This window comes from Bifidobacterium cebidarum (assembly GCF_009193305.1).
In the GTDB taxonomy this organism is placed as follows: Bacteria; Actinomycetota; Actinomycetes; order Actinomycetales; family Bifidobacteriaceae; genus Bifidobacterium; species Bifidobacterium cebidarum.
In genome coordinates this window covers 57,672-288,357 of record NZ_WBVS01000002.1, presented here as the reverse complement: position 1 = coordinate 288,357, position 230,686 = coordinate 57,672, and the positions used below count along the sequence as shown (strand labels likewise).

The following is a 230,686-nucleotide window of genomic DNA, read 5'->3' as shown; positions in this document are numbered from 1 at the left end:
ATCAGTGGGCAACATTCTCAAGGTTCTCAAGCGCGACTTCATGCGCCTGTTCAGAGTGCCAGCCGCGTGGGTCATCCTGTTCGGCATGGTATTCATCCCGCCGCTGTATTCCTGGTACAACATCATCGGCTTCTGGAACCCGTACGGCAACACCAAGGGCATTACCGTGGCCGTGGCCAACAACGATGCCGGCACCGACAACGCCCTGATCGGCAAGCAGAACCTCGGCGGCCAGATCGTCAAGCAGATGAAGAACAACGACCAGCTCGGCTGGACGTTCGTGTCCGAAGCCGAGGCGATGGATATGGTGCAGTCCGGCAAGGCCTATGCCGCCATCGTGATTCCCAAGGACTTCTCCGACTCCTTGGCCGGCGTCGTGACCGGCGGCGATTCCAAACCGACGCTGGAGTATTACGTCAACGAGAAGGCCAGCGCCATCGCCCCCAAGGTCACCGACGTGGGCGCTTCCACCGTGGACCGCACGGTGAACTCCACGTTCGTCTCGACCGTGTCCAAGGTACTGACCGAAACCATCAACACAGTGGGCGACAAGGCTTTGGCAACCGGAGACAAGACCAAAGCCGAAACCGTCACGTCGCTGAACGAAGCATCCGGCGACGTGCAGCACACGCGCGATACCATCGCCAAACTGCAGACCAAGCTGGACGATGCGCCCAACAAGACCCGCACCGCGCGGCAGGCACTGGACGATGCCCGCAAACTCGGCATCGACGCCGCCGAAGGACTGGCCGGCACCTCCAAGCTCATTGGCACCGCACAGAACAGCATCAACGGCTTCGTCACCTCCACATCCGGCGCACTCGACCAAGGATCCAGCCTCTTAAGCCAAGCGGCTTCGCAGGCCAATCAGAACATCGGCACCGTGACCGGTGCCATCAACGCAGCGAACCAGCAGGTCGGCGGCATGATCAACACCGCCGAGGACATCAACCAGGCGAACGCGGATATTCTCGCCACGCTCAAAGACCTGCCGGGAGCCGACCAGGAGCCGTTGAAATCCGCCATTGATCAGCTGGAGAAGCGCAATGGCCAACTCGGCAACACCCTAGGCAACCTGGGCAGCCTGAATACCACCATCGGCAGCGCCTCCAAGAACACCGCAGGCTTGGCGAACAATCTCAACACCGCCACGCAAACCACGTTGCAGGCCACCAATGACGCCCGCAGCACACTGGTCTCCGGCTCGCTGCCGCAACTCAACAGCGGACTCAACACGCTGAGCACCACGGCGACCACGCTGTCCAACGACATCACTTCCCAGGATGCGCTGATCAGCCAGTCCAAGGACGCGCTCGACCAGCTGGACAAGGCCGCCGTCTCCACCAAAACCGCGCTCGCCGACACGGACAAGGCGCTGGCCACCGTGCAGGACAAGCTCGGCACCTTGGCCACTGATATCAAGGCGATGAGCATCTCCACGTCACTTGGCTCGCTGATCGACAGCGACGGTTCACTCGACGCCAGCAAAATCGCCGATTTCATGTTGTCCCCCACCGTGATCAACGAGAAGACCATCTACGCGGTGTCGTCCTACGGCTCCGGCATGGCCCCGTTGTTCACCACGCTGGCCCTGTGGGTGGGCGCATTCGTGCTCGTGGTGATTCCCAAGCTCGAAACCGATAACGAAGGCATCGAAAATCTGACCCCCACGCAAGGTTATCTGGGCCGTTTCTTCCTGCTGGCCACGCTGGCTTCCACGCAAGGTCTGGTCACCGGCATCGGCGATCTGGTGTTGGGTATGCAATGCGCGAGCGTTCCGGTGTTCCTGCTCACCTGTTGGATCACCTCGCTGGTGTACATGTCGGTCATCTTCGCGCTTTCCACCACGTTCATGCATGTGGGCAAGGGCATTTGCGTGGCATTGGTGATTCTGCAGGTGCCGGGCGCCTCCGGACTCTACCCGATTGAGATGATGCCTCGATTCTTCCGCATCATCTATCCGCTGCTGCCGTTCACCTATTCGATCGACGCGATGCGTGAGACCATCGGCGGCTTCTACGACGGCCAATGGTTCGGATACATCGGCAAGTTGCTGATCTTCGCCGCACTCGCCTTCCTGCTGGGCTTGGCGGCCCGCCCGAGGTTGGCCAACCTGAACCGGCTGTTCGCCCGTGAAATCGAGGAAAGCGACATGATTCTCGGCGAACCGGTGCATATCGAAGCCAGCGAATACAAGGTCACGCAGGCGATTTCCGCACTGGCCAACCGCACCGAATACAAGCATGCGATCGAACGCCGCGCCGCCAAGTTCACTCAGCAGTATCCGAAGCTGCTGTTCGGCGCGCTTATCGCCGGATTCGTGGTACCGGCCATCCTGATCATCGTCTTCTCCCTGACCACCAGCGAGAAGATCGTGGTGATGGCCACCTGGCTGGCCTGGGTGCTCATCATCATCGGCTTCCTGATGGTGGTGGAATACATGCGCGATTCCATCCGCCGCCAAACCGAGCTCGGCAATCTCTCCGATGAATCGATTCGCTCGATGCTGTACGGCCGCCATGCCGAATCCTCCACCAATGGCAGCGACGCACCAACCACCAGGCTCTCCAACCTGGCAGGCAAGAACCTCGCCGACCTGCCGAACCTTCACGACATCGCCCAGAACAAGGAAGGCAAGCACGCACGATGAGCAAGATCTGGAAACTGTTTATTGGAGATGTCAAGCGTCTGACCAGCAATGTGGTCTCCATTATCATCGTGATCGGTCTGGTGATGATTCCGGGCCTGTTCACCTGGTTCAATGTGGCCGCCTGCTGGGACCCGTTCTCGAATATGTCGAACCTGAAGTTCGCCGTGGCCAATGTGGATGAGGGATACCGTTCCGACCTGATTCCGGTGAAGGTCACCGTGGGCGATCAGGTGGTGAACGCCTTGCGCGCCAACAGTCAGCTCGACTGGACGATCACCTCTAAGGACGACGCCATCGACGGTGCGAAATCCGGCAAATACTATGCCGCCATCGTGATTCCGAAGTCCTTCAGCAAAGACATGATGACGTTCTTCTCCGACGATGTGCAGCACGCCAAGCTGACCTACTACCGCAACGAGAAGAAGAACGCACTGGCTCCGAACCTGCTCAACGAGGGCACGGATGAGGTGGCTGCGGAGATCAACACCACGTTCGCCAAGACGATTACGTCCGCCGGCCTGGAGATCGCTTCGTCGTTGGCCGATCAGTTGGCTCAGCCGGAAGCCAAGCAGCAGCTCACCACGTTCAACGCGAATATCGCTGATTTCGCCAACCAGCTGAGCAGTACGGCCGACATGCTCGGCACCTACAGCGCGCTCACCGATTCGGCGCAAACCCTGTTGGAAACCTCGAACGGCCTGATCAAGCAGGCTTCCGATTCGGCGGCCACGGCCAGCAAGAACCTGAAAACCGCCAAGCAGGGCGTGACTGATGTTGCCGGCGCGCTGAACACCACCACCGATGCGATGGGCAAGGCGCTGGACGCAAGCGCCAACAGTTTTGGCGCGGTCTCCGATTCGATCGACAGCCTGTATCAGGATGCCGATAACGGATCCACGACCGTGGCCAAGGAGCTCGACGCTCAGGCTTCCGCAGTGGCCGACCAGATTGCGCAGTACACGTCGATTCGCGATACGCTTGCCGGCATTCTGGGTGATAACGCAGCCGTGGTCAAGGCGCTGAACCGTTCGATCGCCCGCCAGACCAAACTGAAGGATGCGCTGCATGATGCCGCAACCAGCGTGCGCAATCGCAACACGGAAGTGCAGAACAAGCACCAGCAGGTCAAGGATCTGGCCGCCCAGGCGAAGAGCAGCATCGCCGATGTCAAGTCGGACTTCGCCACGAATGTGAAGCCGCAGATTGAGGCGCTCGCCTCGTCCGCATCCGATGCTTCCGGCATTCTGCAATCCAGTTCGGCACAGCTGAAAACCACCTTGGGTGACGTGGAGGATGCCTCCGGCGATGCCAATACGATGCTGGCGGATGCCCGAACCACGCTGAATAAGGTCGCCGACAAGCTGCGCAATGCCGGTGATGAGCTGACCTCGTTCAACGGCAAGCTTACCGACGCATTGAACAGCGGCGACATGAGCATGGTCAAGGAAGTGCTCGGCAATGATCCGGAGGCTTTGGCCAGCACGCTGGCTGCCCCGGTGCAGCTCAAGCGCAAGGCAGTGTTCCCCGTGGCGAATTTCGGCTCGTCGATGGCGCCTTTCTACACACTGATTCCTCTGTGGGTGGGCGCCCTATTGATGGTGGTCACCTTGAAGACCACGGTCTCGCGCAGGACTCGACGCGAGCTTGGCAATCCGCGACCACACCAGTTGTTCTTCGGGCATTACGGTGTGTTCGCGCTGATTGCTCTGATGCAGTCCACCGTGTCTCTGGCCGGCGACCTGCTGTTCCTGCATGTGCAGGCCGTGCATCCGCTGCTGTTCATGCTGTCCGGCTGGCTGGGCTCGCTGGTGTTCTCGTTCTTCACCTACACGATGGTGGTGAGCTTCGGCAACGTGGGCAAGGCCATTGGCGTGCTCATGCTGATTGTGCAGATCTCCGGCGCGAACGCCGCCTACCCGGTGCAGATTCTGCCGGACTTCATCTCCAAGGTGAGCCCGTTCCTGCCGCTGACCCATGTGGTCACGATGATGCGCGCCGCCATCGCCGGCATCTACGACCTGGATTACTGGAAGTCCGCCGGATTGCTGCTGCTATTCATTCCACCGCTGTTGCTGCTCGGATTGCTGCTGCGCAAGCCGCTGGTGAAATTCAACCAGTGGTATGTGGCCAAGGTGGAAAGCACCAAGGTGCTGAGCTGATGACTGTGTTGAGGAAAGAAGCAATCATGGAAACCGTATCTGGTACCATCCCGTCGACTCAGTCGGCTGCCAACGTCATACCGACGAACATGCCACGTTCCGAACGCAGGCGCGAGGCCACGGATCGCAAACTGATGCACGCCACGTTGCAGATCGCCGTGGAGCGCGGTATCAGCGGCGTGACCATCGAAGAGGTGGCCCGGCGTTCCGGTGTGGCCAAAACCACCATTTACCGCCGATACCATAATTCCAACGAGCTACTGCGCGGCATCAGCGCCATGTATCTGGTCAATGCGGAAGATGAGCTGTCGCCGGCATTGAGCCCAACACGCGAACATTTCACCGTGATGCTGAGCAAATTGGTGGATTGGGTGCGTGCAAACAACATCGACGTGCGCAGCGTGGGCATCGTGCTGTCCAGCGAGGCCGAATTCTTCCATCACATCGTCGATCAGGTGGTGACCCCGTGGCTCGGTAAATTGAGGAGCTTCCTGAATGAGGGGACCGCGGAAGGCGTGTTCCGCCCCGGTCTCGATGAGCGTCTGCTGCTTTCCACGATCATCGGCTCGTTGGTGGCGTATGAGGCCATCGATCAGCATCCTGCCGACAGCGATATCGCGGCATGGCCGCAGCGCATGACCGACCTGCTCTGGCCCGCGCTGCTGGCGTAAACCGGTCAGTGGGACAATCAATCAACTTTATCGAGGTTGCGCCTCGCTGAGAGCTTCGTAGTGCGGCGTTTTTGCGGTTGCCTCGAGGTTTTGTCCCACTGGGAGCCGCTCAGTGGAACGAACCGCATATCAGACCGAGGAAACACCACGCTGAGAACTAATCAGTGGAGCATTTTTATGAGTTATTCGACAATTGGCCCCACTACTGCTGAATGGAGGCTTCCTGGCGGGCGATTTCGAGCGCCTTGTTGAAGGCATCCGAGGTCCAGCTGGCGCCGGCCACCTTGTCGACCTTGAGATCCTTCAACGGCTTGCCGTCCACCACGCCGTTGATGGCCTTGGCGAAGGCGTCCTGATGATTCTTGGAGATGGTGGTGAACGGATGGCCCACAATCTCCACGTTTTCGATGTTGCCATCCTTGATGGTCAGATGCACATCGATGGAATCCTCGCCCACCGGACCGTACTGCCCGTTGATGGAGTAATCGCCGTCCTTGTAGTTGCCCGTATCCTTCTTATCGGAGGTGGTGCTGGAGGACTGATCCTGCGAGGAATCCGACGAGCTGGAATCGGAGGAATCGGAGCCGTTCGACTGCGACTGCTCCTCCTGTGACTTCTCGGTCTCACCGGAATTGCCGGCGTAGGAGTCATCCATAGGCGTGGCCTTAGATTCACCGCAGCCTGCGAGCAAAGCGCCAGCTACCACCAAGCCGGCGGCCGCCAAAGTGGCGGACTTCTTCAATGCGTTATTGGGCATGGCCTATTCCTCTCCGCCTGTCTTCGCGGCCTTGGTAGGGTCGGCGAAACCGATGGCGGTCTCACCGCTCTGAGCGCCCTCAACTTGAGCGCCAGTGGAGGCCGGCTTGCCACCGGCGGCCTCATAGGCTTCACGAGCCTTCTCATCATTCCACTTCTCCCCCACGAGCACGCCGTGGTTGAGCATGATCTCGCGCTCGGCACAGCTGGCCACCAGCGCATCATGCGTCACCACGATGATCGTGGTGCCCTGCTCATGCAGCTGACGGAACAGATCGAGCACGATCTTCTCGTTCTTCTCATCCAGATTACCGGTGGGCTCGTCGGCCAGAATCAGCTTCGGCTCGTTGATCAGTGCACGGGCCACGCACACGCGCTGCTGCTCACCGCCGGAAAGCTGACCGGGCAGGTGGTGGGCGCGGTCCTTCAGACCCACCTTTTCCAAGGCTTCCAGCGCCTGCTTCTCATCAACCACCGAGTGGTAGTACTGCGCCACCATCACGTTTTCCACAGCGGTCAGATGCGGCACGAGGTAGAACTTCTGGAACACCAGACCGATGAGGTTCTTGCGCACATCCGCCAGCTGGCCGGCGTTCAGATCCTCCAGTTTGCGGCCTTCGAGCTTCACCGAACCCTTGGACGGCGTATCCATGCAGCCGATCATGTTCATCAGCGTGGTCTTGCCGGAACCAGACGAGCCCACGATGGCCAGCCATTCGCCTTGCGGCACGGTGAGGCTGAGATCATCCACGGCATGCAGGTCGCCGTAGATCTTCGAGATATGGTCGAGTTCAAGCAGCATATCCATGATGTTTCTCCTGTGATCCAAAGACGAATATTATTCCTCGCGCAGCACTACGGCGGGGTCGATGCGGGTGGCGCGGTGGACTGGCGGAATGGATGCGATGACGGCGACCAGTGCGGCCAGAACCACCGAGCCGGCGGCCAGCCACCAGTTGAAGCTGATGGAGCGGCTGAACACGGCCACGCACAGCCATTGCGCGAGGCCATAACCAATCGCCGTACCCAATAGACCGCCAATCAGGCCATACATGGCCGATTCCACATAGAATTCAATGCCAATGGCCGCGGAGCTGGCGCCAAGTGCCTTGCGCAAGCCGATTTCGTTGCGGCGCTGGGAGACAATAGAGCTGATCGTGGTGCCCACGCCCACAAGGGTGAGTACCAGCACCACCAGCGACACAATCCAGAACAGGGTCTGCAGCATCGTGATGATGCGCGTATCGGACGAGGTGATCTTGGTGACCGGTTGGGCCTTGACGTGCATCGAGGTCATGGCATTAATGCTCTTGACCAACGCGTTCAGATCTTCAGTGCCGGCCGAGTATTCGATGACATCCACACCGCGCGTGGCGCCGGTGAGCTTGGTGACATCATCGTTGGTGGCGTAGATGATGGAGTCCTCACTGCCGCCCGTGTCAACGATGCCGGAGACGCGGAATTCGGTGCCGGAGGTATCCATGATGTCGCTGGAGACGCGGCCATCCTGGGTTTGCTGGCCGGAGGTCGCTCCCTCAGTCCCCGCATTCGCAGAGCCAGTGCCTTCATCAGAGGAAGACGAGGATGAGGACCCACTATTTGTCGAAGCAGACGTGGACGTGTTGTCGGAGGCACGGTAGCCGATGGTGATACGGCCGCCGACTTCGAGGCCCATCGCATCGGCCACATCGCGGCCAATCAGCACTTTGCCCGCGGACGGCCATTTACCGTCCACCACCCAGTGATGGTTGAGGTTACGTACCTCAGTGGTATCGATGCCGGCCATCACATAAGGCGCGGCGTTCACGCGCACGTTCTCATAACGGTAGGTGGCGTGCTTCTCGGAGCCTTTGGTAGCCACCATTTCAGTGGTGTGCTCGACCATGGCCGAGTCGATGCCGGCTTTGCCATCCGCGCCGGATGCGGTAGGCGTCACAATCAGATTCGCACCATAAGCGCGCATTTCCTCGTTCATCTGTTGTGGCACGGCGATACAAATCATGGCCAGGCAGAACAACGTGGCAGCGCCTACCAGAGAGGCCACCACAGCCATCACTGCACGCGAGCGGCGACGGAACACCGCGCTGAACAGCATTCTGAAGAACATGCCGGTGTTCGTCATCGGCACTCTCCTTTCACAACACAGCGGAACTCAGCGACCATGGAGCACCTCCGCAGGCTTCAGGCTCAGAATCGAGCGAATCGACGAAGCGGAAGCCAGCAGCACGGTCACCGCAAGCAATACGAATACGAGCACAAACACCATCGGACGCATTGTGATGCCCGAGCCAAACACCACATGGCCGATCAGCTGCGCCACACCTGAACCGAGGCCGGCACCGACCACAGCGCCCAGCAATGAGATTGCCGCAGTCTCAGCCATCATCAGGCGCGATACCGCACCATCCGTAGCACCAATGGCCTTGAGCAACGCCAGCTCAGCCGACCGCTCGCCAATCGAAGCGACCATCAAATTGGCCACAGCCACAGCCGCCGCAATCAGACTCAATACTGTCATCAGAATCATCACAGCCTGCGTCTTCTGCAGCACATTGCCCTGCAGTGCCGCCACCTGGCGCACCTGCTTGGCCACGGCACCTGGAATCACTTCTTCGATCTGGTAGGCAATCGAGCTGGGGTAAGCGGTGCAGTACCAGGTTTCCCATTCGTCCTGGCTCAGCGCGGCCGGATTCTTGGCGGCCTTGCGAGCCAGATCATTTTCCGGCGTGGTCAGCGCCTTGACTTCGATCTTGTTCACCGAGTCCGGCAGGTTCACCAGCGACTGCAGCTGATCGGAGGAGACGTACATCGCACTGTTGTCGTCATCGCCGGAATCGTAGACGCCGACGATCTTGAAGTCGATGGACTTATCGCCGCGCATCAGCGATACCGTTCCGCCGACCTGCACCGCGGCCTCATCCTCGTGGGACTGTCCGGCGTTCACACCGAGCGACTTGGCGAGGTCCTTGCCGATGATGGCTTCCTTGGTGCCGTCCTTCGGCCAGTGGCCTTGCAGCTGCCACCATGAGCGCATGCCTTCAACACCCACCACGGTGGTCTCGCCGGAGGGCAACTTGAGTTTCTTGTTGAACCAGGTGCCCACCACAGGAACGTTCTTCTTCGTGGGGTAGTCGGCAAGGCTTACGGACCAGCCGTCGCCCTCAGTCACCGGTTTGGTGTTGATGGCGGTGACGTGCTGGTTCAGCTCAGGCGCGAAGTTCGTGATGTTGAACGCCCAGAAGATCGTCTTGATTTTGGCGGCATCCGATTCCTTCAGGAACGAGGTCGGATCGCTGGCCGAGGCGGAGCCGCCGGAAGTGCCGGCGTCGCCGCCCTCGGTGTTGTAGAGGTCGGAGACCACGGCGTCGGACTTCGGCTGCACGGTGATGTTCGAACCGTAGGTGGAGAGTTCGGCGTTGAGCTTGTCACCCACGTCGAACACCACGCCCAGCATCGAGACGCTGACCGTGGCGGACAGGCACACGGTGAGCGCGATGAGCAGGCGTCTGCGCAGCTGGCGTGTGAACGACCGCGCAATCATTCGCAGAAAGAACATGAGTATTGCCTCCTGCCCTGATTACTGGAAGTGGACGCTCAGGGCATCCAGATCCGTGGTTTGGATAGTGATTTTGCCGTTGCCGGTCTTGTAGGGGAATGGGATCGGGTTGCATCCGCCCTTGAAGCCGATGGTCGCCAGGTTGATGGCCACCTCGCACTTCTTGCAGATGATCTTGCCATTCTTCTCGTAGTAGCCGGCATCGCCGCAGTTCTCGCAGGCGTCCAGGCCGATGCCGTATGCGCCGCCGTTCTTGCGGATGATGATGAAGCGCATCACGGTGCCGTCTTTGGCCTTGTACTCGAAGCGATGCAGATGGCCGTCCTCCACTTGGGTGAACGGGATCGTGGCCACGCCGTCCTTCAAGGAGTAGGACTCGGGCGGCGAGAGCGTAATGGTCTGATGGGTGGCGGCCACACCCACGGTCAGTGTTGCAGTCACGCCGATGGCGGCGATAAGACTCCACACGGCTGCTGCGATGGCGTGGCGGCGGAATGCCTTATGACGGCGCAAGGTGGCTTCGTTCGCACCGGGCACATCGTGGGTCTTCATACGGAAGCCGGCCACCACGGAAGCCACGGCGGGAATCAGGAACACCAGTGCCTGGGCCATGATCATCGCGGAATTATGGTTGATTGACCAGGCCAGGGCCACGAACATCGTGTGGTTCATCGGGAAGCCGCGCGCCTGCAGGATCTGCGCAAGGCCGGTGAAGTGTTGAATCAGCAGGATGGCCATCATGGCCACGACGGCCACGGTGAATGCCGCGCGCACGGCGGTGGTGCGCATCGTGCGGAAGATGGCGGCCACGATAATCGACATGGCCACGCCAAGCAGGAAGCCGAGCGCGCGCAGCAGCATGGCCGAGGTGAACGCGGTCTCACCCGGTTCGACCCAGATGGTGAGCTGCAGAATCACGTCCGGCAGCGCGTAGAACACCGTGAGCGCGATCTGCACGGCGGCCACGGCGTTGGCAATATGCATCCAGAGTGCATGCTTGGCCCAATTATGGGTGATGAGATGCGCGCACAGCACCACGGCGAGAGCGAGCACATCGATGATGACGGCGACCATCAGCACCGGGTAGTTGATGAAGGTGCGCTGGTTGATGACTGCGGTGGCTCTCAGGGCTGCGAACACGATGGCGGCAACAATGCCGATACCGAGCCCCCAGAGACGCCAGTAGGCGCTCAGTGGCTTATCGCGGCCCTCGCCCACCGTGAGCATCACGCTCAGGCACATGACCAGCAACGCTGGGGCCAGCGTCCCCGGCATCACCGCAACGAATTGTTCCAGCATTCGCGCCCTTTCTTAGATATCTATAAGTTAAGTCCCACAAAACAGCGAAAGCTCCCCTCGGGCTGAGGGGAGCGATTTCGCTACATGATGTGGCTCACCATTGACGCGGAGTGTAATCCCAGTTGTCGAAGGTGACTTCGATCGGCTCGGTCCAGAAGTGGCCCTTGACGCCGGTCTCAGGATCGACGTGGAGCATCCAGCCCTTGGCGGCCGGGGACTCGATGGAGAGCTTGAGCTGGTAGGTGCCAGCCTTGTCGAGCTTCACGTTAGCACCGTAGTGCGGGCCATCGGAAGCGTTCATCTGCATGAAAGTACCGGAGGTGGCGGTGCCGCCCTCGACTTCCTTGCCGGTGGACTTGTCGATGATGGTGTAGTTCACGGTCAGGTCCGGGATGAAGTCGCCCTTGCCGTAGCCGAGCTCGGTGCCTTTCTCGTTGGCGTGGATGTCGGCCTCGAGGTGGAAGGAGGCGTCCGCGGCCTTGAGGCCCATGGAAGCCGGCTCCATATCGATCGGCTGGAAGTACACAGCACCCACGGTCAGCGGGCCAGCTTCCTGATCCTGCTCTTCAGCAGTGCCGGACGGGCCAACCGGAACCTCTTCGAAGCCGGCGCCGGCATCAGAGGAGGTGTCGGACTTGGCGGAGTCGGAGGGCTGGGAGGAGGAGTCGCTCTTGGTGTCGGAGGCGGTGTTGGTGGAACCGCAGGCGGCCATAGACACAGTCATAGTGCCGGCGAGCAACAGGCCAAGCAGAGCGGCCAGTTTCTTGTTCTTCATCATTTCTCTATTCCTTTTCTCTGGTGAATTTTGCATTCACATGTTGTTATTAAGTTATTGATGGGCGCGGCTCGGATTGGAATCGAATCCAAGGCCGTGCCGCAAGTCTGTAGTTATGTTGGTAGTCGCTTACTTCTACTTCGCAGCCGGAGTTTCGGCAACCGCGGCCGAAGCCTTGAGCTTGCGCTGCTTGATGAAGCCAACCACGAACAGTGCAATCACTGCGATGGCGGCGACCACCTGGGCCACAATGCATTCGACGTATGGGTAGAAGCCGAGCCAGTCGTTGGTGGGCACGCCCTGCAGGTAGTTGGCAGGCAGCGCGTCGCCTTCAATCAGCGCGTGCACGCCGCCGCCGGCGAAGACGACTACCAGCACGGACATCAGAATCGAGGTGACCAGGAAGAACGGACCGATTGGAATCTTCACCGAGGTGAAGCGGATGATCAGGAAGATGATCACCAACACCACGGCCGCAGCAATACCACCGATCCACATGCCTTGCGAATCCTGGCTCATCGAGTAGATGGACTGGTAGAAGATCACGGTTTCAGCGCCCTCACGGAACACGGCGAGGAAGCTCAGCATAGCGAGGGACACAATCGTGCCGAATGCCACCTTTTCACCGGCCTCAACCTGTGAGGAGACAGACTTGACGGCAGCTTCGGTCTTGTTCTTGATGTAGCGGTTCCATGCTTCCACGGAAGACTTGTTGAGCATCCAGTTGCTGGTCCACAGCAGCATGCCCATGGCGATCAGTGCACAGATACCTTCCATGATTTCCTGCTGCGGGCCGGAGCCGCCAAACAGCAAGGTGAAGATTACGGCGATAATGCCGGAGCCGGCGAGACCGGCGAGCACACCCACGTAAATCCACTTGGTGAAGCGCTTGTTGCCGGACTTGACGAGGTAGGCCACCACAGCAGCCACCACGAGCAAGGCCTCAAGACCCTCACGAATCAGAATCAGGAACGCCTGACCGACCGCGCTGGTGATGAACTTGGTGAAGCCACCCTCCTTATCAGCCGCTCCACCGTCAAGGATGCCGGCATCCTTAACCAGCATGGCCTTCAGATCGTCAATCAGTTTCTTGGTGTCTTTCAGGGATGCACCGGTGTTCATGGACTTGCGGCACATCTTGAACTGGTATTCCACCTGCGAGACGCGGTTGCCGCTGATTGCGTTCATCACGTTCTTCTCGAAGCCGAGCTTTTCGTAGTACTGGTAGTAGGCGTTGTTCACCAGCGTGGCGCCCTTGGCGCCGTCGCCGGCCGCGTACGCCTTGTATGCATTGTCGAGAATCGGGGTCATCTCGTTGGCCACGTCGGTCCATGAGCGATTGCCCTTGCCCGGGTTCTTCTTTTTCTTGGCGTCGAGTTCCTTGCGCTCCTTGGCCAGCTGCTTCTGCAGGGCTTCGGCGTAGGCCTTCGGCTTGGCAAGCGACGTATTGGCATCAAGCTGCTGGGCCGTGGCGTCAAGGTCGGCGGTCAGCGCATCGAGCTGCTGGGACAGCTGATCATCATTGCCGGACGTGTACGAGAGGTTCTGAATGCTTTGGAATGCCTGCTGCTGAGCGAGCTGCTTGTCCGCGCCGATGGTGTCGTGCACCACGGCGGTGAAGTTCGAGGCCACATAAATCTGGTTGTAGGCAGACATAAAGGCGGACGTGGAACCGGCGGTATTGCCGTCCTTGTAGGTCTTCTGACCTTCCTTCAGCTGCTTATCCATCGCCTTGGAAACGTCAGCCCAAGTGGCGTAATCCACGCTGCTGGACGAGCTGGAAGTGGTGCTGCTGTCGGCGAATGCCTGCGGCACAGCCACCACAGCGGGAGCGACAGTAGCGATGACCAATGCGAACAGGAAAGCAACTGCAGCCAGAACGCGCAGCTCAATCACACTGTGATGTGCAGTGGATTGCGCAGCAGATTGCATGCGGGCGCGACGAACCATGCCTTATTCCTCTCTCTGAGCACGGTTTAAGAACCAAAACCAACTTCACAAACTACAGAAAAAACTTTTTGAAGAACAGTCTTGATTTTTTGAAACAAGAGAGGTAGTAGGAGTGATTTTTGAGGTGATTATTAGCGTAATTCATCTCAGTATTTGACCATCGACCGCTCAGCACAGTTTTGCTTCCCGCATTGTGGGCGGCTTATTGCGGGGTCTTTGCGCCCGGCACAGCAATCGTCAACGATGGCTCAAGGGCAGTGCGACAAACAACGGCAGCGTGAAATACACCGGAATCGGATACCAGAACAGCGCCTCGGGCGAGGCGTAGAGCGACAGTACCGTGAACGCCAGCAGACCATAGACGGCGAGCGCCTGAGCCGGTGCGAACCCAGCAGCCAGCTGACCAGGATCGCCGAACCGCCTGCCACCATGACCACCTCCGGCCACGCCTGCCAGCAACGCGCTGCTCTCGCCATCCTCTCTCACACGCTTCTTCCGCCGAATCGTCTGCATTACCAGTGCAACACCCAGGCCGAGCGGCATCCAAGTCACATACAAAGCCATCGCAGTCAGTGGATTGTCCGCGCGCACCCAGCGATGGATGAATCGCAGCGCATCATGCTTCCACTGCGGTTTGTTCGACGTTCCCATGAGCGGAGCGAGATCGTGCTTGATGGCGTGCAGCCGCCGCGAGGCACTCGCCTCCGCCGGCAAAAACGATGCCCATTGCCTCAGATATCCGGGCGCGAACAGGTAGTCGGAATCAGTTGGATAGGCGAAGTTCCGCGACGGATCCCACCAACCGCGCATTACACCGGCATAGGCCTTTACGTATTCGCCGGGGTTGGCGGCACCGAGCTGAACCCATGTTGCAAGCGCTGCAACTTTCTGCTGTGCGTTTGGCGCTGGATGTCCAGGCTCCGATTTGGTGTACAGGGTTTCAAACGTTTCGTTGGTGCGGTTGGGGTTGATGTTAGAAACCGCCTTATCCAAATCCATGATCGCGTTGAGACTGCTGCACTGGGCCGGGCTGATGGCTATTGGATTATCGTGTGCGACTTGGGCGACCGGCTGAGTGATTAACCCCCATACTTCGCGTCCAGGCGAATGGTTGGCTTGCGTTACGGCAGCGGCGAGCGGCGACCAGATAGCTTGGACCAGCAGGACGGCGATGGCAAGGCAGGCGAACGCGCGGAGTCGAAAACCTTTGCGACACGCAATAATCATGCCGACACCAGCGCACAGCACGATCAGCAATGCCGTTCGCTTGGACGCGATGGCGGCGAACATCAGCACAGTGAAGACTACGGCCACCGGGATGCTGCGTAGCAGTGTGCCTTTCGTACGGCACACTTCCGCGAATATCACAGCCAGCGGCAGGAAGAACACCGTATGCAGCGAATCCTTGCCCATGGTGGCAATGGAACCGACTACTACGTAACTCGTTGCGAGATAGATGAAACTTAGCACCCGCAGCCAGCGCGGGGCACCAATTTTGCGAAGATAGCACAGCAGGAATGCGCTACCGGCGGCGAGCGCCGCGGCTTGAACAATGGTGTAGATGGCCTGTCCGGCGAGCGGTGTGCCGAACAGCGCACGACCGGTGTCCCAGAAAAGTTTGAAGATCAGCGTATCGAACAGCGGATGCTGCGTGTAGTAGTGGTGGAGACCTGAGGCTTGGAGGTATTGCGCGAGGGTATCGTCGCGCATCGCGCCGGGCCAAGTAAGAATGAGCCATGGAAGCCAAGCAAGTGCAATCAGAATGAAGTATGGCGCGAATCGAGCATGAAGCGCGGTTTTGAAAGAGGAAAGGTTACGGGCGGCCAACCACTGGCGCAACCTCACGAGTTCGAATCTCGTATCCTCCGCCAACAATTTCACGCCGCTACCGCGAACATACTCATCACTTTGCGTGTCTCCTCGCATGGTTGTCTAGCCTAGGTTGACTGCACACGAATGCAGCGTTACTTATCAAGAATTCATACGTCGGTCTGAATGTGTTTACAGACGCGACACGCCGAACATGCATTTTCTCGCGAGCTATGGTAGCTTATTCGAGTTGCCTACGGAGCTTGCTTCTAGCAAACATCGCAGTGCATGGAGGATTCGCCTAGTGGTCTATGGCGCACGCTTGGAAAGCGTGTTGGTGTAACAGCCTCACGAGTTCGAATCTCGTATCCTCCGCCATCAGGGTTTTCAGAGAAATCTGAAAACCCTTTTTCTGTTCGTGCCGAATCACATCCGTTGCTGCGTTCCAGCCCAGACAGCTTGCCTCAGAGGGGACGCAAAGTGCAGCGCGAGGCGTATAGGCCGTAGTACCTTGAAGCACATGTGCCACAATCACATGTTTTCGCCGTTTTTGCGGCTGCGTGGCAAGACACCACTCCCGAGCATTCTCAGCGGCAACGCAGTTCCGCGAATATCCTTGCCACAACAATGCGTAGGACCCAACAACACGCTTTCGTGACATACGCGAATGGTACAAACGCGCAAAACAACCGACATCGCGCTCACGTGCACACAAATCACATTCCGTGCAAACAAATCACGCGCACGTGCACATATACAGCACTCATAGACCGGTTCAGGGTAACATGTCGATGTTGTCGCGCAGGTGTTCAATGAATCGTCTGGCCGCCAGGGGAAGCCTGCCTCGGTCGGCGTAGGCAATGGCGATAGTGCGGTCCACAGGCGGGTCAGTGGGACGCAAAGTGAGCCGGTAGTTGGTGCGGTGGAGGATGAGTTCGGCGAGGACGCTCACACCTAGACCGGCCTCGACCATGGTCATGATTGAGTAGTCGTCGTGGATGCGCAACCGCACATTCGGTTTGAGACCGACCGACGCGAATGCCTCCAGCGGCTCAGAGTAGTGCCCCTCCTCCAGCAGAATCATGGGTTCCTTGGCGAGCGCGGCCAATGGCACCCGATCGAGCGCAGCGAGCGGATGACCGTGCGGCAGGACGGCGAGCATGACACCTCGTTTGATGGTGACGGTCTGTACGTCGCGCGCGGCGGCGGGGTTGATGAATCCGAAGTCGATGGTGCCGTTGTGGATCCATTCCTGAATAGTGGTGTAGTCACCTTGATGCAGGACGAATCGCACGTTCGGGTGGCGTTGTTGGAATCCGCTGATGAGTCCGGGCAGCCAGTGGGCGGAGATGCTGGCGATGGTGCCCATACGTATCACGCCGGTGTCAAGGCCCAGGATCTCGTCGGTCCGTTCGCGGATGCGCAAACCGTCCTCTACGTAGCGTTCGATGAGCGGGTAAAGCTGGCGTCCCTCCTCGGTGAGTGTACATCCGCCGCGCTGCCGGTTGAGCAGGGTGACGTCGAGTTCCTTCTCCAGTGAGGCAATCATCTGGCTGACAGCCGATTGGCTGCATCGTAGTTCGTCTGCAGCCGCGGAGAAGCTGCCGTATTCGACGATGTGCCGCAGGGCGAGATACCGGTTGTCCATGATGCTCATCATAGACGATGCATAAGTATTACTTATGTAGTCATTAGCGAATTTGATTGTACTTATCGCATATGTCCGTCATACGATGGCCGCCATCGGACGCATCCCGCGCAGCCGGATTGTTCGGCATATGCACAGGAACGTCAGAAGGAAAGGAGCTCCCGATATGGCGTTGTTGCGTACGGCGTTCCGCGCCGCATTACCGCCCACGCTGCCGATCGCCGCCGGATTCCTGTTTTTCGGCGGATCCTATGGTCTGCTCATGCATGCCAAGGGATTCCCGATCGTGTACCCGCTGGCCATGGGCTACGTCATCTTCGCCGGTTCCATGGAATTCGTCACCGTGAACCTGCTGCTGTCCGCATTCGACCCGTGGGCCGCGTTCCTGCTGGCGATCATGGTCAACGCGCGCCATCTGTTCTACGGCCTGTCGATGCTGGACAGATTCCGCGGCCTGGGCTGGAAGAAGCCGTATCTGATCTTCACACTAATCGACGAAACGTTCGCCATCGATGCAAGCGTTCACGTTCCGACATCGGTCGACAAAGGATGGTTCATGGTGTTCGTTGCGACCCTCTGCCGCTCCTACTGGTTCGGCGGGATAACGCTGGGCTGGCTGGCCGGCGGCATATTGCCGTTCGACACGAAAGGCATCGAGTTCGTGCTCGCCGCCCTGTTCCTGTCGATTCTCCTCGGACAGTGGGATGACGATCGGGATCGGAAAAGGGACGATGGGATGCGCTCGCGTTCGGCGACGACGAATGTCATGGATTCGGCGCGACCTCATGTGCCCGCGCTGGTCGGTTTGCTGGTGCCCGCAGCCTGTCTGGCGCTGTTCGGCCCAGACCGGTTCATGATTCCGGCCATGACGCTGATGATGGTGGCGTTCCTGATGCTGCGCCCAAAATTGGAGGACGCAGGCGGCACGGACGCCGTCCTGAACGGGGAGACTCGATGATGACCATGACCACATGGCAGGCCGTTGCGACCATCGCGGCGGTCTCGTTGGGCACCATGCTCACCCGTTTTCTGCCGTTCATGTTGTTCCCCGATTCGCGTCGCCCACCCAAGACCGTGACCTATCTCGGCAGGGTGCTGCCGCATGCGATGACCGGCCTGTTGGTGGTGTACGCGCTCAAGGACGTGTCACTGTTCTCCGGATCCCATGGGGCGCCCGAGGCGATCGCGATCCTTACGATCACGCTGCTGCATCGGTGGCGTCACAGCATGTTGGTGTCCGTCGCTGGCGGAACCATCGTGTACATGATGCTCGTCCAGCTGGTGTTCGCGTGACGGGCTTGCGGCCCCACCCCGGGAGGGTTCATGACGACGGACATCCGACGGTAGACGGCGGAAGGAATGAGAGGTGGCTATGACTATGCGGCAGTACGTGGTGGATGCCTTCACGGATGAGGTGTTTAAGGGCAATCCGGCGGCAGTGTGTTTACCGGAGATGTGGCCGTCAGATGATTTGATGGCCAATATCGCGATGGAGAACCACTTCTCCGAGACCGCGTTCATCGTGCGCGAGCCGGAGGGCTGGCATCTACGTTGGTTCACTCCCGGCGGTGAAATCGACCTGTGCGGGCATGCGACGCTCGCCTCCGCGTATGTGCTGCTGCGGTTCGTGGAGCCAAATGCCGACATGGTGCGGTTCCGTACAATGAGTGGCATACTGACCGTGACCAGGCAGCGCAACAAAGACGGTCATGGTGCCGACGTGTTCACAATGGACTTCCCGACCTTCGAACTGCAGCCCATCCCGGTTACTGACGCGATGGAACGGGCGCTGGGTATCCGGCCAATCGAGGCGTGGCTCGGCCGCGACCTGCTGTGCGTGATGTCTGACGAAAGCACAGTGCGCGGGCTCGATCCCGATCAGGAACTGGTCAAGGAGTTGCCCGGCCTGCTAACCAACGTCACAGCTGCAGGCGGCGTGAACAGTGGCTTCGATTGCGTGTCCCGCTCGTTCGCACCGAAGCTTGCCGTCCCTGAGGACCCAGTCTGCGGTTCGGGCCACTGCCATATTCTGCCGTATTGGAGCAAACGCCTCGACAAGGTCTCACTTACCGCATATCAGGCATCGGCACGTGGCGGCATCATCCATGCCATGGTCTCCAGCGACCGCGTTAGCCTCGGCGGCAGCGCGGCGCTGTTCTCCATCGGAACCATCCTGCCCGATTGATGACGGCAGCATCTCCAAAGCCGTATTCGAGTGACGCTTACAACCAATTTCAGCAACGCGAAAAACTGCAAAAGCCCAGCTTCATTGTCTATCTCAGCCGGCAACACAAGAGCGATTTGCGTAATATGCGATTGCGTGTATTGTTGTGCAAGTTGCCTAGCGCATCAGTGCCCCGATAGCTCAGTGGTAGAGCACTTCCTTGGTAAGGAAGAGGTCGTGAGTCCAATTCTCACTCGGGGCTCTCTTCTTTCATTTTCCCCTTATCCACCCCAAGGCAGTATCTCGTTTACAAGGGGTTGATTTTCGAGTTTCGGAACATCTATCTGCGTTACAAGGGGTTCCTTAGTCGCATAACGTCTCATACAAACCGCATTACCGCTACGCTATTACGCCATTTTGAAGCAAGGTCTACTTTGCGAGGAACCCCTTGTAACGCAGATAGGCCTCCGGCTAAGACCAAATCAACCCCTTGTAACGCAGAAATCCGCGTCAGAAACGAACTACCAGCGCACGGAGATACGCTCGCCGACGTGCGCATTGGCAGGTGCGGCGACCGCTTCATCCACGATGGCGATGGCATAGTCGGCGTAGCTGATCGCGCTTTCGCCAGTCGACTCATTCACGCTGAATTCTTCGCCGGTCAGCGCATAGGCGCCCGTACGCGGACCGTCGGCGCGGAAGTCGGCTGCCGGCGATACGAAAGTCCACTTCACATCATCGCGTTCGCGCAGTTCAGCGAGTGCCTTGCCCTGTGCTTTGGCCAGCGGCTTGTACTCCTCCGGGAATCCTTCGGTATCGTACAGCTGCGTGGTGTGCTCCGGGTCGACATACAGGCTGCCTGCACCGCCGACCACAATCAGTCGCGTATCCGTGCCGGAGAGGATATCCGCGAGATGCTTGAGCGAAGCGGAGTGCAACGGCAATGATTCCGGCGCCCAGGTGCCGAACGCGTCAACGACCACATCGAAACCGGCAAGATCGGCGGCGGTCAGGTCGAAGAGATCCTTGGCGATGACATGCGGGGCGGCGGTTTTGTTGTCGCCGCGCACCGCGGCGGTCACGTCGAGGCCGCGATCGACGGCCTCCTGAACGATGAGTCGGCCGGACTTGCCGTTGGCGGCAACGACTGCGATGCGGTTGGTCATGGTATTGCTCCTTCATAATGTCTATCTGTGCCGGCGGTCTTGTGATTCCGCCGTTGAGACAGTACGATATTGGAGTACTTCCTCAAATGGAAGAAGGCACCCTAAAGTGCCATAGTTACCTAAAAGGAACTATTGGACAATTCCAACACTTTCCGGAGGATGATTCATGGTCGATATCAACACGCTCCCGGCGTGTCCCGTGGAGACGACGCTCACACTCATCTCTGATAAATGGAAAATCCTCATCGTCCGGGACCTACTGCCCGGCACCAAGCGCTTCAGCGAATTGCGCCGCTCAATCGGGCATATCTCCCAGAAAGTACTCACGGCAAACTTGCGGCAGATGGAAGCCGACGGACTGGTGCACCGCGAGGTCTACCCCGAAGTGCCGCCGCGCGTCGAATACTCGCTGACCGACACCGGCCGCAGTCTCAAAACCGTCATCGACGCCCTATGGAGCTGGGGCGAAGATTACAAAGCCAAGTTGGCAGCATAGCCAAGGCTGCCAACTCAGCAACCTACTTATTGTGATTACTTGCGCTTGCCCGCAGCAAACCTCACCGCGGTCACACTGGCGAGCGCCACAATGAACAACACCGTCAGCACCGGAATCAACGCCGCGTATCGATGCGCCTGATCTGGAGCGTACGTCACCACGAACGACGCCAGCTGGTTGCCGGACAGTCCGGCGAACGCCCATGCGCTCAGCGTCAACCCATGCGTGGTGGATACGGTTTTCGTGCCGAAATGCTGGTCCAACAGCACCGGCAACGTGGAGAAACCGCCACCGTAGCCGGCGTTGACCAGGAACAGCATGGCAAGCACAGCCCACAGCAGCGCGTTGTCGATGCTGCTGGTCACCACCTGCAGCACGCAGACGGCAATCGACATCACGAAAATCACCTGATATACGCTCTCGCGGCGCTTCAAGTGATCAGACAACGCGGAGAATCCCACGCGGCCAGCCGTGTTGAATACGGAATCCACCGCGAGCACCAGGCCGATCACGCCGGCAATCGCAGCGGCAAACGACGAAGCCTCCAGTGACGCATACTGCGGCAAGGCCTGCAGCACATCGTGGAGAATGTCCTTCTCCTGGCTAATCAGCGCCAAACCGCAGGTGATATTGATATAGAACGCAATCCAAATGCCCCAGAACACCGGCTTCTTCAAAATCGATGCGCGGCTGACGTGCGACGCCACCGGGTCATACGTCCAGCCGGCCGGGCGACGAATCAGCAGGAAGCCAACGAACATCATCACCGCGTACACCGCGGCGAGCACATAGAACATGCCGACGAGTCCCACGGCACCAATCAGCCATTCCATCGCCGGGCTGGCGAGCGCCTTGGAAAGGCCGAATCCGGCAACGGCCACGCCGGTGGCCAGCCCCTTGTTGTCCGCGAACCAGAGCATCAGGTTTTTGACCGGCGTCAGGTACCCCACACCGAGCCCCACGCCCATAATTGCGCCGTAGCACAGGAACACACCCGGCAGGAAGCCTAGAGCGATGCTTACACCGGTACCTGCAAAACCGACCACGAAGCAAATCATCGAAACCAACGCGGATTTCTTAATATCCTTCTCCACCATCGGCCCGGCGAACGCCGCCGACATGCCGAGGAAGAAGATCGCCAAAGAGAAGCCCCACTCCACCGAGGAAGCGCTGACATGCAGCTGATCGGCGATGAGCTGTTTGAACACGCTCCAGCAATAAACGGTACCGATTGGGATGTGAATCAGCAGTGCGGGAATGATTGCGCTAGTCCAACGATTTCCAGAGGGCTGCTCAACGGTGGCCATGCAGGCGGATCCTTTCGACTCTCGTACGATTCTCGTCAGTCGTACGGAATCAGCGACCCCGCAACGCAAACACCACATGATTCGTGTGCGTTTCCTCGGCGTCGTTGATTCCGTCGACGCCGACAAAACAGCACTGTACCGCCACTTCACTGGCAGCACGCACACGTCAATAGAGAACACACCATGATATTGTTCACATTCGGATCGCAGAGAAGGATTGCGCCACCGTATTGTGCAGAAAGATTGCACAGCATAGTCGTTCACCCGCAGCACCCCGAAACCACCGACCGAAGAAAGCCCCGAACATCATGACCTCACACCTTGCCGAAGCAGGACGCACGCTGATTCCCCGCAAGGATGACCGCTACGGCCTGCTTTCCCCGGCACTGGTCATCCTCACATTCGTCGCCGGCCTGGTGGATGCCTTGAGCTACCTGGCACTTGGGCACGTGTTCGTGGCCAATGTGACCGGCAATATCGTGTTCCTTGGTTTCGCTTTCGCCCACGCGCAAGGCTTCGTTTGGTGGACGTCAGCGCTTACGCTAGCCACGTTCATGGTCGGCGCATTCATCGGCGGGCGCATCATTCATTACTTTGGCAATAATCGCGCACGTCATCTGCTGGTATCTACTGCGATTCAGCTGGCGTTTGTAGTCGCCGCATTGATCGGCATCTATCTGCTCAATCAGTTCGCGCCCGAGCCCTCGATGGGTGGCACTGATGCTTCAGCCATCGCCCGCGCGGCGCAGCCCAGTCTGAACTTCCCCACCGCCAGGCATATTGACTTGCATATTATTCTGCTCATTGTGCTGCTTGCGCCAGCTATGGGCATTCAGAATTCCACTGCACGCAAACTCTCGGTGCCGGATCTGCCGACCACTGTGCTCACGATGACGCTGACCGGAATCATCGCCGATACGTCCGCGCATGGCCATGAACAGTCCAAACTTGGCCGACGGGCCATTGTGATGCTGGCTTTGGCGCTCGGTGCCTTGACCGGGGCTACACTGCAGACGCGCGGTCATGAAGACATGATTTTAATGGTGATGATCGCTTGCCTCATCGCAGTCATCGCCATGATGCTGCCTTATATCCATTCCGATGCCCGTTGGATAACCGACAGCAAATAATTATCGCAATATCCCACCAAACGTACGCCAAGCACTCCTTTGGCATACGTTTACTGTGGGTGTTCAGCACTCGATGCCGTATTCGGCGTACATGTAGGCGTCGTATTGACGTTCGCCGCCATAGTAGGTGTCGTTATGATGCGATTCCTGATGGTTGTTGTTCGACTGCATAATCATTCCTTTTCCTAACTTCATCGGTATTACGATCAGATATAGCGAAGGCGCGTTACCGAACTATGCGCGTCCAGCAAATCGCAGGTGAACTCATGGAGAACTTCGCAATCCCCATCCGGCACCGGCTCCACAGCGAAGGAGATCAGCCATGCGTATTATCGAGCGATTCTGCCAAGGCAAACGGCAAGATCCGTCGCTCAACGAGGACGGCCTCATCGTCACGGATGGATTCGCTGCGGTGGTGGATGGTGTGACCAGCAAAAGCGTCCGGCATCTTTGGCAGCCCAGCGGCGGAGTGGTTGCCAAGGATTATGTCCTCGCGACCATCGCCGAATTGGCCTCTACCGCTACGATGCGCGAGGTGCAGCAGGCAATCGATGCACACTTTCAGCAGGCTTACCATGAGCAGGGCTATCACAACATCGTTGTGCATGAGCCTATCGAACGGTTGCAGGCAAATGCCGTAATCTATAGTGTGCATCGGCGCGAGATATGGCTATTCGGCGACTGCCAAGTCATGGTCAACGGCCAGCAGACTCCCACAGTCAAGCGAGTAGACGAACTCCTGGGTGAGCTGCGCGCATTCACTATGCTCGCTTTGCGTAGGCAGCAATCCTCTGCCACCCCCACTGAGTCCAGCTCCGCACTGAGCGGCACCGACCCCGCCCGTGACATGATTCTGCCATTTCTGCGCCTGCAATCCCAGTTCGCCAATGCACGAGGGCCTTATGGGTACTTTGTATTCGATGGGTTCACGGACCTGACATATCCGATTCGCACAGTGACCGTAAGCCCTGGCGACGAAGTGGTACTCGCTTCGGATGGATACCCTGTGCTGCGGCCTACGCTCGCCGCCAGCGAAAGCGCATTGCAACGGCTCAAGCGGGAGGATCCGGAACTCATCAGCGAGTATCAGTCCACTAAAGGTTTTAGAGAAGGCTACGATTCGTTCGACGACCGCACCTATCTGCGATTCATTGTGTGAAGGCCGCACTCCCAAACCTAGGAATGCGGCCTTCACACCTTACTCTGAGTTCAACGCTTACTTCTTGGAAGCGTTCACAGCATCCACAGCCTTCTGCAGTGAAGCGGTGTGGGCCTTGTACCAGTCGGCCTGCTCGTTGAGCTTGTCAGTGGCGGACTTGAAGCCCGCGGTGTCGTCGGCCACGCAGCCTTCGTAGACCGGCAGCTCCACACTCAGTTCCTTGGTGAGCGCGTCCAGCGTGGAAGCGTCCTTCACGTCCTTCTTGGTGAGAGCGGAAGCCTCGGAGGCATCGCCGTTGACCAGGTTGTTGTAGTCGTTGGTGGCGTTGCGCACATCTTCGGAAGCAGCGGCGCAAGCGGCGACCGCATTGTTGTACTGGGCGTCAGAGTAGGCGCGGAAGCCGAATACACCGGCCACGACGATGATAGCCACGACCACCACGGCGATGATGGCGATAGCCACCTTGGACAGGCCCTTCTTCGGAGCGGCGTCGTTGGTTGCGTTGGTGTTATCTGCTTCGTTTGCCGGCATGTTCTGCTGCTCAGCGGACATACTTCGATCTCCTTTGCTCTCAGATCTCAACATTCGGGGTACTTCTCACGCAGTCCCCGGAAAACAAAAAACCCTCGCATTCCGCGAGGGTCATTGGCTGGGATGCCTGGACTCGAACCAAGAATGGCTGAACCAGAATCAGCTGTGTTGCCAATTACACCACATCCCAATTTGGCTTGGCGTAGCAACTCCGAAGAGTTGTTCGTCGTACCCCCAACCGGATTTGAACCGGTGTTGGCGCCGTGAGAGGGCGTAGTCCTAGACCGCTAGACGATGGGGGCATATTCAGTTTTTCAACCGGCTGCTCGGTGAACCGCGCAACGAGTGATAAATATACGCAACTATTCACCTGCGCGCAACTTACGGCGTGTCGCCCGGAATTCCAACGTTTTGCTCGCCGTACCACATCACCCAACAACCAAACAGGGGCACTCCAATAACAAGAATCCGTCATAGCGCTGCACCAATCCCCAACCGACAATGGTGCGCATGCATCAAAACCCAATAATCCCAAGGGCTACATCGACCCTACTGATGAATTATCATCAATCCTACTGATGAATTTGCATAGGTTCTACTGATGAATCTGCATAACCGACACCCCCCTCACGCATAACTTCATAAATTATTTATGAAGTTATGCCATTATCTTCATAATTTGGTTATGAAAGTTGACCATGGGGAGTCATCAAGGCTATTTGCGCTACGTAACACCGCTTGCGAACTAACCGTAACCCAAACTCACCACTCAGCTGGGAAACATGGGATACAAGCTGTATTGGAATAAGGCACGACGCATCCTCGACTTGCTAGAGCAGGCATTTCTCTGCTACGAACTCAACGAATACACCACTTCGCTGAAACCCAACACAACTGCCGTACCAAAAATCTACGCGGAAGATCCAGGACTGACGTATGCGGTCTCACGTGCCAATCAACAGGATGTAGGCAAACGGCTGGAAACCGCAGTTTATCTTGAATTACGTCGACGCCAATCCGGTAAACGCACCGATTCCATCACCTCGTTGACCTTGCCTACCGCAAGACAAGAAAAAAGTTGATTTTCTCATAGGCGACGCACTCGGTATAGAGCCATACAGCGCCGTTCAAGTCACAGCTGATATGACCAACTCACGTACCCGGAAACGCGAAGTCACGGCCCTAGAACAGACCATGCAGCAAATGCAAGATATGACCGGGACAATTATTACCTTGAGGGAGGAAGGCACCATTCCCACGGATGCTGGACCCATCAACGTAATCCCAGCGTGGAAGTGGGCATTGCAAGCCGAAGATACACTGCACTGAAATAGATGAGGAGGCGGGCATCTGTTCGTGCAGACGCCCACCTCCTCATCTATTTATATCCGGCAAAGCAATCACAGGTGCTCGCGCAGGCCCTTCAGACGAGCGATGGAAACCGGCTTGCCGACGATTTCCATGGACTCGAACAGCGGCGGGCTCACGCGGCGGCCGGACATGGCCACACGCACCGGGCCGAAGGCCAGACGCGGCTTGTAACCGCCGTCTTCCACCAGCGCCTTGTTCAGGGTCTCGTGCAGGTTGTCGGTCTTCCAATCAGCCTCGTCCACACCTTCCAGAGCGGCGATGGCGGCGTCGAGCACTTCGCCGGCGGAATCCTTGAGCTGCTTGCGGGCGTCGGCGGCCGGCTCCAGGTACTCCTCGGTGGAGAGCAGGGAGCCCACCATGCCGGCGACCTCGCCGAGCAGGCGCACGCGCGGCTGGACCAGCGGGGCGGCAGCGGTCAGAATCTCCTGCTCACGAGCAGTCAGCGCGTCCCAGTTGTCTGCGGAGACCACGCCGTCGCGGTGAAGGTACGGCACGGAGCGCTTGAGGAAGTCGGCCGGATCGAGCATACGGATGTGTTCGGCGTTGATGGAGATGGCCTTGTCCAGGTCGAAGCGGGCCGGGTTGGCCTTCACGTCGCGCACGTCAAACTTGGCGATCATCTCGTCCATGGAGAACACGTCACGGTCGGGGGCGATGGACCAGCCGAGCAGAGCCAGGTAGTTGAGCAGGCCCTCGCGGATGAAGCCGGCGTCGCGGTGGTTGAACAGGTTGGACTCCGGATCGCGCTTGGAGAGCTTCTTGTTGCCTTGGCCCATCACGTACGGCATGTGGCCGAACAGCGGGGTGGTCTTGGCGATGCCCAGCTCTTCGAGGTAGCGGTAGAGCACGATCTGGCGCGGGGTGGAGCTCAGCAGATCCTCGCCGCGCAGCACCACGTTGATATCCATCATGGCGTCGTCCACCGGGTTAGTGAGCGTGTACAGCGGGTCGCCGTTCGGGCGCACGATCACGTAGTCCGGCACGGAACCGGCCTTGAATTCGATGGTGCCGCGAATCAGATCATCGAAGGCGATGTCTTCGTCAGGCATGCGGATACGCAAAGCAGGCTTGCGGCCCTCAGCGCGGAAGGCGGCCTTCTGCTCTTCGGTGAGGTTGCGGTCGTAGCCGTCGTAGCCGAATTCGGCCGGGCGGCCGGCGGCAAGGTTGCGCTCCTTGATTTCCTCAGGAGTGGAGAAGGATTCGTACGCGTAGCCGGCTTCGAGCAGCTTGGCGGCGACGTCCTTGTAGATGGCGGTACGCTCGGACTGGCGGTACGGGCCGTGGGGGCCACCCACGTCGATGCCCTCATCCCAGTCGATGCCCAGCCAGCGCAGGGCTTCGAGAATCTGGTTGTAGCTTTCCTCGGAGTCACGAGCGGCATCGGTGTCTTCGATGCGGAAGATCAGCTTGCCGCCGGTGGCGCGAGCCTCGGCCCAGTTGAACAGGGCGGTGCGCACCATGCCAACGTGCGGGGTGCCGGTCGGAGACGGGCAGAAGCGAACACGAACGTTCGCGGGGAGTTCAGGTTTGGTGTTTTCAGCATCAGTCATAATCCCCTATTGTGCCGCGCGCGCCGGACGCGCTCACCCCAGCCGCAGCACACCCAGCTTTGAGCGCACTGTTCGTGCGAATAGTGCGCAAACCCAGCTCCCCAGAACCGATTTGCGCATTATTCACGCGAACAATGACAGGTGAGCATGCTAGCAGGCAAGGCCGCTGAAGAGGTCGGCCCAATCCTGCGTATCGTCTTCGCGAACCTCGTGGAAGTCGACGGATGCGTTGTTCACGCTGATGTTCATGTAGTCGTTGTTCATCATGTTCCCCTTATGTGTGCACCGGAAGCTCCAATTGCTTCCCGGTTTCGCCACCGAAACCGTGTGCAAATCTTGTTTAACGATAACGAATCGCACAAAAGCGCTCATCTTTGTTTGATATCGATTTCATAACAATCCCGGGAAGCGGCGCAACAGCAACGTTTCACAACATGTTTCACGACATAATCCCAGCAAGGCAACAAGCAGAATTCAGACAATGTTCCACTGATTTGCTTGGTTTTCGCAGAAAAGCTGGAAGAATGGACAATGACGATATCGTCCTTGATGAAAGGGGAATCAATGACCGATCCCAACAATAACGCGCCGCTGCCACAGGTGCCAGCGCCCAATAATGGTGCGGTTCCGCAACCACAGTATGGTCAAGCTCAGTACGAACAGCCGCAGCAGCCGCAGTACGGTACGCAGCCGGAATACGGCCAGCAGTATGGCCAGCCACAATACACGCAACCGGCAGCATATGAGCAGCCCGCACAGCAAAGCGCCCCCGAGAACCCCTTCACACAGCCGCAGCAAGCCTCCGCATACGGCCAGCCATCGCAGCCAGCCGAACCGCAGTACGGCCAGCCGCAGTACGAGCAGCCTCAGTATGCCCAGCCCGTCTACTCGAACCAATACCCGAACCAGTACGGCGAGAACCCATACGGCAACCAGTACAACAATCCGTACGGCGCGCCGCAATCCGCACCTGTCTACTCCACCTCGACTCCGAATCCCGGAACACCCGGCACCGCAGTCCCGCTGGATCAGCCCTACTACGGATGCCCGTTCCCTGAAGCCTTCCTGCGCTTCTGGAAGAAGTACGCCGTATTCTCCGGCCGCGCTTCCCGCAGTGAGTTCTGGTGGTGGGCGCTGGCACAGTGCGGCGTCACGTTTGTGCTCGGCGTTCTCGCCGACATCACGGATGACAAGCTCGCATTCCTCGGCGACTTGTGGGCTCTCGCCATCGTTGTGCCCGGCATCGCCCTTGCGGTCCGCCGACTGCACGATACCAACCGTCCAGGCTGGTGGGTTGTCGTCTACTACGGCGCGCTGGTGGTCGGCATCATCCTGATGATCGCCGGCGGCGCAGGCGCGATCTTCGGCGGCATCGGCGGCATGTCATACGGTGGCACCTATAGCAAGGGGTATGGTGCCGTTGCAGCAGGCGGCATTGGATTGATTGTCGTCGGTTTGCTCATCGTTCTGGCTTCCGCCATTGTGTACATCGTGTTCATGGCCCAGGCCAGCAAGCCCGAAGGCGCGCGCTTCGACAAGAACCCTGCACCCGCCGGTTATGCCCCTACCTCGGCTACCGATGTTCCCGCCTCCCCGTACGGCAGCCCTTATGACGCACCGTACGGCGCTGCAGCCCCGAACGCTCCGGTTCCGCCCGCACCTGGATTCAATGGCGCTGTGCCCGCCCCCGGAGTGCCGACTTCTGAAGCGGCAACGCCGGCATGGCAACAGCCGGTTCCGCCCGCACCGGCGTACGGGCAGACGACGCCATCCGCTCCTGAAGCTCCCGCTTACGGCGCTCCTGAGGCCCCGACCTCTGCTGCTGGTTCATCCGCTGACAGCAGTGGTGACGCCAACACTCAGAAGCCCTGGCAAGGCCAGTGATGCGGTAGCTTCGCAGTAGCCCCATAGCATAGAAAATCCCCGCTCGGCATACCTCGGGCGGGGATTTTCTATAGCAGAGCATCAAATCGTCATGCCACGCTCAAGCTCTGGGAGAGTGCATGGGATTCACCGGGAGTCAACACCACCGCATGCTCGCGGCAATTGGCAGCCTCGGCGCAGATGAATTCGCGCCATTCGCCGGCCGTTTCGTCGTTGACGAACGTACCGTAGGGCTTGCCGGGGTTCCACACCACGGTTTGCGCGGAGCCAGACTTCGCGATGCGAATCGTGCGCTGCAGACCGGCATCGTGTAGTTCGAGGGTGCCATCGGACTCGTAAACGCGATCCACAGTGCCATTGAAGGTCACGTCGGGGTCGGACTGCACGCAGGGCTTGAATCCATCGGTGGCGTCGGCATAGTTGGCACCGCCCAATCCGGAGAGGCGAACCTGCGCGACATCGCTCACATGGAAGTAGGTGTGCAGGGCGGCCTCATAGGAGAACGGCACGGTTCCGGTGTTGGCCACGGTGAAGGTCACGGTCAGCGTATCGGTGGCGTGTACTTCGAAATCGGCATGGAATTGCGGAACCGGAGCGCCCTCGCCCACCTGAGCCGGCTCGAGCCACGGCAGATCGCCAGATTCCAAATCAGCGGAATCCAGCGTGTAATGCGCGTATTCATGGCTGAATGACTCGGCATCCAGTTTCCACGTGCGGATACGCCCAAAGCCATGATTCGGCTTCTTGCCGAGGCCATGACCGTCGGCGAAGCCCGGGCCGAACCACGGGAATACGATCGGCACACCGCCGACGATCGCCTTGTTATCGGTCAGAATCACCGAAGACGGGCTCCACACCACGTCTTCAGACTGCCCAGCCGGACGCCATCGCAGCACGTGTGCGCCATAATCGCTCACGGCAGCGCTGCCGTGGCTGTTGTTCAGGTTGCGAAGAGCAAAACCGTTGCTCATATTGCCTCCTAAGAAAACTGCCTAATAAGAAAGTCTCAATATCATAAGCCCGACTCCCCCGAGGAAGGAACAGGAAGCCAGGCTTATGAAGTCCACTGATGCCGTTCGGTCAGATCAGGATTCGATGAATCCAAGATCCTTGAGGAACGTGCGCGTCTGTTCCTTGGTCTTGAATACGGCGGTGTTGCCGAGAATCCGCTCGCACACGCTGCCGAGCTCATCCTGCACGGCGGCATGAATCGCATCGCGGTCACGGTTGCCGTTCAGTGCGGCGCTCAGCTCATCCCATTCCAGCGAGAACCCGCTCACCGATGCCGGCAACGGCTCGCCGGCTGCGAGCGCGTCCTCAATCACGCCCAACTGCCCGATCAGGCGGCCCGGCAGAATGAACAGGCCCTGTGCCTCGATCAGACCAACCGGCTCCTGCTTGATCGGCCAAAATTCGGGGTGCGCATGGAAGATGCCCTCCGGGAATTCCTCGCTGACCGCATTGTTGCGGAAGATAAGGCTCATCTCGTAGCCGCGGTCGGTGATGATCGCACTCGGCGATACCGCGGACTGGCGGCTGCCGTCAGCGTCATGGCTAGCGATGTTCGCGGCCGCATCGTCATACTGCTGCCAGGCCAAACGAATCTTGTCGCTGACTTCGATGATCGAATCGCGGTTCTTGGAGACCACGCGCACTGCGGTGCCGGGCCAGTCCAGGATTTCAACCGTGGCGTCCGGGTAACCGGGCACTGCGAATGCGGCCCACGTTGCGGCCTTGTGCATCGGCAGCAGTTCGCCGCCACCCTGATAGTGGTCGTGGGCGAGCACCGAGCCGCCGATGCGCGGCAGCGCGGCGTTGCAGCCGAGGAAGTAGCCCGGGAAGCGGTCCACGAAGTCGAGCAGATGGCCGAACGTGTCGCGATCCACGTGCATCGGCGTGTGCTCCATGTTCACGCAGATGCCATGCTGGTGGAAGTAGCCGTACGGGGAGAACTGCCAGAACCACGGCTCGCCGCCGAGCGTAACCGGAATCGTGCGCAGCGTGCGCTTGTTACGGACCGCGAAGCCTTCGTTTTCATGGCAGATCGTGCACTTCGGGTAGCCGCCGGCCACCGCGTTGCCGGCTGCGGCCTTCTTCATGTTCTTGAATTCCGGCTTGGCCAGGTTGATGGTGACCACCAAGCCGTGGGAGTCGAAGCGCGGGTTCTTGTCGAGCACGGCCTTCTTCACGTAGTTGTTGGCCACGCAGTAGCGGTAGAACCAGTGCATGGCTTCCATGCCGCCGTCCGTGCCTTCCTCTTCCTCGAAGCTGTCTTCGATGGAGGATGGCGTGCCAGAGAGCAGGCCCATGATGATGTCGGCGTAGACCGGGCCTTCGTCGGGGTCAAAGAGACCGGCCTCAGTGGCGACGGCGCGGAAATCGGCGATCAGGGCGTCCGGGTAGGCGTAGGCGGATTCGGCGTCGGCTGTTTCGTCGGCGGGAGACGAGGCGATCGAGGCAACGGGCGCATCGTAGGAGTCGAGACCGAACAGGGCGAAGATGTTGTTGCGCGTCCAGTCGGCATCGCGTTCATCCAAGCCAAGGTTGCGCTCGGCGAATGCCACCAGCGCGTCAATGGAGGCGTACACCTTGGCCAGCGCCACAGAATCAGCGGTAGCAGTTGCGGTCATCAGCGGGCACCGCCTTCCAGCACATCGGCCACGATGGCCTGGATTTCGCCGGCCTTGGCTTCCATCTCCTGCACCAGCTTGATCTGCGTGCGGGCGCGGACCAGGTTGTGCTCCGGGTACTTGGTGGCGAAGTAGGTGTCGCCGGCCAGATAATCGGCGAGGAAGCGCATTCCGCATTCCATCGTGAGCAGGTTGCCTGCGAATGCGAACAGCTCGCCCTCACGCGGCGTGACGCTTTCGCGCACGGCACCCACAAAGCCTTCGGTGTAGGCGCGGAAGTATTCGGTGCTGAAGTGCACCTTGTCGAGGTCCTGCTCATCTTCGAGAGCGGTGGAGGCGCCAAAACGGATCGAGTCGCCGAAGTCGAAGAGCATGGAGCCCGGCATGATGGTGTCGAGGTCGATGATGGCGCGGGCCTTGCCGGTTTCGGCGTCCATCAGAATGTTGTTGAGCTTGGTGTCGTTGTGGGTTACGCGCAGCGGAATCGAACCATCGGCAAGGCCGTCCATCACCACCGAGTACTGGCTTTCGTGCTTCAGGAAGAAGTCGATCTCCGGCTGGCAGGTGGCGGCACGGCCGAGCTTGTCCTCGGCGAGCGCGGCCTTGAAGTCGGCGAAGCGATGCGGGGTGTCGTGGAAGTGCGCGATCGGCTCAGTGAGCTGGGAGGCGTCGAACTCGGCGAGCGTCTGCTGGAATTCGCCGAATGCGCGGCCGGACTCGCGGAACACGTCCGCATTCGGCACGAGGCTGTAGGACTTGGTGTTCTCGATGAAGGCGTACACCCGCCATGCACCGGATTCGCGCGTTACGTAAGTGTGGCCATCCTTGGTGGGGATGATGTCGAGCGTCTCCTGGCCGCGTTCCCTGAGGAAGCTGGTGACGAGCTCGATGTTGCGCATCAGGCCCTTGGTGTCCGGGAAGACGCTGGCGTTCATCTTCTGCAGGATGTAACGGTGCTCGCTGGTGACGACGAGGTAGGTCACGTTGATGTGGCCGTCGCCGTATGGCTCGATGCTATGCACGTCACCTTCCAGCTGGAAGAGATCGGCCACTGCCTTCAGCTCGGTATCCTCAATTGCCATGATGCATTCCCTTCGTACGTGTTCTCTTGCCACTGACTTCTTCGCCAATAGACAATCCACAGATATCGCTCACTACCATTGAAACATAGTTAACAATTGCCGCATTATCAGTTGCCTGCATAGAAAACGTTGCGACACCAAGGTTTTCTTGCCTATAGATGATTATGGCCTCTGATTGCAGCAGTACAATTTTCATGAGTATCAGAACAATTTTTTGACATGGCCATGGTGACTGCAGCACGACGGCGGAAAGGGGCGGGGCATGACACCGGTTGAGCATCATGTGGATGCGGCGGTTTCGCATTACTTCATCTATGTGCCCAGCCGCAATGCCCGGCGTATGTTCCTCTACCCCACACGCATCGGCCTGTACCGCTATCTCAAGGGCTATTGGCTCAACCGCAGCTCGTTCGACAGTTTCATTCTGATGGCGGTCTACAGCGGCACGTTCGTTTTCACCGTGAACGGGCGACGTTCGGTGGCACGGACCGGCGACCTGGTGCTGCTCGACTGCCATGATCCGAACGTCTACCAGGCGCAGGCCGAGACGGATTGCACACTGTTGTGGATGCATTTCGACGGACGCCTGGCTCATGAGTATTTTGCAGCCATCCACGCTGAGCTGGGCAACGTCATTACCTTGAGTCGTGCCACCTACGCCATCAGCCGCTTCCGCATGATCTACGACACATTCGCCGAAGAACGCAAAATGAGCGAAGCGCGCATGAATCTGGCCATCACGGAGATACTGACCGAATGTCTGACCGCCGGCGAAGACGCCGAACGAGCCGGCACGCCCTACAATCAGCATGCCATCGAGGAGACGCTCTCCTATATTTCCACGCATTTGAGCGAGCCGCTGCCGCTACGCAAGCTCGCGGATATGGCATTGATGAGCGAATACTATTACATTCGCGTGTTCAAACAGGTCACGGGGTACACGCCGCACACCTATATCATCAACGCGCGCATGCATGCGGCGAAATATCTGCTCTTGACCGGCGAAGCCACGTTGAAGGAGGTCTGCGCCTCATGCGGCTTCTCCTCCACCAGCGCCTTCTGCGCCGCCTTCAAAAAGCGTTTCGGCGTCACCCCTCTGGAGTTTCGACAGGGCGAACGCCAATAGCATGATGCATGGGCTTGCACGACCGGGGGAACGGCCTTCCATATCGTTACTTGTCTCGAGATAGACCTAACTCTCGCGAAAAAGGCACACTGGCGGACTCACAGTGTGCCTTTGGCACGAAGTTCCCGATGATTTCGAGGAAAGCAACACTACAGTTCGACGGTTTCCTTGTTGTCGTTCTTGACGTGCGCAAACTTGGCGGCGAGGGCTTCCTTGTTGCGCTTCTCGTCCTCTTCCTTGGCCTTCTTCTTGGCCTCGGCCGGATCCCAGAGCACGTCGTCATGATGCTTGTTCCATTCGGCTGCGGCAAGCGGCGCCACGAATCGCGCGGTCGCGGCCAACGTATCGCCGCCCGACGCCTCAGCCTTGGCACGCACACCAATCAGCTCCACGATCTGCTCATCGGTCAGGAAAATACGCGGAATCGCGTACTGCTCACGCAGCTCGTTGACGTACAACAGCACCGGCAGCGACTGCTTCGCCACCTCGCGCTCACCAGCAGCGCCTGCACCGGCCGCTACGCTGCCCAGTAGCGCATCACACACGGCGAGCGCCAGGGTGAACCGGGAGGCCACATCGGCGGCGGAACCGCCCAGCCCATCAGCCGCGGCATCACTCTTTACCTTGGCGACCTCGGCCTCCACCGAGGCAACCGTCTGCCTCACAGCCGCGTCGGTAGCCTCCGGCCATTGCACGCCAAGCGCCTCGGCGGCGGCATGAATCAGCGACGCATCGCCGGACTGCGCGTACTCCCCCATCGTCTCGTAGGCATCATTGGCGTCGAGCAGCGCATCGACGATCTCCTGCGGACGGCCCGGAATCACATCGGCACCCTCATAGACGAACTCGGCGTCCGGCACCGTCACATCCTCGCCGGTTAGAATGCGGGCGAACGCACGCGTGACACGAACCTGCAGGTTTTCGCCATATTTGACGTCGTTGTCCATGTGCATGGCTTCGGTCAGCGGCCAGAGTGCAATCAGCTTCGCCCCGGTTTCCGCGGCTTCGCGCACCGTCGGCAGCTGTGCCACGCGGTCGATTGCGTCTGGGTTCAATTCAACGGTCATATCATGCTCCTTTGCGTCTACCAACCGATTGTAATGGTGCCGCTATTGCACAGAGGCCGCCGGATCCACATACGTGATGGACATCACACGGCCGGTTTCGTTGTCATAAGTCACCGAGGTCACTGATGCGAGCGCAGTGTGGCGCAGGAACATCCAGTGCTCCGGGTGCCCGGTCTCCAGATAATGGCGGTACGACCAGATTGGCGACTCGTGGCTGACCACCACGATCTGCTGGCCAGGGTGCTGGGCCACCTTTTCGCGCGCGAACGCATCCATGCGAGCGGCGATGTGCTGGTAGGATTCACCCCAGCTGGGCTTGTAGAGGTTCAGCACCAGCTTCCAGTTGCCGTTCCTCCACAATGCGCCCTCGCCGTGGCCGATGCGTTTGCCGCGGAATTCGTTACCGGCTTCGATCACGCGCTCGTCGGTGGTGAGCTCAAGCGGCTTTTCGCCACGGGTCTCGCGCACATTATTGAGCGCCTCGAGAATCGCGCCCGCGGTTTCGCGCGTGCGGTCGAGCGGCGAGGAGTAGACGGCGGCGATTGTATTGGTTTGCGGATTATTCGCCAGATATTGTGCCGTGGCCTGAGCCATGCGGCGGCCGACCTCGGACAGATGGAAGTCAGGCAGACGCTCGTAAAGCAGATGATCGGGGTTGTAGACCTTGCCATGGCGAACGAAGTGGATGGTGGTGGCGGTCATCGGCGGCTCTCCTTTGCGAACAATTGCCCATAATCACAAATCAGCATCAATCTTAGTGAAGCGGCACCCGACACAGCACGCTGGCGCAGCGCCTCAGCTGTAGAACAGGTGAAGTTGATGAACAACTATCGTAAATTACCGCGTGTCAATCGAGGTCACCGCATAGAGTAGCCGTGACGCAAATATGCGGGCTGGGGTTCGGTCCACGAATGGCGCGGCAAGGGGCCGCAGTCATATCGTGCAAGCCACGTACAATCCACGCAAACTTTGCGCGACCATGGACAAACACATCATTCGATGAGGGCTTCGCCACCCAACGCCACGGGCGGTGAGGGACATCCAATCGGGAGCGGAAAGGAGCGTAGTGCTGTTATGTCCAATACGAACACCGTCACGGCCGCCATCAAGGACGTCACCCATAAGGTTTTTGGCGGGTATGCCGAGCTACTGCGCATTCCGCATACCGCCCGCTACTCCATCGGCGGCGTAATCGCCTGCATGCCGTTCCCGATGGTGGGCATGACCATCACCATTTCCGTGCAGCATTATTACGGCAACTATTCGCTGGCCGGCATGCTCACCGCCATTCAGGCGATTGCGCTGGCCGTGGCCACGCCGCTGCTCGGCAAGCTCACGGATAAGTTCGGGCAGCGCCAGGTCTCGATTCCGACCATCGTCGTGTGGATTGTGGCCGCCATCGCGCTGACCACGTCCATCACCAACCGCGCGCCGGAATGGGTGCTGTATTGCCTAACGCCGTTCCTCGCCGCGATCCCGCCGTGGGGCGCGATGAGCCGCGCACGCTGGACCAAGATTTTGAAGGGCGATCACGAGCGTACGAATCGCGCGCTCTCCCTATGCGGCGTGCTCGATGAGTGCATGTGGGTGGTCGGCAACCCGCTGGCCTCCACGCTGGCCGTGATTTCCGGTCTCCTGGCGTTCTCGTTCACCGGCGTTTGCGTGGTGGTGGGTGCGCTGATGTTCCTGACCGAACTGACCACTGAGCCGCCGTCGCAGTCCGCCTTGGCCCGCGCCGAGGGCATCACCCGCAAGGAATACCGCGAGCGCGAGGCCGCTCGAGCCGAGGCGCTGAAGGCAGAGACCGCCGCCGAGGAGACCCGTCACCGCTTGGAGCGCGAAGGCGTCACCGACGAGGCTCAGATTCAGAAGGCCATCGCTGAGGCTGTGGCGGATGCCCGCAGCGGCAAGAAGGCTTCCATCTGGGGGCCGGGTCTGATCGCCGTATGTGTGACTTGGTTCGGCCTGGGCGCATTCCAATCGGCCGCCGGCATTTCGATCATCGCATTTGCCACCGAGTCGAATATGAAGCAGTACACCGGCTTTGTGTTCGCCTGCTTCTCCATCAGCTCGCTGATGGGCGCGCTGGTGTATGGCGCGAAGAACTGGGCTATTCCGCTGTGGAAGCGCTTCTACTTCTGCCTGGCCGTGGTGAACCTCGGCATTGGCACGTTCATGTTCGCGAAGCACCTGTGGGTGATCATGATCATCTACCTGCTGATTGGCGTATGTCAGGCACCGACCTGGATCAATGGCAACCAGCTGATGCTGCACCTGGTGCCGCCGTCCCGCTTGACCGAGGGCATGGCGTGGATGGGTGCGATGAACTCCATCGGCTCCTCCGCCGGTTCGGCCATCGCCGGCCAGTTCATCGATCGTCTGGGCTCGCATGGCGGCTTTATGGTGGTCACCACCTTGGCCATCGCCTCGCTGGTGATTGCGCTGGTGGGCTTCAAGCAGATCAAGGGTTCCACCGAGCAGCCCACACTCACTGAAGTCACGGTGTGAGAAAGGCTAGGCTAAAGGCATGCTCATCGTGTGGGATGCAACCGCGCAAAAGCCATTATTGCAGTTGCATCCCACTCGATGCTTAGCCTCAACAAATAAGAAATGGCGGAATTCCAAGGTTTTACCGCAATAGAAAACGGGACGCAACTACAATAATGTGGGACCCAACTGTATAATGCTCGCTATTGCAATTGCGTCCCACAATCTATGGCCATTATTTCGGCCAACCCTTAGGCGTGTGTTCGATGGACCAGACGCCCAGCTTATGGGAGAAGCTGCTGAGCCACTTGGCTTCGAGTTCCTCGGCGGTGAGGCGATTGTCCTTGGACTTTAAACGGTTCATCGCGTTGGTGTGCGTATCGTCCAGCAGCCACTTACGGATGAGGAAGTTCCACACCATCACCACGGCGGTGGCCACCAGCTTGCCGATGTTCGTGCGCAACAGATACTCGGCGTGCTGCGAGACGAAGGCGTCGCGGTTCATGCCGTAGGTGGAGATCCAAATAATCGCGTCATTCATGAACAGGCCAACGACTGCACCGGCCACGAAGATCACGATTTCCATCCAACGGGCCATATCGTCGCGATGCTTGAACACGAACTTCATGCTCGCCAGGTAGTTGAAGATCAGCGAGATGATGAAGGATATGGTGGCGGCAATCACATTGTGCATATGGAATACGCCGACCAGGAGGTTCAGGATACCCCAATCAATGACGAAGGCGATGACACCCACAATGCCGAACTTCATAAGCTGTGCAATCAGTTTTCTCACAGTGGGTATTCAACACTATCGGGCTGACCGTTAGGGGGCATTTCGGCTGTTCCGGCGAATAATCTCCGCATTTGCTCCGGTCCGCTGCACAGCCAGTTGCGGAGACTAGACTGAAAGTGAACCGAATCAAGGAGCCAAGGAGGAATTATGCCCGTTATTCACACTCATGTGTCCGTGTCCACCACCCCTGAGCAGCGCGAGGCGCTGAAGGCCGCTTACGGCAAGGCCATCACCGCCGTGCCCGGCAAGTCCGAAGGCTGGCTGATGTGCCCGTTCGAAGACAACATGCCAATCTACTTCGGCGGCTCCGATGCCAAGCCGGCCGCTTACGTCGAGGTCAACGTGTTCGGACGCTCCGTGCCGAGCTCCTCCTGGGAGAAGCTGACCGAGTCCATTATGGCCGCACTGAACTCCACGCTGGGCATTCCGGAAGACCGCACATACATCCGATACACCGCCACCACCGACTGGGGCTGGAATGGCGGCAACTTCTAGTTGCCACCATTCCCCTCGCAGCACAGCTGCTCGCATCGCCTACGGAAAGTCCACTGAGCTTTCCGCTTTGTAAGGGGTTGATCACGCACCAGCGAGACATCTATCTGCTTTACAAGGGGTGCCAAATACAAGAAACCCGGAGTACAACCGTTGCAATCGCAATGGTCGTACTCCGGGTTTTCTCATTGAAGTACCCCTCGTAAGCGAGATAGATGTTTCGGAATGCCGAAATCTACCCCTCGTAACCGAGTTATCTCATTTCTGAGGCAAAATCAGACGATCTTCGGCATCGGGGTGGTCAGGCTCGTGGTCAGGTTGACGTGGGCCAGGCCGGCGCCGGCGTGCACTTCGACCTTCTTCAGAGTCACGGTGCGCTCCTCTTCGGGGGCACGATCGTTGTCGGTCATGGTGGCCGGGGACTTCACGGCCACGAAGGCGAGGTCGTCCAGCGAAATGCCGGCGGATTGGCACAGCTTGTTGGCTTCGGCCAGCGAATCCAGGAAACCGTCCTTGAGCAGCACGCGTTCGGCCGGAACACCGTAGGCGTTCTCGGCGACCCACTTGGCGTTGTCGATGATCGGCATGCCCTTGTGGCTGTGCTGGGCCGGCGGCATGGAGCCGTTGGTCAGCACGTCCACGAACGCGTCGATCTGGTCGGCGAGGCCATCGCCGCCATCGCGGTACAGGTTGCCGATGATCGGGTCGCGGAACTCCAGCTTGGCCGCGGTTTCACGCAGTTCAGGAATCTGATCGTCCTCGCCTTCCCACAGGTTGATGAGCGGGAATGCCGGAATGTCGAGCTTCTCGAGACGGTCCACGTGGAACGGGTAGCGCCATGCGAGTTCTTCGTCATCACGCCAGGTGGAGGCGCGGGTCACTACGATGGCGGCGGACGGCCACTGGGCACCGTATTCGCGGCATGCGATGTCCAGCCACTTCTGAGCACCAGCGTCGGTGCCGTAGCCAGCTTCGACGATCACCACATCGTGCAGGGCGCAAGCCATTTCCACGGCGATCAGGGTCGGGATGCCGATGGACACGTTGGCGAACGGGCCGCCGTGCACGTACACCGGGGAGCCGTTCACGGTCTCGGTCAGGGCCGGCTTGACGGCGTCGGCCAGAATACCGGTGATGCGCCACAGGTCCACGAATTCGCCGAAGGTCACGACCTTGCCGTCCTTGGTGCCGGCAATCATCTTGGAGACGCGATCGGCGATCTCGTCCATGGAGCGGGAGAGCACCACGATCTGCATGAGCTCGCAGGTCGGGGTCAGCACCATCTTCTCCTTGACGTTGCCCTTGCCGTAGTCCACGGCGATGGAGCGCAGGGAGCGGCTCGGCACTTCGGAGACGCGAGGCACGAGAATATCATCCAGTTTGCCTTCGTCCACGGCCTTCTCAGCGAAGGAGACGAGCAGGTTCTGGGCGGCTTCGATAGCGCCCATCTCACCGCACAGGCCCCAGTCGATGAGCTCCGGGTGGGTCAGGGAGGCCTTGCCGCCACCGGAGGCGCCGCCCTTGGAACCGGCCGCGGTGATGCCCATGCTTGGCTGGCGCAGCACTGCGGTTGCGTCGATGCCGCGCTTGTTCAGGGCGTCGATCAGAGCGATGGTGGTGGTGGTCTTGCCCTCGCCACGGGAGGCCTTGAGCGGCGTATCGGCGGTGACGAGCACCACCTTGCCGTGCTTGCGCGGGGCGTCCGGGTTTTCGGCCAGGTACTTCATGTAGCCGAAGGCGTCGATCTTCTTGACCAGGCCGTACTGGCTGGTGAAGTCTTCAATAGTGGTCATTGCAGGCCTTTCTATTCGGATCTATTCGGATCTGTTCGGATTAAAAATCGGACATGTGGAAGCCGTTCTTCATCTCCATGCTACGGGTGTAGAGCACGGAGTCGAGCAGCTTCTCGGTTTCTTCCTTGAGCTGGTCAGCCATGGTCTGGTTGGCGGCGGCCAAGATGCCGCGCACCTCAGCGTTACGGGTGGCTTCGATGATCTCGTCCGGAGTCATCGGCTGCACGTCGCCGTCCACGTTATCGGCCTCGAACTCCTCTTCGGCGGCCGACTGTGCGGCTTCCTCGGCGGCGGTCAGGCCCAGGCGAGCTACCTGCTCATCGGTGGCAGCCACCAGACGGTGACCCATCGCGCCGGTCTTCTCCTGGTAACGCTCAACAGCGTTGGCGGTGGAGCGGAACGCACCGTCGCACAGGGCGGCGATGATGCGATTGGCCCAGTAGAAGTTCTCGGAGGTCACGCGGGTGGTGGTGTCTTCGAGGTAGGCGGGCGTGGTGTCCACGTTCGGGAAGAACGGCACCAGCGTGTTGAACGGGTTGGAACCGTAGGCCATCCACTGCACCGCGCGGGAAGCCTGCGGGCGGTACGGGCGAATCTGCATCACGGCGAGCTGGCTCTGGCGGTTGATGCCGATTGGACGGTACATGTGGCGAGTGCGCTCGTCGCCCAGCTGTCCGTACGGGTCGAACGGAGTGCCCTGGTAGTGGGAGCTCAGCACGTACTTCACGTCTTCGATGGTCACCTTGCGCTCAGGCTGGCGAGCCCACGGAATGTCGTTGGATTCCGGCTTGTGATCGGCGTCCGGACCATCCCAGACCTCGTCGTATGGGTTGAGGAAACGCTGCATGGACCATGCGCGCGGGGTGTTGTAGACGTGGTCGGAGTCGGAGTGGGAGCCGAAGGCGTCACGCGGGTTGAACGGCGTGGTGTTCTCCACGGCCAGATCCAGGTGGTTGGCTTCGATGAACTCAGCCAGATCGGCGGAGCACATGTGATCTTCCTGATCGCCGAGCGCGTCGGCAAGGTCGAATTCGTCAATGCCCAGCTGGTTCGGCATGGTCACGTAGGCCTCGTCCGGCACGCGCTTGGCAATCCAGTGATGGCCGCCCACGGTTTCCAGCCACCAAATCTCGTTGACGTCGGAGAAAGCGACGCCGTTCATCTCGTAGGTACCGTATTCCTCGAGCAGTGCGCCGAGACGCTGCACGCCTTCGCGCGCGGTCTTGATGTACGGCAGCACGATGGTCAGGAAGTCCTCTTCGCCGATGCCGCCGGCCACTTCGGGCTCATCGCCCTTGGCCGGGGTGTATTCCACGAACGGATCGGCACCGAGCACGCGCTCGTTGGTGGTCAGGGTTTCGGTGGCGCTCATGGCCACGTTCGCCTCGTTCACGCCAGCTTCGCCCCAAATGCCTTCCTTGAGGTCGGCGTTCGGTACTGCGGTGTACTGCAGCGGATTGTCCGGCAGATTGATGGTCAGATGGGAGATGACCGACTTGTATTCGCGCGGCTGCTCCTCGGGCTTCACAACGATGAAGCGCTTCGGGTTGAATTCGCCGTTTGCGGAATCCTCGTTACGCGCGATGATGGTGGAGCCGTCGTAGCTCGCATCCTTGCCTACCAGAATGGTGGTGCAGGCCATATTGCCTATGTGTCCTTTCTTGTGTTGCTGAATCACGCCTTGCCGGTGACGAACATGCCGCCCTGATCGGGGTTCTCGCCGCATTCGCGCAGCTTGTGCAGCAGCTCATTCATCCAGAATCCCTGATTCAGGCCGGGCAGCGGTTCCTTGGTGGCCCAGACATGCAGGTAGTAGTCGTGGTCCTTGTCCGGCGGCTGCGGGCCGTTGTACCGCATGATCACGGCCGGGTCGTTATCCCGCCCCACGAACTTGGAGGCGGAGGAGTTGCGGCCCTGCACGGCTTCAGGAATCATGGCCGGCATCTGGCGAGAGAAGTCCGGCGGAATGGCCAGCGCATGCGAATCATTGAAATCGAACATCAATGCGTCGATGGGCAGGTTGGCCACGGTCCAGTGAATCCATTCGAAGCCGCAGACCGGAATGGAATCGGGATCAGTGAACGTCCAATGCAGATAGCGGGCTTCCGGGTTCACCTCGTCCACGTAGAACGGGAAAGAGATGACGGGGACGCCGCCAGCCCGATATTCGGGCGCGGCTGCCTTGGCGAAATCGTCAGGCACCACCGTGAAATCAGCGGAAATCTTCATACGCTCCAGTGTATCGCGGGGCATGTTACCGCCAAATCTGCTGCGATAACAGCTTCGCATCCTTTCGTTATGGCTAGTACTTCGGCGCATATCAAACGAGGGTCTCTTCCAAACGGAAGAAACCCTCGTGATTATTGGCGATAGGCCTCGCCGAGCATCAGGCCTGGCGGCGGCGGTAAATCACCACGCTGGCACCGGCGACCAGCAGAGCGACTGCGGCGAATGCAATCACCAGCACGCTGCTGCCGGTGTTGCTCAGCTTCTGCTGGCTCTTGTTGGCAGCGTCGTTCTTGTTGGTGGTGCCAGCCGGCTTCTTGGTGTCAGTCGGCTTGGTGGTGTTCTGGTTGTTAGATCCACCGTTGTTCTGGTTGTTGTTCTGGTTGTTGTTGCCCTGATTGTTATTGTTCTGGCCTGCGGCAACGGTCACCGGGGTCCAGCCGAGGAGGTTGCCGTCGTTGTCGTACAGGGCGATCTTGTGGTCGCCGTTCACGGTATCGGACGGAATCTGGTACTCGACGTAGGCCTTGCCATCCTTGTCCACACGGACTGCGGAAGCCTTGCCGTCTGCGGAGTTCAGCTGCTTCGGCGTGGAGTAGATGTAACCGGTCCAGTAGCAGTACTGGCCGGAGGCGATGGAAGCCTTGCAAGCGGCGGTTTCCTTGAGGCTGTCCACGTACATGCGGTAGGTGGAGCCGGCAGTGGCCTTGCCGTTGTTAGAACCCTCGACACCATTCTTGTTGGCATCGGTCAGCTGATCAGAAGCAACCGGACCGTTGGCAGCGGCCTTGGTGGTGAAGTCCTGCGGCAAATCCTGCATAGCCTTATCTGATTCGTACGAGTTTGGAACAAACTGGGATCCATCCTTGAAGGTCAGCACGATGCCGGAGTAGATCATGGAAACTGGATCCTTGACAGTGGTTTCAGTCTTCGCGGTGTTGTACACCAACTCCATATCAGCCGGAGTGCCGGTGAAGCCCCAGTTGCCATACTTGGTGTTTGCCAGCAGACCAGGAATCACAGTCTCAATGTCACCAGAAGCAGGCAGGGTCTTGTTAGGCTGGTCCTCGGCCTCGTCCGTGTGACCACGGCTGAACCACTGGCCCATCACGGTTTGGGTAGAGGTGTACGGAGCCACGATGTTGCTCACCTTGTAAGTATCACCGGTTGTATCATCCTCATCCGAAATGGCGTTGGTCACGCAGTCCCAAGTAGAACGGGGACCCCAGCCAACTTGCCAGTTTTCAGTGAACTTGCCGCTCACGGTGTAGATGCGAACCAGCGTGGTGGAGTAGCAAATCTTGGTCACTTCGTTAATCAGCGACGGATCGACGGTGTAATGGGCCTTGAGACCAGCCGTGTGTACACCGACATCCTCCACAGACTGGCTGTCAAGAGTCACTGGGGTCTTCCCGCTCAGGTCGACAACCGTCGCCTGCACACCGCCAGAGATGCTCACCACAGTGCCGCTCAGAGAGGTGTAGTCGCCGCTGCCGCTAATCGTATCGCCCGAGAGAAGAGCGAACGTTACCGTCGACGAAGGCTTCTGAAGACCGCGATAAAACACGTCCACCGTCTGGGTTGCTGCGGAAGCAGTGAATACCGGAGCGTTGTAGTTATACGCATTAGCTGAAGCACCGAGTGCCGGCAAATCACCGTAATTCATGCTGGTCAGCACGCCGTACGGCTGGCCCGGAGTCAGACCGGTCATCGTCACCTTGAATGCGGCGGACTCGTCAACGTTAGAGTAATCCGCACCGTACATCAACGGGGTAGTCGGAGCCGCGACAACGCTGATGGCCGGGCCGGCGGCTGCAGCCTTGGCCTGAGCTTTCGGGGCGGCCTGCTTGGTGGCCTTCTTGGCCTGCTGCTTATCAGCAGTGGCCGGAGCCGGGGTCTTGTCGGCATCCTTAGTGGCCTGATCGTTCTGCTCGGCCTGCGCCTGAGCAGCATCGGCCTGAGCCTGCGCATCGGCAGTGGCCTGCTGCGACTGCGTCGTCTGCGGCGTGGCATCAGTGTCGGCGGCATCATCGGCATATGCCGTGCCAGCGCCGGCGAGCATCATGCTCAGACCGGCGAGGACGGCAACAACTTTGCCCATCTTCTTCATGGATATCTCCCTCATAGTGTGTAGCCACGTCGGCTACACTCCTAAGCCGCAACAATACCCCCCCCCCGAGGTCAAAACCGTTTCAGCAAGCGGACAATCAGGGGCGGAAATGGACGAGCAGGCACACGTGCATTGGCGTTTTCCCTCCCTCCGTCATCGCTTTGCGATGCCACCTCCCTCGTCAGAAGGAGGCAAGATCACCAACCGCCTACGGGATCAGGGCACAGAAGAGGGCCTCAAAGGTGAGCAGGGGGTTGCCATTGCCAGCCAGACGCTTGCGGGCATGGGCCACTTCGTCGAGGCGCTCCACGGCACCGGCGCGATTTAATCGCACCGAAAGCTCGGTGATGGCCGTGCGGTTCTCGAGGTTGATGAGGCCCACCGAATCCTCGGCATTGTTCTGCAGCACGGCCACATCGCGGTAGATGGAGGCTACGGAATTCAGCGCGCGATCGAGCACGTCGCGGGTGCGGCGGGTGGTGAATCGCTTGATGTCATCCTTCTTGGCCACCTGATTGAACGCGCCACGCAATTTCGGGGGGATGCGCCCCCCCTCCGCCAAGCCGTTGATGCGGCGGAATTCTTTTTCCTGCTTGTCGGACCACTCGTTGGCGTCCGCCTCGGCCTGGCCTTTGGCATTATCAATCAGATTGCCGGCCAGCAGCACCGCATCCGAAGCGCGGGCAAGATTCAGTACACCGACAATCAGCTCGTCGCGGTCGGACATAACGCGCTCGTTCGTGGCGTAGAGACGTGCGATGCCGATGTGTCCTTCGGAAAGGCGGGCGGCTCGTTGCGCGATTTTCGGCTCAGCGCCAGTATTGGCGACTAAGAAATCAGCCACGGCCGCTGCGGATGGCACGGCGAGATTCACCACGCGACAACGCGAGCGGATAGTCGGCAGCACATCCTGCGCACTGGGCGCACACAGCAACCAGATGCAACGTTCGGCCGGTTCCTCGATTTCCTTGAGCAACACGTTGGTGGTGCGCTCGAGCATACGATCGACGTCTTCGATAATGATGACGCGCCACGGTGCGGTGGCCGGCATCTGTTCGGACGTGGCGATGATGTCGCGCACCTGATCAATGCCGATGGTCACCTTATTGGTGGTGAGTACGGTGACGTCTGGGTGCGTGCCGGCGAGCACCTGCTGTGTGACGCGTGTCGGCTCGGCGCTCATACCATGGTCCGGGCTTTCCAGCGCTGCCGCGAACGCGCGAGCCATGTTGGAGCGGCCTGAGCCTGGAGGGCCGCAAATCAGCCATGATTGCGTGACCTGTCTGGGCTCGCCTTGCGCGATACGGCTCAACATATCCACAACGGGCTTCTGCCCGACCAACGAATCCCATACGCTCATCGCATCTCCCCCGTCCCCGTTGCCAGCGCTGTTTCCACTACACCAATTACTGTAGCAATGTGGCGATATCCGTTTCGATGGCGGACCACACCTGCTCGATGGATCGGTTGGCGTCGATCACGCGGAAGCGCTTGGGCTCGGCGGCGGCCAAGTCAAGGAATGCCTGACGTGTGCGGGATTGGAAGTCATCGCCTGCCGACTCCATGCGGTCTTCCGCATGCTGGAGACGATTGTGAGAAAGCGCCGGATCCATATCCAGCAAATAGGTGCGCGCGGGCAGCAGATCGTTCGTGGCCCACATGCTTAAGTTTCTGATTTCCTGCGGTGTAAGTTCACGGCCACCGGCTTGATAAGCCAGCGAGGAGTCGAGGTAACGGTCTGTAATCACCACTTCGCCGCGTTCCAGTGCCGGGCGAATCGTTTCGGCTACGTGCTGCGCACGGTCGGCGGCGAACAGCAACGCTTCGGCACGAGGAGCAATATCGGCCGCACCACCGTCAACGCCGTGCAGCAGCATCTGGCGAATCGCCCGGCCAAGCGCAGTGCCGCCTGGCTCTCGAGTCACCACAACCGTGCGGTCATGAGCCTCCAGGTATGCACGCAAGCGCTCAGCCTGCGTGGTTTTGCCCACGCCGTCAACGCCTTCAAACGAAATAAACAGACCGGTCATGCCTCCGACCTTAGCGGCAACTACCGAATTGCCGCACAATGCGCTCCGTCTTTCAGCTATCTCGCGTGCAAGGGGTACATATCATGCATTCAAATTATCTATCTGCTTTGCAAGGGGTACTGACTTTGATATAACGCGAATACACATGCTGCAATTCCAACGTCGATAGCCGCAGAAACGAGTATCATGTACCCCTCGTAAAGCAGATAGATATCTACAACAGCCGGAATGTACCCCTTGTAAGCGAGATATCAGGCAAAACATCTCACAACAGGTATATCCGCCAAGGAACGCATCGGCTATTTCTTCTTCGGCTTGGCGGCCACGACCGGCGGGCGGGTGAAGCCCTCGTTGGCGGTGAGCCAATCGATGTCGGCCTTCACGGTGGCGGCGGTGGAACCGAGCTTCTCCGCGATACGCGTATTGGCCCAGCCTTTTGCGGCCAGTTTCTTCACCTCGGCACGGCGTTCGGCCCGTTTGGCTTCAACCGCGCTCACCTTGGGCGCGGTCTTGGCGGAGCCCTTCGTGCTCTTGCCCTTGCCCGCAGCGCCACGACCGCCACGTCCACGACCACGCGTGGATGGACCGGCGGCGCGCTTTTCCGCCAACAGACGGAACGCATCATCCGGGGTAATGGTCTCCGGCGTGTATTGACGAGGCACCGTGCGGTTCGTCTCGCCATCAGTGATGTACGCGCCGAAACGGCCATCCTTGATGGTCACGTTTTTGCCGGTTGCCGGATCAGCACCGAGCTCGCGCAACGGCGGTTTGGCAGCGCCACGCCCGCGTCCACGGCCGTATTTCGGCTGGGAGAACAGCTCCTTGGCCTTGGCCAAGTCCACAGTGAAGATCTCGTCTTCGGAAGCCAGGGAACGCGTCTCGGACTTGCCGTCCGCACCGGTTCGGGTCAGGTATGGGCCGTAACGACCGTTATTGGCGGCGACCGTGTATTCGGAGACTTCGCCGGTTTCGGCATTGGTCTCCTCATATTTGCCGACTTCACGCGGCAGGCTCAGCAAACGCAGCGCATCTTCCAAAGACAGCGATTCCGGGCTCATCGTCTTGAACAGCGATGCCATCTTCGGGCGCGGCGCCTCCTTGGCTCCTTCCGGAGCGGGCAGCACCAACGCCACGTACGGACCGAATCGGCCGTTGCGCACTTCCACCGTACCGCCGGTAGCCGGGTCAGTGCCGAGCTCACGCGGGCCGCCGGAGTGATTGTCGATCAGATCATGGGCCACAGCTACGGTCAGCTCATCCGGGGCGATGGTATCCGGCAAGGAGGCACGCTTCGGATTGCCTTCAGCATCCACGTGCTCCATATCTTCCAGGTACGGGCCGTAGCGGCCGACGCGCACATGCATGCCATCACCGATATCGATGGTGTTGATGGCTCGCGCATCGATTTCGCCGAGCTGCGCCACCTGCTGCTGCAGGCCCTCATGGGCTTCGTCGGCGTTACGCGCAGCGCCCTCGCCTGAACCGAAGTAGAAGCGGGTCAGCCAATCGCGACCGGTTTCCTCGCCATGGGCGATGCGATCCAATCCGTTTTCCATTTCGGCGGTGAACTGGTAATCCACCAGCTTCGGGAAGTTCTGCTCCAGAAGCTTGACCACGGAGAACGCCAACCAGCTTGGAATCAACGCACGACCACGCTCGTACACATAGCCACGGTCCATAATCGTGGAAATGATGCTGGCGTACGTGGACGGGCGGCCGATTTCCTTGGCTTCCAAGGTCTTGACCAGCGTGGCCTCGGTGTATCGGGCCGGCGGCTGGGTTTCGTGGCCATCCGGCTCGACGCTGGTGGCCTCGACTTGCTGGCCCACGGTCATCGGTGGCAGGGAAGTATTCGATTCGGAGGCGTCGCCCTTGGCTTTGGCTGCAGACTCAGCCGAGGCACCAGCGCCAGCAGCGGCCTTCTTGCGGCCCTCGCCCGTCGCCTTCATGAAGCCCGGGAATTCAATCACCGTGCCGGATGCCTGGAATACCGCCTCGCCTTCCTCGGCGCCAGCCGAAGCGGACAGGCGCACGGTTGCGGTGGAACCGGTGGCATCGGCCATCTGGCAGGCAAGCGTGCGCTGCCAGATCAACGTGTAGAGTCGCAGCTGATCGACCGGCAGCTTGGATGCCAGTTCGTCCGGGTCATGGAAGCGGGAGCCAGCCGGGCGAATGCATTCGTGAGCCTCCTGTGCACCTGCGGTCTTGGTGGCATACTGCTTAGGCTCAGGCGAGAGGAAAGCTTCGCCAAAGTGGTAGCTCACCGCATTGCGAGCGGCTGCGATGGCTTCCTGAGACAGGGTCACCGAATCGGTTCGCATATAGGTGATGTAGCCGTTTTCATATAGGCTCTGGGCCGCGCGCATCACCGCACGGGCGCCCATACCGAGGCGATTGCCGGCGGTCTGCTGCAGCGTGGAGGTGGTGAACGGCGGCTGCGGGCGGCGGCGATACGGCTTGGTCTCCATCGACATCACCGTGAAGTCGGCAGTGCGCAAAACCTGAGCCACAGCCCCCGCCGAGGCCTCATCCAGCTGTCGAACATTGGCCTTGAAACCATCAGGAGTCAGCTGGCCATCAGCACCGAAATCCTTGGAACCGGCAAGCCGCTTGCCGCCAAGCGAGATCATGCGAGCGCAGAATTCCGCGGCCTCGCCCTGCGCATCAGGCGCTGCAAGCGTGGCCACGATATCCCAGTACGGCGCACGCTTGAACGCCATGCGCTCACGCTCACGCTCCACAATCAGACGCGTGGCCACCGACTGCACGCGGCCTGCGGAAAGGCCCGGGCCCACCTTGCGCCACAGCACCGGGGAGAGCTCGTAACCGTAGAGGCGGTCGAGGATGCGACGCGTCTCCTGCGCATCCACCATGTGCCCGTCCACATCACGGGTTTTGGTCAGCGAATCGTTGATGGCGTTCTTCGTGATCTCGTGGAACACCATGCGCTTGACCGGCACCTTGGGCTTCAGGGTCTGCACCAAATGCCATGCGATGGCCTCGCCTTCGCGATCCTCATCAGTGGCGAGGTAGAGTTCGTCGGCGTTCTTCAAAGCCGACTTCAGCTCGCTCACCGTGCGCTTCTTATCGCCATCGACGATGTAGTAGGGCTTGAAGCCGTCGTTCACGTCCACGCCGAACTTGCCGAACTTGGCCTTGTCCGCCGCGGGAACCTGGCTCGGCTGTGCAAGGTCACGAATATGGCCCACCGATGCCATGACGGTGTACCCCTTGCCGAGGTAGTCACCGATCTTGTGGGCCTTTGTCGGGGACTCCACGATCACGAGCTTGGTAGCCATGCCCTACTCCTTATTATTTCCTCGAAACTCACGGTGTTTCTGGCGTCATAATACTCATGAATGGTGTGCAACTGCCAAATTGGCGGCCGGTTGGCGGCTGAACAGTGGATGAAAAGCCGGTCAAACTCCGCGTTCCGCAGCATGCGTGACGCACGTGACGCAGCTTACCGCGCGCCACGCGGCGCTGCACCTTGCGCCGGCGGCGCAGGCGGCGCACCGATCAATCCCAGGCGGCTCAGTGGCGCTGCAGTGATGTGCCGCAATGCCAGCAGCAGGCCGAACGCGAGCGCGGTGACACCGATAATGCCCACCACCGAGCTGACGATCGAGCCCTGCACAGCCCAGCTGGCGATGATGTTCAGCCCCGGCAGCACCTGCCAGATCACGTATGCGCTGTAGAGCATCAGCAGCAGGCCGCCGGTGATCAGCACACTGCCGACAATCTGCACGCTTACCGAAGAAACACGACGACCGGGATCATCCATGCCGGAGGTGCGTGTGAAGGCCAGCATAATCAGCGTCAGACCGACAACCAGCAGAATTGACATCAGCACATCAGATGTGCGATGCCACTGCCCCACCATCACGGATACGCCGACCAACACCGCCCAGGTGCCGCCCACTACGGCTGCGAGCGCACGTGCCGCGCGCGGCACGGCAATCAGCAGCACTACGGCGGCAGCGGTGGCCAGCACAGTATGACCGGAAGGTGCGGAGTTGACCACCGGCGAGTCGGTTTGGATGATGAACGGACGCGGCAGCACGCCTTTGAGCAAGGTCGAGGCCCAGCACAATGCGGCGAGCACCGCGATCTGGCCCACCAGCCACCAACGGCGGCGGATCACGGCCGTAGCCACCCCGATGGCGCCCAGCGCGCAGCTCACGGCAATGACCAGCCATGACTGGGCCACCATATTCATTATGCCGGCGATCCAGCCCGGTAGATTGTCCGGCAACTGCTTCCAGACGATTTCGTCGTACGACTGGCCGTTTTCGGTGTGTACGCACAGCCACCAGACGCCGAATGCGGCGGCAATCATCAGCAGGCCGAACACCGCGCACAGCACACGGCTGGAGATGCGAGGACGCACAGTCAGCGGGTCGAGGCGGGCCAGACCGCGGTCAAGATCATGGCTGAGACCGCGGTCGAAATCGACGGCAGGCTCGGTCGCACGCTTTTCGCCGGGCACTGAGCCTAAAGCCGCCAAAGGATCATGGACCGCGCGTTGAGTTGCAAAATCCATGGAACCTACCATGTTTGCAGGCGCGTGTGGATCGCGGATTACAGGATGCTGTGCGTCATTCATACCCATGACTCTACGGCCGCGCCCCGGACAGTATGACGCAAGACTTCGCGCTCGGGGCCAAATCCGCACAAACGCGAACAACAATCAAAACAGAAAACCCCCACGCACCCGCAAGAGGCCACTTACCCTTGCTGCATTCCTGCCCTGGGGGAGTTGGGTGACATAGCGCCGCGTGGAGGCTTTGTACAGTGTAAGGACATGGGTGGACCAGCGCAAGTCGCACTGCCCCAGCAAGTATTCAGCAGCCGTCCAGAGTCCGCCCATAGCGCACCATATTTGTAAGGATTCGGCGTAAATACTCTGCTCCTAACACTGAAATCAAGCCAAACCGAGCCTGATGTTCAACCCCCGTGGTTACGGTGGCATGCATGGCTTCATATCAACGTCGCGCACGCGCCGACAGCAATGGCCCAGCTATTCGCAAGCCGCGCACCGCGCAAAGTAAGACCGGACAAGCCGCTCAGGAAGGCGTATACTCATCGGCGGCAACGGCATCAGGCCGCCGCAGCGGCGGTCGCGCCAGCAGTCGCACCGGCACCCGTCGTGACGCACGCAACGCCAGCCGCAACGCACATGGCACCCACAGCACCAGCCACCGCCGCAATCACAAAAAGAACGGCGGCAACGGCAGGCACCGCGTACTCAAGTGGATCCTGCGCATCTTCTTAGGATTGTTCGTCCTGGGGACCCTCGCCGGCATCGGCGTATTCGCATACCTGTATTCCACCACCGAAGTGCCACAGCCGGAAAAGTTCGCACTAGCCGAGAAAACCACCGTCTACTATTCGGACGGCACCACGGCCATCGGCTCATACGCCGAGCAGAACCGCGAAATCATCTCCTGCACCGATCTGCCGGACTATGTGGGCAATGCAATCGTGGCATCCGAAAACCGCACGTTCTATACGGATAAAGGCATCGACCTCAAGGGCATCGCACGCGCATTCCTCAACAATGTGACCACCGGCACACGCCAAGGTGGCTCCACCATTACCCAGCAATACGCCGAGCGCTATTATCTGGGCGAAACCACCACGTACTCCGGCAAGGCGCGCGAGGCGATTCTGGCCCTGAAAATCGCACAGACCGAATCCAAGGAGGAAGTGCTGTGCAATTACATGAATACGATTTATCTGGGCCGCAATTCCTACGGCATTCAAGCCGCCGCCAAGGCATATTTCAATAAGGACGCCAAGGATCTGACGCTTTCCGAGGCCGCGATGATCGCCGGCATCATCCCCGCACCTTCCACATGGGACCCGGCGGACAATCCGAAGATCGCCCAGCAGCGCTTCAAGCGCGTGCTGAACATCATGCAGGAAGACGGCTACATCACCGCCAAAGAGCATCAGGAGGCGTCCTTCCCCCAAACCGCTGCGGTGGCCCAGCAGAATGAGTATCAGGGCCCGAACGGCTATCTGCTCACCATGGTGAGGCAGGAGCTGGTGAATTCCAAGGCGTTCACCAAGGAAGATCTGGATACCGGCGGCTACAAAATCGTCACCACCATCGACAAGGCCAAGCAAGACGTAATGCAGACCGTGGGCGATACACGCGTTGACGGCATGCCGGACACCCTGCAGGTGGGCGGCATAGCGGTGGAGCAGAAAACCGGTGCCGTGGTCTCGATTTACGCCGGCTCCGATTACCTCACCAAACCACTGAACAACGCGAATCAGGCCGTATTCGAACCCGGCTCGACCATGAAACCGTTCGCATTGCTCGGCGCGGCACAGGAGGGCGTGAGCTTCGACACGAAGTTCAACGGCAACTCGCACCAGCACTTCTCCGGCATCAGCGCGGAAGTGAACAACGCACTGAACGTCAATTGGGGCACGATCAACCTCTACCAGGCCACCGCCAATTCGGTGAATACGGTGTTCATGAACGTCAACGAACACCTGACGCCGCAGCGCACGGCCAAGATCGCGCACGAGGCCGGCATCACCGGCGACATCGACGAGACCTCGCCATACAACGTGCTCGGTATCAACGCGCTCACCGTATGGGACTTGGCGCAGGGTCACTCGACCATCGCGAACAACGGCGTGAAGAACACGCTGCACATGGTGTCTCAGGTTCTTGATTCCAATGGCAAGAACCTGTACAAAGCCCCCAGCGAGAACAAACAGGTATTTGACGCCAACGACTGTGCCCTCGTGCAGAAGGCCATGCAGGGCACCACCACCACCGGTACGGCGGCAGGCGTGTCCGCCGCTCTCGGAGGCCGTCAGGTGGCCGGCAAATCCGGCACCGCCAACGATGAGCTGGCAGCCTCCTTCGTGGGCTATACGCCAAGTCTGCTCAACGTGTGGGCTATCTGGAACCCGGATGCCGACGGCAATCCACAGGTGGTGCCTGCGTTCGGCGGCTACGGCGTTACTTCCACCGGTTATCCTTCGCACTTGTTTACCGAATACATGTCCCAGGCATTGAAGGGCACGACGGCCGAGCAATTCACCACGGCGAAAGATACCGGGAAGATCGGCGGCCCGGACGGTACCTGGGGCTTGGGTTCCGGTTCGTCGTCCAAGTCCTCGACGGATAATCAATCCAACTCGGATAATGCTTCGAATAATAACGATTCCGGCAAGACCGACAGCAATCAAACCGAAGCACAGAAGTTCGCCCAGCAGTGCCTCGCCAACCCGAGTTATTCCACTCAGTGCCCGAACTATCCAGGCAATACGAGCGGCGGCGGCAACTCTGGAGATTCCGGCGGCAATGGCTCGAATGAACAGAATGGGTCAGGCGGCAGTGCCGACCCCGGCAATGCTGGAGACACTTCTTCCAGTGGCGATAACGCTGGGAATGGCAACGGCGGCAGCTCCGCGCAATCATCACAGCAGTAGATAGCTAAGCAAACGAATTGAGGCTCCCCTCGTTGGAAGGGAGCCTCAATTGTTATGCGCTATGCTGCTTTGCTTGCTGAGCGAGCGCTCAGCGCCTGCTCAACGAGTGCGACGGGAGCGGTTGATGGCGGAGATGATGGCCTTCAGCGCGCTGGTGGTGATGGACGAATCGATGCCCACGCCCCAGACGATCTGCGCGTCGTCGGCCTCGCCAACCTGGCATTCCACGTAGGAGGCTGCCATGGCGTTGGTGCCCACGGACATCGTATGCTCCACGTAGTCCATGATGGAGGCGTCCACGCCGAAGTTGGAGATGGCGTTGAGGAAGGCGGCGATCGGGCCGTTGCCCATGCCGGAGACCTCGCGCTCCACCGGCTCATCCACGCCCACGTTCACGCCGCGGTCGAGCAGACGGGCCTTGAGCACGGTGTCGGAACCGTCCTCGCCGGAGCTGATGGACACCTTGAGGAGCTTCAGGCGGCCCCACGGAGCCAGGGAGGCGTCGTGGGTGTCGCCGACCACCACGCCGGCGGCGGTCATGCCGGACTGCTCGACCGGCAGATACTCGTCCTTGAACAGACGCCAGATATCCTCGTCCTTGACCTCCTTCTTGGTGTCGTCCGCGTACTTCTGCACGATCTTGTCGAACTCCACCTGCAGGCGCTTCGGCAGGTCGAGGTTGTGGTTGGTCTTCAACAGGTAGGCCATGCCGCCCTTGCCGGACTGGGAGTTGACGCGGATGATGGCCTCGTAGGTGCGGCCGATATCCTTCGGGTCGATCGGCAGGTACGGGACCAGCCACACGAAGTTGTCGAGATCGGCACCGGCGCGCTCGGCGGCCACCTGACGGGCTTCGAGGCCCTTCTTGATGGCGTCCTGGTGGGAGCCGGAGAAGGCGGTGAACACGAAGTTGCCGGCATACGGGTGGCGTTCGGAAATCTTAATCTGGTTGCAGTACTCGACGGTCTTGCGGATTTCCGGCACGTTGGAGAGGTCGAGCTGCGGGTCGAGGCCCTGGGTGAGCATGTTGAGGCCCAACGTCACCAGGTCGACGTTGCCCGTGCGTTCGCCGTTGCCCAACAGGCAGCCTTCCACACGGTCGGCGCCGGCGAGCACGGCCAGCTCGGTGGCGGCCACGCCCATGCCCTCGTCGTTGTGCGGATGCAGGGAGAGCACCACGGCATCGCGATCGTCGAGGTGGGTGGAGACATATTCCACTTCATCGGCGAACACGTTCGGCGTGGTCATTTCCACGGTGGCCGGCAGGTTGATAATCATCGGATGCTCGGGGGTGGGCTTGATCACGCCGATCACGGCGTTGCACACCTCGACGGCGTACTCCGGCTCGGTGCCGGTGAAGGATTCCGGCGAGTACTCGTAGTACAGGTCGATGCCCTTGGCCTCGGATTCGAGGTCCTTGCACAGTTCGGCGGCATCGGTGGCGAGCTTCTTGATCTCTTCCTTGTTCTTGCGGAACACCACTTCGCGCTGCAGCACGGAGACAGAGTTGTAGAAGTGCACGATGGCACGCTTGGCGCCCTTCAAGGCCTCGTAGGTGCGGCGAATCAGGTGCTCGCGGCACTGGGTCAGCACCACGATGGTCACGTCATCCGGAATCAGCTCACGCTCGATGAGCATGCGGATGAAGTCGAAGTCGGTTTCGGAAGCGGATGGGAAGCCCACCTCGATCTCCTTGAATCCCATGGAGACCAGAAGATTCCAGAAGCGCAGCTTGCGCTCGGAATCCATCGGGTTCACGAGGGCCTGGTTACCGTCGCGAAGGTCGACCGAGCACCAGCGCGGCGCGCGCTGCAGTCGCTTACCCGGCCACGTGCGCTCCGGGTAATCAAACGGGACCTGCTTGTCGTACGCCACGTACTTGGTGTAGGGCATGCGGCTGGGCTTCTGCGGATCGCCGATGAATCGTGCCGGAGGCAGCAGCGGGTCATTATTCCCCCCATTGGACGCTGCGGCAACCGCTGCGAGATCAAAAACGGATGATTGATCCTGACCCATCGTTCCTCCTTTTCTTATGGTTACGCGAAGCCTGCTCTTCTGATTTGTCAAGAGCTTCGCGGATTTGTTAATGTGCACGAAACATCCTACAAGCCGGCTAGGGCAACATCCGGCAAAATCGCCGTATTGTGGCGGATTCTCCAGACTTGCATCGTTCCGGGGCGCAACAATGCCTGCATGCGCCATCACCATGGACATTCGGGAACATCCTTTGCTCCGTGGCAAGACTACAGTTGGGCTGCGAAGCAACGTTATCGCCGCAACCAATCCTCGATGTAAGTGCGATGTAAGGAAGCCACGCCCATGATTTGCCCCAAATGCCATGCCTCGAATGCTGCAGACAGTAAGTTCTGTGCCTCATGCGGTACCCAACTGGCCGCCGCACAACCCTCTGATCCAATGCTTGCGGACCCGATGCCAGGCGCAACGACAGAGGCCGTACAACCGCGGACGAACAAGCGCCTCATTATCATGCTCACGGCGGCGCTTGCCGCTCTTATCGTTGCCGGAGTCGCATTGTTCGTAACCTATCGCATGGAGGTATGGGGAGGCAAGACGCTCCCGGATGCCAGCTCAATCGCGCAGGAGGTCGCCGATGTATCAGGCAAGAAGAAGTCGGCGGTCAAGGCCAAAGATGTGACCGCAGCACTAGAGAAAAAGGGTCTTGCCACGAAGACCGCGCGAGTATTCTCAGGTAAGGAGGCAGGCGCTTTCCTCGGCTATCAAGGCGCGCAAGCCGGCGAACGCGTGAAAGCAGGACAGACAGTGGTGATCCGCGAATCCGCGGGTCCCGGCGTGCCCAAGAATACATTGGGCCAGCAGGCGCAAAAGGTAACGCAGACGTTGGCCGGCATGAACGTGCCCGTGCATTACAAGAAGGTCTATGTTGCCGACACCAAGAAGAATCCTGAAGGTTCCGTAGTGGCCACATCGCCGGAAGCCGGTCAGGCGGTCGCCAAAGACGCCAAGGATGCTGGCATTTACGTCGGCGTGGCCGCAAAGGCAGATGACAATGCGCTGCCACTTGACGTGATGGGCAAAAGCGTGGATGAAGTGAAATCCCAGCTGGAGTCCCAAGGGCATAATGTGACGGTGAAGAAGCATTTTTCCTCTCAGGCATATGTAGGTAAGGTTTCAGGCGCTTTACCGGAGCCTGGCTCTGAGCTGAGCGCCGGCGAGGATGTGGTGCTCTATCAAGGCATCGATGCCTCCCAGACCAAGGATGCGTTCACCGACCCCAATACAACAGGGTATTCGTTGGACAACATGACCGACGTTCCTCTTGCCGGCAGCACCAGCGCAGCCGACGGACGTTGGTGCACCAATGCAGGCGAATGCATCACTATCGACAATCAGCGTCTGGTGGAAGACGGCGCCACCAGCAATGGCGACGACAGTTCGTCCTTCGACAATCTGCTGATTGCCTGCGATTCCATCCAACAGCCATTCTGCGGCAGCTCCAAGGCCGACTACCTGGTGGAACAGAACTACGGCGCATTCGAGCTGATGCCATACGACAGCATGACGAGTTACTGGTCCGATGGTACGAAGTATTCTCTCAGTGCTGTAAGCGCTACGCCTCTACCAACCAGCGGCGAATACCGCATGCAGGATTTGTTCTTGGTGGTGCCCACAGGCTCCGATCTGAAGGGCCTGGAGAGCAAAGGATATTTTGATAAGGATGCCTTGACGGCCGCAGCCAAGAAGAAGACTGCGGATACGAGCCGCCCGTTTATCCTGCGGCGCGACCCTTCGCAATACAAGACCACCACAGCTCCATACGCTCCCGGAACAGCCAATCCGTTCGTACCGTTCGATGGATACAACGGCAGCGCATCCGATGTGGTCAAGATGAAGCCCGCCCCGAGCGACGAGAACGCCTACTATCTGGTGGAGTCCTCCGAACCGGACTGGCAGAATCTACCCGATGCCGATGTGGGCGCGGATGCGAATGCGTCAGGGTCCAAAGCCTCCGAAAAAACTGACTCTTCTTCTAAAGTCGATACTTCGCTATTCAAACAAGTAGCCAATCAATATCGGTTCTTCTCCACTGGCGAGGGCTCGCAATGGGTGGGCCTGACAGTCAAGGATGATGGCACTTTTACCGGTGAAGTCAACGAAGCAGATGCCAGTAGCAGCGGCCCGATGGCCACCGCGCCACGTGTCTCGTATCCGTTCCATGGCAAGTTCTCGTCCATTAAGGCGAACGAGGCCAATGGGTATGACATGGAATGCGATGCATCCTCATTCGGATGGGATGGCAACGAATACCAGTACACCGATAGCATCGGCATTATGCCGTGCGGCACATGGCACTGGTATCCGGCGAATACTCCGTTCCCTTCAATGGCATCAGGCACCGTTGCGCAAGAAGGATTGTCCATCAATTTCGCAACTGAGGCAGCGGGCGCATCGAGCTCCAATGTGCTGCTGTATGACGAGTCCGCCAAAGCATCGGCGTTTATCCCATATATCCAGCAGTAATGCGGCACATCGTCGCACTGATCAGCGTTTGCCGCTGATCAGTGAGCGCACCATCGCCAAAAAGCCGAGGCTCATCGCTCCGGCGAGCACGGCAAACACCTGTGGGCGGCGCAATTCGTTGCGCATGCTGACCGCTCCGGTCACGCAATGGTCTTCGAACCAGACGCGCACCTCGTTGCTGGAGTAGCGGCCCACCAAATCGCCCCAGGTGAGCATACGGGTCACGTATCCGGCCGGATCGCTTTCGTGGAATTCGAACAGGCGGATGCCGCGGTAGCGGGACTTGGGGCCGTAGCATTCGAAGCCGCATGTGGGCGCGTAGCCCAAGTCAAGGCCGTGCACATGGCCCACGAACGCGTTTTTGTGGTCATGGCCGCAGAACAGCGCGAAGTAGCCGCCTGCCGCGTTCATCGCGGCGATCTCACCCACGTTTTCGTCCGCGCAGCCGATGGCCTCGCCGAGCCTGGAGCCCGGACGGCAGACTTCGTGGTTCAGTCCATAGCAGTGGCCTTCGTGCGTGCGTGCGCCCTCCACAGCGTTCGGCGTCCAAGCGGGCACTTCCTTCAGGCAGTCGTAGAACTCCTGCGGCGGGATGTGCTGGAAGGCGATGGCCGGCACCGGTTTGCCGTCGCCATTGCGAGCGCCGAGTTCATCCTGCACCGAGCCCAGCCATTCGAGCGCTTCCGGCGTGGGGGTACCATAGCCATCGGAATCAGCCAGGTCGAGGCCGCGGGAATTGACCACATACGCGGGGTATTGCGCATCGTTTTCGCGCTCGCCGGCCGTATCAGCATCGGCTGCATAATCACCGGAGTTCACCATCATGACGGACATGGCCACGCGGCCGGAGCCATCAGAGGCTTCGATGGGCAGCGCGAACGTGCCGGGTTCGAGGCTGCCGGCCGGATTGAGACAGCCGGGGAATTCGCGGTAGATGTCATCCTGCTCATCGGCCAGGATGCCGCATTGGAAATCATGATTGCCGTAGGTGGCGGCGAACGGCACGCCGGCCTCGATAATCGGCCCCAGGAATCCGGCGAAGGTGCGGCGGACCTTGTCACGGGTCTGGTCCATCAGCTCGTCGAGGGCGGCCTGCGCTTCGGCGGGTGAGGCAGTTGGGCTATTGCGGCGTTTGATGCCACGCAGTCTGGCTTCGACTTCGGTGACCGCGCGCACGCGGGCGCCGGGCTCCTCGCCACGGCGGCGCAGGAACGTATCGATGTAGGCGGGGTCATAGCCGCGAATCTGGTCGCCGGTGAACACCACCAGATCGGGGTCGGCTTCGCGGACCGCCTCGCGAATGAGACGGATGGTGTCTGGTTGCACATCAGGGCCGTCTTGCACATCGGCCATTTGCAGCACGCGGAAGCTGCCGTCCGCACGGAATCGCAAGCTTGTCATGGTTCCTCAGTGTACGAGCGCGCAGTGGTTTGCGCCCGGCCATTCACAGGACCGGCACAGGGCGTTTCACTGCCGGAAACGCAAACGCTCACGCGCTCAGCGGAAGAGGCTCACGCCGCGGCGGGCGGCGCAGTAGGCATTGCCGAGCCAGGTGTGGCGGGAGTTCGGCCAGACGGCACCGAGACGAGGCGCATTCTGGCTCATCCAGATGCTTGGCACGCGGCCGTCAGCAGAGCGGGAGCCGAGCAGGTTGAAGCCGTTTTTGACCATCAGCCATTCCGGGTGCTGGGTCGCGATGGCCAGTCCTTCCTCGAGCGTGAGTGGCAGACGGTCGTCGGAATCCAACAGTTTGCGGGCTACATCCGGCTCGCGGTTGATGTAGCAGGTGCCGGTGTGCGGATCGACCACCAAGTAGAACGGGCCTTCGGGCGGCGTGAAACCGCTGATGGGCAGGAAGCTGGCGATATCGCGCGGCGGCATCGTGGTGAAGCCGGCCATGCGGTTGATGGAGGTTCGGGCGATCAGCGATTCCGGCGAAACCAGCTCGCGGGTAGGCACCAGAAGAATGTTCGAGCCCAAATCGGAATGCTCGAGCGCGCCGATAAGCGGGCGAGCCAGCGCGCGGAATGCGGCGGCGGACATATCCGCCACATCCGGGTAGCCAAGGGCCACGATACGATCAAGCTGTTTTTGCGCCTCTACTGATGCAATAGACATGCCTCCAGCCTAGCAACGTGGCGGCACAGGCGCTGCATGACGCTCAGGCGCGATCCGGCTGCCGTCATCATATGGGAAACCACGCGCTGAGGCGGCGCGTATTCCGTACAATATTGACCCGTATTCGACCGTGGTTGTGCGCGGCCGAGCGAATCGTGTTCCTTGGACCCAGAAGGTAATCATGTCCGAAAAATTGAAGGTCGGCATTCTTGGCGCCACCGGTATGGTGGGCCAGCGTTTCGTCACGTTGCTGGAGAATCACCCGTGGTTTGAGGTGGTCACGCTCGCCGCTTCCGCGCATAGCGCCGGCAAGACGTATGAGGAGGCCGTGGGCGACCGTTGGAAGATGGAGACGCCGATGCCCGAATACGCCAAGCACATGGTGGTCGTGGACGGCGATGACGCCGAAGCCGTGGCCGGCGGCGTGGATTTCATGTTCTCCGCGGTAAACATGCCGAAGGACCAGATTCGCGCGATCGAAGAGCGCTACGCCAAGACCGAAACCCCGGTGGTGTCCAACAACAGCGCACACCGCTGGACGCCGGACGTGCCGATGGTGGTGCCGGAGATCAACCCGGAGCACTTCGCGGTGATCGAGCACCAGCGCAAGCGCCTCGGCACCACGCGCGGCTTCATCGCCGTCAAGCCGAACTGCTCGATTCAGGCCTACACCCCGGCGTTGGCCGCATGGAAGGAATTTGAGCCGCATGAGGTGGTGGTGAGCACATATCAGGCCATTTCCGGCGCCGGCAAGACGTTCAAGGATTGGCCGGAAATGGTGGGCAACATCATTCCGTTCATCTCCGGCGAGGAAGCCAAGAGCGAGAAGGAACCACTCAAGGTGTTCGGCCATGTGGACGCCGAACGCGGCGAGATCGTGCCGTTCGACGGCCCGCTGAAGATCACCTCGCAGTGCATTCGCGTGCCTGTGCTCAACGGCCACACCGCCACCGTGTTCCTGAACTTCGGCAAGAAGGCCACCAAGGAAGAGCTCATCGATCGCTTGGTGAACTACACCTCCCAGGCCGCCGAGCTTGGTCTGCCGCACGCGCCGAAGCACTTCATCCAGTACCTCACCGAGGATGACCGCCCGCAGGTCAAGCTGGACGTGGATTACGAAGGCGGTATGGGCGTCTCCATCGGCCGTCTGCGTGAGGACTCCATCTTCGATTGGAAGTTCGTCGGCCTGGCGCACAACACCCTGCGCGGTGCCGCCGGCGGCGCTCTGGAATGCGCCGAGATGCTCAAGGCCTTGGGCTACATCACGAAGAAGTAGCGCTGCAGGGGCGCAACCTCGAGCCAATGCGAGATAGCCCGTTGCTTTTGCCGGATTATACGGTACGGCAGGGCTATCTCGCTTGCGAGGGGTAGATTTGCGGCCTCAGGAACATCTATCTGCTTTACGAGGGGTACTTCTAGAGCGAAACCGCAGGTAGAAACGGCATCCCCCCAACGCCATTACGCCATTTCGGGGCAGGTCTACTTGGGGATGTACCCCTTGTAAAGCAGATAGACCTCCGGAGCGGATCGAATCTACCCCTTGTAAAGAAGAAAGCCCTCCATATGGAGGGCTTTCTCATGCAATAACGCGAATGATGCAGCTCAGCGGCCAGTGCCGCCGTACACTACGGCTTCGATCTGCTTGGCGTCGAGGCCGTAGGCGGTGTGCAGCGCCTTGACGGCTTCGTTGAGCTGGTCGAGCGGCACCAGAGCGGCGATGCGGATCTCGGAAGTGGAGATCATCAGCACGTTGATGCCCTTGTCGCTCAAGGCGCGGAAGAACTTGGCGGCCAGGCCGGAGTGGGTCTTCATGCCGACACCCACCACGGCCACCTTGCCCACATTAGTGTTGATGTCGAAGGAGTGGTAGCCCAGCTCCTCCTGCTTGTCGAGCAGCGTATCCTGCACCTGCTTGACCGCAGCCTCCGGGACGGTGAAGGATATGTCGGCCGTGCCCACGGATGCGCCGGCCTGCACGATCATGTCCACGTTCACGCCGGCGGTGGCGAGCTCGGTGAACACCTTGGCGGCCATGCCCGGCTCGTTCGGCACGCCTCGCACGGTGGCGAGCGCTTCGGAACGGTCGTGGGCGATACCGGAAATCACCGGGGCTTCAGGGCCAAGGTCGGGGAACAGGTCGCCCATGGATTTCGCTTCTTCTTCAGTCATGTCTTACCTTGTCTTGTTGGAAGTTGTACGTTTTCTGATGTCTTGATTGCGCCGACCGCTTAGGCTACTTAGTCGATGTTCGGCAGCGTGCGCGGATCCACACCTTCCGGCACCACCAGCGTGCCCGGGCGATGCGAGAACGAGGAGCGCACATGCAGCGGCATATTGAATCGCTGGGCGTATTCCACGCAACGCAGCGCAAGCACCTTGGAGCCGCAGGACGCCATCTCGAGGATGGAATCGTAATCAATCACCGGAATGCGACGGGCGGCAGGCACGATGCGCGGATCAGCGGTGAAGATACCGTCCACATCGGTGTAGATCTCGCAGATATCAGCGCCGAGCGCCACGGCGAGCGCCACGGCGGAAGTGTCCGAACCGCCGCGACCGAGCGTGGTGGCGTCGCCCTTGGCGTTGATGCCCTGGAAGCCGGCCACAATGGCGATGTCCCCCAGCGAAAGCGCGTTCTTCACACGGTCCGGCTTGACGGCCTTGATATGCGCCGCACCGTAACGGGCGTCGGTGAAGAAACCGGCCTGCTGACCGGTGAACGAATGGGCGCGGCTACCTTCGGCGTGAATGGCCATGGCGAGCAGGCTCATGGAGATGCGTTCACCGGCAGTCATGAGCATATCCATCTCGCGCTCCGGCGGGTTGGAATCAATGCTCAAGGCCTGATCGATGAGGTCGTCGGTGGTATCACCCATGGCGGAGACCACCACGGCCACCTTGTTGCCCTTTTTCTCCGTCTCAACAACGCGCTTGGCCACACGCTTGATCGAATCGGTATCGGCGACCGACGAGCCGCCGTACTTCTGCACGATGAGAGCCACTGTTGTCCTTCATTCTTCTCTTCAGCTGCACTTCGAGCTACGGATACATTTGCGATGCCGCCGTTGCCCCACGTTTTGCGCTTTATTCTACGTAAGCGGCACGATTATAAGGAGCGCACGCTTTGCCATATGGCCGCACACCCATCATGCGGACGCATGGCGCAACGCAAACCAGGGGCAGTGCCGCAGGTAACCGCAAATATCTGGTACATAACATGAATGCTGCATGAATTCAATAAACCGGACCGTCTGGCACCTTACCGTTATTAGGCAATACGGCATAAAATGGTGGTACGCCGTGGAGGTTGCAATCGGCGCATCACCACCAGCAAGGAGGCCATGATGGCCGGCAAAAAAGATCACTCGTTCAACTACTGGGCAATGAATTACCGCGGCAAGTTTCGCCGCACCAAAAAACTGATGCCCCTCACTCTCGGATTGTGTGTTCTTCTGTTGATTCTTGGATTTCTCTCCGACGACATTGGCGGAATCCTGATTTGGATCGTCATCATCGTAGCAATCACGCTGGCGCAGTACTACTACAACAAGAAGAAGGCTGAGGAGGAAGAGGCGCAGGAAGCCGCTCAAAAGCAGGCAGCAGCGCGCGCCCAGGCTGCTCAGACGCAGTTTCAAACCGCTGCAGCACCAAGTGCGCCCGCCCCAGGCTACGCAGCTCCAAACGCCGCAACATACCCTGCGGCGTCCACCCAGCCGCAGGGCACGGTTCAGACACCCCGTCCATAACCGCTAAGCCGGCATGCTCCCATGGTTTTTTCAGGTGATTGCCCCGCGGTTTTGAGGCAAACGCATCGAGCCGCTCAGGTTCGGGCGCTTATATAAGAACTACCGGCAAGCAAAGCCCCGGAAGCAATCCGAAAGGATTGCAGCCGAAGCCCGGCAAGCCAGCGAGGCACACACCCTAACGGTCGCGCGAAAGTCCGCAACAATCGCACGGCTGCAGGGCAAGCCCCATAACCATAACTGAACCCCTTTCTTCTTCTCTCTCCTTCTCTCAAAGGGCCCGGCCGCAGCACCTCGCAGCCGGGCCCTTTTCGTGAGGATTCATCCGAATGCACCCTCACAGCGCGACTCGTAATAGATTTTGCACCGCATGAGTGAGCCAGCGTGCCACGCAACTGCGAAAAACTGGCTTTCTGCGGTCGTGTGACACTCAACCGCGGGATGGAACCGCAAAAACGACAATTCTGCAGTTCCATCCCACTCGTTATACGCGACTCTTGTGCCACCAAAATCACAAAACCGCGGAAACAAGCCATTCTTGAAAGCTAGGCTGCGACGGTGCCGATATGGCGAGTGGGACGCAAATGCAAAAACACTCAAAATGCAGTAGCGTGGCGCAAACCACCGGCCCCAATGCCGCATACTGCAGCAAGCCAGCGCCCCGGCGAGCAGGTCCTGCTATGAGGGAGGCGAAATGGAATTCGTCTCCCTCAGTAGCTCATTGCCACTTCATTAATTACGCATGGAGAGCGCGCTTAGTGGCACGGGACTTGATGTAGACCGTCACGCCGGCCCCTGCGAGGAGCGCGGCAATGACAAAGAACAGAGCAATGCCTGCAGCACCGGTCTTCGGCAACTCGGTAATGTTCTTGACGTTCTTCACCTTGTAATCAGTCTTATTGTTGCTATCCGAGGTCGGGCTATCGAGACTCGGAGCAAGGCCAAAGAGATCAGCGCCTTGGAACTTAGTGGCTTTGCCGCCCTTGATAGTGACCTTGAACTTCGCGGCAACAGTTGGGCTACCAGAGTTGACATGGCCGAGGAAGCCATCAGGCACATTAGTCTCGGTCACTTCATACACACCATCGGCAAGACCGTCGAAAGTAACCACACCGTCGGCATTAGAAGTTGCAACCTTATCCGCATCTGCCGGAACAGTAGGATTGTCATCCTTATCGTTGCTGGCGTCATCTTCAGCGGCGGTGATGGTGAACTCCGCGTCTTGCAGCGCGTTGCCCTGAGCATCAGTCTTGGTAAAAGCGAACTTACCAAGCGTGAGCTTGGTCTTATCTTCGGCCTTGGAGTTATTGTCGTTCACCTCAACAGTATTTGGCACCGAGTGGTTCGTCCTGGCATCCTCGTTAATAGTGGCCTTGTAAGTCACTTCAATGGCACGAGCAGTGTCAGCGAGAGGCTCAATAGTCTTCTTCGCGTTCACATACTTGCTGAAATCGATGATAAAAGCTTTGGATCCATTGCCATCGAACTTCTTGGCGGCCTGCTCCGTTTGTTCAACCTGTGCGTTGAACGTCAATTCATAGCCGGTTGGATTAGTTGTCGAATCGTATGCTTGAAGTTCTGTTCCACCAACCTTTACGGTAAAGTCCTTGCTCAAGTCAACGGTTTGGCCAGTGCCGGGCGTATCAGTAAGGGCGAACTTGTAGTTGTCAAAACCAGTGGTAACGGCCGGCAGCTCACTTGTAAGCGTGTAGGTGACGGCCTGGCCAGTAGAAACTGTCTTGTCATTATCGTTCACGGTCTTGGCGACTGGGGCAACATGGTTCTTCAGCGCAACGATGTTATCGCCATCGGCATTGTTCGTTGGATTGGTGGTGTCCTTGAGCGGATCGGTGATGGCACCATCCGCAACGGTACCGGAGGCAACCACAATCGGAGCGGACTGGGTAACAACTTTGCCGCCCTTGTCCCCGTTCTCGTCGCCCTGTTGAATGTTGCCATTCTGTCCTTCAGTAATTGTGGTGTCAGTGATAGCTGCGGTATCAAGGAACAGGTAAACACCAGCAGGCAGGGAAACCGTACGCTCGGCACCAGTGCCTGTAAGACTTGCCTCCTGCAGATGCGCTGTATCGCCAGTCACCGATGCGTTATTGCTTAACGACTGTGCAAACCTACGAGTCGATCCAACCCACGGCTTGGCCGTTTCCTTATCGAGAGCACCTTGCTGCAAAGCCCATGCCATGAGATCAGTTGCGGTATCAGCCGGTATGGTCAGCGCGGGGGTTACACCTTCGACGGCCTTGTCAAGAGCCGTCTTGATGGCTTCACGATTCGCGCCAGCCGCAGTCTGTACACCATACTGTGCAGCGGCAGCATCAGCGGAGTTGGCATCATACTGCACGTAATCGGCCAGCTTGTAGTACTTGATAGTGCGACCGGTCCACTGGCTCGCATCATCAGCGGTGAACTTAAACGTGGCATTGCTCGTCACCACGTTATTGCCGTCCACATCCACAGCGTTGGCCGTGGCGGCACCCATGGCCAGGCCACCGAAGAGCGTGGCTGCCGCTGCGATGCCGGCGAATAGCTTTCTCATCTTCATGAGAGAAACCCTTCTTTCTTGTTTTCCTTCTTTACTGTGTTTTGCTTTCGCGGAGAACGGCGATGGACCGAAATACACCCCATTCGGTTCGGTCTCCGCGATCCGCAAGTCTTGAATTGTGGGAGGCAATCTGCATTGGCAATGCTCTCCCTCCGACAGCTTTTGGCGGCACCTCCCTCATCAGAAGGAGGTATGAATTATGCAAGCCCCTTTCTCTTGCGATATTCATTGGTCAGAGCAAGCACTATCGCAGCGGACACAGCTGCAATGCCGCCGATCAGCAGCCAGCTGCGCGCGTCCATGCCGCCGGTGAACGGCAGCGCGACGACACTTCGCACATTGGTCAGCACGCATTCAGTGGCTGAACCAGCACGGGTTGGAACGGAGGCCGTAGCCGATGGAGCGAGGCAGACTGAGGCATCCTCCAACTCGGGTTGATTCCACAGGCCATGCAGAGTCATATGCGCATCGCCAGTATCGGTAACTGTGATAATCGCGTACGTATTGCTGGGATCAGGCAGCGTATAGCCATCCGGAGCCTGTGTCTCAGTCAACTTGTACTCCGTACCGCGCTCCAAGTTCTGGATGCCAAAGTGGCCCGCCTCAGGATTCTTATCCACATATGCCGTAGCGCTGTTGGACTTAGCCGAACATTCATTGGTGGTGCAATCAATGACTTCACGGGAATCCGAGATCTGCCCGTTCTCCCACTTGGAGATAGTCCACTTCGCGCCATTCAGCGCTTCATCGTGATTATGAGAAGCAACCTTCTCCCACGCGATCTCGGTAGGAATGTTGACTATCTCAGTATCAGACGTCGAAGTGCTCTGCCCGTTCTCCCACTTGGTGAGCGTTGCGGTCTTGCCGTCTTCAACGGTGAAGGTGTAATACGTGTCGGAATCAGGCGTGACGTATCCTCCCGGAACTGTGGATTCCACCAACTTGTAGGTTCCTAATGGAAGATCGGTTACCGTAAAGCGACCTACTCCTGGATTGATGTCGCAATATTGGGATTTGGATTGGGCATTCGCGGGGCATGTGCGATCGGCACTCTGATCCGCTGAAACGTAATCATCGATAATCACCGAGCCGAATGAGGCATCCATATCACTGGACGACGTATCCGTCTTGTACTTGGTCAGAGTCCAGCCACTGTCCGCCAGATAAGCCTGACTCGTAATGTTCGCGACAGCCTTATTGATCTTGCTCCAGCTCACGCCACCAGAGCGAATGGTGTTGCCAATGGCGGTATCGTCATTCTCAACTGGACCCACATTATCAGGAGCATCGTTCTGCTGGTAAAGACTGATCTTCGGCTCTTCCTTCTGAAGACCATCAGCTTCAGCCACAACCGTAAACGTGTACACATTGGTCGTCAGCTTGTAGTTATCCGGAGCCGCCTTTTCCGTAAGGTAATACTTGCCCGGCTTCAAATTATCGACACCGATTTTGCCTATTTCCGGATTGGTATCACGGGGACCGTTATCCGCGATCTCAACGGACAGCCATTGGGTGGTGCTGCCATCCGCGTTCTTCTCGGTAACGGTCTGCCAGCACGAAGCATCAGTCGCCTTGGCATTAGCCGTGCAATCCGCAGGGCGCAGACTCGGATTCATTGCGCCACCAGCCTCGGCGCCGGAAGTCGCGGTCTTCAGCGTCCATACCGAGCCCTTCAAGAACTTGGTTGTGTCATCGGCATCGACCTTGTCCCAGGATGCCGAATATGGAGAGGAGAAGGAAACCACACCGTTGCTGCCGAAAGCCCCTCCGGAAAGACGCGCAGCATTATTGGTGAAGCTCAATGCAGCATTAGCTTTTGCGGCGGCCGCGTTCTTCTGGCCATATGCCGTCAACCGAGCCTTCATCGCAATACCCGTGTAGAAAGTCAGCGTAGACGTTAGCGCGTCCCATGCACGGGTGTTATCGCCTAGTGACTTACCGGCCTTTTCCGGATTAGTTGGCTGAAGGGTTGCCGGAGCGGTCACCTTTAAATGATTGAGCGCAGTATCATCGGCGACGGAACCGTCATACCGCTGAGGATAGCCAACGCCGTTATATGTATCCGTGTCAGCATAGCGTTTCACCGAGTTCGACCGTGAATCAGACCCCCACCATGGGGCCTGATAATCATCGCTAAAACCATTCGTTGGCGAAGTCGGGGTGCCATCCCAATACCAGTCCACCGCGGACTCGGCTCGGTCCATAAACCAGCTGCTCAGCAACTGGAATTTAGTGGAGTTGAGATCCTTGCCCTTTGGATTCATCATGGCAAAATCATCGCCAGCCATGTGATTCTCATCGGCATTGATCGTGTTATATACGGCATTGGCATCGATGTTGTAGTTCACATCATTGCCGAACAACGCGATATTGCCGCCTTCGGAAGCAAGCGCGCTGCCCGATGGACACAGCCATAGACCTCCGCCGAAGTGGCCCGCCACATTCTCGGTGGCTACTGCTTTGCCCACATATGACACACTGTCTTCCTCGGTGTAAATGGCACCGCCAAGGTAACCGGACGTATTGTTCTTGTATTCGCCGCCCATGAAGTAGCCCTTGGATTTGCCGTTTTGCAAGAAGATCGCACCGCCGGCACCGCCAACAGGCAGCACACCAGCTTTGGGATCGTTGTTCATGTACTGGGTGTTATCGTCACCAACGCCGACCGCAGTCCAATTGCCATCGAATAACGGCTTCTTGGAGCTGTCATTCATATCATTGAGAATCCACAGCTCGCCTTTGACATAGATTGCGCCGCCACCGGACATAAAGGCGGCAGCGTTGGCATGATTGCCAAGGAATTTCACATCGCCCTGGATGGTCACGGTGCCGGCATCAGCATGAATCGCGCCGCCACCGGCGTTTGTGTGGGAACGACATCCGCTTTTATCATCCCGCCCTGGCGTATCGCCGGTATTCGTACGGGTGCAGTCTGCATATTCCTGCTTATTGTCGGTAAATGTGCCACCCGTAATCATGGCAGTAGCAGTGTCGGTGGTCTGACCGATAGCGCCACCTCCAACACCTGTGGAGACATTCTCGGTAAATTTACCGTCATTGATGACCAATGCGCCATTATTGAAAATGACTCCGCCACGGTTGCCGGTCGTGTTTTCAGCGAACGAGCCGTCGTTAATGAATGGTAACCGTACCCGCCGCATCAGCCTGCATGATCACGCCAGCGGACTGAGTAGTTCCGTTATGTTCAAACGTGCCGTCATTAACGGTGGCATTGCCTTGGGCAATGTAAATCACACCACCACGTTCTGCTGCATTATAGGAAAAAGTACCATTATTGATGATTACGGAACCACCATTGTTGTAAGCGAGAGTTCCCTGAGTACGGCCCGTGTTGTTCTGAGTGTCGATGCCGGAAAAAGTGCCGTTGTTTACAGTCAGAACGCCGCCTTTGTTGAGGTAGGCGAACCAACGCGTACCGTTGTTGTAGGAAAAAGCCGCATCGGCGGCATCTTTGCCGATGACAAGATCGCCGCCATTGTCAATCACGAAGAAAGCATCACCTACACTTGCCGCAGCGTCATTGGTCATCGCTGGATCGACATTATTCCGAGCGGTTAGAATAACTTTCTTGGAAACTGCAATCGGTCCGTCATTGGAAGGGACACTGATGGTTTTGCCGATAACAATCACATCACCATCAGTGGCATTCTCCACACAGGACTTGAGTGCGGCCCAATCGGCTACGTTGGCACAGTCGGGGTCGGCCGCAGGGGTGGCGGCATCGGCTGGCTTGGAAGCATCAGACTTGTTTGATTGGTCAAGCTGCTCGGTGTTGCCGGACTGCGTTTGATCGGATTGCAGCTGAGCACCCTGCACGGACTGAGTCTGCGCGGCAGAAGAATCATCACCGGTTTCGGTGATTCCTTGTGCAGTGTTTTCCGCCATTGCCGGCGTGGAGCAGACGAATAACATGGCCGTCGCAAGCACAATGGCGCAAATCGCCCATACCATTGTCTTCACGCGTTCGCCTATGCGCTTATCGTTGAACATAGCTTCCCGTTCTGTCCCTTGATCTCCCCTAAACAACTGTTTTCCCATCGAATATTTGGCATCATCGCCTATTGCAGCAACCCGTCATTCGATAGCCTCTCTATTCGTTTTTATTACCCCCTTACGTACCCCTTTGTCAAACGTTTTAGGGGGTATAAACGATTTGCGCATATAGCCGTAAGACTATTGAAAACACAGGAATCCTGTGAATTTGGTTATCGATTTGCATCACCAAAGCAACATCCCTGTTATCAAATTGTTATAATTGACAATTTGTCGATAATTTGTCAATTCATTTGCCATATGCAGAAACCCACTTCGGGGGAATAATCAAGACAATTTCGGGGGTATTCATCAATCCGCCACAAGTTGAAGGGCTTGTGATTCGACTCTGCCACAGAGTAACGTGGCGTGCGAAAGGCATAGCCAACAAGCACTTAGCGCATGGCAGACGTAGAGCCCATGCACACACGGCATACGGCAACGATGGGGAGGCACTGCGGATGATATTGCGACGCAGTCATGCAGTGAAAAAGCCAAGCCGCAACGTATCGGCGCATACCGATACCAACGAATCCAGTGAAGCCTCGACTTCCAGCACTGCCGGCTTCACCCCCACCCCGTTCGCCGCGGCCATCGATATCTCCGACCTTATGGCGGAGCGCCGGCGACTGAAGCGCAATCTCATCGCGATGCGACTGCTCACCATCGTGCTGCTGATTGCCGCCGTCTCCGTGGCCTGCTTCCCACTGGCACTGCAGTTCCAATCAGGCTTGGAACTGGCGAAAACCGCGGCAACCAGTGCGCAGAATGTGGCGAATTGGCCTTATCCTCAGGCTGATGACGCATTGAAAGCCGCTCGCGCGTACAACAAGAAGCTCGCCGAATCCGGTCAGCCCGTGCTGGGCGAGGCCGTAGACCCGTTCTCAGGTGCGCAAGGCGGCTCGCAGGCGAGCGGCGAAGATTCCGCATCCACGAAAGACAAGGAATACCAGAGCCTGCTCAACGCCGGCGGCGAGGTGATGGGCACCATCAAAGTGCCGAAGCAATCGATTGATCTGCCGATTTACCATGGCACTTCCGAAGAGGCACTGGCTTCCGGTGCCGGCCACTTGTATGGCACTTCGCTGCCGGTGGGCGGCGCTTCCACGCACTCGGTAATCACCGGTCACCGTGGTCTGGTGGAGGCCATGATGTTCACGCGTCTCGATGAGGTGAAGGAGGGCGACTTCTTCTACATCGAAGTGATGGGCGAAACGTTGGGCTACAAGGTGGACCGCATTTCCGTGATCCTGCCGAATGATACCTCGCAACTCAAGATCGTGCCCGGCGAAGATCGCGTAACGCTGATGACCTGCACCCCCTACGGGGTTAATACGCATCGACTGCTGATTTCCGGGCATCGCGTGGCTATTCCGGTGCCTGCACCCGAGCCAAATGATGTGCACGATGCGCGCAATATCGCGATTGCGGTGGGCGTGGGCCTGCTGGCGCTGGGGTGGTTCTTCATTGGGCTGGCGCGGCGGCATCAAGTGGCGTTCGTGATGCGCCACGGTGCATGGTGGCCGTATCAGAAGCGCCGCGGCATGCACGCCAACAATACGCTCGAGCCGCTTATATAAGCGGTCATCTCAGGCTTCGCGACGGCCTGCCAAGGCTCGGCCCAGGGTGACTTCGTCGGCGTATTCGAGGTCGGAGCCGACCGGGAGACCGCTGGCGAGGCGCGTGATTTTTACGCCCACCGGGTGCAACAACTGGGTGAGATAGCTCGTGGTGGCCTCGCCCTCGATGTTCGGGTCGAGCGCCATGATGATCTCTTTGACCTCCTTGGTTTCCAGACGCTTCAACAGCCCCGGAATCTTAAGATCCGCGGGACCTACATTGGCCATAGGGTTGATTGCGCCGCCCAGCACATGGTAGAGGCCGTGGTATTCGCGCGTGCGTTCGATGCTCATCACGTCCTTGGGCTCCTCCACCACGCAGATGATGGAGTGGTCACGTCTTGGGTCGGCGCACACCGGGCATGGGCTGGTTTCACACACGTTGCCGCAGATATCGCAAAAACGCACTTTATCTTTGACTTCTTCGATAGCTGCGGCCAGTTCGCGGGCTTCCTCCTCCGGCGCGGACAGCAGGTAGAAGGCGATGCGCTGCGCGCCCTTCGGCCCGATGCCAGGCAGGTTGGCGAACGCATCAATCAGACGTTGGATGGCGCCATCGTAGGCAAGTGCCATAGTATGTGCTCCTTATTGCTATTCACCTTAGTCGCCAAGATGCTTCTTGGCGGGTTGAATGTTCTTGGGGTTCTTGGGATCATCTGCCGTGAACTCCTTCACATCCTTGACCTCAAACATCTTCTTCAGGTCATCCATGCTCATTGCCCGAGAGTCTCCGAGCGACTGGTCGCTCATTGAGTACTCGTCCTCATCCGGGTCCACTTGCGGCGCTTGTTGCGGCTGCACGGACTGAGGCTGCATAGTGTCCGACTGCTGAGCCTGCGGCTGATTCCACGGGTCAGGCTCAGGCGCATATGCATCTTGCGCTTGCTCCCAGCCACTAGGCCCCGCAGGTTGTTGAGGTTGCGGCTGATTCCACGGGTCATCATTCGCGGTCGGGGCGGGCCGAGGCAAAGCCGACTGCTGCTGGGACGGAGTCTGATTCCACGGGTCATTCTCCGCGGTGGACGCCGGGCTCGGCTGATTCCACGGATCCAGGTCCGACTCCGGTGCATCGCTCTGCATGGAAGCCGGTTGAGACGGATTTGGACCGACTGATCGCACGGCAGGCTGCTGAGTGGGCTGAGCCCATGGGTCTACGCCATCACTAATATCCGGCACTGCCACATGCTTCTTATGATGTTCTTCGTGCGAGGACGGCACTGCGTCTGGCACTGACGCAGCAGCTTCATATGCAGCCGGCACAGGTTTGGCCCAAGGGTCATCCTCCGGGAGCGGTGCAGCAGCGGCAGCTCGATGGCTGTCGTCGGAGTCTTCGGACGCCGTGTTTGCGGCCGGTGCTTTCTGTTCCTTAGACTCACTGCCCGCATGCGCGGCAGTCAGCCCGGAGCCGAGGCTCGCTGCGGCAAGGCCGGCTTTGGCCAGAGCGATCTGTTGCTTGACCTTGGCCAGTTGCTCAGGGCTCATGCGCTTGATGGACTCAACGCGTTCGCCATTAACGGCAACGGCGGTAGGCGCAATAACGGTTGACGGCCCGAACTCGTTGCGCACGGCATCCTGCACCACGATTGCAGCCTTCTTGCCATCAGAATCCATGGCAAGGGCAAACGCATGTTGGCTGAGCGATTGATCGAAAGTCAGCGAGAGGCACGGCAGACCCTTGCGATTGGTGCCGAATTTCACGGTCGGCACCTTGGCACGAGTCACATACTCACGAATCGCTTCCGGCAGTTTGGCCACGGCCGCATCCCACTTCTCATCCACAGAGCGAGTGTCGTTTGCAGGCGCATGAGAAACTGGCGCAGCCTGGGTTGCTGGCTGAGGCTGAGCGGCAGTCGCCGTTGGCTGCTGTGATTGATTGCGTGCGGCATCGGCAAAACCACTCTGCGGCGCGCTATGGGACGCGCCGGCGAATCCACCGCGGCCCGCATTCTGCGCGGGCGCATTATTCGCCGTATTGCGGGAAGCTCCCACGAATCCACCGGATGCGGCATGATGCTGCACACCAGAACCGGCAGCAGTACCTGCTGCCGGCGCATTGGCAGGGGCTCCAGCGTCGGGCGCTGCGGAAGCGGTAAGCGCGAAACCGGATTCCACCCCGGCGAGCAGGCGGGCGGCCAACAGTTCGAGTCTCATGCGCGGCGAAATGGCACCGGTCATCGAGCTCAATGTGGCGTTGATGATGTCTGCCATGGCAGTGAGCGGCCCTAAGCCCAGCGCTGCAGCTTGGCGATGCAGGTCGCTCATATCTTCGGCTTCAGCCGTGTCAGACAGCACCGCTTCGGCTGAATCGCCAGCCAGAATAAGCACAAGAAGGTCACGTACACGGGCCAGAAGGTCTTCCACGAATCGACGTGGATCGAAACCTCCCACTACAACCTTTTGAATCACACCATACAGAGCTTCACCATTACGGTCTATTACAGCATCGATGGCCTCACCAATCAGGGCTTCGGGTGTGAAACCGAGGAGGGCCACGGCCGCATCATGGGTGATGACGCCTTCCACCGAGCCGACCATCAGCTGGTCAAGCACGGAAAGGGTGTCTCGCATGGAGCCGCCGCCCGCACGCATGGCCAGCTTCAAGACGCCCGGTTCCGGCTTGATGCCCTCCTTGGCGCAGATCTTTTCCAGATACGGGCCCATGACCTCCTGCGGCACCAGGCGGAACGGGTAATGATGGGTCCGGGAACGAATGGTGCCGATCACCTTGTCCGGCTCGGTGGTGGCGAAGATGAACATCACATGTTCCGGCGGCTCCTCGACGATTTTGAGCAACGCGTTGAAGCCCTGCTGCGTGACCATATGAGCCTCATCGAGGATGAAAATCTTGTAGCGGTCGCGCGCCGGAGCGAAACCGGCACGTTCGCGCAGCTCACGGGCATCATCCACACCGTTATGGCTGGCGGCGTCGATCTCCACCACGTCGATGGAACCAGGACCGCCCGTAGCCAGGTCCTTGCAGCTCTCGCATTCGCCGCAGGGATGCGAAGTGGGGCCTTTTGCGCAATTGACGCAACGCGCGAGAATACGGGCGGAACTGGTTTTGCCACAGCCTCGCGGACCGGAGAACAGGTAGGCGTGCGTGAGCTTGCCCTCGTCAAGGGCCCGCATCAGCGGAACGGTAACCTGATCCTGCCCAATCACACCTTCGAAGGTGTCCGGACGATAGCGTCGATACAGTGCAAGTGCCATAGTCACTAACCTACCTTGCCCTCAATAATTTGCGCGCGAATCGGCGGACAATCGTACACGCATACAGGTATTAACATAGTGTCAATAACGGTTGTCAGCAGGAGGTACTCATGGGTGAGAACTTCGAGGAGCGGCGCATCACCCGCGGCGACGCGCGGCGCGAAGCCATTGTGCGAGCCGCACGCAAAATCTGCCTGGAAAAAGGATTCTCCAAAATCACCGTTTCCGACATCGCCGGAGAAGTGGGCATGACGCGCTCCTTGTTCTACCATTATTTTCCCGATAAAGACGCCATGGCCGACGCCGTGCTCGACGATGTGATCGACGAGATCCTCAACCGGCTCGATCAGTGGAACCACGCCCGCGAAGTCGGTAATGTGAATAAGGCCATGGATGACATGGTGCATCTGATTCGTTCACTCATCGCCGACGAAAGCCCGTTCTCGAACCGTATGATCCAGGACGGCAACGCCGGGTTGTATATCCGGTTCATCGACCGAGCCGCGGATCGCATCGCCGACTATATCGCCCAGACCACCGTGCGTGACTTCGAACAGCTACATGGTCTGCCGATCACCAACGTGCACGAGACGTTCTTCACCCTGATCGTGGGGCTGATCTCGCTGGTTCGTTCACACCCGGCGATCGCCGATTCGACCATCAAGCAGGTTATGGCGCAAACGCTGCATATCGAGGGATATATAGCGTAGCTGCTTTCATCTCAAATCAGGCGAAAGCGCCGGTAACGGGGTCACGGCCGTCTCTGGCTATGGCTTCGGCGACACGCTCTTTGGAATCGATTTCATGTGCGGCCACGGCCGGCGGTACGAGCACGCGGAGCGCGCGATCCTCCGCCACCACGCGTACCGGCAAATGGCCCACATATTCGCCGTCAGCCATGAGAATCGGAGGTTCATCTCCTTCCTGGGCACGCGTGATTTCGATTTCCCGCACACGCTTCCAACCGAATACGTTGGAGGCGAGCAATCTACCGTTGTAAGCGTTGGGAATCGCCACTGCGCACTCATGGAAGTTCGGCACATGATCCATCCATACCAAGTCAAGCAGACCGTCGGAGAAGCATGAATATGGCGAGACTTCAATGCCACCGCCGATATGCCTCGAGTTCGCAACCGTGAGCAACGGAGAGACGATGTCCCGCTCCTCTATAGAGCCATCGGCCAACGTAGCTTTGACGTGGTAGCCGTACCGCTTCATATGCGTAAGCTCAACCAGTACTGCCGCGAAATACCGCAGACTGCCGTTGGGCAGATGCGAGTGATTCGCGCGGTCGTTGATGCTGGCATCGATGCCGCAGGACAGCATGCCGGCATAGTACCGATCAATGGGATGCATCTGGACAGCCGATTCACCCGCCGGTGTCTCATATTCGCTGCCGGTGGAGGGGTCCACCGAGTATCCGCCTTCCAGTGAGGTCACCCTGCCCATGTCCACATCGATATGCGAGCCGCGCACGATGGCGCCTACGATGCCTTCCACCGCGGTCTCGATACGATTGACTGGCAGTTTGAGCCCTCGCGCGAAATCATTGCCCGAACCCATGGCCACAATGCCGAGCGGTTTGCCGCTGCAGCCCACCGCATTGGCACCAAGTGCGATCATGCCGTCGCCGCCGACCACTACCAAGTAGTCGTATTCGTGCGCTCGTTCGCGAGCCCGGTTCAAGGAGTCGTTGAAACTCGTTCCGGTAAGATCGAGCACATCGAAATCATGAATGGTACCGGCTTCACGCAGCAGACTGAGCACCTGTGCGTCGACTTTGGCGCCACGGCCTTTATCGGACGTGGGATTGCCCACCAGTCCCACGACTGTGCGGCATTTGCTGCGTTCACTCTCGGTCATGCATTTCACCATAGCCAAAGGCAGCGAAAGAGCGCTAGAGGCACATGGCATGTTCTTGCCGCAATAACGTGCAATCAATCACATTGCACAGGTCCGGCGCGAGCCTCTTTGGCGACTTGCGGGGCAAAGGGCACTTGCGTGAAGAGCGCTATCACCACGCGCACATCGTCATCAATCACCTCACATTCGACCATGACGGCATTATTGGCTGCTGCCACCTCATTGACGAGCGCACACGGAGCTTCCACATCGGAATGCCACAATGCGTATGCCGCGTTGAAGGCCGCCAAATCCGCGATGGAGCGCGCCTGATGCTGGCAGAGCAGCAGGTTGCCCACACTGGCGATCAGCGCAAGCGCCACGGCCGTCACCATCACGAGCATTGCGCCGGCCATGGTGCCGGAGCCTTCTTCGAGACGCACTCTCACCGTGGGATTCCTTCCTTGCCATCGCAATCGGATGCATGACGATCAGATGTCATTTGCGGTGGCGTAACGGCTATTGCACCACCGCAGTGGATTCGCCGACCACTTGCATCGGAGTCAGATTCATCGGCCCAGGCAGCACTGGGCATGTGACTCGGATATGGGCCAGTTGCTCCGACTGCCGAACAGTAATGGTGACATCCGTCTCCATCACTGCAGACGCCATACGTTGCGCCGCGGCGCGATCGCCAGTGACCACGAATTCACGTGCAGCCGCCGAAGCCGCACTCGAACAATCCATAGACACCGTGACCGCCCGCCCCAACGCAAGCACCAGTCCCGCAATCGCGATGACGCTGGGCAGCACCACCGCGAATTCGGCGGTTGCCGAGCCTTCATCAATGCGGGGAGGAAGCCGGGCCAGCCAATGGCAATGCTTTTTACGCGGCATCATGTCACCCCACATTCAGGGCTTTCTTCACGATGTTCAGCAGTAGCGTTTTTACGGCATCCGATTTCAAAATGGCGACCAGCAGGGCGGCGAAGCCCGTAGCGGCGATCAATACCACCGCATATTCGGCAGTGGCGGCGCCTTCTTCAGGATGCTCCATGAACATCCGTATTTGGGAGTCCAGCAGGCACATGCGCCGTTCGAGCCGTGAGCGAAGAGGCTCCGTTTCCGTTTTCAGGCTGGGCGCGGCGGGAAGCGCTGGCGGATGGGGCGAGCGTGCGGGAAGAGCGAGCATATCAGGTTTCCTTTCTTTCAAAGCGGCACATCGTTGTGGTCGTTGTGGTTGGCATGGCCCCCATGCCGGACTGCCCGGTCATGGGGTGCACTCCACTGTGGAGTATTCGGCACACAAATGCGAGCTGAAACGGGGCATGTGGTCCGAGCTTGCCAAGTTATACACACCTCGGAGTGTCATCCACAACAAATGTGGATAACCGACCAAATGCATCAGCCATATGCGCACTGCAGCGGACCGGGCTAATCAACGTCGTATGCACCGGCGTACGAATCAGTCACAGCGCACTGCAGCGGGAAAAATCACATCACGAAGGATGCGATAGACGGAATGACGCCAATCAGGATAAATGCCGGCAGAAAGCATAAGCCTGTGGGAAGCAAGAGCTTGACAGAAAGCTTCGCGGCATGGCGTTTGATAGCGCTGCAAGCGTCCCTGTCCAGCTGTTCCACCGTGGATTCCAGCCGTATGCCTGGAGCGTCACCGTGCCGCCATGACGGTTCCAATGCCGAACGAATCACCGAGATATAAACGAGCGTGGTATTCGCATTCATATTCGCACCCGCCGGTGTCGTGCTGGTCCTATGACCATTGATGCTGCTGGTCAACTCAGATTGACCAGCACGATCGGATTGCTCACGTTGGGCGATATGCCACGCATCAGACCATGCCACACCCCGCTGCATCAAGTTCCCTGCACGGGCGACGGCCATTCCGATGCCACCTCCCGCGGCGGCACCCACCACTGCACAGGCAGCGGGGATTGAAGACCCCTGGGCCAGAGCCACGTGCAGCAAACGAAGTATCAGCATGGCCTGCAAGACATCATCCGGTAAATTCCGGCGTTCCAAACCACAATCATCGGTCCGCGCAACACCGGCTTGCGAGGCACCAGTTTGTGCGATGTCGGCTTGTGCACTTGGCAATCGATTGCGAATCACCTGTGGACGCCAATGCAGCCATACCGCGAGCGCACAGCTTATCGCGGCGGCACAGGAACCTATCCCAGACATCACGCCTGCTCCCTCAGCAAAGCACGCACCCATATCAAACCGACCGCATAACAACAGATCCCCAGCAATAGGCAGATCAGCCCACGGGTCTGGTCAAAGAGAAATTCCAATGGACGAGACCCCAACAACTCACCAAGCAGTATCGTCACTATCGGCAAGGCGCTGAGCAAGGAGACCGTGGCCTTGGGTACCGCAAGAGCCTGCGCCTTGAGATTCTGTAAAAGTCTCAGTTGCCGGTAGGCGGCCAACACCACTTCCAAGCACGGCGAAGCGCGGCATCCCAGCCGACCGCTGACTTGGGATGCCGCATACATGCTTTGCGATATTCGCGTGATTTGCTCAGGGGTTTCGTCAGGCAGTTTGGCCCTTTCGCACAGCTTCCGCAGTCTTGCCTCGGTGAGTTCGCGAGTCGCAAAATGACCACCGTATTGTTCTTCGGCAGCTTCGAGCAATGTGCCGCCGCTGTTCATGCGCGCAATCATTGCGGTCAACGCCGACGCGATACCGATAGGCGTGGCATGCGAAGCGGAGCCGTTCTCTCCGGTACCGGGGTGTGGCAGCCGGTCGGCGCGGTGAGCGTCATGGGCGGCTCCCAGGCGCGTGACGCCAGTGGCTGGGCACGGCCATAGCAGTATGGCACTCGACAATAGAACGGCACACCAGAATCGCATTCCAATCACCTCGGTGAGTTATTGCATTGCGCTCCACGCCATCAGGAATTGCAACCATTCCGGCTCATACGTTGGCATGCCGGAACCTGGCCACGCTGCCAGTGGCATGCCTTGCAGCTCTCCGGATACAGTGCGCAGACGACCAATCTGGGCGATATGCCGATGCCCGTTTGTTCGCTCCACATGGAGCACGACATCAAAAGCATCCTCCGCGAGCATGGCCATGGCCTGCGGTGTGATGTCGGCCAGCAAACCAAGTGATACTAGGCGCGAAGGCACACGGTTTACACTGTCTGCATGCAACGTGGTCATGCCACCGTGATGCCCTGAATTGAATGCGCGCAGCAGGTCCACAATCTCCTCGCCTCGGCATTCGCCCAGCACCACACGATTCGGGCGCATGCGCAGTGTAGCCTTCACCAAATCCGTGAGGCTCACCGCCCCGGCGCCCTCGACATTGGCTTCCCGGCCGATAAGCGACACGTGATTGGCATGCCCAAAATCCCCAAGTTCGCGAATCTCCTCCACGGTGACGATGCGTTCTGTCCGCTCGCAATGCGCAAGCAGCGCTTTGACGAGTGTGGTTTTCCCCGAACCGGTGCCTCCGGTAATCAGAATCGTGGCCTTCCGGCGAACAAGACCCTGCAACAGCGGCAGCCAATCCATCGGAAACATCTGATTTCGAGCCAATTGCAGCAACGACATGGCCTTGCCAGCGGGGAAACGTATGGAGATGGACGCACCTTGCGGCACAAGTGGGGCAATCACCGCATGGACTCTGACACCCTCGACGCTGGAGGCGTCGGCAATAGGGCAGGCATCATCAAGCCTGCGCCCCAATTGTGCGCAGAGTTGCACCGCGTATTCCCTCACGACTTGCGGCGAACGAAACGGAATGGCCAGCTGATGCTCCTGCATGCCACCGCCACTATCCGCCCAAACACGTCCATCGCAGGTCACTGCCACATCGGTTATGGCGGGGTCGGTGGCCAGTTCGTCCAGTAATCCTAAGGAGAATGCGCATCTTTGTGTCGGTATGTGCGCCATAATCGTCCCCTCCTCTCTCTTCTCGCCCCCCTTATATGGCCGGCGGTTGAGCGGCTGATTGTTATGGTTCAGCGTTTACGGATGACCTGTCACAGATGGTTTGCTCCACGAGATCGGCAAGGCTTTCGATGGCTTTGCGATTGATTTTGGGCACCGATTGGATGCCGAGCCCTTCCAGCACATCGCCGCACAAGCTGGTGTTTGGTCTGATGGGCCCCAGAATATTGGCGAGCAGATAGCCTTCCGCTTCCTCCATGCTCACGTCTCCCCGACCGCGCGGGGCGCCTCGAGGGGCGAATCCTATGAGATGCGGCGAACCGCAGTCCCAAGTGGAAAGTCTGGCGCGATGGGTTCTGGCTCGGGCCAGTCCGACCACGGAGAGCTCCACGCCCATAATCTGCATGCTGCGTGTGAGATCGGGAACCGTTTCCACGAGCTCGCCCTGCCCGGCATCCACAATCACCACATCGTTGGCACTGGAGAGCGCACGTACCACGGCTTGCACCTCCCACCAAGTCGGGCGCAAGCCAATCCAAGGATTGTATGGCAACACGCGAACACCGTCCCATGCAATGAGCTCATCATTGAGCGCCTCACCTTCCACATTGCCCAATGGCGCGACTATCTGGTTGAATCTCAATCCCGATTCACGTTCGACGCCGAGCAGCAGATCCATGCAGCCGGAAGCGAAATCGGCGTCCACCAAAGCGCATCTGCGGTCTCGTCCGGCCAGCGCCCGCGCCAACATGGCGGCGGTCGTACTCAGCCCCATGCCGCTGTGGCTGGAGGTGAACGTCACGACATTCTGCAGCTTCACTGATGTGGACATCGCATTGCGAGGAGCGTCTTTGGAACGTTCTCTTCTGCAGGAGCTCAATGGCTTAGGGGGCCGGGAGGCCGGTGAATAATAATGCAGACGAGGCTCGGAGTCCGGCAGCGAATGCGGGTCGAGCTGAGGCTTGGCATGCGGCTGACCGGATGGCCGGGAGGAAGGCCTGGAGGACCGACCGGAAGGTGCGGCTTTGGGCGCTGATCGCACAGCCTTGGTTCTCCGGCGAACCGTGGTATGCGGCGTTTCGGCCGTGACTTGGATGCCGCTTTGCGGCACGGACTGCGATGCCGCTGCCGCAGGCCGAGGCGCCGCGGACGCGGATTGTTGCCCGGCCGAGCAGGCTTCAGGCAATGGCACTGCGGCAATGACTGGCATGCAACCCGAAGACTGGCCCATTCCGGTCTTACTTGTGCTGACGCTTGTGTTGGTGGAGATTGCGGTATTCATAGGCCGATTGAATCGCAGGGAACGTAAATGGAGCAATCACAAACAACCTCTGTGGTTCGAGCTTGCCGAGTTATTCACAGCTGGGCGTGTCGTCCACAACAAATGTGGATAACCAAATGCTGGCTGATACAACAAAACCGAGCCTGTTTCACGGAATGTTTCACAAATGAATCATCACGCGAACGGCTCGGTTTTGCCTTGTCGGCTTTTGTTCGCCTTTATCTCAGAGCGCTACATCACTTGTTGTCCAGATGTTCGATGCCGGTCTCCAGCGTATCCAGCTGAGAATCAGCTATCTTCCCATGAGCGCCGGTCACCGATTCGGCCTTTTTCTTGCCGAACTTAGCCTTGAACAGACCCACGATGGTCGGAGCCAGAGAGACCAGGAGAATCAGCACAATCACCAATTCGAAGTGATCCTGCACAGCCGGAATGTTGCCGAAGAAGTAGCCCAGCAGCGTAAATAGCGTGGACCAAGTCAGGCCACCGAGCACGGAGAACGGGGTGAAGCGACTCCAGCGCATACCGGAGATGCCGGAAATGAACGGCATGAACGTACGGATGAACGGGAAGAAACGTCCCAGGAACACAGCCAGCGGACCCCACTTCTCGATCATGCCTTCAGTCTTGGCGATGCGTTCCGGGGTCATGGCCTTCACCTTGCCGGACTGGATGATGCGGCGGCCGAAGAAGTGGCCGATGAAGTAGTTGCATTGGTCGCCGATAATCGGGGCGCACCACACCACCGGCAGCAGGTAGAACAGGGGCAGAGCGGCCCTGCCGGTCGCAGCGTCCGGAGCCGCGAACACGCCTGCGGCAAACAGCAAGGAATCACCAGGCAGGAACGGGAAGAAGACCACGCCGGTCTCGATGAAGACAATCAGGAAGATAAAGCCCAAGGTCGGCGCCACGCCCATGGCAATCCATCCTGCGATGGCGGCACGCGGATCCTTGAGCAATTCAAGAATGAAATTAATAAAACCCATACTATTCCTATGACATTCGAGCGAAAGCAGTTATTCGCATTCGTTCTATGGCCTGCCTGAACCGGGGTGACCAGTCAGACATTCGCCTTGAAACCGTCAACCACACTACCAGCAGGCCACATCAAACAATAAAGCCCAGCCGCTAAGGCTGGGCTAACAATTCACGCCTCCAGGCGTTGACGCACGAAACCATCGAGCGCAGCGGCATCGATGCCGTCATAGGAATCGATGGAGGCGAACTGGCCAAGGCCGGAGTTGTCCGTGCGAATCCAACCGGTTTGGGCGATCAGCGTGGCTCCGGATGCGGCACCGGCCTTGAGACCGACCGCGGAATCCTCCAATACCACGCATTTGGCCATGTCTTCCTTGGCAATGCCGAGTTTGGCGGCAGCGGCCAGGTAAGGAGCGGGGTTCGGCTTGTGCTCGTATGGATCGTCGCCGCATACGTAGCCGGCGAACAGCCCTTCGGACTGCGCCATGATGTTCTCCGCCATGCGTCGGGGCGACGTGGTGACCAGCATGGATGGGACGCCGGCGTCCTTCAGCGAATGCAGGACTTCGCGTACACCTGGAATCCATGGCAGCCGACGGACCTCGGCATTGAACACATAATCCTTGAGCTGCTTGTCGATCTCCTCGACGCTTAGCGTGCAACCGCGCTCGATCATGTTGCGGGCCACATTCGGCACCGGAGTGCCGGAGCACATCCAGCCCAGCTCCTCATTCCATTCACCGCCATTGGCGTGTGCGATTTCAATCTCGCCGTCATGCCAGAGTGGCTCCGAATCGATAAGCGTGCCGTCCAGATCCCAAAACACGGCTTTGAGCAGCATAGTGTCCTCCATTCGCGGCTAGATATGGCTATTGCGCGGCCCGAATTATTGCTGCATCCATTGCACCAAGCCGGCGAGACAGGACTCCTGTGTGTTGGGTCACCAGCCCCAGAGGACCATGGACTTGGAATCATCGGCGGCATCGGAATCAGCGCTACCGTAGGCTCCGGAACGGGAAGCCGCGGCGGCCGGGCGCCCCGGCAGCTCGCGGGTTTCGCGATGGATGGCGTTACGCCACAGGCGGGCACGGTTGGAACGTTGCACTTCCACGATATTGCCGTCACGCCCTGCGGCGAACACGCTTTCCTCGCCGCTGGACTGCATGCGTTTGACCTCGCGGCGCAGCTGGCGATTCTCCTCCTCGAGTTCCAGAATGCGCGCGATGCCGGAAAGATTGATGCCTTCGTCCTGGCTCAGGCGCTGCGCTCGAGCCAGACGGGCGATATCGCGCAGACAATAGCGACGGGCGCCGCCGCCCGTGCGCTGCGGGCGAATCAGACCCAGACGATCATATTGACGCAACGTCTGTGGATGGATGTTGGCCAACTCGGCGGTCTGGCCAACGGTGAAAATAGGCAGTTCGATATCGAAGCCGACGTCGTCGGCTCCATCCAAATCAGCTCTGCCCATCACCAGCGCGGTGGCGCACATGGCATATAACTGCCGCATTTGATTCACTGTTCGCGCCATTGTGCACCTCCTTGATTATGTGCTTTGTCTGCCTCGTATTGCTGCGTCGGAGCTATGCCGGCTACGGCAGACGCCCCGCCCGAGGGTGGGGAAAGAGACGGGAAAAGAGAGCGAGACTCATATCAGCCCGCTCTCTGCTGCCCATCTCGTCTCGGTTCCCTGACAGAACAAGGGAGCCGAGAAGGGAATCACCGGCTCAGATAGTCGCCGGCCTTTTCGTCGAATTCCTTGGCTGCATGCTTGAGCATCAGTCCCGGCTTGGCGGGGACCATGATCTGCACGCGACCAATCAGGTCGCCCGGTTGGTTGCCACGCTTGACACCGAGCCCGGCCAGTTTGATCTCCGTACCGGAACTCGAGCCTGCAGGCACCTTGAAGGTGACCGGGTTGCCGTCGATATCCTTGGCTTCGACCTTGCCACCGGCAACGGCCTCACCAATGGTGATGGGCAGATCCATCACGATGTCCGAGCCACGCATGGAGAAGGTCTTATCCGATTTGACGGTGACATGCAGGTACAAGTCGCCTGCACGGCCACCGTTGATGCCAGGCTTACCCTTGCCGGCCAGCTTGATCTTCTGGCCGTCCTTGACGCCTGCGGGTACATGGGCCTTGAACTTCTTGCCATCCACAGACAGGGAGACCGTGGCGCCCTTGACCGCCTGACGCAACGTCAAACTGATCTTGGAGTTGCGATCCTCACCGTTTTCAGGACGCGGGGCCTCCTCATAGGAGTAGCCGCCGGCATTGCCGTACGGCGACTGGCCGCCGAAGCCGGCGCCAGCACCTTGGCCGGCGGCACCACCGAACATGGAGAAGATGTCGTTCAGGTTCGGATTGCCACCGCCCGACGTGGAGAAGCGGATACGGGAGCCATTGCCGCCCATGCCGGAACCAGCACCGAACATGGAGCCGAAGATATCGGAGAAACCGGAAGCATCGAAACCGCCGGAGCCGGAACCGCCGGCGAAGCGAGCGCCACCCATACCGAACTGGCGAATCGCATCGTACTTCTGGCGTTCGTTCTTATTGCTCAGCACATCGTAGGCTTCGGAGATGTCCTTGAACTTCTCTTCGGCTTCCTTGGTCTTGTTCAGATCAGGATGGTACTTACGGGCCAGCTTGCGGTAGGCCTTGGTGATTTCAGCTTCAGTAGCGTCCTTGGAGACACCAAGGACTTTGTAGAAGTCTTTGTTCAGCCATTCATTCTCAGCCATTCATGTCTCCTTTCTTAAAAAGCTTTTACAGTGTCAAATTAAAGAATTAAGTAAGTAGAAAAAGAGCTCAGGGCCGTGTGGGGCAGAGAGGGGCATCGCCCGACACACTCAAGGCTGCTGAGCCGTCTAATGGACAGTCCAGTGGACTGTCCATAGGCGAAGGGAGCAGCTTGCTGCGACGATTGCACGCAGTGCAATAGCCAAGCTTACGGTCTGGCAATGCCCCTCTCTGCCCCACACTCCATTGCATAAATGCTCGCCATGCAGTCGGCAAGGTTATGACAAGCCGACTGCATACGCGGCAGCATGCTGCAGTTTTTGCAACGTCCCTTTTAGGGGGATGGATCAGTTGTGGGGGGAGGCCACTACCACTCGGGCGGCGCGGATGACGCGGTCGCCGATGCGGTAGCCGGCTTCGACCACGGTATCCACCGTTTCCTTCTCAGCCTCGGCGTCCGGCTTGTGCAGGATGGCCTCATGCTTGGTGGGGTCGAACTCCTCGCCCTTTTCGCCGAACTTCTCGACGCCGAACTTCTCGAACGCCTTGTCGATCTTGGCGGCCACAGCCTTGAAGGAATCATCCATCTCGCTGTGCTCGCGGATGCGATCGATATCGTCGAGGGCCGGCAGCAGTGCGGTCAGCACGTCGATGATGCCGTGCTGGCGGAAGCGCTCCTGCTCCTTGGCCGCACGATTACGGTAGTTGATGAACTCCGCACGTTCGCGTTGCAGGGCCTCGAGGTATTCAGCGGCTTCCTTCTTGGCCTTGCCAAGGGGGGTGAGGGTGTCGTCGGCGTTTGCCGGGGTCTCTCCCTCGGCTTCGCTGCGCTCAGCGGCTCCCTCGTCGGAGGGAGCCTGAGAAGCACCAGCAGCGGGCTGGCCTTCGCCAGTCTGCTTGTCGCCGGCATTCGCCGGGGTCTCTCCCTCAGTCGCGGACTTTGACGCGCCAGCTCCCTCATCAGAGGGAGCCTGAGCGGAAGAGGCCGAGGAGGCTGCCAAATCGTCTGCGTCAGGCAGGTCGTTCAGGTAGTCGTCCTTGTTGAACTCGGACATCACTTGTTGTCCTTGTCGTCATCGTCGTCCACAACCTCAGCCTCGACGGTGTCATCGTCGGAGGAAGAGGAGGCGGAGCCGGCGGAAGCACCGGCTGCACCGGCACCAGCCGCGGCGCCGGCGGCACCCTCAGCACCCTGCTGGGCGTAGAGCACCTGGCCGATCTTCTGGGCGGCGGTCATCAGCTCGGTCTGAGCGGTCTTGACCTTCTCAATGTCCTCGCCCTTCAGGGATTCCTTCAGAGCGTTGACCTTCTCGGTGACTTCCTTGACGATGTCGTCGGAGAGCTTCTCCTTGTTGTCGTTGACGAGCTTCTCGGTGCTGTAGGCGAAGGCTTCGGCCTGGTTGCGGGTCTCGGCCTCTTCCTTACGCTTCTTATCCTCAGCCTCGTGAGCCTCGGCTTCCTTGACCATACGATCGATCTCGTCCTTCGGCAGGCCGGAGCCACCGGTGATGGTCATGGACTGCTCCTTGCCGGTGCCCTTGTCCTTGGCGGAGACGTGCACGATGCCGTTGGCGTCAATATCGAAGGTGACCTCGATCTGCGGGACGCCACGCGGAGCCGGAGCGATGCCGGTCAGCTCGAAGGTGCCCAGCGGCTTGTTGTCGCGAGCGAACTCACGCTCACCCTGGTAGACCTGAATCAGCACGGACGGCTGGTTGTCTTCAGCGGTGGAGAAGACCTCGGAACGCTTGGTAGGAATGGCGGTGTTGCGGTCGATGAGCTTGGTCATGATGCCGCCCTTGGTTTCGATGCCGAGGGAAAGCGGGGTCACATCGATGAGCAGCACGTCCTTGCGGTCGCCCTTGATGACGCCGGACTGCACGGCAGCGCCGACAGCCACAACCTCATCCGGGTTCACGGACTGGTTGGCTTCCTTACCGCCGGTGAGCTCCTTGACGAGCTCCTTGACGGCGGGCATACGGGTGGAGCCGCCGACCAGCACCACGTGGTCGATGTCGGACACGGAGATGCCGGCGTCGTGCAGCACGTTGTTGAACGGGGTGCGGCAGCGACCGAGCAGGTCGGAGGTCATTTCCTCGAAGTGGGCACGGGTCAGGGTCTCGTCCAGGTGCACCGGGGTGCCGTCAGGGGTCATGGCCAGGTACTGCATGGAGATGGAAGTGGAGGTGGAGGAGGAGAGTTCCTTCTTCGCCTGCTCAGCGGCTTCCTTCAGACGCTGCAGAGCGATCTTGTCCTTGCTCAGGTCAACGCCGTACTTGTTCTTGACTTCGGAGACCAGCCAATCGATGATCTTCTGATCCCAATCGTCGCCGCCCAGGTGGTTGTCGCCGTTGGTGGCCTGCACCTGAATGGTGGAGAAGCCGTCGTCATCCTTGCCGATCTCCAGCAGGGAGACATCGAAGGTGCCGCCGCCGAGGTCGAAGACCAGGATGCGCTCGTCTTCCTTGCCCTTCTCAAGGCCGTAGGCCAGAGCAGCCGCGGTCGGCTCGTTAATGATACGCAGGACGTTCAGGCCTGCGATCTTGCCGGCGTCCTTGGTTGCCTGACGCTGGGCGTCGTTGAAGTATGCCGGGCAGGTGATGACGGCGTCGGTGACAGGCTCGCCGAGGTAGGCCTCGGCGTCCCTCTTCAGCTTCATCAGGATCTGTGCGGAGATCTCCTGAGGGGTCCACTTCTTGCCGTCGATCTCGACGGTCCAGTCGGTGCCCATGTGACGCTTCACGGAAGAAATAGTGCGGTCAACGTTGGTGACGGCCTGACGCTTGGCCACTTCGCCGACGAGGATTTCGCCGGACTTGGAGAATGCCACCACGGACGGCGTGGTGCGTGCGCCCTCAGCGTTGACGATGACGGTGGGCTCGCCACCTTCCAGCGTTGCGATGCAGGAATTCGTAGTACCCAAATCGATACCAACTGCACGTGCCATAATGTGTGCTCCTTTTTGTTTGTTATTCGTTCTTACGTTTCTCGCTCAAGTTCCTTGGAAATCCTTTGGAGATTCCTTGGTGGGTTCTTGAACCTTCCAAACTTGAGCCTACATCACTCAACTTCCTGATGGCAAGTTCTATTCCCAAATTCCTCACAAAAAGTTGAGCATGTTACGCTCATGTTTTTACAGACACCTCATCCGTTTCCCAAAACTCCGCATTATTGCAATCGTTGTCAATTTGAGCTACTTTTATATCAGCACGTTTCACCATTGCTTTGCCTATTTTGACGGTACCTCAACGCAGAGAGGCCCTCGAGCGGTAATGCAAACGAAGAGCAATGCAGCAGAGAAGCAAGGAGTTACCATGACTGGCGCATGCAGCAATGAAGCAGCATCCTCGCACAGTGACCAGCGCACCGAAAGCCCAGCACGTCTGGCGCGACCTCTTATCAAGCTCGCCAAGGCCGCAGGCGTGGCCACATCATTCATCGACCAGCTCGGCGTATATACCGAAATCAGCGACGCAGCACTGGTGGCAGTGCTGAAGGCCCTCGACGTCGATGCTTCCAGCGACGAAGCCATCGAACGTTCCATCACCCACATCGAAGCCGAAAACAGCAAACGTTTGCTAAACCCGACCGTAGTCACCACCTGCGGCAAACCCACCACCATCGAACTGAACTGCCCAGCCGACACCGACGTCAACGCAACAGTCACCCTGGAAGACGGTAGCGCCTACGAATCAATCGCCCTTATTCCCGACCTCAATTCAGGCAGGCTGAACCTGACCTTGAACGCCGACCTGCCGATGGGATATCACACGCTCACCATCGACGCCGGCGAGCGCCACGCCGCCACCACCATCATCAACGCCCCCGAACGCATCCCCGTTCCGGAAGCGGTGGCGGAACATCATCGGTGGGGATGGATGGTGCAGATGTATTCCGTACGCTCTCCCGAATCGTGGGGCATCGGCGATTACGGCGACCTGAAGCGGCTCGCGCAGGACGCCGCCGAAAAGTCCGGCGCCGATTTCATGCTGATCAACCCGATCCACGCCGGTGCCCCGATTCCGCCGCTCGAGCCTTCGCCGTATCTGCCGGAATCCCGCCGATTCCTGAATGTGACCTACATCCGCCCGCAGGACATCCCCGAATACGCCACCCTGCCGGCCGATGTCCGCGCACAGGTGGACGCCTTGCATGGTTCGGTCGCGGCCCGCAACGATGAATCCACGCCAATGGACATCAATGCGGCTTGGGAGGCTAAGCGTCCGGCCTTGCGGCTCATCTTCGACGCCGGCCGCAACAACAAACGCGAGCTCGAATTCGAGCATTTCAAAGCCACCGCCGGCCCTGACCTCGACTCTTTTGCCACATGGTGCCTGTGCTTCGAAATCTGGGGCGCACCGTGGGGCGAGGACCGTTGGTTCTTCGAAAAGCGTATCGACGACCCGGCCGTGCAGTCTCTGGTAGCCGAGCATCACGACCTCTTCGAGTTCAACCGCTGGTTGCAATGGATCGCCGCCGAACAGGTGAACGAGGCACAGCGCACGGCGCTTGGCCATGGCATGGCATTGGGCCTTATGCAAGACATGGCCGTCGGCGTGCACGGTCTCGGCGCGGACGCCTGGGCCAACCCGGAGCGATTCGCCACCGGCTCGGTCACCGTCGGATGCCCGCCGGACTTCTATAACCAGCAGGGCCAGGATTGGGGCCAACCGCCGTTCAATCCACGCCAGCTGGAGGCCACCGGATACCAGGTGTATCGGGAAATGGTGCATTCGATGTATGAGCATGCGGGAGCCGTGCGCATCGATCATGTGCTGGGCCTCTTCCGCCTGTGGTGGATTCCGCAGGGGCTTGGCGCGAAGAACGGCGCGTACGTGATGTACAACCACGAGGCGATGCTGGGTGTGCTGTCCATCGAGGCCACGCGCGTGGGCGGCATGGTGATCGGCGAGGACCTCGGCACCGTGCCGGATTACGTGCGGCGCATTCTTGCCGATCATGGCGTGCTCGGCACCGACGTGGAATGGTTCGCCCGCGTGGATGATTCGCCGAACGCCGGCGACCCGTATAAGGAGCCGGGCGAATACCGGCGTCAGGCCCTGGCCTCAGTCACCACCCATGATCTGCCGCCCACTGCCGGCTATCTGAACTTCGAGCATGTGCAGCTGCGCGAGAAGTTGCATTTGCTGAGCGAGCCGGTGGAATCATTCGCGGCTTCGGCGCTGGCCGAACGTACCGCCATGATGAACCGCCTGGTGGCCAGCGGGTATATCGAGCAGGCCGTGGCGGACGATGTGCCGAATCACATTCAGGAAATCGTCGAGGCCATGCATGCGATGCTCACCGATACGCCTTCCCTGCTGCTGCAGGCCGCATTGGTGGATGGCGTGGGCGAACATCGCACGCAGAATCAGCCGGGCACTTCGAGCGAATACTCGAACTGGCGCGTGCCGCTGGCCGACGAGCATGAGCATGTGGTGCACACCGGCGAGGTCTTCGACCTGCCGCGCGTGCGGTCGTTGGCAGCGGTGATGCGCGGCGAACGCCAGTAGCCCGAAAGTTTGATGCCGTCAGAATCCCTGTTTCAGCCGCTATGATATCGTTGTCACGAATATGACTAGTGCAGCGGCGAAACGTTGAGCGGAGGACGGCTATGACCAAGGCAAGCATTCAGGCGGTGGCGCGCGAAGCTGGCGTCTCCGTATCCACCGTGTCCCGCACGTTCGCCAAGCCGGACCTCGTGCTGCCCGAAACCCGCGACAAGGTGATGGCCGCCGCCGAAAAGCTCGACTACTCAATCTCCCGCTCGGCGGCCGCCCTGAAATCCGGCCAGTCATTCCGCATCGCACTGCTGGCCAGCGAAACCATAACCACGTGGTTCAACGCCAATATCTTCGCCGGTCTCGACTCAGTGCTGCGCCCCGCCGGCTACGACACGGTCCCCTACCCCATGCGCAACGCCAGCGAGCGCCAAGCGTTCTTCGCGGACCTGCCCGTGCGCCGCAATGCAGATGCCGTGGTGGTGAGTTCCTTCAATATCGAGCCTGCCGAGGTCGAGCGGCTGAAGCACATGCATGTACCGATCATCGGCATCAACATTCCGTCCACCGATGGCTTCGATGCCGGCGTCAGCATCGATGACCGCGCCGCCACCCGCTCAGCCATCGAGCACCTCATCGCCCTTGGCCACCGCCACATTGCTTTTGTGGGCGGCGAAACCATTGTGACCAGCATGAAATACAGCGCCGAAGCCCGCCTGCAGGGCCTGCTGGACGCCGCCGCCACGCACCCGGGCGTCACAGTGACGCATCTGCAGGTGCCACGCAACGAAATGGAGGCCAGCGCCGTGCTGAACGCGGTGCTCACCGCTCCGGGCGATGTGACCGCCTTCTGTTTCGAGGACGATCAGATGGCGCTGCCCGCACTGTTCCGCTTGCGCCAGTACGGCCGTCGCGTGCCTCAGGATGTGTCCATCGTGGGCTTTGACGATTTGGACCTCGCCGAGGCCGTTGGCCTGACCACGCTGCATCAGAATCCATTTGCCATGGGTGCCGCCGCAGCACAGATGGCGCTGGATGCCATCGCCGGCAAGCCTATCGAACCGGCGTTCCAGCAACCGGACGCCCCGTTGATGCTGCGCGAGACCACCGCCCCGCCGCGCGCATAATCGTATAATCAAACCATTGCTCTGACTACGTTGCCATACAACGCACCATAATCATTAATTTCTTTTTTGCGCATATCCATGATATCGTTGTCATACATAGCAACGAAGCGCACCAGCACTTATCCATAAATCCGCAGCAATGCGCACAAAGGAGCCAACATGACCGCCAACAATCTCAATGACGACTGGTGGAAGCAGGCAGTCGTCTATCAGATCTATCCGCGCAGCTTCAAGGACGTCAACGGCGACGGCCTCGGCGATATCGCCGGCGTCACCGAAAAGATGGACTATCTCCAGCATCTCGGCGTGGATGCCATCTGGCTTTCCCCGTTCTACCCGTCCGATCTTGCCGACGGCGGCTACGACGTGATCGACTACCGCAACGTCGACCCGCGCCTTGGCACCATGGCCGACTTCGACGCCATGGTCAAGGCCGCGCACGCCGCTGGCATCAAGGTCATCGTCGATATCGTGCCGAACCACACCTCCGACAAGCACGTCTTCTTCCAGGAGGCACTGGCCAGCGAGCCCGGCTCTCCCGCGCGCGACCGCTATATCTTCCGCGAAGGTCGCGGCAAGAATGGCGAACTGCCGCCAAACGACTGGCAGTCCTTCTTCGGAGGCCCAGCCTGGGCTCGCGTGGCGGACGGCCAGTGGTACCTGCACCTGTTCGACAAGGCCCAGCCGGATGTGAACTGGAAGAATCAGGACATCCACGAGGAATTCAAGAAGACGCTGCGCTTCTGGTCCGATCACGGCACGGACGGCTTCCGCATCGACGTGGCCCATGGCCTGGCCAAGGATCTCGAATCCAAGCCGCTCGAGGAGCTCGGCCGCGAATACAACGTAGTCGGCGTGCTCTGCCACGACTTCTCCCACCCGCTGTTCGACCGCCGCGAAGTGCACGACATCTACCGCGAATGGCGCCAGGTGTTCAACGAATACAATCCGCCGCGCTTCGCCGTGGCCGAGGCCTGGGTGGTGCCCGAGCATCAGCACCTGTACGCTTCGATGGACGAGCTGGGCCAGTCCTTCAACTTCGATTTCGCCGAGGCCAACTGGTTCGCCGACGAGTTCCGCAAGGCCATCGCCTCCGGTCTCAAGGCCGCAGCCGAAACCAATGGCTCCACCACCACATGGGTGATGAACAACCACGATGTGCCGCGCAGCCCTTCCCGCTACGGGCTGCCGCAGGTCAAGGGAGCGCCATACCACCAGCTGCCGCACGACTGGCTGCTGCGCAACGGCACCACGTACCCCGAGGATCGTGAGCTGGGCACCCGCCGCGCTCGCGCCGCCGCGCTGATGGAGCTCGGTCTGCCCGGTGCCGCTTATGTATACCAGGGCGAGGAGCTCGGCCTGTTCGAAGTGGCGGACATTCCGTGGGACCACCTCGAGGATCCGACCGCCTTCCACACCAATCAGGCCACGATGGACAAGGGACGCGACGGCTGCCGCGTGCCGCTGCCGTGGACTGCTGCCGACGAGCCGAAGCTCGCCGATTTCAGTCTGCCGATTCCGGCCGACGACGGCAGCGGCGAGAATCATGTGCCGCTGTGCGCAGCCGGCCAGTTCGGCACGGGAGCATCGTTCGGCTTCTCTCCCGCCGTCTGGTCCGATGGCAGGACTCCGGCCGCAGACCCGCATCTGCCGCAGCCGCTGTGGTTCAAGGATTACTGCGCCGACGTGGAGCAGGCCGATCCCGCCTCGATGTACACCCTGTACCGCACGGCTCTGGAGATTCGCCAGCAGCAGCTGACCGCCACACGCGACACGACTGCCGAACAGGTCGATATGGGCGACGATGCAGTGGCGTACACGCGCGCGGCAATCGAAGGACGCACGTTCACGTCGGTGACCAACTTCGGTGCGACTCCGCTGGCTCTACCCGAAGGCGACGTGGTGCTCACCTCCGGCCCACTCACCGCCGACGGCAAGCTACCGACCGACACCTCCGCCTGGGTCATTCGGTAGGCAAGCCAGTTGAATGCCGTGCCACGAGATTGCAAACCAGCATGAAATGCGTTGACGTGGCTCGGCCTCTTATGAGGAGCCAACACACAATGGCTAAAACCGTTGCCATATCAGCGCAAAATAGTCACTTCATGCGCTGATATGGCAAAGCATTGTGTCACGTCAGCGCAAAAATAGCCGAAATACGCTGACGTGGCACGCGCCACAACAAATTAAGGCCGCCAACCCGAATCATCGGGCGGCGGCCTTTGTTATGCGTCTTATGCGGGCCTCTCTCAGTCACCAGTCGCTTGTGGCGACGGTTCACTTCAATGAAGAGGCCTGAAAGAGCGGGCTCTATTCAGCGTTACGCTCACTGCACCTGGGCGCGAGCGATCTTGCCGGTGAAGGAGTTGGCCTCGTCGGCGTCCTTGACGCCATCCTTGTTCCAGGAGAACATGGCGCGCAGCTTCGGGCCGACGGTCTCGATGCGCTCGTTGGAGTACTTCTCCTGCAGCTCCTTGAAATGCGGAGCGCCGGCATCCTGATCGTCGATGAACTCCTTGGCGAAGGAGCCGTCCTGGATGCGCTGCAGGTGGTATTCCATGCGCTTGCGGCAGTCCTCGTTGATGACGGTGTTGGTGTAGTCGCCGTACTGAGCGGTGTCGGAGCAGGACCAACGAGCCTTGTTCAGACCACCCTCGTTCATCAGGTCGACGAGCATCTTCAGCTCGTGGCAGACCTCGAAGTAGGCGATCTCCGGCTGGTAGCCAGCGTCGGTCAGGACCTCGAAGCCCATCTCGACGAGCTTGTTCACGCCGCCCATGAGCACGTTCTGCTCGCCGAAGAGATCGGTCTCGGTCTCCTCCTTGAAGGTGGTCTTGATGGCACCTGCACGCAGAGCGCCCAGAGCCTTGGCGTAGGCCAGGGTGATGTCCCAGCCGTCGCCGCGCGGATCCTGCTCGACGGCCACCACGACCGGCACGCCACGGCCAGCGGCGTACTCACGACGAACGATGTGACCCGGACCCTTCGGGGCAACCATGAAGACCGGATGGTCCTCGGACGGCTTGATGTAGCCGTAGTGGATGTTGAAGCCGTGGGCGAAGGCGACGGCAGCGCCCGGCTTGATGTTGGGCTCGATGTCGTCCTTCCAGATGTTGCGCTGGTACTGGTCGGGGGCCAGAATCATGATGACGTCGGCCTCGGCAGCGGCCTCCGGCACGGACTTGACCTCGAGGCCCTGCTCCTTGGCGAACTCGACGGACTTGGAAGTCGGGCGCAGGCCGACGACCACGTCGACACCGGAGTCACGCAGGTTCAGTGCGTGAGCGTGGCCCTGAGAGCCGTAACCGATGATGGCGACCTTCTTGCCTTCGAGCACGGAGAGGTCACCGTCGTTCTCATACCAGATTTGTGCAGCCATTGAGCACTCCTTAAAAAAAAGCTTACGTACCGCTTTCTTGCGGCACATGGTGTTGTTGGTTGCGCATGATGTGCGCGTTTGGGGCGTCCGTTTGCCGGACTATCTCAAGCGTGGCGGGTGGCGCCTTGTGAGCGCGACCCGGAAACTGAGGTCTATCCTATCGAGAAGCCGGCGTACGGCGGGCTCCCGTCCACAACGTGGGCCTTGACTTTTGCGCGTATGTGGACATTTGCTCATTATTTGGCAAGGCACATACCGCAGCGAATCATTCTCAATAACAACTATGCAAGGGAAATGCACAAACATGCACAATCGCACATGCTTGTAAAGCCAGCATTTATGCCGTTATCCGCACTTCCATGTGCGATAAGGCATAAAAAATCCCCACACACTTGAGCAAGGCAAGCACAAGTGTGCGGGAACCTTATTTAATCAGCTAATATCACTGAACCTGGGTACGAGCGATCTTGCCGTTGAAGGACTCGGTCTCATCCTTGTCCTTGGCAGCGTCGTTGTTCCAGGAGAACATGGCGCGCAGCTTCGGGCCAACGGTCTCGAGGTGCGGGTGAGAGTACTCTTCCTGCAGCTTCTTGAACTTCGGAGCGCCGGCAGCCTGGTCATCCATGAACTCCTTGGCGAAGGAGCCGTCCTGAATGCGCTTGAGCTGGTATTCCATGCGCTTCTTGGTCTCCTCGGTGATGACCGTGGAGGTGTAGTCGCCGTACTGCGCGGTGTCGGAGCAGGACCAACGAGCCTTGTTCAGGCCACCCTCGTTAGCGAGGTCGACCAGCATCTTCAGCTCGTGGAACACCTCGAAGTAGGCGATCTCCGGCTGGTAGCCAGCCTCGGTCAGCACGTCGAAGCCCATGTCGCACAGGTGGTTGATGCCGCCCATGAGGACGTCCTGCTCGCCGAACAGATCGGTCTCGGTCTCCTCGGTGAAGGTGGTCTTGATGGCGCCTGCACGCAGAGCGCCCAGAGCCTTGGCGTAGGCCAGGCACAGCGGCCAGGTCTTGCCGTCCGGATCCTGCTCGACGGCGACGACGACCGGCACGCCACGGCCAGCGGCGTACTCACGACGAACGATGTGGCCCGGGCCCTTCGGGGCAACCATGAAGACCGGGTGATCGGCGGACGGCTTGATGTAGCCGTAGTGGATGTTGAAGCCGTGGGCGAAGGCCAGGGCAGCGCCCGGCTTCAGGTTCGGCTCAACGTCCTTCTTGTAGACGGCTGCCTGGTACTGATCAGGCAGAAGAATCATGACGACATCAGCCTCAGCGACGGCTTCCGGGACGGACTTGACTTCCAGGCCCTGCTCCTTGGCGAACTCAACGGACTTGGAGGTAGGACGCAGGCCGACGACCACGTCGACACCGGAGTCACGCAGGTTCAGCGCGTGAGCGTGGCCCTGAGAGCCGTAGCCCAGGATGGCGACCTTCTTGCCATCGAACACGGACAGATCGGCGTCCTTCTCGTACCAGATAGTTGCTGCCATTTTGGCGCTCCTTTATATCTATTGTTTATTTATGGGGTGAGTATTAATGAATTACTGCATTGCGCTCGTGCGCTGCAGAAATCTTCTTTGGTCTTCCTTGTGGGCTTTTCCGATATGCAGGTTTAGTCCTGTTGATTTGGAAAAGTCCTCAAGGGGTTCACGTTGTGGAATCGCAAAATTTCACGCTGTGAACCGGGGTTTTTAGTTATGAATTTGGATGGATTTCACTTGGTGAAGTCAACGTCTGTGCTGAGGCGTTAAGCAGAAGCCCAGTGGGCTTCTGTAGCCGATGCGAGCGATTGCAACTTACAGGCAATCGCGAGGCGGAGAACCAGCCGTGGACTTTACTTAGTAAAGTCCACGTCCTTAGTTTCCTTGCAGGTCAGCACGGAGACCAGGCAGCACACGGCCATCACGCCGAGGTAGAGGCCCACGGAGTGCACGCCCCAGTTGTGGGACAGCCAGGTGGCGATGGTCGGCACGAAGGCGGCACCGACGATGGCAGCCAGGTTGTAGCCGATGCCGGAGCCGGAGTAGCGCACGTTGGCGTCGAACAGCTCAGGCAGGAAGGCGCCGATCGGGCCGAAGGCGATGCCCATCAGCGCGAAGCCGATGCACAGGAAGGCCATATTGGCGGCGAAGTTCTTCTGTCCCACGAACTGGCCGTCCAGCAGGAACGGGAAGAGCAGGGCGAAGACCACGAGCGCGCAGGAGGAGAAGGTGAGCACGCGGCGGCGGCCGAGCTTATCCGCGTAAAGGCAGGAGAGCACGATGAACAGGGCGAACACGCAGATGGAGATCATCAGCATGAGCAGGTACTCCTGGTTGGTGAAGCCCAGGTTGCCGCCGCCGTTCGCGGTGTCCTTGGTGCCCCAGGCGAGGGACCAGGTGGCGAGCGTGTAGAACAGCGTGTAGGTCACGGCCACGAGGAAGGTGGCCTGCAGCACCTGCTTCCAGGACTTGCGGAAGACCTCGGTCAGCGGGGACTTCACCACCTTCTTCTGCTCCTGAGCCATGCGGAAGACCGGGGTCTCCTCCATGTGCACACGAACAACCAGACCGATGATCACGAGCACTGCGGAGAGCAGGAACGGCACACGCCAACCCCAGGAGAGCATGGCGTCCTGGTCGTTGAAGGATTCGAGCACGAAGTAGGTGCCATTGGACAGGAAGAAGCCGATCGGCGCACCGAGCTCCGGGAAGGAACCGTAGAGCGCACGCTTGTCTTCAGGGGCGTTCTCGGTGGCCACCAACGCAGCGCCGGACCATTCGCCGCCCAGGCCGATGCCCTGCACGAAGCGCAGCAGGCACAAGACAGCGACTGCGAAGACGCCGGCCTGCTCGTAGGTGGGCAGGCAGCCAATCAGGAAGGTGCCGACGCCCATGGTCATGAGGCTCACGACCAACGTGGTCTTGCGGCCCATGCGGTCACCGAAGTGGCCGAAGACCAGCGAGCCCAGCGGGCGGGCGATGAATGCGATGGCGAACGTCAGAAGGCTCATCAGCAGGGCCACGGTCGGGTTGGCCTTGTCGGAGAAGAAGATGTGCGGGAAGTAGTTTGCCGCGGCGGTGCCGTAGGCGTAGAAATCGTAGAACTCAATGGCGGTGCCGACCATGGACGCTGCGATCACGGTTTTGACCGAATCGCGAACCATGGCGGCGGCCTTGCCAGCCGCTGCGCTTGCTGCGCTGGCCGTTTGCTCCAGGCCAGTCTCTTCGAGAGCTGCAGTCATTATTGCTCCTGTTGGTTCTCGCCCTGCGCTAACCCAACTTGCCAGGGCGACTGTTCCGCAGTGTTTCACGATGTGTTCCACACTGCATTGCTTATGTTGTGTTTGTTTGTTTGCTTGGCTATCCGTCCGCCGTCATCTCGCGGGGTTTGCTGTAAGCCTTGTGAGCGCAACAAAAAGGCCCCGCAACTTGCAGGGCCTTACCGATTGTGTCAGCTTGATTGGCCCTGCCTTCGTTGACGGGGCTTCAAGCATCATGCCGAATTAGTCCGCCAGCGAAGACGGGCTAATAATTCGTGCGGATACAAACGCAGAAGCATTGAATCCAGTCATCGCGTGGCCTCCTTTCGGTATCGAGCGGGTCCGTATGACCCGAACTGGAAAGTTAAGATAGGTTCGCTTTGCTCGCCAATCTAGCAGGGGTTCACATTGTGGACATCGCAGATAAAGCGCCAATTGCGCGCGCCGCTTACCGTGTGGTTTCGCCGGCGATGAAGGATACCGGCACGACCTGCCCGGGCTGTGCGGATTCGCCGGCATCGACCTGCTCGGCGCTCTTGGATTGCGCGCCATGATTCGACCCGTTTTCGGCTTCGATCTGCTGGTCCATCTGTTCGGCGAGCGCGGCGGCGATGCCTGCGAAGTCCTGCCGGACCATGGCCAGTCGTTTGCCGGCCAACTCTGCGGCCATAGTGCCGTCGTACGCGATGATCTGCAGGTTGGCGGGCACGCTGATGCCGCGGCGTTCGGCTTCCTGTAGTGCCATGGCGGCGACCACATCGGAGCCGACGATGGCGTCGACGTCGGGATAGCGCTCGAAAATCGCGGCGGCGGTGGCTTCGTGGGCCACGACGTCGGTGACGGAACCGGCCTCCACATAATCGCATGCTATGCCGGCATCGGCCATCATCCGCTCCACGGTCAGGTGATAGCGGACCGTGGGGAACGTGGTGCCTTCGGCAAACTGCGAGCGCGGCCCGCCGACCAGCACCACATGCCGCGCACCTGAGCCGATGAGCTGACGTGCGATCATGCGACCGCCGGTCTCGTGATCGGATCGCACCGAGGGCACTCCTTCGCCCAGGATGCGGTCGAACGCCACGATGGGCCGGTGGATGGAGGTCCAGTAGTCCGGCTGGTGCTCGGTGTGGGCGGCCATGATGATGCCGTCCATCATGTGCCGCTGCAGCATGTTCACGTATTCGCTTTCACCGGTGGCGGCGTCCGCGGTGGAGCACAGCAGGGTTTTGAGGTCGCGCCTGGCGAATTCGCGCTGCAGATGCGCGGTGAGCGTGGCGAAGAACGGATGCAGGATGGTCGGCACGATCACGCCGATGGTGTTGGTGCGATTGCGGTAGAGGTTACGCGCCAGTTCGTTGGGGATGTAATGGAGCTCATGCATGGCCGCCTCGACTTTGGCGCGCATGTCGTCGGAAACATAGCCAGTGCCGTTCACCACCAACGACACTGTGCTTACGGATACCCCTGCTTCCTTGGCCACGTCGCGCATGCCGACCATGATTGTTCGCCTCCATCGGTTCGTTCGTCATACATCGCGCATCGTCTCAACCATTCACAATCGTCGCGATACGCAAACGGGGGCGTGCATCTGCTGCACACCCCCGCAATTTCGCACTGGAGACCAGTGTACTCGAACCGGTTTTATTCGGCCGCCTTATTCTTTGGTTTCCTCGATTTTTTCGGCGCCCAACAATGTCACGATGCCAGCGAGCAGCACCATCACGATGCCTGCCGGGAAGAGCAGGTAGTAGCCGAAGGAGTGAGCGAAAGCGTTCACCAATATGGCGCCGATGATGGCGGCGAGCGCCAAGCCGGCGGAGTTCGCGAGCGCGTATACGCCAAGGTCATGGCCGGCATTGCGCGGGTCAGGCAGCGAGTCCATCACGAGCTCAAGGCCGAGCGCATCGTAAATGCCGAATGCGAAACCGGAGATGAGCGCGAAGACCACCATGCCATTCTCGCGCGCGGTACCGGTGGACCATACGCCGAGCCCCCAGGCCAGGGCAAGGCCAATCGCATAGGTCAGGCAGGCGCCGGCCACCACGGTGGAGGTGCGGATGCCGCGCGCTTCGATAGCCTCGGAGATGGGAGCGGCGGACCAGGAAGCGATGGCGGCACCGATCAGTGTGGCCACGGCCATTGCGACAATCAGGAATCCAGCGGGAACGGTCAGCGGAGCGGAGGTGAACTGCACGGTTTTGCCATACACCCAAAAGCGCACGAGGTACCACAGGAATACACTGGTCAGGCCAACGCCGGTCATCATGCAGGCGCGCGCGGTGAAGACCCGGGTGAACGCGGGCGCAGCAGACGGCGGACGCAGCTGGTCAAGTACTTGGCTGCTATCGAACCGTTGACGCGGCAGCTCGGTGCTGGAGGGCTCGCGCGGCAGAATCAACGCCGATGCGATACCGGAGATGGCGAACAGGATCGCGGTGTAGATGAACGGCGAATAGGAGTCGAACATCACGCCGAACGCGCCCATGAGCACACCGAGCGCCTGGGCGAGCATCACGCCGATGCCATGCCAACGTTCGATGCGCGGGCGGAACTTGTCCGGCACGCGTTCGCTGATCGAGCTGGCCAGCGGCGCGGAGAGCATCGCGTAGGCGAATTGCATGAGCACCCAGAAGAAGCACATCACCACGATGCTGGTGTCTTGCCCCAGCACCAAGGTGAACAGCGCACACAGGAGACCGCCACCCACCATCCATGGGGTGCGGCGGCCGAACGGGGTGCGCGTGCGGTCGGACAGGGTCGAGACCAGTGGGGTGAGCAGCGCGGCGGCCACCACGCCGACGATCACCAGCACGGCCAGCGGCATGGCGAGTTCGGTGGCCACAGGGAACGGGCGGCCGGTCACGGGATTGATGGTGATCTGCAGCTCGGTGGTGTCGTAATGGAACAGTCGGGCCACTGCGTTCGGCAGGGCGATGGTGTTCAATGCCACCCATGGGGCGCCGACGAGCATGGACGCGGCGAAGAAGCCCCAGTTGAGGCGGCTGACCTTCCTGCTATCGGGCTTCTCGCCGTTGGCAGCCACCATCGGATCGCGCATATCCAGGTATGCGGAGGACATGTCCGGCGCAGGGGCATCCACGCTGGCGGCCGCAGCTACTGCGGTGGCGGTGCTGGCGGCGGCGAGGCGCACGGCCTGTGCTTCAGGCTGATCGGCGGAGGCTTCCGGCGGGCGGCGACGGTTTTTAATGGCCAGTCGGGCCACTGCGGCCTTATCTTCGGGACTCAGCGCCTTGTCCAAATCGGGGCGATCATCGATGCCCGGGCGCACATATGGTTCCAGCATGGTTCGCTCTTTTCTCTCATCTCTCGATCTTGTGCAGCCGATGCGTGCGCCATCTCGCGCGATCCGCCATCTCGCACAACGCAAAACCGCCCGCACGCACCTTGCCTCAGTGCATTGCGAGCGGCTTACTTTTTCATGGGCTTATTTTACGCCGAGCCTATCCCGGTAGAGCATCGCCCCAACGAATTGCGCAGCAGTCTGATGCAATATCGGATGCGATATTGGCGGCAGGGCACGCATTCGGCGTGCAGCTGAGCGCAGCAATCATAAAAATCGGCCCGCTCCGGTTCCTTGTGGGAACGAAGCGGGCCGATCGCTTAGGGAATTCTTCGGAAAGAAGCTTGCTTATTTGGTTTGCCAAAGTGGCGTCGGGACTACTTGACGCCCTTGATCTGCATGATCAGGAAGGCTGCGATGAGCACCACCACGATGCAGACCGGGAACACCAGACCGTAGTTGCCGCCGGTGGCCATAACCACACCGGAGGTGAGCAGGGAGCCGAGCACGGTGGACAGGGTGTTGGCCATGTTGAGCACGCCCAGATCCTTACCGGCTTCCTTCGGGTTCGGCAGGATGGAGACGTTCAGAGCCTGGTCGATGGCGTTGTACACGCCGTAGCCGAAGCCGGCGATGGCGGCGAACAGGTACATGCCCCATGCATTGTGGAAGATCCACGGCATTGCGGCGCCGATGGCGAACAGCACGCTTGCTGCGGCGACCGGGACCTTACGCATGCCAAGCTTGTCGGAGATCGGGCCGGAGACGAGGGCTGCGATCAGGGAGACGACCATGGTGATCACGGACATGGTGGCGATCACGCCGGCCGCTGCGGTCTTGAGCTGCTCGGCGTCGTAGCCGGAGTCGGAGAAGGTGTAGTACTTGACCACGTAGAGCAGGTAGCCGTTGATCATCTGGTAGCCGGCGACCATCATCATGCGGCCGAACAGTGCGTAGTAGAAGTTGCGGGCACCCTTGCCGTGCGGCGGGATGAAGGCCATGAGCACCATCTTGAGGCTGATCGGCTCGCGCTCTTCGTCCACATTGGAGGGTTCGCGCGGCCAAATGCCGACCACGATGATGCCGACGAGGGCGAAGCCGAGAGCGCCGACGGCGAAGCCGAGATCAATGTTGCTGATGAGCAGGGAGCCGACCAAGGAGCCTGCGGTCTGGCCGAGCACGCCGCCTGCGCCCATGAAGGAGGAGACGGAACCACGGAACTTATCCGGCACACGGTCGGACAGGGTGGCGACGAACGGAGCGTTCATCCAGTTGTAGAACAGCTGCATGCCGCACCACAGCAGCAGAATGAGCGGCAGGGAACGGGTGACCAGCAGGCCGGCCACGCAGGCGCCGCACAGGATACCGCCGCTGATGATCCACAGCGTGCGCTTGCCCCACTTGGAGCGGGTGAGATCGGAGAAGGTGCCGAAGATGATGTTGGCGAACAGGGCCACCACGGAACCAACGGAGTTGATGGTACCGATGAAGGCTTCGCGCTGGCCGGGGGCGATCTGATCCACGAGCTGCGGCACGAGGATGGAGGACAGCGACACCCAGACGATGCCGGTGATGATAAGGCTGATGGTGAAGCCGGCGCCGAGGCGGAACACGTCTACGACGGACGGACGACGGCCGTAACTGTCGAGTTCGTTACGGTTGACTGCCGGTGCGTTTGGCGCCGCTGCAGTTTCGATGGTGTTTTCCATGGTTCTCTTCCCTGTGCTCGTGGGTTTACAGGACTCTTCGATGACGTCTGTAGTTATGCGGATCGTGGAAGGCGGCAACCGTGGTGCGAACTGCGGTGTTTCCGACCGTAAGACTTTCGGCGACTTTCTCTGTCTCCGACTTTCGAGGTCTCTTGGGGCAACTCCTGCGTTGACTCGTATGTCGTCTGCTTCGAACCGGTTCGATATTATCGCAAAGTCAATCGTTTGACCTAATCGTTTCGGCGTGTCGAACCGGTTCGAGACACTTCCCCAGAAACACCCCGGACTTTTCGCGCGAAAAGCATCCAAGAAGTCTCGGTACAACACACCCAGACCAATGTCGCCTACCGTGAAACTCACTGTGAAACATGGCCGCAGAAAGACTCCCGGAAGACGACATGGCTGGGCGATTCATCGTCAGTCGATGGCGACCGTCGGCGGATTATTGAGCAAATCCTCGGTACGATGCTCGCCGGCGGCGTCCGCCCAAGCCAGCGAGGCGACCGGCTCGGCGCTATCCGCACCGAGGCCACGGCCTGGCTCGAAGGTCAGCGCGGCCCAGGCCTTGCCATCCGCGGCATCCCAGCGGAACGTGATCGCACGATCGCCATCGGCCTTATAGCTGAATTCGCCGTCGAACGCGGGCAGTTCGTTGCGGAACTTGGCCAACGCATTGAGTGCGCGCACCACCGGGCGGGCGAGGTTCTCATCGATCTCCGCCGTGGAGTAGTAGTGGCGGTTGATGTCGCGGCCGTTGTTGGTCTTGTGCAGCAGCTCCATATCGTTCTTGCCGGCCAGCGCACCCACGTAGTAGACCTGCGGCACGCCCGGCAGGAAGAACTGCACGGCGCGGGCGGCGATGTAGTGCTGATCGTTGCACCCGAGCGCGGAGTAGTACGTGCTGTTGACCTGGTACAGATCAAGGTTCGAGGCGGCGGCGCCGGTGGCGGCCTGGGATTCGCCGTGGGTGTTGGCGTGGATGGTGTTGACCAGGTTGTCCACATCCTCGTCCGGCACAAGACCCTTGAGGCTACGGTCGAGCTGGTCGGAGCCGATGTCGATCACGCCGATGCCGTCGTGCGTATCAAGCACGGTGACGGCGTTGTTCGGGCGGATCTCGGTCCAGTGCGCCACCGGTTCGACGTGGCCGGTGAACAGGGAGTGCAGGAGCAGCGGCGGCAGCGCGAAATCGTAGACACGGTCCACCTTGGAGGCGATCTCCACCTGCTTCTTGTAGTACGAGTGCACTTCGATGAGGATTTCGAGGCCGCGCTTCATGCCCTCTTCGCGCAGACGCGAGATGAGCTTGAAGGTCTTCGGGGTCATGAAGCAGCTGGTGCCGGCTTCCTTGGCGCCGTAGCCGACCGCGTCGAGGCGGATATAGCTCACGTGGCTGGCGGCCATCTGATCGAAGATGGACATCAGGTATTCCCAACCCTTGTCGGAGTCGGTGTCGATGTCCACCTGCTGCGGGGTGAAGCTCACCCAGACCAGGCGGGTCTTGCCGGCGAACTTGTAGTGGGTGAACGGCAGGCCCGGGCGCGGACGGTAGATGCCGGCCAGATCCTCTTCGGTGGCGCCGTTCGGGAAGACGGAGCTCATCGTGAGGAACATCGGATAGTACTCGGATTCCTCGCCGTTCTTCAGCACATCCTGGAACTGGGCGGATTCCCAGCTCATGTGGTTCACGATGGCATCCACCATGATGTTGTGGGTCTTGGAAAGTTCGGCCACATCATCCCAGGAGCCGAGGCGCGGGTCCACCTTGGTATGGTCGATCGGGTCGAAGCCGGCGTCCGCGCCGTCGAACGGGGTGAAGAACGGCAGGATGTGCACGCCGTCGTAGATGCCGTTGAAGCGCGTGCGCAGGATGTCGGTCATGCTGGCGATGGTGCCGTCGCCGAGGCGATCCGCGTAGGTAATGAGTTGGACTTTGTTCTTCACTGCAACTCCTGTGTTGTGTCGGGGTGCGGATTGCCGAACGAACGCGACTCTTCTACCACTAAGTCACGTATTTGCCATCCTCGAAGCGCTCATTGATGACCGTTTCAGAGTGACGTTCGTGTTCGCACCTTCTGTATCGAACCGGTTCGATATTAACGTCGCTACAGTGCTCCAACCAACTCAATCGGCGTGTCGAACCGGTTCGATACCGAAGCACAAAAAAGTTCCGCCGCTCAGACGGAACTTTTTCTTCGACCTCATCGCCTAACAATCGGCAATCACAGCCACCCTCAGGATCAGTCGGTCGGCACCTTGCCTTCCTGCGTGTGATCGAACTTCGGCACGTTCTGGCCGTCGAACACGTAGACGCCGATGTTCGCGGAGCTCGGGTCGTTGTTCTTGTTGAACGGACCGATGCCGGTCAGACCCTTGTATGTGATTTCCTTGCCGGACTTCAGCGCGGCCACGCAGTCCTTGTAGGTGCTGCACTTGGTGCCGCCATTCGCGCCGGAGACCGCGGCCATGTTCTTCTGGATGGTCGCGCCATCCGCGGAACCGCCCTTCTGCGCGGCGAGGGCCGCGAGAATGATGCCGTCGTAGGTTTCGGCGCCGTAGGTGAAGGTGGAAATATCCTTGCCGTACGCCTTGACGAGCTTCTTCTGGAATTCGTCGGAAGCCATCACACCCGGAATGGTGCCCTTGGCACCCTCAAGCAGACCAGCGTCAAGGTCCTTGGAGTAGTCGGCGGTGTTGCCATCCACGAAGTACAGCTTGTGCGTATCGACGCCCTGGGATGCGAGCTCCTTGACCAGCGACTTGGTCTGGTCGAACGCCACGATCGCGATGGCGTCCGGGTTCGAGGCCTTGATAGCCGTGACGATCGAGGAGAAGTTCGTTTCGGTGGGGTCGAAGGCGCTGTCCGCGCCATACACCACGTTCACGCCTGCACCTTCAACGGTTTTGACGATGGTATCGCGCAGGCCGGTGCCGTATTCGTCGTTAAAGACCGCGACCGCCAGGTTCTTCACGCCATCCTGGGCGATGACTTGGCCAAGCACCGCGCCCTGCACGGAGTCCGGCGGCACCGTGCGGAAGAAGTACGGGCTCAGGCCGGAGAAATCGGAGCTGGTGGCGCCCATCGACAGCATCGGCACATTGGCTGAGGTGATGGTCTTATACACGTTCTTGACCACGGAGCTGGAGGCCGGCCCGATGACGAACGACGGGTTCTTGCTCATCACGGATTGGGTTGCCGAGGAGTTCTGATCGGCGTGATCGGCGTCGGACGTATCGGCGTCCACGGTGGTGATGTCTTTGCCCAGCACGCCACCGGCCGCATTGATGTCCGATACGGCCAGCTTCTCGGCAGCCAGTTCAGGCGGCGCCAAGTAGGCCAGTGAACCGGTTTCAGGCCACAGTCCGCCGAGCACGAACGTATCGGTCTTCTTGGCCGCCGCACTGGAATCGCCTGATGCCGACCCGCTTGAGCCGCAGCCGGCGAGCGCCATAACCGCAGCGGCCGTGGCGGCGACGATTGCCATGGACGTCTTCTTGATGTTCTTGTTCATAAAGCCACCTATCCTCTCTATTCCCTTTCGGGCAGTGGTCTTTTCGATTGAGATAGGGGAACGTTGTGCCGAATGATTGATGCAATTGATTGAGGCCGGCAGTAGGAGAAAAACAGGAGCTGCGCCTCGCAATCGGGTCATGCAATCGGTTGTGGATTGTTCCCCGTTCTCAAATCTTGGCTTTGAGCCTATGCGCTGGTTGATTCGTGCAGATTGTTCGTATGTAACCAGCTGATGAAGCCCGAAAACTGTTGGAAACATGCGGTTTTGAGGCCATATTGAGGGTGATTTTGGGCATGCTCGCGCCCAGGTACGTCGACCGAGGAGCAACGACGAAGACACGCCATCAGCGACCTTCTGCAAGAAGGCAAGTGATGCGTGCGGAGACGCCCGTCCGAAGCCGAAGGCGTGCTCAGGCACGTCGAGCGCTGAGGAAAGGGCGTATACGCTCCATCACTTGCCTTCTGCAAGAAGGTTGCTGATGCGCGTGGCTTCTAGGCGCACCGAGGAAAGGCGTACGAAGGTACGTCGACCGAGGAGCAACGACGAAGACACGCCATCAGCGACCTTCTTCGGCGACTTCCTGTTCGAGGTTGCCCAAGTACAGTGAGATCACCTTCGGGTCATTGAGCAGGTCGCGCCCGCGGCCGGAATACGCGTTGCGCCCTTGGTCGAGCACGTAACCACGGTCGCAGATCTGCAGACAGCGGCGAGCGTTCTGTTCGACGATGATCACGGAAACACCGGCTTTGTTGACCTGACGCACACGGATGAAGGTCTCATCCTGCAGCATCGGGGACAAGCCGGCGGAGGGTTCGTCCAGCAACAAGACGGACGGGTTCATCATCAGGGCGCGGGCCATCGCCACCATCTGCCGTTCACCGCCGGAAAGTGAGCCAGCGAGTTGGTCCTTGCGCTGCTCCAACTTGGGGAAGATCGAACAGACGTAGTCAAATCGTTCGTTGAACTTTTTGGGCGCTTGGTAGGCGCCCATATGCAGGTTTTCGGCGATGGTCAGCGAGGGGAACACGTTCTCGGTCTGAGGCACGAAGCCCACGCCGAGGGAGACGAGCTTGTCGGCACGCAGGTTGGTGATGTCGTTGCCTTTGAAGATCAGCTTGCCGGAATGGATATGCACCAAGCCGAACAGGGACTTCAGCAATGTGGATTTGCCGGCACCATTCGGCCCGATGATGCCCACGATCTCACCTTGATGCAGGGTGAGCGAGGCGCCGTTCAGGATATTGACGCCGGGCAGGTAGCCGGCCACCAGATCCACTGCGTCGAGCAATGGCTCACCGGCCGGCTCCCCAACGTGGATTTCGGAACGTGGGCGGGTGTCCGGTGCAGTTTCAGTTACAGTTCCAGTCATCAGTGCTCCTCGCTTTCCTTCAAATCGAGGACGGAATCATCGCCAAGATCGATGTTGGCATGCGCGCCCAGATAGGCATCGATCACAGCCGGATCGTTCATCACGGACTTCGGCTGGCCTTCGGCCACGATCTTGCCTTCGGCCATTACGGTGACCCAGTCGGCGATATGGCGCACCATGTTGATGTCATGCTCGACGAACAGCACGGTGGTGCCTTCCTCGCGCAGCGACATGATGTGATCCAATAGCGATTGCTTCAGCGCCGGGTTGACGCCGGCCATCGGCTCGTCCAACATCACGAGCTTCGGGTCGCGCATCAGCGCACGCGCCATTTCGAGCAGTTTGCGCTGGCCGCCGGAAAGCGAGCCGGCGAAGTCATCCTTCTTGTTGATGAGCAGGAATCGTTCGAGCAGAGCCTCGGCTTTGTCGATGTTCGCCTGTTCCTGTTTCTTCCACAATCCTGGAATCAGCGAGCGGAACATGCCTTCGCCCGGCTGCACGGGGGCACTGAGCAGCATGTTGTCGAGCACGGTCAGACGGCTCATCACTTTGGTGAGCTGGAAGGTGCGGACCATGCCCATGCGCGCCACTTTCTCAGGCTGCATATGGGCCATGTCTCGCCCATCGAATCGCCATTCGCCGGTGTTCGGCGTATCGAAACCGGTCATCAGGTTGAAGAGCGTGGTTTTGCCGGCGCCGTTCGGGCCAATCAGGGCGGTGATGCCATGGCGTTCGATTTCGAAATGCTCGACATCCACGGCGGTCATGCCGCCGAATTTGCGGGTCACATGGTCCGCTACCAGAATCGGGTCGGGCTTGTGCACACCGGGCTCGTTGTCCACGAACTGCAGGTCTTTGGTGACTTTATCGCCATAGGCGGTGGAGATCAGTTTCTCGCCTTCCGGCGCTTTGGTGGCCCACTTGGCAAGGTCTTGGAATGGCTTTGTCTCAGGCTTTACTTCATGTGATTCACGCATCGAACGCCAGCTCCTTTCGGTCTCCCAGGAGGCCTTGCGGTCTGAATATCACGAGGCACATCAGGGCCACACCGACGATCACCCAACCGAGCGATTCCACCTGGTTCGAGGAGATCACCGTATCCGGAATGGCCCCGCGCATCAGTTCCTTGACGAAGGTGAGCAGCACCCACAGCAGGCAGGAGCCCAGAATCGGGCCGAAAATCGTGGCCGCGCCACCGAGCAGCAGAATCGTCCATGTGTAGAACGTCACCGCACGGCCCAGTGAATCAGGCTGCACCGAGCGCGGTAGCACGAAGATGATGCCGCCAAGCGCACCGAAGATACCGCCCAGAATCAGCGCTTGCATCTTGTAGGTGGTCACGTTCTTGCCAAGCGAGCGAATCGCGTTCTCGTCCTCGCGGATGCCTTTGAGCACGCGCCCCCACGGGGAGTGGAACCAACGCCAGCACAGCAGTGCGGCCACGGCCACCAGCACCCAGGCCACGATGCGCAGCCACCAGGAATTCGCGATGTTGTTGTTGTAGGTCCACAGCAGGAACGTCGTCGCACCATTGGGCAGCGGCGACGTGCCCTCGAACTGGGTGGTGAAATCCTGCGGCGAGATGCCAGCGGAGCCGCCGGTGATCTTGGTCATGGCCGTGGACCGGCCCACAATGCGGATGATTTCGGCGGCGGCAAGCGTCACCATGGCCAGATAATCAGGCCCAAGTTTCAGGGTCGGGATACCGAGCAGCAGCGCGTAAATCACAGCGAGCGCGATGGCCGCGCACACCGAGGCGAACAGGTTCGCGCCCATCGACTGGGTGACGGCGAATCCGTAGGCGCCCAGCAGCATGAATCCCGCCTGGCCCATATTCATCAGGCCGGTCATGCCGAAGTGAATATTGAGTCCGATGGCGGCCAGCACATAGGCCGCGGTGGTCGGGGCGATGAGCTCGCCCAGCGTATCGGAAATAATAGTGAGGAAATCCATGATTCAGCCCACCCTTTGCTGCTTGCCGAAAAGTCCTTGCGGGCGAATCAGCAGAACGATGATAAGAATCGCCAGAGCGCTGGCGTAACGCATGTCATTGGGGATGATGAGCGAGCTCATATCCGCCACAATGCCGATGATCAGGGAGCCGACGAGCGCGCCATTCGCTGTGCCGAGGCCGCCCAAAGTGACTGCCGCGAACATCAGGAGCAGTAGGGTTGCGCCGGTGTTCCATGAGATGCCGTTCAGGTATATGCCGAGCAGTACGCCTGAGAGCGCCGCCATGGCGCAGGAGAGAATCCATACGATGCGCACGACTTGTTCCACATTGATGCCGGAGGCTGCGGCAAGCGCGGCATTATCGGAAACGGCTCGCGTGGCGCGGCCCAATCTGGTGCGATAGAGGAACAGGCTCACGCCGACGATGACGATGATGGCGATGGTCGCCGCGATCAACGTTGGCGCATCGGTGGTGACCGGACCAAGGTTGAAGCTGGCGGGCACCGATTTGGTGATGCCCTTGATATCGCCGCCGAAGAAGAACTGGAAGGTGTACTGCAACGCCATCGATAGGCCGATGGTCACGATCATCTGCTGCATCGTGCCCACGCGCTTGCGGCGCAGCGGCGCCCAGATCAGTTCGTTTTGGATCCAGCCGGTGAGCGCGCCGATGAGCACGGCGAAGATGGCGGAGGGGATGAGCGGCCAATGCAGCACCTGGGTGCCGACGTAGGCCATCAGGCCGCCGAGCGAGACCTGCTCGCCATGGGAGAAGGAGCTCAGGCCTGTGGTGCCATACACCAGGTTCATGCCCACGCTCATCAGGCCAAGCACCAGACCGAAAATGATGCCGGAGAACAGCTGCTGCCAGATGCGTTTGCCGATGTTGGCGCCGATTGCGGAACCGTTGGTGGTGGTTGCCGTGTCGCTGGAGCTGGTCGAGCCGTTTGCCCCGGAGTTCCCGGATTGTGCTTTGCCCGTGCTGCCGCCGACGCTGGACGATGCGGAGGCCGGCGCGGGCTTATCAAACCTGACCACCTGACGGGCTTTGTCGAAACTGTTCTTTTCGATTTCGACTTGTGCCGTCGCGGCTTTGAGACCATATTGCTTGGCCACGGATTCGTCCATGGTCACAGTGTATGTGCCGTCCGCGGAGACCGAGAACGCCCAGTTGCCTTGTGCATCTGTGGTCGTGGTGGCGGATTCCTTGCCGGAAAGTTTGAGCTCAACGTTGGCGATGGGCTGTTTATTGGCGTCCTGCAGGATGCCGTTGACGCATCCGTTGGTCGCGGTTGGATTGCAGGTGGGAACGGCCTCGGCTGCAAATGCGAGGCTTGGCGAAGTAAGACTGATACATAGCGCCATCAATAGGGCGAAAATTGCGGGTAGCAGCAATAATCCCAGTCGATGACGCCGCACTGATGGAGTTACGGCTGTCATATAACTGTCCTCTCTGGATTGATTTTCAACCTAGAGGGACAATCCACGCATGCCGTTGCGCTGAGGTTTCTCTTGCGTTACCGGGCGCGCGATTCGTTACACGCGCATAACGTAGCGCTGGGGCTTAGTGCGCGAGACTGCCGACAAGCCAGCCGAGAGTCACGCAGATAATCGGCACCACGATGGTGGCAATCACATAGAACAACGCAATGCCAAAATGCCGATTGCGGAACAGCGAAACCATTTCGTTAATCGCCGTGGAGAACGTGGAGAAACCACCGAGGAAGCCGGTTACGAACAGCAGATACGTGGATTCCGGCACCACCTGCTGCGCATACGCGGCGGCGGCCAGGCCAGCGCAGAATGTGGCGATCACGTTGATGACGAACGTAGAGAGCGGGAACAGCTTCTTCCACATCTGCTGAATCGACGTGTTCAGCACGAAACGCGCGGTGGCGCCGAGGCCGCCGCACAGGCACACGAGCAAGTACGTCATCAGTGGGCCTCCCCGGTGGTCGGGTCTCCGGTAAGGGGGATTTCATCGGTGATCGGCGCCGGCTCAAAGGATGGTTCGACGGGTGTCGCTGCGGCTGGAATCACCGGGGATGCCGGAACATCGCCCGGCATATCAGCCGATGGTTGAGCACCGCCGGCAATGGCGGATGGCTCATCCGCAGCAACCGGCACAGGAGCAGCAGTCGCCAATGCATCGGCCGAGTGATTCGAAACGGCTGAATCAGTTGCGTTGAGCAGCACGGTTTCGCCAACGGTCACATGGCGACCCGGCCCACCTTGCGCCTGCTGCCGCTGCAATGCCTCAGCAGCCAGGCGAGCGGTTTTACGCGCGGTCAGCACAAGCCCAAGCTTGGCACCGACCGCGGCGACAATCAGACCGCATACGAAGCTGAAGAGCAGATAGAACACAGCGCCGAGCACATGGCTTGTTTGCAGCGAGGTCAGTTCCTCGATCGCCAGTGCGGAGAGCGTGGAGAAGCCGCCGCACATGCCCATGCCGAAGCCGCGGGAGACCAGCTGGCGCGTACGTTTGCGAATCCACGCCGCCTGCGAAAGATATGAGGTCAGGCACGCGAAGATGAAGCATGCGAACATATTCGCAATGAACGTGGGCAGGTGGAAGGAATGCCAGAAGCCTAACGGCTGCGCGGCGGCCGGCACCAGGAAGCTCAATCCGTAACGCATTGCCGTGCCCAGGGTACCGCCGAGGAAGACCACGAGGTAGACCATGCCGTCGGCCAGCGGATTGAATCGCGCCTGCATCTTCTTCATCGGGGCCAGCGGAATCTTCGGCGGATTGGCTGCGGCTGCGGCACCCTGCGGCTTGGGCATGGCTTGCGCGCGCACCTGAGCCGCAGAGATCTCCATCGTACTGGGCTGCGGCTCGGTGGCTGCATTATTGGATCTGGCGCTCCCGGCACCGGCACTTTGTTCTGAATCAGACATGATTGCGTCTCAGCTGAGTAAGCGTCTCAGGGATCGCGCTCAGTCGATCAGCGAGTGCACGGAGATGATGTGATCACGCTGCGGGCCGGTGCCGATGGCGGAGATGCGGCAGTTGCTGAGCTCCTCGAGGCGCTTCACGTAATCCTGGCAGGTGGCGGGCAGCTCTTCGAACGTGTGGCAGTTGGAGATGTCCTCGTCCCAGCCCGGCATGGTCTCGTAAATCGGCTTGGCGGCGGCGAAAGCTGCCTGATCGGTCGGCATATCGTCGTGGCGTTCGCCATCCACGTCGTAAGCCACGCAGATCGGGATTTCCTTGAGGCCGGTGAGCACATCGAGCTTGGTGAGCACGATGTCGGTCAGGCCGTTGACCTGGGAGGCGTAGCGGTTCACGACGGCGTCGAACCAGCCGCAACGACGCGGGCGACCGGTGGTCACGCCGAACTCATGGCCCTGCTGGCGCAGCCATTCGCCGGACTCGTCGAACAGCTCGGTGGGGAACGGGCCTTCGCCCACGCGGGTCACATACGCCTTGGAGACGCCGATCACACGGGTGATCTTGGTGGGGCCGACGCCGGTGCCGGTGCAGGCGCCGCCGGCGGTCGGGTTGGAGGAGGTGACGAACGGGTAGGTGCCGTGGTCCACATCCAGCATGGTGGCCTGAGCGCCTTCGAACAGTACGGTCTTGCCTTCATCGAGTGCCTTGTTGAGAATCAGGCCGGTGTTGGCCACGTACGGCTTCAGGCGTTCGCCGAGCTTGAGCAGCTCGTCGGTGGTCTGGTCCACGTCGATCGGGCGGCGGTTGTAGAGCTTGACCAGCATCTGGTTCTTCTGGTGCAGGCTGGCCTCCACCTTGTCGTGCAGGTGCTTGGCGTTGAACAGGTCGTGCACGCGGATGCCGACGCGGTTGATCTTGTCCGCGTAGGCCGGGCCAATGCCGCGGCCGGTGGTGCCGATCTTGTGCTTGCCGAGGAAGCGTTCGGTCACCTTGTCGAGCGTGCGGTGGTATGGGGCGATGATGTGCGCGGCCTCGCTCACCTTCAAGTGGGAGCAGTCGATGCCACGGGCCTCAAGGCCGTCGATCTCCTGGAACAGCACTTCCGGGTCGACCACGACGCCGTTGCCGATCACCGGGGTCAGGTGCGGGTTGATGATGCCGGAGGGCAGCAGGTGCAGTGCGTAGGATTCGTTGCCGACCACCACGCTATGGCCAGCGTTGTTGCCGCCGTTGAAACGTGCGACGTAATCGACCTTGGTGCCGATCAGATCGGTTGCCTTGCCTTTACCTTCGTCGCCCCACTGGGCACCAATAAGAACAATTCCAGGCATGTTGGCCTCCCCGATTTGCACACTGTTGTACGTTGTATTGCACGTGTTCTGTACTGGTTGGTACTGCTTTGGTACGCGCTGTCGGCGCATCGTCACGTGCGTTTTCCGCCGGGGACTAGGTTACCTTACGGCCTCTACTCGCGGAAGGGGCGGTCTCACGGTTTTGTTCTTCCGGCGGCCGGGCGGCGGCTGGGCGAAATAAGCAGTGGTTCACGGGTGTTGCGCTGAGACGTTAGAGACGATTCGCGCCAGAATTTACGGAAATCTGCCGCAACCTCCCGAATTTCTTGCACTACGGACCTCTCAGTGCAAGAAATTCCGGAGATTAGGCCTCTCCACCCAAATTCTTTGCACTTACACCAACTCAGTGCAAGAAATTCGGGAAGTCAGGGAATTCAGAGGCAATCCCACGTATACAGCACATGGGAGAAGTCCAACTGTTCGAGGTCTTCACGGCGGATGAGGAAGTTCGCGCAACCGGAGTCGCCCCACATCAGCACGTCGTCGTAGCTATCCATCTTCAGCAGCACAAGCTCGTCGTCATAGTCCTCGCGCACGTCAGACTGCGTGAACACCGGGTGGCCGCCCATCTGGAACCATGACCCGGGAGACACTGCGTTGAGTTCGTCCATCACCGCCTGCTCGAGATCGCCCACAGCAGCCTCGGCCGCCTCAATTACAGCGGGGTCGAACTCCGCAATAACGCTTTCATACGCGGGCTCGAACTCGTCGCATTCATGCGACACGGGATCTTCGATAAGCGTTGGCCGCAGCGCGCAACCATAGAAATTCGACTTAAACGGCGTGCGCAAATCGAGGGCTGAATCAGTTCCGATATGCGGGAGTCGCACGATTTCACCGCCGCTAAGCACGGATGGTACCTCGGGAATATAACGCACACACCGGTTGTCGTTGTCGGCTTCGCTCTCGTAATCGGCGGATAAATCGCGACCGTATGAGACGTCCGTGCCGATGAAGAACTGCAGCAGCCCCCGCGTGGGGTATCCCGGCAGACTGGGTTCCGAACAACGAATCTGCATCAGCGGATAGAGCGGATCGCCAGATGCGGATGTGACCGGTTCACCTTGGGGCGACCAATACGAATCGCCTCCGACGAAATTCCCCAGCAAATCGGGGCGTACGTCAAGTTCAGGCGTGAATGAGACAGCCATCTTGCTCGTGTCGCGCACAATACGCCGCACGATCTCCTGCACGACTTCCGACGCCAGCAGGCGAGGGCCATTCTCCAGATTCTCCAGTGCCATGATTCCACCATTCCTTTCCTGAAGGCTCAAAGGCTCATCCTTAAGCCTCAATAACCGTGACTATTCCAACAAGTGCTGCCGCAACGACGAAGCTGGAGGAATCTGAAGAGGGATGATGGAAGCGGCGCTGCAGGTAGAGAGCCCGAACAGCGCCGCCGCGCCTACTTCAGCGCCTTGCCCGCGGAACCGAGCTGCTGGCAGGCCTCGATCACGCGCTGGGTCATGCCGGCCTCGGCCTTGCGACCCCAGGAACGCGGATCGTAGAACTTCTTCTCGCCCACTTCGCCGTCGATCTTCAGCACCTTGTCGTAGTTCTCGAACACGTGGTCGGCGATCGGGCGCGTGAACGCGTACTGCGTATCGGTGTCGATGTTCATCTTGACCACGCCATAGCTCACAGCCTCGGCGATCTCCTCCGGGCGAGAGCCGGAGCCGCCGTGGAACACGAGCTCGAACGGCTTGCCGTTCGGGAACGCCACCTGACCGGAGGCGCTCGGCAGCTCGCCCTCCGCTACCGCACGGGCCACGCGCGCCTGAATCTCACCTAGCAGTGCCGGGCGCAGCTTCACCACACCGGGCTTATACGCACCATGCACATTGCCGAACGTGAACGCAGCCATGTAGCGGCCGCGCTCCCCCAGCCCGAGGCGACGGGCCACTTCCAGGCCATCTTCCGGCGTGGAGTAGAGCTTCTCGTTGATTTCGGCGGAGTGGCCGTCTTCCTCGCCGCCGACCGCGCCGATCTCAATCTCCAGCACGGTGTGCGCCGCCTGGGACTTCTCCAGCAGCTCCTCGGCGATATCGAGGTTCTCCTTCAGCGGCACGGTGGAGCCATCCCACATGTGCGACTGGAACGTCGGCTCCTTGCCGTGCGCCACTTCGTCCGCCTCATAGGCCAGCAGCGGGCGCACCCACTCGTCCAGATACTGCTTGGCGCAGTGGTCGGTGTGCAGCGCCACGGTGATGTTCGGGTACTTGGCCGCCACCACATGCGCGAATGCGGCGAGCGCCAGCGAACCGGTAACACGGTCGTTCACGCCCTGGCCGGAGACGTATGCGGAGCCGCCCACGGAAATCTGGATGATGCCGTCCGATTCGGCATCGGCGAAGCCCTTCAATGCGGCGTTCAGCGTCTGCGAGCTGGTCACATTGATGGCAGGGTAGGCGTATCCGCCGCGACGGGCGGCGTCAAGCATTTCGGCATAACGTTCCGGTGTTGCAATTGTCATGGTTTCATTATGTCTCGCGCCCTGCCCGCCCAGGCGCCCGCTCGGTTACGTATGGCTGTGCAATTGGTCACATCTCGGTAAAAATCTGCACCTGCGCGCTACCGCACCAGGAACACCATGATGAGGATCATCGCGAATCCGGCCAGATCGGTAGGCGTGAACACGGCCCCGGCGAACAGCACACCCGTGATCGTGGCGGTGACTGGCTCGCTGGTGCCGAGCATCGTGGCGCGCATCGCCCCACACCGCTGCGTTCCGGCCAAAAACAGCCAATACGCGCCAAACGTGCCGCCGACAATCGTGAACGCAACCAGCATCAGTCCGAACGCGTCCAACGAAGGCGCAGTGGCCCACGGCCGCACAATCGGCAGCAGAATCAGCCCGGAAATCACGAACATGATGCCGTTGACGGTGAAGTTGCCCCACCGCGCCATCATCGCAATCGGCGCAATAGACATGATGGAAGTGCACAAAGCATCCAATAGTCCCCAAAACAGGCCGGCGAGCGGCAGACTCAGCTGGCTCAGGTCGCCCCCGGTGGCGATGAGCACAGTGCCGGCAAACGCCAGAGCAATGCCGATACTCTCCTTTACGCGCGGCAACCGCTGCCCGCGCACGCATACGATGGCCAGCACGAAGAGCAGATTCAGCGTCTGCAGCACGGTGGCTGTGCCGGAATTGGTCCAGTCGATGGCTTTGAGGTATGCGACCTGCACGAACAGCACGCAAATCAGCGAGCACGCCACCAGCTTGAGGTATGAACCGCGGTCCTTGAGCGCGCCAATCAGCAGCTTGGGCGTAAACGCGCCGGAGCATGCGATGAAGATCGCGCCGGCCGCGAGTTCGCGCACGCATGCGATCCACAGCGGGTCGGCATGGTAGCTGCCCATCAGCAGTTTGGATACGGTGGCGTTGACGCCCCACAAGGTTCCGCCCGCTAGCACCAGCAATGCGCCGACCAGAATGTCGTGCGGGGTGCGTTCGAAGGTCGGCGTGCGCTTGGCTGTGCGCCTGACAGACCGCTTGGATTGACCTATGCGATGCGACTGCGCCGACGACTGCTGCTGTGGGTCAGCTGGGTTGGTTGCAGGAGATGTCACAGCCGCTCACAATACGCCCGCTGCGCGAACGACACGACTGAATTACTCGTTTACGCGGCGCTCTCGTTTGAGGATGGCGCGCAACCGACGCACTTCGTTCTCCAGTGTGACGATGTGCATGGCCTGCTCACGAATCAGCCGCTCTCGTCGGTCTTCGTTGTCGTTCGAGAGCATTGGATTCATATCGCCGTCTTTATTCAGAGCATCTTGCAGACTGGGATCGGAGCGCCATCGGCTCATGCATCGCTCGATGCGCTTGGGCCCCAACACTTCGGGAGCAAGCCCGTATTCGCGAAACACACGCGTAGGCGATTCGCCTTTGCGGTCGCGAGCAAGGCATTCCAATTTGAACGCATCCTCATAGGTAATGCGCGTTGGCGAAGCATGCCGCACCGCCGGCAACGTATTGAGGTATTCCACTTCCTCGTCCCGGAACACCCTTTTCCCATACTTCATAAGCGTCTATTTCTCCGCGTCAACGTCGGATATGATTCATCAACGTCTTTGCTGATTAGTTCAGTTGTGATAGCTACTGCTTCAACAAATGATTGATAGCGTTAAGCGTGATTGATTTATGCGAGGAGGCCCGCAGAAATATATCCGCGGACCTCCTCGATTAGCTAGTTGGAAGCGAACTGGAACCCAACTCGCTTCCAACGGTCAGCTCAGGCCTGGAGGGCCTTGCTGGTGCGGCGGCTCTTGGCGAACACCGTGGCGGCGGCACCCGCGAGGAGCACGGCGATCACGGTGAACAGGGCGGTGCCCATGCCACCGGTGAGCGGCAGCTCGGTGATGTTCTTCGCGTTGTACAGGGTGACCTGCACGACGGACGGGTTGGCGCCGTCGTTGCCGGTGACCACACCGTTCTTATCCGTGCCGGCGGTGATGTAGTTCTTCAGGTTGCCGTCCACGACCGTGTAGGTCAGGTTCTCGACCTTGGCGACCGAACCGTCGGTGGTCTTGACGATGTTGCCGGTGATCTTCAGGGTGAACCACGCGTTGGAGGGCAGCTGGTAGTGGTCCTGGGTGCCGGCAATCAGCGGGGCCTGGGTCTCGGTGACCTTGTAGGTCAGGGTGAACTGGCCGCTGGTGTTGGTTACGTCGCCCAGGCCGGTGAACGACACGATGCCGCCGGCAGCGGAGGTCTTGGTGATGGCGTCCATCGTGGTGCCGTCGGCGCCTTCGATCTTGAAGGACGCGCCGGACAGCACGTTGCCCTGCTTGTCGGTCTTCTTGATCTTGAACGGGAAGTTGAAGATCTTCTTCTCCGGGCCCGGGTTGTGGCCGGGGGTGTCGCCGTCGTTGGCCTCGGTCGGGTTGTTCGAGTACTCGACGCCCGGCTTGTTGATCGCGCCCTGGGACAGGTCGCCGACCACGTGAGCCTTGTAGGTCACCAGAACCGCGGCGCCGATGTTCGTCTCAGTGGTGAACACGTCATCGTCGCCCGGTGTGTTATTGCCGGACAGGGACCGCACGTACTTGGACAGGTCCACACGGAAGCTCTTGGCCTGCTTCGGGTCCGTGGTCACGCTCGCGTTGCTCGCGGTGAGGCTGACCGGCGGGTTCTCGACCGTGTAGTAAGTCACCGTGTACTGGTCCTTGGTCAGTTCCTTGCCGGCCACGGTCACGGTCAGGTCGTTCGCGCCCGTGTAGTAGATCTTGGACGGAGCCACGCCCTGCTGGAAGCTATCGACCAGACGGTACTGGTAGTTCTTGATGCGGTAGCCCACGTAGTTCGGCACCTTCGAGGTCAGCGTGTAGGTCACGTCCTTGCCGGCCTGCGGAGTCGGGGTCTTGATGTCCTTGCTGATGTTCGGCACCTGGTTCTTCATCTTCACCGTGCCCTCGGCGATCGCGGTGCCACCGGCGGTGGGAGTCCACGCGGTGCCCACCATGATCGTCAGGGACGTGGTCGACGCATGGTCCGCCGGAGCCGTGTCCTTCACCAGGTACAGGCCAGGCTCCGCCACGGTCAGCACGCGCTGGCCCGCGGCCGTGTCATCGGTGGAAGCCGGGGCCGTGAACGTCACGGTCTTGGCCAGGGCGTCCGCGAACTTGCGGCTCGCGCCCGTGCCGTACCAGTTCGGTTCGCCCGACTGGTCCAGCTTCGTGTTCTCAATCGCCCACTCCAGCGGATCCTCATTCGCCGAAGCGCCAGTCACGCCGGCGGCCGTCAACGCGTCCGTAATATTCTGGGCGGTCACACCGGGGGTAGCGGTCTTCACCGCGGCCGTGTCACCAGACGCGTCGTATGCGCCGATCTTGGCCACGGTGAACGTGTGACCCGTCAGCTGGGACTCGTCACCCGTGATCGTGATCGTCTTAGCGGTCGGAGCCACTACAGCCGCACTGGCGGTGGTGACGCCCAGGGCCAGGCCGCTGATGCCGACCGCGAAGGCGGCAAGGGCGGCGAACCCCTTCTTCAACAATGAACCCTTCATCAGAGATCATTCCTTTCTCCGCCCCCTTGGCCGGCTTCCTACACCGGTAGACTGGAGGCTGATTGTGGTTAATACCAACTGCAATCACCCGTTCGGCGGCGCACTCACGCCAATGAACCACGCCGCCGAACGGCCTTATGCATACCCACCATGCAATGCACCTCACACAGTGGGAAGTCTTTAATTACTGTTTAGTTATCGAGAAGTAGACGGCCTTACGACCGGCTGGTCTTCTGCTTCTGGCTCCCTCTGACGAGGGAGCTGGCAGCCGTGAGGCTGGCTGAGGGAGAGACCGCAGGCGGAGCCTGCACAGTCACTGCCCTGAGCGGAGCGACGGTCCGCGATTCAAAGGAGCAGCTCCTCCTTGCGCTTGCGCCACTCGTGCCAAATGGCCCCGGCCACGACGATGAACAGCGCCAGTCCGCCACCAATGGCGAGCATCCCGCGCGCAGTCCCCACGCCACCGGTCAGCGGCAAGAGATAAGGAGAATTCTTCACCAGCAACGCAACACCACTTGCCGTCGGCGGAGTCTTCCACGTCCAGAACCAATGGGTTTGATCCCACCAGTTCGTCTTTGTGGCGTCATACCAGACACTCAATGTGTACTCGGTTTTGTCCAGTATGTAGCCGCTTGGAGCTTTGGTTTCCACCAGCGTGTACTGGATTGGCTCCTTTTCTGTGGCCCTACGCTTCGGATTAATCTGTACCTGGAGATAGCCAACGGCCCCATCAAGATCGGTACTACCATCATTGTCGGCCACAGTAATCGTGTCATAGATATCCGCGGTATTAGTCAACCGCCATTCCGAGCCAGGAAGATATTTCCCTGGTGTGGTCGAATTCATTTTCTTCCACTTCGGCTGTACTGGTTCATAATTATCCACACGCCCGTTGGCGTTGACGTATGCCGTACCGCCGGGCTTGACCGTCACGTAATACGACGGATGCGGAGACGGCAAATAATATCCTTCAGGAGCCTTCGTCTCCGTAAGCACATAATCACCAGGCTTTAGGTCCTTTTTCGTCATAAAAGTACCATCCGGCATATTCGGCACTAGCACCGAAGAACCTGCCGCAATATCGCAACCAACATCGCCATATGAACATGCCGACCAGTCCGTGCCAGAACCCTTCACAGGCTTCACCGCACGCAAATTCCACTCAGAGCCAGTCAATCGATTACTGCCTGTGTTCCCCTGTGAGCCATCAGCTTTGTACCATAACAGCTGTCCAGGCTGCTGACGATTCTTAATATCCGGAGCCAGTTGTGCGTTCGTATTATTACTCGGCGTTAGCAGATTGCCGTCTTTATCAGCCCACGTATAGTGGGTTAAGCTCTGCCATCCAGCCTTTTTCGAAATGGTGAACGTCCAATAATCGTTCGGATTCGTCACATATCCCTTAGGAGCTGTCTTTTCAACCAGTTTGTACTGAATGCTGTATGCACTAGTCATGCTGCTGTATTGCGGAATCATGGTAGCGATCACACCATCATCGTCGGGCTTTGTATCATAAGGCCCGTTATCTGCAATCTCACGCTCCGTGGGATTGCAGTACTGACTTTGATCAGCAGCACTCAAACCTGTTGACGAGACACAAGACAATGTCCAGACCGAGCCAGCAAGCAACTTATTGGCATCGTCCTCGTCAACCTTGCGCCATGAAATTTCCATACCGCTTTGGTTATTGAATATATAGCCGAACTCGTAATCACGTTGTCCGTCTTGATCCATAATCGAGAAATTATGCGGCGTCGTATCAATGATGTGCCCCTCCGGGGCTTTCGTCTCCACAATCGTGTAATTACCGAAATCCAAGCCTGTCAGTTTCAGTTCACCCGGAGTATCCGAGGAATCATTTTCCCCGTCGTCCACAACCTTCACTGTTGAAGCTGAAGAATCAGCAGACGCTGTACATCCAACGCTCTTGCATGGTCCTGTGACCTTCCATTCAGAACCATCAATCAAAAGGCCGCTTTCTCCCTTATACCAAGTCACGGAGCCTACACGCTTCTCGTTCAGGATTCTCTGCACTTCTTGACCCTGAAGCGTCGGATACGCATAGGAATACGGGTCTGTAACATTCAGCGTGTACGTGCTCGTATTCAGCTGATAACCATCCGGGGCCTTAGTCTCCTCCAACGTATAGGAACTATTCAAAGGGAGATTTTGTATCACGATATAGCCAGGGACCTCACTCCAATCCCACTGAGCTTCGTTACGGTCATCATCCTTGGATACCTTATCCACAATCTTGCGGCTCCACGGAATATTGTTTTCTTCCAGACTTGTGCAGTCACCACTCGAGCACGTAAGCAACCACTCAGAACCAGCAAGTAGCTTCTGATCGTCAGCGGCGTCAACCTTATACCAAGCCGCCTTGCCTTGATATGCGGTGTTCTTCACCTTGCCGTCTGTCACACCATTCGTAGTCAATTTGGTCACGCCATTGCCATCCACTTGGAACTTGTAAGTCGGCGCCAGTCCAAGATCATAGCCATCCGGAGCCTTGGTCTCCTGCAGATATAGATCCTTATTAACCGGTAAACCGGTCACTTGCAAGTAACCCGGACGCGTATCGGCATCATTCTCGCCATTATCCACCACGGTTTTGTTCACACCGCTGCCATCCAAGGAAACAATCTTCCACTCGGAACCAGAAAGCACCTTCGAGGTCGAGTCTTTGTCCACCTTCGACCATTCCACGGTGCCGGTGGTCGGGCAGGAAATGCTGGCGTTGCCCATCCACGGGAAGTTGTGGCGTTCGATTGACATACCGACACCGTACTTGGTCCAGCCGTCGTAATCCTGGGAAACCCACAGATCGCCGCCGACCAAGAACTTACCGTTCGAAGACGTCCACAATTCAGTACGACCTGCATTTGCAGCCAGCACACTACCGATTACACCAGCCTCAGCGTCTGCATGCTGCGTGGTGATGCCATCCTTCGACGGCTTTGCTGCATCAGGCAGTGTCTGCCAGCTATCGTCATTGGCAATAACCAGCTTATGATCTTTATCCACGCTGGAGAAGTTCCACATAATCGAGCTTGACGCAGTGACGAGTTTGTTCTGAGTTGTATTATCCGCACGGTACTGGTGGGCCACCTGAGTGCCGTTCCACCACAGGCGCCAACCAGTATGGAAGTTGATATCGCTCGAAATACTGTTGCCGTTTTCGTCCTTGTTCACCACATTGACCAGCACCTTCGCACCTTGTGGAATGTTCTTGAAGCTGTAGCTGATGCCTGTCCAGTGGTTCTTTTCATATGCTGCATTCACCGCATTCATATTCAGCGTGAACACCTGAAGAGTGTGATCCGTATTCTGGGTGCCGTCTTCTCCTCCGTCGCCAGTAAACGTGACCATGCCTTCGCTATTCATCCTCACACGAATAACGCGCTTCCAGTAGCCTTCCACGAGCTCCTTGCCATTGCCGCTGTCAGGGTGACCGTTCTCTGCCCCAGGAAGTGGAGCATCATTACCCGGGAACCACATATCCTCTGCCGGGGCAAGCGTCGCTTCAGAAGTCGAGCCGAAGTTCACATTATCGAACACCACGCCAGCTGTTGGCTTCGTCGCGTCAAACGAGTCGGACAGTGCCCTGATTTTATCGGCGTAACCGTTGTAATCGGTTGTCACACCCTTCTCGTCGGTAAGCCTCAGGGCATCGTCTTTGAGGCCCTGCGTCGACCCATTGACGCTCACCAAAGACGTCTGATTTGTTCCCGGCAAGTTGAGAATCTGATTACCGATTCTTGACTTATCCGAGGTAAAGACGCCTGGATCCCTCGCAGTGGAGCCCCTAAGAGCGCCCACACTGCCAAGAACACCCAGAGTATCTCCATGAGCGGGGAAGCCGGCACCCCACGCAGCGCCGGAGAGGCTCATGTTTCTGTTGAGATGTCCACGAACATCCCAGCCCACTACAGTTCGGCCTTCAAACTCTACGGTCCAACCAGGATTGTTCGGGTAGGTTCCACCACCGCTAACCGCACTGGTACCGTCGTACCTGAAGTCGTCAGCATGCGCTGGATTCTTCTTGCCGTCAGGCACGCCTACCCACAGGGTGCGCCCTACATAAGTAGCTACGTTGGAATCCGAGAGATTCGCCTGATTCCAAGACCATTGATCAGGAGAGCAGCTTCCGGTTGCCGCCGTGGTGGGAACATTGCTGAGCAGTCGCTGCTGATATGACTGAATCGATTCGGAGTTCAACGATTCGCGCTCAGCATCCGTCAGCTCGCCGCCGCTTGCGGGATCAGACAGCTTTTGAAGGGCACTATCCAACAGGGCCGACTCATTCTTCGTTGAATCATCACTCTGTGGCACGGCCTCCACAGCAGAGGCCACAGGCACCCCCACAAACAGCATCGCGCCCGCGACCAAACCGGCTATGACACGATGAGTTAGCTTGGAGAATACCCCCCCCCCAACGCGTTTTCTATCGTTCTTACGCATAGGACTTATCTCCTTCGCCTCTTCTCGCAGTACGGCCCGGCTCTCACCTCAGCCGGAATCCGTATGACTCTGAGACGGAGTATAAGATTAATCCACCCTAAAATGCAGAAAATCCCCCGTTATATACCCCTATTATGAGATTTTCACCCCCGTTTTGGGCACAGGCCAACGCATTCCAAGCTCAGGATGCGATATGAATATCACTGGCCGAGCGCTCTCACTTCGGAGTCCGTGGCACACAGAGTGCAGACCGCAATTCAGAGAAATCTCGGGATCAAAGAGAACAACAAGAGCGGACAACGGGAGTCGAACCCGCCTCTAAAGCTTGGGAAGCTTTCATTCTACCGATGAACTATGTCCGCGTGTGCTTCAGGGGCAACCGAAAACCACCAGTTGCGAGTGACGCACAGATAGCTACTGTAGCACACGCTCGGCTGACTATCGCAGCGCGTGCACGGAATATGGCGCGGCGAGAGGCTGGCCGCCGTTCATCTCCTGGGCCATCTGCATCAATCGGGCGATGCGCTGGTCGGTCGGCGGATGGGTGGAGAACAGTTTCGAGAAACCGACCGAAGAGAACGGGTTGGCGATCATCATCGCGCTCACCGACTGGGTGCCCGCGGTTTTACGCATCGGCGTGGTCTGAGCGCCATAGGAAATCTTGTTCAGGGCAGAGGCCAGCGCCTCAGGGTCGCCGGTCAGGAGGCTGCCGTCTTCATCGGCATCATATTCACGCGTGCGGGAGATGGCCATCTGCACCAAAGACGCCGCAATCGGTGCCAGAATCGCGCTCAGCAGCACACCAATCAAACCCAGTCCACCGGAGCCGCCCTCGCGACTGTCGCGCGAGCCGCCGCCGAAGTACATCAGCGAATAACCAAGGTAGGAAATCACCGTGGCCATTGCGGAGGCGACGGCGGAGGTCAGAATGTCGTGATTGTAGACGTGCATCAACTCATGGCCCAGCACACCGCGCAATTCGCGGGCGTTGAGAATCTGCAGGATGCCCTGGGTGCAGCAGACGGCTGCATGGCGTTCGTTGCGGCCGGTGGCGAATGCATTGGGACTCATCGTGGGCGCGATGTAGATGCGCGGCATCGGCTTGCCGGCCTTGGCGCTGAGCTCGCGCACGATGCCGTAGATTTCCGGGGCCTGCTGCTCGGTGACCTCGTGCGCGCCCATCGAGGCGATGGCGAGCTTGTCGGAGAACCAATAGGAGGCAAAAGTAGTGCCCAGGCCAATCAGAATATAAATGCCGAGCGTGCCGCGGCTGCCGCCGGTGGCCCACCAAATCAGCATGATGATGGCCCACATCAGACCAAACAACAGCGTAGTCTTCAGGCCATTGAAATGACCATGCACCCTTACCTTGCCATTCATGAGGCCCAGCCTAAAGAGGCTAGCTGGATGATTGCTGGATATGCGCGGGGAGAAATGCTGGCATCGACGCAAAGTACACAGCGCGCAGCGGTGCGGTGCGGTGCGCTGCAGTGCGCTGCGGTGCAACAATGCGGGCGGCGACGCAAGCAGCGACAAAAAACGGCTCCCCTCCGCAGAGAGGAGCCGAATAGGAACTATCAGAGACTCATCAGGCCAGAGCGAGCTCGCGCATCTGGTCGGGCTCGATGACCTTCTTGTGCTCGCGGCCTTCCTTGGCGCCCTCGGCGCGTTCGAAGGCGTCGACCTTCTTCCAGCCGGCGAAGTCGATCGGCTTGACGCCGCGCTCGGCAAGCAGGCGGTCGATGGATTCGGGATCGCGATCTTCTGCCACACGGCCACCTTCAGCGGCCTTGGCCAGATCTTCGAGCATGTTGGTCACGATGGCCAGAGCGTCGGACTTAGTGGAGCCAATCAGACCCACCGGGCCGCGCTTGGCCCAACCGGTGGCGTACAGACGGTCGCGCACTTCGCCGCCTTCGGCCTCGGTGGTGATGCGGCCGTCGCCGTTGGCGTTGGCCAGGTGGGCGCCGTGCTCGTCGTAGGCGATGCCCGGGGCCTCGGCCGGCTTGTAGCCGATGGCGTGGTAGACGGCCTCGACCGGGTAGTCGGTGAATTCGCCGGTGCGGTGCATCTTGCCGTCGGCGCCGGTTTCGGTGCGTTCCACGCGGATGGCCTTCACCTTGCCGTCTTCGCCGAGAATCTCAGTGGGGGCAGAATTGAAGTGGATGTAGTACTTGCGGTCGGCCGGGTTGCCTTCGAAGTCCACGTCGCCGTCGTCTTCCATGTCCTCGGCCATCTCGCGCACGGCGAACAGCTCCTCGACCATCTGGCGGGTGAGCTTGTCCTTGCCGGCCACCTCGATGGTCTCGTCATCCAGGTCGAAGTCGTCTTCGTTGATGATCAGCTGCACGCCTGGCAGCTTCTCCATCTCGCGCAGTTCCTGCACGCTGAACTTGGCCTGGGCCACGCCGCGGCGGATGAACAGGTGCAGCACCTTGGCCTTGTTCTGGCCGATGCCTTCGTACACGTTGTCCGGAATATCGGTCTTGGCCTTCAAATCATCAGCATTGCGCATCAGCTCGCGGGCCACGTCCATGGCCACGTTGCCGCCGCCGATCACGGCCACGTTCTCGGCAGTCAGCGGCCATTCGCGGGCGCCGGTGGGGTAGCCGTCGTACCATTCGACGAACTTGGCGGCACCGTACACGCCGTCGAGGTCGGCACCGGGCAGGTTCAGCGGCTTGTCCTTGACGGCGCCGGTGGCGAACAGCACGGCGTCGTAACGGGCGAGCAGGTCCTCAAGGGTCACGTCCTTGCCAAATTCCACATCGCAGTAGAGGTGGATGTCCGGGTTGTCGAGGGTCTTCTCGAGCGCGGAGGCGATGAACTTGATGGACGGGTGGTCCGGGGCCACGCCGTAGCGCACCAGGCCGAACGGCACCGGCAGCTTCTCGAACAGGTCGATGCGGGCTTTGGTGCCAAGGCCGAGCTCCTCACCCAGCTTCTTCAGCTGGCGCAGGAAAATGTCGGAAGAATAGACGCCGGCCGGGCCGGCGCCAATCACAGCAATACGCAATTCGTTGGTTGCGGAAGTATTCACAGATTCAGTCACGCGTTACAGGTTATCGCAAAGCATGCCGCGGCAACAGGGGTACAACAGTGGGAATTCTGTGATGTTGCGCAGAGCCGTAACGGGGTCGCGCGGTCTTTTCAATCATTTTCAGCGGGGCAACCCCTCGAGTTAACCGACGGAATGCCCCGTCTGACGGTCCTCAGCGAGGCAAAGCCTCGGGGCAATCGCGATTGCGCCCCGCTCACCGGTTGCCAATGGAGCACAATCTCAATCAGCTCGAAGAAATGCCCCACTAACGCACCTTCAGCGGGACAAATTATCGAGTTGTCGGAGTAAACGGCCTGTTCAGAGGCTCTTAGCGAGGCAAACTTACGATTCAGCCAAGGAATAACCCCGCCCGACAGCCCTCAGCGAGGCAAAACATCAATCCAGCACCGGCCGGCCGGTGGAACGCCCCGCTAGCGCAGAATCTTGTCCACGAGGAGCTTCCACTCATCTGCCAAATCGATGGACTCCGGATCGTACAGCCAGCGCATCTGCAGGCCGTCCATGGCGGCAAGGGTCTGCCGGGCCGTACGCTCGGGATCGGCAGCGCCATCATTGAGGGCGGCTCGCGTATACTCACGCATCACCCACTGCTCACGGTTGCGGAAGTATTCATAGGCCGGATGGTTCTGGCTCAGCGCCTCGCCCTCCAGCACGGTGTAGAGGCGCACGATTTCCGGCTGACCTGCGTTGCGTTCGGTGGTGGCGATGGTCAGGTCGCGTAGCCCAACCGGGAAATCGTCATCATCGCCAATAGCCTCGCCGCCGGCCGGCAATGGCACATTGAGGCGGCCATAAAGCGCCGCACGGTCGGTTTTGTCGCGGTAATCGAGCACGGCGAGCAGCAAACCTTCCTTGGAACCGAAGTGATAGAGCAGCCCTGCCTCAGTCATATCTTCGGCTACGGCGATCTCGCGCAGACGCAATCCCCAGAAGCCATGTTGCGCCACGAACTGGGTAGTGGTGTTGATGATGCTGATGCGGCGTTCTTCAGCTGTCATTGCGGCTTTGGCGTCTTTTGCGCCTCGTGTACGTTTCGCTCCGTTTTTCGTTCCAACCACTGCGGCCAACCACACCTTCATCAATCACATTGCCAGCATTCGCATACACAGTCACCATATACGATGCGCCGGAATGCGCAGAGCCACCAATCAGATATGCATCACATACAAAAAGGTCTTCCCAACCACCGATTGCGATGTTGGGAAGACCTTTATGCGGCCGCAAACAGCACTACGGCATCAGTCCAAGGTAAATGTGCTGAAGGAGCGCGGAGCCAACGTTGCGGTGAAGGCACGGTCGGCGTTCGCCGGATCGGCGAAGCTGAAGCTCACTTCGCGCTCCAGCGCATTCTGCACCACCACGACCAACGATCCATCCGGATTCTCATAGGCGGAGGCCATCGAGGAGAAGCGGCCCTCGAGATCGAGCACGCGAGCACCCGGCTTGACGAAGTGCGAGTAGTGACGCATCATGTAGTACTCAGGGTTGCGGATGAAGGTCTTGGCCTCGGTGTCCACGGAGAACAGGGAGTTCTGATGCCAACCCCAGGTGCTCTCGGTACCGGCGAGCACCATGTTCCAGTAGGTGTAGCCCAGCGCGCCGTGGGTCAGGTAGTGGTTGACCAGATGGAAGATGTATTCGGCGTACTCCCAGGAGTTGTCTCCCATGCCGCATTCGGATTCGGTCTGCATGAGCTTCAGCTCCGGCCATGCCTTGTGCGTGCGCTCGATGCAGTCGCGGCCTTCCCACTGGTAGCCGATGCCGGTGATGTACTTGCGGGCTTCGTCATCCATCAGGATGTTGTCGACGTAGCGGTTGTAGTTTTCGAGCACCATGCCGTAGAGGCTGACGAATTGCATGTCACGTGGGCCGTTGAGCGTGCCCAGCCAGATTTCCACGCCGCCGTCTTCGGCCTTGCCCAGGAGGCCTTCCTTCTCGAAGGTGGGGCCGAGATAGTCGCGGATGAAGGTGCGCAGTTGTTCGCTGGTCCACTTGCAGGTGGGGTACTTGGCGTCGGACCATGGCTCGTTCTGCGGGAAGATGCGGGTGACGTTCACGCCGAGGGCGCGGTAGGCGCGCACGTACTTGACGAAGTAGTTGGCATAGGCCTGCAGATTCTCCGGCGTCATGACGAGCTTGCCGTAGTTGTAGACCGGCGGATTCTTCATCCACGTGGGCGGGCTCCACGGGCTGGAGTGCACGGAGAGCTGCGGCTGGTACTTCTTGGCGGCTCGGATGTAGGGCAGCACGGCGCGCTCGTCGCCCTTGACCGAGAAGTCCTTGAGTTCGTAGTCGCCCGGGGTTTCGTCGTAGCTGTACCAGTCGGCGGCGAAGTCGTTGGCGCCGATCGGGGCGCGGTTCAAGCGGAAGTTGAGCTCGTCCGGGCTGAACAGTTCCTTGATGACCTGTTCACGGTCCTGCTCGCTCAGCTGCTGCAGCGGCAGCCAGCCGAGTTCGTTGAAGCAGCCGCCGAAGCCTTCCACTTCCTGCTCCTTGCCGCCGGTCAGAGTGACGCCCAGTTCGCTGGTTGCCCCCTGATCAGGCGCTTCCTTGGTCTGCCAGCGGTTGGTTTCGGTGGTTTCGGTCCATGTGACCATGATGGGAAATCTCCTTATTACTTAATAAGTATTCAGTCTAAGTGACGAGAGTACCTTGACTGTTCTTGCTTTGGTTACGGTGTATTGCGTTGTGGTTGTTCCAAGTTATCTTCCGCAGAATGCGGCGCTCACTTCACGCGCTTGATCAGCATGATCAGCACAGCACCAACCAGGGAGACCGCGGCGCACACCGGGAAGAGGCCGTAGTAGCTGCCACCGGTGAGACCCACGATGGCGGCGGCCACAATCGGGCCGAGCAGCTGGGAGCCGGTGTTGGCGAGGTTCAGAATGCCCAGATCCTTGGCGGCGTTCTCGGCGTTCGGCAGCACCTCGATGTTCAGCGCCTGGTCGACGGCGAAGAAGATGCCCATGCCGAGACCGGCGATCGCGCCGTACGCTACCATAGTCCAGGCGGCGTTGGAGACCATCGGCATGGCGACGCCGATCGCCACGAGCAGGGCGGCGAAGGCGACCGGAATCTTGCGGCTCTTGATCTTGTCGGAAATCGGGCCGGCGATGATGGACATCACGATGGCGGTGACCATGAGCAGCATGGAGATGATGGAAACGTACTTCTGCTGGCCGGAAGTGTCCAGCTTGATGTAGTCGCTGAGAATATAGAGCTGGTACGCCATGATTGCGGTGGTGGCGGTGTTCACGAGCATCTTGCCGAAGAGGGCGAGGTAGAAGTCGCGGCAGTCCTTGACCGGGAAGATGAAGTGCTGCACGAACATATCCCAGGTGAAGCTCTTCTTCTCCATGGCGAGGCTGGACTGTTCGCGCATGATCAGCACGGCGACCGGGCCGCACAGCAGGGTGAGCACGCTCATCACGATGATGCCGGTGCCGATCTTCGGGCCGAGGAACTGCGCGCCGACGAGCTGACCGCCGTACTGGCCGATCACGTAGCCGAAGGCATAGATGGAGGAGATCAGACCGCGGTGCTTAGGTGCCACACGGTCGGCGATGACGGCGACGAGCGGGGCGACCAGCGCGTTGAGGAAGATCTGGTAGATGCACCAGGAAACGACCATAAGCGGGACGGTCTGTACGGCGTTGAACACCAGCAGCATCACGAAGCAGCCGATGGAGCCGGCGATCAGCCATGGGGTACGGCGGCCCCAGCGGGTGCGGGTCAGATCGGACAGACCGCCGATGATGATGTTGGCCAGGGTTGCGAACACCATGGCGGAGCCGGAAAGCAGGGCGATGATGCTGGCCTTGTTGGCCGGATCGATGACCTGGACCTTGGCCGGCAGCAGCACCGCGTTGACGCCGAGGTAGGGGCCGAGCCACAGCATGGCGCCGAGGGCAGTTGCAATACCGATCTTGATGGGGGCCTTGGGCTGCTCGCTATCGCTCACCGAGCCGGTCCAGGCTTTTGAGACCGTTGATACCGCTTCAGAAACGGACATCGTCACTCCTTTGTTGCCATCGACTCAGCTCGCATTGTTCTGCAATGAACCAGCATCTTTACTATGCGCGGCCGAAGCGATGTTCTTGTTCTGTTGTTGACGATGCCTACTTTACACTTAATGACTATTAAGTCAAATCGGAAAATGAAGTTGCTTTATAGCATGTTCTGCCTGTATTTCTGCGGTTTTCGCACATCTTCTAGCCTCAGCTAGCAATAATTATTTCTGATTTAATTTGACCGAATACATCAAGCAAACCGGCCGAGCGCTTCATCCGAGACTCCGCGGGGCGAAACACCGAGTCAATCAGACAACCGTCCCGCTCGAAAGTTCTCAGCGAGGCATAACCTCGAGTAAACCAAGATTCAGCGCCGCTCAAATGCTGTCAGTAGGGCAAAATCTCGGGTTGATTGCAAATTCACCCCGCTGGCAAGCTGTCAGTGGAGCGAAACCTCGAATAAGCCGCGGAAATGCCACGCTGACATGTCACCAATGGAGCACAATCTCGAGTAAACCGAGGGAACATCTCACCAGGCATGCCCCAGCGAGGCAGAATCGATGCTCGGCCAAGGAAACAACACCCCGCTCAATCTCGATCCAGCACGGCAGTGAGAGCCCAGAGGATGGAGACCACGTCGATGGCCTCCTGCAGGAAGGCGCCAACCACCACTGGAATCAGGTTGAAAGCGGCGGCAAGCATGCCAACAACCGCGAGCGCAAGGCCGGCGATTACGGCCTGCAGCATGATGCGCTTGGTACGGCGGGCGATAGCGATGGCACGCGGCACGGCAGCGATATCGTCATTCATGATGACGATTTGCGCACTTTCCGAGGCGGCGGTTGAAGTGCCGTCCGTAATTGCGACGCCGAGATCCGCAGCGGCCAGCACCGGCGCGTCGTTCACACCGTCGCCCACCATCATGGTGATGGGCTTGGCCGTGGCGGGGCTGCCGGCCATCTTCCCATGCGAGCCCCCATCGGTCGCCGCCTGTACCGCGGCCACCTTATCCTCTGGGAAGAGCTCAGCGTGGACTTCATCAATGCCGACCTCGCGGGCGATGATCTCCGCCGAAGCGCGTTTGTCGCCAGTGAGCATGGTGAGCTTGGAGACGCCGAGCTCATGCAGGGCGGCGAGCGCGGTCTTGGCGTTGGAGCGTGGCACATCGCACAGTACGATGCGGGCAATCAGCTGACCGTCCACAGACACGTAGGATGCCATTTCATCCGGCTGCAGCATCCCGAATCGCGTGCGCAGATCCGCGGAATTGCTAGCCTTACCGGAATCCTCATCGCCTTCGCTCAGAGGAATTTGGCCGCGAAACGAGCTGATGGTACCAATGCCCGCTCCCGCCCGGCTGGAACTTGCCCCGCCCGGCTCCACCGCCGTCAGGAAGCCGTCCTCCTGGGCGGCCGCAAACGACAGTCGCCCGACACGGACCGCATGCCCGTCCACTTCGCCGGACACGCCCTTGCCGGCCGTCTCCTCAATGTGCTTGACCACCGGATAGTCGCGGCCATGCCCGGGCATGCTCGCCTCCGGTTCCGGGCAGTCGCGCTGGCCGGCCGCGAATCGGGCACGCAGTCGAGCCATCGCCTCGGCGCCAGCCTTCGCAATACCTTTGGAGAGAATGTGCACTGAGTAGCCTTCCACCACACCGGCCATCATCAGCACATGATCCTCATTGAGCTGCGTTTTAACGCCCGGCAGCATCTCCACGCGCACCACCTGCGGTTGCTTGACCGTAAGCGTGCCGGTTTTATCGAAGAAAATCTGGGTTACGCGACCCAGGTTTTCCAGCACATCCTGGGTTTTGATGAGCACACCGGCCGCAGCCAGTCGGCTAGTTCCGGCGACGTAGGCCACCGGCGCCGCAATCAGCAGCGGGCAAGGCGTGGCCAGCACCAGCACCTGCGCGAATCGCGTCGGAATGCCGGACACCGCCCATGCGATGCCGGCAATCACCAGCGAAAGCACGGTGAACGGTACCGCCAATCGATCAGCGGTCTTGACTACGGCCGGGCGGGATTCCTGGGCGGATTCGACCAGCTGCAGAATGCGCTGGTACTGCGATTCGGCGGCCGGCTGCGTGGCGCGCATGGTGAGCGCCGCGGAACCGTTGACCGCGCCCGACATCACGCGGGCACCGGCGAACACCGTGCGCGGCACCGGCTCGCCGTTAATCGCACTCAGATCCAGCGTCGCCTCGCCGGAAAGCAGCTCGCCATCCACCGGCACAATCTCACCGGGCAGCACCATGAGCACATCGCCAGGCTGTACCTGGGCGACCGGGACCGTACTGAAATGCTGGGCCGCCGCAGTTTGCGCAGTAGCGGTACGGCGGAAGCCATCGTCGGCAACATCATCCTCAGGCTTGCTTGCCATTGCACCGCGGCCCACGCCGGGCAGGGTCACGACGTGCGCGGTTTGCGGAGCTGCCTTGACCAGTGCAGTCAGGCTGTGCTCGGCCTTGTTTTGCGCATACTCCTCGATGGCCTCGCCGGACGTGATCATCAGCGTGACCGCCCAGCTGGCCCAGTATTCGTGCACAGCCACCGTGGAGAGCATCGCCATCACCGCGAGCAAATCGACGCCGACCTGACCATGGCGAATGTCGTCGATCATGCCGCGGACGGTGTCAGTCACGATAATCAGCACCAGTGCAATGACCAGCCATTGGCCGATACCTGGATTATCAAGAATCGGAAGGTCCACTGTGCTCCCCCACGGGTGCCATTCGCCTAGTGCGGCTAAGGGGATTGCGACGACGATGACCACCGGCAGCATCGGCACCAGCTTGCAGACACGGATGGCCGCGGCGGATAGTCGTGTGAAGAATCGGACGAGATCGTGCATCTCATGCTCCTTACGCTCGTATACGGGGCCGATTGCTGCGGCTAGCTGTCGCGGCGGCGGCGAGGCGAGCGCGGGCGGATGCGGGTATGCAGTCGCCTGGCCAGCCTTCGATCGGCACATGGTCACGCCTTGTTAACCCACCGGCGTCTATGCCGGGCAGCTTCCAGCGGATACGGCTCGTATTCTGCCTTCCACTGCTGTGAGCTGCGCCTGCGCGACCTTCCGATACACGGCGTAAAGAATTATTGAATTATCGCAATGTGATTGCATCTGCAATAGTGCCCGAAGCGCGGGACTTTGCTCTGTATGGCGCATACATATGGCGCCATACGCAAAAGGGCCGTGGGGGATTCGCCCTCCACGGCTCTTTGATTGTCTGACATGGCGTTCAGCGGCGACCGCCCAACGTCATGTGACGTGTGTCAGTCGGCTTTACCAGAGGCCGAACGGATCGGTGAAGCCACCGTCGTCGCCGGTGCCGCCGTCGCTGTTGCCATTACCGTTGGAACCATTGCCGTTCTGGCTGTTGCCGTTGCCGTTCTGGTTGTTCTGGCTGTTGCCGTTGTTGTTGTTCGAGTTGGAGCTGGAGGAGCCGTTCACCGCGGACTCTTCCTGATCGAGCGTCACGTCCACGTCCATGGTCTTGCCGTCACGCACGATGGTCAGCGTCGCCTTATCGCCCAGGGCGGAGGCACGCACGAAACCGAGCAGCGAGTAGTTGTTGTTCACTGCGTTGCCGTTGAAGGCCACGATCGTGTCGCCTTCCTTGAGCCCTGCCTTGTCGGCCGGGCCGCCGGAGACCACTGCGGAGCCGCCGGAGGTCGGCTTGGTGATCGTTGCGCCACCGCGGGTCACGCCGTCCGCCTCAACAGTGTCGGACTTGATGGTCACGCCGAGGGCCACGTGCTTGGCCGAGCCATCCTTGATGATCTCATTGGCCACGCGCTTGACCAGGTTGGACGGGATGGCGAAGCCGATGCCGATGGAACCGGCGGAATCAGAAGACGTGGCGGTGGAGGCGATCGAGGAGTTGATGCCGATCACCTGGCCGGCCGCGTTGAAGGTCGGGCCGCCGGAGTTACCGGGGTTGATGGCGGCGTCGATCTGCACGGCGTTGGTCACGATCTCGTTGTTGTTGTCGTCGGTCACGGTCACCGGGCGGTTGAGGGCGGAGACGATGCCGGTGGTGGCGGTGTCGTCGTAGCCGAGCGGGTTGCCGATGGCCATCACGTTCTCGCCGACGGCGAGCTTGTCGGAATCAGCGAATTCCACGGCCTTGAGGTCACTCGGCGGGTTGTCGAGCTTGATTACAGCCAAATCGGTGGTGGTGTCGGTACCGACGAGCTGGGCGGTGTACATGGTGCCGTTGGCGAGCGTCACCTGAATCTGCTGTGCGCCGGAGATCACATGGTTGTTGGTCACGATGTAGCCTTCGGTGCTGATGATGGCGCCGGAGCCCTTGGCCGTGCCGTTGCTCAGCTGGGTCTGGATGGAGACCACGGAGCCGGAAACGTCGCTGGCGACGGTCTGCCAATCAGGCGCTTCACCGGTCTTGGCGGTTGCGGAGCCGGAGCCGGACTTGTTCGAGGTCACATTGGCGAGCGAGCTGGAGGTCGGCACTGTCACCCAGCCATAGGTGATGGCGGCGTAGCCGAGGCCGAGGCACAGAGCGGCGGCCACAACGGCGGCGATCACTGCGGAGATGACGCTGGCCGCGGCCTTGCTTGGCGCCTTGGTGCCTGCCTGCGGAGCACCTGCACCCGGCTGCGGGAAGCCCGGCGTAGTGCCGTTCGGAGTGCCCGGAGTGCCTGCGGCGTTGGCGTTGTCCGCGTTGTTGCGAGCGCCGAAGCCGAAGAGTCCATGGGAGCCGTTGCTGCCCTGGCCGTGCTGCGGAGCACCCTGCGGAGCGAACGGATTGCCGTTGGAGGGAGTCGGGTTGTTGGTGAAGTACGGGTTGCGATTACCCGGCTGGCCCGGCTGCGGCTGCTGTGGAGCGGTCTGGCCGAATGGCAGCGGCTGAGTGGGCTGAGCACCCTGCTGGCCGGACTGGTTAGGCGTCGGCACCGGGCCGTAGGCGCCGAACTCGGGGGCCGGACGGTACAGCGGAGTCGTGGCGGTCGGATTGGAGGCCGGAGCGTTTGCGCCATCGCCCGTGCCAGCAGAGGGCGCGGAGGAGACCACGGTGCTCTCGCCCTTGGCGGCAGCGTAATCCGGAATCGGCTCGGTCACTGCGGTCTGCGGAGCGGTCGCGGTGACGTCCGGGCTGGCGATTGGCTGGGTTGCATTCAGACCCGCATCAGTCTGCGGCTCAGAAGTTTGAGGATTTTGCGCATTGCTTTGCGACTCGTTGTTGTTTGAATCGTTGTTCGAATCCTGCGGGGCCTGGTCAATGCCCTGCGGGTTGAATTCGTCAGCCATTGCTGCTCCTTCGATGATGTCTATTACGTCTCTTGGTGCAGCTCCAGCCGTTCGCATCGGCTTGCCTGCACCTCTCGTGCTCTACCTCTGTAGTAAAGGCATTCAATCTGGAGGTTTTCTGAATGTTAGTTGAAAGTCTATGCGTAATCTGCAAGGAGTCATATGGATATTGCCCATATCTCGGTTAGCAGGGGTACATTCCACCCATTGCAAAAGCCTATCTGCTTTGCAAGGGGTATTTCCACTGTTGCAGATCATCACTTCGCTCCATCATTACGCCATTCATGGGTCCTCACTACTCGCGCAAGTACCCCTCATAACGCCGATAGATGTTTGGCAACGCCCCAATGTACCCCTTACAACCGAGATACCTGACCTATCACACTGACATAAACGCATCTCCGGCCATCTGCAGACGCAGCGCTTACGATTTCTTCGCGTTTTCCCGCCCTTTTGCCTAAAGTGAAACCATGACAAGCCTTCTTGAACACCCTCGCGGCGCTCAGCCCGGCCAGCCCGGCGACCGCAGCGCCTTCAGCTTCGAAACCACCACCCGACTTTCGTCCACGGCGAACGGCCTCGGCCGTGACGGCGCACGCTACGGCCGCACCGGCATCATTCACACGCCCCACGGCGATATCAAGACCCCGGCGTTCGTGCCGGTGGGCACCCAGGCGGCCATGAAGGCCGTGCTGCCCGAACAGATGAAGGACCTCGGCGCACAGTGTCTGCTCGCCAACGCATTCCACCTGTTCGAGCGCCCGGGCGAAGACGTGTTGGATGCGGCGGGCGGCCTCGCACGCTTCATGAACTGGGACGGTCCGACGTTCACCGATTCCGGCGGCTTCCAGGTGATGTCCTTGGGCGTCGGCTTCAAGAAGACGCTCACTATGGACGTGACCGGCATGAAGTCGGACGACATCATCGCCAAAGGCAAGGAGCGTATGGCCTGGGTGGACGAGGACGGCGTGACGTTCAAGTCGCCGCTCAACGGCGATTCGCACCGCTTCTCCGCCGAGATCTCGATGGGTATTCAGCACAAGCTGGGCGCTGACATCATGTTCGCGTTCGACGAGCTCACCACGCTGATGAACACCCGCTCCTACCAGGAGGACTCGGTGGAGCGCACGTTCCGCTGGGCCAAGCGCTGCGTCGCCGAGCACGAGCGTCTGACCGCCGAGCGCTTGGGCAAACCGTATCAGGCGCTGTATGGCGTGGTGCAGGGCGCGAATTATGAGGATCTGCGCCGTCACGCGGCCGAGCAGATCGCCTCGCTTGATTTCGACGGCGTGGGCATCGGCGGCGCGATCGAGAAGCGCATCATCGGCGACACTTGTGCGTGGATCTGCGATGCGATGCCGGAAAGCCGCCCGCGCCACGTGCTGGGTATCGCCTCCGTGGACGATATTTTCGCCTGCGTGGAGAACGGCGGCGACACATTCGACTGCGTGGCCCCCGCCCGCTGCGCCCGCAATGGCGCGATTTTCACGCGCAATGGCCGCTACAACATCAAGCGCGCGCAGCACAAGTTCGACTTCGGCCCGCTGGAGGAAGGCTGCACCTGCTACACCTGCCAGCATTATTCGCGCGCTTACGTGGATCATCTGCTGCGTGCCCGCGAGTTCAACGGGTTCACGCTGGCCACGATTCACAACGAGCACTTCTTCGTGAAGCTGCTCGACGATATTCGCGCGTCGATTGACGGCGGCTACTTCGAGGAGTTCCGCGACGAGACGCTCGCCCACTTCTACGGCAACGGCGAGCGCAAGCCGGGCTTGTGAGTTGGTTTCGCGAGCGGTGATTGCAGCAGCCCTGCGATTCTGCCCTACCCCAGTAGCGCCGCAATCACCGCGATAAATATCGGCGACGACAATGTACTGAGCAGTATGCCGTCGCGCGCCAATCTGGTGCCTGTCTCGTACCGCGCGGCATAGTTGTACACATTCTGTGCGGTCGGCAGTGCGGCCAGCACCACGCAGGCGTACAGGTCGGCGCCGCGGAATCCCATCAGGAAGTACGCGAGCAGGAACGCCACCGCCGGCATCACCGCATTCTTCAGCAGCGCGGCGGCGATGGTGGCCGCATAGTTCGCGCCCGCGCCAAACGGCTTGGTATTGCGCAGGGACATGCCGAACGCCATCAGAATCAGCGGCACCGACGAGCCGCCCACAATGTTGATTGGGTCATACAAATAGTTCGGCACAATGAACCAACCAAGGTGATCGCTGATGGCGGACGTCACGATGCCGATGAGCACACCGATCAGAATCGGCTGATGCAACGGCTGGCCAAGGATGGTTGTGAGGCTGATGGCGCTGCGTTCTTTGGCGGACAGGTCGAGCATGGTCAGTGCGATGGGCGTGAACAGGATGCCTTGAATCAGCACGATGGGCGTGACCGCGGCTGGGTTGCCGAGAATGTATGTGGCGACGGGCAAGCCAATGTTGTTCGCGTTCATGAACATGGAAATGAGTACACCGATGGTGGCGTCGGCGAGTTTGAGTCGGAAGATCGCGGCATTGATGACGAGGAAGATCATGCCGGTGATTACGGAGCACAAGATTGCCACGACGATGCTGGGCGTGAATACGTCGGTCAGGTGTTCCTTGGAGAGCAGCGCGAACATCAGGCAGGGTGTGGAGACGAAGTAGCTGAAGCGATTGAGCACCATCTGCGCGGTCGGTCCGCCGATCTGGCAGCGTGCGGCGATGTAACCAGTCAGGATGATGATGCCGATGACGCAGAATCCCTGCATTGCGGCGATAAGTCCCATGTTGGCCATGCCTCCACTTCGCTCAAAATGTCCATGATCGCGTCCGGTCTTTGACCGTCGCCGCACTGAGGCTATCGCGGTTGCACAGACTTGTGCACGCAAAGGTCCATCAGGGGACCATTGGGGATTGGCAAAAGCACAGCGCGACACGCCGAGGATTGTGCAATCCCGCCTCCGGGTGTAAATTAGCCGATTGTCTGCGAGTGTGGCGGAATGGTAGACGCGCTGTCTTCAGGTGGCAGTGAGTGTATGCTCGTGGGGGTTCAACTCCCCCCACTCGCACCAGCAAATAAAGGGCTGGAACCGAAAGGTTCCGGCCCTTTTGCTTTGCCTACACATATACGCAGTACCCGCCGCCGGCATCCTACATCGCGGATTGCGCCGAGCTCGACTCGTCAGCCACCAGCAAATACTCGCCGTTCTCCCTGTACTGTGGCCGCGGATTCAGCTGCTCCCCCAGCGCCGGCCCCTCCAGCCGTACGCGCGTGCCGGAAATCAGCAGCGTAATCTCCTGCGCCTTCCCGCGTGCACCGACTTCACTGCCCGCCGGATACGCCAGCACGTCAACCCTGCGATCCCACGCCACCGGGCAGAATAGCAGCGTTTTCACCGAATAGGCAACGTACCGCGGAGACATGCTGTCATCATTGGGGGCGCTGTGGTCATCCCCGCCCACAATCTCATAACCCATCGGGTCAAACAGCGCCGTCTCAATCCCGAGCAAACCGTCCGGCATATGCCCGCGATGCCATAGCACCATCAGATTCGCCGCCGACCGCGAAAGCACAAACGTCACGGCAGCGAGTATTGCAGCTTCGAATTTATGGTGTTCGAAGTCAGCGAAAAACGCATGCGTATACGGAATCACCCAGGAGACCGCAACCATAATCACCCAACAGGCGAAGAACAGCAGCATCGACGCAATCCCGCTCGCCGGCCGCACGCGATTCCATGCCTCGCGCGCGGCGCCGGCTCTGCCTTCGAACCAAGCACCATTGCCTGTGTTCATATGTGCATCTGCATCCATATTCCGATTATGACGGTCCTCAGTTCGGCAATCGCGCAGCGGCAGTGAATACTGCATGAATTCGCACGGCTGCCATTGTTCCGTCGGGCACTGGTTGCTGTAGACAGTACTGATCAGTATGGTGGGAAAGCCACCAAAGCGCGGGAAGGGAGATGCGATGAGCGCCGCAAATGGCAACCGTAAGCGAACCCCTCGCAAATCCTCCAAACCGGAGAAGTACGCGCGCGGCACACGGTCGTACACGATGTCGCACATCCGCGGCAAGGACACGTCGATTGAAGTGCTGGTGCGCAGCTACCTGTTTCGCCGGGGCCTGCGGTTCCGCAAGAACGACAAGCGATACCCCGGTCACCCGGATGTGGTGCTGCCGAAGTATCGCACGATCGTGTTCGTGAACGGCTGCTTCTGGCATATGCACGAGGGCTGCACGAAGCATTCGATGCCGAAGTCGAACGTGGAATTCTGGACGGCGAAGCTGCTGCGCAATCGTGCACGCGACGCCGCCCAGCATGCTGAGCTGGAAGCCGCCGGTTGGCGCGTGATCGTGGTGTGGGAGTGCGAGCTGGCCAAGGCCGCACGCGAGGAGCGGCTGGCCAAGCTGTACGAGCAGATTGTCAGCGGTGGAGCTGTGGAGTAACCATCAGCTTCGCGCGGACCTCAGCCTTTGCGCGCGAGCTGCACTGCGGTGCCGGATGCGGTGACCATGAGCATGGAGCCGTCCGCACCGAGCACTTCGTAATCGATGTCGACGCCGACCACCGCGTGCGCACCCATTGCCTCGGCACGTTGCTGCATTTCGGCGATGGCCTCGTTGCGCGCGTTCGTCAGCTCTTCCTCATAGCCCTGGCTGCGGCCGCCGAACACGTTGCGCAGGCTCGCGCCGATGTCCCGGAACATGTTCACGCCGGCGACCACTTCGCCGAACACGATGCCCTGATAGTTGGTAATGACGTAGCCGTCGACCGACGGCGTGGTGGTGACAAGAATCATGGCGGGGCTCCTTTGGCTCGTTGACTTCTGGGTTCTTAGCGTTTAGCGCTCTGTGTGCGCGATATCCGCGCGCAGGCCAAGTCGCTGGCCCGTTACTGCAATCCTATAAGCAAATACTTGCGGATTGCCGGAGCAAGGTCCTCGCGCCGCTTCCCTTTCCCCAAAGAGCGAAATCAGCACGGCGCTTTTTACCTTTCGCCTGTCCCGGTTTGCAATGTACCGTTTGTGCCAACTACCGGGACATGATTTCTTGTCCCGGAACTGCATTTCAGGGCATTTTGCAGCCGCGTGGCACGGTGTGCCGCTCCCACATCCAAAGCGCGCAACATTCAATTTTCAGCATCCTTGAAATTCCGCCATTTTCGATACTTGATGTTCCGTATGTCGCGAGATTTTCAAAGGAATCCCTGCCACGCAACTGCAAAAAGAGCAAATATGCAGTTCCGTGGCACGACCATCGACACCGATATCATCGGACTGACTTTGTTGGACCACACAATAGGCAATCACAAATCTTCAGATCAACCTTCGCGCATATCCGCAGCGTCCTTATCCCCGCCTAAAGCTGCGCGAAGCAACGGAATCAAATCCTCAGGCACGAATGCAATGGACTTTACCTGTGGCGTATCCTCACGCAGTAATTGCACAAGATCATCCCGAGAATCGACGCTAGTGCCGTCCGCTTTCTCCGCCTCCACCGCCTTGCACAGCCAGCAAAACGCAAACTACTACCAATCGGCCAAATTCTCCTAGTATGGTTGATGCAACCCAACGGAGGGATAAATATGGCAGGGTACATTTTTGCTATGGGGGAAGTTCAGTCCGTATTTGACTGCATTAGAAAAGGAATCTATTCCACATATATGTCGCCGAAGTGGAACTCGACGAAGTATGCAACTTTCTCCGACTACATGGCCATGAAACCAGGCGATAACGTCTATTTCTTCGCGAAACGTATGGTATACGGCATCGGCGAAATAGCCGATTTTGCTGAAAATACGACGGTAATCAATAATTTCCCATCGCTTCTTTCCAATACAATCGACGCCGACCAAACATTGCTGCCTTCTACTCTCATATCCAAAGGCAATAAAGTAAGGCAATGGATTATTCGCTTCATTCCCTCCCCTTATTTCTACGAGAAGGGAATAGATATGGACGCATTGCTTCAATCCGACCCAGATGCATTTCGGTCACTAAGAGTCTTTTCAAGAAAATCATTTATCAAATTTGACGATAGAGAAAATCAAGCGTTCCGAGCCGCGCTATTCCGCATTAACACGAATGCAGGTTCCAACGGAAAACCTAAAATCATCGAAAGCAATCCTGGCACTGGTTTGGAGCAAATTACCAATAAATTAACCAATTACAAGGAATCTTTTGCCAGCAGAAGAACAACGGTCGCACCGTTATTAGCAAGTCGTAGATTATCTAACGGATCTTCAAAAGTGGAAATGCTTGTCGAAGCCGGGTTACTAGAGCAACTGACCAGATCAAATCCGTCTGCTGAAAAAATCTTTGGACACTGGGACTATCTTTCTCATCAAGTCGCAGCGTCTCCTTTAAAGCCTATTCAATACATGGATTTCATTGATGTATTTGGCTATAAATGGATTCCAGACATTCCTGATCGCGTAATAAGCCAGTACCTTATTGTTGAAATTAAAAGCGGCACCTCTTCAGGACTGAAAAATGGAGGAGACGTTAATCAAGTAATGAAGTATGTGGATTGGGTTTGTGATAACTACGCCAATGGAGACTACTCACAAATCAAAGCTTTCTTAGTGGCACATGATTTTGAAAAAAATTCCAGCCAAGACAGCCCACAATCCATAATCAGGAATTACACAATTAGCCATCGTCCAGCTCGAACAGAGCAATGGAATGACCTCACATTAGTGACCTACAACGTAGAAAAAGATGGCTCACTGACGTTTCAGAAAGCGTGACAGCTAGGTGTGGGGTGTTCATTCATACACGCAGATGGGATGAATGAACACCCCACACCTACTCAATGCCATCCATATCGGCTGGACACAATCTTTGCGACATAACGCCTGTCCAGCCAAAACGCCTGCTTAGTAATACGCTCACCATTGGGCAAGAGTACCGTATCATTCCCATCTTTGCCTTTTGGCCGAATATGAAAAACGTTATTGAAAGAAGGTCCCGGCAATTCATTCGTACCGCGCCCATAATGCAATGGCTTTTTAGCAACCATTGCCTCATGCAGCCATTCCCAGACGGGACGAACGTACTTTTCAATATCAGCTTCAGGCATGTTCCACAGGAATGCATCAGTGAAAATGTCTGCTGTTTTACTGCTCTGAGACCGCCGCATGCCACTGGCCCTGAAGACCATAAACAAAAAGCGGTTTTCCTCAAAGAACTGATACAGGAAAGAATCATGCCATTCCACAGATGCGTCTCCGAGCTCCGCCCATTCTTCTTCGGATATTTGTCGGAAAGACATATGCTCCTGAGGCCGATCGACGCCCTCATACATGACGATGGTTTTTACACCCGTTACATTAGCTTTTGCGAACTGCTCAACCTTGCCGATGGCCTTCTGCTTAGAGCCAATCATTCCCAAAGCCAACTGCGAATTAAATTGTTTTGGAGTAATTGACATCAGTCCCAAATCTCGAGCTATAGCGCCAGTTGTCTTTCCAAAGTAGCGAGAGAACTTATTACGAAGATAATCCTCCAATGCCTGCTCTGGCGCAAGACGAAGAGATTCACCACTATCAGAATGAAGTAGCCGCCTAGCGATAGCCGTCATATAAGACGTTTTGAAGCTAAACGCACGTTGTTTGGCGCGAATCAAGCCTTTAGGGCTATCTAATGGAGCCGGAGCATCACGAAGAGTAGAAGCATTAGCACCTTTAGTGCAAGCAGCAAGATAATTAGTATCCGATTCGCTAAGTTCGTCAGCATGACCGCTTGCAACTTTATCCCGAATCAGCTTCCAATCTTGTCGTATAGTGGCCACGTCCTCAGGTGAATACTGCATCAGATATGCAAGCAGAACCGTGCAATCTACGCGTAATTCTCGTTTCGTATCCGTGCGATCATCGTAGTAATACACCAAAATAATGTTCTTCGCTTTGCCCCACATTTGCGAGGATTCGAAGTCTTTCTCTTGGACAAGCTTCATGTAATTGATAATGTCAATCACAAGCCGTTCTTTTGCAGAAGTCTCTTTGCCTTTGCGCACATGCTTCAAAGGAGTTACTTTAAGCTCATAGCGGCTATTGCCTATCTGGATATCCGCTTCAGCGTCTGAATTAACGGGGTAGCCCAATACGGATTCCTCGATAATATTGCCTAACGCCCCCTTATTCGCCAAGGCCTCAGCGCGACCAGTCTTGTCCAACTCACGAAAAGTTTTGCCTGCAGCACCTGTAAGAATCCCCATTACCTCTTCCAAGGTGCTATATGAACGGCTCTCATTCAAATTCGCATCAACATGCTGCCCCATCGCCGTTCCTCCCGCCATTGATTTTTAGCACCAGTCTACTGTTTTCAAAAGGGTGTTAGCGTAATCGCAAATGCCAAGTTGATCGAAATCCAATTTTCGGCTATACTAAAGCCAGAAATATAGAACGATCGTTCGGATCGAAAGGAATGCTGTGGCTGCTGAGATAAGGATTGCGGAGCTATTTGCCGGAGTCGGCGGATTCCGCTTAGGACTCGACGGCTACAGCAAACCCGGCGACGATTTCTATATGAAGCCGGCAGGTTCATTCCATACCGTGTGGGCCAACCAATGGGAACCCATGGGCCAAGAGTCCAAGCAATTTGCATGGCGCTGCTATGAACAGCACTTCGGCAAGGGCTCCTGCGTGAACGAAGACATCGCTAAGGTCCTAGAAGAAGTTGACGCCGGCGAGAGGACCATCCCCGATTTCGACATGCTGGTCGGCGGCTTCCCCTGCCAAGACTATAGCGTCGCAAAACCGCTCGCCCTTGCAGCCGGCATTGAAGGGCGCAAAGGTGTTCTCTGGTGGAGCATCAATCATCTATTAGAAATGCGCCTGCCAAAAATCGTCTTGCTGGAGAACGTCGATCGTCTGCTCAAATCGCCTGCCAGCCAGCGCGGACGCGACTTTGCCATCATCCTGTCTTGCCTGAATCGCCTGGGATACAACGTGGAATGGCACGTAGTTAACGCCGCCGAATATGGCATGCCACAGCGTAGACGCCGTGTATACATTTACGCTGAGCACAATTCCGAATGGGGGAAACCCGAAGAACGACTTCTCTCCACCGGTGTTATAGCACGCGCTTTCCCCATTCGCCCCAACGAAAAAGATAAGGGCCTAGTCTATTTCAACATCGGAAACGACCCTTACGAAGTCACACAGAACTTTGGCAAAGGACACAAGGTCAGCCTGTTCCGCAACACCGGAGTCATGATCAATGGACAGGTAGTCACCATGAAGGCAGACCCCGACTATTCGGGCGGCCACATGACTTTAGGAGACGTACTAGTACCCGCATCCGAGGTCCCCGAACAGTTCTGGATTGATGAAACCAAACTCTCCTCTTGGACCTATCTCAAGGGCGGGAAAAAGGAAGAGCGCACCACTTCTGCCGGTTACACCTACACCTATTCCGAAGGGCCAGTGGCATTCCCCGATCCGCTTACTTCCCCCAGCCGAACCATATTGACAGGTGAAGGCGGAACTGGAGCCAGCCGCACAAAGCATGTCGTGGAGCAAGATGGCAGACTTCGCCGTTTGGTGCCGGATGAATTGGATCAATTGCAAATGTTCCCGAAAGGCTGGACTGACACCGGTATGAGCGACGGTCGTCGCGCTTTCTGCATGGGAAATGCGCTGGTCACTGAAATCCCCCATCGTATCGGCGAAGTAATCGCTCATGACCATCAAGCTCGATAACGGAAAGCTGGCCAGCATTGTCAAGCAGTATGGCGTTGCGGAGCTATACGTGTTTGGCTCAGTGGCCCGAGATGAAGCTCTGCCGGATTCCGATGTGGACTTGCTGTATCGGCTCAAACCCGGTGCAACATTAGGGATGCTATCGAGGCAGCAGCTCATCGATGATTTACAACATCTATTTGGCCGCGAAGTATCGCTACTGTCTTACGACTCGTTGATTCGCCACGCACAGAAAAGTCGAGCCAGCCGAATGTTCTTGGAACATATCACGCCTGATTTGATCCGAATCGTATAGTACCTTCCAAGTACACTTTCTGCATCATTTTCTGCATCATTTTCTGCATCATCAGCCTGTTTTCTGCATCATTTCAGTATGATTTGATGCAGAAAACTGATAAATGATGCAGAAAGCAGAGCACAGCCGAAGGAGTGTAAGGCATGAAACAGTTTGACTACATCCACACAGCCGAAGCACTGCTCACTCCTCGCACCACCAGCCTGTTGACCGCGATCCATGAGGCCAAAGGCCGTCAAAGCGTCCAAGCCGTAATCCGCCCGGACATTCTGGAATCTATGACAGCCATCGCGCGTATTCAGAGCACCAGCGCCTCGAATCGCATTGAAGGTATCTCCACCAGCGATAAACGCCTTAATGCATTGGTTGAAGAAAAAACCACTCCACGCAATCGTGATGAGGAGGAGATTGCCGGATATCGCGACGTGCTCGCCACCATTCACGAGAGCCATGATTATATCCCGCTCACGCCGAACGTTATTCTGCAGCTGCATCGTGATATGTTCCGGCACACACCACTTACTTTCGGCGGTCATTTCAAAGACTCAGACAACGTCATCGTCGAGCGCGACTCCCAGGGCAACAATTCCGTTCGATTCGCCCCACCAAGTGCTCTTATTACGCCGGAATACATCGAACAAGCATGCGCCGCTTACAACAACGCCATTCGCGATGGCCGCACCGACCCGCTGCTTGCCATCGCCATGTTTGTATTCGACTTCACCTGCATCCACCCATTCAACGACGGCAATGGGCGTATGAGCCGACTGCTCACGCTGCTGCTCCTGTATCGCGCCGGATACAACGTGGGCAAATACATCAGCATCGAGCACCTCATCGAGCGCAGCAAAGCAACCTACTATGAGGCGCTGGCAGCTAGCACAAAGGGATGGAACGAGAACACCAACGATTACGGACCATTTGTGAACTATCTGCTTGGTATTATCTTGCGGGCATGCAAAGTATTCGACGAACGTGTGGCCGCGATTATCGAGTCTTCTTCCGCGCTTCCCACCCACGGCAAAATCACCAAGGAGCAGCGCGTTGTCGCTTTGTTTAGCCAGACGCTATCGCCACTTTCCAAGGCGGAAATCCTGACTCAGCTGCCGGATATCAGCGAGACCACCGTTGAGCGCGTGCTGCGGTCGCTGCTGAACTCCGGCACCATCGTCAAGTTGGGAGCAGGACGCAGTACGCGCTACATCAAGCAGCGGCAAGCTTGAGCACTGGGTTTTAGCGGGCGAGTCAGCCGGAACAGGTGAACTAGCCTGAGCGCTCAAACTTCTGCGGATGCCGCGCTCAGGACTCCTCAGTCACCGCGCCGGCTTCGCCAGTCTCGGCGGCATCACCATCCACGGCGGGAATCCACGCGCCGTAGCTTTGGGCTTCCATCTGCGAGCGCGGCACGAAGCGTAGGGCGGCGGAGTTCATGCAGTAGCGCAGGCCGCCGCGGTCGGCCGGGCCATCCTCGAACACGTGGCCCAAATGAATCTGCGTTTCGGCGGTGCGCACTTCGATGCGGTCGCGGCCGGGGATGCGATGGTCCTCGTGCTCGGTGAGCAGCGAACCCTTCAGCGGGCGGGAGAATGCCGGCCAGCCGCAGCCGGAATCGAACTTGTCGCGCGAGGAGAACAGCGGCTCACCGCTGACGATGTCCACGTAGATGCCGGGTTCGAACTCCTCGTCATATTCGTTGACGAACGGGCGCTCGGTGGCGGCCAGTTGCGTCACCGCGAACTGCTCCAGCGTCAGGTCCCAGATGCGCTCGACATACTTCTGGCGGCGCTTCACGTTTGCGATCGCGGCAATCGGCACATGGCAGTAGCCGCCGGGATTGTTGATCAGATAATCCTGATGATGTGCCTCGGCCGGGTAGAAGTTCCTCAGCGGTTCGACCAGCACGGCCGGGCGTTGAGGCTGACGGTCCACAAGCTGCTCCAGCGCCGCCACGTACACGGACTTCTGCGTATCGTCCGTGTAGAACATGCCGGTGCGATACTGGCGGCCGCGATCCTCGCCCTGCTGATCCACGGAGAATGGATCGATCACCTCTAGGAACAGCAGCGCCAACGTGCGCAGGCTCACCTGAACCGGGTCGAACACCACCTTCACCGTTTCGGCGGCATCAGTCTCGCCCGCGCACACCTGCTCATAGGTGGGCGATTCCACTTGCGACTGCGCATAGCCGACCGTGGTATCCACCACGCCGTCCACGTTCTGGAAGTATCGCTCCAAGCCCCAGAAACAGCCGCCGGCGAAGTAGGCGGTCTGCGTCGCACTGGACTGCGAAGCGGCTGAACCTGTGCCCTCAGCCACGCCCGCAACCGAATCGTTCGAAGTATTCACGTTCTCGCGCATACGCCTCACGTTACTCTGAACAACTGCTTCACACGGAATATGCTTGAGATTATGAGCAACGCGAATAATGAAATACATCACTCCGCCGATTCCGCGGCAACAGTCAAGCCACAGCCGAAGCAGAAAGCAACCTGGCTGAAGGAGTCCGGGCCGAAGCAGGCACATCTAACGATTATCGGTACTGCGGTTGCCGTGGCGATCATTGCGCTCGGGCTGGGATTCTTTGTGAGCTGGGGATTGGCGGTAATTGCCGTGATCATTATGGTGCCGGGCGCGATTTCACTGGCGATTATCGCCAAGCACCCGGAATCGACGGGCGGGCGCAGCATGCTCGGCATCTCCAATCCGAATACACTGCTTGACCCGCTGCGCCGGCCGGGCGAACGCCGCGAGAAGTAGCCGGCGCAAATCAGCCAAAAACGCCGAATGAATCAGCCCAAGCTCTCCAGTCACTTCAACCAATCACTCCGCCAATCACTCCGCCAATCACTCCGCGACTGCCGCCTCGGCAGAGGGGCCAATCGGCGTGCTATTTACGTGCGCTAACCACATAATTCAACACGGATCCAGCGGCCACGAGCAGCGCGCCAAACCAGAACGGCACGGACAGCGCGAGGCCGAGCAGCACGGCGCTGGCACCGGTGGAGAGCACTGGCGTGGCATAGGAGGCGATGGCCAGGCGCTCCATCGAACCGTGCAGGATGCCGTAGCCCCAGCAGGCATAGCCGCCTGCGATCACCACTGCGGTGATCGCCACGAACAGCCAGGCCTTGAAGCTCGGCATATGGGAGGGCATACCTTGGCCGGATGCGAAATGAATGATCCACAGCGCCACGGCCACGCATGGGAAGAACAGCGACGTGCCATCCACGCCCTTTGACCATGCCGGCGTAAACACCGCATAAATCGACCAGGCGAAGGCACCCAGGAACGCCAACACATACGGCAACGGATTTTCCGCGATATGCGCGGCCGCCGCATGCCAGTCAAGCCCGGAATTGCCGCCGACCGCCAGCACCACGCCCGCGGTAGCCACAATCGCGCCCGGCAGTACTTTGACTATTGCGTGTCTGCGGTGCGAGACGCCGGCCGCGAGCAACACCATCATCGTGGGCCACAGATAGTTGACCAGACTCACCTCAACCGACGAGGCATCGGTGGACGCCAAGCCCAGCGAAAGCGAAATCGAAGATTCGTAGAACACGAACAGCAGGCCGCCGCCAATCAGATATTTGCGCGGGAATTCCCTAAGCGGTGCCGGGCGGCGGAAGATCAGCAACAGGATGCCGCCGAACGTGTAAATCAGCGCGGAACCAAGCGTGGCGCCGAAGCCCTCGGAGACGATGCGCACCGTGCCGGCCATGAAACTCCACAGCACGATGGCCATCAGGCCAACGACGGTCGCGCCCGAGGAGACCACGTGCCCGCCGGCCAAGTTCGGCTTGTTGCCTGCATTGTTCTGATTCTGCGCGTTCTCCGCCACTGCGTTCCCCCTGTTCCGCCATCCCGCTGTACTGTCTGCGGCCACTCTACCCATCGGACGTGTACAACGCGGGCACGCAAGATGTACAAACAAAAATGCCGGGCGAGGTATTGCCTCACTCGGCATTTTCATTGGCTATGTTTCCCGCCGCCCGTTCACTAGTCAGCGTAGAAAACGTAGAACGGGCAGCGCAGGGAACAAGCTTGACTGCTTGACTGCACAGGAACTTCGGTTCCTATCAACTCAGTCGATTGCCTCCTCGTTCGGAGGCTGCCCCAGCGAACGATGCCGCTGGGCCATATGCTTCACAGCTGAGCTTCAGAACGAAGTTCGATTGATGTGTTGAGTTGAATCAGTCCTGCAACAAACAGCCCACCGGGCTGTTTGCTTACGGCCTCGCCTCCGGCCCCAGCAATTGCGGACCGGCCGCTGGCCGGACTCAAACCAACCTTCGCTCGGCTACCGCCTCGCTCAAGCTGAGCCTACAAACAGCCCACCGGGCTGTTTGCTTACGGCTCAGCCCTCAATCGCGATCTGGTGCTTGGACTCGACTTGCGGCTGAGCCTGCATCTTCGGAACCTGGATGCACAGCGTGCCGTTGTTGTAGCTGGCGTGAATGTCGGATTCCTTCACATCGTCGCCAACGTAGAAGCTACGAGAGCAAGAGCCCATGTAGCGCTCACGACGCAGCCAACGACCCTCATCGGAAGCGCAAGCGCACTTCTGATCGGAAGCCTGAGCGTTCTCGCCGTTTGCGGACTCAGGAGCCTTATCCTCATGCTCGCTGCTGCGAGATGCGGACACGGTCAGATAGCCGTTGTTGAGTTCGAGCTTGATATCGTCCTTCTTGAAGCCAGGCATGTCGATGTCGACATCGTAGCCGTTGGCGGTCTCACGCACATCCGTGTTCATCATGTTCGCCGGCATGGCCGCAGCCACCTGGTTGTCCATGTTGCGCCAACCCTCAAAGAACGGATCGTCGAACAGATCAGAGAACATCGTGTCATTCATCAAAGCCGGAAACATTGCCATAATCGGTACTCCTCAACTAGGAGAGAACCTGTTTGGCTACCAGCCGCCAGCCCCATGCAGGACCGGCAACGGTTATCGTGGCAGGCTCCGGAACCCTTCCGGGCTCTCAACCTTCGACCTTCACTTCACCCAATTCCCAGCGGCGGCAATCATTCCGAAGTTTTACCCACAGTGAAATTGCACAGAGTAAGGATTACGAGCGGCAAACAGTCTGAACACTCCAGCTTGAACGTTGACTGTAGGAATTCTAACACTGACTGTAGGTTCTTGGACACTGACTGTAGGTTTTTGAACGTATTTCGTTGGAATTCCTACAGTCAGTGTTCATTTCCCTACAGTCAACGTTCAAAATCCGACAGTCAGAGTTAGAAATCCTACAGTCAGACAGGCGGATACGCGGAATGCACAGGCGCAAACCCCGAAAACCGCGTAAACGACACGGCAAAACACAGCCAGGGGGAAGAAAACCGGACTGGTTGCCGCGCGCCGGCCTCACATCTGCTGAGCGTTCTCGATCAGCGCGTTCTTCAGGTCGGACTCGATCTGGCGCATCTTGACCTGCGCGGCCTCGCGGTTGGCCTTGCCTTCCTTCTGGATCTGCACGGTCTCCTTCAGGGTGGCGATGAGCTCGGAGTTGATCTTCTCCAGCGTCTCGATCTCCACCACGGAGCGCTGATTGGCCTTCTCCGCGTCCACCGCGCCCTTGTGCAGGGCGGCCGCATTCTTCTGCAGCAGCTTGTTGGTCACATCATCGGCCTTGTTCTGCAGGTCCAAGGCCTTGCGCTGGTTGGACAGGCCCAGCGCGATCACCATCTGGCTCTTCCACACCGGAATCGTGGTGGAGATGGTGGTGTCAATCTTGTCCACAATCGTCTGGTCGGCGTTCTGGATGATCTTGATCTGCGGCGCGGTCTGCAGCGTCACCACGGAAATGCGGTCGAGATCGTCGAGGCGCTTCTCGAAGCGGTCCAACTTGGACTTGAAGTCCTTCAGCAGCTGCGCCTGCATCGGGTCGCCGCTCTTCTGCGCCTCGGCCTCGAGTGCGGGCAGCTGGGTGGCACGGAAGTCGGCGAGCGCCTTCTTGCCGGCCAGCACGGTGATCTTCAGCTCACGGTACTGCTGCGCATTCTGCGTGTACATCGTGTCGTACATGGAGATGTCCGCCACCAAGCGCGACTGTGCGGCCTCGAGCTTGACGATGATCTCATCAATCTGCGAATCGACTTTCTGGTAGCGGCGGCGCAGCTTGTCGATGGAGACGGCCACCTGCCCGATGATCGGAATCTTGCGGAAGCCGCCGAGCTCGGCCTCATCGATGGTCACGAGCATGGTGTTGAGCAGTTCGCCGGCCTCGCCAGTGTCTTTGGAGCGGGTTTCGGAGAGGATCTCATCCGCGAACGTGGAGGTGGCGCGCTGGGCGTCCTTGCCGTAGGAGGATTCGATGCCTTCGCGCGTGAAGTCGATGCCGCCGGCGATCTGCGCGATCTGCTGCTGGTCGGCTTCCGGCAGCTTCGCGATCTGCTGGTCCGGGGTCAGCGCGGCGGCAGCTTCGGCCTCGGCGGCAGTCGGCACCAAAGCGCCGTTCGTTGCGCCGGCACCAGTGCCCAGCGCCGGGTTGGTGACGGCGGCGGTGCTGCCCTTGGCGAGGTCTGCGAGAGTGATTTGTGTGGTCATTTGGGTTCCTTTCGTAACGACTGCGATTGTGAATGGCTACTGCCAGCTATTGCTGCAAATCGACGCCTTTCAGAGTGGAGATGAGTTGCTGCATGGCATCATTGTTGGGCAGTTCGGAAACGGCTGGAACCTGCTCAAGAGTGCCGGGCACGCCAAAGCGTTTGATCGAGTCGGTGCCGGCGAAGTTGGCCGCACGGAAGCCGTGACGTTCCCATGCGAGCTTCTGCACTTTCTGGCTCTTCAACACATTCAGCAGCTTCGCGCCCTTATCGTCCAGCGCCATCAGCGTGTGCGTGCTCCATACGGTCGGCGTGGGGTAGACGACCACCACGTCATCCTTGATCTGTTTGAACGCGTCCGGCTGGTTCACAGCCAAGTCCAGCAACTGCGATTCATAGCCCACCATCATCGGCTTCGAGCCCACACCGAGCGTCAGGAATTGGTTGAACGCGTCCTCCGACGAGGTTTCCATCCAGCCTGACTTGGCGAAAATCGCCTTGATCTTCTCGCCGTCGCGCGCCACGGAATCCGTGGTGGCCGGCTGCCCGCCGTTCATCACCGTGGCGATCAGCGCCGCGTATTCGTTGCCTGAGTTCGATTGCACCGGATCGGTGGAGTCGATGCGGAACTGTCCATAGCCATTCGCGTAGCCCACATCAGCCCACGTCTTATTCGCGACCATCGCGTCCACGGCTTTGGCCATGTCCATGTGATACGCGCCGGAATCGTCCTTGGTGATGAGGCCTCCGGCCACCAGTCCCTCGGCCACCGTCTTATGCGTATACAGCACGATCGGCGAGTTGAAGACGATGTCGCTCTGGGTGGCCTTTACGCCCTTGGCCTTGCCGTATTCCACGGCCGCGCGCGAAGAGGGGAACAGGTAGTCCATGCCCTTGGTGTCGGCGTCCATCATGGCCAGCGAACCGGCCTTGCGGTAGTCGATGCTAAGACCCTGCTCGGCGGCGAGCGCTTTGAACTTGGCGTCGTCGAAGAGCCCGATCTTCTCGCCGCCCAGGTAACCGTTCACGCTGACTTGTTCGATGGGTGCCGCGGGCTTCGGCTGGGCTTGCCGCCAAACCAAGGTGCCGCAAATCACCGCCACTACTGCGAGCAGCGCGATAAGTCCGATGATCTTCGATTTCGATAGTTTCATTCCTGCTCCTGCCGCCCTTCTGCCGGTTTGTGCGCCGGCTTGGACCGCACTGGTTCTGGCTGGGGCTGATTCCCGCTCGCCCAGCTCAGTCGATCAAACTGTTCCAATTGATCCGATTGCTCCCGCCGATTTGTCAGCCGTGGTGCGCTCTGCGCCGGCTGTTGCTGCGGCTGTGCCCGGACCGGCTGCGACGCGGCATCATATCCATCCATACGCGCCAACCGCTGGATCGCATCGGAATCAGCTGCGATGCCCAAGGTCTTCGCGCTGACCGCGCGGCTCAGCTCACCGGCCGCGGTCTGCTCGAGCACTTGCAGCGCCTCGATGGTCTCCGTGCGCGCCTTGGCGATCTGGTCGCGCGCGCCCGAGCTTTCCACGTCCACATAGGAGCGCAGCAGCTGCTCGGTTTGCTCGCCGTACACGGTGATGTAGTGGCGCAGCGTCTGGTAGGCAGAGGTATCGCGAGTCACGTAATTGACGAGGTCGCGCGTGGCCACGATGAAGTCATTGGCCTCCGAACGCACAGCCGGGTCGCGCACCTGCGCAGTCAGTGCGGCGATCGAGCGCAGACGGGTATTCGCCGCGTCGATGGCGTCGGCGGCCTTCTGCCCGTTCGGCAGCGCGGAGGCCAGCATTTTGCCGATGCGCCGTTCGGGCTCGGTCAGTGTGGATACGGCCACATAGCCGAGGCCGGCCAGCACCACGGCCACGCCGGCACCGACCACACCGCCGCCGGCCAGCCAGAAGCCGAAGCCTGCGAGCGCGAGCCCGGCTATGAATCCGCAGATTACTTGCAGCATCAGTTGAACCCCTTGACCTGGCGGAATACGGAGGCAAGGTCACCGGAACGGCCGTCGAACACCTTGGCGTTACTGAGTTGCGCGAGCGATTTCAGCTGGCTGGAATCGGCGTCACCGAACATGATGGAGAACACCGGCACATCGCGTCCGTTGCTCTGGTAGTCGGATTCGAACGCCTTCTGATTATCAGTCATCGAGCGACCGTCGGTCATCAGCACGATGGCCGTGGTGTATTGGGAGGCTTCTGATTCACTGGGCAGCTGCTGCAATGCGGATTCGAGACCGGCGTAGATATCGGTGCCGCCACTGGCCTCGGTGGCCTGCGCATCATGCAACAACTTGGTGGTATCAGTGCCGGTGGCCTTGATCGGATTATGCGCTTCGGATTCAAATGGGATGAGGATGTTCACATCGCCATCCGCAGGCTCGATGTAGGCGGACTTGGCTTGATTCTGGTCAAGCGCGGCATTGAGGCCCTTGACTACGCCGTCCTTGCCTTCGCCGGACATCGAACCGGAGTAATCAACCACCCACACGGTCCAGCTGGGCTTCCTGAGTGCGGTTTGGTAGACATTGAGCGCGCTGTTGATTACGGACGCGGCGGGCAGCGGGATGGTCTTGAGCGCGGCGGCGTCGGTGTTGATGCCCCATTCGGCGCGGAAGGACTGCTGCACTTGGGAATCGGAGGAGTAGGCGAGTGCGCCGCCGAGGCCGGTGCGGCGACCGGCACGCTCGAATTCGAGCTTGGAATCCCTGGAACTCAATGCCTTGGAGAAGGAGTCGAATGCATCCTTGAGCTTCTGGCCACGGTCCACATAGCCGAGCGGCGAATCGGAGACCGCGATGCCATCGGACGGATAGACGGCCACGAGCGGATCATGGCCGTTCTTGGTCAGCGTCTTGTCGGCCTGAATCACCAGGGATTCGTAGTTGACCATCGAATCGAATCGATCCGGATTGGCCACCACCATGTCTTTGAGCCAGTCCGAGGAGCCGGAGGAGCGGTCCACGCCGGAGAGCAATTTGGCCACGGAATCCTTGAGCGTGGCGTTGCTCAGATCCTGCTCGCTCAACGGCTGGTCGCCGCCACGAAGCGCGGTCATAAAGGCCAGGTACGCGGAGGCACCCGAGTTCGATTGGGTGGCGGAGGTCATCGAGAATTTCAAGTCGCCATTGCTGACGGCAGCGAGAATGTCCGCCGTGGAGACCGGCTTGGTCTTCCCGGAATCATCCGCCCAGCCGAGGCTGATTGCCTTAGATTTGGCGATACCGAACACAATGGGCGTGGTGGAGGTGCTGGCGGCGTCCTTGACTATATGCTTGGTGTCTCCCATCGAAATCCACATGGAGGAGGCCGGCCAGACGGCGTCGTAGTTTTCGCCGCCGTTCTTGAGCGCGTTCATGATCTCCAACGAACCCATATAATGCATCGTGATGGCCACGTTGGATTGGTCGGCGGCCTTTTGAATGGCGGTGGCCACTTCCTTGTTTTCCGAGCCGGAGGCGATGTTGAGCGTGGCGGTCGGCTCCTTGCCGCCAGAGGGCTTGAATGTCTGGATATTGGCGTTGGCGGTATCCGAACCGTCATCTGAATTTCCGCCCAACAGATTGGACGAGCAACCGGCCAGCGCAAGCGCGCCGGCGCATACTACGGCCGCAACCGCTGCGGCGCGGCGACGAAGAGAAGAGACAATGCCCATAATTCCATTCTTCTCCCGCCTTATAAAGAGGGCTATACCTCAAGGTGACAGAAAAATGAACTCTAAATGAAGAACTACACTCGGCTACGTAGTTATCGATGAGTACGCGGTGGGACTAAGGCCTATCCACTACCCTTATCTCCCGAAATCCTTGCACTGCCACTCACTCAGCGCAAGGATTTCCGGAGAATGGTGGTTATTTCCCGAATTTCTTGCGCTGATAGGTGTTCGGCATCACACATCAACGGGCATTGTCATCAGTACGCGGCGCTGGCGATCATGGGGTCGTCGTAGAAGCTCAGAATCTTCTCGAGATATGGCTTATAGGTGCTGTTCGGCATCGAGAAGATTTCATGGCGCGACTCGGGGAAGCGCACCAGCGTGGCCTCGCCGCCACCATCCTTGACCAGTTGGATGAACTTGTTCTGCGGCTTGTTCAGTACCCAGATATCGTGGCCGGATTGGAACAGCAATATCGGCGTCTCCACCTCCGAGCATGCGGATGGCTTCAAGATCGCATGATTGAGCTTCAACGCCTGGCGCACCCATTCGAACGCGGCGCAATAGGTCTGATATTCCGGGTTGTCGCAGCGCAGTTTGAAATACCAGCGTTCACGCGCCTCGGATGCGCCTTCATTGCCCTTCATCGAGAACTCGGGCGTAAAGTCGCTTTGGCCGAACACACGCTTCTTGCCGAAGCCCAATCCGCATAACGCGCCCACAAGCACGCGTGCCACATTGAGTGGCATGCCGGTTGCGGGAGCGATCATCGGCGCGGAAAGCACGGCCTTATCGAAGAGGGTCGGGTACTGTTCCAATACCGCAGCGCCAATGCCGCCGCCCATCGAATGGCAGAACAGATTCAGGGGCATGCCGGCCGCATACTGTTGGCCGATGGTTTGCGCGAATGCGGCCAGATCGGTCACATAGCGGCGCCAATCATCAATCCACACCATGCAGGGGTTGTCGACGTCGCGCGAGGACTTGCCGTGACCTCGATGTTCCAGTACGCATACCGAGTAACCGGCGAGCAGGAAGTACCAAACCAGTTCGTCGTATTTTTCGGCGAACTCGGTGAAGCCGTGGCTGATCACGATGGCGCCGCGGAATGTGGCGGTGGCGCCCTCCTCGCGGATGGCGTCGAACTTGCCGGCGTCATAGCACAGGTAATGCAGCTGACCGGATCGGCCACCGGTGTCGAGCAATCCGGGCAATGGCTCGATTCCTGCCGCCCGCTCGGCGGCGGAAGGGTCGAACCAGCCTTCGTCACGGCACTGTTCGAGTGCCGGCAACACGGTGTCGCGCATGGTTTCGGCGTATTTGTTCTCGTCGATCATCGTCAGCTGCATGTCCCTATCTTAAAACCTTCCGCTCAGGCCAGTGCTTCCTTGAGGAAATCGCGCTGGAGAATCAACAGGTTCTCGGCCACGGTTTCATCGTTGGTCATATGGGTGATGCCGGTCAGCGGCAGGAAGGTGTGCGGTCGGCCCGCCGCCATCAGTGCCTGCGACAGACGCAAGCTGTGCGCGATGGTGACGTTGTCGTCGGCGAAACCGTGGATGAGCATCAGAGGGCGCTCCAGCTTGGGGGCATCCTGGATGATGCCGTTGCGGCGGTACACCTCCGGGTCGAGGCCGAGGTAGCGTTCGGTGTAGTGGGTGTCGTACAGCGTCCAGTCGGTGGGCGGAGCGCCGGCGCAGGCGGCCTTGAACACGTTCGGGGCGTCGAGCACGGCGAGCGCGGAGAGGAATCCGCCGTAGGACCAACCGATCATGCAGACCTTGTCGAGATCGGGAGCGGGCAGTGAGGATGCCTCAGCAGCAGCGCCGGCGTTGATCTCGGCAACCGCTTCGGGCAGTGCGTTGACGGCCTCGATCTGATCGGCAAGCGTCACGTCCTTCATATCTTCGAAGATCGCGCGGTCCCATGCCGGGCCGCGACCGGTGGTGCCACGGCCGTCCGCCGTGACCACGAGGAAGCCCTGATCGGCCCACCATTGACCTTCCCAATAGAAGGACTGCGCATCCACGACCTGCTGGAAGCCGGGACCGCCATAAGGCTTCATCAAGACGGGCAGGCTCGCGGCATTCGCATATGGACTGCTGGGGCTCGGCGCGATAATCGCGGTGTAGAGGCGATGCTCGCCGAGGCGGGTAAAGTGCACGTTCGGTGTGAAGCCCGGCTCGTCGGCATAGTTGGCGATGCTGGCGGCTCCACCGTGCGGCAGCTCGCCGTGCAGCATGGCATCGGCAATCGCATCCGTCATCTGCGTGGATGCCACCACATGCGTCATTTCGACCTTGGCATGCTCCATGTCGCGGCCGGTAATCACCATGCCGCACTTGCCGGCGGACACCGTCCACACGCCGGGGCGCGTGGTGACCGGCACCGCGGCGCAACCGGAGTCATCGCCATAGGCGCCGTCGTAATCGAAGATCACCACGTCGAAGCTGCGCGCGTCATGCTCACCACCGCGTTCAGACCAGACGGCCGGCACCTCGGGAGCCAAATCCGGCTCACGCTGCACCACGGCCATCACTGCGGCATCGTCCACGCTGAGCACTTCGCGCACGTTCCAACCGGCCGGCGTGAATGGGCGACCGTCCACGGTCAGGCGGTTCGTATCCGCTTCCATGTCATTCAGTGAGCACACCAGGTGGCCGCTCGGCGTGTAGGCGGGAGTGCCGGGCACCAAGTCGATCCACTGGTCGTTCGTGTGCTCCTCAAGCACGCGGGTCGCACCAAGCTGCGGAGCATCGTCGCCGTCCGCCAAGTCGGCGACATCACCGGAATCGATGGCGTCGGCAACAGTCAATTGCGCCCAAGCGACGGCAACGGTTTCATCCAGCGTTTCCGGCTCCTCGGCGGCGGCCACGGCCACCTCCAGCACCTGGTCGGCGGTCTGACGGCGGTTCTGCACGAGCAGCAGCGGATCGTGGCCTTCCGCCCAGTTCACCGCGGCCACATACTCGTATGCCTCGCGATCCCAGTCCACATCGGCGTTGGCGGTGATGCCGGCGTAGCGGTCGTTCTCGTCAAACGCCAGGGAGATCACGGTCAGGTAGACGTCGGCATTCTGGGTCAGCGCACGCGGGTAACGGCGGCCGGCGGCGGCATGCTCGGGATCGGCAGGGTCGCTGATGTACCAGGTCGGCTCGTCCGCGGTGTCGAAGGATTCGAACAGCACGTGGCGGGAGTCGGGCGACCACCAGAAGCCGTCATACCTATTCATTTCCTCGCCGGCCACGAATTCGGCCAGACCGATCTTCCATGTGTTCTCAGCCGGGTTGCCGTCCTCGTCTTCCACGCTGACGCCATAAATGGCTGTGATGCGGTCGGTGAACGGGCGTTGAGGCTCATCATCCGAATCCTCGCCGTACAGCCCCTCGCTGAGTGCCTCCTCCATGGCATCCGACTCGACATCCACGCCATCAGCCACATCGCCGGCAGGCTCCTCGGCGATATCAGGTTCGCCATGGGAGTCGGCAGTGGAAGCCGTCCAATCACCGATATCGACCAGCATCAGATAGGTGCCGGTGGTATAGAGCACATGCCCGCCATCCGGGGCGATGCGCGGGTTCAGCACCGGGGCATATGTGGCCGGGTCCTCGTCCAGCCACTCGCCGGCCAACTCGCGGGTGCGGGCCACCGGAATCGTGATGGCCACCTCAGTCTCACCGGACTCGCCGGACTCCGCAACCTCGCCGGCCCCCTCACCGTCAACCACCGATTCGACGGCGTCCTGCCAGTCGATCTCGGTCAAATACAGGCGGCCGTTAATCGTAAAGACCACACGATCGCCGGCCTTATCCACCGAATAGCTCACGATGCCGGTGCCGCCTTCGCGCGCACGTTCACGGCGGGCGCGTTCCTCGGCAGGCACGTTCTCGCTGTCCGCATCGGCGCCCAGCAGGTCGCGCGGATCGGCGAGCTTGGTCTCATGATGCTCGCCGGCGGCGTCGAACCAGCTCAGCCAAAGGGCCGTCACCAGGTCCTCCGGACCATCGGAGCGCAGGAACAACGCGGCCGAGCCGTCTCCTATGACTTTGGCCGAGCGCGGCGCGCCGCTGGTGAATCGAAGCGTGCGGGCCTTGCGGCGTGGGAAGGCGTTGATCGCGCCATTGACATCAACCTTGCTTTCAGCATGTTCACTCATGCCTTACAACCTACGCGCTAACCCAGTCATGCACCCATACCGCGCAATCCAAGTGGTGCACCGCACCCACCCACGCCCTAAATCAGCCCCGAATTTTTGTAAATTCTGCACCCATAACGCCCGAAATGGCTGTATTTTTGCACCATATTCCCACGGCCGCGTAGGATAGGTGACGATTAGAAAGGGAGGACTATGAGCGTTCTCGACCGTTTTGAAAAAAGCGTGGAGGGTGCAGTCAACGGAGTGTTCGCCAAGTTCGGCTCCAAAGATCTGCAGCCTGTTGATCTCTCCAGCGCCCTTGAGCGCGAGATTGACGCGGAAGCCATGCCGGTGGGCCGCGACCGCACGGTGGCCCCGAATGAATACCGTTTCAAGCTCAGCACCCCGGACTTCGACCGTATCGAGGCGTGGGGCAGCGAGACCTTGGCCAATGAGCTTGCCGACAACCTCACCGAATACGCCAAGAGCCAGCATTACGCATTCGTTGGCCCGGTGGTGGTGATCTTCGAAGAGGATCTGAACCTGACCAAGGGCAACTTCAACCTCACTTCCGAATCCGTGCAGGGCAACGCCGTGCCCGTCACCACCGACGCGCAGACCGAAGACAGCCCGGTGCTTGAGGTCAACGGCAACCAGTACCTGCTCACCAAGGAAAAGACCGTGATTGGCCGCGGCTCCGGCTGCGACATCGTAATCGACGATCCGGGCATCTCCCGTAAGCATCTTGAGATCGACATCACGCCGAACGGTGTGATTGCACGCGACCTGGGTTCCACCAACGGCACGTATGTGGAGGGCCATCAGGTGCCCGCCGCCACGCTGCTCGATGGCAACACCATCACCATCGGCCGCACGCGTATCCTGTTCTGGGCTTCCGCTCAGGCGCAGGAGTAGCCCCGAGCGCCCGCTCAAAGGTCGTTGCCATGACCGAATTGACTTTCGCCCTACTGAAGTATGGTTTCCTAGCCCTACTGTGGGTCTTCATATGGCTGGCGGTTCGTTCGCTGCGTCAGGACATCGAAACGTTCAGCCCGCGTCCTTCGCGTTCTCGCCGTCGCCGCGAGCGCGAGGCGCACAAGGTGAAGTCCGAAGCGCCCCAAGTGCCAGCGGCCCGCAGTTCCGCAGCGCCGGCTCCGGGCCGCCATGCTCAGCAGCCTACGTTGTTGGTGATCATCGATGGCCCGTTGGCCGGTAGCTCCGTGCCGCTCGCCGAGTCCGAAATCACCTTGGGCCGTGCCGCCTCGAATACCGTGGTGCTTGACGATGAATTCGTTTCCTCCCACCATGCCCGTGTCTATCTGGATGCAGCCTCCGGCCAATGGGCCATTGAGGATCTGCACTCCACTAACGGCACTGTGGTCAACCAGCAGCGCATCAATCGTCCGACGATTCTGCCTGCTCGTATTCCTGTGCGCATCGGTGCCACAACCTTCGAACTGAGGTAGCCGCATGCCTAATTCCGCCGCTTCACAACCGCTGTTCTTGTATTCCACCACCGTATCCGACGTGGGCACGGTTCGTGCGAACAATCAGGATTCCTCCTTCGCCGGCGAGCATTTGGTCGCTATATGCGATGGCATGGGCGGTCACGCAGGCGGCGACACGGCTTCCACCATCGCCATCCGCTCGCTCGCCCATATCGAGCAGGACGATACCGGCGGCGACGTGCAGGTCATCTCCAAGATGATGGAGACCTCCGTGATGGCCGCGCACGACGCGATCGTGGGCAAGGCCAAGCGCGAACGCAAGCTCGCCGGCATGGGCACCACGGTAACCGCCGTGGCCTTGGTCGCCGGCTATTGGGTCATCGCCCATATCGGCGATTCGCGAGCCTATCTGCTGCGCGACGGCCATTTGAGCCGCATCACCAACGATCACAGCTATGTGCAGCATCTGATTGACACCGGTCGCATCACCCCGGCGGAAGCGAAGAATCACCCGCAGCGCAACGTGGTGATGCGCGTGCTCGGTGATTTCGACATTGATCCGCACCCTGACATTTCCATTCGCCGCGCCCATCCGGCGGACCGCTGGCTGCTGTGCTCCGATGGCCTGTGCGGCGTGCTTGAAGACTCCACCATCGAAGAGACGATGACCACGCTCTCCGATCAGGGCGAATGCGCACAGACTCTCGTGCAAATGGCTTTGCGCGCCGGCAGCACCGACAATGTGACCGCCGTGATCGCCGACGCCACGCTAGCGTTGGACGCCGATGCGTTCGACCTGCCACACCAGACTCCGCTGGTCGGCGGCGCTGCAGGCAACAGCCTGGAAACGATAGCCGATATCGTCAACGAACCGGTGGCCACCGCGCCGGCATTGCGCGTGGATAACTCCCCGGCCCAACGCGCGGCCGCACTGATGCAACCTGCCAGCGCCCACGACAACGCGCCCGCCCAAGGCACGGCCGAGCCCTCCGGCGCACGCGTGGCGCAGCCGTCTGCCGTGCGCGAGGAAACCGGCGAGCGTGCCAACCCGGATACCGGCGAGATTCCGGTGGTGCAGCGCCCCGATGGCCGTATTTCGGCCGACCCCAACGACCCGGTGGTGGCACAGGCCATTCGCAAGGAGCAGGCGCAGCAGACCAAGGCCACGCACGTCAAGAAGCGTAGGATCCGCGCGGCACTGGTCTTTACTGTCATCATTGTGATCGCCGCACTGTTCGGTGTGGGCGGCGGCACGTATCTGTGGAGCCAGACCCGCTATTACGTGGGTAATAGCAACGGCAAAGTGGCGATCTACCAAGGCGTGCCCACCAACATCTTCGGCATGGAGCTCTCCCACGAGGTGAGCAGCACCACGATTTCGCTTTCCGAGCTGCCGCAAACCTGGCGTGACCAGATCAATCAGGGCATCGCCGTGGACTCGCTGGATGAAGCGCAATCTCATGTGGGCATTATCCGTACGGAAATGAATAAATTCCTGAAGCAGCAGAAGGACGATGCGTCCAAGAAGCAGGCCGGATCGTCCGATTCCGCAAGCGGATCATCAAGCGATTCCAATTCCTCCGATGATTCCTCGCAGTCTTCCGACACCAATTCCGGCGACGCCTCAAGCGCCGACCAGCCGAACATCGGCGCGGCGAACGACGCCGCCACAGGGGGCAATCAATGATCGTCACCCGCCTACGCCAGATCGGCCTATTGCTTGCCGCAATGGCCATCAGCGCAATTGCCATTGTTCAGATGTTCGAGCGCACCACCAACGCGCTGCCAACGGACTACCTGATGATGTTCGGCATCGCCACCGCATTGTTCCTGGTGCTGTGGGGCCTGATCGTGCGTTTCCAGCCGTATGCCAGCCAGGCGATCGTGCCATGCGTGCTGCTGCTCACGGCCATCGGCGTCACGATGATCGCGCGCATCGATCAGAGCCTCGACACCGCGGTGGCCAAGCGTCAGCTGATGTGGCTGTGCATCGCTCTGGTGCTTTCGGCGCTGATCATCACGTTCCTGAAGGATTACCGCGTCCTACGCCGCTTCTCCTACGTATCGATGGTGGTCGGTCTGGTGCTGCTCCTCTCCCCGATGCTGCCGGTGCTCGGCCAGGAGGTCAACGGCGCTCGTATCTGGGTGAAGATTCCCGGTCTCGGCTCATTCCAGCCGGGTGAATTCGCCAAACTGTTCCTCGCCTTCTTCTTCGCCGCATACCTGTTCGACCACCGTGATCAGCTGGCTGTGGGCGGCAAGAAGATTCTCGGCCTACAGCTGCCGCGCATCAAGGATCTGGGCCCGATCATCGTGGTGTGGATCGCTTCGATGGGTGTGCTCGTCATGCAGCATGATCTGGGCACCTCCCTGATGTTCTTCGCCATGTTCGTGGCGATGCTGTACGCGGCGACCGGCCGTAAGAGCTGGATTGTGATCGGTCTGATCGCCTTCGCCGCCGGCGCGGTGATGGCCGCCAGCGTCTTCAGCCATGTGGGGCAGCGCGTGGATGCGTGGCTGCACCCGTTCAGCAACGAGCAGTACAACATGAAGGTCGGCGGCTCCTGGCAGCTGGTCACCGGCATCTTCGGCATGGCTTCCGGCGGCATGGTCGGCACGGGCCTGGGGCAAGGCCACCCGGCATTGACCACGTTCGCCAATTCCGATTTCATCTACACCGCGCTTGGCGAGGAACTGGGCTTGACCGGCGTGCTGGCCGTGCTCATGCTGTACCTGATCATCATCGCCTCCGGTTTTATCGCGGCCATGAAAATCAAGGACGGCTTCGGCAAGCTCCTGGCCTCCGGCCTGGTGTTCACGATGGCGTTCCAGGTATTCACCGTGGTCGGCGGCGTCACCCTGGTGATTCCGCTGACCGGTTTGACCCTGCCGTACATGGCGGCCGGCGGCTCAAGCCTTATCGCCAATTATGTACTCGCCGCGTTGCTGATCGTCATTTCCGACGCGGCCAACCAGCCCGAGCCCGAACTCACGTCCAAGGAATTCCAGTACGAGGCGCTGGCCGTGCTGCGCGATAAGGAGCTTGAGGAGCGCGCCCGAGCCACGGAACCCATCGCCCGCCCGCGCACGGCTTCGGCCGCGCCCAACCGGTATGGGCTTGACGACCCGGACGGCGAAATCGTGGACACCACGCGCCGTGCGCCGGAAGTCCCCGCCAACACACGCGATTTTGGCGAATACACCGCGCCCACCGGCACCATGCCACCCGTGCAGTACGGCCAATTCACTGTGCCGTCCGAAGCCTCGCACGCCGGGCACGCTGCTCACGCAGCGCATGCCGCAACCATGCCGCCTACCCCACCAATGCCTCGGATGCCTGAAGTCCCGCCGATTCCGCCAGCATCGGCATCCGGCTATCCCACTGACGTTCAATCCACCCATCACAGCCCACGACATGGAGGTGCACGCGCATGAATAAGTATCTGCGCCAGTTGTTCACCGCCGTCGTCTGCCTGTTTGTGGTACTCGGCCTATCTTCATCGATCATCATGGCTGTTCGCGCCAATTCGCTCAACAATGACTCGCGCAACGCCCGTTCGCTGTACCATCAACTCGGCGCGTACCGCGGCGCGATCTTGGCCTCGGATGGCACGGTGATGGCACAGTCCGAGCCGGTGAACGATGCGTTCAAGTATCAGCGCACATATTCCAACGGCCCACTCTACGCCCCCGTCACCGGCTTCTTCTCCATCAGCCAGACCGCCGACCGCGGCTTGGAAGCCTCCCGCAGCATGCTGCTCAACGGTGAGGCCGATTCCCTGATCTGGCAGCGCGCCAAGGCCATGTTGACCGGCAGCGCGAACCAGGGCGCTTCCATCGAGACCTCCATCGACCCGAAGCTGCAGCAGGTCGCCTACGACCAGCTCAGCTCGCGTGACGGCGCAGCCGTGGTCTTGGAGGCCAAGACCGGCCGCATCCTGGCCATGGTAAGCACGCCCAGCTACGACCCGAACCAGCTGGCTTCCCACGATGCCACTGCCGCCGCCAAGGCCTATAACGATCTTGCGGCCGGCGAGAGCAGCCCGCTGATCAACCGCGCCACATCACAGCTGTATCCGCCAGGGTCCACGTTCAAAACCATCGTGGCATCCGCCGCGCTCGAAACCGGTGATTACCAGCTCGATACGCAGATTCCCGCAGGCGCCGCCTATACCTTGCCCGGCACCACCACGCAGTTGCCGAACGCAGCACCGCAGGCCAACGGCGCCGATGGAAAAATCACGCTGCAAAACGCCGTGGCCTACTCGTCGAACACCGCGTTCGCGCAGCTCGGCGTGGCATTGGGCGAGGATAAAGTCAGCGAAACGGCCACCAAGCTCGGGTTCGGCAGCACCATCACCATCGACGGCACCAACTCAACCGGCACGCCGATGACCGCCACCGCGTCCACGTTCCCCTCGGGAACCACTCCCGACCGGCTTGCGTTGGCCTCCATCGGCCAAGGCGACACCAAGGCCACGCCGCTTCAGATGGCCATGGTGGCCCAAGCCATCGCCAATGACGGCAAGCTGATGCGCCCCACGATCGTAGACCGTGTGCGTGCTTCGGATCTGTCGGTGATCAATCAGACCACGCCGCAGACGATGGCCAAGGTGTTCAGCAAAGATACTGCTGACAAGCTCACCACCGCCATGGAAAGCGTGATCACCGAAGCCAATCCCTCGCTGGCGATCGATGGCATCACCATCGCCGCCAAAACCGGTACCGCGCAAATCGGTGTCGATAACACCAGCATCGATGGATGGATCATCGGCTTTGCGCCTGCGGACGACCCGCAGATCGCCGTGGCGGTGATGGTGCACAACACTGATCTGCTCGGTTCGCTCGCCGCTGGCCCGATTATGCGCGCGATTATTCAGGAGGCTCTGCAGCAATGAAACTGATTGAAGGACAGCTCATTCACCGCCGCTATCGCCTCGATGCTCGTTTGGCGCAAGGTGGCATGGGCGAAGTCTGGAAGGGTTATGACATCCAGCTTGGCCGCCCGGTGGCCATCAAGGCGTTGCGTTCCGATGCCACGAACGCCGAGGCCAAGCTGCGCCGATTGCGTGCGGAGGCTCATAATTCCGCCAATCTCGCACACCCGAACATCGCCGCTCTGTTCGAATACTATGAGCACGACGGCATCGGCTTCCTGATCATGGAATACGTGCCGTCCAAGTCGCTGGCCGACCTGTTCCACGAGAAGGGCGCCATGGATCCGATCGAGCTGCTGCCGATTCTGATCCAGACGGCACGGGGCCTGTTCATCGCCCATTCGCACGGCGTGATTCACCGCGACGTGAAACCCGCCAACATCATGGTGTCGGACACCGGCGAAGTGAAGATCACCGACTTCGGCGTAAGCTACTCCACCGGCCAGGGCCAGATCACCCAGGACGGCATGGTGGTGGGCACCGCGCAATACATCTCCCCCGAGCAGGCCCAGGGCAAGCAGGCCACTCCACAATCCGATATCTATTCGCTGGGCGTGGTGGCGTATGAAGGATTGTCCGGCCACCGCCCGTTCACTGGAGCCACTCCGGTGGATATCGCGGCCGCGCATGTGAATAATCCCGTGCCGCCGCTGCCGGATACGGTCGATGTGCAGCTTCGCGAATTCGTGATGTCCATGCTGGCCAAGGATCCACTGGACCGCCCGAAGGATGCACTGGTGGTTTCCCGGACTTTGGCCCGTATCGAGCGACGTCTGCTCGACCAGCAGACCGAGATGGCCGATCAGACCATGGTGACTTCCAGCGTGCGCCCCCTACGCCGGGTGATGAGCACGCCACGCATCGTGTTGGATACTCCTGCCTCAAGATTGGGAGGGAATAAGCAATGAGCAACATGCCTAACGCACTGGCCGGAGGCCGTTACCAGCTGGGCCAGCTCATCGGACGCGGCGGCATGGCCGAGGTCCGTGTGGCCCTCGACACCCGTCTGGGCCGAACCGTGGCCGTCAAGATCATGCGCGCGGAACTGGCCAATGACGAGATCTTCCTCGCCCGATTCCGTCGTGAGGCGCGCTCCGTGGCCCAGATGAACAACCCGAACATCGTCAACATCTATGATTCGGGCGAAGAGACCATCACCACGGATGCCGGCGACACCGAGCGCCTGCCCTACATCGTGATGGAATACGTCAAGGGCCAGACCCTGCGCGACATCATCAAGGTGAACGGCGCACTGAGCCAGCGCGACTGCGAACAGGTGATGCTCGGCGTGCTGAGCGCCCTGGATTATTCGCATCGCATGGGCATCATCCACCGCGATATCAAGCCCGGCAACATCATGATTTCCGAGCAGGGCGTGGTCAAGGTCATGGACTTCGGCATCGCCCGCGCCTTGGATGATTCCGCCGCCACGATGACCCAGTCCCAGGGCGTGGTGGGCACCGCGCAATACCTCTCCCCCGAGCAGGCTCGCGGCGAGACCGTGGATATGCGCTCCGACCTGTATTCCGCGGGCTGCGTGCTCTATGAGATGCTGACCGGACGGCCGCCGTTCACCGGCGACTCCGCCGTGGCCATCGCCTATCAGCATGTGTCCGAAGTGGCGACTCCGCCGAGTGCCGTGGTGCCGGGCCTGCCGAAGATGTGGGATTCCATCGTGGCCAAAGCCATGGCGAAGGACCGCCAGAACCGCTACGCCACCGCCGCGGAATTCAAGAACGATATCCTGACCTACATGAACGGCGGCGTGCCGGTGGCGGCCGCGTTCAACCCGCTCACCGACCTGTCCAACGTGAAGGCCCGCAAGGAGGCCGAACGCGAACAGCCGAGCGCGCCGATGACCCAGGCCACGCAGGCATTCAACCCGGTGACCGGCCAGTTCGAGCAGGTTCCTTCCGCGAATGGCGCCGCCTCCCCGAACGCGCTGAAGACCCGTGCCGAGCAGCGTGCGGCAGCCGCAAAGGCCAAAAAGAAGAAGCAGATCATCATCGGCGCGATCACCGGCATTATCATCGGCATCGCCGTCGTCGCAGCGGTGGTGTTCGGCATGAACACGGCCAAGAAGAACACCGTGGAAATGGTGACCGTGCCGGCTTGTACCGCAACCACCTCGAAGGATGGCTTGGAGGCCAAGCTCAAGGCCCTGGGTCTTGATATGGTGGAGAAGCAGGATACGGATTCCACCGAGGCCGCAGGCACCTGCACGAAGATCACTCCGAAGGCCGGATCCAAGGTGGCCAAGGGTTCCAAGGTGACCGTATGGTTCTCTGCAGGCCCGCAGTCCGTGGCCGTGCCGGATGTGAAGAACATGAGCCAGGAGGAGGCCCGCACCGAACTCGAGAGCGCCGGCTTCAAGGTGAGCTCCACGGTGAAAACCGAAGACAGCGCCGACATCGAGAAGGATAAGGTGACGCGCACCGATCCGGCGGCCGGCTCGCCCACCGCCAAGGGTTCGACGATCACCATCTACGTGTCTTCCGGCATGACCACGATGCCGAACCTGGTGGGCCAGGCCAAGGATGCCGTGATCTCCCAATACAGCAGCCAGTTCAACTTCGTGGTCGAAGCCGAAACCTCGGATACCGTGGAGGCCGGCTCCATTAGCCGGACCGATCCGGCGGCCGGCACTTCGATCGAACAGGGCAGCACGATTACCATCTGGGTCTCCACCGGCAAGGAGAAGGTCACCGTGCCGTCCATTAGCGCCGGCACCGATTACGCCACGGCCAAGCTGCAGTTGGAAGCCGTAGGCCTGGTGGCGGCCGCGAGCGGTCCGACCGACAGCACTGCAGTGGTGGTCAGCATTGACCCGGGCGCGGGCACCCAGGTGGATAAGGGTTCCACGGTGACCATCACCACCAAGGCAGCCACAACGACCGGCAATGCTGCTACCGGCAACAACTCCACCGGCAGCAGCACGGACAAGGAACAGTGACCGCTCAAGGAAACTCAGCGAAGCTGAGGGAGAGAGGCTAACGGTAAAGGAAAGGCATCAGCTGCAATGCTGATGCCTTTCTTCGTTGTTACTTCGTCACCTTGGGCTGCAGTCCGGCGGACTTCGCCACGGCGTTCTCCTGACCGCAGACCTTCAGCCAATTGGCCAGCAAGCGGTAGCCGTCCTGAGTCATCACGGATTCCGGGTGGAACTGCACCGCGTACATCGGCTTGTCCTTGACCTTCAACCCCTGCACGATATGGTCGCCCTCCGTCCATGCGGTCACCGTCAACGTGTCCGGCACGGAATCCGGCTCAACCGCCAGCGAATGGTAGCGGGTGGCGGTCATCGGATTGGCCACGCCATCGAAAATCTCGTCATCGATGTGCTCCACCAGGCTGGTTTTGCCGTGCATAATCGTCGGCGCATGGTCCACCGTGCAGCCATACACCTCAGCGAGCGCCTGCAATCCCAGGCATACGCCGAACATCGGCACATTCTTGGTCGCGCACAGGCGAATCATATCCTCACTGGCACCGGAGTCGGCCGGAGCACCCGGGCCGGGAGAGATCAGCACGCCATCATAGCCATCAAGCACGCCTTCAGCTGCAGGGTCGATGGCATCGTTGCGCACCACGTCCACCGTGGCGCCAAGCGTTTTCAGATAGCCCACAATCGTGTAGACGAACGAATCGTAGTTATCCACCACCAGAATGTGTGCGGAATCGGTCATGCTGCTCTCCTTGAAGTCGACTTGCATGCCATACTACTTCAGCAGCGTCGGTTTTACTCCGGAACGGCCACGAAGTTCGACATCTGGCGCAGGAACGGGATGTTGCTGGCCGCCCAGGGGAACGTCCACTGGAACAGTGCGGTGGAGGCCGCGAACAGCAGCAACAGCAGCAACAGCCATCGAATCGGCATCACACCGGGCTGCAGCCTGACCAGCAGGCCATAGATACTGGCATCCGGACGGCGGCGTTCACCCAAGCGGATGGCGCGCAGCACCGGCCAGCGCCACGCCACAGCGGCGGCGATGAACAGGATCAGCCAAGCCACCAGCGCCAGATACACGACCTTGTCCAGCGAGCCGATTTTGGATGCGATGGATGGCGTCTCGGAGATGGCGAACTTCACCGCGCCGGATGAATCGGTGGTGGTCAGTTCCTTCGGCACGCCATCGGACACTTTGGCCCAGTAGGAGAGCTCACCGTAGCTAATCCACCGATGTGTTGGCGTGGTGTACTTCGGCTCGCATGTGGTCATCGTGATCATGCGTTTGGTGGGCTCCACGCTGGAGTTCTCGGGATTGGGCGCGATTACCCAGATATCCGTGGGCAGCACGATTTCATAACGCGTGTAATGGTAGATGTACCAGTAATCCTGTGTGCGCACGATAATCGGGTCGCCTTCTTGGAGCTTATCCACGTCGCCAAGCGGCTGGCCATAGCCGTTGCGGTGCCCTGCAAGCGCAAAGTTGCCGATTTGGCCGGGCATTTGAGAGCTCTGGTAATGGCCCAGACCGTGGCGGTTAATCTGTTCAAGCGTGGTGCCTTCCACCAGATTGCGATGCCATTGGCTGCCGAAACGCGGAATATACACTTGGGCGATCAGGTCGCCGTACTTGGGGTTCTCCGGCTGTACCGGCGGCTCGCCCTCCTGAGCCTTGGCGATCTTTACCTCACCGCCATTGGCTGCGGGGTCGGACCAGTTCACGGATTTGGTGGTCTCGTTTTGAATCTGCTCGGCCTCCACACCGGTCCACCACATCTGCCAGACGATGTACAGCGCGCAGACTGCGGCCGCGGTGAGCAGAATCTCCGCTAAGATGCCCAGCGCCTGCCATAGCGGGCCACGTCGAGACTGGGGAGTCTGCACCCGCACCGCACGACTGCTATGTGTACCATGCCTCATGACGACTCGCCCCTACTCTTCATCTTTGGCCTTCGCCGTATCGACTGTGGCGTATTTGAATTGCTGCAGCAACGCGGTGGTGGCTTCAAACTGCAGGTTGTCCTTGTTCTCCACTTTGTATCCGATGCCGAATGCGCTGACGTATTGCTTCAGAATGGTGATGGCCTTCGAATCATTCAATGCCTTGCGCATCGCAGTCGGGTCTCCGATGGCGGAGATGGTGAACGGAGGTGCGTACTTCTTGCCGTGGATGGACAGCACATTGCCCGAGCAGATCACCGCCGAGTTGAACAGCACACGCTGGTCCATGATTTTCATGGCTTCCGCGCCACCTGCCCACAACGCGTTCACCACGGACTCCACATCCTGCTGGTGAATCACGTAATCGTTGATATTGGCGGTGGTGCCATTGTCGTTCACCGCGTTCTCCCACAGCGGGGAATCATCCAGCGTTACAGTCACGCCTTCGCCGGAAAGCGCGGGCAGCATCAGGCTGGAGTCGCCGCCGTCGGTGGCGTCACTGGAGGTGTCGCTGCTGCCGGAGCCGTTGGCGTCACCGGAGCTATCGGAACCAGTCGCATTGATGGCATCGGTAAGATTATTGACCTGCTTCTGCAGATCGTTGACATCGGCTTGCAGTTGGGAGACTTCCGCCACGCTATGCTCCACCAGGTCTGCGGTGTCGTTGTTGACCGTGGTGGTGCGGTTGACGCGCACATTCGTGCTCAGCAGGAATCCGGTCAACGCAATCAGCACGAACGCGGCGACTCCGCTGAGCATGGAGCGGCGCGCACTGTGTTTCCCTTGATGCTTGGCCATAAAAATCCCGTCTTTTTACACGGTTTGTCGCTGCTTTCGAGTCTAGCCACTATTATGACTTTTAGCCTATTGAATGGAGAATACGCTGATGGCTGACGAAGAGCTGCACGAAAACGACTCGAAGGACCAGAAGGACTGGCAGAATGAGACCGCATCCGCCGATGCCAAGGCCACGGAGAGCACTGACACCGACGCCAACGCCGCTGCTGACGAAGACGAGACCTATGGTGTCGACATGGACAAGGTGCAGGCGGTGCTCAACGCTACTGCCGACAAGGCATCGCTGACCCCGCAGATGCAGCGCATGATGAACCGCCAGGCAGAAAACACCAAGCGCGTTGAGGAGACCATCAAAGGCACCAAGTCCAACCCGCGTTGGTTCGTGCCGGTGTTCTGCGCGTTCATGATCATTGGCCTAATCTGGTGCGTGGTGTACTACCTCTCCCCCTCCGGCGCCTGGCCGATTCCGAACATCGGTGCTTGGAACCTCGCAATCGGTTTCGCGCTGATCATGATCGGATTCCTGATGACCATGGGGTGGCGCTGAGCTGCTAATGGACCTGCGCCGCTTCAGCGTAGTGTTGATATCGTATTGAAGATCGACTTCCCGCAATGGGAAGTCGATCTTTTTTATTCCCACTACGTCTCCTTAACGGCAACGACTCATGCAAGGTGTTGTGCACAACTAGGTGGCCGCACTTGATTTATCCCCAACTATCCACCACTTATCCACTAGTTATCCACATGCTTATCCACACAATGTGGATGAATTACATTCCTGTAGTTTTCCACAGAATGTGGAAAACCCGGTGGATAAGTAGTGGATAACCCGTGGATAAGAAGGGTTGAACGGTGCATAAGTAGTGGATAACCATGGATTATCGACACAATATGGCTTTATAGGCACCTGCGGTGTTGTGGATAGTACCCAGTTATCCACAACGCCTCAGTGATGAGTTATTCACAGGCAGTCACCCAAACAATTCGATTATCCACACCAAGCCCGAGTTATCCACCGTCTTTTCCACAATTGTGCACAACTATCCACTCGCTTCGGTGACCTCGTTATACACGCCCCTATATCTAGCGTTTCGATTCCCAAACAGCCCCCATATCTCGCCACCGTGGCGGAGAGGCTGTGGATAACCATCAGAGTGGCTCATTTTTTCGCAGATAAGCCACTCTTCGTGAAAAGAGGCCACTGACGAGCGCTCAGCGGCTTCTTGTCACGAAATACGGTCTGATTCCGAAAAAACACGCCACTCAGTCATACGCAGTGGCGTGTTTTCACGAGGTTGGGGATTCTCTCGAAACAATGATCCTCTCTTAGGAGCCCATCATCACTAGGCATATGGATTGGCGATGTTGCACAACACAATCGCGATCACCACCAGCATTGTGACGGACCATCCATAGACCTGCATACGCCAAGTAAGGCTTTTATGCCGCCAGACCGGCAAACCGCTGGTCAACAACCAGGTCAACAGGCCGCCGATCAGGAATCCGCCGACATGCGCCTGCCACGCCACACCGCCCACAACGAACGGCAGCGCGAAGTTGATGGCCATCCAAATCATCATCGACCGAATATCGGCGCCGATACGGCGATACACCACCAATAGGGCGGCGAACAGGCCGAAAATCGCGCCGGATGCGCCATAGGCGGCCATCTGCCATCCCTTGCCGTCTGGCGCGCACACACCCCAGACCATTAGCCCCAGCGCCCCACCAAGGCCTGAAATGACGTACAGCCCGAGAAAGCGCCAATGTCCCATCATGCGTTCGAGCACCGGCCCCACGGAATACAGGGCAATCATATTGAACAGAATGTGCATGATGGTGTTCGGCGCATGCAGGAACATCGAGGTGATTGCGGTCCATGGGCGAGACACCATCGTCATCGGCGACTCCATGCCCTGATAGATCAGCAGCCCCTGCAGAAGCGGCGAGATAAAGCCCAGCAACACTTCGATCAGCCATACGACTGTGCACGCGGCGATAATCGCCCAAGTAATCACTGGACCGCCACGTTCCCAGGAATATCGTATTTCGCGTTTATTCGGCATATGCATGCAGACCACTGTATCGGAAATGCGCCAGCGTGGACCGTTCGGCAAATCGCCCGGGCACTTCAATCCACCCAATCGACACAATCATCGGCCTAGAATAGGGAGCAGAGTCGGTCTTGAATGGGCATGCCGACCAGACGATCCCTCAAAGAAAGGAGCCGTCATGGAGAACAACTCTTCTTCTAACGGTTGGAAGTTCTTCGCACTGCTGTTTGGTGCGGCACTGGCTGCAGTCATCGGTCTGTACATCTACAAGCAGCAGAATCCGGATTATGATCCGTGGGAGGAGCCGTGGGAGAACAGCTCTTCGCCGGTGGATCTGGGCCTGAACAAGGCTGAGGACAAGGGCGATGAGGAGGAGCCCGAAGCCGCACCGGCCGAAGCCTGATTTCCAGCTTTATACACCAAAAAGCCCCTGTAGTTTTACGCTACAGGGGCTTTTCTTATCGTTCATTAACGCTGACGCTGGAGGGGTGGGAGTATGTATCCCGACACACTCAAGGCCGTTCGGCCAAGCTTACGGTCGGGATGCACACTCCCGCCCCTCCAGCTACGTTCCAAGCCTTAACTTACGTCAGGCCAGCGGACCGGTGTGCCAGAGTGCGGAGCCGTTAAGCAAACAGTCCAGTGGACTGTTTGTAGGCGACGCCGAGCGATGACAGTCGCGAGGCAGGAACCAGCGCGCATCAGGCGCGCCGGTTCCGAGCCGTCAGGCGAGCGGACCGGTGTGCCAGATGCGCTCCAAATAATCCTCGATCGAACGGTCGGAGCTGAAGTAGCCGGAGTTGGCCACGTTGAGCAGGGCCTTGCGGTTCCACTCGAGCGGATCGCGGTAGAGCTTCTCGATCTCAGCCTGGATGTCGGCGTAGGCGGAGAAGTCGGCGAGGGCCATGAACCAATCCTTGGTGAGCCAGTCGGCCACGAGCGGAGCGTAGGCGTTGCGGTCACCGTTGGAGAAGGTGCCGTTGGCAACGAGGTCGATGGCCTGCTTCAGGCGAGGATCGGCCTCGTAGTACTTGGCCGGATCGTAACCATCGGCGTAGAGCTTCTCGACTTCGTCCACGGTCATGCCGAAGAGGAAGAAGTTCTCGGCACCGACGCGCTCACGAATCTCGACGTTGGCACCATCGAGGGTGCCGACGGTCAGGGCGCCGTTGAGAGCGAACTTCATGTTACCGGTACCGGAGGCTTCCTTACCGGCCTGGGAGATCTGCTCGTCGAGTTCGGTGGCCGGGATGAGGTTCTGGGCCATCTCGATGTTGTAGTTCGGGAGCATGTAGACGGCGAGCTTGCCCTTGACGTCCGGATCGTTGTTGATGACCTTGGAGACGTTGTTGATCAGCTCGATGGTCATTTTGGCCAGGTAGTAGCCCGGAGCGGCCTTGGCGCCGAAGAACACGGTGCGGGGCAGGATCTCTTCAGCGTTGAGGCTGCCGTTCTTGAGGGCGGCGTACTGGGAGATGACCAGCAGGATCTTCAGGCTCTGGCGCTTGTACTCGTGCAGGCGCTTGACCATGGTGTTGAACAGGGTGTTCTCGTCCACGTCGATGCCGTAGTGGTCCTTGGCGAAGCCCACGAAGGCGTGCTTGTTGGCGGCCTTGACGGCGGCGAACTTCTTGACGAACTCGTCGTCCTTGGTCAGCGGGACCAGGCCCTTGAGCAGCTCAAGGTCGGAGATCCACTTGTCGGTGCCGAGACCCTCGGTGATGAGGTCGGACAGGCCCGGGTTGGCGAGCTTGACGAAGCGGCGAGGGGTGACGCCGTTGGTCACGTTGGTGAACTTGGACGGGTAGGCGTCGGAGAAGTTCTTCAGGGTGACGTCCTTGAGCAGCTGGGAATGCAGCTCGGCAACGCCGTTGACGTGGGATCCGCCGTAGGTGGCGAGGTAGGCCATGCGGACTGCGTCACCGGTGTAGATGCGCATGTCTTCGATGGTCTTGTCGTCGATGCCCTTGCCCTTGAGCTCGTCTTCGAACTGCTCGTTGATCTTCTTGATAATCTCAAGGTGGCGCGGCAGCAGTTCGCCGATGAGGCTGGCCGGCCAGACCTCGAGGGCTTCCGGCAGCAGCGTGTGGCAGGTGTAGTTGAAGGTCTTCTGGGTCACGGTCCAGGCGGTGTCCCAGTCGTAGCCGTACTCATCGATGAGGATGCGCATGAGCTCCGGGATGCCGATCACCGGGTGGGTGTCGTTGAGCTGGAAGGTGATCTTGTCCGGGAAGGTGGTCAGATCAGGCTTGTCCTGGCCTGGGTAGAAGACGCGGATGGCGTCGTGCAGGGAGGCGGAGACGAAGAAGTACTGCTGCTCGAGACGCAGTTCCTTACCGACCTTGGTGGAATCTTCCGGGTAAAGGATCTTGGAGATATTCTCGGCCTTGACCTGCGGCTTGACGGCGTCCATGTACTCGGAGCGGTTGAAGGCGAGCAGATCGAACTCGTCGTAGCTCTTGGCGGTCCACAGGCGCAGGGTGTTCACACGGCCGGAAGCGTAGCCCGGGACCAGGTAGTCCACCGGGACGGCGCGCACGGACCAAGCCGGCTTCCAGACCTTCTTGCCGTTCTCCTCAACGACTTCGCCACCGAAGGAGACCTTCTGGTCGCGGTTGTAGTCGATGTGGCCCCACGGCTCTTCGTTGTTCAGCCAGTAATCAGGGGTTTCGACCTGCTTGCCGTTCTCATCGAAGGTCTGCTTGAAGATGCCGTACTTGTACTGGATGCCGTAGCCGAAGGCCGGCACGCCCAGGGAAGCAAGGGAGTCGATGAAGCAGGCGGCGAGACGACCCAGACCACCGTTGCCGAGGCCCGGCTCGTATTCGGCGTCGATGATGTCCTTGGGTGCGAAGCCCAGGGACTCAACAGCCTTGTCGAACTGTTCGGTCAGGCCGGCGTTGAGCAGGGCGTTCTCCAGCTGCTTGCCCATCAGGAACTCAGCGGAGAGGTAGCCCACAGCCTTGGTGCTGCCGTTGACGGTATCGGCCTGGGTCTTGAACCAAGCATCGGCCAGATGGTTGCGCACAGCCTTGGAAGCGGCGACATACACATCAGCAGCGGTTGCCCGCTCGGCAGTGACGTTTTGAGTGTACTTGAGTTGTTCACGAATCTCGTCAGCGAACTGGTCCGCGGTGACGGGAGACTTTGGTGCGGTAATTTCGGTCATTCTGACTTTCCTTCCGGGATAAGTGCCCGAGATTATTATGCCGCGCGCTTGGTATCGCGGCATAAACGTAAGCATGAACTCTCTGTAACGTCATCGACATCGAGGGATGCATACGTTCTCATATCGAGGCTATCACAAGGCATTATCATACGCCTACACACTCGCATGTCATCGTTTTCATGGAACAGTCATGGATTGGATTGTCTCACGGCAGAGGTCTTTTACCCGCGCGTGCCCGTCATGGTAACCGGCGTGGCGGGCAACGTAGTTCCCCTGCCTCCGGTCGGTGATCGCACCGGTCTCGTGCCATGATGGAGCACATGGCAGTCATATTGGAAAAAGATCTTGAGCGCGGGCGGATCGCCTTTGGGCAATGGCATGACGCCGCGCACGAAGCGTTGGAATCATCGCGATCATCGGGCAATGCAGACCCAACGGCGGCAATCGCCATTCATCCGGCATTGCCGCGCAGCACGTGGGCCATGGCCGTGCGCTATTCGCTGTTCCTACTGGAGCGGCGGGCGCCCGGCCCCGGCGTGGAGGTGCGTGTGGCACCGTGGGGTGCGGTCAAGATTCTGGACGGCCCTGAATCGGATCCGCATAACCTGACACCACCGGACGTCATCGAACTCGACCCGGATGTATGGCTGCGGCTCGCATGCGGCATCACCAGCTGGGCGCAGGAGAAGGACGCCGGCCATATCAGCGCGGTCGGCGAGCGTGATGACTTAAGCGGTCTGCTGCCGCTAGCACGCTAACCGCGATATACGACTGGTCGGCGGGGGCATGTGTCTCGACACACCCAAGGCCGTTCGGCCAAGCCTACGGTCGGACACATGCCTCCCCCGCCGACCAGTCGCCCCCCATAGTTCTCCATAACGAAAAAGGCACCTGCTCCACACAGGTGCCTTGAAGTATGGTATTTGCCACCAATCACTGCTTGGGCTTGAGCGCGCTCGGAATCGGGCGAGGCTTCGGCATCGGAATTGGCTTATGCGGGGCTGCCGGCTTGGCCGAAGTCTTCGGGAATTCCCCACTGGTCGCCTTGGCCGCAGCCTCGGCAGCCCACTTGGCGTACTCGTCAAGATCGTCATCCGCAACAGGAGCCGAGACGGAATCCGCAGATTTCGCATCAGTGTCCACATATTGATCTTCGACGTCGGCAAACGGATCCACAGACCCGGTTCCCGGCTCTTGCTCGCTCAGTTCCTTGGCCAGCTCATCGTAATCAGTGTCGGTGGTCAGATACTTCAGCTTACGGGCAATTTTCTGCTGTTTTGCTTTCTGACGTCCGCGGCCCATCTGACCCCCTGAAATTACTGTGCTGTTCGATTCATCAACTTAAGAGAGTACCACCTAATATGCGCATGTTCGTTGTCGGCTCACACTTTTACCATAAAAGCGTTTATTTTAAGGCTATTTCAAAGGAATCCGGCATGACCGACGAGCAGAAACTGACAGCGGCAGGCAACGAGATGAGCGCAAGCTTCCTCGCAGCGAAGAAGCGTTCCGACGAGACGCTCGCCAAGCTTGAGTCCAATCCCTCGTCCTTCACCATGCTGACCGGCGACCGTCCGACCGGCCGCCTGCACCTGGGCCACTACTTCGGCTCCATCCGCGAGCGCGTCGCCATGCAGGAGCGTGGCGTGAACACGAACATCATCATCGCCGACTATCAGGTGATCACCGACCGCGACACCACCGAGCATATCCAGGACAATGTGCTCAACCTCGTGCTCGATTACATGGCCGCCGGCATCGATCCGAACAAGACCATGATGTTCACCCACTCCGCCGTGCCGGCCGAGAACCAGCTGCTGCTGCCATTCCTCTCTCTGGTCACCGAGGCCGAGCTGCACCGCAACCCGACCGTGAAGTCCGAGATGGAGGCCTCCGGCCATGCGCTGACCGGCCTGCTCTTGACCTACCCGGTGCATCAGGCCTGTGACATCCTCTTCTGCAAGGCCAACGTGGTGCCAATCGGCAAGGACAACCTGCCGCACGTGGAGATCACCCGCACCATCGCACGCCGCTTCAACGAGCGCTACGCCAAGAAGAACCCGGTGTTCCCGGAGCCGGCCGCCATCCTGTCCGACGCGCCTGAAATCCCTGGTCTCGATGGCCGCAAGATGAGCAAGTCCTACGGCAACTCCATCATGCTGGGCGCCACCGCCGAGGAAACCGCCAAGCTCATCAAGAAGAGCCCCACCGATTCCGAGCGCCGCATCACCTTCGACCCGATCGCACGCCCGCAGGTCTCCGCCCTGCTGACCACCGCAGGCCTCGTGACCGGCCGCGATCCGAAGGAGATCGCCGAGGAGATCGGCGATGCCGGTGCAGGCGCACTGAAGCAGTACGTGATCAAGTCCGTCAATGAGTTCCTGGCCCCGCACCGCGAGCGCCGCGCCGAGCTCGCCAAGGACATGGACTCCATCCGCGATATTCTGCACGACGGCAACAAGCGCGCCAACGCCATCGCCGAGGAGACCCTCGACCAGGTGCGCGAAGCCATGGGCATGAAGTACTGAGCTTTAGTTCAATCCAGTCAAGGTCCGGGACATCCCCATTCGGAATCGTCCCGGACCTTTGCATATTCAATATTCACCCACGCTTCTCAACGGCAAACGCACACGGCGACCGCATTATTTTTGCGCTTATCTGCTTTGCAAGGGGTACATGGGCTCCATTGCGAATGTCTATCTGTTTTGCAAGGGGTACCCATTCCAATAAAACGCATATACATGCGCCGTCATTGCGCCACTCATACATAGGGTTGCAGGCGGCCAATACCCCTTACAAAGCAGATAGACCTTCGCGACACATCAGATATACCCCTTACAAAGCAGATACCTTTCCATATCATGTATTCGCAATGCATGGGCGCACGCTAATACCGAGTCTCATCGCATAACGGCGCTAATGGCAACAGCGGTTTGAATCTCAACCTTTCATGCAATGGCTTACGTCGCTTTCCACGGCCATCGCACATCTGAAGAATGGTTTTGCGACGGGTCAATGCCACACGCTTGCCAGTGATCTCCTGCATGTGTTTGGCAATTCGTAGCGCAAGTGCTTCTTCGGCGCACTCATCACCGATATCTAATTTGGTCACTTGAATGTAACTCCATCCAGCGTCCTCGATAGCTTGCCTTCTTCTTACATCACTGAGCCATTGCCCCGCATGATGAGATCCCTCATATTCGATGCAGATCTTGAATTCGGGATAAGCCATATCGAGGTAAAGCGGTTTTCTGCTGTTCCCAAGAAAGATCGGATAATTCACTTGAGGGCAATCCAACCCATACCGTGAGGGAACGAATCGAGTACGGCTCTCCATCGAGGAATCAGTGCCACTTCTCGCTAGAATCAGCGCACGTCTACAATTCTCATAGCCCTTGAACAGCTTCGCCGCATCTCCTGCGGCACGTGTTGATTGAACTTGCGATTCCACAGCATCAAGATATGCCACGAAATCTTCAACCCTCGCTCGGCGCAGACGCCTGTCGCGGCGCATCATCGAATCGGCGAGTACGATCAGCTCCTCCAAATCCAAATATGAGGCGAGCATGGCCCAGGTGCAAACCGGCGATGTACAGGAAAATTGCCTTTCTACGAGCACCTTATCCAAAGCGAAAGGCCAAATCACCGCTTTCACTCCATGGACGCGGTATTTGGCATTAGCATGAGGGACCGCGACGAATGTCACGTCCCGCAGCACTTTGCTTTTCGCAGGGAAACGAGGTAGCTCAATCGCCTGAAGCTCCAACGACGTCGTCAGAGCATAAGGTGGCCTCCAATTACTGCGCTGCTGAATCTCGAAACATGCTTTCATACGTTGGTGCTTCACTGCGGTCAATTCCGTCAATGCGATTGAACTGCCCATTACAATCACCCCTTCGTGATATGCGTAACTGCGTGATTGAGTCTAAGGTCTTGCGCCCACGCCTGTCGACCGCCTCATTTTTCCGGTGGATAAATGTGGATAACTCAGTGGATAACTCAGTCTTGCGGTGCTCAAAGTAGCCGGGATCTTTCTCCTGACCAATCGATGTGCAGGTCAGCCGAATGAGCACAGTAAGGCACTGGCTTCGCATCGGTGGCATGATGGCGACTATGAGTAATTCCGTGCGTATTGCCAATGCCGCCGTTCCCGGCTCCAAGACCCATGTTGACATCGTCTTGCGGGACGGCGTTGTTGAATCTGTCAGCCCGTTAGGCATCGGCGATAATCACCTCGCACATCGTGATTCAGATGCAGACGAGACCATTGACGCCGATGGGCTCTGGATTATTCCCGGCCTGTGGGATTGCCACACGCATTTCACGCAATGGGCCAAGACGCTGGGCCGTTTGGATCTGATTAACGCTCGCTCCGCATCCGAGGCGATGAGCATGTTGAAAACGCATCTGGATGAGCGCCGCGCCTCAGGAACACTTGACCCTAACGCTTTTGTGGTGGGCATGCGATTCCGTCATTCGCTCTGGTCCGATGACGAGCAGCCCACGCTTGCCGCCATCGATGCCGTGACCGGCGAACAGCCGGTGGCGCTCTCCAGTGCGGACATGCACTGCGGTTGGGTGAACTCCGCAGCCGCCCGCCGCCTTGGCGTGCATGTGGATGAGCGCACCGGGCTCGTTGGCGAGCTCGAATGGTTCAACGCCTATACCCAATTCGACAAGGCACCCGGCGCCGCCGAGGAAACCGACCGTTTGTTGCGTGAAGCCGAGCAAGATGCAGCGTCCAAAGGCATCGTGGGCATTCGCGATTATGAGATGGCCGAAAACATCAATACATGGATCAGCCGTTTTGCCGCCGGCATCAACAAGCTGCGCGTGGACGCCGGCGTATACCCTGAACGGCTGCAAGAAGCCATTGACACCGGTTGGCATACCGGGAAAACGTTGCCAGGCAGTAATGGACTGGGCCGCGTCGGCGCAATGAAGCTCATTTCAGACGGATCCCTCAACACGCGCTCCGCCTACTGCTCCACTCCGTACTCCGGCATCGAACCTCCGACCTACGGCACATTGAGCTACACACCGCAGCAAATCGAGGATTACATGCGGCTTGCCACTGAACACGGATTCGACATCGCCTGCCACGCCATCGGCGATGAGGCGAATACGATTGTGCTCAACGCGGCGGAAGCAGCCCATGCCCACGGTTCCATCGAACACGCGCAAATGCTCAAACCGATTGATATTCCACGATTCGCCAAGCTGGGGCTCACGGCCAGCATTCAGCCGCAACATGCGATGGACGATCGCGACGTCATCACCCGTTTCTGGGCCAATCCGGCCGGCATCCCCTATCCATTCCGCGCACTCCACGATGCGGGCGCGAAACTGCGCATGGGCTCCGATGCGCCCGTTGCACCGCTCGACCCGTGGCTGGCCATCTCGGCCGCCGTGTTCGGCACGGAAAGCTCCGACCGAAAGCCGTTCCAGCCCGAACAGTGCTTGCCTGTCGAAGTGGCGCTGGCTTCTTCGACCGCAGTCGGACGAGATCATCTTGAGCCCGGAGACCCGGCGGATATGGTGTTGCTCGACACCGACCCGTATGCCATCACTACTCCAGAAGCCATGCGTGCCATGCCACAGCATGTGGCAATGACGTTTGTGGCTGGCACCCGTGTGCATTGCACGCATTAAATGTGGTCTCAGCCCGTAGACTCATGAATGGCATCAACTAACTGCACGTGCATCACGTAGTTTTCTGCCTTGCCAGGGGTACATTCCGTCTTCCTCAAACATCTATCTGCTTTAGCAGGGGTACTTATCCCGCTTAATCACATATATAGACGTTGCAATTGCGTCACTCATACATAGGCCGCAAGGCGTCAGATACCCCTCACAAAGCAGATAGATAATCGCGCCGTTATAGATGTACCCCTCGCAAAAGAGATGCAACGCGAAAGAGGAACGGCAGACGTTTCAACATCTTCATCGAAGTCCACAATGATGCTGCGATAGCGGAAACACCGCCCTATCGCCTTACTTTCCGCCGCGGACCTCGGCCTCCATGGCTTCCATCGGCTCGTCGACCAGCACGGAACCGGAAGGCAGGGTGCCCGGCAGCGGGTCATCCATGTAGTGGTCGAATTCGTAGAGCATCTGCTCATTGGGGCGGGCCGTAAGCAGCGACACCGCCACGATGCACAGCAGCGAAATCAGGAACGCCGGCAGCAACTCGTAAATGGCGAAGATGCCGCCCAGCGGCTTCATCACGTTATGCCAGATCAGCACCGCGCCCGTGCCGGAAAGCATGCCTGCCACGGCACCCGCCTTGTTGGCGCGACGCCAATACAGCGAGCACAGCATCAACGGGCCAAAGGACGCGCCCAGGCCGGCCCACGCATAGGAGACCACCTGGAAGATCGAGGAGTTCTGGTCATAGGCCACCAAAACACCGAAGATGAACATGAGCACCAGCGTCAGACGGGCCACGATCATCACCTGGCGATCGGAGGCCTTCTTGTGGAACAGGCCGCGGAAGATGTTCTCGCCCATGGCCGAGGCGCCGATGATCATGTATGAGGAGCTGGAGCTCATCGAAGCGGCGAAGATGCCGGACACCACCACACCGCACATGAAGCTCGGCAGCAGGGTCTGCGCCAGCACGATGAAGATCGTCTCCGCGTCGGTGGCGGTCAGCAGATGCGTCGGCATCATCGCGCGGCCGACCAGGCCGATGCACACGGCGCTGGCCAGCGACAGCACGCACCACGAGGTGGCGATGATACGGGACTTGCGCACTTCCTCCACGCTGCGGATGGAGAGGAATCGCACCAGCACCTGCGGCATGCCGAAGTAGCCCAGGCCCCATGCCAGCATCGAGACGATGGTGATGATGCCGTAATCCTTGGGCGCGCCGAACACCGCGCGCCCGGCTTCGACCAGCTGTCGGCCGGTCTCCGGGTCAAGCTTCGGAGCGGCCACATGGGTACCGGAAAGATAGCCCGGGATGGACTCAAGGAACGCCACGGTGTTCTCGATGCCGCCCGCATTCGCCACGGTGCCGATGAACACCACGGCCAGCGCGAAGAACATGAGCAGACCCTGGATGAAATCGGTCATCACCACGGAAAGATAGCCACCCACCACGGTGTAGACGAAGACCACCAGTGCACCCAGAATCATCATCAGGTGGTAGTCGAAACCGAAGAGCGCGGCGAACAGCTTGCCCACGGTCACGAAGCAGCTGCCCACATACACGCTGAAGAACACCAGGATGATGATTGCGGCGATGGTGGAAACAACGCCCTTGGTGTCATGGAATCGTTTGGCGAAGAAGTCCGGGATGGTGATGGCGTCGCCGGCAACCACCGAATAGCGGCGGAGGCGGCGAGCCACGATCTTCCAGTTCAGGTATGTGCCGATGGCCAGGCCCAGCGCGGTCCACATCGGGTCGGCGGCCCCGGTGAAGTAGGCAAGGCCCGGCAAGCCCATGAGCAGCCAGCCGGACATGTCCGATGCCTCGGCGGACAAGGCGGTCAGCCACGGCCCCACGCCGCGGCCGCCTGCGAAATATTCTTTGGAGGATGAGTTGGATCGCTTGGAATACACGAATCCGATGGACAGCATGGCCGCAAAATAGATGACCATGGCCAACAGAATCCAGAAATCGCTTGCCACACTAACCGCCTTTTATCAGTACTTTCTCTTCCGCCGACCTTCCCTGAAAGTACGGACAATCTCATAACGGCGTCTCAAATGGTGGCCTTGTGGCCGGCTTGCCCTAGATGTCGTATCGCCAGGATTTATCGGTGATCACGCGGGCCATCGCCAGACCGATTGGCAGGCAGATGATCACCATGAACGCGCGGAACGCCCAATCCAGTGCGGACTGCGTATCGAAGGAACCCAAGTGGAACATGGCCTGATACATATACAGGCCCGGCACCATGATCACGATCGACGGCACGGTCAGGCAGATGCGCGGGTAGCCGAGATGCGGCGCGAGCCAGCCTTTGCGCACAGAGGAGCGCCAAGCCGTGGCGAGCAGGCCGGCCAGCAGTGCGCCGATGAAGGCACCGGCCTCCGCAGGCACGCCCAAATCCACGATTTCCAAGCGCAGCGTATCGGTGATTGCACCAATCACAGCAGCTACCAAGCACATGCGCTGCGGCGAGTTGAACATAATCGAGAAGCCCCACACGCCAAGGAACGCAAACACGAATCGCAGCACGCCATTGACCCAGACGTTCAGCCCCAACGGCTCGAACCCGGTGGGGTTCAGATGCACCAGGGCGGCCACCATCCAGCCCGCGAGCGTGGCCATCAGCACGATGCACAGGAAGTAGGCGAGCCTCTGAATGCCGGAGGGGAAGTCGATTTTCGCCATATCAAGGCCGCTGGTGATCAGCGGGAATCCGGGGATGACGAACAGCATCGCACCGATGTACGCGGTGTCATGCTGCAAGGCGATCGGATCGAACAGGCCGATCAAGCGCAGGGTGCCGGTGCAGGCCAGCGCCGCCACGGCCACGCATACGAACGTGACGAAGAATTGGTTCAGATGATGCTTGAACAGCCGGCGACGCAACCAATGGCCGAGGCCGGCACCCACAAACGCACCGATCATGTCGTATGGACCGCCGCCCAGCAAAAAGACGAAGGATGCGCAGGCGATGGCTGAGGCAAGACCCGCGAACGCCGGCGAATACAGCGGCTTGCGGTGCTCGATCATGTCGAGTCGCTCATGTGCCTGGCGCACGGTGATGCCGGGGGCGTTCTTTGGCTTGGGCGCCGCCCCGATATGGTCGAAGTGTTCGGCGTATTCCTTGGGGGGCTTGCGATTCGCGAACTTATGTTTGCGCGGCGCCTCAGATTCTCCTGATTGCGACTGCAAGTGGTCCGACTGTGTGGGTCCGGCATCCGGGAAGTCCGATTCCATCGCGTCCGGCGCCGACTGCCCCGTTTGGCCGCGCTCGACCGCCTCCTGTTCGGCAGCCTGCTCCGCCTCGCGCGCCTGCTCATCTGCGGCACGCGCCGCCAGCGACTGGGTCATCGCCGACTGCGACCAGTCCGTTTCATGCACATGCAGCTGATGCGCGCGCGGCTCGCCCGGATCCACATGCTCGCTGGCGGCCTCCAACGCATCCAATACGGCGTCCTGCCCGGCGGCCTCGGCTTTGCCCTCCTTCTCCTCCTCGCGCAACTGCTTGGAGAGATTGGCGGAGACCTGGGAGGCGTCCTTGGTGTCAAGGTGCTGCATCAGGCCTTGTGACACCTCAGGCTGCACGTGATACATCGATTCCTCGCCGAGGTTCACGCTGAACCAGTCCGCGAAATGTTCAAGCAGCCAGATACGTTCGGTGTTGACGCCGGTGGTGGGCAGATCGATGACTTCGGTGATGCGTTCCTTGCCATCCGTGCAAGCCGCTTCGATGTCGGTCAGATTCACGTCGGCACGCACATGCACACCAAGCGGATACGCGATGCGATGCATCATTTCGCGTACGCGGAACGAACCGGTGCCGGCGCTCAGATCCAACAGGCCGACGCGCACGATCACACTTGCCTTGGCGGCGATACCAGCCTCGGCGATGGGCTTATCCCAATCGCGCTCGATGTCCTCCATGTCCAACGGAATGGAATGGGTATGGAAATGCTGCACGGCGATGGCGCCATGCTCCTTATGTTCCTCTTGATGCTGGGTCTCTTGGCTCTCACTCACGACTCCCATTACTAGCGCGCGCAATCGACCAAAAACCGGCGAAAATGGACTTCGTAACGTAAATGGCGAATACCCGGCGATACACTGTTGCCACACAACAACCACGTTGAATATGGGCTGTGGGCTCGCAACGATTGGCCTCAACAACCGCGGAGGAGCCGCGGACGACCAATAGACCGAGCAACCTAATATTCGGCAAAGGAGGTTATATGGCAACATCCGAAGAACAGATCACTCCGGCTGACGCTGCCATCGTCACCACCGGGACCGGCCGAAAGGGCCCGGAGGAGCATGATCTTCCCCAAAACCTCAAGTACGACATGGATCTGTGCCTGCGGATTCTGCGCGACGTACTGGGCGAATACAACCCCGAACTGCTCGCCACCTTCGATACCGTGCGCAACTACGCGGTCGAGGCCAGCGCCGAGCACTTCGGTGGCGTTGAGGATCCGAACCCCGGCCACGATGGGCTGAAGGCCGCCGTTGAGGTCATCGACAAGATGAACCTGCACGACGCCCAGCTGCTGGCCCGCGCGTTCGCCACCTACTTCCATCTGGCCAACCTCTCCGAGGAGAACTACCGCGTCTCCGTGCTGCGCCAGCGCGAAAACGAAGTCACCGACGATCAGGCCTTTGACCCGGTCAACGAAATGACTTCCGCCTACCATCAGCTCATCAACGAGATGGGCCCGGCCAAGGCCAAGGAGCTGCTCGACAGGCTCGAGTTCCACCCGGTCTTCACCGCCCACCCCACCGAGGCTCGCCGTAAGGCCGTGGAAGGCAAGATTCGCCGCATCTCCGAGCTGCTCGAAGAGCACAAGATTCTTGGCGGATCGGATAAGAAGGAGAACTGCCGCCGTCTCTACAACGAGATCGACGCCCTGTTCCGCACTTCCCCGATCGCACTGAAGAAGCCGACCCCCGTTGAGGAAGCCGACACGATTCTCGACATCTTCGACAACACCCTGTTCCACACCATCCCCAAGGTCTACCGCCGCTTCGACGACTGGGTCTTGGGCGATAAGGCCGGCTTGGTGCCGCCGGTTTGCCCGGCATTCTTCCACCCCGGCAGCTGGATCGGCTCCGACCGCGACGGCAACCCGAACGTGACCGCCAAGGTCAGCCGCCAGGTGGCACGCAAGTTCTCCGATCACGTGCTCGCCGCCCTTGAGGAAGCCACCCGCACTGTGGGCCGCAACCTCACGATGGAAGCCGAGACCACGCCGCCGAGCTCTGCACTGCGCATCCTGTGGAGTCACCAGAAGGAAATGAGCGAGCGCCTGACCGATAAGGCCGCCCTGATTTCCACCAAGGAACTGCACCGCGCAGTCATGCTGGTGATTGCCGATCGTCTGCACTACACCATCGAGCGTGACGCCGATCTGATGTATCACACCTGCGATGACTACATCGCCGATCTGAAGACCGTGCAGCAGTCCCTGGCCGACGCCGGTGCCAAGCGCTCCGCCTACGGCCCGCTGCAGGATCTGATCTGGCAGGCCGAGACCTTCGGCTTCCACATGGTCGAGATGGAGTTCCGCCAGCATTCCGTGGTGCACTCCCGCGCCCTTGCGGACATCCGCGAGCACGGCCTGCACGGCGAGCGCGGCGATCTGCAGCCGATGACCCACGAGGTGCTCGACACCTTCCGCGCCCTGGGTTCCATCCAGAAGCGCAACGGCACCAAGGCCGCACGCCGCTACATCATCTCCTTCACGAAGAGCGCGCAGAACATCAAGGATGTCTACGAGCTCAACCGTCTGGCCTTCGCCCACCCGGAGGACGTGCCCACCATCGACGTGATTCCGCTGTTCGAACAGCTTGAGGATCTGCAGAACTCGGTGGATGTGCTCGAGGAAATGATCAAGATCCCCGAAGTCCAGGCTCGTCTGAAGGCCACCGGCAACAAGCTCGAGGTCATGCTCGGCTACTCCGATTCCTCGAAGGACGCCGGCCCGACTTCCGCAACCCTGGCCCTGCACTCCGCCCAGGAGCGCATCGCCAAGTGGGCCGAATCGCACGATATCGACCTGACTCTGTTCCATGGCCGCGGCGGTGCCGTTGGTCGTGGCGGCGGCCCGGCCAATCGTGCGGTGCTGGCCCAGCCGGTCGGTTCCGTGAAGTGCCGCTTCAAGCTCACCGAGCAGGGCGAGGTCATCTTCGCCCGTTACGGCAACCCGGTGCTCGCCATCCGCCACGTGGAGTCCGTGGCCGCGGCAACCCTGCTGCAGTCCGCCCCGAGCGTGGAAAAGCGCAACACCGACATGACCGAGAAGTACGCCGACATGGCGCACGCGCTCGATGATGCCGCTCACGAGCGCTTCCTCGACCTGCTGCACACGCCTGATTTCGCTCAGTGGTTCTCCACCGTGACGCCGCTGACCGAGATCGGCCTGCTGCCGATCGGCTCCCGCCCGGCAAAGCGTGGTCTCGGCGCCAAGTCCTTGGACGATCTGCGTACGATTCCGTGGATCTTCTCCTGGGCTCAGGCTCGCATCAACCTGGCCGCTTGGTACGGCCTCGGTACCGCATGCGAGAAGTTCGGCGACCTGAAGACGCTGCGCGAAGCCTACGAGGAATGGCCGCTGTTCTCCACCTTCATCGACAACATTGAGATGTCCCTTGCCAAGACGGACGAGCGCATCGCCAAGATGTACCTCGCTCTGGGCGACCGCGAAGACCTCAATGAGAAGGTGCTCAGCGAAATGGAGCTCACCCGCAAGTGGGTGCTCGACATCGTCGGCGACAAGTGGCCGCTGCAGCACCGTCACGTGCTTGGCCAAGCTATCCGCATTCGTTCTCCTTACGTGGATGCACTGTCCGTCACCCAGGTGCTGGCTCTGCGTTCGCTGCGTAAGAAGGTGGATAAGGAAGAACTCAGCCAGAGCCAGCAGGCAGGCTTCATCTATCTCATCCTCTGCACCGTCTCCGGCGTCGCCGCAGGCCTGCAGAACACGGGCTGACGTTTGCGTCTTGTGCTTTGCAGCTAGCGCTGCAAAGCACAAGGTGGTGAAGTCCGGTGGACTTCACCACCGCAAACGTAGCAAGGTTTTTGCATAGTAGCTTTTGCACATGCAAAAACCGCAGCAGTACAGCACCCCCGCGACCAGCGGGGGTTCCTTGTTCCTAGCGCAAAGCCTACAGGAAAGCCTCGCTCAATCGAGCGGGGCTTTCCTCGTTTTCAGCTTCCGGCAAGCGATAAAAACCAACGAAAAGTGACCTCACAGCGACCTTGACAATTCAAAATCTTATAATTAATCTTATCGATGAGATTATTACTGAGACTAGGCAATGGAGCCAAGCTGTGAACATTATCGAATACATCGACCAGGATTATGCAGGCCATGGTCTGCAGTCGCAAAAGTTGTACCTTGCCGTGCCTAAGCACGGTATCGCCAGCGCTTCGTCGATTCCTGTAGTCGTCTACATTCACGGGGGCGGATGGATCGGAGGCAACTTTGCGGCAGGTGCACGGGGCCTGGCAACGGAACGCGCCGACGCAGCGGCCTTCTTGGAGGCCGGCTACGCGGTCGCCATCATCAATTACCGCCTTTCCACCGAAGCCAAGTGGACCGCGCAAATCCATGATTGCAAGGCGGCGATTCGATTCCTCCGCGCAAACGCCGCCCGCTATGGCATCGACCCCGAGCGGATTGTGGCCTGGGGCGCTTCAGCAGGCGCGCACTTGGCGCAATTCATGGGTTTGACGAACGATGATCTGCGCTATGAGGGCCCAGCCACCGCGTTCCCGGAAGCCAATCGCGCCTCCAGCCGCGTGAATCTCGTGATTTCAGCCTTCGGTATTGCGGATATCGCGCGTTGGGCGCTGCCCGGCTCCCGCAATCTGGAAGTAGAAGGATACAAATCCATGCTGCTCGGCGACCACTACACCGAGGCCCAGGCCAAGGACGCCAGTCCAATCGAGCGTATCGATGCTCTTGCCCCAGGCAGCATGGTGCCGATGCTGCTGATGCATGCCGACAACGACGATCTGGTACCCTGCGAACAGACCCATTGGCTGGAACAGCGCTTGCGGGACGCTGGTTACGGCGACCGCATTGAAACCTGGTATCCGCATATTGGCGGACATGGCGATCCTGCAGTATGGCGCAGCCCCGCTGCCACCAGTCGATTTGTGTCGTTCTGCGATAGGCATCTCGATGCCACGACCGAAAGCGATCTTCTCCGTGCGATTTCCCTAGGATTGGGATCTGCTGCCTGATTACCCACAAACCGGAAAACGCTGTGGACTCTGTGTTTCACAACACGTTCCACAGCGTTTTCCGGGGATGCAAGCATCACGTGCGAGGCGATGGAAACAGCCCCTTTAACGCAGCCTCTCCATCGCTACCGTGCAGTGGATTCGCGCTCAATCAGCTTGTAGCCCACACTCACGGTCTGGGGGAAGAATTCCTCGTCTGGGTGCTCGATGCGGCGCATCAGCAGCGTCAAAGCGGAGTTCGCCATGCCTTTGAAATCGGTGGCGACAGTGGAAAGCGTCGGCACAGTGTAAGCGCCCTGACTCAAACCATCAAAACCGATGACCATCACATCATCCGGCACATGCACGCCGCCGTCGGCCAAGCCACGGAGCACTCCGATGGCAATGCCATCGTTCAGGCAATACAGGCCATCGTATTTGGTACGACCCTTGGCAATGGCCCGACCGGCTTCGATGCCGCCGTCAATCGACCATGCGCATTTGATGAAATCCTTTTTCTCGTCGAACTTCAGCCCAGCTTCGGCGATCTCATCGGCCGCGGCGCGCATACGCATATCGCGCGAGCCCGGGATAATGGCCCGACTGGGATCGCGGTTGTCGCCGACGATGCCGATGCGCTTGCAACCGCGCTCGATCAGATGGCGAACGGCCGCGCGGGAGCCGGCATCACTTGGCGCGTTCACCGTGTCAATCTGCAGGTTGGTGTCGTAGTTCTCCAGCAATACCGCTGGGTGATGGCGAAGAATATCGACGGCGCGCGGCGCATTGATGGCGATGATGCCATCCGAGAAAGTGTACGACAGGTCGTTATCGTCGGTGAGATAACGGGAGAGCTCAATCAACATATGAGAGCCGCGCTCATGCACCGCCTCAGCCACGCACATGGCGAGATTCGAGAAGTAGTCGCCCTCAATACCCGAGGTGAGGAAGGTGATGGTGTCGCTGCGCCCTGAACGCAGGGAACGGCCGGAAAGATTCGTTTTGTAGCCAAGTCTGCGGGCCGCGTCTTTGACGCGCTGCATGGTTTCCGGCTTCACATAATCCTTGCCACGCAAGGCTGCCGAGGCAGTAGTAGCAGTCACGCCAGCTAACTCGCCTACATCTTTTAACGTAACCATGGCTACACATCTCCTGATGATGGTTAATCTGATATCTCTTCATCGTTGAGATAGCTATCAGAGTAGCGACAGCCCCCGAAATGCATGTGCCTCCTCTATATCGAGGAGGCACACTGTTTGGAAAGGAAAAGTAAGAAGGATTGAATTGCGCCACAGGGCTGGAGAAGGGAGGTGTATTTGCAGTAAACCATCCCTGCGGCGCGGGTGTTCAGCAATTTCGGAGAAGTTCCGAGGTTGGCTATTGGAAAGAATTGCTGAAGAGTGTAACGAGCGGAGCCGGCAAGATTGGCGTACCTTATGGACACCGGCTCTGCTCGAAGCAGAAGCGGATCAGGCCTTGTTGGAGACGTTGATCACGTTGTTGTGGCCCCAGCACTTCTCGTACGGCATACCAGCGAGATCCTCAACAACCTTGCGGGTCTCATCGGTGACCTCGTCCATGGAACCACCGTTGCGCAGACGAGCGGATTCAGCCACGAGAATGTCGTGGGTCTTCTCGTTCAAGTGCATGCGGTAGGTCAGCAGGATGCCGACGAGGGCGAGCACAACCACGGTGCCGCAGTACATGTACAGGAGCACGTTGACCACGAGCGGGGACTGGGTCTTGACGTCAGCGCCGGACTGGAAGCCGACGGCCTGCAGAATCACACCCACGAGGATGGTCACCACGGTGTTGACGATGACCTCGAGCGTGGACTGGATGCCGGCGTACTGGCCTTCACGACGCTTACCGGTAACCAGCTCATCAACGTCCGGCACGAAGGCCTGCACGTAGGTCTGTGCGTTCACGATACCGGAGTTACCAAGGGTGAACAGGGTAATCAGGATGGTGAAGACCAGGGTGACGGAGGCCTTCGGCATGGAACCGTGGACCAAGCCCAGGATGAAGATGCCGACGAACAGGATGATGGTGAACCAGGAGCCGAGGCGGTAAGCGCGCATGCCGCCGAGCTTGGTGATGATGGTGGCCCAAATGACCACGCAGACCATGCCGAACAGGAAGCTGAAGCCGGTGGAGAGGGAGACCTCAGCCGGGGTCAGGAGCAGCACGAACATGATGAAGTAGGCGTTGATCTGGCCGCGGACGGTACGGAAGGTCATCTGGGAGAGGAAGATGCCCAGGTAGTTGCGGAAGGTCTTGATGCGCAGCACGGACAGGAAGTTCCAGAACACGGAGACCAAGCGGCCGAAGAAGCCGACCTTCTCATCGGAGCCCTTATCGGCGGAGGAGATATCGGTGGTTTCGTCGTACGGACGTTCCTTGATGCACAGGGCACCAACCACGAGCAGCACGGTGCCGAGCACGGCGTAGATCATAGCGATCTTGAAGTACGGCTCCCAGCTGTCGGCGCCCCAAATCTTGAACAGGTAGGCGTTGAACATGGACAGCGCGAAGCCGCCGACGCCGCCACCGATCTGCTGGACAGCCACGAGCTGTGCACGATCCTTGGAATCATCGGTCATCTCAGAAGGCAGGGAGTACACCACCGTGTTGATGCCCGGGTATACGCCGTAGTAGATGATGTTGATGAGCAGGTAGAACCACACCGGCATATTCGGAACCCACAGCAGCACATAGAAAATGAGGTTCAGCGGAGCGGCGATGAGGAGCGTGCCCTTACGACGGCCAACCTTGCGGCCGAAGCTGGTGGCGTACATACGATCGGAGATGTAGCCCCAGATTGGAGTGATGAAGCCACCGACAGCCTTGCCGACGGCGAGCATCGTGGTGACGATGCCGATGGAAATGGCGAGCGGCTGGGTGTAGTAGATCATCTGCCAAGTCATGACCATCGTGGTCATGGTGAACGACAGCGGCAGCAGGGCGTACGTGAACTTCGTCACCCACGACAGCTTGCGGCCCGCTGCGGACGATGCCGAGTTGGACATTGGATTTCTCCTATTCTCCAATAGAGATCGATGCGATGAGGCACGGCGCAGGGCCATAGAAACGGAGCTGCTTTCCGGGTGGGGGACTTCTCCGTCCATCCCCGGCTCATCTACTTCAAAACCTTATCGTTGAGATTTTGAAGCTCGATTTCTTTTCTTGATGTTTGCAAAACAAACCATATCACAAATCTTATCGTTGAGATTATTTGGTGATTCGGCGTGTCGCGAATCGGTAAAAACCGGTACCGATTGCGCAATACCGCAATAAAAAAGCTCCCCCACGTACAGGGGAGCTGAATATGAAAAGCCCGATCAGCCTTTATGCGTCACATTGATGACGTTGTTGTGACCCCAGCACTGTTCATACGGCATACCGGTGAGACTCTCGACCAACGCGCGCGTTTCAGGCGTCACGTCGTCCATCGACCCGCCTGCGCGCAATCGATCGATCTCATCAAGCAGCAGTTCGTGGTTTTCGCGATTGAGCTTCAGCCGGAACGTAAAGACAATGCCCACGACGCAGATCACAATCGGCACGAACGAGAACAGGCATGCGAGCGCCAATACCGTCTGCGGTGGCTGCGATTGCGCACCTTCCACGAACCCGGTCGCCTCCAGCACCAAGCCGATCACAATTGTCTCCGCAGAGGAGAAGATATCGTCGATGGTCGAATTAATGGCGGCGTACTGGCCTTCGCGGCGCTTCGAGGTGATGATTTCATCCACATCCGGAATGAACGTATACGTGTACTGGGTGGCGTTCACCACACCGGTGATGCCGAAATTCATGAACAGGCCGAGACCGATGTAGAGCACGGCGCGCGTGCCAGCCGGGATGTGGCTTGCGACCATCGCCAGCATGAACATCGCCAGGAATACGAAAATCACCTCGATGCCGCCTAAACGGTAGGCGCGTGGGCCACCGATTTTCGCGGTGATCCACATGAAAAAGCCGACGCAGGCGATGCCGAACAGCAGATTGACGCCGGTGGCGAGGGAGACGGTTTGCGGGTCGAGCAACAGCACGAAAATCACGAAGTACGTATTCAGTGTGCCGCGCACTGTGCGGAACATCTCCTCCGACAAGTACAAACCAAGATAGTTGCGGAATTCCTTGACCTTGAGCACCGAAAGGAAGTTCCACACCACCGAAACCAGACGTTTGCCGATGCCGATATGCGTCTCACCATCGCTACCGGCCGTCCCATCTGCGGACGACACGTTGGTGGATTCGTCGAACGGACGCTCCTGAATCGACAGGAAGCCCAGCATCAGCACTGCGGTGCCGATAATGCCGTACAGCAACGCCATGTTGAAGTATGATTCCCAGTTGTCCTTGCCCCAGATGGTGAACAGGTACACGTTGAGCACCGAGAGGAAGGTGCCGCCGATGGCGCCGGCGATCTGGTTGACGCCGACAAGTTGCGCGCGCTGGCTCGGGTTCTCGGTCATTTCGCTGGGCAGGCCGTACTGCACGGTGGTGATTCCGGCGAAGAACGCCCAATACAGCAGGTTGGCGAAGAAGTAGACCGCAATCGGCAGATTTGGAATCCACAACAGCAGGTAGAACACGAAGTTCGCCGGGATGGCGAAAATCAGGATTGAGCGTCGGCGTCCAAAACGACGGCCGAGCGCATTGTGATACATACGGTCGGAGATATAGCCCCACACTGGGCCGATCACCGAGGCCACGATCTTGCCGGCGGCTATAAGCACCGCCGTAACAGCCATCGATACGTTCAGAAACGTGGTGAAGTAGAACATCTGCCACGTCACAATCATCGTCTGCATCACATACGACAGCGAGAATGTGGCGTAACCAAGCTTGGCCTTCCATGAGAGCATGGCATCTACCGTATCGGTAGCAGATGCGGCACGCTGGGATCGCAATGACATCATCGTCCTTTCCTCTTCAAACCTATCGGCGTATGGATGTTGGTGAAGCCCTGCTGCCTTGCAGTTGATGCTCAGTCCGACACGCCGATGTCATGCGCTGACTTCAGTATAAAGCATTTTCCATCATCGTTAAGATTTAAGCGCGTTTTAAGGATATACAGAACTCTGCAATACCAACATTTTTATTAATCTCATCGTTAAGATGCTATGATGTGTTCTGTCAATGACGAATCACCTCGGCACCAACCTCACGCGGGAAGCCAAGGCCATACGTTCCGGTTGGCGCGTCCGATGTCGGGCGGACCAACCGAGCCACCCACATCATCCAAAGCCACGGAGGTCTTACGATGACAACAACCAACCGCCCGGAGACCAGCGAGACGCTGACCGGACGCTCCAACAACTTCAACTCGGGCTGGCGGTTCTTCCGCGGCACCCCGAATGGCGCCGAACGCCCCGGATTCGACGACTCCGACTGGCGCAACGTCAACCTGCCCCATGATTACGGCGTGGAAGGCAAGTTCTCCCGCAACGCCCGCGCCACCGTCGGCTACCTCAAGGTGGGCGAAGGCTGGTATCGCAAGACCTTCACCGCTCCGGCCGAGCTCGCCGGCAAATACGTCACTCTGGATTTCGACGGCGCCATGGATCGCGCCGAAATCTGGCTCAACGGCGAGAAAGTAGCCGAGCATCACTACGGTTACACGAACTTCGCCATTGATCTGACCGGCAAGATCAAGCCCGGCGAAGTCAACGTGCTCACCGTCCGCACCAACAACGAGGAGCCGAGCTCCCGCTGGTACGCTGGCGCAGGCCTCTACCGCGACGTGACGCTGACCGTCACCGATCCGGTGCACGTGGCCCGCTTCGGCACCCAAATCACTACCCCGACGCTTGAGGAAGACGTCAAGAACGGCCACGCCACCGTCGCCATCTCCACCATCGTGGCCAATGGCACCGACGCCGACGCCGCAGTCACCCTGCGCCAGGAAATCCTCGACGCCAACGGCACTGTGGTCGCCGCCGGCGCTACCGCAGTCACCGTGCCCGCCAACACCCCGGACACCACCAAGGCCGCAGCCGCTTATGATGCCGCCGAAGCCCCGAACCGCTTCTCCACCACGCTCTCGGTTGCCGAACCGCACCTGTGGAGCACCGCCGACCCGTACCAGTACACGTTGCGCACCACCGTGCTCGGTGCCGACGGCAACGCCGTGGACACCACCGAAACCAAGTTCGGCCTGCGCTGGATCACCCTCGACCCGAAGCGCGGCCTGTTTCTTAACGGTGTGAACATGCGCGCCCTCGGCATGTGCATGCACCACGACCTCGGCTCCCTGGGTGCGGCCACCTACCGCCGTGCCGTGGTCCGTCAGCTCGAAATCCTGCAGGATGCCGGCGTGAACGCCATCCGCACCTCGCACAACCCCTGCTCCAAGGTATGGGCCGAGGAGTGCAGCCGCATGGGCTTCCTGCTGCTCGAAGAGCTCACCGACATGTGGACCGCTCCGAAGAACCGCAACGACTACTCCAACTACTTCTCCCAGGACTACCCCGAAGACCTCGCCGCCATGATTCTGCGCGACCGCAACGAGCCGGCTGTGTTCATGTGGGGCATGGGTAACGAGGTGGCCTGGCAGGAGAAGGAGATTCCGATCGCCGCCGACCTGACCCGTCGCTGCCACCTGCTTGACCCGACCCGCCCGAACTCCGTGAATGACGCCTCCTACCTGTCCAAGGGCATCGACGGCATTGGCAACAAGATTCACGAGCAGATGGATGTGCGCGGCTACTCCTACATCAATCGCGATCAGATGGAGAAGGTGCATGAGAAGCACCCGAACGACGTGATCCTGAACTCCGAATCCGGCAACTGCACGCCATGCCGCGGCTTCTACGTGCACCCGACGATTCTCACCGACGAATGGCAGCTACGCGGCCGCGACTACCCGTTCGCCAAGGGCCGCCAGCCGTGGAAGGAAGACACCTACGAGATCTCCGACTACAACGTGACCACCAACCGTGGCTACCCGCTGGATATCGCATTCGATCGCTTGGTGAATCTTGAGTTCAACGTCGGCGAGTTCGCATGGACCGGCTTCGACTACATCGGCGAGCCCGCTCCGTACATCTCCAACTTCTACTGGAACAAGCCGGATATGCCGGAATCCGATGGCACCGTGCTGGCTCCGTTGCGCTCCTACTACGGCATGGTGGATACCGCCGGCTTCCCGAAGAACCCGTGGTGGCTGTACAAGGCGTTGTGGACCGACCCTGATGACGCTCCGGTCGTGCACCTGCTGCCGCACTGGAACTGGGAGCAGGGCGAATCCGTGGCCGTGTGGGCCTACACCAACGCCGCTTCCGCCGAACTGTTCCTCAACGGCAAGTCCCTTGGCAAGCGTGAATTCGAATCGCATCAGGCCACCTTCCATCTGAGCAACAAGTACGCGGACAAGCCGTTCGAGTACCGCTACCAGAAGGATGGCAACGAGCCCAAGCAGCTCACCCTGCAGTGGGAGGTGCCGTTCGAGCCGGGCACGGTTGAGGTTGTGGCCTACGACAAGGCCGGCCATGTGGTGGCCCGCGATTCCATCACCACTGCCGGTGCCCCGGCTGGCATCAAGCTCATTCCGGACCGCCATGTCATCGACGGCGACGGCCATGATCTGAGCTTCATCGAAGCCGATGTAATCGACGACGCCGGTGTGATTGTGCCGCGCGCCAACAACGAGATCACCTTCCATGTGGAGAACGGCACGCTGCTCGGTACCGACAACGGCTACCAGGCCAACACCGAACCGTTGCAGTCCCCCGTGCACTCCGCCTACTCCGGCAAGGTGCTCGCCATCGTGGCTTCTGACGGCTCCGGCAAGCCGATCCGCGTCACCGCCACCGCCAAGGGATTGAAGGCCGATACCGTGAACGTATTCATCACTGAGGCCCTGCCGGCCGATGCCGACGCACTGGAAGCTCGCGGCGTGGCCGTCCGCGTCCGTGCTGGTGAGACCGCGGTACTGCCGCAGACCGTCGCAGTGCTGAAGGCCGACAACACCACGGCCGAGGCTGCCGTGACTTGGCAGGATTCCTCCCTGGCCAGCGATGTGCAGGCCGCTGCAGCCAAGTCTGGTGCACAGTCGTTCACGGTGACTGGCGAGGCTGCTGGTCTGCCGGTCACCGCAACAGTGACTGTAGCGCACCCGGTTGCCGCTCGCCCGGCTTCTCTGGCCGCCCCGGCTGGTTCTGCACCTGCTCTGCCTGCCAAGGCACTGGTTGTCTTTGATGATGGCAGCGCCGTCGACGCTCCGGTGGCTTGGGATGCCGCCGATGCCGACTGGAGCAAGGCCGGCACTGTGGTGCTGGACGGCACTGTCGAGGACTATGATCTGCCGACCAGCGTGAGCGTGCGCCTGACCGATGGCGAAGCCACCGCGCATGACACCACTGACCTCGCGTCCGTGACTGTGGACGGCAAGCCTGTTGAGTTCGATGATCAGCATCGTGCAGTGCTGCATCGCGCCTACACTGCCGGCGCTCCGGCTATCAGCGTCGAGGCTGCCGACAATGCCGTGGCGTACGTGGTGCCACCGTTCAATTACCCGTATGGCTCCTACGTGATTCGCGTCACTTCCGAGGACGGCGAGCAGCATGCCGCATACGCGCTTGACCTGGATGTGCCGCCGGCACCGGTTGCCGAAGTCACCGTGGTACCTCCTACCTTCACCCTCGCTGAGGATGAGACCACTGATCTTGCGGTGTCCGCCACCGACGAGACCGGTGCCGCCATCGAGCTGGGCGAAGGAAGCGAAGCCGCAATCACGTTTGCTTCCAGCGACGAATCCGTGGCTGGCGTGGATGGCAATGGCATCGTGACCGGCCGCCTGTCCGGTACTGCGAATGTGACCGCCACCGTCACGTATGGTGGAGTCTCCAAGACCAGCACCCCGGCCATCGTGACCGTTGCTGAGGGTGCCGAGCCGAAGCAGCCTGCTGATGTTCAGGTTCCAGCCGTGCGCACAATGGCAGGCGTTGTGCCTGCATTGCCCGCTACCGTAACCGTCAACTTCGATCACGGTGTCGCCGCACCACTGCCAGTCGCGTGGGAAACCGTGCCGGCTGCTGCCTACGATCACGCTGGCGAAGTGACTGTTGCCGGCAAGGTGACTCGTTTCGATCTGGAGGTGAGCGTCACGGTGCAGGTTGTGGAAGTGCTCGCCGTGCAGTCCGTGGCATTGGCCACCATCACCGGCATCGAACCGCTGGTTGGCGAAGCCGCTCCTGAAGTTACCGTCTACTGGTCCGATGGCGCCAAGGAACAGCGTGCAGTGACCTGGGCCAAGCCTGAAGCTTCGCTCTACCGCAATGCCGGCGAGTTCACCGTGCTGGGCGACGTCGAAGGCCTTGAGCAGAAGGCCATCGCACACGTCCGTGTGACCGATGACTACGTGCAGAACCGCGACCTGTTCTCCTACCGCAACGACGTGTACCCGCAGGTGCGCGCCTCCTACACGAACCCGGATCCGAAGGCTCAGGAGGATGCCTCACTGCTGATGGATGGCATCGTCTCCTATACGCCGCGCGTTGGCTACAACCTGAAGAACCGCTGGTCCACGTTCGGCGACCCGTCCAACACCGCTTGGCTGGAGTACCGCTTCGGTTACGGCGAGGAAGTGCCGTTCATGCTCAACTCCTTCACCGTCTACTACTGCCTTGACGGCGAGGATGTGGCACTGCCGGAGTCCGTGGCTGTGGACTATCTGGCCGCCGACGGCTCCTGGCAGCCGGTGCACGGGCTGAAGGTCTCCTCCAACCCGGTGGAGCAGACCAATGACGCCGCTTGGGTGTACGCCACCGTTGGCGATAAGCCTGGTTCCTCGATGAGCTCGAACGGTGACGAAACCACCTACTCCTTCGATATGGTGCGTACGTCTCGTATCAAGATCACGTTCACGTCCGCCGAAGGCAAGTGCGTGGCCATCACCGAGGTGCGTGGCGATGCTCGCATTCCGGCACAGCACAACGAAGCTGCGCTCGCCGGACTCTTGGTGGATGGCAAGCCGGTGGATGGCTTCGACCCGGCGGTTGAGCAGTACTCGGTGTCTGTTGCCGGTGATGAAGCGCCTGAAGTGCAGGCATTGCCGGGCGATGACAACGCCGCAGTAACCGTGGTCAATACCTTGGCCGCGAACGGCGAGGCCCAGGTCATCGTAACCTCCGAGGATGGCGTTGCCACCCGCACCTACCACGTCGTAGCTGCTTCTCAGGAAGCGAGGTGATGCCCTATTAGCTCATTCATTCCATTCCTAGCTTGGTAAATGTCAAGGCCCTTCCGGTTCGTCTGAGCTGGAAGGGCCTTTTGTGCAGCATTGCGACTAATCGGCACTGGAATCAGGGGCAATCAGAGCCGGAGTAATCAGTACCTGATCTGCGTCGGCAACAATTCCGCGCAACAGCACCAGATTGCAGCTGTAATTGGCCGCCCATGAATACGTCAGATCGCGCGCGTGCAACGGATCCTGATTGCGCGAATGAGCCCCGGCAATGGATACCGGCACCCCGGCAAACGTAGCGAAGGAAGACAGATGCACATGACCGCACAGTATTGCGCGCACGCGGCCACGCACCACCGGTGCCAACCGCGCAGCATCCTCGGGATGCATATGCCACAAACGCGCACGATCTTGCCACGGTGCCACAGGTGGGTGATGCATCACCAGAACCGTGCTGACTGTCGAATCATCCACGGCAGCACCACCAGCAGTCTCGCTCAATAACCCATCCAGCCAAGCTAACTGTTCATCAAGCACCGTTCCCTGATCATCGGTGATATCCGGAATACTGGTATCCAGCACAATCACGCGCACGATATTGCCATCAGTACCGGGCACCGCCAGCACATAATCCACCGGATCATGCGGCGAATCGGAGCGAAGCGCAAATCGCACACGAGAATCACCTTCAGCCTGAGCAGCCACTGCCGGCAACAGTACCTCGCGGAAAGCTGCGCGATCGTCATGATTGCCCATCGCATACACCGCAGGGCAACCGAGCTGATTGGCGAGCGCCTGCGTATGGTTACGCACATAGCGGTACGCTTCGCGTGCGCGCTCGCCTACTTCGGCATCGCAGATATCGCCGCTGACGGCAATGAGATTCGGCCGCAATCCTGATGCGGCGATACGCGCACAGTCCGCGTCAAAGGCAGCGCGTGCATCGTACTGAGGATTTGGACGGGCCGGGTTCGTGCCGGCCGCGGATATATGCGTATCGCTCAAGTGGATAATCAGCGCATCATCCCGGTCATATCGTTCCTGCTGATCTGCCGCCACATGCTGCTGTAATTCGCTCATAGTTTTTCGTTTCCCCTCCAAATCAAGCCTATAGTGCAAGTTTTCGGCCACTGTTCATCATGACAACGAATGCGAATCCCCGCACCACAAGCCACTGTGAGCTAGGGCACAGTCCACTAACTGTTCATATTGGGGACTTGTTATCGTTCCCAACTGCCTCCCCACGATTCACTCTGGACTGTTAAACCAGTTGCCGGCTGGGGGATGAATGCAATGTTCATTTCTCACCAGATAAGTTGCCTATCACGTCATTCGTAATCACCATCAACAACCTATGTATAGGCAGCTTCATTGTGAATAGAAGGGGAATCATCATGAAGAAACGCACGCTTACCGCCGCCGTCGCAGCGGTAACCGCCTTGCTGATGCTTGCCTCCGGCTGCGGCTCTTCACAGAGCAGCGCCACTGCAGGCGATGACGGCAAGGTGGAGCTTACCTGGTACTACCCTGTCAACGTGGGTGGCGCCATCACCCAGACGATCGAGGGTCTGGCCGCGCAGTACACCAAGGAACACCCGAACGTGACCATCAAGCCGGTGTACACCGGTGACTACGACGAGACCCGCACCAAGGTGCAGGCCGCCGTGCAGGCCAAGAAGCTGCCTGATATCGCCGTCTCGCTGTCTTCCGAACTGTTCATCTACCGCGACATGGGCGCCATCCAGCCGCTTGACGACCTGATCAAGGCCGATTCCGACGGCCAGAAGTACCTGGACGACTTCTACCCGGCCTACCTGAAGAACTCCCAGGCCGATGGCCAGACCTGGTCCATCCCGTTCCAGCGCAGCACCGTCGTGATGTACTACAACAAGGATTTGTTCAAGCAGGCCGGCCTGGACCCGAACAAGCCGCCGACCAGCTGGGATGAGCTGCGTGAATACGCCAAGAAGCTCACCATCGACGGCAAGCAGTGGGGCGTTGAGCTGCCCTCCACGGTGAGCACCTACTGGATCTTCCAGGCGCTGGCCATGCAGGCGGGCTCCGAAGGCAAGAACATCATGAGCAACGACGGCAAGAAGGCCTACTTCGACACCTCGGAAGACGTCGAGGCGCTGAAGTTCATGACCGAACTGTCCCAGAAGGACAAGGTCATGCCGACGGGCACCATTGATTGGAAGACCTCGCCGAACGACTTCATCAATGGCAAGACCGCCATGCTGTACCAGACCACCGGCAACCTGACCAACATCAAGAAGAACGCCAAGTTCGACTTCGGCGTGGCCTTCCTGCCGGGCAACAAGCGCTTCGCCACCCCAACCGGCGGCGGCAACTTCTACCTGTTCAAGGGCATTCCGGAATCCCACAAGAAGGCCGCATGGGACTTCATCCGCTGGATGACCACCCCTGAGCGTGCAGCCAAGTGGAGCATCGACACCGGCTACGTCGCACCGTCCAAGAGCGCGTACGACACCAAGCTGATGAAGGACTACATTGCCGGCTTCCCGCAGGCCGCTGTGGCCCGCGACCAGCTGAAGTACGCGGACAAGGAGCTCTCCACCCACAACAACGGCCAGGTTATGCAGGCGTTGAATGACGCCGTGCAGGCCGCCGTCACCGGCGAGAAGACCCCTGAGCAGGCGTTGAAGGACGCACAGGCCAAGGCCGATCAAGCCCTCGCCCCGTTCAACAAGTAAGCCATCATCAGTGTCTATTGCATCCGACCGCCCGCGCCGTTCCCTGCGGGCGGTCGTTTGCAATCGGCATATGCATGGAAGGCATTAATCGTGAAGCAATCAACAACTATTCGCCGCCGCAGTGAAGTCAGGCAGGCGCTTACCGCCGCCGCACTGCTGCTGCCGTCGTTCCTGTTCCTCGCGGTGTTCACCATCTTCCCCATCGGCCGCACCTTGGATAAGAGCCTGTACAAGACCGACCTGGCATTGCCCGAGCCGGAGTTCGTGGGGCTCGGCAACTACCAAGGGTTGCAATCCGATCAGGTGTTCTGGACCGTTCTCGGCAACTCGCTGATCTATGTCGTGTTCATTGTGCCGTTCAGCGTGGCACTGGCCTTGGTGATGGCCATGATGGTCAACCGCACGTTTATTGGCAATTCGCTGGTGCGCGGCCTGTTCTTCTACCCAGTGATTCTCCCGCTGGTGGCTGTGGCCAATATCTGGCTGTATCTGTATTCCACGGATGGCGTAATCAGCCAGGTGCTATCGGCGGCTCATCTGATGGATCAAAGCCCCTTAAGCAACAGTGGCACGGTGAAAGCCGCCATCATCGTGATGCTGGTGTGGAAAGACGCCAGCTTCTACATGGTCTTTTACCTCGCCGCCCTGAAGAACCTGCCGCAGGATGTGTTTGAGGCGGCCGCGCTGGATGGCGCACATGGCTGGAAGATGTTCCGTTACATGACCTTCCCGCTGCTGATGCCCACCACGATGTTCTGCCTCATCATGTCTACCGCAGACGCGTTCCACCTGATCGATCACCTCATCGTGATGACCCAAGGCGGTCCGAACAATTCCAGTGCATCGCTGCTGTACTACATCTACCAAGTCTCGTTCCAGTTCGTGGATGGCAGCAAAGCGTCCGCAGTCACCGCAGTGCTGCTGGTCATTCTGCTCATCATCTTCGGCGTGCAGATGGCCGCCACCGAAAGGAAGGCCGATTATGCAGACTGAAAATCATGCTCAGCGTGTGGCCAAAACCGTAGGTACTTGGCTGTTCGCATTCATATGGACCGTGCCGCTGATCTGGGTGGTATGGCGCTCGCTGCGCCCTGACGGCGGTGACGGCTATTCACTGGCAAACTATCAGTCGGCTTGGGCCACCGCGCCATTCCCCCGCTATTATCTCAATACGATTCTGATTGCCGTGGGCGTGCTGATCGCACAAATCATCACTTCCACGCTGGCCGCCTACGCTTTTGCGCGTCTCAGGTTCCCATTCAAGAACTTCCTGTTCGTGCTCTACCTGCTGCAAATCATGATTCCGAACGAGGTGCTGATCTTCCCGAACTACCAGACCGTGGCGGACTTCGGACTCGTCGATACGCTGCTCGGCATTATGATTCCGTACTTCCTTTCCGCGTTCGGCGTTTTCCTGTTGCGCCAGACGTTCCAGGGAGTTCCGATTGAGATTGAGGAAGCTGCGCGACTGGACGGCTGCAACACCCTGCAGGTGATCTGGCACTTCTATGTGCCGTTGGCCCGACCGACCTATGTGGCATTCGCACTGGTTTCCGCCAGCCACCAATGGAGCAACTTCCTGTGGCCACTGGTGGTGACCAATTCGCCAGAAAACCGTCCACTTTCGCTGGGTATGTCTCTGTTCGCGAAGACCACCGAAAGCAGTGCGCAGTGGGGTCAGCTTTCCGCGGCGACCATGCTGGTGATTGCTCCGCTGCTGATCGCGTTCTTCATCTTCCAGCGGCAGTTCATCTCCAGCTTCATGATGTCCGGCGTGAAGTGATTGGAGCAGCTACTACTGCTTGATGCAGTCGGTGCGGCAGCAGCCAAAAAGGCGATGCATTCACGTGAATGCATCGCCTTTTTTCTGCGCCATTCGGCTTAGGAACTATTCCTACGCGCCCAGCAAATCAAGCATCTGCGGGATGCTCTTCTTGCCGAATTCCACGGTCTGGCTGCCGTCGGACTTGTTGATTACGATGCAGGGCACGCTCATCGCACCATATTGGTCCTTCAGCTCGGGGAAGTGCGAGACATCGTAGGCTTCGGCGCGCACGTTCGAGTTGAGCGAGGCGATGCGTTGCGAGGCAAGCACGGTCTCCGGGCACATCGTGCAGGTCAGCGAGACCAGAATCATCACGTCGAGCGGACTGCTGATAGCGGCCGCACGCTCGCGCAAATCATCATCAAGCGGCTGGCCCGGGCCGGCCGCGTTGTAGAGGCCGAGTACGAACGAATTGAACTCGTGGCCGGATGGTACGCCATGGAAGGCAAGGCCGCTAAAGGTGAACTTGCCGTCATCGCCAGCAGTGCAGATGCGCACAGCCGGGCGGGCCAGTGGCATTGCAGCGGCAACATCAAACTCAGCACGGCCGGAGTCATCCAGTGAACCATAGGTGGGCAGCGCAGCATCATCAGCTGGCAACGTCACCTCAAGCGGCTCCCCCACTACCAAGCTGGCGGGCGCGGACTCACCATCAATTGCGGTGATCAAGCCATCGGCACCGACGGCCACCGAATTGAGCTTACCGCCGGACAGGGCCACCATCTCACCGATAAAGCCCTGCAATTCCGTGGAAAGCGGGGTGTTGTCAAGTTCCAGAGTCAGCGTCACTGGGCGGGCCATGCGGCCGAATACCACGCCAAGCTGCTGCTTGATGGCGGCGGAGAACAACTCCCCCGGCTTCTTGGCGGTTTGCGCGGCAGCTGCGGCGACATCGGCACTGCGCTTCGCGAGCGCGGGCGCTGGAGTCGTGCCGGCGGTCGCAGTCTTAGCGGCCGCATCGGCTTCAGCCTGCTCGTAGGCGGACGCGGTCGGACGCGGCGGCACCAGGCCGGTTTTCTCGCTCAGCTGCTTGGCGTAGCGCTCCAGTTCCACAGCGGCGATGGCGCCATCGGCGGTGGCGGTGACCACCTGGCGCAGGTTCTTCACGCGCAGGTCGCCTGCCGCATACACACCGGGCACCGAAGTCTCCAGATAGCCATGGGTGACCACGTAACCATGATCATCGAGTTCCACCACACCGCGCACCAGGTCGGTGGCAGGCACGTAGCCGGCGAATACGAAGACGCCGAACGTGCCGTTATCGGCCGGCTTCCAAGTTTCGGTTTCGTCGGTCTCACGGTTCAGAATCGTGGCCTCACGCAAGCCGCCCTGGCCTGCGGTGACGCCCTTGAGCTCGACGTTGTAGCGCACGTCGATCTTCGGATTGTTCTTGGCCTCGGCAGCCACGGAAGCATCGCAGGTGAAGTCGGGCTCGCGCACGAGCACGGTGACCTTGGACGCATATTTGGTCAGGAACACGGATTCCTCGGCCGCTGCGAAACCACCACCGACCACGAGCACTTCCTTGCCGGTGAAGAACTCACCGTCGCAAGTGGCGCAGTAGGCCACGCCACGGCCCGCATATTCGCGTTCGCCCTCGAAGCCGAGCTTGCGCGGGGAGGCACCGGTGGCGATGAGGATGCCAAATGTCTTGAGGTCGCCGCGCGAGGTGTGCACGGTTTTGATATCGCCTTCGACATCAAGCCCGGCGGCTTCCGCGGAAAGGAACTCGGCGCCGAAATCCTTGGCCTGCTGGCGCATGGTTTGGGTCAGCGCACGGCCAGTGGTGCGGCCGACGCCCGGATAGTTCACCACTTCGTTGGTGATGGTGATCTGCCCGCCGAAATCGTCCTTTTCGAGAATCAGCACACGGTAGCGAGCGCGGGCAAGGTAGAGGCCTGCGGTCAGACCGGCAGGTCCCCCGCCGATGACCACGACGTCATAGAGATTGTTGTTGGTTTGGGTCATAACGATGCTTTCTATAACAAGGAGGCTCCCTCATCAGAGGGAGCCTGAATTCTCACAAAATCAACAGGTCACAGCTGGCCGACGAGGTCGAGGCTGGGCTCGATGGTCTCCTCGCCCGGGGTCCAGTTGGCCGGGCAGACCTGGTCACCGTGCTCGTAGACGAACTGGGAGGCCTGCACGCGGCGCAGCAGCTCGTCGGCGTTACGACCGACGTTGGAGCTGGTGACCTCGTAGGCCACGACCTTGCCCTCAGGGTTGATGATGAAGTCGCCACGCTCGGCCATGCCGTCGGCCTCGTTGTAGGTGTCGAGGTCGCGGGCCAGCAGAGCGGTCGGATCGGCCAGCATCGGGTACTGGATCTTGGCGATCTTCTCGCTGGCGTCATGCCAGGCCTTGTGCACGAAGTGGGTGTCGCAGGAGACGGAGTAGATCTCGCAGCCGATCTTCTTGAATTCCTCGTACTTGTTGGCGAGGTCCTCGAGCTCGGTCGGGCACACGAAGGTGAAATCAGCCGGGTAGAAGAAGAACACGGACCAGTGGCCCAGCACGTCTTCCTTGGTCACCTCATGGAATTCGTTGTTCTGGAAAGCCTGTACTTTGAAATCGGTCAGTTCATGCTGCAGCAGAGTCATCATCGGTCCTTTCAGGAATCCTGTTGCATTACCGTTTTCTATCGTAACGTGGCAGCTGCGGCAACGTCTCTATGTTCCCTATGAGCCTTATCACAACCGTATTGCTGAATCCAGCGGCTTATTTTCACGAACTGTACCCAAATCACGAAAAATTAAGCCGGTACTACAGCACCGGCTACTATGGGGAGCAACAACAAGCCGATTATGGAGGTTTCATGACACAGTCGGACTTTGAAAACTTTGAACAGAACTTCGCGGCCGCATCGAGCGCAGCCGAATCCCCGCAATCCCAGCCGCAGCCAGTAGCAGCAACGCCGGAACCAGAAGCACAACCCGAACAGCCCTTGCAAACCTCTCCCTTGCCCAGCGAACTGCACGAATCCACCGCAAACGCCACATGGAGCCGCATGCTCCAGGGCAACAAGCGCTTCGCCGAGGGCAAGGCCGAGCACCCCTGGCAGGATAAGGAAACCCGCCACATGCTCACCGATGGCCAGAAGCCGGATGCCGCCGTGCTCTCCTGCTCCGACTCGCGCGTGCCCCCGGAAATCATCTTCGATCAAGGTCTGGGCGACCTGTTCACGGTGCGTACGGCCGGCCAGATGATCGATGACGCGGTGATTGCGTCGCTGGAATACGCGGTCAAGAAACTGCATGTAAGCCTGTTGTGCGTACTGGGTCACGGCCGCTGCGGCGCACTCGAGGTGGCCGAACGCGAGTTCAACGAATTGGTGCGCACCGTGACCGCCGAGGCCGAGGAATCCCAGGACTCCATCGAAGCCGAAGACATCATGGATGACTTGGATGAGCGCATCGCCCAATCCGATTCCATCGTGCTGCGTCAGGCCGGCATTTCCGTCTGGCAGGCGCGCGAAGCCGAGCTGGATTGCCTGGACGATATCGAGCGCGTGCACGTGGCGCACACCATCGAAGCTCTGGTGGACCGCTCCGAAGTCATCCAACAGGCGCTAGCCTCCGAACAATTGATGATCGTCGGCGCACGCTATCAGCTCGACACCGGTCGCGTCGAAGTGCTGAGCTTCTAAGGTAATTGACTCCCCACTCCCCTAGAGTTGGAGTCATGTCTGTTGGTTTAAACGTCCTCCTGATTTTCGTCTTTCTGGTCATCGGATCCGTGTTCTCCGGAACCGAGTTGGCACTGGTCTCACTGCGCGGCTCGCAGATTGAGCAGATGGAACAGGAGGACGCCCGCGGCGCGAAGGTCGCCAAAATCGCACGTGATCCGAACACGTTCCTTTCCACCGTGCAGATCGGCGTGACGCTCTCCGGCTTCCTGTCCGCCTCGTTCGGCGCCTCCTCCATCGCCCCATATCTGATTCCTACGGTGGAAAACTGGGGTGTACCGGTTGGCATTGCCGGCGGCTTGGTGAACATTGTGCTCACCTTGATTATTTCGTACTGCTCCATTGTGATTTCGGAGATGGTGCCGAAGCGTATCGCTATGCAGCGCACTGAGCAGATCGCACGTGCTGTGGTCCCTGCGATTGATGTGTTCGCCACAATCTGCCGTCCGATTATTTGGTTGATCGGCAAGAATACGAACGGCATTGTGCGCTTGCTTGGCTTCGACCCGCAGCAAACCGAGTCCGAGGTGTCCGACGATGAGCTGCGCGTGCTGGTGAGCTCCAACACCAATCTTTCCAAGGATGAACGCACGATTTTGGACGATGTGTTCGACGCTTCCGAAACCATCGTGGCCGAAGTGATGCGCCCGCGCGCCGACGTGGTGTTCATCGAAGGCGACCAGCCGATTGTCGAGGCCGCCGCATTCGTGCGCGACCAGCCGTACTCCCGCTATCCGGTGACCGGCAAGGATTTCGACGATGTGATCGGCTTCGTACACGTGCGCGATCTGCTGGACGTGCGTGACCCGAACGCCAAAACCGTACGCGATGTGGTTCGTGAAGGCATCTCCCTGCCCGGTACCTCCAAGCTGCTGCCGAGTTTGGAACTACTGCGTAAGCGTGGCATCCATCTGGCCGTGGTCATCGATGAATACGGCGGCACGGACGGCATCGTGACGCTTGAGGATATGACCGAGGAGCTCGTGGGCGATATTCGCGACGAGTATGATCTGCCTACCGAAAAGGGTGGCGAGCGGCGCCCGCGCACGGTGTTCGTGAACGGCGTGGCCACCATCGAAGCCAGCATGACCATTGAGGACTTCGCCGATCTGACCGGCATCGAACTTGAGGATGGCCCGTACGAGACGGTGGCCGGCTATTTCCTGGCCCACACCGGCAAGATGGGTGCCGTGGGCGACGTGCTGCATTCGGATGACGGCTACGACATGGTGGTCACTGAGGTGGACGGCCGCCGCATCGAAACCATCGAAGTACGTAAGGCCGGCGCCCCCGACCACGCACCAATTGCCGAAGCGTGATTATTCCCACGCTGGTTCCGGGCCTGTGGCAGCAGTAAACAGCCTAGACTGGAATGACTGTTCCCAAACATGAAAGGAAGGAATATCATGACACTTGCATTTGTGGTCCCGGGCCTCGATGAAGCGACCAGCGAGAAGGCCATTGCGATTCTGCAGAACCGTTTGAGCCAGGAGCAGGAGGCCGCTCTGGTGCTGAAGCACGCGCACTGGAATGTGACCGGCCCGAACTTCATCGCCGTGCACGAGATGCTCGACCCGGAGGTCGAGTCCGTGCTGGCTCAGGCCGACGAAACCGCCGAACGCATCGCCACGCTGGGCGGCACTCCGGATGGGCGCCCGGACGCGATCGTACGCAACCGCACGTGGAAGCCGTTCGATGTGGAAGGCCGCGCCGGCACCGAGGAATACCTCAAGGCGCTGATCGAGTACTACGACGCGTTCATCGCCGAAGACCGCAAGGCCGTGGCCGAACTGGATGAGCTGGACTTCGTAAGCTCCAACATCATTCAGGATCATGTCCAGCAGCTCGAGAAGTTCCAGTGGTTCATGCGCTCTCATCTGGCGTGAGTTCCAGCCTTACGCAGCCGCGACTGGTTTGCTAGCGGCTCTATACAGCGACTCTATTCGGGGAATGGAGTCGCTTTTTCTTTGCCTGAATCATTCCTCGCCATTGACGATCAGCGCTTCTGAATCGTCGTCGTACTTCAGTCCAGGTTCCAGCCAGCCATACCGGCCTTTCCTGAGTCTCGGAGCCGGGGCGAAGCTGACGGCATCGAGCCTAATCCGTCCATCGCTGACGCTGATGGTCCCGGTTCCGGCGTATGTGCCCTTACCAGCCCTTAACGGAATCTTGAACGTGCGTTTCACGCCGGGAGTGAACAGGATGAACTTGATGGTGGAACGCACCACATCACCATCTTCGTCCTTGGTATCCGGGCATGCGACCGTCCGCACAGGCCAGTGTTCGGTCGATACAGCGAGCAAATCGGCAGGCCTGCCGTGCAGTCTCCACCACAGATACCAGATGGCAAACACGACAGTCAGGATGATAACCGCAGGGAAAACAACTGACGCCAGATCGAACGGCGGATCATTATGCGTGGCGCGCATCAGCCATGCGTCGAGCGGCATTGCGATCAACCCCGCAATGCCCATACAGATGGCGAATGCCGCGAACGTGAACAAGATCCAATGGCCTCGGCGGCTTCGCCATATGCGTCGGGCGAGCTTTGAGTCGCCTGATATCCAATCAGTCCTCATTCTCACGGTTCCATTCCACCACAATGGGATGTCATATGGCAGGGCGTTTCCTCACGGCATTGTCTGGAATCGGCACATCCCAGCAGCTACAAACAGTTGTGGCTCCCTTCCGAAGAGGGGAGCCACAACCGCTGTTGGCGCTTATTGATGAGCCCGCTGATCAGCCCTCGATGATGAGGACGCCCCAGGCGGGGATGGTGAGCGCATCGCCGGCGGCCACCGGCTTGCCGGCAAGCAGGTCGGTGCCGGTAACCGGCGCCTTGAACTCGACCGGCTTGCCGGAATAGTTCAGGAAGTACGTCACCGGCTTGCCGGCCTGGTTCACGCCGCGACGCACGCGCACAGAGGTGCCGGCGAACTCGTCGGTGGACCAATCGATCACACCGGCGTTGCGGGCGGCTTCGAGCAGTACCGGCTTGACTTCCTCGGTGGAGGTCATCGTGCCGACCCATTCGGCGGAGCCTTGGCCGAATTGGTTGCGCGTGATTGCCGCGTAGCCGGCCTGCCCCCAGACCGAGTCGCCGTAGTCGGCGAGCACTTCGGTGCCGTCGGCCGGTTTGAGCAGTTCGAGGAAGTGCTGCGGCTGCACGGTCCGTGTGCCTTCGAGCGCGCCCTTGAAGGCCAGTTCCACGTCGGTCATGTCGTTGGTGAACTGGTTGTAGCTCACGCCGAACACGTCGGTGAGGTTGTGCGGCTGGCGGTCGTGGTAGACCTTCACGTTGTCGTCGGTTACGAACGACTTGAACGTGGCGATCACGTTGCCGCCGTGCTCCACGTACGTGCGGATGCGGGCGATCAGGTCCTCGTCGGCCACGTAGAGGGCGGGGGTGATGAGCAGCCGGTATTGTTCCAGCGTTTCCTCGGAGGCGGTGTACGGCACGAAGTCGGCCTCGATGTTGAGGTCGAAGAGCGCGTCGTACAGCCAGCGCATCACGTCGTTGTACGTGGTCAGGCCGGAGACGCCTTCGTCGTAGGGGTTCGGGTCGGGGAAGCCGGTTTCGATGGTGAAGCGGGTGAGCGCGGTGAGCGCCTTGTTGCTCATCATGATGGCGACCTTGTTGCGCTTCTTCAGGTTCACCAGGTGGGAGCCGATGCGTTCGATCTCGCCGCCGAAGACGCCGGCCTCCTCATAGGTGGGGTTCGGTTCGAAATCGTGGCTCAGCAGGCCCTTCCAGTAGGTCTCGAAGGAGTTGTGGATGGAGTGCCAGTGCCAGTACATCACCGAGTCCGCGCCGTTGGCGAGGTGCGAATAGGCCTGCAGGCGCAGCTGGCCGGGGTAGGGGAGCCAGCCGTTCTGGCCCTGGGCCTGGGTCTCGATAAGCAGCCAGTTCTGGCCGCCCTTGAAGGAGCGGGTCAGGTCGCCGCCCATGCCGATCTCGCGGCCGGTCAGGTGCGATTCGCCCGGATGGTAGATGTCCACGCCGGCGATGTCGAGGTGCTTGGAGGTCTCGTAGTCGTCGGCCCATGGCTGCAGGCCGTAGGAGTAGCCGCGCCATTCGAGGTCGTAGTTGTGGGTGATCCACTGGTCGGGGCGCGCGTATTCGCGCACGATGTCCGCCTGCCAGCCGATGTAGTCGGTGACGAGCTTGCGGCGGAAGGTGTCGAACTCCGAGCCCAGCGAGCCGTTGATGGTACCGGTTGCGCCGGTCACGTCCGGGAAGTCGTCCCACGAGTTGATGCGGTTGGACCAGTAGTCGAGCCCGTAGGCCAGGTTCATGGCGTCGAGGTCGTCGTGGAACTTCTCGCGCAGATGCTTGACGAACAGCTTCTGCACGTTGTTGGACACCACGTCGTAGTACTTGCATTCGTTGTCGACCTGGTAGCCGATGACGGCCTTGTGGCCGGCCACGTGGGCGATGAGCCTGCGGATGGCGCGCTCGGCGTAGAACAGGAACGACGCGTCCGTGATGTTCATGATCTGGCGGCCGCCGTAGATGGCCTTGCCCTTGTGCGTGGTCTCCAGCACGTCCGGGTACATGTTGGACAGCCAGGACGGGAACGCGTAGGTCGGCGTGCCGATGATCACGTCGATGCCGGCCGCGGCCATGGCGTCGAGCACGCGATCGATGTGGGAGAAGTCGAAGACGCCGGGCTGGGGTTCCATCGTGCTCCATGTGGATTCGGCGATGCGCACGGTGTTGATGTGCGCGGCCTTCATCAGCGCGATGTCCTTGTCCAAACGGTCCTCGGGCATGTACTCGTCGTAATAGGCGGCACCGAAAAGAATATGATCAGGAGTCTTGCTCATAACAGTGTCCTTAGCGAACCTTCTTAATCATCATGACCAGCACGGCACCGACCAGTGCGATCACAGACAGGCACGGCAGGATCGGCATGTACTGCCCGCCGAGCACGTTGAACAGGATTGCACCGACCACAGGAGCCAGAATCTGGGCACCGGTGTTGGCGAAGTTGAGAATGCCGAGGTCCTTCGCAGCGTTCTCCGGGTTGGGCAGCACCTCGATGTTGAGGGCCTGATCCACGGAGAAGAAGATGCCTGCGCCGATGCCGGCGATCACACCGTACCAGACCATGGACACCGGCTCACGGTAGAAGAACGGGATGATGGTGCCGATGGCGGTGAGCACGGCGGAGAAGGCCACGAGCTTCTTGCGGGTCTTGAGGAAGTCGGAGACCGGGCCGGAAAGCGGGGCGAAGATGATGGCGGTGATCATCGTGGCCACACCCATGGCGGAGATGTACTTGCCGGCGGTGGACTGGTCGGCGCCCATGCCGGAGGTCAGGTAGAAGACCTGGTAGACGGAGAAGCCGGTGACGGCGATGTTGATCATCATCTTGCCGAACAGTGCCTTGTACAGGTCGGCGGCACCCTTGGTCGGGAACTTGAAGGTGTCGGCGAAGACCTTGCCGTCGAACTTCTTCTTCGGCATGCCGAGGCTGGACTTTTCACGCATCAGGATGGCGGCGACCGGGCCGGAGAGCAGCATCATCACGGCAAGGGCGTAGTAGCCGGTGTTCACGAGGCCCGGGTTCTTATCGGACATGAAGAAGCCACCGATGACCGGGCCACCGTACTGGCCGATGATGTAGCCGATGGCGTACACGGAGGAGATCAGACCGCGGTGCTTCGGGGCGGTGCGGTCGGCGATCACGGCGATGAGCGGCGCGACGATCATGTTGATGAAGGTCTGGATCAGGCACCACAGTACGGTGAAGATCCACAGATGTGCGCGGTCGTTGACCAGGCCGAGGCCGACCATGACGGCTGCGGTAAGCAGCGAACCAGCCAGAATCCATGGAGTACGGCGGCCGAGGCGGGAGCGGGTGATATCGGTGAGCGCGCCGATGATGATCGTAGTGATGGTGGAGACGATGGCGCCCAGCGTGCCCAGCATGGCGAGGTAGTTGTTGACCTCGGCTCCCGCACCACCCATGATGGCGGCCAATTTGGCCGGGTTCAGCACGGAGTTCAGGCCCATGAATGGGGCCAACCACAGCAGCGCGCCCACACCGGTGGCAACACCGATGATAATCGGCGCTTTGGGCTGCTCTTCATCTGTTACATGGCCGCTCCACACTGCTGCGGCTTGTTCGTTTGTGGACATTCCTCGTCCTTTCGATGGTCTTGTTGCGTTATACCACTGCGATGTCGATATTGACTCAGCGTTGAGTCAATATGGCGTCCCTGCTTGCCTCAACGTTGTGTCACCCAGCATACACCCGTTTGGGTAATCGTTGAGTCAAAGCAGATTTCGGCGTGTCGCACTATTCCCCGAACGTAGTCGGCACCAATCCCACTGTCTTGTGAAACACGGCATTGTCTTGAAACACGGCACTGCCGTAAAGCACAGCATTGCCTTGTGAGCACATCGCCGTTCACCTAAGCCTAAGTGCCGACACCTGCATCACAGTAGCGCTTGTTCAGCTCAGCCCCCACAACCCACTGCACGCAATGCTATTTTCCGACGACTTCCGCCGCTCACGTCCGATCCGCCACGCGCGCAGCCCAACAGTGGCAAACAACCCCCGACCTCCGGACATGTCTGCCACTACAATGGCAGCGTCACCGTACGGCAAGATATGCAGATGGGGTATGAAAATATGGCCAAACGTGTCACGCTCGCTGAGGTAGCGGCCCGCGCGCAGGTCTCGCCGAAAACGGTCTCCGATGTGATTCACAACCGCGGCCGCATGCGCCCGGAAACCCGCGAACGCATCATCGCAAGTATGCGCGAGCTTGGCTATCATGCCAACGCAGCCGCCCGCACCTTGCGCACCGGCATCAGCCACACCATCGGCTTGGCATTGCCGAACTTCGCACAGCCGTTCAACGGCAATTTCGCGGACGTGCTCACTCAATACGCTAAAACCAAGGGCTATCGCGTCATCATCGCCACCTATTACGGGCTCGACGGCGGACTGCCCGCCCTGATTGAAGAGACCTACAGCATCGGCGCGGATGGCTGGGTGTTCCTTTCCGATTCGCCGATTCCCGAGCATCGCAACTTCTTGAAGCAGTCGTATCCGGTGGTGCTTACCGGCGATTATCTGGCACACGATGCCGTGGATACCGTGATGTTCCCGAATTTGGAGGGCGCGAAACACGCCACGTCATGGCTGTTGGAGCACGGAGCCCGCCACGTGGGATTCATCGGAGCGCCGCAGCAGCTCATCGGCCGGGGTGAGGATCCGACAGTATGCGCCGATATCGCCGCAGCCCGCGAAGGCAACGCACCCCTACGATTCAAAGGATATGTAACGGCCATGCAGGAATCAGGCGTCGCCATCGATCCAGCATTGGTGGGCATCTGCCGGCGCCTTGATCGCGAGGATGGCGAGGCTGCCGCTGAAGCCATCATTCGTTCCGGCGCCCCGCTGGATGCCTTATGCTGCGCCAATGATGCTGTGGCTTTGGGCGCGATGTCCGCCTTGGCGAATCACCACATCGCCATTCCCGACGATGTGCAGGTCATCGGCTTCGATAACACTCCGGACGCACGCTTCTCCAGCCCGAAGCTCACCACTATCAATCCGCATATCGAGCAGTATGCGAAGCTTTCCATTGATTTGCTGATCGATCGCATTGAAGGGGCTGCTTCCAACGCAGCACCGAACGTGTACACCACTACGTTTGACCTAATTCAACGCGAAACCACTCGGTAAACGCACGTGACATGCCTTCGTGATGCCGCGATACCATTTCATGTGAGTCACGATATATCAGTCAAACGTTTAACAAAATTGTTGTGGCAAACTCAGTTGCCACAACAACGCATTTTGGGTCGGCTTCCTCATATTGTGGCAAGAGTTTTCGCATAATACGGTTCACGTCTGTAATGCGCCGTGCCACAACAATGCGAAATGGCCCAAAATCGTCTCTCGTGGCAAGAATTATTGCCCCGACTGGCACGTCAATCGATTGATACAGCTATCGTGGCGCAAAAGTTGTGGCTCCCTTCCGAAGAGGGGAGCCACAACGCTGAGGATGCAATCAGTGGGTGGCGATTTCGTCCACCTTGGTCACATGGCCGCCGAACTGGGCGCGCAGGGCAGTCACCACACGCAGAATGTCGTCGGCACCACCACGGGAAGTCTGGCGTTGCCATAGGGCCGCGGCCGTGGTGGGTACCGGCACACCAAGTTCCAATGCCGCCTCAACCATCCACTTGGCCTCGCCGGACTCGTTGGCCACGGCCGGCACGCTCTTCAATTCCGGATCATCCTTGGTGGCGTTGTCCAACAGATCGAGCAGCCAGCTGGCCACCACGGAACCGGTACGCCACGAGGTCATGGTTTCGGCCGGGTTGGTGACGTACTCGCTGCGCAGCATCGTGGCGAATCCCTCACCGAACGCCTGCATCATGCCGTATTCGATGCCATTGTGCACCATCTTGGCGAAGTGGCCACCGCCCACCGGACCGGCGTGCACCAAACCGTACTCGCCCTCCGGCTTGAGGCTTTCGAAAATCGGCAGCACGGTCTCGTAATCCTTGTCGGAGCCGCCGATCATCAGCGCGTAGCCGCGCTCGGCACCCCAAACACCACCAGAGACGCCGCAGTCCAGGAATCCAATGCCCTTTTCGGCCAGAGCGGCCGCATGCTCGCGGTCTTCGGTGTACTTGGAGTTGCCGCCGTCGACCACGATGTCGCCCGGCTCGAGCAGCTCGCCCAGCTGCTCTACGGTGGAATCGGTGGGCTTGCCGGCCGGGACCATCACCCATACCACGCGTGGTGCGTCCAACTCGGCAACCAAGGCCTCCAACGAATCCACATCGCGACCGGATTCCGGGTTCATGTCGAAGCCGACGATCTCATGGCCGTCTTCGCGCAGGCGCTTGACCATGTTGCCGCCCATGCGGCCGAGGCCGATCATTCCCATCTGCATTGCAATTGCCTTCTTTCGAAATTCTGTGTTCGTTATCGTCGTCGATGAACTGGGGGAAATATGCGAGATTACAGGTTCAGGGCTCCGGCCACGGCCATGGCTTCCTGATCCGGGTCGGCCAGACCGATGTGTACGTTGACGTGCACTTCGTCGTCGCCCGGCTCCTCCAAAATGTCGAACTGGCTTTGCAGCATGCTCGGCTTCATGAAGTGGCCTTCGCGGTGGGAAAGGCGCTCCATCACCTCGTCGAAGGTGCCTTGCATGTAGACGAACACGACGCCCGGGCGGCGCAGCTTGTCGCGGTAGACCTTCTTCAGCGCGGAGCAGGTCACCACGGCCGCTTCGCCAGCGGCGATACGCTCGTCGATCCAAGCGGCCAAGGTGTCGAGCCAAGGCCAGCGGTCTTCGTCGGTGAGCGGGATGCCTGAGGCCATCTTGTCGATGTTGGCCTGCGGGTGGAAATCATCGGCTTCTGCGTACTTCAGGCCGTAGCGGTCGGTCAGGTGGGCCGCCACCGTGCTTTTGCCGCAGCCGCACACGCCCATCAGCACGATGATCGGCTTGGTGTTGGCGAAGTAGTCGGCCGGGATGGTGTTGGCGGTGATGATGTTGGCATGCGCCTCGGTTGCGATGGTCATAAGAGTCTCTTTTCGAGTGGGTAGGGGAGAGGATTACGAATGATTGATGAGGATGACGGCTAGACCAGCGGCACGAAGATGCTGCAGATCATCACGAGGGCGAGCACCACGACGGAGAGCAGGCATTCGAGCACGGTCCAGGTCTTGAAGGTTTCGCCAACCTCCAGGCCGAAGTATTCCTTGATGAGCCAGAAGCCGGCGTCGTTGACGTGGGAGAGGAATACGGAGCCTGCGCCGATGGCGATGACCAGCAGGGCGATGGCCGGTGCGGTGACGCCCATCTGGTCGACCACCGGGCCGAGGATGCCGGCGGTGGTGATGATGGCCACGGTGGCGGAGCCGGTGGCCACGCGCACGAAGGCGGCGATGAGCCAGGCGAGCAGGAAGATGGAGATGGCGGAGCTTTCGACGAACTTACCGATGATGTCGCCGATGCCGGTGTCCACCAGCACGCCCTTGTAGCCACCGCCGGCGCCGACGATGAGCAGGATGCCGGCGATCGGCGGCAGTGCGGCCTTCAGGGAGTCGTTGACGGTCTTCCACGACATGTGGGTGGTGCGGCCGAGCACGATCATCGCGAAAATCACGGCGGTGGCCAGTGCGATGGCGGGCTTGCCGAAGAAGGCGAGCACCTGGGCGTAGACGGCCTTGGAGCCGGCCTGGTCAGGGGCCACGATTTCGAAGATGGCGTTGCCGAGCATCAGGATGGCCGGCACGAGGATGCACAGCACGGACAGGGCGAACGGAGGCTTGGTGGTGATCGGATTGCCGTCGGCGTCCACACGGCCCTTGCCGGTATCGAAGTTCTCGGGAGCGCCGACCGGCACCCACTTTGCGGCGAACTTGGAGAACAGCGGGCCCACGAGAGCGGCGGTGATCACGGCGATGGGCAGGCCGAACATCATCGTGATGCCCACGGAACCGTTCTTGAAGCAGCTCAGCGCGGCGAGCGGGCCAGGCTGGGGCGGCATGCAGGCATGCATCACGGAAAGACCGGCCAACGTAGGGATGGCGACACGCATCAGCGGCAGCTTGGAGCGGCGGGTGATGAGGATGATCACCGGCACGAGCACCACGAGGCCGACTTCGAAGAACATCGGCAGACCGATCAGCGCGCCGATGAGCGCCATGGTCCACGGAATCATCTTGGTTGAAGTCTTGGCGAGCAGCGTATCGACGATGCTGTCGGCGGCACCGGTGTCCATCAGCACGCGGCCGAGCATGGCACCGAGGCCGACGAGGATGCCCACGGACGCCATCGTGGAGCCGAAGGTGGTGGAGAAGCTTTCCACCGTGGCCACCGGACCGTAGCCGGAGCCGATGCCGACCACGAGGGAGGAGATCAGCAGGGAGACGAACGGGTGCAGCTTCGCAACAGTGACCAGCAGAATCAGCACGACAATGCTGGCCACCACGCTGATGCCAAGCTGGGTGCTGTTGAGCTGGACTGCGTTCGCGGCTTCAGCCAAAACAAGCGTATTCATAATCCATCTCTTCTTTGAGTAGTTGTATTTGAATGACGTTTCATTGTCACCGCATACATTTCGTATGTTGTTATCTAATATAACGGTCGGTTATGGAATACGCAATACTTTTTCCCACCGGCGTGTTGAATATGTATGCCATAACCAACCCGTCGTGCCATACTTGTCTTATGACTTCTGTGACTTCTCCGATGATTGATGCCGGCACCACCGAACTGTCCCTGCACGATCGCCTCTTGGACGAATGGGGCATGGCCGTGGTCAGCGGGGAAGTGGCCACAGGGGAGCGGTTGCCCGAACCGAATATGGATGGCGATGCCGCACCCTCGCGCACGGTGACGCGCGAAGTCACACGCGTATTGGAATCGATGGGATTGGTCAGCGTCAAGCGCAAGGCCGGCGCCACCGCGAATCCCATCGAGCAGTGGAACATTCTGGATCCGCAGGTGATTCAGTGGCGACTGCGCGGCCCACATCGCATTTCCGCGCTGCATGAGCTTTCGCAGCTTCGCGCCGCCGTGGAGCCCGTGGCCGCTAGGCTTGCCGCCACGCACGCCACTGCGGAGCATTGGGCCACGCTGACCCGCGCGGCCATCGAGATGGTGGCGCATTCCGACCATGCCGACGAATCCGAATATTTGGAGGCCGATATTCTCTTCCACCGCACGCTGCTGGAAGCATCCGGGAATCTGATGTTCGCAGCGCTCGGCGATGTGATCGCCTCCACGCTCACCGGCCGTACGCAACACGAATTGATGCCCAAAGTGGCCGATCAGACGGCGCTGAGCTGGCACACCGAAGTCGCCGCCTTGATTCGCAAGGGTGATGGCGCAGCGGCCGAAGCCACGATGCGGCAGATCGTCGACGAATCCGACCAAGCCATCAGCCATATCGCCGGCAATCAATAATCGCAGCGCGCTATGGCGCTACAACACAACGCGGCGATTGAGGTCGCGGCGCAATTCGCGCCAGTTCGGCAGATAGGAGCCGATGCGTCGCTGGAATCCCGCGCCGTGGCCGCGCTCCCACAAATGCGTCATTTCGTGCACCAGCACATACTCCAGGAATCGCGGCTCCATCAGCCCTAATTGCAGATTCAAGCGAATCCGCCCAGTTTTCGGCGTGCATGAGCCCCAACGCGTGGTCATCAACCGCAGCGTGATATGCGTGGGAGTGCGGCCGACCACCGCCCCCCAATGCGCCAATAACGCCGGCAGCTGCGCATTGATATTGGCTGCGGCTTGCTGGCGCAATTCATCGGTCCATACGAATCCCGTATGCTCCGGCTCCGCCACCAGCGACCGTTCACGCGCACGCTGCATCTTGCGCACGTTACCATCGATCCAAGCACGCCGCCCGCGCACAAAATCAACAATGGTCCGCTCGCTCATGCGATTCGGCGCCGATACCACCACATCCCCGCTCGGCGGCTTGATGCGCAGATACATGTTTTTGATCGGTTTGCGCACCACGGTAATCGACAATCCGTCAACATTGAGGCTGCTGGCACCAGCTGCGACGCGGGAACCGGCACGAGATCGAGATGATGGACGATACGGCATGTGCGCCATTGTCACGCACAGAACCGACAGCCGGCGCAAGCAATCAGCAACCTACTACCTACGCAGCAGATCGGCACACCGCCAAATCACCTCGGCAATACGCCGCAGTTCCGCCTCGGCACTGACCGTACGCCACACTGCCGCATAGGTTTCGAACCACTGCTCAATGCCTCGGGCAACCTGCTGCGGGAACTTGTCCGGCAACGCACCGGCGACCTCAGTCTCGGCGACAACGCCTTCACGCAACGCCAGGCACACGCCCAGCTCATTGAACAACCGCTGCCCTTCCACGGCAATCAGCACCGGTTGCAATGTCTCGCCTCGCGTAGCGCCGGCATCGTACGCCGCCGACCGTGCACCCATCGCGCCCAGACGAGCCTCGGCCGCATGCAACGCCGCATTGGCCTCACGCCAGCGCAGTATGTCGGGCTTCAGCCAAGCGAGCAGATGCGCGCGCGCCTCACGCACCGTGGTGCTGCCGTGGATGAGCTCGGCATACTGAGAGCCCTGGGCACCACCATCGTCATTGGCTCGAATCGAGTCACACACATCCTCGTTCAGTGAGCCATCGCCATACTCAAGCTCCAGATAGCGAACGATATTGAACCAGCTGAACGTCACCTGATGGCTGGCGTCACGTAGCGCGGCAACAAACCTGCCGGTAGCGTCGCCATACTCGACCATTGAAATACGACGGTCGAGCTCAGCATGCGTGGCATTCGCCGCCCACTGCGGATCCCATGCGCACTGCGAGCCATAAATCATGCCGGGAATCGCCATGCGCGGATCGTTGACGTGCCCAAAGTCGCCCCAATCGGTCACCAGGAATCCCATAGCTCCATAGTGCTGGCCGTATTGGGCAAGGTGCGAGATGTTCCGCCAAGCCCAGTCCAGCCGCGGCAATAGCGCATTCCAGCACCACACCGCCGGGCATACGTATTGCGCGGCGCCGGATTGGGCCACGAGCCGCACTTTCTCGTCAGTAATGTCCGGCGCATACAGCCAATTGAGCAGCGTCACGTCCTGTGGCAGACGTTCAAGGATTTCCGGCATTTCCACCGCAATATCACCCCAGAACATCGGTTCGCGACCTTGCTCAGACAAATGCACGCACAGCCGCGACACATAGTCGGCATACATGGCTGCGACTCCGCGCCTATCAGCCTCCGGTTTGGAGCGACCTTTGCCAAGGTCGAAGGTTTCGTCGCCGCAGATGTTGAATTTGCGACTGCGGAACAGCTGCAGATAGCCATCAATCAGCGTGCAGGACAGCGCAAAAGCGTCTGATTCGGTGATGTTGAGCGTGTGATGCTCCATGCGCTCGATCAGACTGTATGGGCGATCGGCCTGTTCGGGGAATTCGCCGAGATGGCGCAGTTCATGCGTGCGCAATGCCATGTACAGATGCCCGAAGGTAGACACCGATGGCACGAGCTCAATGCCGCGCGCCGCACAGTATGCGTCAAAAGCAATGATGTCGGCCGGCTTGAGCGGGCTGGCGCCACGCCAGGTTTCGCTCATATCGTCGAAGGCGAATGTGTGCTCAACATAGAGCTGGAGCTGATTGTATTTGTACAGGCACAGCTTGTCGGCCCAGCGCTTGAGCCAATCAAGGGTGGGCACACGGCCGCGCGTCACATCAAGATAGTAGCCGCGGGTTTGGTATGCGGGTTTGTCTTCGATGGTGAGCGCGGGCAGTGCTGGAGCGCATTGGCGGATGATCTGGCGCAATGTCTGGATGCCGTCGCGCAGGCCGGCGGCATCGCCACCAATAACAGTGATGCCATCGTGAGCGATGGTCAGGCGATATTCATCCGGCCCCAGAGCATCATCGGAGGCGATGGCGAGTGTGATGAACGACTGCCAACGCTCGCCTTTTGCTACGTCCCAGCGCAGACCGGTGGCTGACTCGATATCGTCAGCGACCTGGCCAGCCCACACATTGGCGATGTCAGCATCGCCAGCGTTTTCCACAATGCGACCCATATATGGCAATATGACTGCGGCATTGAGGCTGATGTCAATCGTGCGAGGCTCTGGAATCAGCTCGAATTCCTTTGTTTGCCCCTCAACGCAGTAATGCATGGCACACGCTCCTTTTCGCTCCGTCGCTTTCTTCCATTATTCCCAATCCACCGCACAGCAATACGACACGCCGAAGCGAGTGTCTGCGTTGACACTATTGCATTCAGTGGTATTGTAATCACTTGTGCGCTTTTGAAGCGTGCGGATCGGGCCCGTAGCTCAGCTGGTTAGAGCGCATCCCTGATAAGGATGAGGTCGGAGGTTCAAGTCCTCCCGGGCCCACGGAAAAATAAAGCGGCCAGCGTGCCGCTCTTTTTTTCAACACGGGGCTATAGCGCAGCTGGTAGCGCATCTGCTTTGCAAGCAGAGGGTCGCCGGTTCGAACCCGGCTAGCTCCACCATCAAACCCTTGGAATCAAGCCGATTCCAAGGGTTTTTGCGTTCTCTCTCCAACCAACAGTGCATATGGGATGCACAAGCGGCACGCGACTGCGCCGCTCCCAATGCAACATAGAATAATCCTCGAAGAGAGAATGTAGTTTGCAGAAAAGTGGTTCATCAATGACGAGTCCTCGCTCGGCGCGCATCGCATCATCGTCACAGCATCATTCCCAGAACAATCCCAAGCCAACCAGTACCCATTTCACCGCCATCGACGGCCTGCGCGCCCTAGCCATCCTCGGCGTCGTCTCCTATCACGCCCGCCCCTCGCTGCTGCGCGGCGGATTCCTCGGCGTCACCATCTTTTTCGTCATCAGCGGTTTTCTCATCACTCGCAGTGTCGCGACGGAAATCAACCACACCGGCACCTTCTCGTACGGCACATATGCGGCCAAGCGCCTCAAGCGACTTGTGCCTCCAGTGGTCGTGGTCATCGCACTTACCACGTTAGGAGCCTACCTCACCGCGCCAGGCCTGCTGCCCAAAGCACAATCCGATGCCCTGCCATCGCTGTTGTTCGTCGGCAACTGGGTGAATATCTTCCGCCATGTGTCCTATTTCGCCGCAGCCGGACTGCCGTCGCCGCTGACTCATCTGTGGTTTCTTGGCGTCCTGATGCAGTTCTATCTGCTGTGGCCGCTGGTGATGTTCGCGCTCTACCGAGCCAAGCTACCGCGCGGCATACGCATCAATATCGTCGCCATACTGACACTGGCATCCACTATCGCCATGGCGCTCCTCTTCAACCCGAACGCCACCGGCAGTCGTTCCTACTATGGCTTAGACACGCGTGCCGCAGAGCTGCTGACCGGCGCGCTGCTGGCGATGCTCATCACCGATCACCGGCAATCACCAAAAGGCAGCAACTCGGATAGTCACAGAATCCAGCCTCATCATCTCGACTTCGGCGACGCACTGGCGCTTATGCCCCTGACACTGCTCATCGTTGCTTTCATCGTCGCTCAATCAAGCTGGACTGTGCTCTATTTTGGCGGCTACCTCGTCGTGGCATTGCTCACAACACTGCTGCTTGCGGCGGCTATTGTGCCCGGCAATAGAGTGGGGCGTGCTCTGTCCGTTTGCCCGCTCAGATACATCGGTTCACGTTCGTTCTCGCTATATTTGGTGCACTATCCGATGCTGGAAATGATGAATCCGGCCACGCGTACCACCAAACTGGCGTGGTGGGAATGGATTGTGCAGGCATTGATGCTGTGGGCAGCCACTGAAATGTTCTATCAGTTGATTGAGCGCACAATTCGATTGGGTGCCTCGTCGACGCGGATCAAAGCCCGGGCCAAGCACGATGTGCGAGCAATTGCCCTGCGCTTTGTACAGGTATGCCGGCGCATCATTATCGTGCTATGCACGCTTGGCACTGTGCTGCTGTGCGTACTGCCACTTGACTGGGGTGCCATCGCACAAGCTCGTTCCGCGCAGCTGCGGCCGGCTACCGCCAAAGTCGAGGCAACGCCGGCGCAGAATCACTCGGCTCCGAAGCCTGCGGATAAACCAGCGCAGCAAGCTAATCAACAAACCTCAAATGCCGGCACATTGGTACCTGTGGCGGAAAAGGTACCGAATAATCTGGATACTTCCGGCTGGACCTATGACGCATCCACCGGCG

At 59.5% G+C, this 230,686-nt stretch carries 170 protein-coding genes, 8 tRNA genes, 1 other RNA gene and 5 pseudogenes (1 of these 184 running past the window's edge); 62 read left to right on the top strand and 122 right to left on the bottom strand.

Translation table 11 applies throughout. From position 1 onward, the window contains the following. Positions 1–4: 4 nt before the first annotated feature. From F7D08_RS03420 to F7D08_RS03410, 3 genes are all read left to right on the top strand, one after another. Positions 5–2,650: a YhgE/Pip domain-containing protein gene (locus F7D08_RS03420; RefSeq protein WP_152209277.1), complete on the top strand. Its 2,646-nt coding sequence runs from the start codon at positions 5–7 to the stop codon at positions 2,648–2,650. After that, positions 2,647–4,809 (top strand): YhgE/Pip domain-containing protein, encoded by a 2,163-nt coding sequence (locus tag F7D08_RS03415; RefSeq protein ID WP_152209276.1) that lies wholly within the window; start codon positions 2,647–2,649, stop codon positions 4,807–4,809. The genes F7D08_RS03420 and F7D08_RS03415 overlap by 4 nt, the downstream gene beginning before the upstream one ends. 134 nt (positions 4,810–4,943) lie before the next feature. Beyond that, positions 4,944–5,480 (top strand): TetR/AcrR family transcriptional regulator, encoded by a 537-nt coding sequence (locus F7D08_RS03410; RefSeq protein ID WP_193316182.1) that lies wholly within the window; start codon positions 4,944–4,946, stop codon positions 5,478–5,480. 202 nt (positions 5,481–5,682) lie between these two features. On the opposite strand, the gene F7D08_RS03405 is transcribed toward F7D08_RS03410, so the two are convergent. From F7D08_RS03405 to F7D08_RS03370, 8 genes are all read right to left on the bottom strand, one after another. Next, positions 5,683–6,237: an FMN-binding protein gene (locus F7D08_RS03405; RefSeq protein WP_152209275.1), complete on the bottom strand. Its 555-nt coding sequence runs from the start codon at positions 6,235–6,237 to the stop codon at positions 5,683–5,685. A gap of 3 nt (positions 6,238–6,240) precedes the next feature. Next, positions 6,241–7,038 carry an ABC transporter ATP-binding protein gene (locus F7D08_RS03400; protein WP_152209333.1) on the bottom strand — a complete coding sequence of 266 codons (798 nt, stop codon included), beginning with the start codon at positions 7,036–7,038 and terminating at the stop codon, positions 6,241–6,243. Between the two features lie 36 nt (positions 7,039–7,074). Beyond that, positions 7,075–8,358, bottom strand: coding sequence for an ABC transporter permease (locus F7D08_RS03395; RefSeq protein ID WP_152209274.1), 1,284 nt, complete (start codon positions 8,356–8,358; stop codon positions 7,075–7,077). Positions 8,359–8,388: 30 nt separating this feature from the next. Continuing rightward, positions 8,389–9,792, bottom strand: a complete 1,404-nt coding sequence (locus F7D08_RS03390) for an ABC transporter permease (protein ID WP_152209273.1) — start codon at positions 9,790–9,792, stop codon at positions 8,389–8,391. Positions 9,793–9,813: 21 nt separating this feature from the next. After that, positions 9,814–11,091: a DUF2318 domain-containing protein gene (locus F7D08_RS03385; protein WP_152209272.1), complete on the bottom strand. Its 1,278-nt coding sequence runs from the start codon at positions 11,089–11,091 to the stop codon at positions 9,814–9,816. 94 nt (positions 11,092–11,185) lie between these two features. Continuing rightward, positions 11,186–11,869, bottom strand: a complete 684-nt coding sequence (locus F7D08_RS03380) for an iron transporter (protein ID WP_152209271.1) — start codon at positions 11,867–11,869, stop codon at positions 11,186–11,188. A gap of 132 nt (positions 11,870–12,001) precedes the next feature. After that, entirely contained in the window at positions 12,002–13,816 is a 1,815-nt protein-coding gene (locus F7D08_RS03375) for an FTR1 family iron permease (protein ID WP_152209270.1), read from the bottom strand. A gap of 237 nt (positions 13,817–14,053) precedes the next feature. Next, a complete protein-coding gene (locus tag F7D08_RS03370) occupies positions 14,054–15,526 on the bottom strand; it encodes a DUF6020 family protein (protein ID WP_152209269.1) in 1,473 nt (490 codons plus the stop codon). 389 nt (positions 15,527–15,915) lie between these two features. Here F7D08_RS03370 and F7D08_RS03365 point away from each other — a divergent pair. Next, positions 15,916–16,003, top strand: a tRNA-Ser gene (locus F7D08_RS03365). A 397-nt stretch (positions 16,004–16,400) separates the two neighbouring features. Here F7D08_RS03365 and F7D08_RS03360 read toward each other — a convergent pair. Continuing rightward, complete coding sequence (locus F7D08_RS03360) at positions 16,401–17,285, bottom strand: LysR family transcriptional regulator (RefSeq protein ID WP_152209268.1); 885 nt, start codon at positions 17,283–17,285, stop codon at positions 16,401–16,403. Between the two features lie 154 nt (positions 17,286–17,439). Here F7D08_RS03360 and F7D08_RS03355 point away from each other — a divergent pair, with 154 nt between their 5' ends. From F7D08_RS03355 to F7D08_RS03340, 4 genes are all read left to right on the top strand, one after another. After that, positions 17,440–18,231 carry an AzlC family ABC transporter permease gene (locus F7D08_RS03355; protein WP_152209267.1) on the top strand — a complete coding sequence of 264 codons (792 nt, stop codon included), beginning with the start codon at positions 17,440–17,442 and terminating at the stop codon, positions 18,229–18,231. Then, positions 18,231–18,566 (top strand): branched-chain amino acid transporter permease, encoded by a 336-nt coding sequence (locus tag F7D08_RS03350; protein ID WP_152209332.1) that lies wholly within the window; start codon positions 18,231–18,233, stop codon positions 18,564–18,566. Before F7D08_RS03355 ends, F7D08_RS03350 begins: the two co-directional genes overlap by 1 nt. A 79-nt stretch (positions 18,567–18,645) precedes the next feature. Beyond that, entirely contained in the window at positions 18,646–19,458 is an 813-nt protein-coding gene (locus F7D08_RS03345) for a PhzF family phenazine biosynthesis protein (RefSeq protein ID WP_226803290.1), read from the top strand. A 169-nt stretch (positions 19,459–19,627) separates the two neighbouring features. After that, positions 19,628–19,699: transfer RNA gene (locus F7D08_RS03340), tRNA-Thr, on the top strand. A 259-nt stretch (positions 19,700–19,958) separates the two neighbouring features. Here F7D08_RS03340 and F7D08_RS03335 read toward each other — a convergent pair. Continuing rightward, on the bottom strand, positions 19,959–20,603 hold the full coding sequence (locus tag F7D08_RS03335) for an SDR family oxidoreductase (protein ID WP_152209266.1): 645 nt from the start codon (positions 20,601–20,603) through the stop codon (positions 19,959–19,961). 166 nt (positions 20,604–20,769) lie between these two features. Here F7D08_RS03335 and F7D08_RS03330 point away from each other — a divergent pair, with 166 nt between their 5' ends. After that, a complete protein-coding gene (locus F7D08_RS03330) occupies positions 20,770–21,099 on the top strand; it encodes a winged helix-turn-helix transcriptional regulator (RefSeq protein ID WP_152209265.1) in 330 nt (109 codons plus the stop codon). Between the two features lie 35 nt (positions 21,100–21,134). Here F7D08_RS03330 and F7D08_RS03325 read toward each other — a convergent pair whose 3' ends face one another. Beyond that, positions 21,135–22,406 (bottom strand): OFA family MFS transporter, encoded by a 1,272-nt coding sequence (locus tag F7D08_RS03325; protein WP_152209264.1) that lies wholly within the window; start codon positions 22,404–22,406, stop codon positions 21,135–21,137. Between F7D08_RS03325 and F7D08_RS03320 the strand changes: the two genes are divergently transcribed. The 3 genes from F7D08_RS03320 (at position 22,405) to F7D08_RS03310 (ending at position 24,695) form a co-directional block, all read left to right on the top strand. After that, positions 22,405–22,593: a hypothetical protein gene (locus F7D08_RS03320; protein WP_152209263.1), complete on the top strand. Its 189-nt coding sequence runs from the start codon at positions 22,405–22,407 to the stop codon at positions 22,591–22,593. The two genes, F7D08_RS03325 and F7D08_RS03320, sit on opposite strands and share 2 nt — an antisense overlap. Positions 22,594–22,714: 121 nt before the next feature. Further along, positions 22,715–23,536 (top strand): YoaK family protein, encoded by an 822-nt coding sequence (locus F7D08_RS03315; RefSeq protein ID WP_152209262.1) that lies wholly within the window; start codon positions 22,715–22,717, stop codon positions 23,534–23,536. Positions 23,537–23,858: 322 nt separating this feature from the next. Next, on the top strand, positions 23,859–24,695 hold the full coding sequence (locus F7D08_RS03310) for a hypothetical protein (protein ID WP_152209261.1): 837 nt from the start codon (positions 23,859–23,861) through the stop codon (positions 24,693–24,695). Between the two features lie 57 nt (positions 24,696–24,752). On the opposite strand, the gene F7D08_RS03305 is transcribed toward F7D08_RS03310, so the two are convergent. From F7D08_RS03305 to F7D08_RS03295, 3 genes are all read right to left on the bottom strand, one after another. Continuing rightward, entirely contained in the window at positions 24,753–25,247 is a 495-nt protein-coding gene (locus F7D08_RS03305) for a hypothetical protein (RefSeq protein WP_152209260.1), read from the bottom strand. A gap of 94 nt (positions 25,248–25,341) precedes the next feature. Then, a tRNA-Gln gene (locus F7D08_RS03300) sits at positions 25,342–25,416 on the bottom strand. 39 nt (positions 25,417–25,455) lie between these two features. Then, positions 25,456–25,528, bottom strand: a tRNA-Glu gene (locus F7D08_RS03295). 480 nt (positions 25,529–26,008) lie between these two features. Between F7D08_RS03295 and F7D08_RS03290 the strand changes: the two genes are divergently transcribed. Next, positions 26,009–26,308: a DUF4143 domain-containing protein gene (locus tag F7D08_RS03290; protein ID WP_152209259.1), complete on the top strand. Its 300-nt coding sequence runs from the start codon at positions 26,009–26,011 to the stop codon at positions 26,306–26,308. A gap of 318 nt (positions 26,309–26,626) precedes the next feature. Here F7D08_RS03290 and gltX read toward each other — a convergent pair whose 3' ends face one another. Further along, positions 26,627–28,147 (bottom strand): glutamate--tRNA ligase, encoded by a 1,521-nt coding sequence (gene gltX / locus F7D08_RS03285; RefSeq protein ID WP_152209258.1) that lies wholly within the window; start codon positions 28,145–28,147, stop codon positions 26,627–26,629. Between the two features lie 564 nt (positions 28,148–28,711). Here gltX and F7D08_RS03280 point away from each other — a divergent pair. After that, on the top strand, positions 28,712–30,031 hold the full coding sequence (locus tag F7D08_RS03280) for a DUF805 domain-containing protein (RefSeq protein ID WP_193316174.1): 1,320 nt from the start codon (positions 28,712–28,714) through the stop codon (positions 30,029–30,031). Positions 30,032–30,120: 89 nt separating this feature from the next. Here F7D08_RS03280 and F7D08_RS03275 read toward each other — a convergent pair whose 3' ends face one another. The 4 genes from F7D08_RS03275 to F7D08_RS03260 all read right to left on the bottom strand — a co-directional run bounded on the left by F7D08_RS03275 (position 30,121) and on the right by F7D08_RS03260 (position 33,939). Then, on the bottom strand, positions 30,121–31,002 hold the full coding sequence (locus F7D08_RS03275; protein ID WP_152209256.1) for a D-hexose-6-phosphate mutarotase: 882 nt from the start codon (positions 31,000–31,002) through the stop codon (positions 30,121–30,123). A gap of 114 nt (positions 31,003–31,116) precedes the next feature. Continuing rightward, the gene (locus F7D08_RS03270) at positions 31,117–32,661 is read right to left on the bottom strand and encodes a UDP-glucose--hexose-1-phosphate uridylyltransferase (RefSeq protein ID WP_152209255.1); all 1,545 of its coding nucleotides are present in this window, start codon (positions 32,659–32,661) and stop codon (positions 31,117–31,119) included. Continuing rightward, positions 32,661–33,743, bottom strand: a complete 1,083-nt coding sequence (locus F7D08_RS03265; protein WP_152209254.1) for a phosphotransferase enzyme family protein — start codon at positions 33,741–33,743, stop codon at positions 32,661–32,663. The genes F7D08_RS03270 and F7D08_RS03265 overlap by 1 nt, the downstream gene beginning before the upstream one ends. Beyond that, the gene (locus F7D08_RS03260; protein WP_152209253.1) at positions 33,733–33,939 is read right to left on the bottom strand and encodes a hypothetical protein; all 207 of its coding nucleotides are present in this window, start codon (positions 33,937–33,939) and stop codon (positions 33,733–33,735) included. Before F7D08_RS03260 ends, F7D08_RS03265 begins: the two co-directional genes overlap by 11 nt. Positions 33,940–34,005: 66 nt before the next feature. On the opposite strand from F7D08_RS03260, the gene F7D08_RS03255 reads away from it, so the two are divergent. Then, positions 34,006–34,869, top strand: coding sequence for a helix-turn-helix transcriptional regulator (locus F7D08_RS03255; RefSeq protein WP_152209252.1), 864 nt, complete (start codon positions 34,006–34,008; stop codon positions 34,867–34,869). A gap of 149 nt (positions 34,870–35,018) precedes the next feature. Here F7D08_RS03255 and F7D08_RS03250 read toward each other — a convergent pair whose 3' ends face one another. Together F7D08_RS03250 and F7D08_RS03245 are read right to left on the bottom strand one after the other, a co-directional pair. Next, on the bottom strand, positions 35,019–35,936 hold the full coding sequence (locus F7D08_RS03250) for a hypothetical protein (RefSeq protein WP_152209251.1): 918 nt from the start codon (positions 35,934–35,936) through the stop codon (positions 35,019–35,021). 42 nt (positions 35,937–35,978) lie between these two features. After that, on the bottom strand, positions 35,979–36,638 hold the full coding sequence (locus tag F7D08_RS03245) for a histidine phosphatase family protein (RefSeq protein WP_152209250.1): 660 nt from the start codon (positions 36,636–36,638) through the stop codon (positions 35,979–35,981). Positions 36,639–37,010: 372 nt separating this feature from the next. Here F7D08_RS03245 and F7D08_RS03240 point away from each other — a divergent pair, with 372 nt between their 5' ends. Beyond that, positions 37,011–38,444 carry an MFS transporter gene (locus F7D08_RS03240; protein WP_152209249.1) on the top strand — a complete coding sequence of 478 codons (1,434 nt, stop codon included), beginning with the start codon at positions 37,011–37,013 and terminating at the stop codon, positions 38,442–38,444. Positions 38,445–38,658: 214 nt separating this feature from the next. Here the strand turns inward: F7D08_RS03240 and F7D08_RS03235 are convergent, their stop codons facing one another. Continuing rightward, positions 38,659–39,195, bottom strand: coding sequence for a GtrA family protein (locus F7D08_RS03235; RefSeq protein WP_152209330.1), 537 nt, complete (start codon positions 39,193–39,195; stop codon positions 38,659–38,661). A 171-nt stretch (positions 39,196–39,366) separates the two neighbouring features. On the opposite strand from F7D08_RS03235, the gene F7D08_RS03230 reads away from it, so the two are divergent. Then, positions 39,367–39,714 carry a phenylpyruvate tautomerase MIF-related protein gene (locus tag F7D08_RS03230; RefSeq protein ID WP_152209248.1) on the top strand — a complete coding sequence of 116 codons (348 nt, stop codon included), beginning with the start codon at positions 39,367–39,369 and terminating at the stop codon, positions 39,712–39,714. Positions 39,715–39,986: 272 nt separating this feature from the next. Here F7D08_RS03230 and F7D08_RS03225 read toward each other — a convergent pair whose 3' ends face one another. From F7D08_RS03225 to ffs, 9 genes are all read right to left on the bottom strand, one after another. Beyond that, a complete protein-coding gene (locus F7D08_RS03225) occupies positions 39,987–41,504 on the bottom strand; it encodes a formate--tetrahydrofolate ligase (protein WP_152209247.1) in 1,518 nt (505 codons plus the stop codon). 40 nt (positions 41,505–41,544) lie between these two features. Then, a complete protein-coding gene (locus tag F7D08_RS03220; RefSeq protein WP_152209246.1) occupies positions 41,545–43,146 on the bottom strand; it encodes a C69 family dipeptidase in 1,602 nt (533 codons plus the stop codon). 32 nt (positions 43,147–43,178) lie between these two features. Continuing rightward, positions 43,179–43,733, bottom strand: a complete 555-nt coding sequence (locus F7D08_RS03215; protein WP_152209245.1) for a YbhB/YbcL family Raf kinase inhibitor-like protein — start codon at positions 43,731–43,733, stop codon at positions 43,179–43,181. A 157-nt stretch (positions 43,734–43,890) separates the two neighbouring features. Continuing rightward, positions 43,891–45,840: a hypothetical protein gene (locus F7D08_RS03210; protein ID WP_152209244.1), complete on the bottom strand. Its 1,950-nt coding sequence runs from the start codon at positions 45,838–45,840 to the stop codon at positions 43,891–43,893. A gap of 208 nt (positions 45,841–46,048) precedes the next feature. Then, on the bottom strand, positions 46,049–47,200 hold the full coding sequence (locus F7D08_RS03205) for a DNA polymerase III subunit delta' (protein ID WP_152209243.1): 1,152 nt from the start codon (positions 47,198–47,200) through the stop codon (positions 46,049–46,051). A gap of 46 nt (positions 47,201–47,246) precedes the next feature. Then, positions 47,247–47,870 carry a dTMP kinase gene (gene tmk, locus F7D08_RS03200; RefSeq protein WP_152209242.1) on the bottom strand — a complete coding sequence of 208 codons (624 nt, stop codon included), beginning with the start codon at positions 47,868–47,870 and terminating at the stop codon, positions 47,247–47,249. A 299-nt stretch (positions 47,871–48,169) separates the two neighbouring features. Continuing rightward, positions 48,170–51,169 (bottom strand): type I DNA topoisomerase, encoded by a 3,000-nt coding sequence (topA, locus tag F7D08_RS03195; protein ID WP_152209241.1) that lies wholly within the window; start codon positions 51,167–51,169, stop codon positions 48,170–48,172. 164 nt (positions 51,170–51,333) lie between these two features. Beyond that, positions 51,334–52,476, bottom strand: a complete 1,143-nt coding sequence (locus tag F7D08_RS03190) for a phosphatase PAP2 family protein (RefSeq protein WP_152209240.1) — start codon at positions 52,474–52,476, stop codon at positions 51,334–51,336. An 88-nt stretch (positions 52,477–52,564) separates the two neighbouring features. Beyond that, positions 52,565–52,661: signal recognition particle sRNA small type (ffs, locus tag F7D08_RS03185), an RNA gene on the bottom strand. Positions 52,662–52,844: 183 nt separating this feature from the next. Between ffs and F7D08_RS03180 the strand changes: the two genes are divergently transcribed. Continuing rightward, on the top strand, positions 52,845–55,328 hold the full coding sequence (locus F7D08_RS03180; protein WP_226803289.1) for a transglycosylase domain-containing protein: 2,484 nt from the start codon (positions 52,845–52,847) through the stop codon (positions 55,326–55,328). A 99-nt stretch (positions 55,329–55,427) separates the two neighbouring features. On the opposite strand, the gene leuA is transcribed toward F7D08_RS03180, so the two are convergent. Continuing rightward, entirely contained in the window at positions 55,428–57,344 is a 1,917-nt protein-coding gene (leuA, locus tag F7D08_RS03175; protein WP_152209239.1) for a 2-isopropylmalate synthase, read from the bottom strand. 303 nt (positions 57,345–57,647) lie between these two features. Here leuA and F7D08_RS09945 point away from each other — a divergent pair. Next, positions 57,648–57,713: pseudogene (locus F7D08_RS09945) on the top strand (zinc-ribbon domain-containing protein); the annotation flags it as partial. Between the two features lie 102 nt (positions 57,714–57,815). Then, positions 57,816–59,828 (top strand): PASTA domain-containing protein, encoded by a 2,013-nt coding sequence (locus F7D08_RS03170; RefSeq protein ID WP_193316183.1) that lies wholly within the window; start codon positions 57,816–57,818, stop codon positions 59,826–59,828. A 21-nt stretch (positions 59,829–59,849) separates the two neighbouring features. Here F7D08_RS03170 and F7D08_RS03165 read toward each other — a convergent pair whose 3' ends face one another. Together F7D08_RS03165 and F7D08_RS03160 are read right to left on the bottom strand one after the other, a co-directional pair. Beyond that, complete coding sequence (locus F7D08_RS03165) at positions 59,850–61,229, bottom strand: metallophosphoesterase family protein (RefSeq protein WP_193316173.1); 1,380 nt, start codon at positions 61,227–61,229, stop codon at positions 59,850–59,852. Between the two features lie 96 nt (positions 61,230–61,325). After that, complete coding sequence (locus F7D08_RS03160) at positions 61,326–61,946, bottom strand: DUF5701 family protein (RefSeq protein ID WP_100493280.1); 621 nt, start codon at positions 61,944–61,946, stop codon at positions 61,326–61,328. Between the two features lie 181 nt (positions 61,947–62,127). Between F7D08_RS03160 and asd the strand changes: the two genes are divergently transcribed. Next, positions 62,128–63,222 (top strand): aspartate-semialdehyde dehydrogenase, encoded by a 1,095-nt coding sequence (asd, locus tag F7D08_RS03155; RefSeq protein ID WP_152209237.1) that lies wholly within the window; start codon positions 62,128–62,130, stop codon positions 63,220–63,222. Between the two features lie 326 nt (positions 63,223–63,548). On the opposite strand, the gene F7D08_RS03150 is transcribed toward asd, so the two are convergent. Together F7D08_RS03150 and F7D08_RS03145 are read right to left on the bottom strand one after the other, a co-directional pair. After that, positions 63,549–64,115: an ACT domain-containing protein gene (locus tag F7D08_RS03150; RefSeq protein ID WP_152209236.1), complete on the bottom strand. Its 567-nt coding sequence runs from the start codon at positions 64,113–64,115 to the stop codon at positions 63,549–63,551. Positions 64,116–64,183: 68 nt separating this feature from the next. Then, complete coding sequence (locus F7D08_RS03145) at positions 64,184–64,948, bottom strand: aspartate kinase (RefSeq protein ID WP_152209235.1); 765 nt, start codon at positions 64,946–64,948, stop codon at positions 64,184–64,186. A 339-nt stretch (positions 64,949–65,287) separates the two neighbouring features. Here F7D08_RS03145 and F7D08_RS03140 point away from each other — a divergent pair, with 339 nt between their 5' ends. Continuing rightward, positions 65,288–65,692 (top strand): hypothetical protein, encoded by a 405-nt coding sequence (locus F7D08_RS03140; protein WP_152209234.1) that lies wholly within the window; start codon positions 65,288–65,290, stop codon positions 65,690–65,692. A gap of 733 nt (positions 65,693–66,425) precedes the next feature. On the opposite strand, the gene F7D08_RS03135 is transcribed toward F7D08_RS03140, so the two are convergent. Continuing rightward, positions 66,426–68,249, bottom strand: coding sequence for an isopeptide-forming domain-containing fimbrial protein (locus F7D08_RS03135; protein ID WP_152209233.1), 1,824 nt, complete (start codon positions 68,247–68,249; stop codon positions 66,426–66,428). A 197-nt stretch (positions 68,250–68,446) separates the two neighbouring features. Continuing rightward, positions 68,447–71,056, bottom strand: coding sequence for a prealbumin-like fold domain-containing protein (locus F7D08_RS03130; protein WP_193316172.1), 2,610 nt, complete (start codon positions 71,054–71,056; stop codon positions 68,447–68,449). Between F7D08_RS03130 and F7D08_RS03125 the strand changes: the two genes are divergently transcribed. Continuing rightward, positions 71,036–71,395 (top strand): hypothetical protein, encoded by a 360-nt coding sequence (locus F7D08_RS03125; RefSeq protein WP_152209231.1) that lies wholly within the window; start codon positions 71,036–71,038, stop codon positions 71,393–71,395. The genes F7D08_RS03130 and F7D08_RS03125 overlap by 21 nt on opposite strands. On the opposite strand, the gene F7D08_RS03120 is transcribed toward F7D08_RS03125, so the two are convergent. Further along, the gene (locus F7D08_RS03120) at positions 71,382–72,260 is read right to left on the bottom strand and encodes a hypothetical protein (RefSeq protein WP_152209230.1); all 879 of its coding nucleotides are present in this window, start codon (positions 72,258–72,260) and stop codon (positions 71,382–71,384) included. The genes F7D08_RS03125 and F7D08_RS03120 overlap by 14 nt on opposite strands. A gap of 503 nt (positions 72,261–72,763) precedes the next feature. Here F7D08_RS03120 and F7D08_RS03115 point away from each other — a divergent pair. Further along, positions 72,764–73,882: a class C sortase gene (locus tag F7D08_RS03115; protein WP_152209229.1), complete on the top strand. Its 1,119-nt coding sequence runs from the start codon at positions 72,764–72,766 to the stop codon at positions 73,880–73,882. A 9-nt stretch (positions 73,883–73,891) separates the two neighbouring features. On the opposite strand, the gene recR is transcribed toward F7D08_RS03115, so the two are convergent. Together recR and F7D08_RS03105 are read right to left on the bottom strand one after the other, a co-directional pair. After that, complete coding sequence (recR, locus tag F7D08_RS03110; protein ID WP_152209228.1) at positions 73,892–74,494, bottom strand: recombination mediator RecR; 603 nt, start codon at positions 74,492–74,494, stop codon at positions 73,892–73,894. Between the two features lie 27 nt (positions 74,495–74,521). Beyond that, positions 74,522–77,131, bottom strand: coding sequence for a DNA polymerase III subunit gamma and tau (locus F7D08_RS03105; RefSeq protein ID WP_152209227.1), 2,610 nt, complete (start codon positions 77,129–77,131; stop codon positions 74,522–74,524). A gap of 110 nt (positions 77,132–77,241) precedes the next feature. Here F7D08_RS03105 and F7D08_RS03100 point away from each other — a divergent pair, with 110 nt between their 5' ends. Then, on the top strand, positions 77,242–77,841 hold the full coding sequence (locus tag F7D08_RS03100; RefSeq protein WP_152209226.1) for a TetR/AcrR family transcriptional regulator: 600 nt from the start codon (positions 77,242–77,244) through the stop codon (positions 77,839–77,841). A 16-nt stretch (positions 77,842–77,857) separates the two neighbouring features. On the opposite strand, the gene F7D08_RS03095 is transcribed toward F7D08_RS03100, so the two are convergent. The 14 genes from F7D08_RS03095 to dnaK form a co-directional block, all read right to left on the bottom strand. Then, entirely contained in the window at positions 77,858–78,994 is a 1,137-nt protein-coding gene (locus tag F7D08_RS03095; RefSeq protein ID WP_152209225.1) for a diacylglycerol/lipid kinase family protein, read from the bottom strand. Between the two features lie 74 nt (positions 78,995–79,068). After that, on the bottom strand, positions 79,069–79,422 hold the full coding sequence (locus tag F7D08_RS03090; RefSeq protein ID WP_226803288.1) for an Rv3654c family TadE-like protein: 354 nt from the start codon (positions 79,420–79,422) through the stop codon (positions 79,069–79,071). A 70-nt stretch (positions 79,423–79,492) separates the two neighbouring features. Then, complete coding sequence (locus F7D08_RS03085) at positions 79,493–79,873, bottom strand: TadE/TadG family type IV pilus assembly protein (RefSeq protein ID WP_152209224.1); 381 nt, start codon at positions 79,871–79,873, stop codon at positions 79,493–79,495. A 1-nt stretch (position 79,874) separates the two neighbouring features. Then, positions 79,875–80,165: a DUF4244 domain-containing protein gene (locus F7D08_RS03080; RefSeq protein ID WP_152209223.1), complete on the bottom strand. Its 291-nt coding sequence runs from the start codon at positions 80,163–80,165 to the stop codon at positions 79,875–79,877. 302 nt (positions 80,166–80,467) lie between these two features. Beyond that, positions 80,468–81,178, bottom strand: coding sequence for a hypothetical protein (locus F7D08_RS03075; protein WP_152209222.1), 711 nt, complete (start codon positions 81,176–81,178; stop codon positions 80,468–80,470). Continuing rightward, on the bottom strand, positions 81,178–81,648 hold the full coding sequence (locus F7D08_RS03070; protein WP_152209221.1) for a type II secretion system F family protein: 471 nt from the start codon (positions 81,646–81,648) through the stop codon (positions 81,178–81,180). The genes F7D08_RS03075 and F7D08_RS03070 overlap by 1 nt, the downstream gene beginning before the upstream one ends. A 219-nt stretch (positions 81,649–81,867) precedes the next feature. Beyond that, a complete protein-coding gene (locus F7D08_RS03065) occupies positions 81,868–82,896 on the bottom strand; it encodes a CpaF family protein (protein WP_152209220.1) in 1,029 nt (342 codons plus the stop codon). A gap of 61 nt (positions 82,897–82,957) precedes the next feature. Next, positions 82,958–84,175 carry a cobyric acid synthase gene (locus tag F7D08_RS03060; protein WP_226803287.1) on the bottom strand — a complete coding sequence of 406 codons (1,218 nt, stop codon included), beginning with the start codon at positions 84,173–84,175 and terminating at the stop codon, positions 82,958–82,960. Between the two features lie 236 nt (positions 84,176–84,411). Continuing rightward, the gene (locus tag F7D08_RS03055) at positions 84,412–85,161 is read right to left on the bottom strand and encodes a DedA family protein (protein WP_152209219.1); all 750 of its coding nucleotides are present in this window, start codon (positions 85,159–85,161) and stop codon (positions 84,412–84,414) included. A 161-nt stretch (positions 85,162–85,322) separates the two neighbouring features. Next, positions 85,323–85,994: an HAD family hydrolase gene (locus F7D08_RS03050; RefSeq protein ID WP_152209218.1), complete on the bottom strand. Its 672-nt coding sequence runs from the start codon at positions 85,992–85,994 to the stop codon at positions 85,323–85,325. A 99-nt stretch (positions 85,995–86,093) separates the two neighbouring features. Beyond that, a complete protein-coding gene (locus tag F7D08_RS03045) occupies positions 86,094–86,684 on the bottom strand; it encodes a heat shock protein transcriptional repressor HspR (RefSeq protein ID WP_152209217.1) in 591 nt (196 codons plus the stop codon). Positions 86,685–86,872: 188 nt separating this feature from the next. After that, positions 86,873–87,901: a DnaJ C-terminal domain-containing protein gene (locus F7D08_RS03040; RefSeq protein WP_152209216.1), complete on the bottom strand. Its 1,029-nt coding sequence runs from the start codon at positions 87,899–87,901 to the stop codon at positions 86,873–86,875. Between the two features lie 345 nt (positions 87,902–88,246). Further along, positions 88,247–88,954 (bottom strand): nucleotide exchange factor GrpE, encoded by a 708-nt coding sequence (grpE, locus tag F7D08_RS03035; protein WP_152209215.1) that lies wholly within the window; start codon positions 88,952–88,954, stop codon positions 88,247–88,249. Continuing rightward, entirely contained in the window at positions 88,954–90,846 is a 1,893-nt protein-coding gene (gene dnaK / locus F7D08_RS03030; RefSeq protein WP_152209214.1) for a molecular chaperone DnaK, read from the bottom strand. The genes grpE and dnaK overlap by 1 nt, the downstream gene beginning before the upstream one ends. Before the next feature lie 367 nt (positions 90,847–91,213). Between dnaK and malQ the strand changes: the two genes are divergently transcribed. From malQ to F7D08_RS03015, 3 genes are all read left to right on the top strand, one after another. Then, positions 91,214–93,412, top strand: coding sequence for a 4-alpha-glucanotransferase (malQ, locus tag F7D08_RS03025; protein WP_152209213.1), 2,199 nt, complete (start codon positions 91,214–91,216; stop codon positions 93,410–93,412). A gap of 101 nt (positions 93,413–93,513) precedes the next feature. Then, positions 93,514–94,527, top strand: coding sequence for a LacI family DNA-binding transcriptional regulator (locus tag F7D08_RS03020; protein ID WP_152209212.1), 1,014 nt, complete (start codon positions 93,514–93,516; stop codon positions 94,525–94,527). 159 nt (positions 94,528–94,686) lie between these two features. Continuing rightward, positions 94,687–96,501: a glycoside hydrolase family 13 protein gene (locus tag F7D08_RS03015; RefSeq protein WP_152209211.1), complete on the top strand. Its 1,815-nt coding sequence runs from the start codon at positions 94,687–94,689 to the stop codon at positions 96,499–96,501. 352 nt (positions 96,502–96,853) lie between these two features. Here the strand turns inward: F7D08_RS03015 and ilvC (F7D08_RS03010) are convergent, their stop codons facing one another. The 29 genes from ilvC (F7D08_RS03010) to F7D08_RS02865 form a co-directional block, all read right to left on the bottom strand. After that, positions 96,854–97,954 carry a ketol-acid reductoisomerase gene (gene ilvC, locus F7D08_RS03010; RefSeq protein ID WP_152209210.1) on the bottom strand — a complete coding sequence of 367 codons (1,101 nt, stop codon included), beginning with the start codon at positions 97,952–97,954 and terminating at the stop codon, positions 96,854–96,856. Positions 97,955–98,348: 394 nt separating this feature from the next. Beyond that, positions 98,349–99,401 (bottom strand): ketol-acid reductoisomerase, encoded by a 1,053-nt coding sequence (gene ilvC, locus F7D08_RS03005; RefSeq protein ID WP_100493257.1) that lies wholly within the window; start codon positions 99,399–99,401, stop codon positions 98,349–98,351. A 344-nt stretch (positions 99,402–99,745) separates the two neighbouring features. Further along, positions 99,746–101,134: an MFS transporter gene (locus F7D08_RS03000; RefSeq protein WP_193316170.1), complete on the bottom strand. Its 1,389-nt coding sequence runs from the start codon at positions 101,132–101,134 to the stop codon at positions 99,746–99,748. A gap of 466 nt (positions 101,135–101,600) precedes the next feature. Next, positions 101,601–102,650, bottom strand: a complete 1,050-nt coding sequence (locus tag F7D08_RS02990; protein WP_152209208.1) for a LacI family DNA-binding transcriptional regulator — start codon at positions 102,648–102,650, stop codon at positions 101,601–101,603. Positions 102,651–102,806: 156 nt separating this feature from the next. Next, on the bottom strand, positions 102,807–104,456 hold the full coding sequence (locus F7D08_RS02985; RefSeq protein WP_152209207.1) for an MFS transporter: 1,650 nt from the start codon (positions 104,454–104,456) through the stop codon (positions 102,807–102,809). 374 nt (positions 104,457–104,830) lie between these two features. Continuing rightward, the gene (locus tag F7D08_RS02980; protein WP_152209206.1) at positions 104,831–106,162 is read right to left on the bottom strand and encodes an MFS transporter; all 1,332 of its coding nucleotides are present in this window, start codon (positions 106,160–106,162) and stop codon (positions 104,831–104,833) included. A gap of 417 nt (positions 106,163–106,579) precedes the next feature. Next, on the bottom strand, positions 106,580–108,106 hold the full coding sequence (gtfA, locus tag F7D08_RS02975) for a sucrose phosphorylase (protein ID WP_152209205.1): 1,527 nt from the start codon (positions 108,104–108,106) through the stop codon (positions 106,580–106,582). Between the two features lie 296 nt (positions 108,107–108,402). After that, positions 108,403–109,674 (bottom strand): ABC transporter substrate-binding protein, encoded by a 1,272-nt coding sequence (locus tag F7D08_RS02970; RefSeq protein ID WP_226803285.1) that lies wholly within the window; start codon positions 109,672–109,674, stop codon positions 108,403–108,405. A gap of 559 nt (positions 109,675–110,233) precedes the next feature. After that, the gene (locus tag F7D08_RS02965) at positions 110,234–111,046 is read right to left on the bottom strand and encodes an ABC transporter ATP-binding protein (RefSeq protein ID WP_152209204.1); all 813 of its coding nucleotides are present in this window, start codon (positions 111,044–111,046) and stop codon (positions 110,234–110,236) included. Beyond that, on the bottom strand, positions 111,046–112,023 hold the full coding sequence (locus F7D08_RS02960) for an ABC transporter ATP-binding protein (RefSeq protein ID WP_152209203.1): 978 nt from the start codon (positions 112,021–112,023) through the stop codon (positions 111,046–111,048). The genes F7D08_RS02965 and F7D08_RS02960 overlap by 1 nt, the downstream gene beginning before the upstream one ends. Further along, positions 112,016–112,999 (bottom strand): branched-chain amino acid ABC transporter permease, encoded by a 984-nt coding sequence (locus tag F7D08_RS02955; protein WP_152209202.1) that lies wholly within the window; start codon positions 112,997–112,999, stop codon positions 112,016–112,018. Before F7D08_RS02955 ends, F7D08_RS02960 begins: the two co-directional genes overlap by 8 nt. Before the next feature lie 3 nt (positions 113,000–113,002). Continuing rightward, positions 113,003–114,439 (bottom strand): ABC transporter permease subunit, encoded by a 1,437-nt coding sequence (locus F7D08_RS02950; RefSeq protein WP_152209201.1) that lies wholly within the window; start codon positions 114,437–114,439, stop codon positions 113,003–113,005. Positions 114,440–114,563: 124 nt separating this feature from the next. Beyond that, complete coding sequence (locus tag F7D08_RS02945) at positions 114,564–114,935, bottom strand: fluoride efflux transporter FluC (RefSeq protein WP_193316169.1); 372 nt, start codon at positions 114,933–114,935, stop codon at positions 114,564–114,566. Beyond that, the gene (locus F7D08_RS02940; protein ID WP_152209199.1) at positions 114,935–115,900 is read right to left on the bottom strand and encodes a fluoride efflux transporter FluC; all 966 of its coding nucleotides are present in this window, start codon (positions 115,898–115,900) and stop codon (positions 114,935–114,937) included. The genes F7D08_RS02945 and F7D08_RS02940 overlap by 1 nt, the downstream gene beginning before the upstream one ends. A 39-nt stretch (positions 115,901–115,939) precedes the next feature. Then, the gene (locus tag F7D08_RS02935) at positions 115,940–117,226 is read right to left on the bottom strand and encodes an adenylosuccinate synthase (protein ID WP_152209198.1); all 1,287 of its coding nucleotides are present in this window, start codon (positions 117,224–117,226) and stop codon (positions 115,940–115,942) included. A gap of 395 nt (positions 117,227–117,621) precedes the next feature. Continuing rightward, on the bottom strand, positions 117,622–118,491 hold the full coding sequence (locus F7D08_RS02930; protein ID WP_152209197.1) for a YwqG family protein: 870 nt from the start codon (positions 118,489–118,491) through the stop codon (positions 117,622–117,624). A 161-nt stretch (positions 118,492–118,652) separates the two neighbouring features. Continuing rightward, positions 118,653–119,720 (bottom strand): class II fructose-bisphosphate aldolase, encoded by a 1,068-nt coding sequence (gene fbaA / locus F7D08_RS02925; protein ID WP_152209196.1) that lies wholly within the window; start codon positions 119,718–119,720, stop codon positions 118,653–118,655. Between the two features lie 98 nt (positions 119,721–119,818). Next, positions 119,819–120,757, bottom strand: coding sequence for a DMT family transporter (locus tag F7D08_RS02920; protein WP_152209323.1), 939 nt, complete (start codon positions 120,755–120,757; stop codon positions 119,819–119,821). A 105-nt stretch (positions 120,758–120,862) separates the two neighbouring features. Continuing rightward, complete coding sequence (locus tag F7D08_RS02915; RefSeq protein ID WP_152209195.1) at positions 120,863–121,276, bottom strand: transposase; 414 nt, start codon at positions 121,274–121,276, stop codon at positions 120,863–120,865. Between the two features lie 209 nt (positions 121,277–121,485). Further along, on the bottom strand, positions 121,486–123,261 hold the full coding sequence (locus tag F7D08_RS02910; protein WP_226803283.1) for a SpaA isopeptide-forming pilin-related protein: 1,776 nt from the start codon (positions 123,259–123,261) through the stop codon (positions 121,486–121,488). A 345-nt stretch (positions 123,262–123,606) separates the two neighbouring features. Further along, positions 123,607–127,722 carry a SpaA isopeptide-forming pilin-related protein gene (locus F7D08_RS02905; protein ID WP_152209194.1) on the bottom strand — a complete coding sequence of 1,372 codons (4,116 nt, stop codon included), beginning with the start codon at positions 127,720–127,722 and terminating at the stop codon, positions 123,607–123,609. Positions 127,723–128,013: 291 nt separating this feature from the next. Beyond that, a tRNA-Gly gene (locus tag F7D08_RS02900) sits at positions 128,014–128,084 on the bottom strand. Positions 128,085–128,160: 76 nt separating this feature from the next. Continuing rightward, entirely contained in the window at positions 128,161–129,102 is a 942-nt protein-coding gene (gene htpX / locus F7D08_RS02895; protein WP_193316168.1) for a zinc metalloprotease HtpX, read from the bottom strand. A 208-nt stretch (positions 129,103–129,310) separates the two neighbouring features. Next, a complete protein-coding gene (locus F7D08_RS02890) occupies positions 129,311–130,774 on the bottom strand; it encodes an FAD-dependent oxidoreductase (protein ID WP_152209193.1) in 1,464 nt (487 codons plus the stop codon). 419 nt (positions 130,775–131,193) lie between these two features. Next, the gene (locus F7D08_RS02885; protein ID WP_152209192.1) at positions 131,194–131,781 is read right to left on the bottom strand and encodes a TetR/AcrR family transcriptional regulator; all 588 of its coding nucleotides are present in this window, start codon (positions 131,779–131,781) and stop codon (positions 131,194–131,196) included. A 240-nt stretch (positions 131,782–132,021) separates the two neighbouring features. Further along, complete coding sequence (locus tag F7D08_RS02880; protein ID WP_152209191.1) at positions 132,022–133,380, bottom strand: glycoside hydrolase family 30 protein; 1,359 nt, start codon at positions 133,378–133,380, stop codon at positions 132,022–132,024. 128 nt (positions 133,381–133,508) lie between these two features. Beyond that, entirely contained in the window at positions 133,509–134,795 is a 1,287-nt protein-coding gene (locus F7D08_RS02875) for an MFS transporter (protein ID WP_152209190.1), read from the bottom strand. 586 nt (positions 134,796–135,381) lie between these two features. Then, complete coding sequence (locus F7D08_RS02870; RefSeq protein WP_152209320.1) at positions 135,382–137,649, bottom strand: heavy metal translocating P-type ATPase; 2,268 nt, start codon at positions 137,647–137,649, stop codon at positions 135,382–135,384. A gap of 432 nt (positions 137,650–138,081) precedes the next feature. Then, positions 138,082–140,067 (bottom strand): S1C family serine protease, encoded by a 1,986-nt coding sequence (locus F7D08_RS02865; protein ID WP_152209189.1) that lies wholly within the window; start codon positions 140,065–140,067, stop codon positions 138,082–138,084. Between the two features lie 470 nt (positions 140,068–140,537). Here F7D08_RS02865 and tgt point away from each other — a divergent pair, with 470 nt between their 5' ends. Then, a complete protein-coding gene (gene tgt / locus F7D08_RS02860) occupies positions 140,538–141,848 on the top strand; it encodes a tRNA guanosine(34) transglycosylase Tgt (RefSeq protein WP_152209188.1) in 1,311 nt (436 codons plus the stop codon). A 44-nt stretch (positions 141,849–141,892) separates the two neighbouring features. Here tgt and F7D08_RS02855 read toward each other — a convergent pair whose 3' ends face one another. Continuing rightward, positions 141,893–142,840 (bottom strand): AEC family transporter, encoded by a 948-nt coding sequence (locus tag F7D08_RS02855; RefSeq protein ID WP_193316179.1) that lies wholly within the window; start codon positions 142,838–142,840, stop codon positions 141,893–141,895. Positions 142,841–143,039: 199 nt separating this feature from the next. On the opposite strand from F7D08_RS02855, the gene F7D08_RS02850 reads away from it, so the two are divergent. Beyond that, positions 143,040–143,125, top strand: a tRNA-Leu gene (locus tag F7D08_RS02850). A gap of 79 nt (positions 143,126–143,204) precedes the next feature. Here the strand turns inward: F7D08_RS02850 and F7D08_RS02845 are convergent. After that, complete coding sequence (locus tag F7D08_RS02845; RefSeq protein ID WP_152209187.1) at positions 143,205–143,867, bottom strand: hypothetical protein; 663 nt, start codon at positions 143,865–143,867, stop codon at positions 143,205–143,207. 157 nt (positions 143,868–144,024) lie between these two features. Between F7D08_RS02845 and F7D08_RS02840 the strand changes: the two genes are divergently transcribed. Further along, on the top strand, positions 144,025–144,504 hold the full coding sequence (locus F7D08_RS02840; RefSeq protein WP_152209186.1) for a very short patch repair endonuclease: 480 nt from the start codon (positions 144,025–144,027) through the stop codon (positions 144,502–144,504). 20 nt (positions 144,505–144,524) lie between these two features. On the opposite strand, the gene F7D08_RS02835 is transcribed toward F7D08_RS02840, so the two are convergent. Then, positions 144,525–144,857, bottom strand: a complete 333-nt coding sequence (locus F7D08_RS02835) for a putative heavy metal-binding protein (protein ID WP_100493229.1) — start codon at positions 144,855–144,857, stop codon at positions 144,525–144,527. 785 nt (positions 144,858–145,642) lie between these two features. Between F7D08_RS02835 and F7D08_RS02830 the strand changes: the two genes are divergently transcribed. Then, entirely contained in the window at positions 145,643–146,806 is a 1,164-nt protein-coding gene (locus tag F7D08_RS02830) for a hypothetical protein (RefSeq protein WP_152209185.1), read from the top strand. Between the two features lie 62 nt (positions 146,807–146,868). Here the strand turns inward: F7D08_RS02830 and F7D08_RS02825 are convergent, their stop codons facing one another. After that, positions 146,869–148,338 carry a Sau3AI family type II restriction endonuclease gene (locus tag F7D08_RS02825; protein WP_152209184.1) on the bottom strand — a complete coding sequence of 490 codons (1,470 nt, stop codon included), beginning with the start codon at positions 148,336–148,338 and terminating at the stop codon, positions 146,869–146,871. A gap of 151 nt (positions 148,339–148,489) precedes the next feature. On the opposite strand from F7D08_RS02825, the gene dcm reads away from it, so the two are divergent. From dcm to F7D08_RS02810, 3 genes are all read left to right on the top strand, one after another. Further along, positions 148,490–149,761 (top strand): DNA (cytosine-5-)-methyltransferase, encoded by a 1,272-nt coding sequence (gene dcm / locus F7D08_RS02820; protein ID WP_152209183.1) that lies wholly within the window; start codon positions 148,490–148,492, stop codon positions 149,759–149,761. Next, entirely contained in the window at positions 149,742–150,056 is a 315-nt protein-coding gene (locus tag F7D08_RS02815) for a nucleotidyltransferase family protein (RefSeq protein ID WP_152209182.1), read from the top strand. Before dcm ends, F7D08_RS02815 begins: the two co-directional genes overlap by 20 nt. Positions 150,057–150,199: 143 nt before the next feature. Continuing rightward, entirely contained in the window at positions 150,200–151,279 is a 1,080-nt protein-coding gene (locus tag F7D08_RS02810) for a Fic family protein (protein WP_152209181.1), read from the top strand. Between the two features lie 76 nt (positions 151,280–151,355). Here the strand turns inward: F7D08_RS02810 and msrA are convergent, their stop codons facing one another. Further along, positions 151,356–152,414, bottom strand: a complete 1,059-nt coding sequence (msrA, locus tag F7D08_RS02805) for a peptide-methionine (S)-S-oxide reductase MsrA (protein WP_226803281.1) — start codon at positions 152,412–152,414, stop codon at positions 151,356–151,358. A gap of 51 nt (positions 152,415–152,465) precedes the next feature. Here msrA and F7D08_RS02800 point away from each other — a divergent pair, with 51 nt between their 5' ends. Continuing rightward, positions 152,466–152,813, top strand: coding sequence for a hypothetical protein (locus F7D08_RS02800; protein WP_226803279.1), 348 nt, complete (start codon positions 152,466–152,468; stop codon positions 152,811–152,813). A 130-nt stretch (positions 152,814–152,943) separates the two neighbouring features. Here the strand turns inward: F7D08_RS02800 and yddG are convergent, their stop codons facing one another. The 10 genes and pseudogenes from yddG to F7D08_RS02760 all read right to left on the bottom strand — a co-directional run. Next, positions 152,944–153,897, bottom strand: coding sequence for an aromatic amino acid DMT transporter YddG (gene yddG / locus F7D08_RS02795; protein WP_226803277.1), 954 nt, complete (start codon positions 153,895–153,897; stop codon positions 152,944–152,946). Positions 153,898–154,413: 516 nt separating this feature from the next. Next, positions 154,414–154,929, bottom strand: a complete 516-nt coding sequence (locus tag F7D08_RS02790) for an Hsp20/alpha crystallin family protein (protein WP_101626469.1) — start codon at positions 154,927–154,929, stop codon at positions 154,414–154,416. A gap of 492 nt (positions 154,930–155,421) precedes the next feature. Continuing rightward, positions 155,422–156,603, bottom strand: a complete 1,182-nt coding sequence (locus tag F7D08_RS02785; protein WP_226803275.1) for a toxic anion resistance protein — start codon at positions 156,601–156,603, stop codon at positions 155,422–155,424. A 46-nt stretch (positions 156,604–156,649) separates the two neighbouring features. Further along, the gene (locus F7D08_RS02780) at positions 156,650–157,756 is read right to left on the bottom strand and encodes a substrate-binding domain-containing protein (protein WP_152209179.1); all 1,107 of its coding nucleotides are present in this window, start codon (positions 157,754–157,756) and stop codon (positions 156,650–156,652) included. Beyond that, positions 157,753–158,556, bottom strand: coding sequence for a hypothetical protein (locus tag F7D08_RS02775; protein ID WP_226803273.1), 804 nt, complete (start codon positions 158,554–158,556; stop codon positions 157,753–157,755). Before F7D08_RS02775 ends, F7D08_RS02780 begins: the two co-directional genes overlap by 4 nt. Continuing rightward, positions 158,556–159,155, bottom strand: a pseudogene (locus F7D08_RS09920) (vWA domain-containing protein); the annotation flags it as partial. The pseudogene F7D08_RS09920 and the gene F7D08_RS02775, both read right to left, overlap by 1 nt. 489 nt (positions 159,156–159,644) lie before the next feature. Further along, positions 159,645–160,256 (bottom strand): annotated as a pseudogene (locus F7D08_RS09940) (substrate-binding domain-containing protein); the annotation flags it as partial. A 257-nt stretch (positions 160,257–160,513) separates the two neighbouring features. After that, positions 160,514–161,605 (bottom strand): alpha/beta fold hydrolase, encoded by a 1,092-nt coding sequence (locus F7D08_RS02765; protein WP_152209177.1) that lies wholly within the window; start codon positions 161,603–161,605, stop codon positions 160,514–160,516. Positions 161,606–161,628: 23 nt separating this feature from the next. Continuing rightward, positions 161,629–162,465, bottom strand: a pseudogene (locus F7D08_RS09935) (prolyl oligopeptidase family serine peptidase); the annotation flags it as partial. Between the two features lie 92 nt (positions 162,466–162,557). Further along, positions 162,558–164,412, bottom strand: a pseudogene (locus F7D08_RS02760) (DPP IV N-terminal domain-containing protein); the annotation flags it as partial. A gap of 192 nt (positions 164,413–164,604) precedes the next feature. Between F7D08_RS02760 and F7D08_RS02755 the strand changes: the two are divergent. Genes F7D08_RS02755 through pknB form a run of 7 tightly spaced genes read left to right on the top strand, consistent with a single transcriptional unit; the run spans position 164,605 to position 173,729 of the window. Continuing rightward, positions 164,605–165,306, top strand: coding sequence for an FhaA domain-containing protein (locus tag F7D08_RS02755; RefSeq protein WP_044089509.1), 702 nt, complete (start codon positions 164,605–164,607; stop codon positions 165,304–165,306). Between the two features lie 29 nt (positions 165,307–165,335). Further along, entirely contained in the window at positions 165,336–165,857 is a 522-nt protein-coding gene (locus F7D08_RS02750) for an FHA domain-containing protein FhaB/FipA (RefSeq protein WP_152209175.1), read from the top strand. A 4-nt stretch (positions 165,858–165,861) separates the two neighbouring features. After that, on the top strand, positions 165,862–167,526 hold the full coding sequence (locus tag F7D08_RS02745; RefSeq protein ID WP_152209174.1) for a PP2C family serine/threonine-protein phosphatase: 1,665 nt from the start codon (positions 165,862–165,864) through the stop codon (positions 167,524–167,526). Beyond that, complete coding sequence (locus F7D08_RS02740) at positions 167,523–169,274, top strand: FtsW/RodA/SpoVE family cell cycle protein (protein WP_226803271.1); 1,752 nt, start codon at positions 167,523–167,525, stop codon at positions 169,272–169,274. The genes F7D08_RS02745 and F7D08_RS02740 overlap by 4 nt, the downstream gene beginning before the upstream one ends. After that, positions 169,271–170,737 (top strand): peptidoglycan D,D-transpeptidase FtsI family protein, encoded by a 1,467-nt coding sequence (locus F7D08_RS02735; RefSeq protein WP_152209173.1) that lies wholly within the window; start codon positions 169,271–169,273, stop codon positions 170,735–170,737. The genes F7D08_RS02740 and F7D08_RS02735 overlap by 4 nt, the downstream gene beginning before the upstream one ends. Then, the gene (locus F7D08_RS02730) at positions 170,734–171,684 is read left to right on the top strand and encodes a serine/threonine-protein kinase (protein ID WP_100493214.1); all 951 of its coding nucleotides are present in this window, start codon (positions 170,734–170,736) and stop codon (positions 171,682–171,684) included. The genes F7D08_RS02735 and F7D08_RS02730 overlap by 4 nt, the downstream gene beginning before the upstream one ends. Continuing rightward, positions 171,681–173,729, top strand: coding sequence for a Stk1 family PASTA domain-containing Ser/Thr kinase (gene pknB / locus F7D08_RS02725; RefSeq protein ID WP_404979641.1), 2,049 nt, complete (start codon positions 171,681–171,683; stop codon positions 173,727–173,729). Before F7D08_RS02730 ends, pknB begins: the two co-directional genes overlap by 4 nt. Positions 173,730–173,817: 88 nt before the next feature. On the opposite strand, the gene F7D08_RS02720 is transcribed toward pknB, so the two are convergent. From F7D08_RS02720 to F7D08_RS02710, 3 genes are read right to left on the bottom strand one after another with little or no spacing between them, the layout of a single operon-like run. Beyond that, complete coding sequence (locus F7D08_RS02720) at positions 173,818–174,462, bottom strand: anthranilate synthase component II (protein ID WP_152209172.1); 645 nt, start codon at positions 174,460–174,462, stop codon at positions 173,818–173,820. A 53-nt stretch (positions 174,463–174,515) separates the two neighbouring features. Next, a complete protein-coding gene (locus F7D08_RS02715) occupies positions 174,516–175,643 on the bottom strand; it encodes a class E sortase (RefSeq protein ID WP_152209171.1) in 1,128 nt (375 codons plus the stop codon). Between the two features lie 12 nt (positions 175,644–175,655). Further along, positions 175,656–176,462 (bottom strand): DUF881 domain-containing protein, encoded by an 807-nt coding sequence (locus F7D08_RS02710; RefSeq protein WP_152209170.1) that lies wholly within the window; start codon positions 176,460–176,462, stop codon positions 175,656–175,658. An 88-nt stretch (positions 176,463–176,550) separates the two neighbouring features. Between F7D08_RS02710 and crgA the strand changes: the two genes are divergently transcribed. After that, positions 176,551–177,009, top strand: a complete 459-nt coding sequence (gene crgA / locus F7D08_RS02705) for a cell division protein CrgA (protein ID WP_152209169.1) — start codon at positions 176,551–176,553, stop codon at positions 177,007–177,009. A 796-nt stretch (positions 177,010–177,805) separates the two neighbouring features. Here the strand turns inward: crgA and F7D08_RS02700 are convergent. Continuing rightward, complete coding sequence (locus F7D08_RS02700; protein ID WP_152209168.1) at positions 177,806–178,534, bottom strand: rhomboid family intramembrane serine protease; 729 nt, start codon at positions 178,532–178,534, stop codon at positions 177,806–177,808. A 160-nt stretch (positions 178,535–178,694) separates the two neighbouring features. Between F7D08_RS02700 and F7D08_RS02695 the strand changes: the two genes are divergently transcribed. Beyond that, positions 178,695–178,919 (top strand): hypothetical protein, encoded by a 225-nt coding sequence (locus tag F7D08_RS02695; protein WP_152209167.1) that lies wholly within the window; start codon positions 178,695–178,697, stop codon positions 178,917–178,919. A gap of 321 nt (positions 178,920–179,240) precedes the next feature. On the opposite strand, the gene F7D08_RS02690 is transcribed toward F7D08_RS02695, so the two are convergent. After that, the gene (locus F7D08_RS02690) at positions 179,241–181,685 is read right to left on the bottom strand and encodes a glycogen/starch/alpha-glucan phosphorylase (RefSeq protein WP_152209166.1); all 2,445 of its coding nucleotides are present in this window, start codon (positions 181,683–181,685) and stop codon (positions 179,241–179,243) included. Between the two features lie 308 nt (positions 181,686–181,993). Between F7D08_RS02690 and F7D08_RS02685 the strand changes: the two genes are divergently transcribed. Further along, on the top strand, positions 181,994–182,443 hold the full coding sequence (locus tag F7D08_RS02685) for a sterol carrier family protein (protein WP_152209165.1): 450 nt from the start codon (positions 181,994–181,996) through the stop codon (positions 182,441–182,443). Positions 182,444–182,618: 175 nt separating this feature from the next. On the opposite strand, the gene F7D08_RS02680 is transcribed toward F7D08_RS02685, so the two are convergent. After that, positions 182,619–182,987: a DUF3073 domain-containing protein gene (locus F7D08_RS02680; protein ID WP_152209164.1), complete on the bottom strand. Its 369-nt coding sequence runs from the start codon at positions 182,985–182,987 to the stop codon at positions 182,619–182,621. A 134-nt stretch (positions 182,988–183,121) separates the two neighbouring features. On the opposite strand from F7D08_RS02680, the gene trpS reads away from it, so the two are divergent. Beyond that, entirely contained in the window at positions 183,122–184,213 is a 1,092-nt protein-coding gene (gene trpS, locus F7D08_RS02675) for a tryptophan--tRNA ligase (protein ID WP_152209163.1), read from the top strand. Positions 184,214–184,572: 359 nt separating this feature from the next. Here the strand turns inward: trpS and F7D08_RS02670 are convergent, their stop codons facing one another. Then, the gene (locus tag F7D08_RS02670; protein ID WP_152209162.1) at positions 184,573–185,568 is read right to left on the bottom strand and encodes a hypothetical protein; all 996 of its coding nucleotides are present in this window, start codon (positions 185,566–185,568) and stop codon (positions 184,573–184,575) included. Positions 185,569–185,789: 221 nt separating this feature from the next. On the opposite strand from F7D08_RS02670, the gene F7D08_RS02665 reads away from it, so the two are divergent. Further along, the gene (locus tag F7D08_RS02665) at positions 185,790–187,337 is read left to right on the top strand and encodes an amidohydrolase (protein ID WP_152209314.1); all 1,548 of its coding nucleotides are present in this window, start codon (positions 185,790–185,792) and stop codon (positions 187,335–187,337) included. A 342-nt stretch (positions 187,338–187,679) separates the two neighbouring features. On the opposite strand, the gene F7D08_RS02660 is transcribed toward F7D08_RS02665, so the two are convergent. After that, on the bottom strand, positions 187,680–189,320 hold the full coding sequence (locus F7D08_RS02660; RefSeq protein WP_152209161.1) for a sodium/proline symporter: 1,641 nt from the start codon (positions 189,318–189,320) through the stop codon (positions 187,680–187,682). Positions 189,321–189,423: 103 nt separating this feature from the next. Continuing rightward, the gene (locus F7D08_RS02655) at positions 189,424–191,373 is read right to left on the bottom strand and encodes a threonine/serine exporter family protein (protein ID WP_404979639.1); all 1,950 of its coding nucleotides are present in this window, start codon (positions 191,371–191,373) and stop codon (positions 189,424–189,426) included. A gap of 200 nt (positions 191,374–191,573) precedes the next feature. On the opposite strand from F7D08_RS02655, the gene F7D08_RS02650 reads away from it, so the two are divergent. Both F7D08_RS02650 and F7D08_RS02645 read left to right on the top strand, forming a co-directional pair. Beyond that, a complete protein-coding gene (locus tag F7D08_RS02650) occupies positions 191,574–194,327 on the top strand; it encodes a phosphoenolpyruvate carboxylase (protein WP_152209160.1) in 2,754 nt (917 codons plus the stop codon). 341 nt (positions 194,328–194,668) lie between these two features. Beyond that, positions 194,669–195,586, top strand: a complete 918-nt coding sequence (locus F7D08_RS02645) for an alpha/beta hydrolase (protein ID WP_193316164.1) — start codon at positions 194,669–194,671, stop codon at positions 195,584–195,586. A gap of 125 nt (positions 195,587–195,711) precedes the next feature. Here F7D08_RS02645 and F7D08_RS02640 read toward each other — a convergent pair whose 3' ends face one another. From F7D08_RS02640 to F7D08_RS02630, 3 genes are all read right to left on the bottom strand, one after another. After that, complete coding sequence (locus tag F7D08_RS02640; protein WP_152209158.1) at positions 195,712–196,704, bottom strand: LacI family DNA-binding transcriptional regulator; 993 nt, start codon at positions 196,702–196,704, stop codon at positions 195,712–195,714. A 330-nt stretch (positions 196,705–197,034) separates the two neighbouring features. Beyond that, the gene (locus F7D08_RS02635; RefSeq protein ID WP_193316163.1) at positions 197,035–198,594 is read right to left on the bottom strand and encodes an MFS transporter; all 1,560 of its coding nucleotides are present in this window, start codon (positions 198,592–198,594) and stop codon (positions 197,035–197,037) included. Positions 198,595–198,906: 312 nt separating this feature from the next. Beyond that, positions 198,907–200,493 carry an MFS transporter gene (locus F7D08_RS02630; RefSeq protein ID WP_226803269.1) on the bottom strand — a complete coding sequence of 529 codons (1,587 nt, stop codon included), beginning with the start codon at positions 200,491–200,493 and terminating at the stop codon, positions 198,907–198,909. Positions 200,494–200,837: 344 nt separating this feature from the next. Here F7D08_RS02630 and F7D08_RS02625 point away from each other — a divergent pair, with 344 nt between their 5' ends. Then, complete coding sequence (locus F7D08_RS02625; RefSeq protein ID WP_152209156.1) at positions 200,838–205,766, top strand: Ig-like domain-containing protein; 4,929 nt, start codon at positions 200,838–200,840, stop codon at positions 205,764–205,766. 96 nt (positions 205,767–205,862) lie between these two features. Here F7D08_RS02625 and F7D08_RS02620 read toward each other — a convergent pair whose 3' ends face one another. After that, the gene (locus tag F7D08_RS02620) at positions 205,863–206,840 is read right to left on the bottom strand and encodes a metallophosphoesterase (protein WP_152209155.1); all 978 of its coding nucleotides are present in this window, start codon (positions 206,838–206,840) and stop codon (positions 205,863–205,865) included. 314 nt (positions 206,841–207,154) lie between these two features. Here F7D08_RS02620 and F7D08_RS02615 point away from each other — a divergent pair, with 314 nt between their 5' ends. The 3 genes from F7D08_RS02615 to F7D08_RS02605 all read left to right on the top strand — a co-directional run bounded on the left by F7D08_RS02615 (position 207,155) and on the right by F7D08_RS02605 (position 210,257). Further along, entirely contained in the window at positions 207,155–208,474 is a 1,320-nt protein-coding gene (locus F7D08_RS02615; RefSeq protein ID WP_152209154.1) for an ABC transporter substrate-binding protein, read from the top strand. Between the two features lie 90 nt (positions 208,475–208,564). Next, entirely contained in the window at positions 208,565–209,467 is a 903-nt protein-coding gene (locus tag F7D08_RS02610; RefSeq protein WP_226803267.1) for a carbohydrate ABC transporter permease, read from the top strand. After that, the gene (locus tag F7D08_RS02605; RefSeq protein ID WP_152209152.1) at positions 209,457–210,257 is read left to right on the top strand and encodes a carbohydrate ABC transporter permease; all 801 of its coding nucleotides are present in this window, start codon (positions 209,457–209,459) and stop codon (positions 210,255–210,257) included. The genes F7D08_RS02610 and F7D08_RS02605 overlap by 11 nt, the downstream gene beginning before the upstream one ends. Before the next feature lie 111 nt (positions 210,258–210,368). Here F7D08_RS02605 and F7D08_RS02600 read toward each other — a convergent pair whose 3' ends face one another. Together F7D08_RS02600 and ahpC are read right to left on the bottom strand one after the other, a co-directional pair. Next, a complete protein-coding gene (locus tag F7D08_RS02600) occupies positions 210,369–212,267 on the bottom strand; it encodes an FAD-dependent oxidoreductase (RefSeq protein ID WP_152209151.1) in 1,899 nt (632 codons plus the stop codon). A gap of 68 nt (positions 212,268–212,335) precedes the next feature. Beyond that, positions 212,336–212,899 (bottom strand): alkyl hydroperoxide reductase subunit C, encoded by a 564-nt coding sequence (gene ahpC / locus F7D08_RS02595; protein ID WP_100493703.1) that lies wholly within the window; start codon positions 212,897–212,899, stop codon positions 212,336–212,338. Positions 212,900–213,306: 407 nt separating this feature from the next. On the opposite strand from ahpC, the gene F7D08_RS02590 reads away from it, so the two are divergent. The 3 genes from F7D08_RS02590 to F7D08_RS02580 all read left to right on the top strand — a co-directional run bounded on the left by F7D08_RS02590 (position 213,307) and on the right by F7D08_RS02580 (position 215,870). Next, complete coding sequence (locus tag F7D08_RS02590) at positions 213,307–213,945, top strand: carbonic anhydrase (protein WP_152209311.1); 639 nt, start codon at positions 213,307–213,309, stop codon at positions 213,943–213,945. A gap of 35 nt (positions 213,946–213,980) precedes the next feature. Further along, entirely contained in the window at positions 213,981–215,303 is a 1,323-nt protein-coding gene (locus tag F7D08_RS02585) for a hemolysin family protein (RefSeq protein ID WP_193316162.1), read from the top strand. An 87-nt stretch (positions 215,304–215,390) separates the two neighbouring features. Continuing rightward, positions 215,391–215,870 (top strand): Dps family protein, encoded by a 480-nt coding sequence (locus F7D08_RS02580; protein ID WP_152209149.1) that lies wholly within the window; start codon positions 215,391–215,393, stop codon positions 215,868–215,870. A 90-nt stretch (positions 215,871–215,960) separates the two neighbouring features. Here F7D08_RS02580 and F7D08_RS02575 read toward each other — a convergent pair whose 3' ends face one another. The 3 genes from F7D08_RS02575 to F7D08_RS02565 all read right to left on the bottom strand — a co-directional run bounded on the left by F7D08_RS02575 (position 215,961) and on the right by F7D08_RS02565 (position 220,129). Further along, complete coding sequence (locus F7D08_RS02575; protein ID WP_152209148.1) at positions 215,961–216,563, bottom strand: hypothetical protein; 603 nt, start codon at positions 216,561–216,563, stop codon at positions 215,961–215,963. 160 nt (positions 216,564–216,723) lie between these two features. Continuing rightward, positions 216,724–218,811, bottom strand: a complete 2,088-nt coding sequence (locus F7D08_RS02570; RefSeq protein WP_152209147.1) for a beta-galactosidase — start codon at positions 218,809–218,811, stop codon at positions 216,724–216,726. Between the two features lie 10 nt (positions 218,812–218,821). Then, entirely contained in the window at positions 218,822–220,129 is a 1,308-nt protein-coding gene (locus tag F7D08_RS02565; protein ID WP_152209146.1) for an MFS transporter, read from the bottom strand. A 481-nt stretch (positions 220,130–220,610) separates the two neighbouring features. Between F7D08_RS02565 and F7D08_RS02560 the strand changes: the two genes are divergently transcribed. Next, positions 220,611–221,687: a LacI family DNA-binding transcriptional regulator gene (locus F7D08_RS02560; RefSeq protein ID WP_193316161.1), complete on the top strand. Its 1,077-nt coding sequence runs from the start codon at positions 220,611–220,613 to the stop codon at positions 221,685–221,687. 328 nt (positions 221,688–222,015) lie between these two features. Here the strand turns inward: F7D08_RS02560 and gnd are convergent, their stop codons facing one another. From gnd to F7D08_RS02545, 3 genes are all read right to left on the bottom strand, one after another. Then, positions 222,016–222,909: a phosphogluconate dehydrogenase (NAD(+)-dependent, decarboxylating) gene (gene gnd / locus F7D08_RS02555; RefSeq protein ID WP_152209144.1), complete on the bottom strand. Its 894-nt coding sequence runs from the start codon at positions 222,907–222,909 to the stop codon at positions 222,016–222,018. 68 nt (positions 222,910–222,977) lie between these two features. Then, positions 222,978–223,547 carry a gluconokinase gene (locus tag F7D08_RS02550; RefSeq protein ID WP_226803265.1) on the bottom strand — a complete coding sequence of 190 codons (570 nt, stop codon included), beginning with the start codon at positions 223,545–223,547 and terminating at the stop codon, positions 222,978–222,980. 59 nt (positions 223,548–223,606) lie between these two features. After that, entirely contained in the window at positions 223,607–225,031 is a 1,425-nt protein-coding gene (locus F7D08_RS02545; RefSeq protein ID WP_152209143.1) for a GntP family permease, read from the bottom strand. Positions 225,032–225,201: 170 nt separating this feature from the next. Here F7D08_RS02545 and F7D08_RS02540 point away from each other — a divergent pair, with 170 nt between their 5' ends. Next, a complete protein-coding gene (locus F7D08_RS02540; protein WP_226803263.1) occupies positions 225,202–225,939 on the top strand; it encodes a FadR/GntR family transcriptional regulator in 738 nt (245 codons plus the stop codon). Between the two features lie 18 nt (positions 225,940–225,957). Here F7D08_RS02540 and F7D08_RS02535 read toward each other — a convergent pair whose 3' ends face one another. Next, a complete protein-coding gene (locus tag F7D08_RS02535) occupies positions 225,958–226,593 on the bottom strand; it encodes a M48 family metallopeptidase (protein WP_152209142.1) in 636 nt (211 codons plus the stop codon). A 54-nt stretch (positions 226,594–226,647) separates the two neighbouring features. Further along, the gene (locus F7D08_RS02530) at positions 226,648–228,678 is read right to left on the bottom strand and encodes a beta-N-acetylhexosaminidase (protein ID WP_152209141.1); all 2,031 of its coding nucleotides are present in this window, start codon (positions 228,676–228,678) and stop codon (positions 226,648–226,650) included. Between the two features lie 148 nt (positions 228,679–228,826). Between F7D08_RS02530 and F7D08_RS02525 the strand changes: the two genes are divergently transcribed. The 3 genes from F7D08_RS02525 to F7D08_RS02515 all read left to right on the top strand — a co-directional run. Further along, a tRNA-Ile gene (locus tag F7D08_RS02525) sits at positions 228,827–228,900 on the top strand. 43 nt (positions 228,901–228,943) lie between these two features. After that, positions 228,944–229,019 (top strand) — tRNA-Ala (locus F7D08_RS02520). Positions 229,020–229,179: 160 nt separating this feature from the next. Then, positions 229,180–230,686 carry the 5' portion of an acyltransferase family protein gene (locus tag F7D08_RS02515; protein WP_152209140.1) on the top strand. 485 nt of this gene lie beyond the right edge of the window, so 1,507 of the gene's 1,992 nt are visible here — the first part of the coding sequence; the start codon lies at positions 229,180–229,182; the stop codon falls past the right edge of the window.

Bases quoted from the DNA above. Each gene is read 5' to 3' on its own strand.
- F7D08_RS03415 (WP_152209276.1), top strand. From the start codon at position 2,647: ATGAGCAAGATCTGGAAACTGTTTATTGGAGATGTCAAGCGTCTGACC.
- F7D08_RS03410 (WP_193316182.1), top strand. From the start codon at position 4,944: ATGCACGCCACGTTGCAGATCGCCGTGGAGCGCGGTATCAGCGGCGTG.
- F7D08_RS03405 (WP_152209275.1), bottom strand. From the start codon at position 6,237: ATGCCCAATAACGCATTGAAGAAGTCCGCCACTTTGGCGGCCGCCGGC.
- F7D08_RS03400 (WP_152209333.1), bottom strand. From the start codon at position 7,038: ATGCTGCTTGAACTCGACCATATCTCGAAGATCTACGGCGACCTGCAT.
- F7D08_RS03395 (WP_152209274.1), bottom strand. From the start codon at position 8,358: ATGACGAACACCGGCATGTTCTTCAGAATGCTGTTCAGCGCGGTGTTC.
- F7D08_RS03390 (WP_152209273.1), bottom strand. From the start codon at position 9,792: ATGTTCTTTCTGCGAATGATTGCGCGGTCGTTCACACGCCAGCTGCGC.
- F7D08_RS03385 (WP_152209272.1), bottom strand. From the start codon at position 11,091: ATGCTGGAACAATTCGTTGCGGTGATGCCGGGGACGCTGGCCCCAGCG.
- F7D08_RS03380 (WP_152209271.1), bottom strand. From the start codon at position 11,869: ATGATGAAGAACAAGAAACTGGCCGCTCTGCTTGGCCTGTTGCTCGCC.
- F7D08_RS03375 (WP_152209270.1), bottom strand. From the start codon at position 13,816: ATGGTTCGTCGCGCCCGCATGCAATCTGCTGCGCAATCCACTGCACAT.
- F7D08_RS03370 (WP_152209269.1), bottom strand. From the start codon at position 15,526: ATGCGCGACGATACCCTCGCGCAATACCTCCAAGCCTCAGGTCTCCAC.
- F7D08_RS03360 (WP_152209268.1), bottom strand. From the start codon at position 17,285: ATGATGAGCATCATGGACAACCGGTATCTCGCCCTGCGGCACATCGTC.
- F7D08_RS03355 (WP_152209267.1), top strand. From the start codon at position 17,440: ATGGCGTTGTTGCGTACGGCGTTCCGCGCCGCATTACCGCCCACGCTG.
- F7D08_RS03350 (WP_152209332.1), top strand. From the start codon at position 18,231: ATGACCATGACCACATGGCAGGCCGTTGCGACCATCGCGGCGGTCTCG.
- F7D08_RS03345 (WP_226803290.1), top strand. From the start codon at position 18,646: ATGACTATGCGGCAGTACGTGGTGGATGCCTTCACGGATGAGGTGTTT.
- F7D08_RS03335 (WP_152209266.1), bottom strand. From the start codon at position 20,603: ATGACCAACCGCATCGCAGTCGTTGCCGCCAACGGCAAGTCCGGCCGA.
- F7D08_RS03330 (WP_152209265.1), top strand. From the start codon at position 20,770: ATGGTCGATATCAACACGCTCCCGGCGTGTCCCGTGGAGACGACGCTC.
- F7D08_RS03320 (WP_152209263.1), top strand. From the start codon at position 22,405: ATGCAGGCGGATCCTTTCGACTCTCGTACGATTCTCGTCAGTCGTACG.
- F7D08_RS03325 (WP_152209264.1), bottom strand. From the start codon at position 22,406: ATGGCCACCGTTGAGCAGCCCTCTGGAAATCGTTGGACTAGCGCAATC.
- F7D08_RS03315 (WP_152209262.1), top strand. From the start codon at position 22,715: ATGACCTCACACCTTGCCGAAGCAGGACGCACGCTGATTCCCCGCAAG.
- F7D08_RS03310 (WP_152209261.1), top strand. From the start codon at position 23,859: ATGCGTATTATCGAGCGATTCTGCCAAGGCAAACGGCAAGATCCGTCG.
- F7D08_RS03305 (WP_152209260.1), bottom strand. From the start codon at position 25,247: ATGTCCGCTGAGCAGCAGAACATGCCGGCAAACGAAGCAGATAACACC.
- F7D08_RS03290 (WP_152209259.1), top strand. From the start codon at position 26,009: ATGGGATACAAGCTGTATTGGAATAAGGCACGACGCATCCTCGACTTG.
- gltX (WP_152209258.1), bottom strand. From the start codon at position 28,147: ATGACTGATGCTGAAAACACCAAACCTGAACTCCCCGCGAACGTTCGT.
- F7D08_RS03280 (WP_193316174.1), top strand. From the start codon at position 28,712: ATGACCGATCCCAACAATAACGCGCCGCTGCCACAGGTGCCAGCGCCC.
- F7D08_RS03275 (WP_152209256.1), bottom strand. From the start codon at position 31,002: ATGAGCAACGGTTTTGCTCTTCGCAACCTGAACAACAGCCACGGCAGC.
- F7D08_RS03270 (WP_152209255.1), bottom strand. From the start codon at position 32,661: ATGACCGCAACTGCTACCGCTGATTCTGTGGCGCTGGCCAAGGTGTAC.
- F7D08_RS03265 (WP_152209254.1), bottom strand. From the start codon at position 33,743: ATGGCAATTGAGGATACCGAGCTGAAGGCAGTGGCCGATCTCTTCCAG.
- F7D08_RS03260 (WP_152209253.1), bottom strand. From the start codon at position 33,939: ATGAAAATTGTACTGCTGCAATCAGAGGCCATAATCATCTATAGGCAA.
- F7D08_RS03255 (WP_152209252.1), top strand. From the start codon at position 34,006: ATGACACCGGTTGAGCATCATGTGGATGCGGCGGTTTCGCATTACTTC.
- F7D08_RS03250 (WP_152209251.1), bottom strand. From the start codon at position 35,936: ATGACCGTTGAATTGAACCCAGACGCAATCGACCGCGTGGCACAGCTG.
- F7D08_RS03245 (WP_152209250.1), bottom strand. From the start codon at position 36,638: ATGACCGCCACCACCATCCACTTCGTTCGCCATGGCAAGGTCTACAAC.
- F7D08_RS03240 (WP_152209249.1), top strand. From the start codon at position 37,011: ATGTCCAATACGAACACCGTCACGGCCGCCATCAAGGACGTCACCCAT.
- F7D08_RS03235 (WP_152209330.1), bottom strand. From the start codon at position 39,195: ATGAAGTTCGGCATTGTGGGTGTCATCGCCTTCGTCATTGATTGGGGT.
- F7D08_RS03230 (WP_152209248.1), top strand. From the start codon at position 39,367: ATGCCCGTTATTCACACTCATGTGTCCGTGTCCACCACCCCTGAGCAG.
- F7D08_RS03225 (WP_152209247.1), bottom strand. From the start codon at position 41,504: ATGACCACTATTGAAGACTTCACCAGCCAGTACGGCCTGGTCAAGAAG.
- F7D08_RS03220 (WP_152209246.1), bottom strand. From the start codon at position 43,146: ATGGCCTGCACCACCATTCTGGTAGGCAAGGATGCGAGCTACGACGGC.
- F7D08_RS03215 (WP_152209245.1), bottom strand. From the start codon at position 43,733: ATGAAGATTTCCGCTGATTTCACGGTGGTGCCTGACGATTTCGCCAAG.
- F7D08_RS03210 (WP_152209244.1), bottom strand. From the start codon at position 45,840: ATGAAGAAGATGGGCAAAGTTGTTGCCGTCCTCGCCGGTCTGAGCATG.
- F7D08_RS03205 (WP_152209243.1), bottom strand. From the start codon at position 47,200: ATGAGCGTATGGGATTCGTTGGTCGGGCAGAAGCCCGTTGTGGATATG.
- tmk (WP_152209242.1), bottom strand. From the start codon at position 47,870: ATGACCGGTCTGTTTATTTCGTTTGAAGGCGTTGACGGCGTGGGCAAA.
- topA (WP_152209241.1), bottom strand. From the start codon at position 51,169: ATGGCTACCAAGCTCGTGATCGTGGAGTCCCCGACAAAGGCCCACAAG.
- F7D08_RS03190 (WP_152209240.1), bottom strand. From the start codon at position 52,476: ATGAATGACGCACAGCATCCTGTAATCCGCGATCCACACGCGCCTGCA.
- F7D08_RS03180 (WP_226803289.1), top strand. From the start codon at position 52,845: ATGGCTTCATATCAACGTCGCGCACGCGCCGACAGCAATGGCCCAGCT.
- leuA (WP_152209239.1), bottom strand. From the start codon at position 57,344: ATGGGTCAGGATCAATCATCCGTTTTTGATCTCGCAGCGGTTGCCGCA.
- F7D08_RS03170 (WP_193316183.1), top strand. From the start codon at position 57,816: ATGCTCACGGCGGCGCTTGCCGCTCTTATCGTTGCCGGAGTCGCATTG.
- F7D08_RS03165 (WP_193316173.1), bottom strand. From the start codon at position 61,229: ATGACAAGCTTGCGATTCCGTGCGGACGGCAGCTTCCGCGTGCTGCAA.
- F7D08_RS03160 (WP_100493280.1), bottom strand. From the start codon at position 61,946: ATGTCTATTGCATCAGTAGAGGCGCAAAAACAGCTTGATCGTATCGTG.
- asd (WP_152209237.1), top strand. From the start codon at position 62,128: ATGTCCGAAAAATTGAAGGTCGGCATTCTTGGCGCCACCGGTATGGTG.
- F7D08_RS03150 (WP_152209236.1), bottom strand. From the start codon at position 64,115: ATGACTGAAGAAGAAGCGAAATCCATGGGCGACCTGTTCCCCGACCTT.
- F7D08_RS03140 (WP_152209234.1), top strand. From the start codon at position 65,288: ATGATGGCCGGCAAAAAAGATCACTCGTTCAACTACTGGGCAATGAAT.
- F7D08_RS03135 (WP_152209233.1), bottom strand. From the start codon at position 68,249: ATGAAGATGAGAAAGCTATTCGCCGGCATCGCAGCGGCAGCCACGCTC.
- F7D08_RS03125 (WP_152209231.1), top strand. From the start codon at position 71,036: ATGATTGCCAAGGAATTTCACATCGCCCTGGATGGTCACGGTGCCGGC.
- F7D08_RS03120 (WP_152209230.1), bottom strand. From the start codon at position 72,260: ATGTTCAACGATAAGCGCATAGGCGAACGCGTGAAGACAATGGTATGG.
- F7D08_RS03115 (WP_152209229.1), top strand. From the start codon at position 72,764: ATGATATTGCGACGCAGTCATGCAGTGAAAAAGCCAAGCCGCAACGTA.
- recR (WP_152209228.1), bottom strand. From the start codon at position 74,494: ATGGCACTTGCCTACGATGGCGCCATCCAACGTCTGATTGATGCGTTC.
- F7D08_RS03105 (WP_152209227.1), bottom strand. From the start codon at position 77,131: ATGGCACTTGCACTGTATCGACGCTATCGTCCGGACACCTTCGAAGGT.
- F7D08_RS03100 (WP_152209226.1), top strand. From the start codon at position 77,242: ATGGGTGAGAACTTCGAGGAGCGGCGCATCACCCGCGGCGACGCGCGG.
- F7D08_RS03095 (WP_152209225.1), bottom strand. From the start codon at position 78,994: ATGACCGAGAGTGAACGCAGCAAATGCCGCACAGTCGTGGGACTGGTG.
- F7D08_RS03085 (WP_152209224.1), bottom strand. From the start codon at position 79,873: ATGATGCCGCGTAAAAAGCATTGCCATTGGCTGGCCCGGCTTCCTCCC.
- F7D08_RS03080 (WP_152209223.1), bottom strand. From the start codon at position 80,165: ATGCTCGCTCTTCCCGCACGCTCGCCCCATCCGCCAGCGCTTCCCGCC.
- F7D08_RS03075 (WP_152209222.1), bottom strand. From the start codon at position 81,178: ATGTCTGGGATAGGTTCCTGTGCCGCCGCGATAAGCTGTGCGCTCGCG.
- F7D08_RS03070 (WP_152209221.1), bottom strand. From the start codon at position 81,648: ATGAACAGCGGCGGCACATTGCTCGAAGCTGCCGAAGAACAATACGGT.
- F7D08_RS03065 (WP_152209220.1), bottom strand. From the start codon at position 82,896: ATGGCGCACATACCGACACAAAGATGCGCATTCTCCTTAGGATTACTG.
- F7D08_RS03060 (WP_226803287.1), bottom strand. From the start codon at position 84,175: ATGAATACCGCAATCTCCACCAACACAAGCGTCAGCACAAGTAAGACC.
- F7D08_RS03055 (WP_152209219.1), bottom strand. From the start codon at position 85,161: ATGGGTTTTATTAATTTCATTCTTGAATTGCTCAAGGATCCGCGTGCC.
- F7D08_RS03050 (WP_152209218.1), bottom strand. From the start codon at position 85,994: ATGCTGCTCAAAGCCGTGTTTTGGGATCTGGACGGCACGCTTATCGAT.
- F7D08_RS03045 (WP_152209217.1), bottom strand. From the start codon at position 86,684: ATGGCGCGAACAGTGAATCAAATGCGGCAGTTATATGCCATGTGCGCC.
- F7D08_RS03040 (WP_152209216.1), bottom strand. From the start codon at position 87,901: ATGGCTGAGAATGAATGGCTGAACAAAGACTTCTACAAAGTCCTTGGT.
- grpE (WP_152209215.1), bottom strand. From the start codon at position 88,954: ATGTCCGAGTTCAACAAGGACGACTACCTGAACGACCTGCCTGACGCA.
- dnaK (WP_152209214.1), bottom strand. From the start codon at position 90,846: ATGGCACGTGCAGTTGGTATCGATTTGGGTACTACGAATTCCTGCATC.
- malQ (WP_152209213.1), top strand. From the start codon at position 91,214: ATGACTGGCGCATGCAGCAATGAAGCAGCATCCTCGCACAGTGACCAG.
- F7D08_RS03020 (WP_152209212.1), top strand. From the start codon at position 93,514: ATGACCAAGGCAAGCATTCAGGCGGTGGCGCGCGAAGCTGGCGTCTCC.
- F7D08_RS03015 (WP_152209211.1), top strand. From the start codon at position 94,687: ATGACCGCCAACAATCTCAATGACGACTGGTGGAAGCAGGCAGTCGTC.
- ilvC (WP_152209210.1), bottom strand. From the start codon at position 97,954: ATGTGCCGCAAGAAAGCGGTACGTAAGCTTTTTTTTAAGGAGTGCTCA.
- ilvC (WP_100493257.1), bottom strand. From the start codon at position 99,401: ATGGCAGCAACTATCTGGTACGAGAAGGACGCCGATCTGTCCGTGTTC.
- F7D08_RS03000 (WP_193316170.1), bottom strand. From the start codon at position 101,134: ATGACTGCAGCTCTCGAAGAGACTGGCCTGGAGCAAACGGCCAGCGCA.
- F7D08_RS02990 (WP_152209208.1), bottom strand. From the start codon at position 102,650: ATGGTCGGCATGCGCGACGTGGCCAAGGAAGCAGGGGTATCCGTAAGC.
- F7D08_RS02985 (WP_152209207.1), bottom strand. From the start codon at position 104,456: ATGCTGGAACCATATGTGCGCCCGGGCATCGATGATCGCCCCGATTTG.
- F7D08_RS02980 (WP_152209206.1), bottom strand. From the start codon at position 106,162: ATGGAAAACACCATCGAAACTGCAGCGGCGCCAAACGCACCGGCAGTC.
- F7D08_RS02970 (WP_226803285.1), bottom strand. From the start codon at position 109,674: ATGAACAAGAACATCAAGAAGACGTCCATGGCAATCGTCGCCGCCACG.
- F7D08_RS02965 (WP_152209204.1), bottom strand. From the start codon at position 111,046: ATGACTGGAACTGTAACTGAAACTGCACCGGACACCCGCCCACGTTCC.
- F7D08_RS02960 (WP_152209203.1), bottom strand. From the start codon at position 112,023: ATGCGTGAATCACATGAAGTAAAGCCTGAGACAAAGCCATTCCAAGAC.
- F7D08_RS02955 (WP_152209202.1), bottom strand. From the start codon at position 112,999: ATGGATTTCCTCACTATTATTTCCGATACGCTGGGCGAGCTCATCGCC.
- F7D08_RS02950 (WP_152209201.1), bottom strand. From the start codon at position 114,439: ATGACAGCCGTAACTCCATCAGTGCGGCGTCATCGACTGGGATTATTG.
- F7D08_RS02945 (WP_193316169.1), bottom strand. From the start codon at position 114,935: ATGACGTACTTGCTCGTGTGCCTGTGCGGCGGCCTCGGCGCCACCGCG.
- F7D08_RS02940 (WP_152209199.1), bottom strand. From the start codon at position 115,900: ATGTCTGATTCAGAACAAAGTGCCGGTGCCGGGAGCGCCAGATCCAAT.
- F7D08_RS02935 (WP_152209198.1), bottom strand. From the start codon at position 117,226: ATGCCTGGAATTGTTCTTATTGGTGCCCAGTGGGGCGACGAAGGTAAA.
- F7D08_RS02930 (WP_152209197.1), bottom strand. From the start codon at position 118,491: ATGGCACTGGAGAATCTGGAGAATGGCCCTCGCCTGCTGGCGTCGGAA.
- fbaA (WP_152209196.1), bottom strand. From the start codon at position 119,720: ATGACAATTGCAACACCGGAACGTTATGCCGAAATGCTTGACGCCGCC.
- F7D08_RS02915 (WP_152209195.1), bottom strand. From the start codon at position 121,276: ATGAAGTATGGGAAAAGGGTGTTCCGGGACGAGGAAGTGGAATACCTC.
- F7D08_RS02910 (WP_226803283.1), bottom strand. From the start codon at position 123,261: ATGAAGGGTTCATTGTTGAAGAAGGGGTTCGCCGCCCTTGCCGCCTTC.
- F7D08_RS02905 (WP_152209194.1), bottom strand. From the start codon at position 127,722: ATGCGTAAGAACGATAGAAAACGCGTTGGGGGGGGGGTATTCTCCAAG.
- htpX (WP_193316168.1), bottom strand. From the start codon at position 129,102: ATGAATGGCAAGGTAAGGGTGCATGGTCATTTCAATGGCCTGAAGACT.
- F7D08_RS02885 (WP_152209192.1), bottom strand. From the start codon at position 131,781: ATGACAGCTGAAGAACGCCGCATCAGCATCATCAACACCACTACCCAG.
- F7D08_RS02880 (WP_152209191.1), bottom strand. From the start codon at position 133,380: ATGGTCACATGGACCGAAACCACCGAAACCAACCGCTGGCAGACCAAG.
- F7D08_RS02875 (WP_152209190.1), bottom strand. From the start codon at position 134,795: ATGTCCGTTTCTGAAGCGGTATCAACGGTCTCAAAAGCCTGGACCGGC.
- F7D08_RS02870 (WP_152209320.1), bottom strand. From the start codon at position 137,649: ATGCACGATCTCGTCCGATTCTTCACACGACTATCCGCCGCGGCCATC.
- F7D08_RS02865 (WP_152209189.1), bottom strand. From the start codon at position 140,067: ATGGCTGACGAATTCAACCCGCAGGGCATTGACCAGGCCCCGCAGGAT.
- tgt (WP_152209188.1), top strand. From the start codon at position 140,538: ATGACAAGCCTTCTTGAACACCCTCGCGGCGCTCAGCCCGGCCAGCCC.
- F7D08_RS02855 (WP_193316179.1), bottom strand. From the start codon at position 142,840: ATGGGACTTATCGCCGCAATGCAGGGATTCTGCGTCATCGGCATCATC.
- F7D08_RS02845 (WP_152209187.1), bottom strand. From the start codon at position 143,867: ATGGATGCAGATGCACATATGAACACAGGCAATGGTGCTTGGTTCGAA.
- F7D08_RS02840 (WP_152209186.1), top strand. From the start codon at position 144,025: ATGAGCGCCGCAAATGGCAACCGTAAGCGAACCCCTCGCAAATCCTCC.
- F7D08_RS02835 (WP_100493229.1), bottom strand. From the start codon at position 144,857: ATGATTCTTGTCACCACCACGCCGTCGGTCGACGGCTACGTCATTACC.
- F7D08_RS02830 (WP_152209185.1), top strand. From the start codon at position 145,643: ATGGCAGGGTACATTTTTGCTATGGGGGAAGTTCAGTCCGTATTTGAC.
- F7D08_RS02825 (WP_152209184.1), bottom strand. From the start codon at position 148,338: ATGGGGCAGCATGTTGATGCGAATTTGAATGAGAGCCGTTCATATAGC.
- F7D08_RS02815 (WP_152209182.1), top strand. From the start codon at position 149,742: ATGACCATCAAGCTCGATAACGGAAAGCTGGCCAGCATTGTCAAGCAG.
- F7D08_RS02810 (WP_152209181.1), top strand. From the start codon at position 150,200: ATGAAACAGTTTGACTACATCCACACAGCCGAAGCACTGCTCACTCCT.
- msrA (WP_226803281.1), bottom strand. From the start codon at position 152,414: ATGCGCGAGAACGTGAATACTTCGAACGATTCGGTTGCGGGCGTGGCT.
- F7D08_RS02800 (WP_226803279.1), top strand. From the start codon at position 152,466: ATGAGCAACGCGAATAATGAAATACATCACTCCGCCGATTCCGCGGCA.
- F7D08_RS02790 (WP_101626469.1), bottom strand. From the start codon at position 154,929: ATGGCAATGTTTCCGGCTTTGATGAATGACACGATGTTCTCTGATCTG.
- F7D08_RS02785 (WP_226803275.1), bottom strand. From the start codon at position 156,603: ATGACCACACAAATCACTCTCGCAGACCTCGCCAAGGGCAGCACCGCC.
- F7D08_RS02780 (WP_152209179.1), bottom strand. From the start codon at position 157,756: ATGAAACTATCGAAATCGAAGATCATCGGACTTATCGCGCTGCTCGCA.
- F7D08_RS02775 (WP_226803273.1), bottom strand. From the start codon at position 158,556: ATGCTGCAAGTAATCTGCGGATTCATAGCCGGGCTCGCGCTCGCAGGC.
- F7D08_RS02765 (WP_152209177.1), bottom strand. From the start codon at position 161,605: ATGCAGCTGACGATGATCGACGAGAACAAATACGCCGAAACCATGCGC.
- F7D08_RS02755 (WP_044089509.1), top strand. From the start codon at position 164,605: ATGAGCGTTCTCGACCGTTTTGAAAAAAGCGTGGAGGGTGCAGTCAAC.
- F7D08_RS02750 (WP_152209175.1), top strand. From the start codon at position 165,336: ATGACCGAATTGACTTTCGCCCTACTGAAGTATGGTTTCCTAGCCCTA.
- F7D08_RS02745 (WP_152209174.1), top strand. From the start codon at position 165,862: ATGCCTAATTCCGCCGCTTCACAACCGCTGTTCTTGTATTCCACCACC.
- F7D08_RS02740 (WP_226803271.1), top strand. From the start codon at position 167,523: ATGATCGTCACCCGCCTACGCCAGATCGGCCTATTGCTTGCCGCAATG.
- F7D08_RS02735 (WP_152209173.1), top strand. From the start codon at position 169,271: ATGAATAAGTATCTGCGCCAGTTGTTCACCGCCGTCGTCTGCCTGTTT.
- F7D08_RS02730 (WP_100493214.1), top strand. From the start codon at position 170,734: ATGAAACTGATTGAAGGACAGCTCATTCACCGCCGCTATCGCCTCGAT.
- pknB (WP_404979641.1), top strand. From the start codon at position 171,681: ATGAGCAACATGCCTAACGCACTGGCCGGAGGCCGTTACCAGCTGGGC.
- F7D08_RS02720 (WP_152209172.1), bottom strand. From the start codon at position 174,462: ATGACCGATTCCGCACACATTCTGGTGGTGGATAACTACGATTCGTTC.
- F7D08_RS02715 (WP_152209171.1), bottom strand. From the start codon at position 175,643: ATGAGGCATGGTACACATAGCAGTCGTGCGGTGCGGGTGCAGACTCCC.
- F7D08_RS02710 (WP_152209170.1), bottom strand. From the start codon at position 176,462: ATGGCCAAGCATCAAGGGAAACACAGTGCGCGCCGCTCCATGCTCAGC.
- crgA (WP_152209169.1), top strand. From the start codon at position 176,551: ATGGCTGACGAAGAGCTGCACGAAAACGACTCGAAGGACCAGAAGGAC.
- F7D08_RS02700 (WP_152209168.1), bottom strand. From the start codon at position 178,534: ATGCATATGCCGAATAAACGCGAAATACGATATTCCTGGGAACGTGGC.
- F7D08_RS02695 (WP_152209167.1), top strand. From the start codon at position 178,695: ATGGAGAACAACTCTTCTTCTAACGGTTGGAAGTTCTTCGCACTGCTG.
- F7D08_RS02690 (WP_152209166.1), bottom strand. From the start codon at position 181,685: ATGACCGAAATTACCGCACCAAAGTCTCCCGTCACCGCGGACCAGTTC.
- F7D08_RS02685 (WP_152209165.1), top strand. From the start codon at position 181,994: ATGATGGAGCACATGGCAGTCATATTGGAAAAAGATCTTGAGCGCGGG.
- F7D08_RS02680 (WP_152209164.1), bottom strand. From the start codon at position 182,987: ATGGGCCGCGGACGTCAGAAAGCAAAACAGCAGAAAATTGCCCGTAAG.
- trpS (WP_152209163.1), top strand. From the start codon at position 183,122: ATGACCGACGAGCAGAAACTGACAGCGGCAGGCAACGAGATGAGCGCA.
- F7D08_RS02670 (WP_152209162.1), bottom strand. From the start codon at position 185,568: ATGGGCAGTTCAATCGCATTGACGGAATTGACCGCAGTGAAGCACCAA.
- F7D08_RS02665 (WP_152209314.1), top strand. From the start codon at position 185,790: ATGGCGACTATGAGTAATTCCGTGCGTATTGCCAATGCCGCCGTTCCC.
- F7D08_RS02655 (WP_404979639.1), bottom strand. From the start codon at position 191,373: ATGGGAGTCGTGAGTGAGAGCCAAGAGACCCAGCATCAAGAGGAACAT.
- F7D08_RS02650 (WP_152209160.1), top strand. From the start codon at position 191,574: ATGGCAACATCCGAAGAACAGATCACTCCGGCTGACGCTGCCATCGTC.
- F7D08_RS02640 (WP_152209158.1), bottom strand. From the start codon at position 196,704: ATGGTTACGTTAAAAGATGTAGGCGAGTTAGCTGGCGTGACTGCTACT.
- F7D08_RS02635 (WP_193316163.1), bottom strand. From the start codon at position 198,594: ATGTCCAACTCGGCATCGTCCGCAGCGGGCCGCAAGCTGTCGTGGGTG.
- F7D08_RS02630 (WP_226803269.1), bottom strand. From the start codon at position 200,493: ATGATGTCATTGCGATCCCAGCGTGCCGCATCTGCTACCGATACGGTA.
- F7D08_RS02625 (WP_152209156.1), top strand. From the start codon at position 200,838: ATGACAACAACCAACCGCCCGGAGACCAGCGAGACGCTGACCGGACGC.
- F7D08_RS02620 (WP_152209155.1), bottom strand. From the start codon at position 206,840: ATGAGCGAATTACAGCAGCATGTGGCGGCAGATCAGCAGGAACGATAT.
- F7D08_RS02615 (WP_152209154.1), top strand. From the start codon at position 207,155: ATGAAGAAACGCACGCTTACCGCCGCCGTCGCAGCGGTAACCGCCTTG.
- F7D08_RS02605 (WP_152209152.1), top strand. From the start codon at position 209,457: ATGCAGACTGAAAATCATGCTCAGCGTGTGGCCAAAACCGTAGGTACT.
- F7D08_RS02600 (WP_152209151.1), bottom strand. From the start codon at position 212,267: ATGACCCAAACCAACAACAATCTCTATGACGTCGTGGTCATCGGCGGG.
- ahpC (WP_100493703.1), bottom strand. From the start codon at position 212,899: ATGACTCTGCTGCAGCATGAACTGACCGATTTCAAAGTACAGGCTTTC.
- F7D08_RS02590 (WP_152209311.1), top strand. From the start codon at position 213,307: ATGCTCCAGGGCAACAAGCGCTTCGCCGAGGGCAAGGCCGAGCACCCC.
- F7D08_RS02585 (WP_193316162.1), top strand. From the start codon at position 213,981: ATGTCTGTTGGTTTAAACGTCCTCCTGATTTTCGTCTTTCTGGTCATC.
- F7D08_RS02580 (WP_152209149.1), top strand. From the start codon at position 215,391: ATGACACTTGCATTTGTGGTCCCGGGCCTCGATGAAGCGACCAGCGAG.
- F7D08_RS02575 (WP_152209148.1), bottom strand. From the start codon at position 216,563: ATGAGGACTGATTGGATATCAGGCGACTCAAAGCTCGCCCGACGCATA.
- F7D08_RS02570 (WP_152209147.1), bottom strand. From the start codon at position 218,811: ATGAGCAAGACTCCTGATCATATTCTTTTCGGTGCCGCCTATTACGAC.
- F7D08_RS02565 (WP_152209146.1), bottom strand. From the start codon at position 220,129: ATGTCCACAAACGAACAAGCCGCAGCAGTGTGGAGCGGCCATGTAACA.
- F7D08_RS02560 (WP_193316161.1), top strand. From the start codon at position 220,611: ATGGGGTATGAAAATATGGCCAAACGTGTCACGCTCGCTGAGGTAGCG.
- gnd (WP_152209144.1), bottom strand. From the start codon at position 222,909: ATGCAGATGGGAATGATCGGCCTCGGCCGCATGGGCGGCAACATGGTC.
- F7D08_RS02550 (WP_226803265.1), bottom strand. From the start codon at position 223,547: ATGACCATCGCAACCGAGGCGCATGCCAACATCATCACCGCCAACACC.
- F7D08_RS02545 (WP_152209143.1), bottom strand. From the start codon at position 225,031: ATGAATACGCTTGTTTTGGCTGAAGCCGCGAACGCAGTCCAGCTCAAC.
- F7D08_RS02540 (WP_226803263.1), top strand. From the start codon at position 225,202: ATGACTTCTGTGACTTCTCCGATGATTGATGCCGGCACCACCGAACTG.
- F7D08_RS02535 (WP_152209142.1), bottom strand. From the start codon at position 226,593: ATGCCGTATCGTCCATCATCTCGATCTCGTGCCGGTTCCCGCGTCGCA.
- F7D08_RS02530 (WP_152209141.1), bottom strand. From the start codon at position 228,678: ATGCATTACTGCGTTGAGGGGCAAACAAAGGAATTCGAGCTGATTCCA.